Source organism: Bradyrhizobium sp. Rc2d (assembly GCF_900099855.1).
Classification (GTDB): Bacteria; Pseudomonadota; Alphaproteobacteria; order Rhizobiales; family Xanthobacteraceae; genus Bradyrhizobium.
In genome coordinates, this window is the sequence record NZ_FNCU01000001.1 from 115344 (window position 1) to 346029 (window position 230686).

At 59.9% G+C, this 230686-nt stretch carries 212 protein-coding genes, 1 tRNA gene and 6 pseudogenes (2 of these 219 only partly in view); 93 read left to right on the forward strand and 126 right to left on the reverse strand.

Annotation, left to right across the window (positions count from 1 at the left end):
* The 7 genes from BLV07_RS00495 to BLV07_RS00525 all read left to right on the forward strand — a co-directional run.
* On the forward strand, positions 1–40 hold the 3' portion of the coding sequence (locus BLV07_RS00495; protein WP_244550924.1) for a glycosyltransferase family 2 protein. It extends 863 nt beyond the left edge of the window; 40 of the gene's 903 nt are visible here — the last part of the coding sequence; its start codon lies off the left edge, out of view; its stop codon occupies positions 38–40.
* A 452-nt stretch (positions 41–492) separates the two neighbouring features.
* On the forward strand, positions 493–1350 hold the full coding sequence (locus tag BLV07_RS00500; protein WP_176945272.1) for a polysaccharide deacetylase family protein: 858 nt from the start codon (positions 493–495) through the stop codon (positions 1348–1350).
* A 186-nt stretch (positions 1351–1536) separates the two neighbouring features.
* A complete protein-coding gene (locus BLV07_RS00505) occupies positions 1537–2325 on the forward strand; it encodes a hypothetical protein (RefSeq protein ID WP_244550925.1) in 789 nt (262 codons plus the stop codon).
* Positions 2326–2362: 37 nt separating this feature from the next.
* Positions 2363–3952: an acyl-CoA ligase (AMP-forming), exosortase A system-associated gene (locus BLV07_RS00510; RefSeq protein ID WP_091878313.1), complete on the forward strand. Its 1590-nt coding sequence runs from the start codon at positions 2363–2365 to the stop codon at positions 3950–3952.
* The gene (locus BLV07_RS00515) at positions 3931–5154 is read left to right on the forward strand and encodes a pyridoxal-dependent decarboxylase, exosortase A system-associated (RefSeq protein ID WP_091878315.1); all 1224 of its coding nucleotides are present in this window, start codon (positions 3931–3933) and stop codon (positions 5152–5154) included. Before BLV07_RS00510 ends, BLV07_RS00515 begins: the two co-directional genes overlap by 22 nt.
* Before the next feature lie 21 nt (positions 5155–5175).
* Positions 5176–5442 carry an acyl carrier protein gene (locus tag BLV07_RS00520; protein ID WP_091880186.1) on the forward strand — a complete coding sequence of 89 codons (267 nt, stop codon included), beginning with the start codon at positions 5176–5178 and terminating at the stop codon, positions 5440–5442.
* Between the two features lie 522 nt (positions 5443–5964).
* Positions 5965–7086 carry an acyltransferase family protein gene (locus BLV07_RS00525; protein WP_176945273.1) on the forward strand — a complete coding sequence of 374 codons (1122 nt, stop codon included), beginning with the start codon at positions 5965–5967 and terminating at the stop codon, positions 7084–7086.
* 258 nt (positions 7087–7344) lie between these two features.
* Here the strand turns inward: BLV07_RS00525 and BLV07_RS00530 are convergent, their stop codons facing one another.
* Positions 7345–8517 carry a glycosyltransferase family 4 protein gene (locus BLV07_RS00530; RefSeq protein WP_091878319.1) on the reverse strand — a complete coding sequence of 391 codons (1173 nt, stop codon included), beginning with the start codon at positions 8515–8517 and terminating at the stop codon, positions 7345–7347.
* A gap of 131 nt (positions 8518–8648) precedes the next feature.
* Positions 8649–9503: a hypothetical protein gene (locus BLV07_RS00535; protein WP_091878321.1), complete on the reverse strand. Its 855-nt coding sequence runs from the start codon at positions 9501–9503 to the stop codon at positions 8649–8651.
* Between the two features lie 424 nt (positions 9504–9927).
* On the opposite strand from BLV07_RS00535, the gene BLV07_RS00540 reads away from it, so the two are divergent.
* Complete coding sequence (locus tag BLV07_RS00540; RefSeq protein ID WP_091878323.1) at positions 9928–10962, forward strand: glycosyltransferase family 2 protein; 1035 nt, start codon at positions 9928–9930, stop codon at positions 10960–10962.
* Here the strand turns inward: BLV07_RS00540 and BLV07_RS00545 are convergent.
* From BLV07_RS00545 to BLV07_RS00565, 5 genes are read right to left on the reverse strand one after another with little or no spacing between them, the layout of a single operon-like run.
* Positions 10959–12044, reverse strand: coding sequence for a hypothetical protein (locus BLV07_RS00545; RefSeq protein ID WP_091878325.1), 1086 nt, complete (start codon positions 12042–12044; stop codon positions 10959–10961). The two genes, BLV07_RS00540 and BLV07_RS00545, sit on opposite strands and share 4 nt — an antisense overlap.
* A gap of 33 nt (positions 12045–12077) precedes the next feature.
* Positions 12078–13553 carry a lipopolysaccharide biosynthesis protein gene (locus BLV07_RS00550; RefSeq protein ID WP_091878327.1) on the reverse strand — a complete coding sequence of 492 codons (1476 nt, stop codon included), beginning with the start codon at positions 13551–13553 and terminating at the stop codon, positions 12078–12080.
* Positions 13554–13589: 36 nt separating this feature from the next.
* Positions 13590–14243 (reverse strand): PIG-L deacetylase family protein, encoded by a 654-nt coding sequence (locus BLV07_RS00555; RefSeq protein ID WP_091878329.1) that lies wholly within the window; start codon positions 14241–14243, stop codon positions 13590–13592.
* The gene (locus tag BLV07_RS00560; RefSeq protein ID WP_091878331.1) at positions 14240–15037 is read right to left on the reverse strand and encodes a glucose-1-phosphate cytidylyltransferase; all 798 of its coding nucleotides are present in this window, start codon (positions 15035–15037) and stop codon (positions 14240–14242) included. Before BLV07_RS00560 ends, BLV07_RS00555 begins: the two co-directional genes overlap by 4 nt.
* Positions 15034–16329 carry a class I SAM-dependent methyltransferase gene (locus tag BLV07_RS00565; protein WP_091880188.1) on the reverse strand — a complete coding sequence of 432 codons (1296 nt, stop codon included), beginning with the start codon at positions 16327–16329 and terminating at the stop codon, positions 15034–15036. The genes BLV07_RS00560 and BLV07_RS00565 overlap by 4 nt, the downstream gene beginning before the upstream one ends.
* Before the next feature lie 216 nt (positions 16330–16545).
* Here BLV07_RS00565 and BLV07_RS00570 point away from each other — a divergent pair, with 216 nt between their 5' ends.
* From BLV07_RS00570 to BLV07_RS00580, 3 genes are all read left to right on the forward strand, one after another.
* Complete coding sequence (locus BLV07_RS00570; RefSeq protein ID WP_091878333.1) at positions 16546–17283, forward strand: SDR family NAD(P)-dependent oxidoreductase; 738 nt, start codon at positions 16546–16548, stop codon at positions 17281–17283.
* 65 nt (positions 17284–17348) lie between these two features.
* Positions 17349–17879, forward strand: coding sequence for a dTDP-4-dehydrorhamnose 3,5-epimerase (gene rfbC, locus BLV07_RS00575; protein ID WP_091878335.1), 531 nt, complete (start codon positions 17349–17351; stop codon positions 17877–17879).
* A 109-nt stretch (positions 17880–17988) separates the two neighbouring features.
* Positions 17989–19473, forward strand: coding sequence for an apiosidase-like domain-containing protein (locus tag BLV07_RS00580; RefSeq protein WP_176945274.1), 1485 nt, complete (start codon positions 17989–17991; stop codon positions 19471–19473).
* Positions 19474–20557: 1084 nt separating this feature from the next.
* On the opposite strand, the gene BLV07_RS00590 is transcribed toward BLV07_RS00580, so the two are convergent.
* The 8 genes from BLV07_RS00590 to rfbC (BLV07_RS00625) form a co-directional block, all read right to left on the reverse strand.
* On the reverse strand, positions 20558–21895 hold the full coding sequence (locus BLV07_RS00590) for a DUF4910 domain-containing protein (RefSeq protein WP_091878342.1): 1338 nt from the start codon (positions 21893–21895) through the stop codon (positions 20558–20560).
* A complete protein-coding gene (locus BLV07_RS00595) occupies positions 21892–22944 on the reverse strand; it encodes an NAD-dependent epimerase/dehydratase family protein (protein WP_091880191.1) in 1053 nt (350 codons plus the stop codon). Before BLV07_RS00595 ends, BLV07_RS00590 begins: the two co-directional genes overlap by 4 nt.
* A 181-nt stretch (positions 22945–23125) precedes the next feature.
* Complete coding sequence (locus tag BLV07_RS00600; RefSeq protein ID WP_091878344.1) at positions 23126–24124, reverse strand: NAD-dependent epimerase/dehydratase family protein; 999 nt, start codon at positions 24122–24124, stop codon at positions 23126–23128.
* A gap of 19 nt (positions 24125–24143) precedes the next feature.
* Positions 24144–25307: a DegT/DnrJ/EryC1/StrS family aminotransferase gene (locus BLV07_RS00605; RefSeq protein ID WP_091880194.1), complete on the reverse strand. Its 1164-nt coding sequence runs from the start codon at positions 25305–25307 to the stop codon at positions 24144–24146.
* A gap of 252 nt (positions 25308–25559) precedes the next feature.
* Positions 25560–26435, reverse strand: a complete 876-nt coding sequence (gene rfbA, locus BLV07_RS00610; RefSeq protein ID WP_091878346.1) for a glucose-1-phosphate thymidylyltransferase RfbA — start codon at positions 26433–26435, stop codon at positions 25560–25562.
* Positions 26344–27330, reverse strand: a complete 987-nt coding sequence (rfbD, locus tag BLV07_RS00615; RefSeq protein ID WP_091878348.1) for a dTDP-4-dehydrorhamnose reductase — start codon at positions 27328–27330, stop codon at positions 26344–26346. The genes rfbA and rfbD overlap by 92 nt, the downstream gene beginning before the upstream one ends.
* Before the next feature lie 8 nt (positions 27331–27338).
* Positions 27339–28397: a dTDP-glucose 4,6-dehydratase gene (rfbB, locus tag BLV07_RS00620; protein WP_091878349.1), complete on the reverse strand. Its 1059-nt coding sequence runs from the start codon at positions 28395–28397 to the stop codon at positions 27339–27341.
* Positions 28398–28411: 14 nt separating this feature from the next.
* Positions 28412–28969 carry a dTDP-4-dehydrorhamnose 3,5-epimerase gene (rfbC, locus tag BLV07_RS00625; RefSeq protein ID WP_091880197.1) on the reverse strand — a complete coding sequence of 186 codons (558 nt, stop codon included), beginning with the start codon at positions 28967–28969 and terminating at the stop codon, positions 28412–28414.
* A 539-nt stretch (positions 28970–29508) separates the two neighbouring features.
* Between rfbC (BLV07_RS00625) and BLV07_RS00630 the strand changes: the two genes are divergently transcribed.
* From BLV07_RS00630 to BLV07_RS00640, 3 genes are all read left to right on the forward strand, one after another.
* On the forward strand, positions 29509–31833 hold the full coding sequence (locus BLV07_RS00630) for an AAA family ATPase (protein ID WP_091878351.1): 2325 nt from the start codon (positions 29509–29511) through the stop codon (positions 31831–31833).
* A gap of 116 nt (positions 31834–31949) precedes the next feature.
* Positions 31950–33944 carry a hypothetical protein gene (locus BLV07_RS00635; RefSeq protein ID WP_091878353.1) on the forward strand — a complete coding sequence of 665 codons (1995 nt, stop codon included), beginning with the start codon at positions 31950–31952 and terminating at the stop codon, positions 33942–33944.
* Positions 33945–34110: 166 nt separating this feature from the next.
* Entirely contained in the window at positions 34111–35577 is a 1467-nt protein-coding gene (locus BLV07_RS00640) for an exopolysaccharide biosynthesis polyprenyl glycosylphosphotransferase (RefSeq protein ID WP_091878355.1), read from the forward strand.
* 77 nt (positions 35578–35654) lie between these two features.
* On the opposite strand, the gene BLV07_RS00645 is transcribed toward BLV07_RS00640, so the two are convergent.
* Positions 35655–36026: an H-NS histone family protein gene (locus BLV07_RS00645; protein WP_091878358.1), complete on the reverse strand. Its 372-nt coding sequence runs from the start codon at positions 36024–36026 to the stop codon at positions 35655–35657.
* A gap of 727 nt (positions 36027–36753) precedes the next feature.
* Between BLV07_RS00645 and BLV07_RS00655 the strand changes: the two genes are divergently transcribed.
* On the forward strand, positions 36754–37143 hold the full coding sequence (locus tag BLV07_RS00655) for an H-NS histone family protein (RefSeq protein ID WP_244550926.1): 390 nt from the start codon (positions 36754–36756) through the stop codon (positions 37141–37143).
* A 170-nt stretch (positions 37144–37313) separates the two neighbouring features.
* Here BLV07_RS00655 and BLV07_RS00660 read toward each other — a convergent pair whose 3' ends face one another.
* The 3 genes from BLV07_RS00660 to BLV07_RS00670 form a co-directional block, all read right to left on the reverse strand.
* A complete protein-coding gene (locus tag BLV07_RS00660) occupies positions 37314–38393 on the reverse strand; it encodes a nucleotidyltransferase family protein (protein WP_091878364.1) in 1080 nt (359 codons plus the stop codon).
* On the reverse strand, positions 38380–39495 hold the full coding sequence (locus tag BLV07_RS00665) for a serine/threonine protein kinase (protein WP_091880204.1): 1116 nt from the start codon (positions 39493–39495) through the stop codon (positions 38380–38382). Before BLV07_RS00665 ends, BLV07_RS00660 begins: the two co-directional genes overlap by 14 nt.
* A 204-nt stretch (positions 39496–39699) precedes the next feature.
* On the reverse strand, positions 39700–39942 hold the full coding sequence (locus BLV07_RS00670; protein ID WP_091878366.1) for a hypothetical protein: 243 nt from the start codon (positions 39940–39942) through the stop codon (positions 39700–39702).
* A 709-nt stretch (positions 39943–40651) separates the two neighbouring features.
* On the opposite strand from BLV07_RS00670, the gene BLV07_RS00675 reads away from it, so the two are divergent.
* Positions 40652–40873, forward strand: a complete 222-nt coding sequence (locus tag BLV07_RS00675) for a hypothetical protein (protein ID WP_091880207.1) — start codon at positions 40652–40654, stop codon at positions 40871–40873.
* 3043 nt (positions 40874–43916) lie between these two features.
* Here BLV07_RS00675 and BLV07_RS47285 read toward each other — a convergent pair.
* Together BLV07_RS47285 and BLV07_RS00695 are read right to left on the reverse strand one after the other, a co-directional pair.
* On the reverse strand, positions 43917–44087 hold the full coding sequence (locus BLV07_RS47285; protein WP_164934580.1) for a hypothetical protein: 171 nt from the start codon (positions 44085–44087) through the stop codon (positions 43917–43919).
* 346 nt (positions 44088–44433) lie between these two features.
* Positions 44434–45771, reverse strand: coding sequence for an erythromycin esterase family protein (locus BLV07_RS00695; protein WP_091878375.1), 1338 nt, complete (start codon positions 45769–45771; stop codon positions 44434–44436).
* Between the two features lie 124 nt (positions 45772–45895).
* On the opposite strand from BLV07_RS00695, the gene BLV07_RS00700 reads away from it, so the two are divergent.
* From BLV07_RS00700 to BLV07_RS00725, 6 genes and pseudogenes are all read left to right on the forward strand, one after another.
* A complete protein-coding gene (locus BLV07_RS00700; RefSeq protein ID WP_176945275.1) occupies positions 45896–47416 on the forward strand; it encodes a S1C family serine protease in 1521 nt (506 codons plus the stop codon).
* Positions 47417–47597: 181 nt separating this feature from the next.
* The gene (locus BLV07_RS00705; RefSeq protein ID WP_091878379.1) at positions 47598–48542 is read left to right on the forward strand and encodes an alpha/beta hydrolase; all 945 of its coding nucleotides are present in this window, start codon (positions 47598–47600) and stop codon (positions 48540–48542) included.
* Positions 48543–48589: 47 nt separating this feature from the next.
* Entirely contained in the window at positions 48590–49033 is a 444-nt protein-coding gene (locus tag BLV07_RS00710; protein WP_091878381.1) for a CBS domain-containing protein, read from the forward strand.
* Between the two features lie 17 nt (positions 49034–49050).
* Positions 49051–49530, forward strand: coding sequence for a YbhB/YbcL family Raf kinase inhibitor-like protein (locus BLV07_RS00715; RefSeq protein ID WP_091878383.1), 480 nt, complete (start codon positions 49051–49053; stop codon positions 49528–49530).
* 477 nt (positions 49531–50007) lie between these two features.
* Positions 50008–50469, forward strand: a pseudogene (locus BLV07_RS00720) (NuoB/complex I 20 kDa subunit family protein); the annotation flags it as partial.
* A gap of 706 nt (positions 50470–51175) precedes the next feature.
* Positions 51176–51619: a DUF2267 domain-containing protein gene (locus BLV07_RS00725; RefSeq protein WP_091878386.1), complete on the forward strand. Its 444-nt coding sequence runs from the start codon at positions 51176–51178 to the stop codon at positions 51617–51619.
* Positions 51620–51943: 324 nt separating this feature from the next.
* On the opposite strand, the gene BLV07_RS00730 is transcribed toward BLV07_RS00725, so the two are convergent.
* The 4 genes from BLV07_RS00730 to BLV07_RS00745 all read right to left on the reverse strand — a co-directional run bounded on the left by BLV07_RS00730 (position 51944) and on the right by BLV07_RS00745 (position 58336).
* Positions 51944–53122 carry an MFS transporter gene (locus BLV07_RS00730; protein WP_091878388.1) on the reverse strand — a complete coding sequence of 393 codons (1179 nt, stop codon included), beginning with the start codon at positions 53120–53122 and terminating at the stop codon, positions 51944–51946.
* A 343-nt stretch (positions 53123–53465) separates the two neighbouring features.
* Positions 53466–54104, reverse strand: coding sequence for a TetR/AcrR family transcriptional regulator (locus BLV07_RS00735; protein ID WP_091878390.1), 639 nt, complete (start codon positions 54102–54104; stop codon positions 53466–53468).
* A gap of 15 nt (positions 54105–54119) precedes the next feature.
* Positions 54120–57230, reverse strand: coding sequence for an efflux RND transporter permease subunit (locus BLV07_RS00740; protein WP_091878392.1), 3111 nt, complete (start codon positions 57228–57230; stop codon positions 54120–54122).
* On the reverse strand, positions 57230–58336 hold the full coding sequence (locus BLV07_RS00745) for an efflux RND transporter periplasmic adaptor subunit (protein ID WP_091878394.1): 1107 nt from the start codon (positions 58334–58336) through the stop codon (positions 57230–57232). Before BLV07_RS00745 ends, BLV07_RS00740 begins: the two co-directional genes overlap by 1 nt.
* Before the next feature lie 220 nt (positions 58337–58556).
* Between BLV07_RS00745 and BLV07_RS00750 the strand changes: the two genes are divergently transcribed.
* The 5 genes from BLV07_RS00750 (at position 58557) to BLV07_RS00770 (ending at position 62076) form a co-directional block, all read left to right on the forward strand.
* Positions 58557–59135 (forward strand): TetR/AcrR family transcriptional regulator, encoded by a 579-nt coding sequence (locus tag BLV07_RS00750; protein WP_091880209.1) that lies wholly within the window; start codon positions 58557–58559, stop codon positions 59133–59135.
* Positions 59136–59166: 31 nt separating this feature from the next.
* Positions 59167–60039 (forward strand): alpha/beta fold hydrolase, encoded by an 873-nt coding sequence (locus BLV07_RS00755; RefSeq protein WP_091878396.1) that lies wholly within the window; start codon positions 59167–59169, stop codon positions 60037–60039.
* Positions 60040–60302: 263 nt separating this feature from the next.
* On the forward strand, positions 60303–60950 hold the full coding sequence (locus BLV07_RS00760) for a CoA transferase subunit A (protein WP_091878398.1): 648 nt from the start codon (positions 60303–60305) through the stop codon (positions 60948–60950).
* A gap of 4 nt (positions 60951–60954) precedes the next feature.
* Positions 60955–61605 carry a 3-oxoacid CoA-transferase subunit B gene (locus tag BLV07_RS00765; RefSeq protein ID WP_091878400.1) on the forward strand — a complete coding sequence of 217 codons (651 nt, stop codon included), beginning with the start codon at positions 60955–60957 and terminating at the stop codon, positions 61603–61605.
* A gap of 12 nt (positions 61606–61617) precedes the next feature.
* Positions 61618–62076, forward strand: a complete 459-nt coding sequence (locus BLV07_RS00770) for a MaoC family dehydratase (protein ID WP_091878402.1) — start codon at positions 61618–61620, stop codon at positions 62074–62076.
* Positions 62077–62243: 167 nt separating this feature from the next.
* Here the strand turns inward: BLV07_RS00770 and fabI are convergent, their stop codons facing one another.
* Genes fabI through BLV07_RS00790 form a run of 4 tightly spaced genes read right to left on the reverse strand, consistent with a single transcriptional unit; the run spans position 62244 to position 67469 of the window.
* Entirely contained in the window at positions 62244–63032 is a 789-nt protein-coding gene (fabI, locus tag BLV07_RS00775; RefSeq protein WP_091878405.1) for an enoyl-ACP reductase FabI, read from the reverse strand.
* The gene (locus BLV07_RS00780; protein ID WP_091878407.1) at positions 63029–64243 is read right to left on the reverse strand and encodes an acetate/propionate family kinase; all 1215 of its coding nucleotides are present in this window, start codon (positions 64241–64243) and stop codon (positions 63029–63031) included. Before BLV07_RS00780 ends, fabI begins: the two co-directional genes overlap by 4 nt.
* Before the next feature lie 5 nt (positions 64244–64248).
* Entirely contained in the window at positions 64249–65211 is a 963-nt protein-coding gene (locus BLV07_RS00785) for a phosphate acetyltransferase (protein WP_091878409.1), read from the reverse strand.
* A 29-nt stretch (positions 65212–65240) separates the two neighbouring features.
* On the reverse strand, positions 65241–67469 hold the full coding sequence (locus BLV07_RS00790) for a DUF3141 domain-containing protein (RefSeq protein WP_091878412.1): 2229 nt from the start codon (positions 67467–67469) through the stop codon (positions 65241–65243).
* A 161-nt stretch (positions 67470–67630) separates the two neighbouring features.
* On the opposite strand from BLV07_RS00790, the gene BLV07_RS00795 reads away from it, so the two are divergent.
* The gene (locus BLV07_RS00795; protein ID WP_091880212.1) at positions 67631–68167 is read left to right on the forward strand and encodes a GNAT family N-acetyltransferase; all 537 of its coding nucleotides are present in this window, start codon (positions 67631–67633) and stop codon (positions 68165–68167) included.
* Positions 68168–68170: 3 nt separating this feature from the next.
* Here the strand turns inward: BLV07_RS00795 and BLV07_RS00800 are convergent, their stop codons facing one another.
* From BLV07_RS00800 to BLV07_RS00840, 9 genes are all read right to left on the reverse strand, one after another.
* The gene (locus BLV07_RS00800; protein ID WP_091878414.1) at positions 68171–68635 is read right to left on the reverse strand and encodes a hypothetical protein; all 465 of its coding nucleotides are present in this window, start codon (positions 68633–68635) and stop codon (positions 68171–68173) included.
* On the reverse strand, positions 68619–69536 hold the full coding sequence (locus BLV07_RS00805) for a DUF2950 domain-containing protein (protein ID WP_091878416.1): 918 nt from the start codon (positions 69534–69536) through the stop codon (positions 68619–68621). The genes BLV07_RS00800 and BLV07_RS00805 overlap by 17 nt, the downstream gene beginning before the upstream one ends.
* Positions 69533–71206, reverse strand: a complete 1674-nt coding sequence (locus BLV07_RS00810; RefSeq protein WP_091878418.1) for a DUF3300 domain-containing protein — start codon at positions 71204–71206, stop codon at positions 69533–69535. The genes BLV07_RS00805 and BLV07_RS00810 overlap by 4 nt, the downstream gene beginning before the upstream one ends.
* 187 nt (positions 71207–71393) lie before the next feature.
* Positions 71394–73286 (reverse strand): ATP-binding protein, encoded by a 1893-nt coding sequence (locus tag BLV07_RS00815; RefSeq protein WP_091878420.1) that lies wholly within the window; start codon positions 73284–73286, stop codon positions 71394–71396.
* Positions 73287–73369: 83 nt separating this feature from the next.
* Positions 73370–73648 carry a hypothetical protein gene (locus BLV07_RS00820; RefSeq protein WP_474220333.1) on the reverse strand — a complete coding sequence of 93 codons (279 nt, stop codon included), beginning with the start codon at positions 73646–73648 and terminating at the stop codon, positions 73370–73372.
* A 2-nt stretch (positions 73649–73650) separates the two neighbouring features.
* Positions 73651–74436 (reverse strand): DUF2092 domain-containing protein, encoded by a 786-nt coding sequence (locus tag BLV07_RS00825; protein ID WP_091878424.1) that lies wholly within the window; start codon positions 74434–74436, stop codon positions 73651–73653.
* An 84-nt stretch (positions 74437–74520) separates the two neighbouring features.
* Entirely contained in the window at positions 74521–74919 is a 399-nt protein-coding gene (locus tag BLV07_RS00830) for a hypothetical protein (RefSeq protein ID WP_244550928.1), read from the reverse strand.
* A gap of 37 nt (positions 74920–74956) precedes the next feature.
* Complete coding sequence (locus tag BLV07_RS00835) at positions 74957–76189, reverse strand: HlyD family secretion protein (RefSeq protein ID WP_091878428.1); 1233 nt, start codon at positions 76187–76189, stop codon at positions 74957–74959.
* On the reverse strand, positions 76182–76607 hold the full coding sequence (locus tag BLV07_RS00840; protein WP_091880215.1) for a hypothetical protein: 426 nt from the start codon (positions 76605–76607) through the stop codon (positions 76182–76184). Before BLV07_RS00840 ends, BLV07_RS00835 begins: the two co-directional genes overlap by 8 nt.
* A gap of 162 nt (positions 76608–76769) precedes the next feature.
* On the opposite strand from BLV07_RS00840, the gene BLV07_RS00845 reads away from it, so the two are divergent.
* A complete protein-coding gene (locus tag BLV07_RS00845; protein WP_091878430.1) occupies positions 76770–77222 on the forward strand; it encodes a hypothetical protein in 453 nt (150 codons plus the stop codon).
* A gap of 21 nt (positions 77223–77243) precedes the next feature.
* Entirely contained in the window at positions 77244–78044 is an 801-nt protein-coding gene (ppk2, locus tag BLV07_RS00850) for a polyphosphate kinase 2 (RefSeq protein ID WP_091878432.1), read from the forward strand.
* Between the two features lie 43 nt (positions 78045–78087).
* Here the strand turns inward: ppk2 and BLV07_RS00855 are convergent, their stop codons facing one another.
* From BLV07_RS00855 to BLV07_RS47290, 3 genes are all read right to left on the reverse strand, one after another.
* Positions 78088–78522 (reverse strand): hypothetical protein, encoded by a 435-nt coding sequence (locus BLV07_RS00855; RefSeq protein WP_091880218.1) that lies wholly within the window; start codon positions 78520–78522, stop codon positions 78088–78090.
* A gap of 321 nt (positions 78523–78843) precedes the next feature.
* A complete protein-coding gene (locus BLV07_RS00860) occupies positions 78844–80547 on the reverse strand; it encodes a SulP family inorganic anion transporter (protein ID WP_091878435.1) in 1704 nt (567 codons plus the stop codon).
* Complete coding sequence (locus tag BLV07_RS47290; RefSeq protein WP_210187772.1) at positions 80544–80717, reverse strand: hypothetical protein; 174 nt, start codon at positions 80715–80717, stop codon at positions 80544–80546. Before BLV07_RS47290 ends, BLV07_RS00860 begins: the two co-directional genes overlap by 4 nt.
* Positions 80718–80840: 123 nt before the next feature.
* Between BLV07_RS47290 and BLV07_RS47295 the strand changes: the two genes are divergently transcribed.
* The 3 genes from BLV07_RS47295 to BLV07_RS00870 are packed head-to-tail and all read left to right on the forward strand — an operon-like array spanning position 80841 to position 82543.
* Complete coding sequence (locus BLV07_RS47295) at positions 80841–81038, forward strand: hypothetical protein (protein ID WP_176945264.1); 198 nt, start codon at positions 80841–80843, stop codon at positions 81036–81038.
* A 20-nt stretch (positions 81039–81058) separates the two neighbouring features.
* Positions 81059–81934, forward strand: a complete 876-nt coding sequence (locus BLV07_RS00865; RefSeq protein WP_502689882.1) for an alpha/beta hydrolase family protein — start codon at positions 81059–81061, stop codon at positions 81932–81934.
* Positions 81935–81958: 24 nt separating this feature from the next.
* Positions 81959–82543 carry an invasion associated locus B family protein gene (locus tag BLV07_RS00870; protein ID WP_091878437.1) on the forward strand — a complete coding sequence of 195 codons (585 nt, stop codon included), beginning with the start codon at positions 81959–81961 and terminating at the stop codon, positions 82541–82543.
* Between the two features lie 11 nt (positions 82544–82554).
* On the opposite strand, the gene BLV07_RS00875 is transcribed toward BLV07_RS00870, so the two are convergent.
* Positions 82555–83025 (reverse strand): response regulator, encoded by a 471-nt coding sequence (locus tag BLV07_RS00875; RefSeq protein WP_349524035.1) that lies wholly within the window; start codon positions 83023–83025, stop codon positions 82555–82557.
* A gap of 85 nt (positions 83026–83110) precedes the next feature.
* The gene (locus BLV07_RS00880; protein ID WP_091878442.1) at positions 83111–83734 is read right to left on the reverse strand and encodes a response regulator transcription factor; all 624 of its coding nucleotides are present in this window, start codon (positions 83732–83734) and stop codon (positions 83111–83113) included.
* Between the two features lie 304 nt (positions 83735–84038).
* Here BLV07_RS00880 and BLV07_RS00885 point away from each other — a divergent pair, with 304 nt between their 5' ends.
* On the forward strand, positions 84039–84722 hold the full coding sequence (locus tag BLV07_RS00885; protein ID WP_091880224.1) for a helix-turn-helix domain-containing protein: 684 nt from the start codon (positions 84039–84041) through the stop codon (positions 84720–84722).
* Between the two features lie 33 nt (positions 84723–84755).
* Here the strand turns inward: BLV07_RS00885 and BLV07_RS00890 are convergent, their stop codons facing one another.
* The 13 genes from BLV07_RS00890 to BLV07_RS00950 form a co-directional block, all read right to left on the reverse strand.
* On the reverse strand, positions 84756–85235 hold the full coding sequence (locus BLV07_RS00890; RefSeq protein ID WP_091878444.1) for a potassium channel family protein: 480 nt from the start codon (positions 85233–85235) through the stop codon (positions 84756–84758).
* Positions 85236–85343: 108 nt separating this feature from the next.
* Positions 85344–86468: an AI-2E family transporter gene (locus tag BLV07_RS00895; RefSeq protein WP_091878446.1), complete on the reverse strand. Its 1125-nt coding sequence runs from the start codon at positions 86466–86468 to the stop codon at positions 85344–85346.
* Positions 86469–86659: 191 nt separating this feature from the next.
* Positions 86660–87109 carry a type II 3-dehydroquinate dehydratase gene (gene aroQ / locus BLV07_RS00900; RefSeq protein WP_091878448.1) on the reverse strand — a complete coding sequence of 150 codons (450 nt, stop codon included), beginning with the start codon at positions 87107–87109 and terminating at the stop codon, positions 86660–86662.
* Between the two features lie 13 nt (positions 87110–87122).
* Positions 87123–87866: an amino acid ABC transporter ATP-binding protein gene (locus tag BLV07_RS00905; protein WP_091880228.1), complete on the reverse strand. Its 744-nt coding sequence runs from the start codon at positions 87864–87866 to the stop codon at positions 87123–87125.
* Positions 87867–87928: 62 nt separating this feature from the next.
* Entirely contained in the window at positions 87929–88756 is an 828-nt protein-coding gene (locus BLV07_RS00910) for a transporter substrate-binding domain-containing protein (protein ID WP_091878450.1), read from the reverse strand.
* 57 nt (positions 88757–88813) lie between these two features.
* Positions 88814–89470 carry an amino acid ABC transporter permease gene (locus BLV07_RS00915; RefSeq protein WP_091878452.1) on the reverse strand — a complete coding sequence of 219 codons (657 nt, stop codon included), beginning with the start codon at positions 89468–89470 and terminating at the stop codon, positions 88814–88816.
* 10 nt (positions 89471–89480) lie between these two features.
* Positions 89481–90149 (reverse strand): amino acid ABC transporter permease, encoded by a 669-nt coding sequence (locus BLV07_RS00920; protein ID WP_091878454.1) that lies wholly within the window; start codon positions 90147–90149, stop codon positions 89481–89483.
* 51 nt (positions 90150–90200) lie between these two features.
* Positions 90201–91055, reverse strand: coding sequence for a shikimate dehydrogenase (locus BLV07_RS00925; protein ID WP_091878455.1), 855 nt, complete (start codon positions 91053–91055; stop codon positions 90201–90203).
* A gap of 15 nt (positions 91056–91070) precedes the next feature.
* Positions 91071–91898 (reverse strand): shikimate dehydrogenase, encoded by an 828-nt coding sequence (gene aroE, locus BLV07_RS00930; RefSeq protein WP_091878457.1) that lies wholly within the window; start codon positions 91896–91898, stop codon positions 91071–91073.
* 3 nt (positions 91899–91901) lie between these two features.
* Positions 91902–93128, reverse strand: a complete 1227-nt coding sequence (locus BLV07_RS00935; protein ID WP_091878459.1) for a CaiB/BaiF CoA transferase family protein — start codon at positions 93126–93128, stop codon at positions 91902–91904.
* A complete protein-coding gene (locus tag BLV07_RS00940) occupies positions 93125–93595 on the reverse strand; it encodes a MaoC family dehydratase (RefSeq protein ID WP_091878461.1) in 471 nt (156 codons plus the stop codon). The genes BLV07_RS00935 and BLV07_RS00940 overlap by 4 nt, the downstream gene beginning before the upstream one ends.
* A 19-nt stretch (positions 93596–93614) precedes the next feature.
* Positions 93615–94001, reverse strand: a complete 387-nt coding sequence (locus tag BLV07_RS00945) for a VOC family protein (protein ID WP_091878463.1) — start codon at positions 93999–94001, stop codon at positions 93615–93617.
* Positions 94002–94005: 4 nt separating this feature from the next.
* A complete protein-coding gene (locus BLV07_RS00950; protein ID WP_091878465.1) occupies positions 94006–94950 on the reverse strand; it encodes a ketopantoate reductase family protein in 945 nt (314 codons plus the stop codon).
* A gap of 102 nt (positions 94951–95052) precedes the next feature.
* Here BLV07_RS00950 and BLV07_RS00955 point away from each other — a divergent pair, with 102 nt between their 5' ends.
* From BLV07_RS00955 to BLV07_RS00985, 7 genes are all read left to right on the forward strand, one after another.
* Entirely contained in the window at positions 95053–96033 is a 981-nt protein-coding gene (locus BLV07_RS00955; protein ID WP_091878467.1) for a LysR family transcriptional regulator, read from the forward strand.
* A gap of 439 nt (positions 96034–96472) precedes the next feature.
* Positions 96473–98443 carry an AMP-binding protein gene (locus BLV07_RS00960; protein ID WP_091878469.1) on the forward strand — a complete coding sequence of 657 codons (1971 nt, stop codon included), beginning with the start codon at positions 96473–96475 and terminating at the stop codon, positions 98441–98443.
* Complete coding sequence (locus BLV07_RS00965) at positions 98440–99225, forward strand: ABC transporter ATP-binding protein (protein ID WP_091878471.1); 786 nt, start codon at positions 98440–98442, stop codon at positions 99223–99225. Before BLV07_RS00960 ends, BLV07_RS00965 begins: the two co-directional genes overlap by 4 nt.
* 9 nt (positions 99226–99234) lie before the next feature.
* The gene (locus BLV07_RS00970) at positions 99235–100164 is read left to right on the forward strand and encodes a branched-chain amino acid ABC transporter permease (RefSeq protein WP_091878473.1); all 930 of its coding nucleotides are present in this window, start codon (positions 99235–99237) and stop codon (positions 100162–100164) included.
* 14 nt (positions 100165–100178) lie between these two features.
* Positions 100179–101306, forward strand: a complete 1128-nt coding sequence (locus BLV07_RS00975; protein ID WP_091878475.1) for a branched-chain amino acid ABC transporter permease — start codon at positions 100179–100181, stop codon at positions 101304–101306.
* Positions 101307–101407: 101 nt separating this feature from the next.
* The gene (locus tag BLV07_RS00980; RefSeq protein ID WP_244550929.1) at positions 101408–102733 is read left to right on the forward strand and encodes an ABC transporter substrate-binding protein; all 1326 of its coding nucleotides are present in this window, start codon (positions 101408–101410) and stop codon (positions 102731–102733) included.
* 75 nt (positions 102734–102808) lie between these two features.
* Positions 102809–103648, forward strand: coding sequence for an ABC transporter ATP-binding protein (locus tag BLV07_RS00985; RefSeq protein ID WP_091878478.1), 840 nt, complete (start codon positions 102809–102811; stop codon positions 103646–103648).
* Between the two features lie 319 nt (positions 103649–103967).
* Here BLV07_RS00985 and BLV07_RS00990 read toward each other — a convergent pair whose 3' ends face one another.
* Together BLV07_RS00990 and BLV07_RS01000 are read right to left on the reverse strand one after the other, a co-directional pair.
* Positions 103968–104321: an O-antigen ligase family protein gene (locus BLV07_RS00990; protein ID WP_349524043.1), complete on the reverse strand. Its 354-nt coding sequence runs from the start codon at positions 104319–104321 to the stop codon at positions 103968–103970.
* A gap of 664 nt (positions 104322–104985) precedes the next feature.
* Positions 104986–105194, reverse strand: a pseudogene (locus BLV07_RS01000) (ArdC-like ssDNA-binding domain-containing protein); the annotation flags it as partial.
* A gap of 392 nt (positions 105195–105586) precedes the next feature.
* Between BLV07_RS01000 and BLV07_RS01005 the strand changes: the two are divergent.
* Positions 105587–105811, forward strand: a complete 225-nt coding sequence (locus tag BLV07_RS01005) for a helix-turn-helix domain-containing protein (RefSeq protein ID WP_349524240.1) — start codon at positions 105587–105589, stop codon at positions 105809–105811.
* A gap of 486 nt (positions 105812–106297) precedes the next feature.
* Here BLV07_RS01005 and BLV07_RS01010 read toward each other — a convergent pair whose 3' ends face one another.
* The 7 genes from BLV07_RS01010 to BLV07_RS01040 are packed head-to-tail and all read right to left on the reverse strand — an operon-like array spanning position 106298 to position 114798.
* Positions 106298–107881, reverse strand: a complete 1584-nt coding sequence (locus tag BLV07_RS01010; RefSeq protein ID WP_091878485.1) for a GMC family oxidoreductase — start codon at positions 107879–107881, stop codon at positions 106298–106300.
* Positions 107882–107935: 54 nt separating this feature from the next.
* Positions 107936–109768, reverse strand: coding sequence for a dipeptide ABC transporter ATP-binding protein (locus tag BLV07_RS01015; protein WP_176945277.1), 1833 nt, complete (start codon positions 109766–109768; stop codon positions 107936–107938).
* Complete coding sequence (locus BLV07_RS01020; RefSeq protein WP_091878487.1) at positions 109765–110685, reverse strand: ABC transporter permease; 921 nt, start codon at positions 110683–110685, stop codon at positions 109765–109767. Before BLV07_RS01020 ends, BLV07_RS01015 begins: the two co-directional genes overlap by 4 nt.
* A complete protein-coding gene (locus BLV07_RS01025) occupies positions 110679–111665 on the reverse strand; it encodes an ABC transporter permease (protein WP_176945333.1) in 987 nt (328 codons plus the stop codon). Before BLV07_RS01025 ends, BLV07_RS01020 begins: the two co-directional genes overlap by 7 nt.
* 45 nt (positions 111666–111710) lie before the next feature.
* A complete protein-coding gene (locus BLV07_RS01030; protein ID WP_091878491.1) occupies positions 111711–113264 on the reverse strand; it encodes an ABC transporter substrate-binding protein in 1554 nt (517 codons plus the stop codon).
* 55 nt (positions 113265–113319) lie between these two features.
* Entirely contained in the window at positions 113320–113505 is a 186-nt protein-coding gene (locus BLV07_RS01035; RefSeq protein ID WP_091878493.1) for a hypothetical protein, read from the reverse strand.
* Between the two features lie 18 nt (positions 113506–113523).
* The gene (locus BLV07_RS01040; RefSeq protein WP_091878496.1) at positions 113524–114798 is read right to left on the reverse strand and encodes a mandelate racemase/muconate lactonizing enzyme family protein; all 1275 of its coding nucleotides are present in this window, start codon (positions 114796–114798) and stop codon (positions 113524–113526) included.
* A 26-nt stretch (positions 114799–114824) separates the two neighbouring features.
* On the opposite strand from BLV07_RS01040, the gene BLV07_RS01045 reads away from it, so the two are divergent.
* Positions 114825–115529, forward strand: coding sequence for a GntR family transcriptional regulator (locus BLV07_RS01045; protein ID WP_176945278.1), 705 nt, complete (start codon positions 114825–114827; stop codon positions 115527–115529).
* 505 nt (positions 115530–116034) lie between these two features.
* Positions 116035–116946 (forward strand): LysR family transcriptional regulator, encoded by a 912-nt coding sequence (locus BLV07_RS01050; RefSeq protein WP_244550956.1) that lies wholly within the window; start codon positions 116035–116037, stop codon positions 116944–116946.
* Here the strand turns inward: BLV07_RS01050 and BLV07_RS01055 are convergent.
* The 13 genes from BLV07_RS01055 to BLV07_RS01115 form a co-directional block, all read right to left on the reverse strand.
* A complete protein-coding gene (locus tag BLV07_RS01055; protein ID WP_091878502.1) occupies positions 116910–117167 on the reverse strand; it encodes a DUF2274 domain-containing protein in 258 nt (85 codons plus the stop codon). The two genes, BLV07_RS01050 and BLV07_RS01055, sit on opposite strands and share 37 nt — an antisense overlap.
* Positions 117164–118372 carry a TraB/TrbI/VirB10 family type IV secretion system protein gene (locus BLV07_RS01060; protein WP_091878504.1) on the reverse strand — a complete coding sequence of 403 codons (1209 nt, stop codon included), beginning with the start codon at positions 118370–118372 and terminating at the stop codon, positions 117164–117166. Before BLV07_RS01060 ends, BLV07_RS01055 begins: the two co-directional genes overlap by 4 nt.
* Positions 118363–119442, reverse strand: coding sequence for a P-type conjugative transfer protein TrbG (gene trbG / locus BLV07_RS01065; RefSeq protein ID WP_091878506.1), 1080 nt, complete (start codon positions 119440–119442; stop codon positions 118363–118365). Before trbG ends, BLV07_RS01060 begins: the two co-directional genes overlap by 10 nt.
* A complete protein-coding gene (gene trbF, locus BLV07_RS01070) occupies positions 119439–120128 on the reverse strand; it encodes a conjugal transfer protein TrbF (RefSeq protein ID WP_091878507.1) in 690 nt (229 codons plus the stop codon). Before trbF ends, trbG begins: the two co-directional genes overlap by 4 nt.
* A gap of 3 nt (positions 120129–120131) precedes the next feature.
* The gene (trbL, locus tag BLV07_RS01075) at positions 120132–121493 is read right to left on the reverse strand and encodes a P-type conjugative transfer protein TrbL (RefSeq protein ID WP_091878509.1); all 1362 of its coding nucleotides are present in this window, start codon (positions 121491–121493) and stop codon (positions 120132–120134) included.
* Positions 121494–121504: 11 nt separating this feature from the next.
* Complete coding sequence (gene trbK-alt, locus BLV07_RS01080) at positions 121505–121810, reverse strand: putative entry exclusion protein TrbK-alt (RefSeq protein WP_091878511.1); 306 nt, start codon at positions 121808–121810, stop codon at positions 121505–121507.
* 12 nt (positions 121811–121822) lie between these two features.
* Positions 121823–122578: a P-type conjugative transfer protein TrbJ gene (gene trbJ / locus BLV07_RS01085; RefSeq protein WP_091878513.1), complete on the reverse strand. Its 756-nt coding sequence runs from the start codon at positions 122576–122578 to the stop codon at positions 121823–121825.
* The gene (gene trbE, locus BLV07_RS01090) at positions 122575–125013 is read right to left on the reverse strand and encodes a conjugal transfer protein TrbE (RefSeq protein ID WP_091878515.1); all 2439 of its coding nucleotides are present in this window, start codon (positions 125011–125013) and stop codon (positions 122575–122577) included. The genes trbJ and trbE overlap by 4 nt, the downstream gene beginning before the upstream one ends.
* 7 nt (positions 125014–125020) lie before the next feature.
* On the reverse strand, positions 125021–125296 hold the full coding sequence (locus tag BLV07_RS01095; RefSeq protein ID WP_091878517.1) for a VirB3 family type IV secretion system protein: 276 nt from the start codon (positions 125294–125296) through the stop codon (positions 125021–125023).
* Complete coding sequence (locus tag BLV07_RS01100; RefSeq protein WP_091878519.1) at positions 125296–125637, reverse strand: TrbC/VirB2 family type IV secretion system protein; 342 nt, start codon at positions 125635–125637, stop codon at positions 125296–125298. The genes BLV07_RS01095 and BLV07_RS01100 overlap by 1 nt, the downstream gene beginning before the upstream one ends.
* A complete protein-coding gene (trbB, locus tag BLV07_RS01105; RefSeq protein WP_091878521.1) occupies positions 125634–126632 on the reverse strand; it encodes a P-type conjugative transfer ATPase TrbB in 999 nt (332 codons plus the stop codon). Before trbB ends, BLV07_RS01100 begins: the two co-directional genes overlap by 4 nt.
* Before the next feature lie 589 nt (positions 126633–127221).
* Positions 127222–127608: a tautomerase family protein gene (locus BLV07_RS01110; RefSeq protein WP_091878523.1), complete on the reverse strand. Its 387-nt coding sequence runs from the start codon at positions 127606–127608 to the stop codon at positions 127222–127224.
* 216 nt (positions 127609–127824) lie between these two features.
* The gene (locus tag BLV07_RS01115; protein ID WP_091878525.1) at positions 127825–128322 is read right to left on the reverse strand and encodes a hypothetical protein; all 498 of its coding nucleotides are present in this window, start codon (positions 128320–128322) and stop codon (positions 127825–127827) included.
* Between the two features lie 78 nt (positions 128323–128400).
* Here BLV07_RS01115 and BLV07_RS47300 point away from each other — a divergent pair, with 78 nt between their 5' ends.
* On the forward strand, positions 128401–128649 hold the full coding sequence (locus BLV07_RS47300) for a hypothetical protein (protein ID WP_176945265.1): 249 nt from the start codon (positions 128401–128403) through the stop codon (positions 128647–128649).
* A gap of 264 nt (positions 128650–128913) precedes the next feature.
* Here BLV07_RS47300 and BLV07_RS49670 read toward each other — a convergent pair whose 3' ends face one another.
* The 3 genes from BLV07_RS49670 to BLV07_RS01125 form a co-directional block, all read right to left on the reverse strand.
* A complete protein-coding gene (locus BLV07_RS49670; RefSeq protein ID WP_283806499.1) occupies positions 128914–129516 on the reverse strand; it encodes an FAD-binding protein in 603 nt (200 codons plus the stop codon).
* Complete coding sequence (locus BLV07_RS49675) at positions 129516–129932, reverse strand: FAD-dependent oxidoreductase (protein WP_283806500.1); 417 nt, start codon at positions 129930–129932, stop codon at positions 129516–129518. Before BLV07_RS49675 ends, BLV07_RS49670 begins: the two co-directional genes overlap by 1 nt.
* Positions 129933–130299: 367 nt before the next feature.
* Positions 130300–131394: an LLM class flavin-dependent oxidoreductase gene (locus BLV07_RS01125; protein WP_091878528.1), complete on the reverse strand. Its 1095-nt coding sequence runs from the start codon at positions 131392–131394 to the stop codon at positions 130300–130302.
* A 362-nt stretch (positions 131395–131756) separates the two neighbouring features.
* Here BLV07_RS01125 and BLV07_RS01130 point away from each other — a divergent pair, with 362 nt between their 5' ends.
* From BLV07_RS01130 to epsC, 6 genes and pseudogenes are all read left to right on the forward strand, one after another.
* Complete coding sequence (locus tag BLV07_RS01130; protein ID WP_502689880.1) at positions 131757–132578, forward strand: ABC transporter permease subunit; 822 nt, start codon at positions 131757–131759, stop codon at positions 132576–132578.
* Entirely contained in the window at positions 132578–133300 is a 723-nt protein-coding gene (locus tag BLV07_RS01135; protein ID WP_091878534.1) for an ABC transporter ATP-binding protein, read from the forward strand. Before BLV07_RS01130 ends, BLV07_RS01135 begins: the two co-directional genes overlap by 1 nt.
* Positions 133301–133315: 15 nt before the next feature.
* Positions 133316–134335, forward strand: a complete 1020-nt coding sequence (locus BLV07_RS01140) for an NrtA/SsuA/CpmA family ABC transporter substrate-binding protein (RefSeq protein ID WP_091878536.1) — start codon at positions 133316–133318, stop codon at positions 134333–134335.
* Positions 134336–134355: 20 nt separating this feature from the next.
* On the forward strand, positions 134356–135579 hold the full coding sequence (locus tag BLV07_RS01145; protein ID WP_091878539.1) for an acyl-CoA dehydrogenase family protein: 1224 nt from the start codon (positions 134356–134358) through the stop codon (positions 135577–135579).
* A 47-nt stretch (positions 135580–135626) separates the two neighbouring features.
* Positions 135627–136199, forward strand: a complete 573-nt coding sequence (locus tag BLV07_RS01150) for a flavin reductase family protein (protein ID WP_091878542.1) — start codon at positions 135627–135629, stop codon at positions 136197–136199.
* Positions 136200–136238: 39 nt separating this feature from the next.
* Positions 136239–137183: pseudogene (epsC, locus tag BLV07_RS50245) on the forward strand (serine O-acetyltransferase EpsC).
* On the opposite strand, the gene BLV07_RS01160 reads toward epsC, so the two are convergent.
* The 5 genes from BLV07_RS01160 to BLV07_RS01180 all read right to left on the reverse strand — a co-directional run bounded on the left by BLV07_RS01160 (position 137180) and on the right by BLV07_RS01180 (position 142604).
* Positions 137180–138046 carry an ABC transporter permease gene (locus BLV07_RS01160; RefSeq protein WP_091878545.1) on the reverse strand — a complete coding sequence of 289 codons (867 nt, stop codon included), beginning with the start codon at positions 138044–138046 and terminating at the stop codon, positions 137180–137182. The pseudogene epsC and the gene BLV07_RS01160 overlap by 4 nt on opposite strands.
* Positions 138039–138899, reverse strand: coding sequence for an ABC transporter ATP-binding protein (locus BLV07_RS01165; RefSeq protein WP_091878548.1), 861 nt, complete (start codon positions 138897–138899; stop codon positions 138039–138041). The genes BLV07_RS01160 and BLV07_RS01165 overlap by 8 nt, the downstream gene beginning before the upstream one ends.
* On the reverse strand, positions 138896–139954 hold the full coding sequence (locus BLV07_RS01170) for an ABC transporter substrate-binding protein (RefSeq protein ID WP_091878551.1): 1059 nt from the start codon (positions 139952–139954) through the stop codon (positions 138896–138898). Before BLV07_RS01170 ends, BLV07_RS01165 begins: the two co-directional genes overlap by 4 nt.
* Before the next feature lie 22 nt (positions 139955–139976).
* Positions 139977–140903, reverse strand: a complete 927-nt coding sequence (locus BLV07_RS01175) for a TauD/TfdA dioxygenase family protein (RefSeq protein ID WP_091878554.1) — start codon at positions 140901–140903, stop codon at positions 139977–139979.
* A gap of 282 nt (positions 140904–141185) precedes the next feature.
* Entirely contained in the window at positions 141186–142604 is a 1419-nt protein-coding gene (locus BLV07_RS01180; protein ID WP_091878556.1) for an FAD-dependent oxidoreductase, read from the reverse strand.
* A 369-nt stretch (positions 142605–142973) separates the two neighbouring features.
* On the opposite strand from BLV07_RS01180, the gene BLV07_RS01185 reads away from it, so the two are divergent.
* The 3 genes and pseudogenes from BLV07_RS01185 to BLV07_RS01195 all read left to right on the forward strand — a co-directional run bounded on the left by BLV07_RS01185 (position 142974) and on the right by BLV07_RS01195 (position 147293).
* A complete protein-coding gene (locus BLV07_RS01185; RefSeq protein WP_091880237.1) occupies positions 142974–143804 on the forward strand; it encodes a class I SAM-dependent methyltransferase in 831 nt (276 codons plus the stop codon).
* 36 nt (positions 143805–143840) lie between these two features.
* Positions 143841–145177, forward strand: a pseudogene (locus BLV07_RS01190) (LLM class flavin-dependent oxidoreductase).
* Between the two features lie 340 nt (positions 145178–145517).
* Positions 145518–147293 carry a vanadium-dependent haloperoxidase gene (locus BLV07_RS01195; protein WP_091878557.1) on the forward strand — a complete coding sequence of 592 codons (1776 nt, stop codon included), beginning with the start codon at positions 145518–145520 and terminating at the stop codon, positions 147291–147293.
* Between the two features lie 96 nt (positions 147294–147389).
* On the opposite strand, the gene BLV07_RS01200 is transcribed toward BLV07_RS01195, so the two are convergent.
* From BLV07_RS01200 to BLV07_RS01210, 3 genes are read right to left on the reverse strand one after another with little or no spacing between them, the layout of a single operon-like run.
* The gene (locus tag BLV07_RS01200) at positions 147390–148232 is read right to left on the reverse strand and encodes an ABC transporter ATP-binding protein (RefSeq protein ID WP_091880240.1); all 843 of its coding nucleotides are present in this window, start codon (positions 148230–148232) and stop codon (positions 147390–147392) included.
* Entirely contained in the window at positions 148229–149035 is an 807-nt protein-coding gene (locus tag BLV07_RS01205; RefSeq protein ID WP_091878558.1) for an ABC transporter permease, read from the reverse strand. The genes BLV07_RS01200 and BLV07_RS01205 overlap by 4 nt, the downstream gene beginning before the upstream one ends.
* Before the next feature lie 2 nt (positions 149036–149037).
* Positions 149038–150441 carry an ABC transporter substrate-binding protein gene (locus BLV07_RS01210; protein WP_091880243.1) on the reverse strand — a complete coding sequence of 468 codons (1404 nt, stop codon included), beginning with the start codon at positions 150439–150441 and terminating at the stop codon, positions 149038–149040.
* Positions 150442–150921: 480 nt separating this feature from the next.
* On the opposite strand from BLV07_RS01210, the gene BLV07_RS01215 reads away from it, so the two are divergent.
* Positions 150922–151614 carry a Crp/Fnr family transcriptional regulator gene (locus BLV07_RS01215; protein WP_502689883.1) on the forward strand — a complete coding sequence of 231 codons (693 nt, stop codon included), beginning with the start codon at positions 150922–150924 and terminating at the stop codon, positions 151612–151614.
* On the opposite strand, the gene BLV07_RS01220 is transcribed toward BLV07_RS01215, so the two are convergent.
* Positions 151611–152072 (reverse strand): HEAT repeat domain-containing protein, encoded by a 462-nt coding sequence (locus BLV07_RS01220; RefSeq protein ID WP_091878563.1) that lies wholly within the window; start codon positions 152070–152072, stop codon positions 151611–151613. The genes BLV07_RS01215 and BLV07_RS01220 overlap by 4 nt on opposite strands.
* The gene (locus BLV07_RS01225; RefSeq protein WP_091878566.1) at positions 152060–152491 is read right to left on the reverse strand and encodes a DUF3088 domain-containing protein; all 432 of its coding nucleotides are present in this window, start codon (positions 152489–152491) and stop codon (positions 152060–152062) included. The genes BLV07_RS01220 and BLV07_RS01225 overlap by 13 nt, the downstream gene beginning before the upstream one ends.
* A gap of 887 nt (positions 152492–153378) precedes the next feature.
* Between BLV07_RS01225 and BLV07_RS01230 the strand changes: the two genes are divergently transcribed.
* Positions 153379–153888, forward strand: coding sequence for an Lrp/AsnC family transcriptional regulator (locus tag BLV07_RS01230; protein WP_091878568.1), 510 nt, complete (start codon positions 153379–153381; stop codon positions 153886–153888).
* Between the two features lie 284 nt (positions 153889–154172).
* Here the strand turns inward: BLV07_RS01230 and BLV07_RS01235 are convergent, their stop codons facing one another.
* From BLV07_RS01235 to BLV07_RS01245, 3 genes are all read right to left on the reverse strand, one after another.
* Positions 154173–155141: an amino acid ABC transporter permease gene (locus BLV07_RS01235; protein ID WP_244550933.1), complete on the reverse strand. Its 969-nt coding sequence runs from the start codon at positions 155139–155141 to the stop codon at positions 154173–154175.
* Positions 155142–155246: 105 nt separating this feature from the next.
* Positions 155247–156410 carry an amino acid ABC transporter permease gene (locus BLV07_RS01240; RefSeq protein ID WP_244550934.1) on the reverse strand — a complete coding sequence of 388 codons (1164 nt, stop codon included), beginning with the start codon at positions 156408–156410 and terminating at the stop codon, positions 155247–155249.
* Positions 156411–156452: 42 nt separating this feature from the next.
* On the reverse strand, positions 156453–157412 hold the full coding sequence (locus BLV07_RS01245) for an amino acid ABC transporter substrate-binding protein (protein ID WP_502689884.1): 960 nt from the start codon (positions 157410–157412) through the stop codon (positions 156453–156455).
* Positions 157413–158508: 1096 nt separating this feature from the next.
* Here BLV07_RS01245 and BLV07_RS01250 point away from each other — a divergent pair.
* From BLV07_RS01250 to BLV07_RS01295, 9 genes are all read left to right on the forward strand, one after another.
* Positions 158509–159411 (forward strand): ABC transporter permease, encoded by a 903-nt coding sequence (locus tag BLV07_RS01250; protein WP_091878577.1) that lies wholly within the window; start codon positions 158509–158511, stop codon positions 159409–159411.
* The gene (locus BLV07_RS01255) at positions 159401–160138 is read left to right on the forward strand and encodes an ABC transporter ATP-binding protein (protein ID WP_091878580.1); all 738 of its coding nucleotides are present in this window, start codon (positions 159401–159403) and stop codon (positions 160136–160138) included. The genes BLV07_RS01250 and BLV07_RS01255 overlap by 11 nt, the downstream gene beginning before the upstream one ends.
* 52 nt (positions 160139–160190) lie before the next feature.
* Positions 160191–161312, forward strand: a complete 1122-nt coding sequence (locus BLV07_RS01260) for an ABC transporter substrate-binding protein (protein WP_091878583.1) — start codon at positions 160191–160193, stop codon at positions 161310–161312.
* 94 nt (positions 161313–161406) lie between these two features.
* Positions 161407–162390, forward strand: a complete 984-nt coding sequence (locus tag BLV07_RS01265) for a TauD/TfdA dioxygenase family protein (protein WP_091878586.1) — start codon at positions 161407–161409, stop codon at positions 162388–162390.
* 497 nt (positions 162391–162887) lie between these two features.
* Complete coding sequence (locus BLV07_RS48515; RefSeq protein ID WP_091878588.1) at positions 162888–163088, forward strand: hypothetical protein; 201 nt, start codon at positions 162888–162890, stop codon at positions 163086–163088.
* A 245-nt stretch (positions 163089–163333) separates the two neighbouring features.
* Positions 163334–163756: an IS66-like element accessory protein TnpA gene (tnpA, locus tag BLV07_RS01280; protein ID WP_091878590.1), complete on the forward strand. Its 423-nt coding sequence runs from the start codon at positions 163334–163336 to the stop codon at positions 163754–163756.
* Entirely contained in the window at positions 163750–164103 is a 354-nt protein-coding gene (tnpB, locus tag BLV07_RS01285) for an IS66 family insertion sequence element accessory protein TnpB (protein WP_091878593.1), read from the forward strand. The genes tnpA and tnpB overlap by 7 nt, the downstream gene beginning before the upstream one ends.
* Positions 164104–164154: 51 nt before the next feature.
* Positions 164155–165720: an IS66 family transposase gene (gene tnpC, locus BLV07_RS01290; RefSeq protein ID WP_091878595.1), complete on the forward strand. Its 1566-nt coding sequence runs from the start codon at positions 164155–164157 to the stop codon at positions 165718–165720.
* Positions 165717–166319, forward strand: a complete 603-nt coding sequence (locus BLV07_RS01295) for a plasmid pRiA4b ORF-3 family protein (protein WP_091878597.1) — start codon at positions 165717–165719, stop codon at positions 166317–166319. The genes tnpC and BLV07_RS01295 overlap by 4 nt, the downstream gene beginning before the upstream one ends.
* A 499-nt stretch (positions 166320–166818) precedes the next feature.
* Here the strand turns inward: BLV07_RS01295 and BLV07_RS01305 are convergent, their stop codons facing one another.
* The 10 genes from BLV07_RS01305 to BLV07_RS01350 all read right to left on the reverse strand — a co-directional run bounded on the left by BLV07_RS01305 (position 166819) and on the right by BLV07_RS01350 (position 178457).
* Positions 166819–167007 (reverse strand): hypothetical protein, encoded by a 189-nt coding sequence (locus BLV07_RS01305; RefSeq protein WP_091878600.1) that lies wholly within the window; start codon positions 167005–167007, stop codon positions 166819–166821.
* A 411-nt stretch (positions 167008–167418) separates the two neighbouring features.
* A complete protein-coding gene (locus tag BLV07_RS45790; RefSeq protein ID WP_143035322.1) occupies positions 167419–167754 on the reverse strand; it encodes a hypothetical protein in 336 nt (111 codons plus the stop codon).
* A gap of 735 nt (positions 167755–168489) precedes the next feature.
* Positions 168490–169686: an acyl-CoA dehydrogenase family protein gene (locus BLV07_RS01310; RefSeq protein WP_091878603.1), complete on the reverse strand. Its 1197-nt coding sequence runs from the start codon at positions 169684–169686 to the stop codon at positions 168490–168492.
* A 33-nt stretch (positions 169687–169719) separates the two neighbouring features.
* The gene (locus BLV07_RS01315) at positions 169720–170523 is read right to left on the reverse strand and encodes an ABC transporter ATP-binding protein (RefSeq protein WP_091878606.1); all 804 of its coding nucleotides are present in this window, start codon (positions 170521–170523) and stop codon (positions 169720–169722) included.
* Positions 170524–170590: 67 nt separating this feature from the next.
* On the reverse strand, positions 170591–171919 hold the full coding sequence (locus BLV07_RS01320) for an ABC transporter substrate-binding protein (protein WP_091878609.1): 1329 nt from the start codon (positions 171917–171919) through the stop codon (positions 170591–170593).
* A gap of 29 nt (positions 171920–171948) precedes the next feature.
* Positions 171949–173007 carry a branched-chain amino acid ABC transporter permease gene (locus tag BLV07_RS01325; RefSeq protein WP_091878612.1) on the reverse strand — a complete coding sequence of 353 codons (1059 nt, stop codon included), beginning with the start codon at positions 173005–173007 and terminating at the stop codon, positions 171949–171951.
* Positions 173008–173011: 4 nt separating this feature from the next.
* On the reverse strand, positions 173012–173902 hold the full coding sequence (locus tag BLV07_RS01330) for a branched-chain amino acid ABC transporter permease (protein WP_091878615.1): 891 nt from the start codon (positions 173900–173902) through the stop codon (positions 173012–173014).
* Positions 173902–174825: an ABC transporter ATP-binding protein gene (locus BLV07_RS01335; RefSeq protein WP_091878618.1), complete on the reverse strand. Its 924-nt coding sequence runs from the start codon at positions 174823–174825 to the stop codon at positions 173902–173904. The genes BLV07_RS01330 and BLV07_RS01335 overlap by 1 nt, the downstream gene beginning before the upstream one ends.
* A 17-nt stretch (positions 174826–174842) precedes the next feature.
* Complete coding sequence (gene sfnG, locus BLV07_RS01340; protein ID WP_091878621.1) at positions 174843–175946, reverse strand: dimethylsulfone monooxygenase SfnG; 1104 nt, start codon at positions 175944–175946, stop codon at positions 174843–174845.
* A gap of 1227 nt (positions 175947–177173) precedes the next feature.
* Positions 177174–178457, reverse strand: coding sequence for a cystathionine gamma-synthase family protein (locus tag BLV07_RS01350; protein ID WP_091878624.1), 1284 nt, complete (start codon positions 178455–178457; stop codon positions 177174–177176).
* Positions 178458–178865: 408 nt separating this feature from the next.
* On the opposite strand from BLV07_RS01350, the pseudogene BLV07_RS01360 reads away from it, so the two are divergent.
* Positions 178866–179896: pseudogene (locus BLV07_RS01360) on the forward strand (IS110 family RNA-guided transposase).
* 269 nt (positions 179897–180165) lie between these two features.
* On the opposite strand, the gene BLV07_RS49680 reads toward BLV07_RS01360, so the two are convergent.
* A complete protein-coding gene (locus tag BLV07_RS49680) occupies positions 180166–180300 on the reverse strand; it encodes a hypothetical protein (protein WP_283806501.1) in 135 nt (44 codons plus the stop codon).
* A 1190-nt stretch (positions 180301–181490) separates the two neighbouring features.
* On the opposite strand from BLV07_RS49680, the gene BLV07_RS01375 reads away from it, so the two are divergent.
* The 3 genes from BLV07_RS01375 to BLV07_RS01385 all read left to right on the forward strand — a co-directional run bounded on the left by BLV07_RS01375 (position 181491) and on the right by BLV07_RS01385 (position 186124).
* Complete coding sequence (locus tag BLV07_RS01375) at positions 181491–181856, forward strand: Nif11-like leader peptide family natural product precursor (protein ID WP_091878635.1); 366 nt, start codon at positions 181491–181493, stop codon at positions 181854–181856.
* Positions 181857–181905: 49 nt separating this feature from the next.
* Positions 181906–183438 (forward strand): radical SAM family RiPP maturation amino acid epimerase, encoded by a 1533-nt coding sequence (locus tag BLV07_RS01380; protein ID WP_244550935.1) that lies wholly within the window; start codon positions 181906–181908, stop codon positions 183436–183438.
* 703 nt (positions 183439–184141) lie between these two features.
* Positions 184142–186124, forward strand: coding sequence for a RiPP maturation radical SAM C-methyltransferase (locus BLV07_RS01385; protein ID WP_091878637.1), 1983 nt, complete (start codon positions 184142–184144; stop codon positions 186122–186124).
* 1042 nt (positions 186125–187166) lie between these two features.
* Here BLV07_RS01385 and BLV07_RS01395 read toward each other — a convergent pair.
* Positions 187167–188339: a TlpA disulfide reductase family protein gene (locus BLV07_RS01395; RefSeq protein WP_091878640.1), complete on the reverse strand. Its 1173-nt coding sequence runs from the start codon at positions 188337–188339 to the stop codon at positions 187167–187169.
* A 384-nt stretch (positions 188340–188723) separates the two neighbouring features.
* On the opposite strand from BLV07_RS01395, the gene BLV07_RS45805 reads away from it, so the two are divergent.
* Positions 188724–188918: a hypothetical protein gene (locus tag BLV07_RS45805; RefSeq protein ID WP_143035324.1), complete on the forward strand. Its 195-nt coding sequence runs from the start codon at positions 188724–188726 to the stop codon at positions 188916–188918.
* A 722-nt stretch (positions 188919–189640) separates the two neighbouring features.
* Here BLV07_RS45805 and BLV07_RS01400 read toward each other — a convergent pair.
* The 14 genes from BLV07_RS01400 to BLV07_RS01465 form a co-directional block, all read right to left on the reverse strand.
* Positions 189641–190105: a CopG family transcriptional regulator gene (locus BLV07_RS01400; protein WP_091878643.1), complete on the reverse strand. Its 465-nt coding sequence runs from the start codon at positions 190103–190105 to the stop codon at positions 189641–189643.
* Between the two features lie 7 nt (positions 190106–190112).
* On the reverse strand, positions 190113–192095 hold the full coding sequence (locus BLV07_RS01405) for a conjugal transfer protein TraG (RefSeq protein WP_176945279.1): 1983 nt from the start codon (positions 192093–192095) through the stop codon (positions 190113–190115).
* A gap of 41 nt (positions 192096–192136) precedes the next feature.
* Positions 192137–193876, reverse strand: coding sequence for a relaxase/mobilization nuclease domain-containing protein (locus BLV07_RS01410; RefSeq protein WP_091878649.1), 1740 nt, complete (start codon positions 193874–193876; stop codon positions 192137–192139).
* A gap of 354 nt (positions 193877–194230) precedes the next feature.
* The gene (locus BLV07_RS01415) at positions 194231–194887 is read right to left on the reverse strand and encodes a lytic transglycosylase domain-containing protein (protein WP_210187774.1); all 657 of its coding nucleotides are present in this window, start codon (positions 194885–194887) and stop codon (positions 194231–194233) included.
* Between the two features lie 256 nt (positions 194888–195143).
* Positions 195144–195479 (reverse strand): DUF736 domain-containing protein, encoded by a 336-nt coding sequence (locus BLV07_RS01420; RefSeq protein ID WP_091878654.1) that lies wholly within the window; start codon positions 195477–195479, stop codon positions 195144–195146.
* Positions 195480–195513: 34 nt separating this feature from the next.
* Positions 195514–196059: a S26 family signal peptidase gene (locus BLV07_RS01425; RefSeq protein WP_091878657.1), complete on the reverse strand. Its 546-nt coding sequence runs from the start codon at positions 196057–196059 to the stop codon at positions 195514–195516.
* Positions 196056–196574, reverse strand: coding sequence for a DUF2840 domain-containing protein (locus BLV07_RS01430; RefSeq protein ID WP_091878660.1), 519 nt, complete (start codon positions 196572–196574; stop codon positions 196056–196058). The genes BLV07_RS01425 and BLV07_RS01430 overlap by 4 nt, the downstream gene beginning before the upstream one ends.
* Positions 196561–196821, reverse strand: a complete 261-nt coding sequence (locus BLV07_RS01435; RefSeq protein WP_091878663.1) for a ribbon-helix-helix protein — start codon at positions 196819–196821, stop codon at positions 196561–196563. The genes BLV07_RS01430 and BLV07_RS01435 overlap by 14 nt, the downstream gene beginning before the upstream one ends.
* Positions 196818–197456: a ParA family partition ATPase gene (gene parA, locus BLV07_RS01440; RefSeq protein WP_091878665.1), complete on the reverse strand. Its 639-nt coding sequence runs from the start codon at positions 197454–197456 to the stop codon at positions 196818–196820. Before parA ends, BLV07_RS01435 begins: the two co-directional genes overlap by 4 nt.
* On the reverse strand, positions 197453–198568 hold the full coding sequence (locus BLV07_RS01445; RefSeq protein WP_091878668.1) for a replication initiator protein A: 1116 nt from the start codon (positions 198566–198568) through the stop codon (positions 197453–197455). Before BLV07_RS01445 ends, parA begins: the two co-directional genes overlap by 4 nt.
* Before the next feature lie 14 nt (positions 198569–198582).
* Positions 198583–198834: a helix-turn-helix transcriptional regulator gene (locus tag BLV07_RS01450; RefSeq protein ID WP_091878671.1), complete on the reverse strand. Its 252-nt coding sequence runs from the start codon at positions 198832–198834 to the stop codon at positions 198583–198585.
* A 206-nt stretch (positions 198835–199040) separates the two neighbouring features.
* Positions 199041–199556 carry a DUF2285 domain-containing protein gene (locus BLV07_RS01455; RefSeq protein WP_091878673.1) on the reverse strand — a complete coding sequence of 172 codons (516 nt, stop codon included), beginning with the start codon at positions 199554–199556 and terminating at the stop codon, positions 199041–199043.
* 61 nt (positions 199557–199617) lie between these two features.
* Positions 199618–199827 (reverse strand): transcriptional regulator domain-containing protein, encoded by a 210-nt coding sequence (locus BLV07_RS48525; protein WP_091878676.1) that lies wholly within the window; start codon positions 199825–199827, stop codon positions 199618–199620.
* Positions 199828–199938: 111 nt separating this feature from the next.
* Positions 199939–200202, reverse strand: coding sequence for a DUF2285 domain-containing protein (locus BLV07_RS01465; protein WP_091878679.1), 264 nt, complete (start codon positions 200200–200202; stop codon positions 199939–199941).
* Between the two features lie 230 nt (positions 200203–200432).
* Here BLV07_RS01465 and BLV07_RS01470 point away from each other — a divergent pair, with 230 nt between their 5' ends.
* Together BLV07_RS01470 and BLV07_RS01475 are read left to right on the forward strand one after the other, a co-directional pair.
* Complete coding sequence (locus BLV07_RS01470) at positions 200433–200666, forward strand: helix-turn-helix domain-containing protein (protein ID WP_176945280.1); 234 nt, start codon at positions 200433–200435, stop codon at positions 200664–200666.
* Between the two features lie 163 nt (positions 200667–200829).
* Entirely contained in the window at positions 200830–201240 is a 411-nt protein-coding gene (locus BLV07_RS01475; RefSeq protein WP_091878684.1) for a hypothetical protein, read from the forward strand.
* A gap of 111 nt (positions 201241–201351) precedes the next feature.
* Here the strand turns inward: BLV07_RS01475 and BLV07_RS01480 are convergent, their stop codons facing one another.
* Positions 201352–201678: a DUF736 domain-containing protein gene (locus tag BLV07_RS01480; protein WP_091878686.1), complete on the reverse strand. Its 327-nt coding sequence runs from the start codon at positions 201676–201678 to the stop codon at positions 201352–201354.
* 722 nt (positions 201679–202400) lie between these two features.
* Between BLV07_RS01480 and BLV07_RS01490 the strand changes: the two genes are divergently transcribed.
* Positions 202401–202748 (forward strand): hypothetical protein, encoded by a 348-nt coding sequence (locus BLV07_RS01490; protein ID WP_091878692.1) that lies wholly within the window; start codon positions 202401–202403, stop codon positions 202746–202748.
* 151 nt (positions 202749–202899) lie between these two features.
* On the opposite strand, the gene BLV07_RS01495 is transcribed toward BLV07_RS01490, so the two are convergent.
* The 3 genes from BLV07_RS01495 to BLV07_RS01505 form a co-directional block, all read right to left on the reverse strand.
* Entirely contained in the window at positions 202900–203718 is an 819-nt protein-coding gene (locus tag BLV07_RS01495) for an N-formylglutamate amidohydrolase (protein WP_176945281.1), read from the reverse strand.
* A gap of 98 nt (positions 203719–203816) precedes the next feature.
* Complete coding sequence (locus tag BLV07_RS48530) at positions 203817–204158, reverse strand: hypothetical protein (RefSeq protein WP_244550937.1); 342 nt, start codon at positions 204156–204158, stop codon at positions 203817–203819.
* 244 nt (positions 204159–204402) lie between these two features.
* Positions 204403–204475 (reverse strand) — tRNA-Arg (locus BLV07_RS01505).
* Positions 204476–204477: 2 nt separating this feature from the next.
* On the opposite strand from BLV07_RS01505, the gene BLV07_RS47305 reads away from it, so the two are divergent.
* Entirely contained in the window at positions 204478–204627 is a 150-nt protein-coding gene (locus BLV07_RS47305) for a hypothetical protein (protein WP_176945282.1), read from the forward strand.
* 309 nt (positions 204628–204936) lie between these two features.
* Positions 204937–205119: a hypothetical protein gene (locus tag BLV07_RS45810; protein ID WP_143035325.1), complete on the forward strand. Its 183-nt coding sequence runs from the start codon at positions 204937–204939 to the stop codon at positions 205117–205119.
* A 336-nt stretch (positions 205120–205455) separates the two neighbouring features.
* On the opposite strand, the gene BLV07_RS01510 is transcribed toward BLV07_RS45810, so the two are convergent.
* Complete coding sequence (locus BLV07_RS01510) at positions 205456–206046, reverse strand: ATP-dependent DNA ligase (RefSeq protein WP_091878697.1); 591 nt, start codon at positions 206044–206046, stop codon at positions 205456–205458.
* A gap of 787 nt (positions 206047–206833) precedes the next feature.
* On the opposite strand from BLV07_RS01510, the pseudogene BLV07_RS01515 reads away from it, so the two are divergent.
* The 5 genes and pseudogenes from BLV07_RS01515 to BLV07_RS01530 all read left to right on the forward strand — a co-directional run.
* A pseudogene (locus tag BLV07_RS01515) lies at positions 206834–207337 on the forward strand (IS21 family transposase); the annotation flags it as partial.
* A 146-nt stretch (positions 207338–207483) separates the two neighbouring features.
* On the forward strand, positions 207484–208455 hold the full coding sequence (locus BLV07_RS01520) for a hypothetical protein (RefSeq protein ID WP_091878700.1): 972 nt from the start codon (positions 207484–207486) through the stop codon (positions 208453–208455).
* Between the two features lie 183 nt (positions 208456–208638).
* Positions 208639–209031, forward strand: a complete 393-nt coding sequence (locus BLV07_RS45815) for a helix-turn-helix transcriptional regulator (protein ID WP_143035326.1) — start codon at positions 208639–208641, stop codon at positions 209029–209031.
* Positions 209028–209540, forward strand: a complete 513-nt coding sequence (locus BLV07_RS01525; protein WP_091878702.1) for a RuvC family protein — start codon at positions 209028–209030, stop codon at positions 209538–209540. The genes BLV07_RS45815 and BLV07_RS01525 overlap by 4 nt, the downstream gene beginning before the upstream one ends.
* Positions 209541–209673: 133 nt before the next feature.
* Positions 209674–209898 carry a hypothetical protein gene (locus BLV07_RS01530; RefSeq protein WP_143035327.1) on the forward strand — a complete coding sequence of 75 codons (225 nt, stop codon included), beginning with the start codon at positions 209674–209676 and terminating at the stop codon, positions 209896–209898.
* 17 nt (positions 209899–209915) lie between these two features.
* On the opposite strand, the gene BLV07_RS45820 is transcribed toward BLV07_RS01530, so the two are convergent.
* Positions 209916–210341: a hypothetical protein gene (locus tag BLV07_RS45820; RefSeq protein ID WP_143035328.1), complete on the reverse strand. Its 426-nt coding sequence runs from the start codon at positions 210339–210341 to the stop codon at positions 209916–209918.
* 149 nt (positions 210342–210490) lie between these two features.
* Here BLV07_RS45820 and BLV07_RS01535 point away from each other — a divergent pair, with 149 nt between their 5' ends.
* From BLV07_RS01535 to BLV07_RS01600, 13 genes are all read left to right on the forward strand, one after another.
* Positions 210491–211498, forward strand: coding sequence for a hypothetical protein (locus BLV07_RS01535; protein WP_143035329.1), 1008 nt, complete (start codon positions 210491–210493; stop codon positions 211496–211498).
* 1544 nt (positions 211499–213042) lie between these two features.
* A complete protein-coding gene (locus BLV07_RS01545) occupies positions 213043–214206 on the forward strand; it encodes a glycosyltransferase (RefSeq protein ID WP_244550938.1) in 1164 nt (387 codons plus the stop codon).
* Positions 214181–215182, forward strand: a complete 1002-nt coding sequence (locus tag BLV07_RS01550) for an SDR family NAD(P)-dependent oxidoreductase (RefSeq protein ID WP_091878717.1) — start codon at positions 214181–214183, stop codon at positions 215180–215182. Before BLV07_RS01545 ends, BLV07_RS01550 begins: the two co-directional genes overlap by 26 nt.
* Before the next feature lie 12 nt (positions 215183–215194).
* Positions 215195–215917 (forward strand): nucleotidyltransferase family protein, encoded by a 723-nt coding sequence (locus tag BLV07_RS01555; protein ID WP_091878720.1) that lies wholly within the window; start codon positions 215195–215197, stop codon positions 215915–215917.
* Positions 215914–216834 carry an NAD-dependent epimerase/dehydratase family protein gene (locus BLV07_RS01560; RefSeq protein ID WP_091878723.1) on the forward strand — a complete coding sequence of 307 codons (921 nt, stop codon included), beginning with the start codon at positions 215914–215916 and terminating at the stop codon, positions 216832–216834. Before BLV07_RS01555 ends, BLV07_RS01560 begins: the two co-directional genes overlap by 4 nt.
* Entirely contained in the window at positions 216831–217670 is an 840-nt protein-coding gene (locus tag BLV07_RS01565; RefSeq protein ID WP_091878726.1) for a glycosyltransferase family 2 protein, read from the forward strand. The genes BLV07_RS01560 and BLV07_RS01565 overlap by 4 nt, the downstream gene beginning before the upstream one ends.
* Positions 217671–217875: 205 nt before the next feature.
* Entirely contained in the window at positions 217876–218634 is a 759-nt protein-coding gene (locus BLV07_RS01570) for an ABC transporter permease (RefSeq protein ID WP_091880254.1), read from the forward strand.
* A 13-nt stretch (positions 218635–218647) separates the two neighbouring features.
* Positions 218648–219412, forward strand: coding sequence for an ABC transporter ATP-binding protein (locus BLV07_RS01575; RefSeq protein ID WP_176945283.1), 765 nt, complete (start codon positions 218648–218650; stop codon positions 219410–219412).
* 132 nt (positions 219413–219544) lie between these two features.
* Positions 219545–223474 carry a glycosyltransferase gene (locus BLV07_RS01580; protein WP_176945284.1) on the forward strand — a complete coding sequence of 1310 codons (3930 nt, stop codon included), beginning with the start codon at positions 219545–219547 and terminating at the stop codon, positions 223472–223474.
* Between the two features lie 467 nt (positions 223475–223941).
* A complete protein-coding gene (locus BLV07_RS01585; RefSeq protein ID WP_244550939.1) occupies positions 223942–225162 on the forward strand; it encodes an O-antigen ligase family protein in 1221 nt (406 codons plus the stop codon).
* A 440-nt stretch (positions 225163–225602) separates the two neighbouring features.
* Positions 225603–227141, forward strand: coding sequence for an IS21 family transposase (gene istA / locus BLV07_RS01590; RefSeq protein ID WP_091878735.1), 1539 nt, complete (start codon positions 225603–225605; stop codon positions 227139–227141).
* Between the two features lie 15 nt (positions 227142–227156).
* Positions 227157–227900, forward strand: a complete 744-nt coding sequence (istB, locus tag BLV07_RS01595) for an IS21-like element helper ATPase IstB (protein WP_091878737.1) — start codon at positions 227157–227159, stop codon at positions 227898–227900.
* A 1049-nt stretch (positions 227901–228949) separates the two neighbouring features.
* Positions 228950–230686: the 5' portion of a cadherin-like domain-containing protein gene (locus tag BLV07_RS01600; RefSeq protein WP_091878740.1), read on the forward strand. Its footprint extends 1050 nt past the window's final position; only the first 1737 of its 2787 coding nucleotides appear in the window; its start codon is at positions 228950–228952; its stop codon lies off the right edge, out of view.

Consider the following 230686-nt stretch of genomic DNA (forward strand, 5'->3'; position numbering starts at 1 on the left):
TCTGGGAGCTCGAGCTAACCACGCAGAACACCTTCATTAGGGGGCGGCCTTGGGCGTCCCAGGCGGTAGCAAGAAGGGCAGCTGTCCGTGATGGCGCGTTATCGGCGTCCAACAACGGCCCGCGGCGACATCCTGCTGCATCGCAACAATAGCGGGGCGAGCAGGTGTGCCCGTTCCGTCGTCGCAGCTGCACCATCCAAAACCGCGACCGCCGCCGCTACGCACACGCGACGAGGCGAAGATAATATAAATAATATCTTTAAATCCAACTGGAGTTAATTTATTTATTTTGGTAGGGTTGTGCCGATCAAAATGACTCGAGTGATCAGGTTTTAGATGAGCTGTTTCGCAGGCGATCGGATCGGCAGCACGCGGGCGTATAGCGGACACCGTAATGCTCCTCCAATACTTGAGCCCGTGCGAGTTGTCTGGCGCGGTAACATCTTACGGTTTGCCCGGGCACACGCCTCGATCCGGCAAGGCGCGAAGCGGGTGGCACGGCTTACGATCAGCCTGCTCTATTACATTGCGCTAGCATTCTGGCGATTTACCTTGCAACTGACGGGCCGTTCACCGGCCCGCAGGCTGGTCGTCATTTACTATCACGGCATACCCGACGCCTACCGATCCAAATTCGTACGCCAAATGGAGTCGATCCGGCGTGGCGCAAAGGTATTTCCGGCCTTCCACCGCGGCAGCTTGCCTGCGGGCAAGGCAAACGTCGCCATCACCTTTGATGACGCGTACGTCAGCGTTGCCGAAAACGCCTTGCCGGAGCTTGCTTCGCGTGGCTTTCATTCGACAATTTTCGTTCCGACTGCGACTTTGGGCGGGCCCCCAAGCTGGACCATGGAAGAGGGCTGCCCCGATTCCTGCGAGTTCGTGATGCCGGCTGAACAGATAGCCAAGCTGGCGTCTCCGCTCGTCACGCTCGGGGCACATTCCTGCACCCATCCCCGGCTCTCGCGTCTGACCTTGAGCGACGCTCGCGCGGAAATCGAAGGCTCGCGTATCGAGCTTCAGAATTTAACGGGACAAGACATTCGACTGTTCTCGCTTCCATACGGCGACCACAGCCCTTCAACTATCGAATTGTGCAGAGAAGCTGGATACGAGGCTGTATTCAGCACCATACCGACGTCCGTAGATACGAAGGGTCCTGGTTTTGTCAGGGGACGTGTAAAAGTCGATCCGTTCGACGGACGTCTAGAATTCTTCCTAAAGTACAACGGCGCCTATGCCTGGGCTCCGTACGTGTCTGCGTTGAAGAGGACGTTGAGAAACCACTGGCAATCTCCAGCGGCTCACCTCGGCCTGGTCGCGTCCGACAGGCAGGGGAGGAGATCATGACCCAATCGACCCGCTTGTTGACGCCCTTCGTCTGCTCACCCGATCCTGACAAACGCAAGTCTTGTGATCGGTCGAATATTTCATTCGTTGAATAGGTGGGCATTGAACAAATTGGCGGGATCAGTAAATCTTCTCCCCATCACCTCTGCGGACGTGCACGCGGTCGCGGAGTTTCTGCACGCCCACTTGAATACGCGCATCGCGAGCGCAGAGTGGGAAGCCGCGATCACTCCACCGTGGGCATGCGCCCAGCCGAACCACGGTTTCCTGCTGCGGGCAGGCGAACGGATAGTCGGCGTCCATTTGGCGTTCTATTCGGAGCGGAGGATGGAAGGCCGAACGGAGAGGTTCTGCAATCTGGCCGCCTGGTGCGTAATCGACGAGTATCGGTCGATCGGTTTGCGGTTGCTCAACGCGCTGCTTGCACAGAAAGGTTATCATTTTACTGATCTGTCACCGAGCGGAAACGTCGTGCCACTCAACAGCCGGTTGAAGTTCTTCCACCTCGACGTGGCGTCCGCCCTGCTTCCGAATCTACCATGGCCATTCTGGTCGCCGCGAGTTCGCATCATCTCCGAACCGGGGGAAATCGGGCAGATCCTGCGCGGCCGCGATCTAGATATCTATCGCGACCACGCACACGCAGCCGCCGCACGCCATGTAGTGATCGTTAAAGACGACGTGCCGTGTTACGTCATCTTCCGGAGGGTTCGACGGAAGAACCTTCCGCTGTTCGCCTCGATCTTGTACGTCAGCGACAGGGCGCTATTCAAGCGTGTCGCCAAGTACGTCTTCCGGCACCTGCTGCTTCGCCACGGGATTCCCCTTACGCTTGCCGAACTGCGCGTGGTGGGCGTCCGCCCCAGGCCGTCGATCATGCTGAGATCGCCGAGGCCCAAGATGTACCGAAGCGCGAACCTCCGCCCGGAGCAGATCGACTATCTGTACAGCGAACTCACCTGCGTGGCTTGGTGACAAGGAGCAGTTACGCTTGGAAAACGCACCGGCTGAGATGAGAACAAACTTGCATCACTTGCTCGAGCACCGCGCGGCCTCGCATGGTGAGGCGCCGGCGGTGACGTACAGGAATGTCACGCTGAGCTATGCCGAGTTGTGGCAACTGGTCTGCGGGGTGGCGGCCAAGCTTGCCGCACTCGGTCTCGAGCGAGACCAACGCGTCGCGATCTTTCTCGACAAGCGCCTCGAAACCGTTGCGGCAATTTTTGGGACCTCCGCAGCCAGCGGGGTCTTTGTGCCCATCAATCCCCTGTTGCGCCCGCACCAGGTCGCACACATTCTGGCCGATTGCGAACCGCGCTTCCTGATCACATCGCCTGAGCGACTCGAACTGCTCCGCGATGCTCTGAATGGGAATGGTTCGGTGGCGCACGTCCTGGTCGTAGACGGGGGAGCCGAAGCGGGCGCGCCGCGAACTGCGGGGCCTATTGTCCATGGCTGGCCGCAGTCCTCCAGCGATCCTGCTCCCAAACGCTGCGGCGCGATCGACCTCGATATGGCGGCAATTTTCTATACGTCTGGCAGCACAGGCAAGCCCAAGGGCGTGGTAGTCAGCCATCGAAACCTGCTTGTCGGCGCGGAGAGTGTCAGCCAATACCTGGAGAATACGTCTGACGACGTCATTCTGGCTGCACTGCCACTAAGTTTCGATGCTGGATTCAGTCAACTGACCACTGCATTCAGCGTTGGTGCGCATGTGGTGCTGATGAACTATCTTCTGCCGGGCGATGTGGTGCGCTTGTGCGCCCGGCACCGGGTCACCGGCCTCACGTGCGTACCGCCGCTGTGGATCCAGATCGCCGATCATGCATGGCCGGCTGAGGCCGCGCGGAGCATGCGGTATTTCGCAAACACCGGCGGGAAGATGCCAAAGCCCGTGCTCGACAAGCTGCGAAGCCGCTTTCCAGCGGCCAAGCCCTTCCTGATGTACGGTCTGACCGAAGCATTTCGATCCACCTATCTCGATCCCGCCGAGATCGATCGCCGGCCAGGATCTGTCGGCAAAGCCATTCCGAACGCCGAGATACTTGTAGTCCGGCCCGACGGCACCAGGTGCGCTCCAGGGGAGGAGGGCGAATTGGTTCACCGCGGCGCGCTGGTTGCGATGGGTTACTGGAAGGACCCTGAGCGCACAGCGGCGAGGTTCCGGTCGGCACCAGGCAGCGATGCTTCCTGGCGAACGCCGGAGATCGCGGTCTGGTCTGGCGACACCGTGGTCGCGGATGAGGAGGGCTTCTTGTACTTCGTCGGGCGCAAGGACGAGATGATCAAGACCTCCGGATATCGGGTGAGCCCAACAGAAATCGAGGAGGAAGCTTACGCGACCGGGATGGTCCGTGATGCGGTCGCCCTCGGAATGGATGATGCAAAGCTCGGCCAGCGCATCCTGCTCGTCGCCAGCCCCGCCGGATCGAATGGACTCGATCAGACGGAACTCATCAGCGTTATGAAACGGAGGATGCCGTTCTACATGGTGCCGTCCGCCATCGTTGTTCGAAACGAGATCCCGCGGTCGCCCAATGGCAAATTCGATCGCGCGATGCTACGGAAGGAGTTAGCATCTTGGCCATCCGACCAACCATAGCCGCTTTCGGTCAGGTCGACGGGCAACTCGCCGTCGGAGGCATCCCCCTCAAGAGGTTGGCCGAGCGGGTGGGTTGCACCCCGTTTTTCGCCTATGACCGCGCCCTGCTGACCGATCGTGTGAGGTTGCTGAGGTCGACCCTGCCGCAGCGCATCCATCTGAGTTACGCCATCAAGGCCAATCCCATGCCAGCGGTGGTGCAACATCTTTCGACGCTGGTTGACTCCTTTGACGTGGCCTCGGGGGCCGAGATGCGGACCGCTCTGGACACCCCAATGCCGGCGGCCAATGTGAGCTTTGCCGGACCCGGCAAGACCGAGGCAAGCATCGCACAAGCCGTTGCTTCGGGTGTCATCATCGAGATCGAGTCGTTCACCGAGGCTGCCCGGATCGTGCGAGCGGGCGAGCGGCTCGCAATACGCCCGAGGGTGGCGATTCGTGTGAACCCGAATTTTGAGGTTAAAGGCTCTGGTATGCGCATGGGTGGCGGGTCGCAACAGTTCGGCATCGACGCCGAGAAGGTGCCGTCCATACTCGACAAGCTCGTGGCCGCGAACGTCGAGTTTCTCGGTTTCCACGTCTTTGCCGGCTCCCAAAACCTTAGCGCTGAGATTCTCTGTGCAGCACAGCGCCGCACAGTTGAGCTGATTCTGGAACTGGCCAGGAATTCCCCGCCTATCCGCTATGTTAACCTTGGTGGCGGCTTCGGCATCCCATATTTCGACAAGGATCGGCCGCTCGAGCTACCCGCCATCGGAGCCAACCTGGCAGAGTTGCTCGAGACTCTAATCGAGCCAAACCTCCCCGGGGCACGCGTGGTGATCGAACTCGGCCGCTACATCGTCGGTGAATGCGGCGTCTACGTCACGCGGGTCGTTGATCGCAAGTTGTCCCGGGGTCGTCAGTATCTGGTGGTCGACGGTGGCCTGCACCACCAGTTGGCCGCTTCCGGCAATTTTGGCCAGGTAATCCGGCGCAACTATCCGATCGCAGTCGGCAACCGCCTTTGCGAAGCGGCGGACGAAGCCGTGACCGTGGTCGGCTGCCTGTGTACGCCGCTCGACCTCCTGGGGGACAATGTCAGCTTGCCGCACGCCGAAATCGGAGATCTGATCGTACTGTTCCAGGCGGGCGCATATGGACTCACCGCCAGCCCCACCGCCTTTTTAGGCCATGCACCACCGATCGAGGTAATTGTCTAGATGCAACAATTGGGAGCTAGAATGGACGTCGATGATCGTACGCTTGAAAGCGTCAAGGTTGCGATAGTGAAGACGCTCGGCATCGAGGATCGGGCTGCTACGCTCAACGCATCGACCCCACTGTTCGGCAGCATGCCAGAGCTCGACTCCTTCGCTGTGATCGAGCTGGTGACCACGCTTGAGGAGCAGTTCGGGTTTGAAATCGACGGTAGTGAAATCACTGGTGAAATCTTCGAGACCGTTGGTTCACTTACGGATTTCGTTTCGAGCAAGACAGTTTCACGATGATGCCTGGTCCGGTCAAAGAGCCGCGACGTCCGCCGCACGGTCGAAGGCCAAGACGAGCTTGAGGTCGCCTTCAGCAGCGGCATTCTGCGCTCCGCAGATCCGCTCAAGGGGCAAGACAAGGTGGGGACGGAAAAGACCGAAAACATATCGCGATGATCCTGGATCAATTGATCCCTGGCGTGGACTCGTAAGCGCGATGGCCGCAGGCGCGAAGCGCCGACCAAGGCCGGCGCTACGGAACTTCAATTCAAAATAAATGCTCGTTTTAATTTAAATCATGGTATTATATTTTGCTGAATTTAATTCAATGCGCTCTGGGCACATGATCAGCCTTTCAAATGAGGGATGCCACTCGTGGTCCGCAGATCTGGCGATTGCCCGGCACCCGCAAGCGTTGCACGCAGTCATATAGTTCGGTCCCTTGGCAGTCCCTCCCCTGTCATAGGCAACCGCGCTGAGGCAATCGTGCCGCGGGATTCACATTCCGGCGCTTGCGATCATCATCGTTTCGGACGAGGAACGATGCGATCCGGAACCACCATTGGCGTTCTGTTGGACCAGTGGAAAGGCAAGGTCCCCGGCTTCAATGCCATGCGCTTCATTGCGGCCTCAGCCGTGCTGTTCTCGCATTCTTTCGGGGCTGGCGAAAATCGGCAGCATGACGAATGGATTCGTCAGCTGACCGGCAAATTCGAGCTGGGCACGCTGGGAGTCTACGTCTTCTTCTTCATCAGCGGCTTCGTGATCACGCAGAGCTGCTTGAGGTCCAACGCCAGGTCGTTTCTGATCAAGCGGATCGCCCGCATCATGCCGGGCCTGGTGCTCGTCACGGCATTCTCCGCCCTCGTCCTGGGGCCGCTTCTGACGACGCTCCCGCTCAGGGATTACTTCCACGATCCGAAATTTTCCAAGTTCTTCCTCAACTGCCTGTTTGTCCTGACCGGCGAGCTGCCCGGTCTGTTTGTGGGCAATCCGAGCGGCGATTGGGTCAATGTCTCGTTATGGACCCTGCGATTTGAGGTGATGTGCTACCTGGTCGTCCTCGTCACGATCCTGCTTTTAAAGAAATCGTCGCCGTTGGCGATCGCGGTTCTGGCCTTGGGGCTGGTCGCGCTCGGTTATCCAACCTGTATGACCGCCGCCATCGAACCGATCGCCTATTTGCGCAGCAGCCTCTCAATCAAGATCGACATAACCTACCTGTTCGTTGACGGCATGTCGGTGGTCCCATTCTTTTTCGTCGGCTCGCTCTTCTACTTCGCGCGGGACCGCATCCAGGTCAATCTTCTGTGGTTTACCGGCTCCATCGTTGCGATGATAGTGATCATCCTCTATGCCCAAATCTATCCGCTGTTTCCGTTCGCGCTCGGATATGCCATCCTTTGTCTGGCGTTTTACGACAACGCCATGTATGGCAAGTTCTCCAGGAACGACTACTCCTACGGCATCTATGTCTTTGCCTTCCCGATGCAGCAAACCGTCGTGACGTTCTTCCCATCCGGGATGACCTGGTGGGCGAATGCCTTGCTCGCTTATCCGCTGACTCTGGGGCTTGCCGCCCTATCATGGCATTTCGTTGAGCATCCTTGTCTGCGTTTGGGTTCGCGCATCAGCGGCCGTCTCAAGGTGCCACTAAACTCCTGATGATCTCATACTCAATACCTGAGTTAATGAGCAGGCGATCTCAGCCGTGAACTGCGTTGATAGCGAGGCATGCAACTGCTTCGACGGTTCGTGTCGCGGCTTTCGCAGGAAGCGCGTGAGCCCGGTGAACACCTGATCGGCCGCCACTCCCGACCGGACTGAAGCGCAACCTCAACGTCTGCTGAAATCAAAGTCTTTTGCAGCATAGGACTGAAGTCAGCGACTTCGGAATGTCACGTTCAATGCCAGGGCGGCACATCACCCTTCGAGTTCTAGCCTCTCGCCGATCACGGCCGCGATTTCTCGAGCACCCACAGTCAAGTCGTGACGGCTGATTACTTTCCGCCTCCCGGCCGCTCCCATTTGTTTGCAAAGGTGCGGTGACGCGAGAAGCTCCATCACTTTGTCTGACATCTTTTCGATATTAAACTTTGGTACGACAAAGCCCGAATCATCCTGCAGGAATTCCGGCGCGCCTCCCGTCTGATCGAAGCAGATGATCGGGGTTTCGTGCAACGCGGCTTCCAACATGACAAGGGGGAATGGATCTTCCCTGGACGTCAAAAGGAAAATGTCTGCTGCTTCGAAGTAGGACGCAACGTTGGACTTGCTTCCAACGAAATGAATCCGGTCTGCAAGCCCCAATCTGACGAGGCGCTTGCACATAGTCTCTATGTCCTCACGCGCCCCGCCGATCCAAACAAAATGGACCGGAAAAGCGCCGCTTCTTCGAATGACTTCGTCTGCAACCTTGACAAAAATATCTGTCCCCTTGCGGTGCTCGATCGAACCGCAGCCGCAAATGATCTTCGCATCAGGAGCAATTCCGATTTCCCGCCTGACGCTCTCCTGCAAATCGGATTCCGCACGGCAGAATTCAGAAACTGGTACGAACCCGTGAATTACCCGAACTCTGTTGGCCGGAATAAGATACTTTTTGGTGAGGTTCTCTGCTACGGCGCGCGACACTGCTATGTAGTGTGGTTTATGCTTTTCGAGAACATGGATGTACTGCGACCCAAGGATCTGAATAGCTCCGTCAAGTTCATGCACGTGACAGATCACCGGGCATTGCAGGAACGACAGGAAGTCCAGCATTCTCGCACTCGCCACGGAGTTTGCGTAGATAAGACGAATATCAGACCGTCCAAGTTTCTGCCGGAGAGCGTCTAGATGCTCTGACTGCTGCCGATTGTTCAATTTGAGGCGACGCAGAACTCTGTAAACAAAGTTCGGTTCGGGCTCGAATGTGTCCGCTATTCCGAGAGACTGAAATTCTGGCAGCAATTCTCCCCACCTTCCCGCCAGAACTCGGAAGTTAAAGCTGGTGTCGGTTTTCAGCCAATCTAGCAGCCGCAATAAGAATATGGATGCGCCTGTTCGCGAGGCCTCGTGCTCCAGGAACAGTACTGTCCCGCCTTTACTCGTCATCTCTCTTGACCGATACAATTCCGCATCCGTTGAAGCTACCCTTAAAGCCTTTCAGCGGAGTCGCTGGAGCAACGAACAAGTGCGTCTCTGCATACCGCCGCGACGATTGCATAGCTCCATCACTCAAAGGATTATTGGCCCTCCAATACACCTGCTGCCTCCACCAACGGAGCCGCGAGCACGCGATCGAGCCCCAGCTCTTTCGCCTTCGCAGCTGGGTTGGAAAGCCGCTCGGTCGAGTAACTCGAAGGTTTAAAGAGTGCCTTGTAGCGAGTTCTCAGGCGACGGATCGGCAACGAGAACGGATTTCGTGTAACCGGGCCACACGTCGTTGCGACGGGTAGACGATCGCGCCACTTTTTGACCATGTATCGATACGACCGGACGTAGTCGGGTCCAAGAGACAATTGTGCCTTTGCATTATGAATAACAGGCATATCCAGCCCATAGCATGTCTTTCCCTTGCGCTCAGCTTCCAGAGCAAGATCCGTGGCATAGAGATGAAATTCCGGTAGCAAAGGATCAAAGGACACGCCCGTTTCGCGCCGCACGACAAATGCCAGTTCATCGAAACTTTCGATTCGAACCGGCATGTTCAATGGTCTACCGAAAATACCCGAAGTCTCGGGAAAGCAGGGAACCAATGCGGTATCAAAAATGCGTCCCACCATTTCCCCTGCTGAAGTGATTCCGGCGGTCGCGGCCACGGCCCAATTGGGATCGAGGCGCGTCAGACGATCCACTTCCCACGCAAGTCGTTCAAACCAATTTTCCGGGAAGTAGACGTCGCAGTGGGCAAAAATCAGAAAATCAGCCGTCGCCGTTTCGATGGCACGCGCGTAGGCAGCGGCTGCGCTCGGTTGGTTCCACAGAACCGTGAGCTCGACACAACCGTTCGCTATGTATGGCGAGCGGCACAAATCCCTCTGAAGAATGGGAATGTCGCTAGTCCGCGCGAGGGTGTAAACGTGGAAGAGGGCAGCCATTCAAGCCTCGTTCTGATAAATCTCTCGACGTGCCCGGCACGGTGCTCAGGTTTCACTGACAGCCAGGCCGAAACAACAATCAACTGGCCTATTGGTCAAAGACTGCGATAGATGAAGGTCGATTGCGGGGGAGTAGCCCGGTCCATCATGGGGGAGGATTGCCGCACGCCCCATTCCTCACCTCCGCATTCTCCGGGCCAGCGCGGTCCGGGCAATTACCGACGAACTTCACGCGCCTGACAAAACTCGGACGCCTCGCCCGACCGCCCTCCATTTAAATGGTCTCCCTATATAATATGCTGAATTGCGTATATCAATTTGTACGCTACAATAAACCCGAACGAGTAACAATTTTAAAATACGATGGCGACCGCCCAAGCCCAATAAGCCAGACCCGGAATAAGCCAGACAAAGATCCTGCGCCATGAGGGACCCGCACGGAACGGCCTCGGAGGTCACCAGCAAACCGCTGGTCACAATTGCGATTCCAACGTTCAACAGAGCGGCGTGGTTGAAGGACTGCATCGGCTCTGCGCTCGCCCAATCCTATCGACAGTTTGAGATTGTCGTGTCGGACAATGCGTCAACGGACGCGACGGCGGACGTCTTGAGCGAGATCCGCGACCCGAGAGTCCGCACGGTAACTCAAAAGACCAACATAGGTCAGATTCCAAACTGGAATGCCTGCCTGGCGGAAGCAAAGGGCGACTATGTCGTGTTTGTCTCCGACGACGACAGGATCGCGCCGTCCTTCTTGGAGCGCTGTGTCACACTTGCGAAGCGCGAACCGCAGGTTGAGGTCGTCGCCGCGCTGAGCGATGTATATTTCTGCGGAGAAGACCGAATTTGGCATGCTCCACAAAGCCGAAAACTTGCAACAGGGATTTGGGATGGTGCGGATATCTTGAGAGAGTACTTTGAGGAAAGGATATCGACGCCCATGTGCAGCATCATGATTAGAACGGAAGGACTGCGCGCCCAAGGTGGATTCCCCTTGGATTTTCCGTTTGCGGGTGACACGATAGCATGGGTTTCCCTCCTGTTGAGCAGCAGGGCTGGACTGGTCAACGAGTCCTGCGGAACGGTGTGTGTTCACACTGCGAACGAAACCTCCAAATTGGAGTTGGAGACCCGTCTAAACTGCTTGAGAAAACTGGTCGATTTTGTGTCAACCGAGACTGACCAGTCCATTGCAAATGTACGAGAGCGGCGCGCTCTTCAGTCGGCAGCCAAGCGTTATTTCGCCCGTTACGCCGTGCAAGTCATCGCCTCGTACCGGAAAGCAGGAACCCGCCTCGTCCAAATGGCTCCGGCAATTTGGCAATTGCGCAACTATCTGCGCTGCATTCGACTGGACGACATAGCAAGGATCGCTCGGCCACTTGCGGTTATTATCTTGCCCGCTCCGGTAACGCGCTGGGCACGCGGCATCAGGCCGACGCGGTCGAACAACGATTAAACGGGGTCCTTCACCTTGCTTGGGTAGACTGTAGGCGATGCCGTTTGCGTCTGTGGATCTCCCGAAACTCGTTCGAGCCACACTTCACGCCACCAGGAATAGATGCTCCTCGGGCAAAACATTCGATTATGGCTGTAGCACGATTGGCAGCAGACACCTTCCAATATGATTGCCGGGGTCTTCATTTTCCTCATCTTCCCGGTCTGCTCATCGATGAAATTTGTCACCCGCATCTTTACGCGGTAGGTCCCTCCGCAGTAAGGCACCAGTTCTGCGTCAAAGCCCATCCCGCGGTTGTGATTTGTCTCGTCCAGTGAAGCAAGGATTTCCTCGTAGCGCTTCACGCGGACCAATTCGCCGGGCTGCAAGTTTAGGTCACACGTGGGAGTCGGTTGTCCAGCTGGGATATGTCCTCTCTTTCGCGGGAACGGAACGCCGCCTCGTATGGCTTGGAAGCGATCGTAAAGCCAACGACCGGGACGCCCAAGTCTGCCACGGTAAGCCAGAGAACCGTAGTAGTAGCTGACGTAGATAAAGCCGCTCAATATGCGGCCTGCAGTAGCGTTACCGGACATGTAATCCTCAACGTACTGTCTGACGTCCCACCACGGCAGCGGCGTGGTGTAGTCGAGCAACTGGGTCGCTTGGCAAAGGTATCTTGTTTCGCCATCAACATCGCGGACATGAGTTGCCTTTAAAATACCCTCTTCTGTACAATCGGCTGCGCCACGACGCCCGCCCGCGGGATACGACGAGAATTTTTCCGCATTCGAGGTTTCTGTGACCGGCTTGAGCCATGCCTCTTTCCAAAAGATCAAGCAGGACGCCTGACAGTTGCCGTAAGCTTTGCCGTCACAACGCAGATCCAAATGGACTCCGCCCGATAGGCGACGTCCGACGAATTTTCCCGTAACAGTATCGCAGGTCTTATGCGCTCGCTTGTAGACCTTGAAGCGCTGTCCACAGTACTTGAACATCTGCGGCATGAATGGAAGCCCATCCAACCGACCAGACTTGTCTAGCGAACTGAGGATCTCATCCTTCGTTCTTATCTCTACCCAATCGCCCGGTTGCATGCTCATGCTCGTCTGGCTCCCTTAACGACCATACCCATTTCAACCCAATGAAGCCGTTCCCTCAGGCAGTGAAGACTTCCTCAGCGCAGCAAGAAGACCGAAATAGAACGCTCCTTGCCCCATTACCAAAAAGAGCATCAAGCAATATATGCTGAGCATTACACTACCTTCGATGAGCACTCTCATCAGCGGCAGGCCCCAGCCTTCGATTTGGACCTGAACGACGTACGCGATCAGCGCGGCCACAACGCCCGAAAGAAGTGGACGGCTTATCGCCAACAGCAGAGCCGATAGCGAAATCGCCGTTCCGTTCAGACACCAAGCAAGATGCGGGATCACCCACAGCGTCATCGCAGCCGAATAGGCTACTGCAACGCCCTTGGGGCCATAAGGCAGGCCGACAAAGTAGGCCGAGATCACCAGCGGAGCGATCACAAGTGCAATCGCCAAGCTCCGCCCTTGGAGCCCAACAGACAAGAGGAGCCACGAAAGCGGGTTGATCATCCCGAATATCAAGACCGTCGGAGCCAGCAAGCGGAAGATGACTGCCGCCTCCAGCCATTTCGGCCCAAGAAGGACCAGGACGATATCTTCGCTAAACAAGCCGCAGAAAATAGTCGGAGGAATGGTCAGCGAAACGACCAGTGAATAGCCCTTCAGAAAATAGTTCCTCAAGCGGAAAGAATCATGCTGGAGGCGCGACAACGCCGAGAACGCAACACCACCAACCGCACCATTGAGATTGTCTGTTGGGATGGTGATGAGTTGATATGCGCGGCCATAGATCCCGAGAGCGTCGGCGCCCCAGAACCGGCCAAGAAGAACCTTTTCGAGATTGTACGCGACATAGACGACGAGCCCATTCAGGGTAATGGTCCCGCCAAACCGCAGCATCGGAAGAGTAGCCCTTCCCCAACGTGGCGCACCTGGGATCCAAGCCGTCGCCATCCACATGCAAGCTGTGTTGATCGCCGGCGAGATGATCGCGCCCGCGACCAGCGCCCAGTAGCCGAAGCCGGCGAAAGCCATGCCAATGGCAACCACCATGCCTCCCACTTGGGAGAGACATTCAACAATTGTCAGCGTGACGTAGCGCAACTCGCGCTGAAGCAGCGCGGAGTGCTGCACACCCGCAGCGTTGAGGACAAACCCCGTGCCAATGGCAACAGTGACCCAGAAGAGTCGCGGTTCGTGATAAAAGCTGACCAGAGCCGGCGCACTCGCTGCGCAGAGGGCGGCGAGCAGCAACCCGATCCCCATGTTGATCCAAAATAAGGTCGATATCTGTTCATCGGTGATCGTTGCCTGCTGGACAGTCGCCGACGAAAGGCCTGCGGTGGTGAATAATCCATAGATGCCTGTAACGACGGTTGCCATCGCGACTAACCCAAACTCCCCGGGGTCGAGCAGGCGCGCTAAGATCGCCACAGAAATGATTCGAAGAGCGAAACTCACGGTTTGGCCGCAGACCTTTGCAAGGCCGCCACGGACAGCCTTTGCCTTTACGTCGTCCATTTATCGTTCCTCCGGCCTCGCAATCACTTTGCCTCTTCAGACCAGAGTCAACTTGCGCGCACAAAAGGCTTCAGCGTACCTCTCCGGTGCGCGGCATTCCATTCCCCGCAACCGTGCCATTCCTGAGAACGTCTCGGCATCAAACCACTGCTTCGACCTTTGGCTGCCAAAATGAGACAATAACAGAGCGATCTTTCGCCGCAGCGTCTTCTCCGAAATCGGGACGTAAAGATTGGGCCGCCCCATATCCCCGTCCCACTTCGGGATCTCATATTCAAGGATGACATGGTCGCGGAAGGTGTTCCATGCCAACCGGCTGAGTTCGCGATGATCTTGATGCGCATCATCGCCTCGATGCGTAAAGATCAAGTCCGGCTGGACGCGTCCCTTCAAGTCTTCGAACCACGACTTGATAAGCTCGCCTTGTTCGGGAAAGAACCCGTCGGAAAACTTCATGACCTCAATTCGTGCGGTGGAGGCCCCGGAGAGGAACTCGGCGGCGGAAGCCCTGGCCTCGCGCTCGCGGCTCTCGGCGCCGCTGAGCACGCACCAGTGCACGTCCAGCGGCCCCCCCCTTTCAATCAGGCCAAGCAAGGTTCCGCCGACGCCGATTTCGATATCGTCGGCATGGGCGCCCAGGCACAGCACCGACAAACGCTCGCCGGGCGGAACGAGCTGCAATCCCTTCATGGTGCTACCGCGGCCCGAGCTCCGCCATCGAGCCGCCAAGGCATTTGCCCGCGCTCGGTCATCTCTTCGAGCACTTGCCGATCCCTCAGCGTATCCATGGCGCGCCAAAAGCCCTCATGTCTGAAGGCCATCAGTTGTCCGCATTCGATCAGCCGTTCGAAAGGCTCAACCACGAGCTCTTCACCCTCCCGGATGAAATCGAAAATCGCACTACGAAAAATAAAATATCCTCCGTTGATCCAAACGTCGGATTCCTGGCTGGCCCGCATCCGCCGCACGGCGCCTTCCTCGTCAAATTCAGCAAGATGAAAACTGACCGGTGGGTGGATGGCGATAAAGGCGGCGATCTTGCCGCTCTTCCTGAAGCGGTCGATCATATCGGGCAAGTAGGCATCGGTCAGACCGTCGCTGTAATTCGCCAGGAAAATCTCTTCGTTCTCCACGAGATGACGAACTGCCATCAAACGCTGCCCGATATTGCGCCAGATCCCCGTGTCCATCAGCGATACCCGCCAATCCGGCGGACGCTCGCCCAATATCTCGACCTTCTTCCCGAAATTCGACACCGTGCAGTCGCTGTTTGCGGTCTGCCTGTAGTTCAGGAAGTAGTCCTTGACCACATTTGCCTTGTATCCAAGGCAAAGGATGAAATCCTGATGCCCGTACTGGCTATAGTACTGCATGACGTGCCACAGGATCGGCTGATGACCGATCGGCACCATCGGCTTTGGAATGCTATCGGAGTATTCGCGGATGCGAGTGCCGAGCCCCCCGCAGAACAGCACGACCTTCATATTGCGAACTCCCGTGGCTCGACCACCTGCACATCGGGTATCGGCACAACCATCTTGCACCCCCACGAGGTAACGTGCCGCATCTGCTCGACGATCTCGTGCTTCAGATTCCATGGCAAGATCAGCAAATAGTCTGGCCGCAGTTCATCGATCGCCGATACTGGGTGAATTGGAATGTGCATCCCCGGCGTGTATCGCCCATGCTTGTACGGATTGCGATCAACGGTGAAATCGAGGAAATCGGTACCGATGCCGCAGTAGTTCAGTAGCGTATTGCCCTTACCTGGCGCTCCATACCCGCATATTTTTGCGCCCTTCTTCTTGCATCCGATCAAGAAGGACAAGAGCTGACGTTTTGTGCGATGAACAGTCCGAGCGAATCGCGCATAGCTTTCGATGTCCTCGAACCCGATCTCCCGTTCATGTCTCAGAAGCGCATCCACACGCGCAGAGCGCCCGTGCGTCGCATCTGAACGGCACAGATAAACCCGCAATGATCCGCCGTGCGTGCCGAGTTGCTCAACGTCGAATATTCGCAGGCCGTGCCGTTGCGCGAGGCGATCAATCGTGAGGAGAGAAAAATACGAAAAGTGCTCGTGGTAGATGGTGTCGAACTGGTTCTCGGCAATGAGCCGCTCAAGGTGCGGGAATTCCAGTGTAATGGCGCCCTCCGGAGCCAAGAGATGGGCCATTCCGGCCGTAAAGTCGTTCAGGTCGGGGACTTGTGCTAGAACATTGTTTCCTATGATGAGATCAGCGCGCTGGCCCTGCGATGTGAGGTGACGAGCCAACGCTAGCCCGAAAAACTCGACCAAGGTCGGAACGTTCTTGTGGCGGGCTGCTTCGGCGACATTGGCCGCCGGCTCGATGCCAATAACGGGCACACCGAGCGGCAGGAAATGCTGAAGAAGATATCCGTCGTTGCTCGCGATTTCGAACACCTGGCTGGTTGGTCCGAGCCCGAACCGCGCCACGGCCATCTCGCAATACCGACGAGCGTGCTCCACCCATGAGGTCGAGTATGAGGAGAAATATGCATACTCGCTGAAGATGTTTGCTGGCTGCACATACTCGCGAAGCTGAACCAGGAAACATTCGTCGCAAACGAGCGCGTGGAGTGGGAAATAGGGCTCCATCTTGTCGAGCTCGCCGGCGGACAAGAAGCTTTCGCACAGCGGCGACATCCCCAGGTTTACGAAGGTCGTAGCCAAAGGTGCGCCACATAGGCGGCAACATCCATATGGCGCTGCGCCCCGGTGGCTCGTTCCGCCTTCCTTGAAAATGGCATGCATGGTGATAATCCGATTCGCGGTGACAAATCGCATAGGTCCAGCCAGGACTTGCCCGGCAAACTGTTGCCGCACCCCTGCCCGGGCCGATTTTTAATAATATATACCTACTTTAAATGAAATAAATAATCAACTATTATAATCAATATCAAAATCATCTAAATTATGCTCGTTTAACTGCAAACGTTTCCGCTTTATGCATCGCCCGGGTTGAACTGTATGGAACCGCGAAAGCGCAGCCTCGAAGGCCTGACATCGGTGGTGACTGGAGGAGGATCCGGAATCGGTGCCGCGATCGCCCTTGCGCTCGCGCGCGAAGGAGCTGGGCTCTATCTGGTCGGTCGCAGGTTGGAGCCGTTGGAGTCAGTCGCTTCAAAAGCGCGCGACATGGGCGTGAGAGCTGTCTGCCATCCTGCCGATCTCTCGCTCTCGAGCGGCCAACTGGAGCTAACGAAATTCCTCACGCACAACCTCGATCGCCTCGATTTTCTGATACACAGTGCCGCGCTGCACAATGCTGGTTTGGTCGAGGACGGCGGTCTCTCGGATTTTGACGAGCTCTACCATACCAATGTTCGCGCTCCCTTGGCCCTCACGCAGGCACTCCTGCCCATGTTGAAGGATCGGGAGGGACAGATCGTATTCATCAATTCGAGCAGCGGCGTTGCGGCCAAGCCGATGACCGCCCAGTATGACGCAACCAAGCATGCTCTCAGGGCGATCGCCGACAGCCTGCGCGGCGAAATCAATTCGTATGGCGTCCGGGTACTCAGCGTATATCCGGGGCGGACGGCAACTGACATGCAGGAACGGATCCACCGAATCGAGGACAAGACCTATCGACCCGAGCTTCTGTTGCAGCCGTCCGACGTTGCGTCTGTCGTCATGAACGCCCTGCTCCTGCCTCGCACGGCTGAGGTCACCGACATCCATATCCGCCCGATGACCAAGACCTGAGCGACGAGCTCCGCTATTCGCGCCACTATCGTGAAATTCCGGCAGTATATGAATAGAGAAAGCCAGTGCGATTCATTCCAACGACGCTCAAGGACGCCCACATTATTGAGCTCGAACCCGCGCGCGACGACCGTGGATTCTTTGCTCGTACCCTTTGCGTGGATGCCTTTGCCGAACGTGGGCTTGAGATTCAATATCCGCAGCACAGCATCTCGTACTCCGCCCGGAGAGGCACACTGCGTGGGCTTCACTTTCAGCGCGAGCCTCACTCCGAAGCAAAGCTGATACGCTGCACAAGGGGCGCAATTCTGGATGTCATTGTCGATATCAGGCAAAATTCCCCTAGCTTTCGCCGCTGGCAGACGTTTGAGCTCTCATCAACAAACTGCCGTGAACTCTACGTCCCTAAAGGTTTCGCCCACGGATTTCAAACCCTCTGCGATGAGGTAGAGGTGAGCTATCTGATCTCCACGCGCTATGCGCCGGGATTTGCCGGTGGCATCCGCTACGACGATCCCGCGCTTGGAATTGAATGGCCGTTGCCGGTCACGGAAATCTCCGAGAGAGACCTGCGGTGGCCCTCTTTCTCCGAATAGCGATGGAAGCCGTGAACAACAATCGGCATACGCGAGCATGATCGGGACGGCCCCATCAACGGGGGCGCCGCAACGGCGGCTCCTGGTCTGCACCTCGAGACGGACGCGCATGACAGCGCCGGCGCTTCTCGTCGCTTGGACTCTTCTTTCGTTTGGCGCCGACGCGCTTGCGATCGATGTTGAGGGACGAAATGCGGATGCAGCCTCCGCGGCAATTGTCGCCAAGCCAGCTTTTCCGCTTAAGGTTGGTGCCAGAAATCGCTATCTCGTCGATCGGAACGACAGGCCATTCCTCATCGTCGGCGATTCACCCCAGAATATCATCGGCAAATTGTCGGAAGCGGAAGCCGCGGCGTACATAGCCAATCGTGCGGCGTATGGCATCAACGCGCTATGGATAAATCTGCTTTGCAACGAGGCGCTCGGGTGCAGCTCGGATGGCGCGACGCCCGACGGCATTGTTCCGTTCGTCGTAGCGAACGATCTCACAACACCGAATCCGGCCTTTTTTCAACGGGCCGAGAGCATCATCCGCCATGCCGAAGATCTCGGAATGGTGGTGATCCTCGATCCCATCGAAACTATAGGGTGGCTGCGCACCTTGCACGTCAATGGCGTCGCGAACGCTTACAGGTATGGCCGATACCTGGGAGAGCGCTATCGAGACGTCCCAAACATCGTCTGGATGCATGGCAACGACTTTCAATCGTGGCAAGACAGTGATGATGATGCGCTCGTGCGGGCTGTCGCACGGGGCATCCGGGATACCGACCCGAACCACCTCCAAACCGTGGAGCTGAATTTCCTAACGAGCGGGTCGCTGGATGATCCAAGCTGGCAATCGCTGGTGGATCTGAGTGCCGCATATACGTACTTCCCCACCTACGCGCAGGTATTAAGCGAATACAATCGCGCCAATCACAAGCCCGTTTTTCTGGCCGAAGCAAATTATGAGTTTGAGCACAATGCCGAGACGGATGGAGGAACAGCGAAGACCCTGCGAAAGCAGGAATATTGGACCATGCTAAGCGGGGCGACCGGTCAGCTTTATGGATCGCGCGCCTGGCGTTTCGACAAGGGTTGGGAGGCGGATTTGGACACGCGAGGAGTAGTAGAGCTGGGCTATATGAGCAAACTATTCGCTCATCGAAGGTGGTACGATCTCGTTCCCGACCAGACGCATACCGTCGCAACAAGCGGCTACGACGCGCTTTCTGAACATGTCGGGAGGCTTGCTGCTTATCTCGGCAGCTACCGAGTTCAGCCAGCGGTCCAAAGGCTCTTCTCCAGGTTCAAGCGGTACACGCATTTTGGATCGATAGCGACCAACACTTATGCCCCAACCGCGCGCACGGCGGACGGCTCGCTCGTGGTCAGCTATTTGCCGAAGAACCGCCCTATAACGATCGATATGTCAAAACTAGCTGCCCCTGCCACAGCCCGCTGGTACGATCCAACCAGCGCCACCTATCGTCCAGCCGCCAAGTCTCCTCTCGCAAACACAGGAGTTCGCGAATTTTCTCCACCGGGGCTGAACAGCGCCGGCGACGATGACTGGGTTCTGGTGATCGAAACCAACCCTGAAAAAGACTAGCCGACCCATTTGGCGGGGCCGCGGCGCTCCGTCCTCCGCGGCGCCAAATTCAAGAGTCGAGACGCAGCACTTCCCGGAAGCGGCTGCGTATCGTACGTCGCAGGCGGTTTCGTTCGACCGGATTCAATCGCGAGTAGGGCCGCTTGAACGTTGCGATTTCTGCCAAGATCCTCCCTACCGAAGGTACGATGACCTCAGAGATCGTGGTTGGATCGGGACTCTCAAGTCCCATCGAGATGCAAATCCCCGCCCGGACGAAATCCAAGCCGCCCGAGGTCGCCTCGGCGAGAGAGCCCCAGAATCTGGGATTCGCCTCAATTAGAAAAATCTCTCCGGACGTGGCGTGCAGTCTCGCATCGATGTGGCCCGTGTAACTCAGCTCTTGGACGATGGTCCTGGCGAACTTCGCCAGCTCCTCATTCTGCACAAAGTAAAGCGCGTCTGCTTTTCTGCTTGTGAATGTGTGCTACGAAGCCGCTCGATCGTCAGAACGACATCCTGCTTGTTGGATGCTTCGATCGAAAGGTCATTGGTGAAATGATCTCTGTACCTTGCCGAGTGGCGAAGGAACGAGATGCTCTTGGGAGCTATGAGGAAGTACGGCACTCCGTCGGGCAGCGAGTCGACAACGGCGGAAGCAATGGATGGTGTGCTGCCCATCACAGCCACCGTGAATTCAGACAATCGCTCGTCAAATGATTGTGGCTGAAACTGCTGAAAAGACGAATTCAATCTGCACTTGCGGCGTGTCGTCGCAGGATGAACATAGGGAAATATCGAGAAACTGGCAACCAGCGTCAATTATGCGGCTTACGCGCTGCGTCGCAACACTCACATCCCCAAACATGCGCGCCACAGACATTCGGGCGGGAGTCGCCGATATTCCGATTTCCTCCCGGAGCATTCGCGCAGATTACGAGACGACTTCCTGAATCGGCCGGATTGTGTTCCCCTGGGATCCGCATCAGTGCGGCCATCTCCACCACTTCAAGCCGCTTGACCTGACATCGCGCGTATCGTCGTCTGGCAAGAGCTACTTCGCGGACACCACCCAAGAAAGTCCTTCGACGTGCTCTTGCAAGACTCAGGTCGTGCGCGGCTTCTCATCGTCACGTCGCGCCAGGAGGCCGTTTCGATGCAATAGCTGCGCTGTTTTTCGCACTAGCGCGAACGGCAAATCGGCACGTTCAGCAATGTCAAATAGCGAATTCCTCCCATCTGAAAGATTGAGGATCCAGAGCATGGCCATGTTGGCACCTGCAGCGTCCTTGTCGCCTCCGATGGTTCCATAAAGTCCGCGCCGCCCTAATTGGGGTTCGCATTTGGGGTTTGTGTTGCGATAAACTATGTCGTTTTCCAAGATATCGATCGTCTCGGCGATGATCCGATAGGACTTCGCCAGGTGATCTGGCGCGATCAAATCAAGATTGTCCGCTGAGGTGTGATACTGTGGAATCTGACCGAACTGACTGCGCTGAAAGAGGCCGACGGGCAAATTGAAGCCGGGCGAGCAGTATTGCCGCTCGTCATAGCCATATGGCGAGAAATCAAGGATCGTCGGCTTCAGGCCGCAATGCCGAAGAATGTGAGCAAGGACCCTGTCGATCTCGGCGTCTCCTCGCCTACTCTTCTTGTAGGTCGGACCACCGCCGTCACCGACCATCGAGACCACGAGCCCGTGCTTGATGTGCTTCACCTGGTCCTCGTTGCGAGCGAGCCACGTAATTGCACCGATGGTTCCTGGCGCGAACAGAAATCGATAGCTGCATCGGGTCCGTAGACCCGCCATGCATTTTGCAAGATGCGTCAGGAGCGCCACGCCCGAACAGTTGTCGTTCGCCAGCGACGGGTGGCAGATGTGGGCGGAAAGCAGGAACTCTTCGTCAGTTTCGCCCTTGTGCAAATATTCGCCATAGCTCAAGGAACCGCTAGAAAGATCGGAGTCGATGACCACCTCGTACCGCCCGTCGCTGAGGCTCTCGAGCAGTCGATGAGGCATGCAAAATGCCCAATTCTCGGCATAGTAGGAGGTTCGGTAGGGAGTGAGGTCCGGTTGGTCGGGCAGTGTGTAGACGTGCTGCTTGAGCTCCGACAATGATATCCATCGATGGACCGGAATGCTGTAGCTCATGACGTGGAGGTTTGACTCGGCAAAATCCACGATCTTGCGCCCTCGCTGATCGCGGATATACGCCGCGCGGATATTCCATTCCGGCGGGACAACCCAGTCGAACACCTCCGTTCCGGTCGGAACCTCGTGGATATCGAGGTCGATGTGAGAGCGCATCGCATGCAGCGTTTTCCGCACCCCATCGCCAGTGATACTGCGGCAGATCGGATATATCTTGGCGGCAAAGGCAAATATCTCCTCGCCGGGGTTTCCCCCGACCAGCCTTTCGCCAACCGTCAACTCACCAGTCATGATGCGACTTGAAGGTGCAGTTTGATGCGGCGCAAATCGGCATCAAGAACTCCCTCGGCCAGCAGCTTCCGAATATGGCCGATGCGTTGATATCGCGGGCCTTCGAATTCCTCCAACGTCAAATTTGACGAACGATAGACCCTGTAAAGCTGTTCGGCGCCCATGCGAGCGTCCCAGCGCGGCTGGAATCCTGGCAAGTTGCAACGGATCTTTTCGAAGCTCACTCGGTAGGACCGCTCATCTGGACTCGCATCCTCCGCAAACTCTACCGTAGAATTCGGCACCACACTCGCGACGATCTCGGCTAGATCCCGAATTCGATAATTGTGAGCGGTCTGACCGACATTGAATGCCTCATTGAAAACAGATTCGGCAGGCGCCTCCAATGCGGCTATGAAAGCTCGAGAAATATCCTCGATGTGAACGATCGGCCGCCAGGGCGAGCCATCCGATTTCAGGTGAATTTTTCCTGTCGTAAACGCCCATGCAACAAGGTTATTCAGGACAATATCGAAGCGCAGCCGCGGTGAGACTCCGTACGCTGTCGCTGGCCTCAGATACACCGGGCAAAACCCGTCGCCGGCCAACGCCGAAATATCACGCTCGGAAGCTACCTTGGATTCTCCGTAGGCCGTCACAGGATTGAGCGCGGCGGTCTCATCGATCATTTCCTCGCCGGCTTTTCCATAGTTGCTGCAGGAAGAGGCGAACACGAAACGACGTACGCCGGCATGTTTCGCAATCTCGGCCATGCGAACGCTTGCGCGATGATTGATCTGGTCAGTCAGTTCAGGCCTCAGATTACCGAGCGGATCGTTGGAGAGCGCGGCTAGATGCAGCACAGCGTCGAAGCCAACGAGATCTGCAACCTCCGCGTCTCTGACGTCCTTCCAAATCGTCGGGACCTCGAGAATGCTACCGCCGGCAGCGTATGTACACCGGGAGTAGATGTCGCTGTCCATTCCAGCCACCTCGTGGCCGGCGCCGACCAGCATTGGCGTCAAGACCGTGCCGATGTAGCCAAGATGACCTGTTACAAGAACTCGCATTGCCATTCTCCATCGCACTCAATTTTATGAATGAAATCCTGCCCGGCTTCGGTGTTTCGGCTTGCGCCCGGTCAAGCGCCGGCTCTCCTATCGGGAAGACCGCCTCGAGCACGCAAAGTGCAGTGCCAGGATGGCTGCACGCACGGCTTCTTCGCGGGATGTTGTGGCACAGCAAGAGGACTCATGAAGCCAAAGCCTGCCGTTGCCGCGCGGTCGCAAGTCCTTGTTCAGAGCGCCACCACTTCACAAACTCCGTCAGTCCGAGTTCGAGCGGCACCGTGGCTTGGAAGCCTAGCAGACGTTCCATTTTGCCTGTCGACGCCACGCGGCGCGGTACAGGATTGATCGAGTGCTCGGGTGCGATTTGCGGGAGCACGCCGTCATGGCCCATAACGGAAGCCAAGGCTGAAGCAAGCTGCATCAGGCTTGTTTCGATGCCGCTCCCCACGTTGAACACCTCGTCGCTGACCTTTGCCCTCGCAGCAAGGATGGTTGCGCGGGCTGCGTCACGGACATGCACTAAGTCCAAGGTCTGCTGGTCGTCCCCAACTATCACCGGCGGCGTTCCAGCCTCCACTTCTTCCATCCAGCGGATCAACATCTGGGCGTATCGACCGTGCACGTCCATTCGGCTGCCATACAGGTCAAAATATCGCAATGCGATATAGTCGAGACCATGCATATCGTTATAAGCGCGGAGCAGGCCTTCAGTGCAGAGCTTCGCTGTTCCGAAGACGGTACGGTTTCCATATGGGTTCTGATGCTCCGTCGTCGGAAATTCCTCCGCCGCGCCGTACACCGAAGCGGAAGACGCGGCGATGAGCTTCTCGACGTCATACCTGACGCAAAGTTCAAGCAGGTCGAAGGTACCGTTCACCATGACCTCCATGGCAAGACGCGGTTCGGCCATGCAATGGGCGCTGCATGGTGCAGCGTGGTGAAAGATGATGTTGGCTCCTTTTACAAGCGCTTCGACCAACTTGGTGTCGCGCAAATCGCCGCGGACCAATCGCACGGGTCCTCGATTAAGCGACTTCCTAAGATTCTCCGGTCGGCCGGTCGTCATATTGTCGAGCGCGACGATCTCGACGCAACCTTCGTCGCACAACAACTCTACGATATGCGAACCGATGAATCCGGCGCCTCCGGTAACGAGAACGCGTTTGCCCTTGAGATCCATCCTGACCGCTCTCCTGGTTCTAGGCTAATCGGCCATATCGAGGCATTTTGTCCTGAAATGCCCAGTTGCTTTGGAATATTCGCGTCTCTTGTGTCGCGACCTTTCTCACTTCGGCGGCAACAATGCCCGGTTGCTCCGGCAACAGCTCGGGATAAATGGGAAGCGATAGAAACTCACGCGCAAGCCTCTCACTTACAGGCAGATCGCCGACGCGATATCCAAGTTCTACGTAGCTCGGTTGTAAGTGGATCGGAACGGGGTAATGAATGCCAACGCCGATCCCCGCGCGGCCCAGCATGGCAAGAGCCTGATCGCGATCCAGAAGCCTAAGGGCGTAGATATGATAGACGTGCCGGCTGTGGCTGGGTGGCCGCGGACGGGCAAGTGCCAAACTGGACAATTCCCGATCGTACTGTGCTGCGATCGATCGACGTGCCTCGGTCCAGGCTTCGATGTGCTCGATCTTTACGTTTAGTACTGCTGCCTGAACTTCGTCTATTCGATCATCGCATCTTGCGAAAACATGACTGCGGTCCTCCTGCGTTCGATCGAGGAGCAAGGACACGCGTCGCGCAAGTTCCGGCTGATCGGTAACAACTGCTCCGGCCTCGCCATGGGCCCCGAGATTCTTGTCGGGATAGAAGCTGAAGCAGCCGAAATCTCCGATCGAGCCGGCACGCCTGCTCTTGTACACAGCACCATGCGCCTGCGCAGCGTCCTCGATTACAAAGAGACCATGGCGGCGGGCAATTGACATGATTGGATCCATGTCCGCCATGAGCCCATGCAGATGGGCCGGCAGGATCGCCCTCGTCTTGTTCGTAATCGCAGCCTCGATCAGAGCAGGGTTCATCGTCCAGGTAACTGGATCAACGTCCACAAAGACAGGTGTTGCACCGCAGCTGATAATGGCGGCCGTCGCCGCAACAAAATTCATCGAGACCGTGATCACCTCATTGCCCGGCCCCACTCCAGCAGCCAGCAATGCGAGACGGAGCGCTGATGCGCCACTGTTAACGGCGCTGCAGCAAGCGACGTTGCAGTAATCCGCGAAGCGCTTCTCGAAAGCGCGCGCTTCACGTCTCCACGTGGACCGTTCGTCTCGAATGGCACGCGCGATCGCAGCGTCGATTTGCGATCCAACCGTCCGAGTTTGTGCTTTCAAGTCCAAGAAGGGTATCAAATCGGTTACCATGCTCGCTGTCGAACAACCCAAACCAATTTAATCGCATCATTTCATTTAAATCAAATCATAAATAGCAAAAATAAAACCGCAATTAACGAAACGCCGACCGCGTATTTTCGAACGGCACACATACCGCGAAACCGGATTAAATAGTCCGATGCCAGCCATTGGAAATTCCCGTAGGGACTATTTGGACAGCGCAAAGTTTGCGCCCCCAATCTGCGGCCGGCTCCGAACGGTAGACTGGCTTTATCGAATGAAATGCGAGACTTCGTTCAGATACTTGCCGTAGCCGCTTTTCTCCAAGGGCCCGGCGAGCGCGGCGACTTGATCGCGATCGATGAAGCCCTGTCTCAGGGCAATTTCCTCCAGACAGGCAACCTTCATCCCCTGTCGCTTTTCGAGCGTCTGCACGAACATCGCCGCATCGATCAGCGATTCCACCGTGCCTGTATCGAGCCAGGCGAACCCTCGCCCCATCCGCTCTACATGGAGCTTCTTGGCCGAAAGATAGCGCATCTGCAGATCCGTGATCTCGAGTTCGCCGCGCGACGACGGTTTGACGCGTCGTGCGTAGCGCACGACGTTGTTGTCGAAGAAATAGAGACCCGTGATCGCCCAGTTCGAGCTCGGCTGCTTCGGCTTCTCCTCAATTCGTAGCGGATGGTCGGCTTCATCAAATGTAACGACGCCATACCTCTCCGGATCCCGCACGTGATAGGCGAAGACCGTTGCACCTTCCTCACGCTCGGCAGCCCTTGCGAGCAATTCGCTCAAGCCGTCGCCGAAGAAGATGTTATCTCCAAGCACCATCGCAACGCGATCGCCGCCGATGAAGTCGGCGCCAATAATGAACGCATCCGCGAGACCGGCGGGGCGCGGCTGCTCCGCGTAACTTAGCCTAATTCCCCATTGACTGCCGTCCCCCAGCAAGTGCTCGAACTGACACCGGTCTGAAGGCGTGGTTATGATAAGAATCTCGCGCACGCCCGCCAGCATCAGCGTCGACAATGGATAGTAGATCATCGGCTTGTCATAGATCGGCAGTAGCTGTTTGCTGACCGCTCTCGTGATTGGATACAGTCGAGTTCCGCTGCCGCCAGCCAGCACAATTCCTTTCAGCATCGATTCCACCTTCCGCGAGTTGGTCGAGACAGGTTTCGAGAGAACAAGGCCATAACGGCAATCGAATGCCTAAGACGCGCTCGGCCTTGGATGAATCGAGGCGCGAATTCCGTGGCCTTCGCGCGGCGGTCCGGTACTGTTCGCTCGCAATCGCCTCAAGCTGAGGCACTCGGATTCCGCGATGAGCGAGCAAGGCGAAAATCGCTTGGGCAAACCCATGCCAAGTCGTCTCACCTTGTCCGGCAAGATGAAAGATGCCGGCCATGGTTCTACGATCGTGGGTTAGCAGCCGCCCCGAGAGCTGAAGGATCGCCGAAGCAAGGTCGAGCGCGGATGTTGGATTTCCGTATTGATCCTGAACGACTCTGACGCTCGTTTGCGCTTCACAGAGCCGCAGCATCGTCCGAACAAAGTTGTTGCCATGGGGACTATATAGCCATGAAGTGCGAATTACCGTTGCCAGGGGGTGAGCCGCCAGAACGGCCGCTTCGCCAGCCAGTTTCGACGCGCCGTACACATTCAATGGCGCAGGAACATCGTTTTCCTCGTAAGCATCCAGCTTTGTGCCGTCAAAGACATAGTCGGTTGAGATGTGGATGAACGGTATATTCATTTGCCATGCGAGATCGGCCAATGCGGCCGCTGCATCGCGATTAATGCTGAATGCCCTTGCGATCTCCGACTCTGCTAAGTCCACCGCCGTGTAAGCGGCAGCGTTGATGATTAGGGACGGTGCGAGCGGATCGATCGCTCGGCGGAGTTCCCCATGGGCCTCCAGATTGAATTCGCTGCGTCCGAGGGCGACCACGGGCATGCTGTGCAGCGCCGCGAGGTCACGAAGACACGTTGCCAACTGACCGTTGCGACCAGCAATCAAAATGGGCCTTTCCGTCATCTGCAGCCTCAATGTTGTGTAGCGAAGAGACCCAGACGCGAGCCGTCATAGACCCCGCTGCGGGCATGCTCCCACCAGGCACGGCTCCTGAGATACCATGCGACGGTTTCGGCCAGGCCCTGCTCAAACGTCCTTGTGGGCTGCCAGCCGAGCTCACGGCGGGCTTTCGATGCGTCAATCGCGTAGCGGACATCGTGTCCCGGACGATCCGGCACAAAGGTAATCATCGATCGTCTCGTTGCCGGGCCGGGATACAATCTGTCGACGACGTCGCAGATCTGGGTAACGACGTCGAGGTTGGAGCGTTCGCTATCGCCGCCGAAATTGTATTTCTCGCCGGGCTTGCCTTCCGACAGAAGCGTGATCAACCCTGCCGCATGATCTTCAACATGCAGCCAGTCGCGTACGTTTCGGCCGTTGCCGTACACCGGCAGCGGCTTGCGCTCGATCGCATTAAGAATCATCAAGGGAATGAGCTTCTCTGGAAATTGAAAGGGGCCGTAGTTGTTCGAGCAATTCGACACGATGACCGGCAGGCCATAGGTCTTGAACCATGCAAGCGCGAGATGATCCGAGGCTGCCTTGCTCGCTGAATAGGGCGAGCTCGGCTGGTAAGGGGTTTCCTCCCGGAAGTAGTCGGCAAGTCCGAGTGAGCCGTAGACCTCGTCTGTCGAGACATGAACGAAGCGAAACCGCTTTCGTCGTGGCACCGAGAGGCCTTCATAGTACTTTCTGGCGGCTTCCAATAACGTGTAGGTGCCCACGATATTCGTGGCAATGAAAGCCGCCGAGCCGGTGATCGAGCGGTCGACGTGACTCTCGGCTGCGAGGTGAATGATCGCGTCAGGCTGGTAGCTGCTGAACACGAAATCCATGGCCTCGCGGTCGCAGATGTCCTGCTGCTCGAACAAGTATGACTTCAGCCCCTCGATAGACGCCAACGAGGCTGAGTTGGCCGCATAGGTCAACTTGTCGACATTGATCACTGCGGCGCCCTTCTGCAGCACCAAGCTGCGGCACACTGCAGAGCCGATAAATCCCGCTCCCCCGGTCACCAGAACGCGCATTTGACCGCTCTCCGTCACTCGAAAATGGCCGCAAGCTGGTCCAGCCTGGGCAGGGACCTGTCTTTTGGCGACATTTTGGCCTCGACTGTCGTCACCGGCCACTCGATCGCCAGTGCCGAATCGGCCCAATAGAGCCCTCCGTCATGACTTGGAGCGTAGACTTGGTCGACCTTGTAGAACACGACGGTATCAGGCTGCAGCGTGCAGAAACCGTGCGCAAAGCCTTTCGGGACAAACAGTTGCTCACCCGTCTTGCTATCAAGCTTGACAGCTATATGCTTTCCGAAGGTCGCCGAGGAACGCCGAAGATCAACCACGACATCCAGAATAGCGCCGCTTAGCACTCGTATGAGCTTGGCCTGGGCGAACGGCGGTCGCTGGAAGTGCAAGCCCCGGACCGTCCCAACCTTATCTGAGCTGGATTGATTGTCCTGAACGAAATCGACGAGAATCCCTTTCTCTGCGAACGCAGATCGCCGAAACGTCTCACAGAAGTAACCCCGGTCGTCGGATACTCGATCCGTTTGAATGATCTTAATATCTGGGATCTCTAAACACCGTACTTCCAGCATGAAAACGTCCTCCGGTACGTGGTGCTCAGTCCCGCCAAAAAGGCGCAACGAGGTCTTCAAAGCACCGATCGAAATTGCTCTCGTCGAAACTGCTCTCGCCGCCGTCATTCGGACCGTCATGATGGGCGCTCGCACATGCCGCGCGTCCGCAGCGCGGGAGGAATTCGAGGCCTTGAGCCGACTCGCTTCGCCTCGCCGTGCCAGCAAACACGAGGCCCATTCAAGGCGTTCGACTGTCGTTGAATGATCGGGGAGACCCGACACGCTTCTTACCTTCACGATCAGTCCCGCCGGGCTACCCTTTAACCACCAGAACTCAAATCTCATTTAATTCTGTCCGTCGATTATCGTCGGCGCGCCACAGCGACGCCGCCCTTGGCCAAGCGGCCCCTCCCGCGGCTGCCGTCCAATTAATATCCGAATAATATTTAATTTGGCAATCATATTTTTCGGAGTTATATTCCATTTAATAAATCATATACCAAACGCTCGCATGCGGGCGACCAAACCGACGTGCTCCCGACCCAGACAGGTACCCCATGCTTCAGAGCAATCTTCTACAGACCGACAGAACACGCTTGCCTTTGGGCGGGCAGACCCCGTCCAACCAAATCGACGGCGGGGGAATCGGCGATCTCGTCAAGTTCGCGGTCATCTTTGCAAGGCGTCGATATCTTATGATCATCGTCACCGCGGCTCTCGTATTCGCTGCCGCGATGCTCTACCTGCGGTTCGCTCCCCCTACCTACACAGCTCAAGTACAGATTCTGCTGTCGAACCCTCGAGCTCAATTCGTTCAGCAGCAATCACTCGTTCCGGAGCCCGTCGTCGACGCGGCCCAAATCGAAACGCAACTGCAGATGATAAGGTCGCGGGGAATTGCAGCGGCAGTCATAACGCAGCTGGATCTCGCCAACGATCCGGACCTTACCAGTACACGGTGGTCCTTCAGCTCGCTGCTGCATCGCATTCGAAACCCCGACCAGGAGCCGGAGCACGTTTCGAAGGCTGATGTGCCTAACGAAGGCGCGATCGCCGCGTTGTTGGATAGGCTCTCCGCGTACAGGATCGGATATAGCAAGATCATCGAGGTCAGCTACAATTCGAGCAGCGCGGAGCGGGCGGCGGAGATCGCAAATGCCGTGGCTAACGCGTACATCAACGACCAGATGAATGCTAAATTCGAGGCCACTCGAACGGCAGCCAGTTGGCTGCAGGAACGTCTCCATAACCTCAATGAGCAAGCACTGACGGCCGAGCGCGCCGTGAGCGCATATAAGTCTCAGAACAACATCGTCTCGACCGGCGGAAAATCGATCGACGAACAGCCCGTCAACGATCTCAACGCCCGATTGGTAGCTGCCCGAACCCAGACCTCGGATGCACAGGTCAAGTTCAACCGCTACGACGCGGTCCTACGCGCCAATGCAGCGGGCTCCTCCACCATCAGCGCTCCTGACGCGGCGAGCGCCGATGTCCTCCAGAGCTCGATTATCAATACGCTTCGCCAGCAGTATCTCGAGTTATCACGTCGCGAAGCCGATTGGTCAGCCCGGTTCGGCCGCGACCATCTGGCAGTTGTCAACCTGCGGACGCGGATACGCGACATTCGCACATCCATCCTCGAAGAGGTTAAGAGGCTCGCCGAAACCAGCAAAAACGAATTGGAAGCTGCTCAGCAGCGGCAGCAGGAACTCGAGAAGCAACTTGGTCGAGCCGTCTCGCAATCGCGCCTGACGAACTCCGCAGAACTAACCATACGGGAGCTGGAGAGCCGAGCGAAAAGTCTGCGCGCCATGCATGAGGCGTTTCTGCAACACTCCATGGGAGCGACTCAGCAGGAGACCTTTCCGATTTCGGAGACACGGGTGATCTTTCCCGCCTCCCCGCCAGAGCGCAAAAGCAAGCCGAAGGCAAAGTTGGTGCTGGGCTTCGGCTTAGCCGCCGGACTCGCACTCGGGATCGGCTTGGCTCTTCTAAGAGATGTTGTGGACAGAGTCTTTCGCACGTCGTCACAGATAGAGGCCGCACTAGACCTGCCGTGCCTGTCGCTGGTCCCTTTGCTGTCATCTCCGAAGGCGCAGAAATCGACCGTCCGATCCCAGCAATCGGATGAAGATCTGCGATCACACACGATGTCAAACGTGCCGACGCTTCACCGAGCCGTCATCGGAATGCCGCTCTCCCGCTTCACGGAAGCCATCCGTTCGATCAAGCTTGCTATAGACCACACCCCGGTGAAGGCGTCGAACCAGGTGATCGGAATCACGTCGGCTCTGCCAAATGAAGGCAAGACGACGATTGCAGCCTCTCTGGCTCACCTCATCGGACATAGCGGCAAGCGCGCTATTGTCGTCGATTGCGACCTCAGAAACCCTTCACTCTCTGCGGCCATGGCTCCAAACGCTACATTCGGCTTACTCGAAGTCGCGAACGGAAAACGCTCCCTCGAAGAGGCGCTCTGGCACGATCCCAGGACTAATCTCGCATTCCTGCCAGCCGTCCGGCGTGGGCCCCTGCTTCACACGAGTGAGATTCTTTCCGCCGAGAACATAAGCAAGCTATTCGATCGTTTGCGGCAGACCTATGACTACGTCATAGTGGATTTCCCGCCACTCTCGCCCCTAGTCGATGTACGCGTCACTGCGTCGTTGGTCGACTGCTACGTTCTCGTCGTCGAATGGGGACGGACGAAAATCGATGTGGTCCAGCATGCCCTGCATACTGCGCCGACCATCTCCGATTCCTTGATCGGCGTTGTTCTTAACAAGACCGACATAAGGGCAATGGCACGGTACGACGCTCACCGGAGTGATTACTACGATGACAGCCACTACGTCAGGTATGGCTTGTCGGACTCTTAGGATGACCCTCTGACATACGTCGGACCAAACAATGGAGTCAGCGCCTTCTGCAAATATGCTCTCCGTTTTGAGCGGGTCAGAGTCAGAGATGGTGTAAAATGGTTGTCCAGTCTACAATGCTCGCTGTGCCTGCGGCCATTGCGCCGGCTTTGGCTGCGGTCGAGAGCCTACTGGGTCCAGGGGTGCTATCTGGTTTTCTTGCGGCCGCCATACTGGGCGTCGGCCTCTTCTCCACGTCGTCAACCCTCGCATCCTTCGCGAAGCTTCTGCGGCCCCTCTTCATTCTGGCTCTTGCCGCACCCGTACTTTGGATCGCATTGCAAGTTGTTCCGATCCCGTTCCGCGGCCTCGGAAATCAGATCTGGGCGATGGCGTCGGCAGCCCTACACCAACCTCTCGCGGACAGGTTCTCAGTTGATGTACGCGAGACGATGCTGGCGCTATCACATTACAACCTTGTTCTCGCCGTGGCCCTCGTCACCGCCGTCGTTACCCTGGACAAGCAGCGGGCGGCGCAGGTTCTGAGTGTCCTTGTATCGGTCACCGCTGTCATCTGCATATTTTCGATATTGAGAAGAAGCAACTCGAGTGGTTCAGTGCCGGCCGAACAAGTCTGGACGGGCTCGACCGAGGCGGCACTTGGTGTCCTTCTCTCCACTGCAATGGCTATCCGCGCGGTCGACCAGCTGCGCCGGCCTAGACGGTCCCCTCGCTCGCCGGCAGGACCGCTCGCCATGCTTACCTGCGCAATTCTATCATTGATCGTCTCCCTATCGGCAGTCGCGCTTTGCAGTGGCTGGACCGCACTGATTGCCGTTCTGCTCGGAGCGACAACCATCCTCACGGTGGTCGCTATTCGCAAACTGTTCTTTGGCATGTGGGGCAGAGTTGGCGTTCTCGCGACCGCCACCATGTTGTTCGTCGCCGCCTTCACTTTCATTCCGATCAATCGAAATGCCGACCTGACGATTGCACTATCGACGCAACCACGGGCCGCAACCGAGCGGATGCTGCAGGACACTCACGCAATCGGAACCGGCGCAGGCACGTTTGTTGCGCTTCTGCCGATCTATGGGGACGTTGGCATGCTCGCAATGCGCGAACGGCCGACCGCTGCCGCCGCGGTCGCGGTCGAGATGGGACGTACGTTCCTCTGCGGCCTGTTGATAGTTGCGGTCATCAGCGCCTGCATCTTGTTCGCGCGCGCCCTGTCTCGCAATCACGCTTACTTATACCCGGCGGTCGGCGCAGGCGCTTCTGTATCGTTGACAATACTGGCGTTTGCCGAAAATAGCCTCTTCGATTTATGGGCATCACTGTTGGTGGCGGCGGTTTACGGCCTGGCTTTTGCTCAAAGCCTGTCCAGTCCGGCCCGCGACGTGGAGTCCATCGAGTTGCGGCAGCTCATGCAGGAAGCCAGCGACCGAACCACGGCAGCGCGACGAATTCCTACAACCCCCATTGCTTCCCCATCGCCTCTGACACGCGTTGCTCTGACAGTGATCGGATTGCTGTTAGCTGCGCAAGCAGCGTGGATGGTCTCGCAAAGCTGGCCTTTTGGTGATCGCCTCTCAGTTTCAGCGGTTGCCGGTTCGAACGAAGCCAAGGCCTCAGCGCTCCAATCCACGCGCGAGAATGCCGCGACGATCTCGGGATTCGCTGCAACTGTGGGCCTTAGGTCTGACAATGCTGCGGACCCGCAGAACACCGGGCGATCCGCGGACCTGAATTCCTTTTCCGCAGTGCTGGAATACTCACCTCTTCGAGGCGACGTTTGGCTCATGCTTGCGGTGCTTTCAAAGCAGCACGCGGCGACTTATGACACGACAAGCTTACTTAGGATGTCCTACTATACTGCACCAAACGCGCTGGATCTTATTCCACTACGGCTTTCCGTCGCTCTCGGCACTGATGCTGCGATCAAGGAGCCTGAGCTTCGAGATCTTATCCGACGCGATCTTAAAGTTGCCATGACCGGCCGGACCGCACTCCGGCCAGCCATCGCCACCGCATACCAGTCGGCCTCAGCAGACGGCAGGGCGTTTGCCGAGAGCTCTATTTCGGAGCTCGACCCAGGCTACGTTCAAAAGTTGCGGTCGCGAGGCCCATAGCCGTTTCTCTACCCGATCGCACCCGGATCGGTCCTGACTGAATGTCGCGAACGCGTTTAACGGGATAGATTAAATTTATCGCATCCGCGACGAATTCATGTTGATTAATTTATTTAAATTTATAGTATATGAATTATTAACTTCCTGCGTTCCTTGTTGATTAGCCATGAATTTTATCAACCGGCATATCGGCGACCATGAGAGCGATCTAGCTCTCCTCAGCTCACAATCGTCCATTGCTGATGAAGGCAAATGGCCCGTCCGGTACGACTCTGTCGAATTTGTAGCGATCTGCGCCGATATCGCGACCATTCTATTCGCCGGCTTCCTTTCCGCGCTTCTTTCGCCCGGCAGCCCGGCACCAGTTGGCCTAGCCCAGACATGCGCCTACGCGGCAGCAGCATCAGTATCTTTTGTCTACATTCTGAAAGGCAGGGGACTGTATCGGCCGACCGAACTCCTCCTACTCCGAGGCCAAGTTCGCGCCATTTGCCTCACCTGGATCTTGTTGCATGTCCTGGTCGCCGCTGTGGAGATGCTCGATGACAATCCACAGTTCTTCCGAGGTACCGGCCTCCTATTTGCGGCACTCGGCCTGGCATCTTTGGTTACGCAACGGTGCGTTGCCAGGATACTACTGATAAGATGCTTCAGTGGCAGGAGGTTCGCTCGGACGAATCTCGTCCTGATCACCGATCAGCCACCCTCGGCTTATGCTGGCCTGTCGGAGACTCTCGCGGTCCTCGGCTATCGCGTTAAGGGCCGCTTTGGTTTGCCCGCGATGGGCTCGGACCCTGGTTCCAGAAAACGGCTCAGCTCCCGCGTGATCGAACATATTCGTAATTCCGAGGTCGATAAAATCGTGCTGGAGGCCAATCCCGAACGATGGGCCGACCTTCGTGCCTTCATCTCTGACCTGAGGGTGCTACCTTTCCCTATCGTGTTCGTCCCGGTTGGCGCTGCATCCGAACTGCTTCGACATCCGACGAGGAGCTTGGGAAGTACCGCTTGCGTAGAGATCCAGCCCGGCCCCCTCACTGCAATCGAGCGCGCCAGCAAGCGAATAGTTGATATTATCGGTGCGGGACTTGCTTTGACAGTCTTTGCACCATTGCTCGCGATAGCTGCGGTCGCGATCAGACTAGATTCTCCCGGTCCGATCCTCTTCAAGCAGCAAAGATGCGGCTTCAATGGCCGAGTATTTTCGATCCGAAAGTTTCGGACGATGCATGTGCTCGAGAATGGACCAGTCGTCGTTCAGGCAACGCCTTTTGACCCGCGCATCACCAGGGTCGGCAGGTGGCTACGCCGAACGAGCTTCGACGAGCTGCCGCAGTTGTTGAATGTCCTCGACGGCAGCATGTCTCTGGTAGGCCCACGCCCCCATGCCGTGGCCCACGACGGACAGTTCGACAAGCTCGTCCGGAAATACGCCTTCCGGCGCCGCGTGAGACCCGGATTGACCGGATGGGCCCAAATCCATGGCTGCCGTGGACCAACGCCTACAGCGACCACGGTTGAGAGACGTGTGGAGTACGATCTCTGGTACATCGACAATTGGAGTCTTCGGCTTGATCTTGAGATCCTGCTGCGGACTCCTCTTGAGGTTTTGCGGGGCCGCAATGCCTGTTGAGTTGCATTGCTCTTGGCGGCCCACCCCGGCAAATCCCTTTTCAGCCGCCCGAGACCGGATGGTGCGATCGGATCAAATCACGCCCGCTGCCTGACCCTCGAATTTGTTTCGCCCAAACGGAACTCCTCGATTTTGCGGCCCGACTTTATAGCTGCAACCAGCCATCGTGGCCGCTTTCCCCGACCCGACCAGGTTTCTGACGTCTGAGGATTGCGGTATTTCGGGAGCACTCGCGGATATTTGCGTCTGGGCTTTCCGGTAGGCGAAATTTCGGGTCCCGTTGAGGAATTGGCAAAAGTGCCCATACCGCCCCCGAGCACCGCCAGCCGCTTCTCTAGTTCCTGCTTTTCAGCCTTAATCCGGGCTGATAAAATTCCGCTAATTTCCTCATGAAGCGACCAAAGATCGTCGAGGGACATTGCTTCTAGTTCAAGCTTCTTAGTCGTCATGCGAGCATCCTGTAGTTGCGCCCATTTGATACCGCCCCAGTTGATTAATCAAGCCCGAGTGTCAGCTTTCCATAAAAAATGTATGGAACCGAACCGAAATTCGCGTTCCACTTAACTAAGTAATCGGCGCTAATCAAGGCGGAAAAATAAGCTATCCGCAGAATTTAATCGCGGGGAAGCGACATCGTGTCGTCATACGTGGAGCGCGCCCCAGGCAAGCGGCGTTTCCAAAAATGAAGGAATGAATTAGACGGGTCGCAAGGCTAATCTGCCACGCCGCACTCTCAGCGAATGTGCGCGGCGGGCGAGGCGGCCGTTCCCCCTTCTAGGGAAACTTCTTATGATGCGCCCTTCCGTCAGCTGCAACTGGAAGCGAATGGCCTCGATGTCGCTGAGCGCGCGCCGTCGAAGCTCAATTTGCTCCTTCAGAGCCCGGATGTCCGTCAATGCAGCCGAGGGAACGATAAACCGGCTGATCGAACTCTCGAGACGTCTGAGAGGGTAATCGACAATATCCATTTTGCTCTTGTGCCTACCGCCACTTTTTGCTCACTCGTCGAGCCAATTAATAAAATAATCCTCGCAATAATTATTAAATAATATACTATTTATTTATTGTTGCGTCAATTGAAGCGCTGACTTTGGTCCATCGTTTCATTCGCCGCTCGAACAACGATACTCGAAAGGTGAGGATGATGGATCAGGGGTCAGGCAAACGGTGACGAGAATGCTGCATCGGCAAGATCTCGAAGCCATGGATTTTGAAGAACTTTGGCTCCTCCACGAGGAGCTAACAAAGATACTTGCCGAAAAGATCACGGCCGAGAAGCGGGAACTCGAAAAACGCCTTGCGCAGCTCAACCAGCCGGAGCAGTTCGCCGCAGCTGAAAGCGGTGCTGCCGAAACGGGAACGGGCCAGCCGCCGCGCCGCAAATACCCGAAGGTCGTGCCGAAATATTTCAATCCACTCCAGCCGACGGAGACTTGGTCGGGACGCGGTAAACAGCCTCGCTGGCTGGTTGCGGCGCTCCAATCAGGTCACACGCTCGAAGAGTTCAGAATTCGCGAGAACGGCGAATCGTCTGATCGGAATGCTGGTGGTCGAGAACATTCCTAGCTCCGCGCAACTGCACAGACTTTAGGCTGCCTGAAACGTTTCGGCCCCTGCGGATTCCGGAAGCCATATGCCGACCTGGTTAGGTTCCGGACCGCAGCTGATTGAAAACCGTTCCGTGCATGAAATCTGCCGCCAATCCCTCGAAAGCGCTCGTCTGACCGTCGCTGGCTTTAGACCTTTCCCACACGAGCCGCGGTGGCCGTCCTCAACAAAAACTGTAAGGTGGCCGCTCTTGGCATGGACCACAATCCAGGCCGGTGCACGCTGGTTTGCGTATAGCGGGTGACCGCCTCCCTCCGGTAATTTCTGAGGTCCAGGAACGTCATTGCGAGGAAGGGCACACGTGTGGCCGGGAAGCGTGCTTGCATCAATTGTCGCATGAACTGCAGACGAGGAATCAGTCGGGAGCGCATCGAGTACGGGACTTCGACCCCGAGCAGCACAGCGAGAGCGAGCAACTGGGTTTCGACCGCGTTCTTCATCAATTCGCCTGAAACATGAGAAGCAAGCTCCTTCCAGTCCAGGCCCTCGACGGAATTGTTCAGGTCGCGCAACTCAACAAGATGCCGCAGATCGAGGTCGCCAAGCCAATAACCGTGGTCTTGGAACTGATCATGAATGATCAACATGAGCGCTCGGTAGGTTGGGGTTGGGATATATACGCTTGCCCGACCCAGCAGCGCAGGGACACAATGATTTAGCGCATGTCCGGAGCTATGGTAGAGGTACGCCGGGCCGGGAGCGGCCCCCTGCAGATCGATAGTTCCGACATCGCGCGACCGGTTCAGGTCGACGTGCCATCTCTCGCCTTCGGGAGGAGCCTGGTGACGTATTCCATAGCCAATCGCGCCTAGCGCGGCGACTGCACGTTCAGTTTCGTCCGGCATGACCATAATATCCAGATCGCACATCAGCCGAACGCCTCGTCGCTCCTTGGGCGTGGTAGCCAGTGTCGCTGCCCCCTTGAGCAACACCGGCGTAACTCCCTGGCCGTTCATCGCAACGACTGCTTCTTCCAATTGACCTGCCAACCGATCGTTGCGCAGCGAATTTCGCCGATGGATCTGGCGGATATACGTGCAGACGTCTTCCGGCAACTCCGGTTCGAATTGGTCGACGAAGTCGATAAGCGCCGGCGTCGTCAACGTCTGATTTGCGAGCCCGATTACGGACGTCCAATCTACATCGACGGGCGGCATGCCTCGCAAGCAATTGCAAAGGCTCGTCAGTGCCGCACTATGCCTTGCCATTGCACAAGTCCATCAGCAGCCCCCGAGCCTCCGCGGACTCGGAATAGGTAAGTTGGAACGATCGCGCGCCCGCAACAATACGCTTCAAAGCGAAAAAGCCGGCCTGTGACAGTCTCCCGTCCGCGGCAAATGCACCGTCAATGAGCCGCTTCATCGAACCAAGCTGATCCAACGGGGTCAGCTCGACGGGGCCGCTTGCAACCCGGTTCAGAAAGATGATCCAGCTTGCGGAAAGGCATCCGTTGTGCGCATCCGGAATTGGCAAATACCGCACCTGAGCGCCATCGGGCCGGCAATGCGTCGCGTCGTTCCAATCGCCATATAGTCGCGACAGCACCGCCCACGACCCCTCCTTGAGGGTGAGGGCAAATGGGATTCCACAGACCGTTCCGTCAGCCCCGACCAGCGCAACATCATCACCGGCATACTGAAATCCAGCGTTCACCAGCCGCAGTGTAAGAGTCGATTTTCCGGCTCCCGGTTGGCCGCACAGCAGCAAGCCCGTACCGCATTTAGCAAGAGATGCGGCGTGGAGCGCGAAAACCCAACGATCGCTTCGGATAAGTCGCTCGGTGATGTGAGCTTTGATTGTTGGTGCCAGGGCACCAGCCTCACACCTGTGGACCCTGGCATCGTTCCCACGGAAGAATACCTGATCGTCCAGCACCATTGCCTCGATCACGATATCCTCTTCGCCGCCGTTGTCGTCCAGAGCGCAAAACAGCGGGATCAACTGCTGCAGGAGGTCCCAGTTTGCGGCCCGGACACTGATCCTGCGCCGCCCCAGATCCGCTGAGAAGGTACAATTGGCCGGCATTCGCCAGTCGATGTCGAGCAACGCTCGATCGATCCAGATGTTCATGGCCTGCCGCGTGAACTGGCGCGCTGCGTGCTCATCAATGCCTAGCCGGCCGAGTTCCCGATGGACGTCTTCCAAAGAAGCGCCCTGTGCCAACTCGCACCAAATGAATGCCCCCACCTGGTCCAGCTCATAGAGCTTTTGACTTGTCTCGCTGAAAAGCACTGATCGACCGTCCAGCAGCGCGAAGACTGCACCCACGGCCGGTCTCAATGCCATCTCTACCGATGATTTTTCCAGCACGGCTCCAACCAATATGAACGATATCTGTCTCGCCGTGGTCTCGACGCGGCGGCGCCAACTTCCTGAGATGCCTTATTCACCGCGATCAAACGAACTGTTGTTGCCCGGAAAATTCAGCCAGACCACTACGCGATGCAAATCCTCATCCGGCGCGGGTGCACGTCCCCGGCTGCGCTTTGTTTCAAAATGACTCTGTGACCCCAGTCATGCCGCCAGCTGACTGCCCTCGCCCGCCGCAGGTGGAGGAATATTCAACACTTGTTCTTCGAGAAAGCTCGTCCGCGCGATCAACCGGTGAGCTTCCAGCAAATACCGATAAACTTCTCGAGCAGCACTCCGCTCTCTTAGGACGCGCTCCTTTTCGCCGATGCTCGCTAATTCCTCGCGCATTTGAGCCAATTGCTGCGCAGCCGAGGCGGAATCGTGCTTATGAATTGATTCCCACATCGTCACCTCCGACCGAAAAAATCTGAAGAAATCAGCTTACGCCATTGGCGGCAATTAACAACGCAATTATATCTTTACCATATAATAAAAATTTGTTTCAGCTTCGAACCGGAAGCGACCATTCAAAGACAAAGAAGCACATTGCATCGAAGCGATAGAGGGGACGGAAGCCGTCGATCAAGGGCCCAGCGCTGTTGAGCCTGATGCCTTCAATTGCCTTACTCGCCGCACGAACAACGGCGCAAAATAAATCTGAACAAGAGTCGCAAACCTGACCGACAGCGCCGAATTTAGTTTGCACATTAAAATCCGACAACGAATATTTGCCTGGTAGACGAGCGTGGGAGCGAAGCCAGTGATCGAGTTAGCCGATTGGCCCATCACGGACGACATGATCATTTTCGTCGCAAGACACAATTCCGCATCCGCTCAGCTAGGCCAGTTTTCAACGGCGCCCAAGGAGTTCTCGGGCGCGGCCGCATAATCGATACTCACGCGCTGCCGAGCCAAATTCCGGCAGCATCCAGGGAATCGCTAAAGCAGCGATCCGGCCGGTTGGAGAAGCACCGTCACGAGCACGCCGCCCTTTGCTCGAACAAATGACCCCCAGTGCGCGATGCCCCCCAAGTAACCCGCACTGATGACGACGCACTCCAGCCGGCCGGTCCTCTTCGCTTCAGCAATGAATAAATTTCCAAGGGAGGCTCACATGGGTATGGTCATGGTCAAATGCCCGCAAACTGGTCGTGTGATTCCAACTGGTATCAAGTCCGACCGTGAGACCTTCCTGCGGAGCGTTGTGTTTTATGGCAATACGCATTGCCCGGACTGTCGTGCCAATCACAACTGGTTCGCTCGTGAGGCCTGGGTCGAGGAGCCGGTCGTCCGGCCCGTGGAAATGTTCGGTGCCGCGCGTTGTGCCGACGCGTAGCGTATTTCGACACGGACGCAGAGCCGAACTAAGTGGCATCCCGCCAATTCGGGCGGACGGTCTCATCTCGCACCACGCTTGCTGAATTCAGCCGGAGCGGCGTTGCCGCCGGCATGCACCGGCTCAGCTGGGGGCCGGGCTTCACGAGATCCATCGAGCGCTCAGTCCTCACCCGCGTCATGTCGCATGCGTTCATCAAATTCTTATATTGAAGAAGGTCCTTGAAGAGACGTTCAAAATATTTCGACGCATTGTCATAAAGCGAACTGACGATCTGACGATCCCTCGGCTAGGCGTCACGCTGGCACGTCATCAAAAGCTCAAGGTTCCCATCGCTGATCCAGCAAAGACGTGTTTGGGGGTACTGTAGTGAGTAGTGGGGTTTGCAGCCGCTTGGCCGTTCTGCGACACACGGCCATCGCGCTCGCTAGCATGCTTGCTCAATTGGAGAGGCTTCGAGAGAAAGTACGAAGGGCGGAAGCGCGAAGCTCCGGAGAAAGACGGAGATCGGGCTCGGCGTCGCGGATGCGACGGCCCCGGTCTGGGACGAGTTACCGCACGCGGCTCCAATCCTAGCGAGGGCTTCCAAGTGCCTTTGCTCGACCGAGCCACGCGAGCGCCAGCGACACACCGCCACTGATCATGTGCTCCACCTGAGTTGGACTTATCCCTTCTGATGTCTGCCTAGCTCGTTCTATTAAGGCGTCGCTTCAACCGAGTCCGGCAGTTGCGCACTCGAAAGGCGATTCGAAAGCAAAGCGTAAGTTGCTTGCCTCCGAATCGTATCGCCTTGAAAGTTAAAATTGATTATTCGGCATAATAATAATTGCTCCTACGCAAAACGGAAAATAAGGTGGGGGAAAACTAATGGGAGGAGTGGATGGAGACCGTACGCCGCTTGCGCGCGATGGCGTTGCTGTGCCGACAGACTTCTGCGCATTATCCTGACCGAAGCTGGAAGCTTCTCGCCGAGGCTGAGTTCTGGGAGCACTTGGCTAATGACACCCTTCGTCAGCATGTCGAACAATGCACGGCCGGCTCCTCGCTCCCGCCAATCGGAGATAATTCGAATACCGCAGGATCGAGCGCGCCCATCTCTGCGTAGCGCTCCGCTGATCTCTACGTTGCCGGCCTCTTCCCGCTTTGCTGCTTTCGACACCCGGCTCCGCCGGTTCTTGAGCGCTGCAAATGCTCAAAGAGTCGCTCGAGCATGAGAGAGCCCTGGCCCGACGAGCCGCAGTTGCCGTGTTATCTGCGAGGCTAACGGCTAGCGGCGCAATTGTGCGCGGCGGCAGCGAGCCAAGCCTGTTGGCTGGTCGCCGTCGAGGCTTTTGGCGGAGCACCTGCCTTTGATCGTCCTATAAAATGTGAACGAAGGTAAGCCAGGCCACGACTGCGAGACAAACTGCAAGGCCGGTATAAGGCAGAGCTAGCCTCATCGGAATCCTCCTCGAAAAGAGGTCAGTGAGAATTGACGCTCGTTGCGACGCTCGTATCCATAACGAGCCTGAGGTTGTTCCTGCTTGTGGGCCGGCTGTTCTGCTGCCTGCTTCTCACTTCGGCCTCTGCCAGGTTGATAAGCCTGCGTAGCCGCTGGATCTCCAGCATTATATCTTTCAGCTTTTGGCCTTCCGAAGAAACACGCTGGAGACGCGCGCTATAAACATCCATTGGCCCCTCACAATATATAATAACAACATGACCTTACCAATTAATACTGCCATATTAGCCTCATTTTGTGGTTGTGGAAATAACCTATTTCACACTGCGCGGACAGCAGAGCTTTGTCAAAAACGTCCCTGAACGTGCCCCTGGGACCGCCGCGGAACAGATGGTTTTGGATTGAAGGCTCGCGGGTGCTCCCATCGCCAGCCTCGCGATACCTTCGCAGATAACGGGTTGGTGAACGAAATCATTTACCGCCTCCCTCAAAGCAGTCCGGAAACCGTACGGGTCTAGCTTCCTCTCTGCTGCCGAGGGAGTTTCAAAATGATCATGCTCAAAGCAATTGCAGTTGTTCTTGGCGCCGAGTTGCTCGTGTCGATGTATTCGGGTGACCTCGGCGCCGATGTAGTTCTCGCGATCGTCGCTTGTCTTCTATAAAGCGAGGCTCTCAATCACGATCGCGATCGTGAGCGCCTTTGGCCAGTGTCCGGATGGGGAAAACGGCCGATGGGTCAGATCGTCTGTATTTTCCGAATCGCGCCTCTGTGCTCGTTCTCGCTGTTAGTTTCAGATCTTGCGGGTACACACGCGTGAGCCATTTCCTCTCCATGCTTCTGCTTGCCCTCGCACTGACCCTGACCTTGTGCTTCGGGGTGGCAGCCTGGCGCCTGTCGGCCGGCAAAGACGTCGATATCGCCACAACGATCCGGCATCAGGAGTACGGCTGGAGAACTAGGCCCGACAACTGAAGGTCGTTGCGTTCGCCCTCAGTAGGCGACCGCTGAGCGAACTTGAAACTTGGATTGTTTCCGTGCTCGCACGTCTATGGGCGCTACGGAATTCGCGGCCTGAGACGATCGCCGCAAATATGAAAGCCAGCACGCATGCGGCGGCCAACGACCAAAGGGCAATTGCGATCTGCTTCTGCATGGCCAGCGGCAATCGAGGAGATAGCCTCGCCTCTTTTCCAGTTAGGTTCAAAGTCTGGGCGATAAAGCCCGGTGACGCTCAGTGTTCACCAGCTTCCAAAGAATCTTGTCTTCGCAACTTGTCCAGCGCCTGGGGCACGCTCAATCCAATACTCCTCAGGCGAGTACTCGGAGAAACGGCTCCTGCATCCTGGGGCTTAAGCGGGATGCTGGAGTCGTCTCTTCCGAGGTCCTTGTGCGTTCGTCCGGCACAATTGGCTTATCGTAACCCAAATTAAATGTTTATTCTATATTAATTTTAGTTTTATTGCGCATTTAATTGTTTAATTTTTGCCGTCTCCGTTCGGATTCGGCGATTTTCATGCCGACCATGCTACGGTGCGAAACTTCCGACGAGCGCGGCGCCGTTGTCCACGCCGATCCAAGCCGATCTTGCAGCCTTCGGCAGATCAATGCTCTGACTGACGGCCGATCGGGGATTTCGTGTGGAGCAGTCCCAAACGCTTTTCAAGTTCGTCCTTCTTGGCAATGAGCCTCGCCGCAAGAATAGCTTCGACGACGCTGTGGAGGTCCCACAGTTCATCAATGGACATGTCCTTGAACTGCTCCAGATTCATCATTTTCCCGAATCATGTTCCACATAAGCTGGGCCTACGCCGTGCGAGGTGGCAACTAACCGCGAGTTGGCGCGGAGTGGATATCTGTGAATTCCGCCTCTTACGGTGCCAACTCAGGCTTTGGCTGCTGGGATGGGAATGACGACGGCTGACATGGAAAAGTCGCGCGGCAGATGCGCCAGAAAGTCGACGCCGAGTCGGAGTTATTCACGCTGGACCACCACCATCGGATGGGCGCCGCGGTTCAAGGCGTAGATTTGGTCCTTGCTGTCGGCCGCGACGGAGGCGACGTCGGTGAGCTGCCGGCCGTCCGGCAGCTTCGTCCAATTGACACGATGGAGATATCCGCTCACAGACCGAAGGGATAAGTATCCGCGGCGGCTCCCGATACCGGGGCCTCTAGCGGCGTCACAGCGTGCGTCTCTTCGAACCAGACCATGGCATCGAACTGGTCCGGCAGTGCTGCCTCAAAATAGTGACTGAACAGCTCGGTCTCCGGCCGGTAGACCACGCCGATGGCTCGTTCCAGGCGCGGTCCGGTCAGTGCTTCCCGCAGGCCGCGTCGGGTGCCCGGTCGGAGGTCAGTCAGGGAGCGCGCAACGCCGGTGTGCCGAAACAGATACTCGTAGGAATCCTCACGCGCCGGCCGCACTGATTTGATCTCCATCGCCCCGCCCCAGTCGCTGGCAGCGGCAACGGTCCCGCGATCGGTTCCGAAACCGATCAGGGCCGCGTCTTCGCCATGGGCGTTGCGCACGAGCTCTCCAATGTTGAACTCGCCCGCCCAGCCCATCGCGGTGGCCGACGCATTACCGACATGGGAGTTATGCGCCCACACCACCGCCTTGGCGCCGCACCCACGCCGTTGCATCACATATTGCAGCGTGTCGAACATGTGCCGATCACGCAAATTCCAGGACTCCGTCGAGCCACGGTACATGATGCGATAATAACGCTCCGCCGCGCGTACGATGCGCGCATTCTGCGTCGCATTGAAGAATGCCTCCCCTTCCCCTGCACCATCGGCAAGCCGCCTCTCCAGGAGCTCGCGCAATTGCTCGGCAACGGCATTCTCGCAATCGTCGCGACCGGCGAGAACGGCGGCCCCGTAGGCGGCCGGGTCGGACTGCCAGGGAGTGAGACAGCCGTAGCGTTGCCGCGCCGCGCGGGCGCGTTCAGGATCGACCTTCTCAAGATAATCGATCACGGCGGCGATGGACCGACCGAGACTGTAAACGTCGAGCCCGCGGAACTCGACCCGCTTGTCCGGTGCACTCGCTTGATTATGCACATGCAGATAATTGGCGAATTCGCGCACCTCGACGTTGCGCCACATCCAGGTCGGAAAGCGCTGGAATGGGAGCTCGGCATCGGGCGCGGCGGGTAACTGACGGACGTGACGGTCGATCGCGGCTGCGTCGGGCCAGTCGGCCTCGACCGCCACGATGTTGAAACCGTGCCGCTCGATCAAGTGCCGCGTGATGGTCGCGCGCGCCTGATAAAATTCCGACGTCCCGTGGGTGGATTCGCCTAGCAACACGATCTTGGAGTCGGCGAAGCGCGCAAAGAAGGCGCCGAATTCATCGCGCTCCGGCGGGGGCAAGTGCTCGCCGGCATCGCGCAACCGGGAGATGAGTTCGCGATTGAACTCATGGTGAACGCGCTCGGCTTCGCGCGAGAGGGCCATGGGAATCCCTCCATTGGGTGGCTGGCCACATCGTCGATGTGGATCGCATACCGCAGGCAAAGACGACGGCGAGCCGCTCGGTCCAGCGGAAACTCGGGCCGCGATGGACTGTTCCCAACGGTCCATGGAAACCTTTGCGCCGACCTTTTGTTGGGGATACGACGGTTCGCGTGGTCATGTCGGAAGGGGCTGGCTTTTGCTTGAAGACGCTCAAGCTGCAGCGCAGATCATGACCAAGCACCTCTTGCGACGTTCTGCCGTCCTCGATCGCGACAAGCCGCTGGCCGGGCTGTGGCCCCTCGACATTTGGACGTTCGCCCGCGCCAGCATCCTAGTGGCAAGGTTCGAAGCGCGGCCGGCGAGACAGGTGCAACACACAATGGGAACACGAATGAAAATCGAAATAGCGTTTCGAGCACTGACCTTGCGTTACCATCGAGCATCGGCCAATTGCGGCGCAGCCGTGGCGGCACTAGCGACAATCAGCGCGGCCGTTGCCCAGCCGATCTCCACGCACCAAGGCTCCAATCCCGCAGTCAGCCCCGAGGGCGCGCTTCACTTAATTCGAGATGCCGCAACGCCCAATGGGCCAAATAGCCTTGCCGACGTCGCTGAGAGAGTTCAACCCGCTGTTATCGGCGTCATCTCTCGATCTGCCGGATCCAAGCAACTGATGCCAGGCCCACCGTTCGACGATGTACCCGACGAGGACGCTCCCGAAGACCATCCCGGCAAGGGATCTCCTGGACCGAATGGCCTGGACCCGAGAAATGGCTCGAATGCGCGCCAATCGATCGCGATGGGATCAGGATTTTTCATCTCTCCGGACGGTTACGCCGTGACCAACAGCCACGTCGTGGGGGACAACGACACGGCTGCGATCCTCACGAGCGACAAGAAGACCTACCCAGCAAAGGTGGTAGGACGGGATTCACTCAGCGACCTTGCCTTGATCAAGGTCGACGGACGAACGGACTTTGGCTACGTGAAAATGGCGGAACAATCGCCACGCGTCGGCGACTGGGTACTCACCGTTGGCAATCCATTCGGGCTTGGAGGTACGGTCACGGCGGGGATTGTCTCGGCTCGCGACCGCGAAATCGAAAATGGTCCGAGCGAGGGTTTCATTCAGATCGATGCACCGATCAACAGCGGAGATTCCGGCGGACCAAGCCTTAACACCAACGGCGATGTCATCGGTGTGAACAGCATGATCTTTTCGCTGTCCGGTGGATGGTCCGGGGTTGCCTTCGCGATCCCTGCCGACACCGTCCGATCAGTGATCCCCCAATTGAGGGAAAAAGGCACCGTAACGCGGGGGTCGATGGGTGCCGAAGTCCAATCAGTGACTCCCGAGATTGCCGATAGTCTCGGTGCCGACAACCTTCATGGTGCGATCATCGCCAACGTTCAACAGAATGGTCCCGCGGCGAAGGCCGGTTTGCGAAGCGGCGACGTAGTTACGTCCGTGGACGGAGAGTCGATCAAGAGCGCCACTGAATTGACGAAGAAAGTTCACGCGATGGCGCCCGGCTCTACAATTCAGCTCGCGATGGTTCGCGCCGGGAACCAAAGCTCATTGAACGTGACGCTGGGTCAGCTCCCGCATGAGCCTCAGCAGTCCCAGTCAGGCAAGGCGAAGTAGTCCAACATCGTGTCTTCGGAGGCGAAAGACTCACCTCGTTGGCAGATCATGTGACGAGGAACCGGCTGCGGCAGTCGAGGTTCACAACGAATGCCGCGTCGAGCATCATAGCCACTCAGGTATTCCAAACGGAACGAGCTTGCGCGCATGAAATCGGCGGCCCATCCGAGGGATATACCTAATGAGCATGAGGCGCAAAGAACTAACGTTTTCCTCCAGCAGCGATACATGCGCAGCCTGGCTATACCCGGCCGCCGTTGACGAGGGTGCAAGGCCAATCATCGTGATGGCTCACGGACTGACCGGTACACGCCGAGACCGTCTCGGCGCGTTCGCGGACCGGTTCGCGGCCGCAGGTATTGCGGCGCTCGTCTTTGACTACCGCGGCTTTGGCGACAGCACGGGTGAGCCGGACCTATACGAACCTTCTCGTCAATTGGACGACTGGCGCGCTGCCATCGCATTTGCCCGTTCTCTGCCCGGTGTCGATGCCGAACGCGTGGCGACGCTCGGCTCCTCGTCCGGCGGGGGTCACGCGCTTGCCGCGGCAGCGGCGGATCGCAAGATAGCCGCGGCCATCAGTCAGGTCCCGATGCTCGACAGAGAAACCCAATCCTACATCAGACCTCAGCACGTCCTTGAGGCGATAAAGGCAGCGGCGGCCGAAGGGCGCTATTTGCCTGCCGTTGGTCAGCCCAATGAGGCGGCACTGATTTACGCGCCGGGAGCCGAGGTCGGCTGGCGTCGTGTCGTTGCAATCGGCGACGAATCCCGATGGCGGAACCGCGTCTCGGCGGCGTGGCTGCTGGGTCCACCATATAGGCCGATCCAACACAGCGCCTCGCTTCATTGCCCCTGGCTGGTTTGCGTCGCCGCAGACGATCAGGTTGCCAAGCCGGGGCCTGCAATCGAGGCGGCGCGCGGGGCCCCGAAAGGTGAGCTCCGCATTTATCCGGGCATCGATCATTTCGATATTTACGATGGGCCGCCTCACGAGGCGGTGGTCGCTGACGAGGTCGAATTTCTTCAACGCCACCTTCTGGGCCGGAACCTGAGCGGAAACACCTACGCCGATGCGGAGTTTTCGCGGATCGGTCTACCGGAACGGCAGAAACCTTTGCCTTGACCTGTCGTTGGGCAGAAGACGGCAATCCCTTGTTCAGGAGAACGCCCATGCAAGTCCAGCAGATCATGCAGCGAAACGTAGCAATCGCAGATCCCAACATGACGGTTCGAGACATCGCACGCCGGATGCGCGCCGACAACATTGGTTCATTGCCGGTCGGCGAGCATGATCGCCTGATCGGGATGGTGACGGACCGTGACATCGTCATGCGCGGCGTCGCAACCGATCGTGCGCCCGGGAACATCGCAGTGCGCGAGGTGATGTCGGAGGGAATCAGCTACTGCTTCGAAGATGATGACGCCCAAGCTGCCGCGCAAATCATGGCAAAGCACCAGGTGAGGCGGCTTCCTGTCCTCAATCGCGACAAGCGGCTGGTCGGAGTGGTCGCACTTGCCGATCTCGGCCGCTGCGAAGTTGGCGCCGCACGGGATGCTCTGCAAGGTATCTCGGAGGCGACCGACCAGGAACGTCGCCAGATGCACAGCAACTAGCAAAGCAGGAGGCCGCAATGGCATTCAGCTTGACGAGCCCTGCGTTCCGCGACGGCGAACGCATACCGGCCAGATATACTGCGGATGGCGAGAACTTCTCTCCGCCCCTGCAATGGTCAGATCCACCGCCGGGCACCAAGAGCTTCGCACTCGTCGTCGAAGATCCGGATGCACCGTCGGGTACTTTCCGCCATTGGGGACTCTATAACATCATGGGCGAGCGTACCGTCCTGCCGGAAGGTGTTGGCGGCGGTAGGGCGAAAATGGAGGACATCGGCAAAAACATCGGCAAGGGTATCAACGATTTCGGCGAGCCAAACTACCAGGGACCTGCACCGCCCAGAGGTCACGGGACGCATCACTATCATTTCAAGCTTGCGGCGCTCGATGTCGAAGCGCTCTCGCCGGCACCCAAGCTCGCGGTCGGCGATATCTGGAAGGCAGCCCAGACGCACCTGCTCGGACAGGCCGAGCTCGTTGGCACCTACAGCCGCTGAGCCTTGGCCAGTCTCACGCCAATGCAGGAACCTGAAACATTAAAAATAGCCGCCGTCCGGAACGTCCACGGAAGTCATCAGTTGGTAATTCGGTGAGCGATCGATGGAATGGCGAGACCAGAGCGAAAGCTACGGATAGACCAAACCAAAGATTCGTTCACAAGCCCCGTCAGGTTACTTCGGTAACCGGCGGGGTCTTTTTTTGATCGGCGGCTCCCGGGCGAAATGCAGCGACCGAAGCGACTGTTCCAGTCAGGCCGCAAGAGCGTCGGAGTTGACTTCCCTCTTCGCAAGCGCATCCGCCAGACTGTTCCTCCGGCCGAACTGCCAAGAACATTTGAGCTTGAAGTCGATTAGGACGGAGGAGAATTAGGAACACCGAGACGGAGCAGCGCTTGCAGCATCGGGCGGGGCTTGCGAGGCGATATCGCCATGAACTATCTCGAAAACGTTCCCTTCGACAATGTCCAGGACCATCTCGGTGACCGTGGCTACTTCGTGGCTCCGCTCGACGACCTCATCACATGGGCGCGATCGGGTTCTCTGATGTGGATGACATTTGGGCTTGCGTGCTGTGCGATCGAGCAGATGCAGGTATCGATGCCGCGGTACGACATTGAACGATTTGGTGCCGCTCCGCGCGCATCGCCAAGGCAGTCTGACGTCATGATCGTCTCGGGCACGCTCTGCAACAAAATGGCGCCAGCCCTGCGCAAGGTCTATGACCAGATGCCGGAGCCGCGCTACGTCATCTCGATGGGATCGTGCGCCAACGGGGGCGGCTACTATCACTATTCGTACTCGGTCGTGCGCGGCTGCGACCGTATCGTGCCCGTTGACATCTATGTGCCCGGCTGCCCTCCGACGGCTGAAGCCCTGCTCTACGGACTCGTGCTCCTTCAGAAGAAGATTCGGCGAACCGGAACGATCGAGCGGTGACTCGACGAGGACCGAACCGGATGAGTCCGGCATGTCACTTCAGCAGGCGCGTCCGCACATTCAGAAAATATTCCTTGCAGCCCCCATCTAGCCCCGCCGGAAGGATAGCTCGCGAGATGCGTTCGAAGCACAGCACAACCAAATGTGAATCGCTGAATGGCTGTTCCCTTGCGAACCATCCTGGAGTGGTGGTGTTGGCGGAGAAGATCCTGATAGGCGGAGCCAATCATGAAGCATGCCACACGGATTTATCGCTTCGACCATTCGAAGCGCGGGGATGCCGAACAGCTCGCTCGCATGCACGAAATGGCTAGGCAAGCCGCCGAGGTGCTGCGTCGACCCATCCCGGACACATTTCTGGGCCGCTGAACGTTCGAACCATTCCCGAATGAAGAGAAACGCGCTTGACGCGTGGGCACACTCTGGCGTCGTGCATCGCCTCAGGAGCTCGCTGACCCATTTTGGAGCCACCGACCTGCCCGAATTGCAGGATCGAGATCAGGTGGTACGTGTCAAGATTGGTTTGACGGGCAGCGGGTCGCAAGGATCGTCCATTGCGCCACGGGCGGCTTGACGACGGGTTGGCATGGCCCGTCAGAACCTTGCGAAGAACCGCAGGCTTCACATCTTCGACTCTGGCTGAGCCTTTTTGGAACGTATCCGCGGACGCTCCATTGCCTTCGCAAACCAGCGATGGAGTGATCCCATGAGCGCCACAGGTCTCGATGTATTCGACAGAACGATCCACCTGACGAACGTCTGGCTGGATGAGATCATGACGACACTGCCGCGCGACAGGCAATTGGCGTGGCACGCCTTGGGGGCGGTACTACGGACCGTGCGCGATCGCGTTCCGCTCAACCTCGCCGTTCACCTTGGCGCGCAACTACCGCTCTTGGTGCGCGGCAGTTATTTCGAACAGTGGCGTCCGAGCGACACGCCACAGACCTGGAGGTCGGCGGATGAATTTATTGCGCTCGTATCGGCACAGATGAAGTCGGTGAAACCGGTCGATACCGTCGAAGCGGCGCGTGCAGTGTTCCGCGTGCTAAGTCACCATGTCGATCCCAATCAGATAGAGAAGGTGCGACACTCGCTGCCCGAGGAGATCCGATCATTGTGGCCGACGCAAAGGTCGTCAGCAGCCTGAACGAGGAAACTCCGCCACTCCCCTGCGCTCCACTCGATTGCGGAGAGCAGCATGCGCGTCGCATCGAAGGAATTGAGTGCGTAGTTGCCGATCGGCCCATAGTGTTGCTGATAGCGATCGGCGACGCTTTGCGAACCGTGAATTCGTCCGATCTCGGACGTCGCGGACAGCACCAGGAGCGTCACTTGCTTCCTGGTGTGGGTCACTTCGTCCCTCGCGAAGCACCGAAGGCGTCCGTGGATGCGATCAAGAACATCGTCTACGGAAGCAGCACCGCCTAGGAGACACCCTCGATAACGGAACACGAGCCCTTTCGGAGAAGCATCAGTTGGGGCGCCCCTGCCGTTCCGCCACTATAAACACCGGTACAGAGGCGAGCTGCATCACGATCGAGAACGTGATCAATCCGGCTCGGGAGTTTTCGTACAGCAGGCCGGTCGCGATACTGCCGACGAGCCACCCAACGCCGTAGCCCGCATAGTACAGCCCGAACGCGAAGTTTCGCTTTCCTTCGGGAAGCACCTCGGCAACGAGCGCCTTGAGCAGCGTGTCCTGAATCGCATAGCCGGCGCCCCAGAGCAGCATGCCGAACAGCACCAGCCAGAAGCCACCCAAGAACACGAAGGGCGAGAACGCGGCCGCGATGCACACCGCGACGATCACGATGGGAAGCCCGATGCGATCGTAGATCTTTCCGAAGGCCAGGTTCGCAAGAACGCCGAATGCCGTCGAGATCGCAAGCATCACGGGGATCCACTGCTCGGAGGCAATCTTCGCCTTGGCTAGATGGTAGGAGATCAGTTCGAAGCTCATCAACCCGGACGCAAACAGCGCGCCGGCCAGCATGTGCAGCCAATAGGCTTTGGAGAAGTCTCTAGCCGGTGCCGTGCGGCCCTGTTCCAGATGCGACGGTGTCGGGAAGTTCACCCGGGCGACCACCAGCGTGATGAGCGCCGCCGCCGCCGAGATCGTCAGAAAGGCGTACCCCGTCCTGAAATCGCCCTTCAGCAGAAGCACCAGCGCAACGATAAGCGGCCCTAAGGTCGCGCCGATCTCGTCGAGCGCGGTGTTCAGCGCGTAGACCCAGCCTTTGCCGAGCTCACCCGTCGTGTAGGAGAGCATGGCTTCGATCGTCGGCTTCCGCAGCGCCCGCCCTATCCGCTCGGCGAGAACCAGAGCGGCGGCCAACTGCCAGCTCCCGGCGAGCGCCATTGCCGGCACCGCGAGGAGGTTGATCACGTAGCCGACGAAGGTGATCAGCCAATAGCGGCCAGTGCGGTCCGCTGCGTAGCCGGCGGGCAGACGCAAGGCATAACCGAGAAACTCACCCAGCCCGGCCGTGACGCTGACGACGGCTGCACTCGCACCCAGCGTCGCCATGAAGGGCCCGTTAATGCTGGCGCCGCCTTCGTAGGTGATGTCCCCAAACAGGTTGACAACACCCGTCGTCATCACGAAGAGAAACGCGGGCGAGCCGCCACCAGCCTTTCGGGACTGCGCCATCCGCTACTCTCCGCCCGATCTCGGCGCCTAGCGGGCCAAAGCGAAGAAGAATGCCGCCAGCACCAGGGCACCGATGAGCCCGGCCAAGAAGATCGCTCTTCTCGCCGGCGTGCGAAGAATGATCTCTCCGCCCCTTGCCTTCTCTGCCGGATAGGGTTCCTTGGGCGGAGGGGGCGGCTCTGCTGGGCCTTCACGAACCATACCAAAACAACGCCCAGGCGGGACTTTGTTCCAGAACGGCATCCTCAATCTACGATCGCCGACGGGTCAGGATGAACTCTTGGATCAGAACGTTTATTCCGGGGGGAAGAGCGTCCCACCTCGCGGCCGGCGCGTGGGTGCATCATGCCGGAATACGGCAGGCTGCTTGGTCAGACTTGCCGAGCGCCTTCAGGATAAAACGAATCTGGCCGCGCATGTCTGCCTCCGTGTCTCCGCGTTGTTGAACACAATGCTCGATCAGAATCGGATGGAAGAATGGCATGAACGCCAACCTGACCGCTCGTGCCGCTTCCGCGGCGTCTTCGACCTGGAATTCACCGGATTCGATGCCCTCGCGTATGATCGCCTCCACGATCGCTACTATCCGCTCAATATGCGCTTTGGCGATCGCCCAGTTCTCCCGCGTGGCAGTAGCAATCAGGTCATGCATGTACCTTTCCTTGACCAGCGTCATCTTGGTATGGCTGTGAATGGCGGTCAGGAGTTGGTCGAGTTTCTCCGTGGCGGGCCCGTTCGTGCGGGCGATCGCAAAGGCAATTTCGGCGATCTCGTTCACAAGCCGGCCGCAGATGGACTCGTTGATCGCATTCCTGGAAGGAAAGAAACGGTAGACATTCGCCGGGCTCATGCCGAGTTTGGCGGCGATGTCGGCCACTGACGTCCTGTGGTAACCGACGCTGCGAAAGCGCTCCTCGGCCACCTCCAGAATGCGCGCGCGCGCCTCGTCTGAATCATTCCCCGTTCGGATCGGACGATTCATGGATCTGACGGAGCCCTACTCGGCCGCCAATGCTGGTCGCAATTCCGGCTTCTCCCGCGAAACCTCGTGGATGTCATCTGCGGTCGGCTTGATCCGAAACCAGGCGGCATAAAGCGCAGGAAGGAACAGCAGAATCAGGACCGTTCCGACCGCCGTGCCGCCGATCAGCGTATAGGCCATCGATCCCCAGAAGACTGAGTGCGTTAGAGGGATGAAGGCCAGCACCGCAGCAAGCGCGGTCAGGATCACCGGCCTCGTACGTTGCACCGTGGCCTCGATGACGGCGTGATAGTCATCAAGGCCGGCAGCGCGGTTCTCCTTGATTTGTTCGGTCAGGATCAGAGTATTGCGCATCAGGATGCCGGCCAGTCCTATCAGGCCCAGAATCGCGTTGAATCCGAACGGCTGATTGAAGGTGAGCAACATCGGCACGACGCCGACCAAGCCCAGCGGGGCCGTCAGCATGACCATCGCCATCGTCGAGAACGATCGCACCTGGAGCATGACGACGATCAACATGGCGGCTATCATGGCGGGAAAGATCGTCGCCAGCGCGTCATTGGCCTTAGTTGCCTCCTCGATCGATCCGCCCAACTCGATACGATAACCGGCCGGAAGGGATGCGATCAGCGGTTGAAGGGCCGTCTTGATCTCCTTGGAGACCTCCGGGGGTTGGGTCGCCTCATTGATGTCCGAGCGGATCGTGACGACTGGTGTGCGATCACGGCGCTTGAGAATCGGCTCTTCAAGTCGGACTTCCGAGTGGCCGACCTGGTCGAGCGGGATCGAGCGGCCGTCCCGGCTCATCAACGAGAAATCCGCCAGACGCGCCGGATCCAGCCGCTCGCCGCCGGCGCTGCGCGCCACGATGGGGACATTGCGGATATCCTCGCGGACCTGCGTAACCGTGATGCCCGTGAGCAGGAACTGGAGCTGCCGGCCCACCTCAGCTGGCGAAAGACCGATGAGATTCAGTCGATCCTGATCCGGGATGAAGCGGAGCACGGGCGTGCGATTGCCCCAGTCGCGATTGGCCTGCCGTACGTCGGGAACGCCACGCATGACACCGAGGGCCTTTTGAGAAATATCGTACAATTGCGCCGGATCAGGCCCCATCACCCGAAACTCCACCGGGAAAGGCGTATATGGTCCGAAAACGAGCTGGGTGACGCGCACATTGGCCTCAGCTGCAAGGCCCTGTGAAACCGCTTCTCGGAGCCGGTGCTTCAAAGCCTCACGGGCCTCTGCGTCCGGTGTCAGTACGACGATCTTGGCAAAGGCTGGATCGGGCAGCTCCGGCGCCATCGCGAAGAAGAAGCGCGGCGCTCCCTGACCGACATAGCTCGTGACGATCTTGGCCTCCGACTGGTGGTCAAGCCAGTGTTCGAGCTTCTCGACCGTGGCCGTCGTCGTCTCGATGCTGGTACCTTCCGGCAGACGGACCTCCACCAGCACTTCCGGGCGGTCGGAGGTCGGGAAGAACTGCTGTTTGACGGCGCCCATGCCGGCCCCGGCAAGCGCGAAAGCGACCGCGACGATGGCGCTGGTCACGAACTTATGGCGTACCGCGAGGGTGATGAGCGCTCGCAGGCGCCGATAGTTCGGTGTGTCGTAGATCGCTTGGTGACCGCCTGCGACGGGCTTAATCGCGGGCAGCATCCTGACGCCAAGATAGGGCGTGAAGACCACCGCGACGATCCAGGAGACGATGAGGGCAAAGCCCACCACCCAGAAGATGTTGCCGGCGTATTCGCCAGCCGTCGAGCGGGCGAAGCCCACCGGCAGAAACCCGGCGACCGTTACGAGTGTTCCGGACAGCATCGGCGCCGCCGTGTGACTCCACGCATAAGCCGCCGCCGATAGGCGATCCATGCCCTCTTCCATTTTCACCACCATCACCTCGATGGCGATGATGGCATCGTCGACGAGAAGGCCGAGCGCCAGGATGAGAGCGCCGAGCGTGATCCGGTCGAAGAACCGACCGGTCTCCAACATGATGAGAAACACGACGGCAAGCGTCAAAGGGACGGCAGCCGCGACAACGATGCCAACGCGCCAGCCAAGGCTGAGCAGGCTCACCAGCAGCACCACGCCGAGCGCCATCGCGAACTTCATCATGAATTCGTCAACGGCCGAGGTGATGTTGACGGCCTGGTCGCTGACCTTGGCCAGCGTCATCCCGAGTGGGAGCGTGCGAGAGATAGCTGCGGACCTCGCTTCCAGCGCCTTGCCGAGCGCGAGGCCATCCCAACCCTCTTGCATGACCGCAGCGAGCATCACAGCGGGCTCGCCTTGGTGTCGGATCAGGTAGGTGGGAGGATCCTCGTAACCGCGGCGGACTTCCGCGATGTCGGAGAGTTTCAGCGTCCGCCCCGCAGCGACGATCGGGGTGTCGGCGATCGCCTGAACGCTATCATAAGCGCCATCGACCCGGATGAAGACCTGCGGACCCTTGGTGTCGATCGAGCCTGCCGGTGTGACCGTGTTCTGCCGCTGCAAGGCGGCAACAATATCTTGTGCCGATACGCCGAGGGTCGTCAGTTTGGCATAGGAAAACTCGATGAATATCTGTTCGGGACGCTCACCGAGGATATTGATCTTCTTCACGCCGGGCACGTGCAGGAGATCCTGACGAATGGTCTCGGCTTGCCTTGCGAGCTCGCGCATCGGCATGCCCTTGGCCTCGAGGGCATAAAGGGCGAAGCTCACGTCCGAATATTCGTCGTTGACGAAGGGGCCGAGCACGCCAGAGGGCAGCTTGCGGGCTTCATCGCCTAGCTTCTTGCGGGCCTGATAAAACTCCTCCTGCACGCTCGATGGCGGCGTGCTGTCCTTCAACGTCACCGTCATGTACGCATAACCGGGCCGCGTGGTCGTCTCCACCCGGTCGTACCAGGTGAGCTCCTGAATCCGCTTCTCCAGGGGTTCGGCGACCTGATCCTGCATCTCGCGTGCCGTCGCGCCCGGCCATACCGTGGTCACCGTCAGCGTCTTGATGGTGAAGGACGGGTCCTCGGCCCGCCCGAGCATGACGAAGGCGTAGGCGCCCGCGGCCGCCAGCAGGAGGATGAAGAAGAGGGTTACGGCCCGCTCGCGGACGGCCAGCGCGGAAAGATTGAAGCTCATCAGTTGCTCCTGCTTTCAGAGGCAGTCCTGACGCGCGCGCCCTCGTGCAGGAGGTGAGCACCGAGGGAAACAATTTGGTCACCGGAATTCGATCCAGAAATAACGGCTGTTTCGCTGGTCACTCGCAGGAGCTTGATGGACTGAAAGCGTACGGTCGAGCTGGCGCTGTCGAACACCCAGACGCCTGTCATTCTGCCGTTATCGAGCACGGCTCCCAGCGGGACCTGGACCTCCGGCTTAGCCTCCTGGCTCGCAAGCCGAATAGTGACCGTCGCCCCAAGCGGTGCGGCCGCAGCTTCACCGTCGAGCACATAGCGGGCCTCGTAGGTGCGGGTTTGGGCGTCGGCGGAATCGGACAACTGCCGGAGATGCGCCGCATAGCGTCGCCCATCGTTCCCATACAGGCTTGCCTCGGCGAGCGAGCCGATCGCCGGCCGGATCGTTTCGGGAAGCGTCACCACGGCTTCGCGAGGACCGGCCTGTGCAAGCCGAACCACGGTCTGGCCGGCGGAGACCACTTGTCCGGGCTCGCCAAGCGTTTGGGTGACCGTTCCGTCCGCATCCGCCACCAGGACGGAGTAAGTTGCTTGGTTCTCGGCGACCCCTGCTTCGGCTTCCGCCGATGCGAGCTGCGCTTTGGCTGTATCCGACGCGGCCTTCGCCTGCTCGTATCGCTGCCGGGACGTCCACCCGTCGTTGACGAGGTTGGCGTATCGCCGCTCATCCGCATCCGTCTGAACGACCGTCGCGCGCGCTGCGGCGACTGCGTTGCGCTTCGCCGTAAGCGCAAGGCGCAGGTCCGTTTCGTCAATCCGCATCAGCGGCTGCCCGGACTTGACCTGCTCACCGACATTCACGAGCCGTTCGACAATCTTACCGGCGACGCGAAAGCCGAGGTTGCTTTCCACCTTCGCGCCGATGGTACCAGTGAACCCGCGCTCGGATCCGCCCACCCGCGCGGCCGTGATCAGCCTGACCATCGGCGGCTCCTGCCTCGGGTCGCCCACGGCAGAGGCTTCTTTAGCTGGAATGGCGAGAGCAACGAATGTGGCCACCCCCGCCGGGATCAAAATACCGGCCAAGACCGCAAAACCCCGCATCTTCATGTCCGTCTCCCAGATTTAGATTTCGTTCGAACTCTATATTCCATTTAGATGTCGTTTGCAATCTAAAACGGAGGAGCAACGAAAGTGTGATTTCAGGCCTCAAGCGAGATTGGAGGGCGGTCTCCCCCCAAAAGAGCGCACTTGGGGCCCTTGATAGATTGCGCTCGGCTTCTATCTGACATATTAGAGTTCGAATGTAATCTAAAAATGGAGGATGCTGATGCGAGTAAGTCGCGTTCAGGCTGCGGAGAACCGCCAAACCGTGATCAATGTGGCAAGCCGCCTCTTCAGGGAGCGCGGCTTTGATGGCATCGGGCTCAAGGATCTGATGGAGGCGGCCGGGCTAACCCAGGGCGCCTTCTACAAGCAATTCGCGTCAAAAGAGGATTTGGCGATAGAAGCGTCCAGGCGCGCGTTGGAAAGTGCGTCCCATCGATGGTCGGACGCGGCCGAGCAGAATCCGGACGATCCGCTTGGCGCGGTGATTGCGTTCTACCTCAGCGGCGACCATCGCGAAGAAAGGATGGACGGCTGCCCGATCGTGGCGCTCGGCTCAGATGCTGCCCGACAGGGCCCCGACGTGAAGGCGGCCTTCGAAGCGGGAATCAAGGCGCATCTCGACGTGCTCGGCCGCTTCATTGCCGAGACCGGCGGCGAGGCGTCCCGCGGCAAGGCCATGGCCATTCTCTCAACCATGGTCGGCGCGGTGATGCTATCGCGCGTCGTCAACGACCCTGATCTGGCTCAGGCGCTTTTGGATGCAGCGGTCGAACAGGTTCGCGACGCCGCTGCCGTTTGAAAGATCACCCCTTAAAGCACAGAGAGATCGAATGCTTAGCCCGAGTGACATCAAGCCAAGTCTGCTCAAGATATCCGACACGCTGAGCGTACGTTTTCAAAAGACCGGCAACGGGCCTCCGCTGCTCCTCATACATACGATCCGGACGCAGCTCGAATATTTCCGCAGTCTTGCCCCCCTTCTCGCCGGATCGCACACGGTGTACGCCATTGACCTTCCAGGCCATGGACACTCACCAATAGATTCAACTGCGAGCTTTGACGAACCCTACTTCAGGCGGGCTGTCATTGGCTTCATCGGCGAGCTCGATCTCTCGAACGTCACGATCGTGGGCGAGTCGATCGGCGGGGCACTGGCCCTCACGGTGGCGGCGTCGCTTCCACAGCGCGTGAAGCGGGTCTATGCGATCAACCCTTACGACTACGAGACCCGCTACGGGGACGGGATTCGACGCGGCAACTGGCTCGCGAATTTCATCATCGGAAGTTTGCAGATCCCGGTGCTCGGCGCGGTGAATGCGTCGCTCGAAAACAAGATGATCCTCGGCAAGATCATGGGCGGGGGATATCACGATCCCCGCAGGCTGCCGGCCGATCTGCTCGCCGAGTTCGACGAAGTCGCCCACCGTCCGGGATACAAGCGGATCGCACGCAAGGTGCTGGCTGGTTGGCGATCCTGGAGCAAGGCCCGCGACTACTATCGGCAGATCTCGGCTCCGGTGACGCTCATTTATGGCGACAGCGACTGGTCTCGGCCGAATGAGCGCGAACGCACGCGGTCGCTGATCCCTGCTGCGCAGATGGTGGCGCTCAAGAATACCGGCCACTTCTCAGCTGTTGAGAATCCGTCGGAACTGGCTCGCGTAATATTGGGGCAGATTGATCGCGATGATGTGCGTGGTTAACAAGCACAATTTCGCTACTTATCGGCTGGCGGAGCGGGTGCGGACCTGGCGCCGCATCGAAATGCGGTGAGTGCGGCCCTCGAACAGCGTCACGCCGGCGTTCGCAAGCTTTGGCACGAAATACTCGGAAGCATCGGCATCCACGCACCCCGAATCGAATGATTGGAAGCCTTGATGCAGATCAAGGGAGAGCAATCGTCGAGCTCCAACATCCGCGCATTGCCGCCCTTCTACCCATCGTCGGCCGACCGGGAGTTTCAATCATGAAGGCCGTTTCCGTCGAAGAAGCCGTTGCGATGATCCCGGCGGGCGCCAGCGTCATGATTGGCGGATTCATGGGAGTCGGGACTCCGGAGCGGCTGCTCGACGAAGTCGTTCGCCAGAAGAAGGCAGGCCTGACTTTGATCTCGAACGACGCGGCGACGCCCGGCAAGGGCGTCGGCAAGCTGTTCGATCAGGCGTTGGTATCAAAGCTGACGGCAACGCATATCGGCCTCAATCCGAAGGCGCAGCAGCAAATGCTGGCCAACCAGATCGCCGTCGATCTCGTTCCGCAAGGCACGTTCGTCGAACGCATCCGGGCCGGCGGATGCGGCCTCGGCGGCGTGCTGACGCCCACGGGCGTCGGAACGCTGGTTGCCGAAGGCAAGCGTCAGATCGAAGTCGACGGCAAGCCATTCCTGCTGGAAACGGCGCTGCGGGCGCAATTCGCATTGGTGCACGCCTTCCTCGCCGATTATCTCGGCAACCTCGCCTACGCGCTCACTTCGCGCAATTTCAACCCGGTCATGGCGATGGCGGCGGACACCGTCATCGTGACGGCCGAGCACATTGTGCCCGTTGGCGTGATTGCGCCCGATCACGTCGTCACCCCCGCACCGCTCGTCGACTATCTCATCACCAACGGGTGACATCATGGATCCCCAGATCATCATCGCCCGGCGCGTCGCCAAGGAGTTGAGGAGCGGCAATCTCGTCAATCTCGGTATCGGCATTCCGACGCTGGTCGCGAACTACGTGCCGTCCGATCTGAAAGTCTTCTTCCAGTCGGAGAATGGATTGATCGGCACCGGGCCGATTCCAGAGCAGGGCATGGCCCATCCAACACTGACCGATGCCGGCGGGCGCCCGATCAGTGCGCTGCCGGGCGCCTCCACCTTCGATAGCGCAATGTCGTTCGGATTGATCCGCGGCGGCCACGTCGATGTCACCGTGCTCGGTGGCCTTCAGGTCGATGCACAAGGCCATCTGGCCAATTGGATGATCCCTGGCAAGATGGTGCCAGGCATGGGTGGCGCAATGGACCTCGTCAGCGGCGCCAAACGCGTGATCGTCGCCATGCAGCACGCGGCGAAGGGCAAGTCCAAGATCGTGGCAAAATGCTCCTTGCCGCTGACCTCGGCGCGTCCTGTGAGTTTGGTCGTGACCGACATGGCCGTGATTGGTTTCCCCGATGGCAAGGCCACGTTGCTCGAAACCGCGCCCGGCATGAGCGTCGGCGAGGTCTTGGCGCTAACGGAGGCCGAGCTCGCCATCCCCGACAGTGTTCCGGAAATGAGACTCTGAGCAGGTTAACTCATGCGGATATTCAGCGACTTCGACGAGATCAAATCTGCCGTCGGCTCCGAGATCGGTGCCAGCGACTGGATCGAGATCACGCAGGACCGCATCAACCAATTCGCCGAGGCGACCTGCGACGAGCAATGGATCCATGTCGACCAGGAGCGCGCGAAGCAAGAGATGCCCGGCGGCAAGACCATCGCCCACGGCCTGCTGTCACTGGCACTGGCCCCACTCTTCATCCGTTCGGTCATCGGCCTGACGGGCCTGCGCAACACGCTCAACTACGGCGCCGACCGGATCAGGTATCTTGCGCCGGTGCCGGCGGCCTCGAAACTGCGCGGCCGCGTCACGATTGCCGAAGCCGAGGACGTGCCGCCGGACGGGCTGCGCGTCAACTATCACCTCGTGATCGAGATCGAGGGCGGCAAGAAGCCTGCTTGCGTCGCCGAGTTGATCGCGCTGCACTATCGCTGAATAAAAAAGTCGAAAAACAACCCCATGCACAGTAGCCATGAGGTTGACGGCATTACGATTTCTTATTTTACGAAAGAAGTTGACCCGTCGGGCAACACAGTGGCAATATGCCATCGTCAGCCCATGGCTCAGACTGCCATGCCCGGCTTGGCAACGCGGCGGCGCGATCAATCGATGATGTGATAGCCGCCGTCGATGTAAAGCACACCACCGGTGATCAGCTTGGCGCCGTCGAGCGCCAGGAACGCTGTGGCATTGCCGACATCATCGATGCTGACGAGGCTGCGCGAGGGAGCTTTCGACTGCGCTTTGTCCATCAGCTCGTCGAATTCGGGAATGCCTGACGCTGCGCGCGTGGCGAGCGGTCCTGGCGAGATCGCGTGGACCCGGATGCCTTTCGGGCCTAATTCGGCGGCAGCGTAACGGACAGAGGCTTCGAGGGCTGCCTTCGCGACGCCCATGATGTTGTAGTTCTCCACCACCATCTGGCTGCCGTAATAGGTCATGGTGAACATCGTGCCGCCGTTCTTCATCAAGGGTTCGGCAAGATGTGCCATTCGCAGGAATGACCAGCAGGAGACGTCCATGGTCTTCAGGAAGCCATCACGGCCGACATCAACGACGCGGCCGTGCAGCGCCTCCTTCGGCGAGAAGGCGATGGAATGAAGCAGGAAATCGAGCTGCCCCCACTCCGATTTGATCCGCTCGAACACCGCTTCAGTCTGGCCTTCAACCATGACGTCGAGCGGCAGGAAGATCGGCGTCCCCAGTGCCTGCGCGAGCGGCTCGACGTGCTTCTTGGCGCGGTCGTTCAGATAAGTGACGGCGAGATCGGCGCCGAGTGCGCGAAACGCCTTGGCGCAGCCCCAGGCGATCGACTGGTCGTTGGCGATGCCGACGACGAGGCCTTTCTTCCCCTTCAGGGCGACTTTGCTGTCCGGATATACTGGAATCATGACACCCTCTCATGTCTGGGGTTGGGCGATTGGCCGTTCATCAGCAGCGACAACGTATGCCGCGCGATCATCAGCTCCTCGTCGGTCGGGATGACGTAGACCGGTATGCGACTGTTCTTCGTCGATATCAGCCGTGCGTGGCGGGCATTCGCGGCTGCATCAAGCGTGGCGCCAAGCCAGCCGAGGTGTGCCGCAACGCGGGCCCGAATGCCGCTCGAGTTCTCTCCGATGCCGGCGGTAAAGACGAACGCGTCAACACCTTGCAGCGCAGCGGCGAGCATCCCGGCGTTGAGGCCAATGCGATAGACGAAATAATCGACTGCCAGCTTCGCTTGCGGATCGGTGCTTGCCTCCAGCTCGCGCATGTCGTTGCTGACGCCGGACAGACCTTTCAATCCGCAATCGCGATAGAGGAAATCCTGCACCTTCGAGGCTGTCATGCCCTTCTCGGACATTAGATACAGCACGACGCCCGGATCGAGCTGGCCGGGGCGCGTGCCCATCGGCAGCCCGTCAAGCGCGGTGAATCCCATGGTGCTCTCGACGCTTTGTCCGCCCTTTATGGCGCACATCGATGCGCCGCTGCCGAGATGGGCGACGATCACGCGCCGTTCTGCGATCTCCGGTGCAGTCTGGGGTAGCGTTCTGGATATGTATTCATAGGAAAGCCCGTGGAAGCCATAGCGCCGCACGCCTTCGGCGTGGAGCTGGTGCGGAATGGCGTAATGATCGGCCAGCGGGCCGTGCGTGCGGTGAAACGCGGTATCGAAGCAGGCGACCTGCGGCACGGTCGGGAAATTGTCCAGGATCGAGCGGATCGGCGCCAGATTGTATGGCTGGTGCAGCGGCGCCAGGGCGACGAAGCGCTCCAGTCGCGCCACCACGCCATGATCGACCAGAACCGGCCGCTCATAGTCCGGTCCACCGTGCACTACGCGATGCCCGACCGCCATGGGATGGATACGAACTTCGTTCCGCAGCCATTCGCCTGCCAGGTTCATCGCCGCCGGAACGTCCGGAATGGCCTCGATCGGATAGGCCCGGTCGGCCATGGGATCGCTGCCCGCGCCGCTCGCCCGCAGGCGCGGGCGGCTGCCGATGCCGTCCACCTGCCCCTTGATCAACCGGCGAAGCGTGCCTTCCCCCTCGATCACGAAGACCTGGAACTTGACGCTCGAGGAGCCGGCGTTGACGACGAGGATGCTGTCCATGGCGGTCACGCCGCAATGGTCGGCGCCTTCTGGCGCCGGGCGTGAGCATAAAGTGCCGCGACCGCACAGGACGCCATCCGCGCCCGCGGACTGTCCGCACGCGAGGTCAGGACAACCGGCACGCGCGCGCCGAGCACAATGCCGGCGCCGTCGGCCTTGGCGAAATAGGCGAGATTCTTAGCGAGCATGTTGCCCGATTCAAGGTCAGGCACGACCAGGATCTGTGCCCGGCCGGCGACCTCGGATTTGATGCCCTTGATCCGCGCGGACTCCAGGTCGATCGCATTGTCGAACGCCAGCGGCCCGTCGAGCACGCCGCCGGTGATCTGTCCGCGGTCCGCCATCTTGCAGAGCGCCGCGGCCTCGATCGTGGATGGGATTTTCGATGTGACTGTTTCGACCGCAGAGAGGATGGCGACCCGCGGCGACTGGCCGAAGCCGGCCTGGTTGTAGAGGTCGATCGCATTCTGGATGATGTCCCGCTTGGCATCCAGATCGGGAAAGATGTTGATGGCGGCGTCAGTGACAAAGATGGTCTCGGCATAGGCCGGCACGTCCATGACGAAAACGTGGCTTATACGCCGATCCGTCCGCAAGCCTCCGGCCTTCGCGGTGACGGCCCGCATTAACTCATCGGTGTGCAGGCTGCCCTTCATCAGCAGTTCGCCGCGGGCGGCGTGGATCAATTCGACGCCCTTCGCCGCGGCATCGTCGCTGTGAGCGGCATCGACGATTTCATAGCCGGAAATGTCCAGTGCGAACCTGGCGGCCGTATCCCTGATCTTCCGTTCCGGCCCGACCAGCAGGGGCCGGATGATGCCGGCCGCCGCGCTGTCGACCGCGCCCCGCATCGATGTCTCGTCGCAGGGATGCACGACGACGGTCGGCGCCGGCGGGATCGCCTTGGCCGCGGCGATCAGGCGATCATACTTGCTGGGAGAGTGCGTGGCCGTCGCATCTAGTGGCATGATGTCGCTCCCGATCGTTGCAACTCGCGCTACGAGGCCCTCGCTTTCGGATCGAAAGGGGCAACGTTCGACGCCTTGTCGGCATCTTCCATTGTGTCGATGCCAAACAGGCCGGCGACCTGCCGCAGGCGGATTGCGCGCTCGCCCGTGACATCCTCACTGGCCGAAAGCACCTGCTCGATCGCCTCGAAAGCCCCGCGGCGACGATTCATGTCGTCAGGCAGCAGCTTCGGAATAGCGCCGAGCGCCCCGTCACGATCGAGCAGCAGCATGAAGAACTGCTCCCGCACCAGCATTTTGAATTCGGCAAGGCTCATGCGTGCGCCACCATGTTTGCGGCGAATCTGGCGCAAAGCCTCGATACTTCGTTCGTCGACCATCCCCCGCGCCGAGCCGACATAGAGCAAGGCGCGCAGCGCCGCTTCACGAAGGCCGCCCTCGCCGATCCGCGACTTCAGATTGTCGATGCGCTTTTCGAGCATGGCGCGATGCTCGACGGACATTTCACGCCGCCGGGATGGCACGGAAGTGGGATCAATTCCGACTGCGGCCTGCAGCGCCGGCGACCCGTAGACGCTGAGGAAGATCGCTTCGCTGAGCGCCTCCTGTGAATCGCGCCAGCTGTCCAGGGCATGCACGATCTGCTTCGACATCTGCTCCTGGAACGCCAGGAATGGATTGTCCCTCGCGACCGGCTTGCGCTCCTCGACGGCCTTCTCGGCCAACGATTTCACCATCGCCATATAGGGATTCCGGTTGCTGAAGAGCTCGTATTGCAGCCGCAGCGGGTGCATGTTGTGGGCCCATTCGGCCATCTGGGGCGTCACCATGGCCTTGATCCATGGCTGAAGAAATTTCTGGTACGCCGCCAGATTGATCTCCGAGACGCGTTTGGCCGTGGCAAAGCGCCGCTCGTCCTCGGGCGAGTTGCCCCCCATGGCGCGGATATCATCGAGGGTCCGCGCCTCGCAGCGCATTACCCACTGGCCGACCACCAGATCCGAACTCGCGGTGTCCTCGCCTTTCGCCTCGAAGGTGGCTTCATAGAGCCCGGGTGGAAGAACGTCGATCAGGTCGATGTTGCTGGAAAACTCGGCATGTTCCTTCTTGGCAACGCCACCGGAGACGAAAATACCGAGATGACCGATGCTCTTGTGCACGGTGTAGACGATGGTCTGCCCATAGGCCCTGATCTCGTCGACGTCGGCGTAGCAATCCAGGATCCAATGCAGTGCCTGTTGCGGTGGCGTGATGTTGTCGCCCTCCGAGCAGAACACCACGATCGGCGACCTGATGTTGCGGAGATCGACCTTGCGGCCGTCGGACAATTCGATGTTGCCTGCCGCAAGATTGTTGCCGACGAACAGCTCGTCGACGATGAACTGGATCTCCGCGGCGTTCAGATTGACGTGGCCGCCCCACCAACGCTCGAATTCGAGATAACGCTCTGCCTCGGTGTCGACCTTCGAATAGACGTTGTACTGCTTGGTCCACAGCGTGTTTGACGGGTTCTGGCTCTCAAAATTCTGCACTAGCCAGGCGCCGTCGAATTTGCCGGCGCCGAGATCGCTGGTGAGCGCCGTGAGCCAACTCCCGCCCAAGAGGCCTCCGGAGTAGCGCATTGGATATTTTCCGCGCACGCCGGCCCAATAGCTGAGCGGCGCACCGGCGATGATCAGCGGCCCGAACAGTTCTGGACGCAGCGAGGCCAGGATCATGACGGCCCATCCGGCCTGGCAATTGCCGATCACACAGGGCTTGCCGTCGGCATCCGGGTGAAGGCTCATGACCTTTTCGATGAATATGGCTTCTGCACGCGCGATACGCTCAATGGTCTGACCGGGCATCGGATCCGGCAGAAATCCGATGAAATAGCAGGGATGGCCTGCTTTCATTGCCACGCCGATCTCGCTGTCCGCCTTGAAGCCGCCGATGCCGGGGCCGTGGCCCGCGCGCGGATCGACCACAATGAAAGGCCGACGGTTCATGTCGATCTCGACATTGTCCGGCGGAACGATGCGCACCAGCACGTAATTGACCGGCTCGACGAGTTTGCGGCCGTCCATGATCAGTTCGGCCGCATATTGGAGAACATGCGGCGCCGTTTGCGCGAGGTGTTCCCTGTACTGATCACCGCGCCGGCGCATGATATCCAGGAACAGGACAGTGCGTTGTCCCGCATCGACCAAATATTCGATCGCCGAGGCGAACGGCCCCGACATTGGACCGCCCGGAATTTGCACCTTGTCTATTGACATGTTTTCGACCTCTTTGTCGGGTTCGACAATTGACGGCGCCGGGCAAGGACGAACGTTGATCTAGGTCAAGATGATCTGCACGCTCGAAGGACTCTTATCCTGCAATCGAGTTCATGAGACACGGCTCACTTGACGAGCTGATTTCGCCGGACGACATCGGCATGTCACAAATCGCAAGTTACAGCGCGCAAGCTGTACTGAAGGACGGAACTCCGGTCCAGATCCGCGCGCTTCGAGCGAGCGACGAGGCGGATATGCTCGCTGCCATCGAGCGCACCGGGCCGAGCTCGCTCCAGAGCCGGTTCTTCGTCATGAAGCGATACTTCTCGGAGAAGGAACGCGCCTTCTTCATGGACGTGGATTTCAGCAATCACGTTGCGCTGGCCGCCCTCGTCGAAGAACAGGGTCGTCTCACCATCATCGGCGGCGGGCGATATATCGTCACAGATCCCGGACGGGCCGAGATGGCCTTCGTAGTGGTGGATGCCTGGCAAGGCCGCGGGATCGGCTCCCTGCTGCTGCGGCACCTCATCGACATCGCGCAAGAGCATGGGATGCAAGAGCTTACGGCCGAGGTTCTGTCCGACAACGCGCCCATGCGCGGCGTGTTCGCGAAGTCAGGCTTCAAGCCTGCGAGAAGCGATGATCCGAGGACAGTACGCCTGACTCTCACTCTTGGATCCGCGCGCCCGGCTTGAGCTTCATCTCAAGGCGATCGTGATCTGACTGATATTGGCCGCCAGCTCGAGTCCCGCCTTCGGGCCCTGCAGCACCATCGTCACGCCCTTTTCGTTGCGAAGGTGAACGCCGCTGACGCCGCCGACCAGCGCAAAACCGCCACCGACGGAGCTGTAGGTCCCAGCGAAGTCACTGATCTCGCGGATGCCCGAGGCCCAGCCGTCGAGACGGCCGACCGTGGCGCCGACCGTGATGCCGAAACTCAGGCCGCTGATCTTGAACGGATAGGTCTTACCGCGGTACGTCAGCACGCCGTTGCCGGCGCCACCGCCGACGAGGAGACCGGCCTTGACGATCTTGGCACTGACGTGACCGGCCGCTTGCGCAAAAGATGGCGTCGCCGGCATGGTCAGCCCGAGTGCCAGCAGCAGGAGCGCGATCAGGCGAAATGCGCGCCGGTGCGCGCGCCGTTCACGGTTTTTGGGCATCGACCTTCTTCCAGGTCTCGTCGGGATCGAATAGCGTGATCCGCTCGGCGATGAAGGCCGTGCGCTTGCCGATATCCTTCTGGTAAACGGTGCCGGCATGGTTGACCAGAAACGTCATCACGCCCGAATTGCCGTACTCCGCCGGCCAGGCGATCAAGGCGAAGCCGCCGATCATCTTGCCCTTGACGACGTAGTTGAGCGCGCCGCCGGGTGCGTCCCGCCCCTGGCCTTTGAGGATGCGGAAGTAGTAGCCATGATAGGGCGCAGGTCCGACATCGCCCGCGCGATAGCCCTCCTTCGAGGCTTCGGCCGCCAGCGCGCCGAGCGGGCTCGGGTCGCTGTCGTCGCGCCAGAACAGGCCGTCCTTCTTGCCGGGCGATGAAACGATGCGCTGCGCATAGACGCCGGCGCCTTCGCCGCGGTCCTTGTCGGCATATTCGTTCTGCGCGTCGACAAAGGCGAGCGCGGTCTGGATTGCGTCGAGCTCGTTGCGGCCGATGCGACGGCGCAGCACCTCGATCCGTCCCTCGTCGGTGTCGAACTCCCAACCGCTCTTGGTGTTGACCAGCGGAATCGGGAACGGGAAATCGTCCGGCCCCAGCATCAGGGTCGCAGTCTTGTTGCCCTCGGCCTTGATGCCGTGCTTGGCGTCATACATCGACGAGAAGCGCTGGCGGATGTCGTTGTCAGCGATCTCGTCGCCGGACGAGACGATATCTTCGGCAGCGCGCCCAAGCACCTTCAGAATGTCGCTTGGTCCGCTCTTGACTGCGGCCGCAAGCGCAGCCGCCGCGTCCTCCGGCGTCTTGTAGGATTGCTGTGCCTGTGACGCAGAGCCAAGAAGCGCCAGCGCCATGATGCCCGGCAACACCGCGCGGCGGAACGATTTCAGGCCCGTCATGGCGTCACCTCCGCAGGAATCTTCGCGCCGCCGGCGAGCCATTCAGCATAGCTGCGGAATGTCAGCCCGAGTTTTTCGTAATGGACACGCAGATATCCATCGCTGCCACGGGTCACGGCGGCAGGCATCACCTGCTCGACTTCCTGCGCCATCACGCCGACATAGGCCTTGTCGCTGCCGATGTAGCTGAAGCGATAGTAGCCGAGGCCGTTTGAGAGCTGACCGAGCAGCACAACGTCGTGCTTCAGCGCGATATCGGAGCGCCGGCCGCCGCCACCGCCGCGGAAGCCGCCTCCTCCGCCGCCACCACGGAAACCGCCGCCACCATGCATGGCCATTCCGCCACCACCGCCCCGCCCGGCAAAGCCACCGCCGCCGCCACCGCGCGGCATGCTTGCCATACTCGAACGCCCGCGCGCCGATGCCGCGGCCGCCGATCGGCCGGAGGAAACGTTCATTGCCCCGCCGCGGTTGCCGCTACCGCCACGATTGGCGGCAGCACCGCCGCCGGCTCGATTGGCAGCCTTGGCGCGATCTCCGCCGCCCTTGTTTGCGCCCTTGGCCCGGTCGCCGCCGCCCTTGGCACGATCCGCGGCCCCAGCGCGATCGCCACCGCCGGGCCGATCGCCGCGGTTGCCCGCACGGTCACCTGCGCGATCACCCGGACCCCCACGATCACCGGCACGGTCGCCCGCCCGATCTCCCGCACCTTGATTGGGTCGCAAGACCTGATTTCCGTCACGACCGCGGAAATCCATCCGGTCCGACACGCCGGCCTTCAGATTGTTGTTGCCGAAGCGCTGCTGAACGTTGGTGTTGTTGTAGCGAACGCCCTGGCGATGCGCCGGATTGTGCTGCCAGCCATTGCCGATGTTGGTGGTGCGATGGTTGACGTAGACATTGCGGTTGCCCCAGTTGCAGCCGCCGCCCCAGTAATTGCCCCAGCGTCCGATCGCCCAAGCGGTGCCGAAGGCGATTCCGGCCGCAACCATGCCGGCGCCGATATAGGACGGATAGCCCCAATAGTACGGCGGATACTCGGCATAGGGCCAGCTGCCGTAGACCGTCGCCGGATCGTAATACGGCACGTACATCGCTGAAGGATCGGCCTGCTGGATCACGACAACCTGCTTGCCTTCCTGGGACTGGACACTGACCTTCTGCTGCTTGGTCGTGACCAGCTTCTTGTTGTCATAGGCCTTGGTGCGCAGACGCTGGATCGCGTCCATCACATCGGGTTGCTGCGCGAGAAAGGCGTCGCCGAGTTTCTTGGTCCAGTCGAGCTGGTCGCTCATCATAGTCAACACGTCGGCAGTGCTGGCCAGCGCCTTGACGCTGTCGTCCCAGCTCTGCTTGTCGACCTCCGTCTTGAGCGCATCACCCTTGAGCTGCTTGCGCCCCTTCAGCCAGCGGTCGGCTTGCACCACCTCCAGCGGATAAGTTGAGGCCGCCAGCACGTTGGCCAGCAGCTCGTCGGGATAGAGCGCGATCGGCGCGACGAGGGCCTCAAGTTGCTCGGGCTTCAAGAGCTCGGCAGTCGCCGCAGGCGGGCTCGCTGATTGCGCCTGCGGATTTGGGGCTGCAGGTGTCGTTGTGGTCTGCGCCGTTGCAGCGACCGAAGTCGCCATTACGAGCGCAAGCGCCATCAGGGTCTTGCCACAGCGAAACATCACATCCTCCCTCAGACTTCCAATGTGGGAAGATCAGGCCGGAGCGCAGGCGTTTGTTGATCGAGATCAACGAAACGAATTCGTCGCGGCTGCTGCAGCGCGAGGACGCACGATCATCCGCCCAGATTTTAGGCCAGGACGACTTTCCCCCACCGATCCAGAGGCATGATCATCAAAGTACCGCCTGTCAGCGGGCGATCGGAAGCCGGATCGTGAACAGGGCTCCGCCAGCGAGCTGGTTCGCCGCGACAATTGCGCCGTGATGGGCCTCGATGATGGTTCTGGCGATCGCGAGTCCCATGCCCATGCCTTGCGGCTTGGTCGTGAAGAACGGATCGAAGACGTTTGCGAGATCTGAGGCCGCTATTCCGGGTCCGGTATCGGCGATCCTGATCTCGGCCTGATTGCCGGCACGGAGGGTTGAAACGCTGACCTCGCGCTTTCCGGTGTCCGCATCGGAGATCGCATCCATCGCATTGATGATCAGGTTGAGGATGATCTGCTGAAGCTGGACCGGATCGCCCTTGACGCGCAGATCGGCCAGCACAGGCATGTAGATCAGCGTGATCCGGCGTCCGTCGGCGACGGCCTTCACAAGGCCGATCGCTTCGCGGACCGTATCGTTGAGCTCGATGTCCTTGACCTCAAACGGCGTCTTTCTCAGAACGCTGCGCAGCCTGCGGATCACCTCGCTTGCACGTTGATCGTCACGTCTGATGTCGGCAAGAATCTGACGAATCTCGTTGATGTCCGGCGAACTGGCCTTGAGCATCAGCTCAGCCGTCTCGGCATTAGTCAGGATGGAGCCGAGCGGCTGGTTCAATTCATGGGCAATCGAGGTCGTGAGCTCGCCGACAGTCGAATAGCGATTGACGTGGGCCAGCTCTGTGAGCCGCTGGCGCGATTCCACTTCGGCGACGCGGCGGCGGCGACGCTCGTGCAGCAACCCGCTGATGAGACCTGCCTGTACCAGAAATACCGCCGCGATCATCAACATCTGCCAACGATAGCGCACCCAGATGTTCGGCTCGCGAAACAGGATCTCGCTGCCGGGAGGCAAACGACTCTCGCTGATGCCCCAGCGCTGCAATTCCCGCCAATCATATCTCGGCGCAGCGAAGCCGATCGGCTCATAATGGATGCTCGCCGGTTTCGCGCCGCCGAGAACGCCGAGCGCGGCGGTGACGGTCCTCGAACTCGTGTCCGCAATCAAATGCATCGGCCCACCGACCGTGCTGTTACCGAAGAACGGCTCCTGGTAGGAGAAGATCGGAGCATTCGCGACTGCGTGCAGGCTGCGCAAGGCGATGTCGCTCTCGTGGACGACCCCAGCCGCATCGACCGACATCAGGCCCCAAAACAGCACAGTGTGCGGCGGGAGTTTTGATGCGCGTTTCAGTATTTCCTCGAACGACAAATCCGAATACCAGACGAGCTCTACCCGCTCGCCGAAAGATTTCAGCTCCCGCTTCACCTCCTCTAGCCAAAACTTCTCGAGCGGCGAGGCACCGATGACGACCGCAACCGACCTGGTGTCCGGCAGAACCTGAAGGATGTTGTCGAAGGCCGCCACGAAATCGTTCCGGATCGCCACGACGACATCGTTGTCGCCGAGATCGGCGCGATTGATCAGTCGATGCTCGACTGCAGAGAGAATCAACGGCGTGTGGGGGAACAGTCTGGCGCGGTATTTCTGCGCAAACCGCGCGGCAGGCGCGCCGATGCTCAACACGATGTCGGGCATCGCGCCCTGGTACAGCGAGTGCAGATACTCGACGAAAGGCGCCTCGGGACCAGGATTGTTGAAGCGCGCGGTGAGCAGCGCGTGCTCCTGGATATCGAGCGGCCAGGGCGATTGCCGCTCCAGTTCGGCCTTGATGTCACGCGCATACTCACTCCACGGCCGAAACTCGCGACCGAAGGAATGCAACACCAGCACGCGCTTGAGCTCGCCGCGCAGACTTCGCTCGACGGCCCCGGCCCGCTCGGGCGACAGGCACTCGGCAACGAGCAGGCCGAGACAGAGTAACGCGGCCACGAGCCGCGGCCTCACCCCGTTAATGGACGCGCCCCCGCTCATGCTACACCCTCGCAGCTTCCGGCAGCTGCTTTCCAGGCAATTTTAGCGGGGATTGCACCGCACGGACAGCCCCGAGGCGGGCCTCAGCACCGCGTGACGACCCGCCCATAAGCGTCCACGACCTGCGCGCAGGAGGGCGCATAATAGGCCCCGGCGGCTCCCGCCGCGGCGCCAACCGCAACCGCCCGGCGCGTCGTTCGACGCGCGACGCCGGCATAGCTCATGGGCGTGAGGGGGCGTCCCACCCTCGCCTGCGCCTCCGAAAGAAAGCCGCTCTCGTCGATACGCGGCGCATCGCTCCAGGACAGTCCGGCGGCAAAAGCGACCATTGCAGCCGCGCCGATCAAGGTTTTCCGCAGCATGATCATTTCTTGGCTCCTGTCGGTGTGCCCGGAGGAAGTTCGTCGAAATCCGCCATCGCGACCGAGTTGATGTCGACCTTGGTGGTGCCGGCTGGCGCCTTGAATACAAACGTATCCTCGGCAAAGGCGTCGATCTTCCAGTCTCTGGTCCGCAACGTGTATTGCGGTGCGCCCGTGACCGTTTTGCTGGTGATCACGTATTTGCGCGGCACCGGCTTTGCACCCGTTTCGATCCAGATCTGCCAGTCCGTGTCGGCCGTGCGAAATGCGAGATGCTCGCATTCGACGCCGTCGATCACGCCCTGCCCGACATGCTTGCCGTCGGCGGCCGTGGCCATCAGCTCCTCGAATGCGTTGGTGAGCAGCAAATCGGTACCGGGCATGCCGAGTCCGGAATGGGTCTGCATCTCAGTGATCATCTGATCCACCGTGCCTGCCATCTCGGCCTGCATGTAGGATTTGGCATCGTTGCCGTAGAGCGAGACGGTCTTTCCGTCATAGACCAGCTCGACATCGGCATAGCCGCCGGTGCGCCTGACGCGCAGCTTGTCGGGCCGCCCCAGCTTGAACTGGCCGGAGCTTGCGAACTGGATCTTCTGGAGCTCGGGGGTGATGATCTCGATATCGCTGTCGAATGAGGCGGACAGTGTCGTCTGGCTGCCGAGATAGTCCGTCATCGACTTGAGGATCTTGGCCGGGTCATCCGCACGTGCCGGCGAGGTCGCAGCAAGCAGCAACGCTGCGCCGGTAGCGAACAATGTCCTTCCAAAGCCTGTTATTGGTTTCATTGCGAGTCCTCCTAGAATGAAGGACATTGAAATGCGCTGGCGGTCCGCTTGTTTGACTTGATTCAAAGCTGGCATAACTTGTCGCTAGGGCGCCGGGCAACGGTGATAGCGAATCTCCATGTCCTCCATGCCTGGGAACAGCCGGACGAGGCTGTTTGCATCCAGCTCTTTCAGGCTGAATTGAACGCTGGAGAGCATCATGTCGGTCGCGCAGGCCGCAACCAGGTTGACGGTCGGGCCGTCGTCCTTCCGCGCCTTGATCCGGCAGCGGGCGAACTTGCCGATGATCTGTTCGCCATCGACAATGAAGCCGCCGCCATAAACATCGGACATGTCGGTGAAGCCGAGCTGCATCCCCTTGCGCGCGAACACCTTGGGGCAATTGTCGGAATCGGTCACCCATGCACCGTTGAGGTCGAGAGCAACGGCACGGCCACCCATGACAAGCAGCGGGACCAGCAACGCCGTGCCGAGCGCGACCACCTTCCGTGAACACATATCGTCTTCCTTCCTAGGCCGTTCAATGACCGCTCAGCACAAGTGTCTGGATCGGCAGCAACAGCGCCTGGATACGCAGCAGCAGCGCGTGTACGAGGCCGACGCCGTCCACGACGTGCAGCGCGATCTTCCGGCTGGTCGGAGTGTCCTTGGCCGAGATTTCCTCGTGATTGCTGGTGTAGGCATTGACGATGCAGCTGCTGCCGGGTGTGACCCCATCCAGGCCGCCTTTGTAAAGCGGCTCCAGAAATACCAGGATGGTGCCGGGACGGACGGCGTTCTGTGGATCGATCAGCTGCTCGCCGGATCGGAACTGTCCGGCAGCGATGTAGTCCTGCACCGTGGTGATCACCATCGGGATGATCACCCATGGCTTCGAGATGCAGGTCGCTTCCGCCACCATGCCTTCCTTCATCACCTGCGCCTCGATCTGGCCGAAACCGGCCTGAAGCGCCTTGCGGCCAGCACCTTCGGGAACGAGAACGCCTGCGGGGCGCATCAGCTGATTGACAACGTCGCCGGGGCGAACCAGGAACTGCTCGACGCGCCCGTCGACGCCGGCGCGCACGAGGGTCTTGTCGAGATCGACCTGGGCCTGGTCGAGCGCGGCCTCCGCACTGGCCTTCTGTGCCGGCAGCAGGATGGAGACCTGCAAGGATGCCGATTGCTTCGCGGCCGTCGCCGCATCGATGCCGGACTGGCGCTGGTCAACCAGGACCTGGAGCTTGTCGATATCACGTTGCGGGACGATGCCGGGATTGCGACGCTGGAGTTCGCTCTTGACCTCGAGTTCGTCCTTGGCCTGCTGGTAGTTGGCTTTCGCTTCCCCGATCTGCGCCTCGGCCTTGACCACGTCGGCCTGCGCCGTCTGCATGGCGGCGTCGACCTCCGCGACCTTTCGCTTCGCCGTCTCGTAGGCGGCCCGCTGCTTCGAGGCGTCCAGCGTGAACAGCACATCGCCCTTCTTCACCGGAGCAGTGAAGCCGACCTTGACCTCAGCCACGCGGCCCGAGCCTTCGGGCAGGATCGGCACGGTACGGAAATAGAGCGTCGCCGACGACGTAGACGGATGGAAATAGAAGATCATCGTGATCAGCGACACCGTCAGCATCAGGCAGGCGGTGATGCCCCAGCGCAGCTCGTACCAGATCGAGAAGAAGGTGATCTCCTTGCCAAAGCGCTTGCCCTGGGCGTAGCGACGGTAGAGGTAGTCCGGCAGGATCGTGACAAGGGAGCAGATCAGCAGCTCAAGCATGGCTGGGCTCCTTCTCCTTGGCAGACCCGGGCTTTTCCGCTGGAGGCGGCGTAGCCGCAGCGTCTGTCGGGATTTCCTCGCCATTGCCGGCCGGCGTCGCCTCTGCAATCTTCTCGACCGACCCGGCAATGCTGCGCAGCGGTGTGCCGAAATCGGGGAGATCGATCAAAGCCAGCAGGAGCCCCGCAATCCAGAAGATATGCATGTGCGTAAATAGCGAGATCAGACCGAGCACCGCAACGAACTCGAACTGCAATTTTTGCGATTTGTGCGCCATCCGCTCCGGCAGGCTGTGCAGCTTCCAATAGAGCGTGCCGACCCAGAGCACAGTCCCGATCAGAAATATGCCCATCACCACCATCAGCGTATCGGTCCCGCTGCCCGGCGCGAGATAGAATGGCAGATGGTGCGGGGCCATCGGATGAAGCTGGTCGCTCAAACGTCTCTCCCAGTCAAATGCGCATGTGTGCCACTCTGCTCAGACAGGCTTCCGGTTTGCTTGATTTGAATCAAGGGAACGCCCTCCGCCGGGCTTAGCGTTCCTCGGATGCTGATTTGATAACCATCAGGAGCCGCAGCCATGCCCGGCCTCGACGATCTCATCCCCAACGCCGCCCAGATTCGAAAGGAAGCCGCCCTCAAGGAGGCTGAGAAGGCTGACGAATATGTCCGCCTCGCAGCCGCTGCCGAGGCCGAGAAGCGCGCGCTGATCGAGCGCTTGAGCAAACCTTCCGGCAAGACCGAGGAGGAGAAGATCAAGCTCGCCTCGACCATCATCCAGCGTGCGGTGCGAAACGGCCTGACGGAAGTGCTGGTGTATCGTTTTCCCAACTCCCTCTGCACCGACAAAGGCCGCGCTATCAATCAGATGGAAAAGGGCTGGGAGAACACCCTAACCGGCATTCCCAAGGAGATCTTCCAGCTCTGGACCGACTACCTGAAACCACGCGGCTATCGCATTTCCTATCAGATCATCGAGTTCCCTGGCGGTGTGCCCGGCGATATCGGCGTGACCATTTCCTGGGACGATTGACGAGCAACAGGAAGGATCGGCATGGCCAAGGACGTATCTGCGGAGCGGATGAAGCGTAAGGACTACGAGAAGGAGCTTGAAAAGCTCCAGGTCGAGCTGTGCCACCTTCAGGATTATGTGCGGGAGAACAAGCTGCGGGTCATCGTCCTGTTCGAAGGCCGGGACGCCGCCGGCAAGGGTGGAACGATCAAGGCCATCACCGAGAAGGTCAGCCCGCGCGTGTTCCGCGTCGTTGCCCTGCCCGCGCCATCCGACCGTGAGAAGACGCAGCTCTTCTTCCAGCGCTACATGGAGAGATTTCCGGCCGGCGGTGAGATCGTGATCTTCGACCGAAGCTGGTACAATCGCGCCGGCGTGGAATACGTCATGGGCTTCTGCACCCCCGCCGAGCACGAGCGCTTCCTCACGCTGTGCCCGCAGATGGAGAGATACGTCATCGATGGCGGCATCATCTTGATCAAGATCTGGCTCGAAGTGGGCATGGACGAGCAGGAACGCCGCTTCCATGCGCGCATCGATGATCCCGTGCGGCAATGGAAGCTGAGCCCGATGGATCTGGAGTCCTACCGGCGCTGGTACGACTATTCGCGAGCTCGCGATCTGATGCTCAAGCAGACCAGCACCAAGGAAGCGCCGTGGTACATCATCCGCTCCGATGACAAGCGAAAGGCACGGCTGAACTGCATCTCGCATCTCCTCGGCGCGATCCCCTACAAGCGCATCAAGAAGGACACGATCAAGCTGCCGAAGCGCTCCGAGAAGGGACGCTACAACGACCAAGCCAGCCTAAAGGGAATGAATTTCGTCGCCGAGCGATATTGAAACGCGAACGGGCTGCGGTGGCGCAGCCCGTTGCGTGTTCGGATCACTTCAAGCGGATTGTGACGCCGCCGACGGCCGCCGATACTTCCGCGCCGACCCGCGGGCCGCTGAGCTGGAGGATCACGCCATTGCTGTTCTGCAACTGAACGCCACCAGCGCCTGCGGCGACTGCCCCACCCGCTCCCCCCACGGCATAAGAGCCTTCGATGGACGCCGGCCCCTTCAGATTGAGGGCTCGGCCGACGAACTTCGTGGTCGACGCTCCGACCGTCAAGCCGACGCTCATGCCGGACACAGTGAAGGGATATTTCTTGCCCCGGTATAGCAGGACGCCTTCGCCGCCCCCGACACCGACGATAAATCCGCCCTTGGTGAACACGACGGCAACCTGGCCGGTGTCAGCACGCGACGGCGTGCTGACACCGGTAGCGGCTGCGATCGATGCAATCAGGACGGCGCCGATAGTAACTTTCCTCATGATGTTTCCTTCCCCTCTTCTGGTCATTGCGCCAGGATCATTGATCTTGAAGACGTGGAATCCGATCGCCCAGACGATGAACGACGGGATGGTGCAGGCAATGAAACCAACGATAAGGATCTTCAGGGCGAGCGGACCGGTGAGCTGCGCCAAGAGCAGTGCGCGGCCTTGGGCTCTTTGGACATCTGTCTGTCCCGATCCTTGAGGGCGAAGGTGATGCGGGATCGTGAGTGCGGCGCCGGTCGCTCCATTGATCCAAGTCAACGGTCGTGTCCATTCTGATCGGCAATGCCATGCCGTTCGCAACGCAATAGGAAGGCGTCAGACCGTTCGTTGCGCAGTGCTCGCCTGATCATCGCTCAGCAGGCTATCGAGCGACCGCAGCCACTGGCCGCTGTCGGTCTTGGCCGCGAGTCCTTCGGCGCGCAAGAGGTCGCGGAGCTGCGCATGCGCGCCGACGATGCAGAAGGTCACCCTGCGTGACGCAAGTTCGTCGTGGAGATCGTGCAGCATGCGCGCGCCTGCCAGATCGATATAGGGCGACGCCGATAAGTCGCAGGCTACCAGCCGGACGCCCGGCGACCCCCGGAGGGCGATCAGAACGGTTTCCAGGATCGTCTCGGCATTGATGTAGAGCAGTGACGCTTCGGGCCGGAAGGCGATGATTCCAATCAGCGGCTCGACGCCCTCATGCCTCGCACTGTCCGAGTAACGGCCGCTGCCGGGCAAGCGGCCGAGGAATGCGACGTTTGGCCGCGATGCCCGCGCCAGCAGCAGGAAGATCGACGCGATCGATGCCAGCAGAATGCCCTGGAGGATGCCGAGCAGCAGCACGGAGATCAGGGCAATCGCCGCGGCGTAGAAATCGATCCGACTGACCTGCCACATTCGTAGCAGTGCACGAACGTCGACCAGCCTGTAGACGGCGGCGAAGACGATCGCCCCGAGCACCGCCTTGGGGAGATTGGTCAGCAGCCCCGTGAAGAACAATAGGCACAGCCCGAGCGCCACCGAGCAGATCACCAGCGCCAGCGGTGTCCGCGCGCCGGCACTGTCGTTGACGGCCGATTGCGACAGGCCGCCGGCGACGGGATAGACATGGCCTAAGGCAGCGGCGAGGTTCGCCGCGCCCAATCCCAGGAACTCCTGACGGACATCGAGCGGGTAGCCGTGCTTGGCAGCAAAGCTGCGGGCCGCCGATACGCCTTCGATATAGGCCAGCAGCACGCAACCCGCCGCGAGCGGAAACAGATCGTCGAACTCCAGCAGGCCGAATGTCGGGATCCCCAGCGCCGGCAGTCCTTCCGGTATCTTCCCGGTGACGGGCACACCGAGGGCCGGGAGGCCCAGAAGTGTTGCCAGAATGATCGCGAGCGCAACGATGGTGATGCCGACGGGCTTGCCCGGCAAAAGCCGCTCGCCAAGCAGGAGCAATAACAGCGCGACGGCGCCGATCGCGAGCACAAGCGGATCGATGCTGCCCAGCTGACCGACCAGCTTGATGGCGCGATCGAAGAAATTATGGCCGCCACCGGCAACACCGAGGAGGCTCGGCAATTGGCTCATGATGATGGTGAGCCCGGCGCCGGCCTTGAAGCCGACCAGAATGCTGTCGCTGACGAGGCGGACCAGCACACTGAGCTTGAACAGCCAGGCGATGAAGCACAACACGGCCACCGCAAAGGCTGCGAGGCTCGCGATCTGGGCATAACGCAGTGCATCGCCGCCGGCCAGCGCGCCGACGGTGCCGGCGATCATCAGGGAAATCGCCGAGGTCGGGCCGATCGCAAGCTGCCGCGATGACCCCAACAAGGCGTAGCCGATGCCGCCGAGCATGTAGCCATAGACGCCGACTTGCGGCGGCAAGCCGGCGAGCGCGGCATAGGCGAGCGAGACCGGGATGGCATAAGCGGCGAGCGTGATGCCGGCGATCGCGTCGGATGGCAGCCATTCGCGCTTGTAAGCGCCAAGCCAGCCGGCCGGCGGAAAGAACCGCATCCACGTCGGATCGGACGGTGTGTTCATCGACCCTCCTCCGAACGAGACGCTTCGCAGCGCGGCAGCACAATCAACAGCGCGACCACCGGCAGGCCCCAGCGCGAGCGGCGCAACATCCCCAGCGGCGCGCCCCCGGATGCGACCGCGAAGATGTTCTCGCCCTCGACCTTGACGAACATCGCGGCTGTCGCAAACATTTCATGAGGTCATAGGGCATCGCCTCGTCTCTGCCGAGCCTTGATCTGGATCAAGCAATGTCCCCGCACCGCCAATCAAATCGCACCAACGCGCCGGGGGAACGCGACCATGGAAACCGTCAGGTGGATCATCACCGCCGCACCGGAAATCTTCCTGCTGCTGGCGATTGCGATCGGCACCATCCTCGGCTGCATCAGGGCTCGCGGCTTCTCGATCGGCATCACCGCCTGGTGCTCGGCGTCGCCGTGCCCTACGCGGTCGGCAACGTCGTGCTGACGGTGCTCGGTCCGATCGTGGTGGCCGCAACGTTTTCGGGATGAGGGAGGTCGCGATGCATCGCATGCCTGCATTGCTCCAGGCTCTTGCGACCACCCTCCTCGTCCTTCTCGTCGTCGCATCGCCCGTGCGCGCCGAGGACGAGGTCCGCATCCAGGAAGAAGTCTGGGCACTCCCGCTGCCGCTGCCGATGTTCGCCTATCTGGTGCGCCCGGTCGGCGACGGCCCCTTCCCGCTGGTGATCATGAACCATGGCGTCTCGCTCAACCCGACTGATCGCAGCTTCTTTCCATTGGTGGAATTCCGTGATGCCGCCAAATGGTTCGCCAGGCGCGGCTATCTCGTGGTGGCGCCGGTCGGCAGCGGTTATGGCGCACAGGCGATCGACATTCCCGAGCGCGCACTGTTTGGCCCGTTCTTCTCCAAAGTCGGTAAGTGCACCAATCCCAACTTTCATGATGCGGGCCTTGCTGTCGCCCAGGTCGATCTCTGGATCATCGACTACCTCGCCGTCGAGAAGCGGATCATCCCGAAGGACGTGATCGTGGTCGGGCAGTCCGCCGGCGGCTGGGCTTCGATCGCCTTGTCGAGCGTGAACTCGCCGCAGGTGAAAGCGATCATCACCTTCGCCGCAGGCCGCGGCGGCCGGGTCGGCGGCAAGCCCAACAACAATTGCGCACCCGACAAGCTGGTCGAGGCCACCGCGGATTTCGGCCGCACCTCGCGCGTGCCGATGCTGTGGATCTACATCGAGAACGACACGTTCTTCGGACCCGATCTGTCCAAGCGCATGCATGCCGCCTTCACCACCGCCGGCGGCCGCGCCGAATATCATCTGATGCCGCCGTTCGGCAATGAAGGTCATTTCTTCATCGGCTCGCCGGACGCGATCCCGCTCTGGTCGCCGCTGGTGACGAGGTTCTTGGATGCGCAGAAGTGATTGCCATATCCCGGAGACGCGACGATGCCTCGCCCTCTTGATTGTCTCTCTGGCCTTTTGATGGTTGCAGCCGTCGGAACAGCCACAGGCTCAGGCGTCGCCGCGCCGAAGGCCGCGCAAGCCGACAAGCCCGCCGAGGTCGCAACGCGCGGCCAGCGCGAAGCAAAGGATATCAGCTATGGCGCTTGGCAGAAACTCTGCTTCAAGGCCGGCGGTGCGCCGATGCTGTGCCGGACTTCGATAACAGGCAAATTCCCGACCGGTCAGACGGCCGTGCGCATCGACCTGATCGAGCGCGAGGACGCTTCCACAGCCCGGCTGCAATTGTTCGTGCCTGTCGGCATGTACCTGCAACAAGCCCCCAAATTGACGGTCGACCACGGCACTCCCTTCCGCGTGCCCTATACCTGGTGTGTCACCAACCTCTGCATCGCAGCCGACGTGGCGGCGCCAAAGACCCTCAAGGAGATGGCATCAGGCAAGGCGCTGACGCTCGAGCTCGTCGATTCGAATCTCCTGGCCCTCACGACCTCGGTTCCGCTGGCTCAGTTCGCGTCCGTGCGCAACGGTGCGCCGGCGAAGACGCTGGAGCAGTATGTCGAGGAGTGAGCGCTCGCGGCCTATGCGACAGTGGCGCGCGTTACCGATTCGATCAGCGATTCTGCGGAAAATGGCTTTGTCAGATAAGCGATGCAGCCCGACGCGATCGCCGCGGTACGGTTCGCGGGGCAATCATTACCGGTTACATAGATCACGGGCGCCATGACGCCGTTCTCAGCCAGTCTTCGCCGTACCTCGATGCCGGACTTTGCGCCAAGATTGATGTCGAGGATGATGCAAATCGCGGTGTAGAACTTGCCATGATCGAGCAAGGCACTCGCAGTGTCGAACAGCGTGGTGTCGAAACCGTACCCTCGCAGAAGTCTGTCCATGCTGGCACGCATGGACGGATCGTCATCGACGACGAAAACGGACTCGCGTAGGGGCAAGGCGATCTGCCTTTCCGGGAGATGACGAACTGCTACGATGGTGGGATACTGGATACGATTGCTCCGCATTTCCGAGCGGACATCTAATGCACTATAGCGCACGGCTCGCCGTGCACTGTCAACACGCCTCAGCATTGTCCTTTGGGGCAGTCACAGCGGGGAGAACCGTACCGCTGTGACGATGCGGCTAATGCTCGTTCGAATCGAGTATTCCGAGCCGCTCTGCGATCGAAACGAGTTCCGCCAGCGAATGAACCTGCATCTTCTCCATCACTTGATGACGGTGCGCTTTCACTGTGCGTTCGGCGGTTCCGAGTTCATGCGCGATCTGCTTGTTGATCCGGCCGCGCACAATGAGATCAAACACCTGTCGCTCGCGCTGCGTCAGCGTGGCCAGATGACCACGAAAAGCATCAAGTCTGCTGCGCTGGGTGCGCGCCGTTTGCTGACTGGCCAACGCGCGCTCGATCGCGTCGAGCAACTGCTCGGAGGATATAGGTTTGGTCAGGAAGTCTTCCGCTCCCGCCTTGATCGCGCGTACGGTGGTTGGCGTGTCGGCATGGCCGGTCAGGAAGACGATCGGCAGCATCGAACCAGACGCGATCAACCGGGTCTGCAGGTCGGGACCGCTCAGTCCCGGAATCCGTACGTCGAGCAGGATACACCCCACTTGCTCGTCATCCGGCGCCGAATCCAGCAGCTCCAGTGCTGAGGCATAGGTCGCGACCTCATATCCTGCGAGCTTCAGCCTGCGCTCGATCGCGGTCCGAAAGGACTCGTCGTCGTCAACAACGTGAACGAGGCCTGGCACTTTTTTACCTCTCGCTCAATTTAATGAGGACGGCTCGACGTCCCTCTCATTCTTCAAGTCATCTTCACGTTTGGAAGTCGGAATATCTGCTTCGCAATATGTCGCATCTCCACCGCGGCAAGCTTCTCATCCCGCGCAACAATCAGCAGTACTGTCCTTTGGTACAATGAACCTTGGGACAATGGATTGAACTACCACCTTGGCCGAAAATCAACTGTGGCGGGAGTGGGATAGCGCGGCGCATTTCCAGCTGAGAATATTTCATCCGACCGACCAATTCGGCGACAAGCTGAGGAGTTGGCCCATGTTCGTTCGCATCACAACGGATTCCACCCTGCGTCCCAATACCCTCCGCGACCTCGGCATGACAAATCATTCAAATGCGCTGGTCAATTTAAGCGAATTCTCGTACCGAAAAGGATCCGAGATCTACGGCGAGAAAGAGCCGGCCGAGTATGTTTACCAGGTCAAGTCCGGAGCGGTACGAAGTTACAAGCTGCTGTCGGATGGCCGCAGGCAGATCGGCGCATTTCACCTCGTTGGCGACATCTTCGGGCTCGAGAACGGCAGCGAGCACCGGTTCACGACGGAAGCGATCATCGACACCACGGTACGCCTGATCAGACGGCAAAGTCTCGAAACCGTGGCCGAGAGCGATGTCATGGTAACCAGAAACCTGCTCAGCATGACGACAGATAACCTCCAGCATGCGGAAGACCACATGCTGCTTCTCGGCCGCAAGACCTCCCTGGAGCGGGTCGCGGCGTTCCTGCTTGAAATGGACAAGCGCCTGACGGCCGCCGGCGTCATGGCACTTCCGATGTCGCGGCGCGATATCGCCGACTATCTCGGCCTGACGCTGGAGACTGTCTCGCGCGCTCTGTCGCGGCTGCATGAGCTTGGCGTTCTCGGCTTCGTCGGCAACACTCAGCGTCAGATCGTGCTGCTCGACCGGCACCAGCTCGCCAGTCTCGATCTGCAGCCCTGAACCGGCGGAGTGCTGGTCCACAATCCACGGCCATCAAGATGGGTCCACGCGACTGCGTTGGATCCGTGGTAAACTTGTGCCGGGCGCTTCCGTCAGCCCGAGATGTTCGAGTGTCTTGCGCAAGACTTCGAACAGAATGGCGGCGGACCAGCCGAACAGCAGAACACCATTCATGGCGGTCAACGGGCCGATCAGCCGCCATTCGCGCACCGGCGTGATGTCGCCGTAGCCCAGCGTGGTGTAGTTGACGAAAGCAAAGTAGAGCAAGTCCGTGTCGACGGCAGCAGCCTGGACGACATTGTAGGTCGCGGCCCACATCAGGATTTCGAGCATGTGGGCGATCTTCAACACGACGGCGGCCGCGATCATGACGCCCATGAGATGCAACCTCGGCCGATTGGTATGACGCAGGCCTGCACTGCGAGCGATGGCGACCGCGACCACCGTCACCAGCGCGTGGAGCCCGATATTGATCACACTGACCAGGATGCCGACAAGGAATTGTAGCATCATAGCGTCGAACCCGACCTCAATTCGGCAGACCCAATTCGTTATGATCGACGATGAGAATCGTATCTATGGTGACCATGCTCGCGCCTATCGACGAAGGGGACGATTGATCTAGGTCAACGGTGCGTCGACGGTTTCCGTTGCGGCAACGGCAGCCTGGTCCACCGGAATCGGCGTAGCCCGGTCGATCCCGATCCATGCAGCCGCTAACTCCCAAGCAACCGACAGGATGATCGGCCCGATGAACAGGCCGATGATCCCATGCGCGAGCGTACCACCGATGACCCCGATCAGGATCACGAGCGTCGGCGTCGTCAGGCCTCGCCCCATGAGAAGCGGCTTCAGGACGTTATCAAGAAGACCGACGGCGACGAGATAGACCGTCAAGAGCAGGGCTACGGTCACGTCCTTGTCCATCCATATCCAAACGACCACGGGAAGAAGCACGATAGCCGCGCCGATCTGAACGATCGATAGCAAGAGCACGATGATTGCGAGCAGCCCTGCGCTTGGGAGGCCAGCGAGCTTGAAACCGATGCCCGCCAGCAGGGCCTGCACGATGGCGACACCGATGACACCCTGTGAGACCGCGCGTATGGTGGCCCCGGCGAGCTCCAGGAAGTGCTCGCTCTGGTCGGGCACGATGCGCAACAGGAAGCCCCGGAGCGCGGCAACAAGCTGCGCCCCGTACGGAAGCAGGAAACCGGTGACGACCACCGACAGCAGGAATTGGAGCATTCCGATGCCGGTGTCGCCCGCAAACGACAACATCGTCCCGGCGAGCGGTTTCAAATACGGCGCCACCTCGCGCAGCGCAGCACGGATATTCGTGTAGGCCTCATCCCAGAACGCGTAGAGCTGCGGACCGATCAAGGGCCAATCCCTGATCTGCTCTGGCGCCGCCTGAAGCACGAGATCCCCGCTGCCGATCTGGCCCGCAAGGTCCCGGAGCCCTTCAACCGCACTCAGGCCCAGCCAGGCGGCGGGACCGATGACGATGCCTAGCGTGACGAGGGTGAGAACGGCCGAGGCGATCCGGGGACGATCGCCGAGGCGTTGTGCGAGCCAGGCGAAAACCGGGTAGAACGCCACCGCCAGCACCGCGCTCCAAGTCAGGATCGGCACGAACGGTCGGATGATCAGAAATGTCCATAGGATCAGCAGGCCGAGCAGCGCCAGCCGGATCACAAGCTGGACAACACCGTCGGTGGACAGAAGCTGGCGAAGTGTCTTCAAGGCTTTGCCGGATCTCAGAGGCCAGACAGCTTACAGCTTGAAGACCGCGGGGGCCTGAGACTTGATCCAGATCAAACGAGCGGTTCCGACCACTATTGCCCTCCGCCGACGCCGGCGCAGACTACCAAACATCCGCAGCGATCGGCATGAGACGTTGGCGCATCACGACGGACGGGTGCACTCATACGATGCTACCCCTTCTTCTCATCAAGCAGCTTGGCCACACGACGCAAGCCGAGCAGATAACCCTGGGTCCCGAAGCCTGCGATGACTCCATCAGCTCGTTTGGACGCAAACGAGTGGTGGCGGAATTCCTCGCGTTTGTGCACGTTGGAAATGTGCACCTCGATCACTGTCCCCTCGAACGTGTTTAGAGCATCCAGGATGGCGACCGACGTATGGGTGAAAGCCGCGGGATTCATCACGATACCGGCCGCCGTCTCGCGCGCCTCGTGGATCCAGTCGATCAGCTCGTATTCTCTGTTGGATTGATGAAAGCGAATCTCCAGGCCAAGCTCCCCGGCCAGCGCCCGGCAATCTCGCTCCACATCCGAAAGCGTCTCGTGGCCATAGATGTGGGGCTGGCGCTTGCCAAGCAAATTGAGATTTGGCCCGTTGAGGACGTAGACAAGACGACTCATGGAAGTACTCCGTTCAGTGATGGGCGAGGATCTCACCAAGGAACTGCCTGGTGCGGGCGTGCTGTGGATTGCGGAAGAAAGCGCCGGGCTCGCCTTCTTCGATGATCTGGCCTTCAGCCATGAAGATGACCCGGTCGGCAACCTGGCGGGCAAAGCCCATCTCGTGGGTGACGCAAATCATGGTCATGCCGTCGTTGGCGAGGCCTATCATTGTATCGAGCACCTCCTTGACCATTTCGGGATCGAGAGCCGAGGTCGGTTCGTCAAACAGCATCACCTTAGGCTGCATGCAGAGCGCGCGCGCAATCGCGACGCGCTGTTGCTGACCGCCCGAAAGCTGAGCCGGATACTTGTTAGCCTGGTCACCGATGCGCACGCGCTCGAGATATTTTCGCGCGGTCGCCTCCGCCTCGGTCTTGCTGATGCGGCGCGCGCGAATGGGGGCGAGCATGCAATTCTGCAACACCGTCATATGCGGAAAGAGGTTGAAGCTCTGAAAGACCATGCCGACGTCCTGACGTACGACATCGATTGCCTTGCTGTCGTCCAGCCGATGACCGTTTACTACGATACTGCCCTGCTGGATCGCCTCGAGGCGGTTGATGCAGCGGATCAGTGTCGACTTGCCTGAGCCGGACGGACCGCAGAGCACGATTTTTTCACCCTTGCGCACAGTGAGATCAACGTTGCGGAGAGCTTGGTACCCGCCGTACCACTTCTGCACACCCGTCATTTCGATCAGGATCTGGTCCTGCATGAATTCGGCCTCCGACATCGACAGCGGCCAACGCGCGCAGCGCGTCGGCCGCTTAACGGTATTTACTGGACTGTGAACGGAACGCCGGGGACCGAGTCGGGGAAGGTCGGCACGGGCGCCTTCATCCATTTGGCGTAGAAGCCGGCCAACTTGCCGTTAGACTTGATCTGGTCGATGAACTTGTTGGCGGTCTCGTTCCACTCCTTCTCCCCCAGGCGGGTGCAGGCTCCGTTGTACAGGGCAGTGAAGTGAAGCTTGGGCTCGAACCCAAATTCCGGCTTTGCGGCGTTCAGACGCTGCGGGTAGAAGCTATTTGCGCCGACGGCCTGCACCTGACCCGAGAGCAGCGCCTGGATTGTGGCCGCATCATCATCAAATCTGCGGATTTCGGTGCCCGCTGGAGCACTATTGGTGACCTGGGTGTCCTGCGTGGAGGACCTCGGAACGCCTATAACGTACTTGCCCATATCGGCATTGCTGCTGATCGGCGTTGCCTGGGCAGCGACAAGGGTGATCTCGTTGGCAACATACGGCTTGGAATACTGCACCGCCTTGGCACGCTCGGGCAGCATCGCCATGGTTGCGAACAGAATGTCCACGCGGCCTGTGGTCAGCGCCGGAATACGATTGGCCACTGCCAGCGGGACGAACTCGGCCTTCACGCCAAGATATTCAGCGAAGGCGCGCCCCATATCGGCATCGATGCCATCCTGCTTTCCTGAGCTATCGACATAGCCCCATGGAGGATTATCGCCCTGAATGCCGATGACGACGACGCCCTTCTTCTTCACGTCTTCCAGGATGCCCGCCTGCGATTTACCTGCGACAGCGATGGCCCCCAGCATCAGCAGCGCGATGCCGAGCTGGCGACGATTGATCGAAAATAACATCTGATGTTTCCTCCTGCTGGTGATGGCTGTGTTTGATTGGGTAGATTGCGGCCGTTCCTACCTTTGATTGGCCAGGGCGAGCCTGGCCTCCATCCGGCTGCCCCACCACGACAGTGGCCAGCAGAGGATGAAATACATCGCGCCGACCACGCCGAAGACGAGCAACGGCTGGAAGGTCTGGTTCGATACGATTTGACCGGCGCGGGCGAGTTCGATGAAGCCGACGATGGCAGCGAGCGAAGTGCCCTTGATGAGCTGCACGAGATAGCCGATGGTCGCCGGCAGCGAGATGCGGATCGCCTGCGGCAGCACGATGTCGCGCATGCGGGACGAATAGTGCAGTCCAAGCGCCATCGCCGCCTCGGTCTGGCCACGCGGCACGGCCTGTATCGCACCGCGCCAAATCTCACCAAGGAAGGCGGAGGCATTCACGGTGAAGCCGATCGCCACCGCGACGAAGGCGTCGAGCTTCAGCCCGGTCAGCGCCAATCCGTAATACACGACGAAGAGCTGCAGCAGCAGCGGGGTGCCTTGGAATATCCCGATGTAGATGCGGATGACCCATTCCACGCCCTTATGACCACAGGTGCGCAGCAATGCGACCGCCAGACCCGCCGTGCAGCCGCCCGCAAACGCGACCAGCGTCAGCAGCATCGTCCATTGCAGCCCACGCAACAGGAAACCGAACTCAGGGAGGCCAAAATGCGGTGCCATCATCTCCCCCTCAGCGTGTCGGATATGAGAAGAAGCGGTGAGAGATGACCGCGAAGCCCAGCATCAACAGCCAGGAGATCGCGAGGTAGAGGAAAGTGACGAAGAAGTAGACCTCGAAGCTGCGGAATGTGTCGCTTTCGATGCGCTGCGCAACCGACGTCAATTCGTAGGCCGATACGGCCGAACAGATCGACGAGGTCAGCGTCAGCATGATGAACTGACCCGTGAGCGAGGGGTAGATCGCGCGAAGCGCTGGCTTGAGCACAACGAACCGGAATACCTGCCCTTTGTGCAGTCCGAGCGCGTAGCCGGCTTCTACCTGTCCCTTATGAATGGACTGCACCCCGCCGCGGATGATCTCGATGGCGTAGGCGCCGCCATTGACACCGAGTGCGATGACGGCGGTGGCTGTCGGATTGAGCTTCAATCCGACGAGCGGCAGGGCGAAGAACAGAAAGAAGATCTGCACCAGGAAAGGCGTATTGCGCACGGTCTCGACGAAGCCGATCACGAGAGCACGCAACCACGCCGCCTTCGAATCGCGTGCCGCGACGCCGGCGACACCGATCATCATTGCGAGCGTCATGCCGGCAAGCGCCAGGCCCAACGTACCCACGCACCCCCACAGCAGCGCGGGCATCGCATGCCAAACCACCGAGAAATCGAGCGTGTAGCCCATCTTGCGTTTCCTCTCGGGCGTTGTACGTGCCGCTCGCCCATCGGCCGGGTGTCACCCTCCCCGGGATGCAAAAGTGGCGAAGAAGACGTCTGGATCAGGTGAGATGCCCGTGAACAGGCGGAATGCCTCGGTACCCTGGAAGATCGCCATGCCACCACCATCGACGGTGCGGCAGCCGAGGGCACGCGCCGCGCGCAGCAGCGCGGTTTCCAGCGGGAAGTAGACGATCTCGGCGACCCACAGATCGGGACGCAGCAGGGCCGTCGGCAGCGGCGTGCCCGGATACTTGTCCATGCCGATCGGCGTCGCGTTGACAATTCCGTCTGCGGCAGCGACGGCCGCCGCGACATCCTGGCCGGCCCTCAAGCGCCCCTCTACAAATCGAGGGGACAAGCTATCCACCAAACTCTGCGCCTTGGCCACGTCGACGTCGATGATGGTTAGTTCCCGCACGCCCAGCTTCATGAGCGCGAAAGCGACCGCCGAGCCTGCGCCGCCCGCGCCGAACTGGACGACGCGACCGAGCGATGCACCTTGCATGTTGCGGCGAAAGTTCTCGGCGAAGCCGAACCAGTCCGTGTTGTGGCCGGTCATTCGACCGTTCCTGATGACCACGGTGTTCACGGCGCCAAGCGCCTCTGCGTCAGGCGAAAGCTCGTCCAAGTGTGGAAGGATCGCCTGCTTGCAGGGATGGGTCACGTTCAACCCGTCAAAGCCCATCCGCCTTGCGGCCGTGAGCAATTCCGGCAACGCCTCCACACCGAGCTTCAACTCTGTCAGATCGATCTTTTTGTAGATATAGCGGATGCCAGCGGCGTCTGCGGCCGCTTCGTGCATGGGCGGGGTGCGGGACGCAGCGATGCCACTGCCGATCAGGCCGACGAGAAAACTGGACTTCGGATGCATGCTCGGTATCGCCCGTCAGCTCAATGGGACGGTCAGTTCGGCGATGACCTGAGCCGTGCTCGGTCGAACGCCGCGCCACCAGGAAAAAGCTTCGGCCGCCTGCTCGACCAGCATGCCGACGCCGTCGGCCAGCTTGGTTACGCCTTCGGCGCGGGCCGCTTGCAGAAAGGGCGTCAGCCCTTTGCCATAGGCTAGTTCGTACGCCAGCGCCGCACCGCGGAAGACATTGCCTGGAAGCGGCGGCATTTCACCCCGCAGGCTGGCCGACGTCGCGTTGACGACGACGTCATAGCCCTCGGCAAGATCGGCCAGTTCAGCATAGCCGCTGACAATCAGGGGACCACAGCCGGCAAACTCTTCGGCCAATGCCACCGCTTTCGACAGCGTTCGGTTGACCAGAACCAGCTCGGACGGCTCCTGGCGCAGGAACGGCAGCAGCGCGCCACGCGCTGCTCCTCCAGCGCCGAGCATTAGGACGCGCCGGCCGGCCATTTTGACGCCGAGATTGACGGTGATGTCACGCACTAGGCCGATCCCGTCGAAATTCTCGGCAATGATCCGATCGCCCTCGAACTTCAGGCAGTTTGCGGCGCCTGCTCGTTTGGCGCTCTCTGAAAGCTCATTTGCGTAGGCGAAAGCATCGAGCTTGAACGGGGCTGTGATGTTCAGCCCCTTGGCGCCCTCCGTCCGGAATTGATCAACCCGTTCGTTGAAGCCATCGAGTGGTCCCTCGATCGCCTCATAGACAAGGTCCTGTCCCGTCATTTTGGCGAAAGTGCCATGGATGAGGGGTGATTTGCTGAAGCCGATCGGATTGCCAATCACCGCATAACGATCGCTCATGGCTTACTCCTGCACTGCAGTTTCGTTGTAGAGAACACCGTCTCGCACCATCGCGTCGATGGTTTGGGCCGACAGTCCCAGCGACTCTGCAATGCGGCGATTGTCCTGGCCGAGCAGTGGTGCCGGAGTGCGCACCGTGATGTCGCAGCTGGAGAAGCGGAAGGGCAGGTTCGGCAAAGTCACCCTGCCGAGAACAGGATGCTCCTGCTCGACCAGCATGCCGCGCGCGTGGATCTGCGGATCCTTCACGACCTCTTCGATGGTCTGCACAGGAGCGGACGGCACACCTGCTTGCTCGAGTGCGGCAAGACAGGCATCCCGAGACGGCTGCGAAAGCGTCCAGTTGCGCACAATTTCCATCGCCTCGGCATAATGGGCGTTCCGCGCGGCAGGCGTGGTGAAGCGTTCGTCGGATGACAAGCTGCTTCCTCCGATCAGCGCCGCCAATCGTCGCCACGCATCATCGACTTGCGCAGCGATGACAAGATTGCCGTCCTTGGCCGGAAAGACCCCGTAAACGGTCGAGTCCGGCTGTCCGCTGCCGGTCTGCTTCGGCAGGTCGGTACCGCCGGAGAGGAAGTAACGCTGAACCGCATAGTCGTGCATCGAGACCATGCAGTCGTACAGCGCCAGATCGATATGCTGGCCGCGGCCGGACGACGCGCGGCCGACCAGCGCTGCATTGATGGCAGCCACACCGTGAATGCCGGTATACATGTCGGCCAGTGGCATCCGCAGCAGCGGCGGCGCTTCACCGGGAGAGCCCAGTTGCGCCAGAGCCCCCGACATCGCCTCTGCGATCAGGCCGAAGCCCGGACGGTCGGCATAGGGACCGGTGTGGCCATAGGCGGAGACCGAGCAGTAGATCAGTCCCGGATTCCGCGTCGACAGCGCCTTGTAACCGAGCCCGAGGCGGTCGAGTGCGCCGGGGCGGTAGTTCTCGATGAAGACGTCGGCTGTGTCGACTAGCTTCATCATCATGTCGAGACCACGCGTGTCGCGCAGATCGATACACAATCCCTGCTTCCCCATGTTCTGCTGCAGGAAGTAGCCGGATTGTCCGTCCTTGAAATACCCATGGGCTCGGCCCGCATCGCCTTGCCTAGGACGCTCCACCTTGATGACCTCAGCGCCCATCGCAGCGAGGCAACGGCCCATGAACGGGCCGGCCAGGAAATGGCTGTAGTCGATGACGCGAATGCCTTTGAGCGGCAGATCTTGCGCCGTCATGCCTGCTCTCCTGCGGCGTTGGTCTTCGGGCGCATCGGAATCATCAGTCGATGCTCACCAGTCTGCACCACGTCGCCGCGCTGATTGATCAGCTCTGACGGCAGCACCACGATGCCCCATCCGTCACGCTTCGTGGCGCGCATTGAACCGACGCGGAACTTCACGTGCACGGTGTCACCGAGCTTGATCGGTAGCTTGAAATCCCACGTCCAGCCCAGCGACATTCCCGGAAGGAAACGGTAGTCGGCACGGGTCTTCAAACCGTCGGCCAGCGACAGACCGAACAGCCCGTGCGCGACGCGCGTGCCGAATGGTGTGGTCTTGGCGTATTCCTCGTCGACATGGACCGGCGTGAAATCACCCGTCAGTTCGGCATAGGCATTCACCATCGCTTCGGTGACCGTCACCGAAGGGGTGACGCATTCGTCACCGACCCTGGCATCGTCCCAGTAGCGCTCACCGGTCATGTCGCGTCTTCCTCTAACTCTAGGCACGGGGATTGATCGCCAGGGCGGCTTCCACGGCGCCTGCACTGGCTTGCAAGATTTCGACGTTGAGCCCGCCCGGTAGCTCGAGCCAGTTCGGCCCGGCAGGCAACGCCTTGGCGCCCCACGCGGCCGCACGGGCGAGCACACCTTCGTAATCGTCGACCATGATGCCGAGATGGGCGAGACGCCCCTCTGGTCCCACGAAGTTCGCATCTTCGATGAGTTGCACGCTTCCGAGCACCCACACCTGACGTGGGCGCGCGCCATCGGCGGGTTGCTCGTCGCGAATGGCAAGACCAAGCACCTCACGAAAGAAGTCGACGTGACGATCAACGTCAGGCACACGGATGGCGACGTGTTCGACATAGGCACGGGGCGGCGACATCGTCTCAGGACCTTCCAGGATAGTCGCTGCGGGCGTATTCAATGCCCTTGATTAACGCGACGAGGGTGGAATTTACGGGAGTTGGGACGTTGAGCTTGGCGCCCCAACGCACGACGGAGCCGTGGATGTAGTCGACCTCGGTCAGGTTGCCGGACTGCAAACTCTGCAACATCGACGTCTTGAACTCGGGCGGTAGACCAGCGGATGCCATCGTCCAAGCGCGTCGCGGATCGGTGATCGAGATCTTCACGCCGGCCGCCTGCGCGACCGCGATGCCCTCTGAGATCGCGGCCAGCGCGCAATCTTCCAGGATCGGCAGCGAATAGAGACCGCCATACGTCAGCCCGGTAACGGCGGTGATTCCTCCTCCGGCGACATTGATGAACAACTTGTCCCACATCGTGCCCAAGATGTTGTCGCTGAGCAGCGTGAGAATGCCGGCACGATTGAACGTCTCGGAAATTCGCTGTGCGCGCTCCGTCAAGCGTCCGTCAAGTTCGCCGATGATGGTTTCCTTGCCGATGACCCCTGAGCGAACATGACCGGGGCCGAGCAGCACGCCGCCAACGTAGGTCTTGCCTGCCATGACCCGGTCACGACCGACTTCCTCCGAAAGAATATCCTCGTGACCAAGACCGTTTTGAAGCGACATCACGACTGTCTGCGGCCCGATGATCGGCGCTGCCGCCCGGATCGCATCCCGCGTGTGATAGGATTTGACGAGGACGATGACGAGGTCCGCCACGATGCCGACCTGGGTCGCGGAGGTGCAGGCAGAGACCTTCACAACGGTCTCGGCGTCACCTTCGAGCATCCGGAGACCATCAGCATTGATCGCGTCGACATGAGCCTGGAACGGATCGATCAGCCAAACCTCGGCGCCACCGCGCGCCAGCGTGCCACCGATGGTCGAGCCTAGGGCTCCCGCTCCGATAAAGCAGATCCTCATCCGAACGCTTCTCCCGCGCCCTTTTTGGCGTCGGAAGCGTGGTAGCAGTCGGCTCCGTATTTGGATATGCTATGATCCTTATATCCATTATTGCAAAACGCAATGAAGCACCGGGATCTCTCCGATACGAACCTGCTGGAGCCGCGCCTCCTCCAGCTCTTCGATGCATTGTTCACCACGGGTAGCGTCACCAAGGCGGCCGAGAAGCTCGGTCAAAGTCAGCCGACCATTTCGATCTGGCTGGCGCGCCTGCGAAAGGAACTGGACGATCCGCTCTTTATCCGGTCGGCGGAGGGAATGCTGCCGACTCCGCGCGCCGAGGCTCTCATCGGCACGGCCAGACAGGCGCTGGAGATGCTGCGTCGTCTGGCGGAGCTTCGCCCCGAGTTTGATCCGGCGACTGCAAAGCGCCGCTTCATCATCTGCATGACGGATGCGAGTCACATCACGCTGCTTCCGGCCATCCTCGCCTACGTTCGCCGCGTTGCTCCGGGCATCCGCATCGAGGCGGCGCAGATCGGCGGCGATACCCCACGAATGCTGCAGTCTGGCGAGGCCGATCTGGCGCTCGGCTACATCTCGGACCTCGACGCTGGGCACTTCCAGCAGGCACTCTTTCCGCAGGATTGGGTCTGCTTGGCGAACGCAAAACATGCCCGGATCCGCGACCGCATCACCGCAAAAGATTTCAGGCGTGAGGCGCACGTCCTCATTCGGTCCGGCACCGGACATCAGTTGCTCGCGGCCGCGCTACAGGAGCAGCGGATAGTCCTCGACGTTGCGCTTGAGCTACCGGGCTTTTTGGGGTTACCCGCAATCGTCGGGACAACTGACCTGATCGCCACCCTTCCAAGGCACATCGGCGAAACGTTGGCTCACTATTACGGACTGCGCGTGCTCGACTGCCCGCTGGCGATCGCCGGCTTTACGGTGAAGCAATATTGGCACGCCCGCTTCCATCACGACCCGGCAAGCCAATGGCTGCGTGACGTGTGCGGTGAGCTCTTTCAACAGCAGGAAGTGCGGGGTCTACATCGTTCCGGCCGGCCAAAGAAACGAAGGCCACGCGATTTGCCGTCGTAGTCGACCGTTTATTGAGGGCGGAAGCTAACCGTTCGGTTTTGCGCAAAAAAGGCTGCCGATGTCATGTATCCGGCCCTCGAAGCCTCGGTTGGTCAGGGCGGCAAGGCAGCCCTCCACCGCCTTTGCAGCCGACCAATGCGCTACGCAGAATAGGATTTTCCCCTGTCGGAATGGAGCGCAGCTTCAATATCGCAACGCAACATAAATCTGGACGCGAGAGTTTAGCCGTCAACACCGCAATCGGTTATTGGCAGGCGGCAAATTGACCCACGCCCGGACGGTCACGACAATCTCGGCCCGGCAAACCGGGACTTGTAGGACTTTCGAACCGTTGTAATGTTGGAACGTGCGGCGTTCGCATGGCTGCTTCCCATAAAGGGCGCGGCGTCACCATAAGCAGGCGCGAACCAACGCGTCGGTTTTTGGGATCGAGAGCGACATGGCCGATGGCGGATCGTTTGATACGTTCCCCAAGTTGCTTCTGCGAAATGCGACGCAGTTCGGCACGCGTCCGGCGTTTCGACACAAGGATCTTGGCATTTGGCAGACGTGGACGTGGGCCCAGGTTGCTGCGATCGTCCGGGCTTACGCCGCGGGCTTGCATCGACTTGGACTGCAGCCAGGAGACAAGATCGCGGTAGTGGGTTCCAACCGACCGAAGCTCTACTGGACCATGATGGCAGCGCAGGCGCTGCAAGCGATTCCGGTTCCGGTTTACTCGGACGCAGTGGCTGAAGAGCTTGCTTTTGTTCTCGCGCACGCTGAGGCGAGCTTTGTTGCAGCACAGGATCAGGAGCAAGTGGACAAGGTCTTGTCCGTATGCGAGCGAGTGCCGCATCTTCAAAAGATTCTCTATGACGAGTCGCGCGGCCTTGATGGCTACGCGGACAGCCGGCTGATCGCGATCCACGATGTCATCGAGGACGGTCGCGCAGCGCTGACGGCGGATCCGGCGCTCTGTGGACAGATCGATGAATTCGTCCGGCAGGGTGATGGTTCTGACATCGCGGTCATCCTCTACACCTCGGGAACGACCGGCGCGTCGAAGGGCGTCATGCTGTCGACGCGAGGCTGCATTGACGCCGCATCGGACACCACCAGGTTCGACGGACTGGCCGACCACGACGTGGTGTTCGCATATCTGCCGCTGGCCTGGGTGGGCGATCATTACCTCAACTATGTGCAAGGCCTTGTCGCTGGCTTCTGCATGGCCTGTCCCGAGAGTAGTGAAACGATCGAGCAGGATCGGCGCGAGATCGGACCGACCTTCTATTTCGCGCCGCCGCGTGGTTTCGAGGCCATGCGGACGCGCCTGATGATCCGCATGGAGGACGCTGCGCCTGTCAAGCGTCGAATGTTCAACTACTTTCTCGACGTGGCGCGCCGGTATGGCGAGCAGGTGTTGACCGGAAAACAGGTGCCCCTGCGGGGCCGGTTGCTCTATGCGCTCGGGCGCTTGCTGGTCTACGAACCTCTCAAGAATGTTCTCGGCCTGTCCCGGGTGCGTGTCGCGTACACTGCAGGCGAAGCCATCGGTCCGGACTTGTTCGCATTCTACCGCTCGATCGGACTAAATCTGAAGCAGCTCTACGGCCAGACCGAAGCCTTCCTGTACGTGACGTGCCAGCCTAATGGCGAGATCTACCCCGATACGGTTGGTCCGGCGGCCCCGAACGTCGACATCCGCATTGCGCAATCGGGCGAAGTGCAATTTCGCTCGCCCGGCATGTTCGTCGGATATTTCAAGGATCAAGCAAAGACCGCGGAAACCATGACATTCGACGGTTACGTCAAGACCGGCGATGCGGGCTTTTTCGACGAGAAGACCGGACATCTAAAGATCATCGATCGGGCGAAGGACGTCGGCTGGCTGGCTGACGGCACGATGGTTGCGCCGAAGTACCTTGAGAACAAACTGAAGTTTTTTCCCAATATCAAGGAAGCGATCACTTTCGGCGACTCAAGAGAGTTTGTTTGCGCCATGATCAACATCGACCCGGTCGCTATCGCGAATTGGGCGGAGCGTAACAATATCGCCTATGGCTCCTATCAGGAGCTTGCCGGGCATCCGCTGGTCTATGACATGGTAGCGAAAGACGTTGCCGCGGTGAACCACTCTCTCGTCAAGGAAAGGGTGCTGGCGGGCGCTCAAATTCGTCGCTTTCTCATTTTGCACAAGGAACTCGACGCAGATGACGGCGAATTGACCCGCACGCAGAAGGTGCGTCGCCGGTTCATTGCCGAGCGCTATGCGCCACTGGTCACCGCACTCTACGACGGCTCGCATGAGGCCGACATTTCCACTGAAGTCACTTTTGAGGATGGCCGCAAGGGCACTATCGCGGCTCGTGTCAAGATCCGCGACATGCAAGCCACTGGTTCGGCGGAATCCTTGGGGAAGGCAGCATGAGAGCGCCGGACACGAACGAGATCCTGCTTCAAGTCGAGGGCGTAGCCCTGGCCTTCGGCGGCGTCAGGGCGCTCAGGGACGTTTCGTTCAACGTGAGAAAAGGCGAAATTCGGGCCATCATCGGCCCCAACGGCGCCGGCAAGACCTCGATGCTCAACGTCATCAACGGATTCTATCACCCTGATCGTGGCGCCATCACCTTCAAGGGGCGCACCCGGGCCAGGATGCAGCCTTTCGAGGCCGCCCGCGGCGGCGTCGCGCGCACCTTCCAGAACGTCGCCCTGTTCAAGGGAATGAGCGCGCTCGACAACATCATGGCTGGCCGCACGTTGAAGGTGCGCCGGGGCCTCTTATGGCAGATGCTGCGTTACGGCCCTGCTCTGGCAGAGGAAGTCGAGCATCGGCACCGGGTCGAGGAGATTATCGACTTCCTGGAGATCGAATCGATCCGCAAGGTGCCTGTCGGGCGCTTGCCATACGGCTTGCAGAAACGCGTCGAGCTTGGTCGCGCTCTCGCCATGGAGCCCGACCTTCTTCTCCTCGACGAACCCATGGCAGGGATGAATCTCGAGGAGAAGGAGGACATGTCGCGGTTCATTATCGATGTGAACAGCCATTACGGCACAACGATCGTGCTGATCGAGCACGACATGGCCGTGGTCATGGATCTATCGGATAGAGTGGCGGTGCTCGATCATGGCGTAAAGATCGCCGACGGCACCCCGGACGAGATGAGGGAGAACCAGGCCGTCATCGACGCCTATCTTGGCGTCGCACACTGAGGTGCGTTCGTGATCGCATTGGGTCAGTTTCTCGAGGTCCTGATCGGCGGATTGATGTCCGGCGTGCTCTATTCGCTGGTCGCCCTCGGCTTCGTGCTGATCTTCAAGGCATCCGGCGTTTTTAATTTTGCCCAGGGTGCAATGGTATTGCTCGCTGGATTGGCGCTGGTTCGCTCGCTCGATCTCCTCGTGGCCAACGGCTTCCCGCTTTGGGTTGCGATCGTTCTCGGCATCGGCTTTGCCGCCGTGATCATGGCGACAACGGCTTGGCTGATCGAGCGGTTCGTGATCGGACCCCTCATCAACCAGGACGCCCTCACGCTGTTCATGTCCACCATCGGCGTGACATTCGTTCTCGAGGGCGCGGCGGAAATGATCTTCGGATCGGATGTTTATCCGTTGCGGCTATTCCCGACGGACGCCTGGTTCGTGTTTGAGGGCCTCTTCCCGGGTGGAATTCTGATCAACAAGCTGGACGTCTGGGGTGCATTGATCGCAGGCATCCTGGTCGCCGGCCTCGCGATCTTCTTTCAGCGTACCAAGACCGGTCGCGCACTCAGGGCTGTGGCCGATGACCATTTGGCCGCGCACTCGGTTGGGATTCCAATCAGTTGGATTTGGTTCGTGGTCTGGCTCGTTGCCGGTCTCGTTGCGCTGGTTGCGGCGACCGTGTGGGGCACTAAGCTTGGTGTGCAATTTTCCATCACCTTTCTCGCGCTGAAGGCTTTGCCGGTCCTGATCATCGGGGGCCTCACCTCCATTCCGGGAGCCATCGCCGGCGGGCTCATTGTCGGGGCGGGTGAGAAACTTGCGGAGGTGTACCTCGGGCCATCTATCGGCGGCGGTATCGAATATTGGTTTGGCTATGTGCTGGCGTTAACAGTGTTGCTTGTGCGGCCGCAGGGTCTGTTCGGCGAGCGGATCATCGAGCGCATCTGAGACAGGAGCTAGCTTTGCTTTATCGTGAGGTCGGCCAATTCAAGACAACCTACGCAGAGGATATGGCGATCTTCCCGATCCGTCAGGACCGCATTGCGCTCGCGATCTTGCTCGGCATCGCTTTCATTGGGGTGCCGGTGCTGGCCAGCTTCCACATCTGGCCGTTTGGTAGCGAGTATCTGCTGTGGGCGATTCTGCTGCCCTTCCTGATCCTCGCACTCGCTGCCATCGGCACAAACATTCTCGTCGGCTATTGCGGCCAAATCTCGCTCGGCAGCGGTGCGTTCATGGCCATTGGCGCCTATTCCGCCTACAAGCTGGCGACAGGCGTTCATGTCCCGCTCACCTCGCTTGGCTTCGCGATTTCGATCCCGCCTTTGCCCGTATTGGTATCCATTCTGCTTGGCGGGTTCATGGCGGCGGGTGTCGGAATCCTGTTCGGGATTCCCAGTCTGCGGATCAAGGGCCTCTATCTTGCGGTTGCAACGCTCGCGGCGCAGTTCTTCTTCGACTGGGTATTCCTGCGGGTGCCGTGGTTCACCAACTACGCCCCGTCAGGGTCGGTCAATGCGCCGGAACTGAATTTCTTCGGTGTGGTCGTTCGCACGCCGATCGAACGCTATCTGCTGTGCCTGATCTTCGTCACGGTGATCGCGGTCTTGGCGAAGAATCTCGTCCGCGGCAACCTTGGCCGACAATGGATGGCAATTCGCGATATGGATATCGCTGCCGAGCTGATCGGCATCCGGCCACTCTATGCAAAGCTCACTGCCTTCGCGGTCTCTTCATTTATCATCGGCGTGGCGGGCGCACTCTGGGCGTTCGTCTACCTTGGCTCATGGGAGCCGCTCGCGTTCTCGATCGACCGTTCGCTCGAGCTCTTGTTCATGGTGATAATTGGTGGGCTGGGATCCATCATGGGCCCGTTCGTCGGAGCGGCGTTTATCCTCATTGTGCCGATCATGCTGAACGTCCTTCCAACCCAGCTCGGCGTGCCGCTGTCGACGGAAACGATCACTCACCTGCAGTTCATTATCTTTGGGTCGTTGATCTGCTATCTTCTCATCAAAGAACCCCATGGGTTCGCCCGGCTGATAGCAATCGGCAAGGAGAAGCTCAGACTTTGGCCGTTTCCCTATTGAAGTTGCGATCGCGCCTCGAGCGGATGACGGCTGTTGACAAAGGAGGAAGGAAACAATCCCCCGAACGGAAAAAGAGGGGCTCAAAGGAGGAGAATATCAACATGGCAAGTATTCCACGCAATGTACTGATACTGGCGGCCGCGTTGTCGGGCGCGGCGTTTAGTGCACCGGCCGCAGCGCAAAACGAGCAGTTCATCCCAATTCTGTCCTACCGGACCGGACCGTACGCTGTGAACGGAGCGCCCTACGCAAACGGCGTTGTGGACTATTACAACCTGATCAATGAGCGTGACGGTGGTATCAACGGCGTCAAGATTCTGACTGAAGAATGCGAGACGAGTTACGCGACCGACAAGGGCGTTGAGTGCTACGAGCGCCTCAAGGGCAAGGGGCCGACCGGCGCGGCCTTCATCAACCCGCTATCGACCGGGATCACCTTTGCCCTCACCGAGAAGACCGCGACCGACAAAATCCCGATCATCACAATGGGGTACGGCCGTGCCGATTCCAAGAACGGCGCGGTGTTCGCCTACAACTTCCCATTGCTCGGCACTTACTGGTCGGCGGCAGATATCGCGATCCAGCATGTCGCCAAGGAACTCGGTGGCTTCGACAAGCTGAAAGGCAGGAAGATTTCGCTGCTGTATCACGACAGCCCCTATGGCAAGGAGCCGATTCCGATGCTGCAGGTGCTGGCGCAGAAGTACGGCTTTGCGTTCACCTCGATCCCGGTTACGCACCCCGGTGTCGAGCAGAAGTCGCAATGGCTGGCGATCCGCCAGAATCGACCGGACTATGTCCTGGTCTGGGGCTGGGGCGTCATGAACAGCACGGCAATCAAGGAAGCGGCGGCCGTTGCCTATCCGCGCGAGAAGATGATCGGTGTTTGGTGGTCGGGCGCAGAGCCCGACGTGACGCCGGCAGGCGATCAGGCCACAGGTTACAAATCACTGATGCTTCAGCATGGTGCTGGCAGGTTTCCCGTCCATGCTGACATAGAGAAATATGTCTACGCGAAAGGCAAAGGTTCAACGGAATCTGGCAAGGTCGGCGAAGTTCTCTACAACCGTGGCATGGTCAACGCCATGCTCGGCGTGGAGGCGATCCGGAAGGCGCAGGAAAAGTTCGGCAAGAAACCGCTGACGGGCGAGCAGGTCCGTTGGGGGCTGGAGAACCTCATCCTCACCGATGCACGCATCAAGGAACTCGGATTTGAGGGGATGTTGAAGCCGGTCAGCATTTCCTGCTCCGATCACGAGGGTGCGCGCTACGGGCGCGTTCAGCAGTGGGATGGCAAGGCCTGGAAAGTAATCTCCGACTGGTACACGGCAGACGAATCGCTCATCGAACCGCTCGTCGCCGATGTGTCCGCGAAGTATGCCGCGGAGAAGAAGATCCAGCCGCGCGACTGCGCGAAAGAAACTTGAACCAGTCTGACTGATCCGGGAGGCAGGTTTGCCTGCTCCCGGATTCCCGAAGGTGCAACTGTCTGGAGGTCTGCCGTGTCAACCCCCAAGGTCGCTCCGGCGACGGAAGCGGCAGCTCCGGTTCTGTCGGTCAACAATATCGAGGTTGTCTACGATCACGTCATCCTCGTGTTGAAGGGCGTATCGCTGGAGGTTCCGCGGGGCGGCATAGTCGCGCTTCTCGGCGCCAATGGTGCCGGCAAGACCACGACGCTGAAAGCGATCTCCAATCTGCTACATGCAGAGCGCGGCGAAGTCACCAAGGGCTCGATTCTATTCGACGGCATCGAGGTGCAGTCCATGTCGCCAAACGACCTGGTGCGGCGCGGCTGCATTCAGGTGATGGAGGGGCGACGTGCCTTCCCTCACCTCACGATAGAAGAGAATCTTCTGACTGGCGCCTTCACGCGCAAGGACGGCAAGTCGGCGATCACGCAGGACCTTGAGCGGGTCTATGCCTATTTCCCCCGCCTCAGAGAGCGACGTGGTTCCACCGCCGGTTATACGTCAGGCGGTGAACAGCAGATGTGCGTGATCGGGCGCGCGCTGATGTCGTGCCCGAAGATGATCCTGCTCGATGAACCTTCGATGGGCCTTGCGCCGCAGATCGTGCAGGAGATCTTCGAGATCGTAAAGGATCTCAACGTCAAGGAAGGCGTTTCCTTTCTTCTCGCCGAGCAGAACACCAATATGGCGCTCAAATACGCGAGCCACGGCTATATCCTCGAAAATGGCCGCGTGGTGATGGACGGCGAGGCACGGGCGCTCGCAGCAAATGAGGACGTCAAGGAATTCTACCTTGGCGTTGCCGGTGACAGGCGAAAATCATTCCGCGACGTGAAGCACTACAAGCGTCGCAAGCGCTGGCTCGGATGACGCAGAGCGATCGGCTCCGCTCGTCGGGAATGCATGCAACCCAGCGTCCGCCAACAGGCTCAAAGAAAGGATTTTCGCGGCTAGCGAATGCGGACTGGACCAAGTCCAGCCGCTGACCGCTTGTCGGAATGGCTATCGCGAGGGGTACCCAAGCCATTGTAAAGGCTTGGTGGGCGCACCAGGGCTCGAACCTGGGACCCGCTGATTAAGAGACAGCCGCGGGGTAAGTAGAATCAATCACTTAGCGATCGCATAAGTGGGCTTAGCCGAGCAAAAACAGCCATTCGTCGCATGATCCTAGTGCTTTCGTTGCTGCCTGTCACTCTGGACCATCCGTCGTTTCAATCACCCGTGCCCTCCGAAGGCAAAGGTCCTGGATCGCGACGGCAAGCGTCTGATTGTGCGGATTGTCGACGATTTTCGCCCTGATGCCGGTTTGACCGGCCGCTTCGTTTGCAAACAGCTCCTTCGTCGAACCGGTGCTATGACCGACGATCGGCGCCGAGCGAATGACTCCGATAGACTTGCGCCAGAACTCGAGGCGCTCGGCGCCACCGGTCTCCAATCCACCGATAACCATGGTGTTGGATTCGTAGGCATCAACTTCGCCTAAAAGGCGCGCCATCTTGAACTGAAGATTGGGAGACACTCCCCACGCGCCGACACCGAGCACACAAACTGCGGCCAGGATGGCGAGCGACGGCCACCGACCTTGCCCGCGGCCTGAGAGAGCGACAGAACGCGCTGATCAGCGCTCTCCGTTTTCCGTACGGCTTCACTGGCAATGCGCGCTGACTCCTGGACCTGCCGGCTGATCTCGTTTACCGAAGCTGACACCTCTTCAGTGGCCGATGCAAGGGACTGAACGTTGGTGGAAGCCTGTTCAGAGGCCGACGCTACGGCGGTGGTCCGCAGACCACCAATGACGGCCGGGGGTCTTTCCCTATCCACCCGCCTTTCCATCTCCGTGAGGCTGAGCGAGCTGAACTCGGCATTCTCTTAGCCACGGCCTGACAGGAAGCGACGGCGCCTATCGTGGGAAGGCGCCGATCGTGTTGCGCTGCGATCCCGAGCGTGAACCAAACGGTGCTCACAGAATCCTTTGGGCTCAGTTCGATGAAACAAGACAGCCGGACGGCCATTCGAGAATCACGGGTTATCGCTGATGACCTAACCCGACACCGAGTTTCAGCGCCTTCTGCCGCAACGCGGCCTCGCTCACCTTCATCAGCTTTGCGATTTTCGATAGGATGTTCGCGCCCTTGAATGCTGCTTGAGGAGTTTGACGTCGGTCGGCGTGTAAGCCATGCGTCCGGGCAGCGCCGATTGAACGTCATCCAAATCGGCGATCGGTAACCTTTGGTTACAGCTTCCGACCACAGCATGAGAACATTGGTAACTTGATACGGGCTGCCTTGGCGCGCAGAGGCCGCCTGATACGCCCGCTGCCATTACCGGCATTCCAAGGCTTGATCCAGGGTCGCACGCCGTCTTCGAACTCGCGGACGATTTGGTCGGTGATGCGTTGACAGATGTTTGCTTCCATTGTCGTTGCCTTTCATGGCTTGCGCGTTGTGGCATGCAACCGACTAGCCGCCCGGCAATGAGCGGGGTTGGCAGTCAGGGCCAAAAAGCAGGGGGTGGTGCGGACAGGACACCGGACGCTTGGTCCGTGGGACTACACGGCCTGTGTTTTTTGGCCTTGACAGCCTGAGGGCCGCAGGCGCCTCGACTAGTTTCTCGGTTCGGAATATCGCACTTATCCTTCATGCAAGTTGCCGTCGTTCCGTCGGCACTGTGCGGCGAGAACGCGGACTTGCATCTAAATGGTAGGTCATAGCCAGTGTTTTAACCGGTCGAGGGAATGGCATGCTTCGACACATGAAGTCTCGTGCGCTACTGGCCTGGAACGTCCGTCGGATCCGCCTCAAAGGTGGTATGTCGCAGGAACGATTGGCGCGCACGGCTGGGATCGACCGTTCCTACTTGGCGGGTCTTGAGCGGCAATCGAAAAACCCGACGATTGATGTTCTCGATCGCATTTCCGAAGCGCTCGGCGTTCATCCTTCCGATCTCTTTGTTGAACCCTCGAGCTGTGCGGACATTCTCAAGACTTCGCCCCCGCGGCCTAAGCGGCCGCGTCTGCCTCGCAAGAAGGGGTAGCCATTCATACGGCGACGGGAGCAGCACAAACCATCTCGACAACGCGATGCCGGTCGGCAGGACTATGCAACGCCCAGAATGTTTTTCCATGAGGCACGTCTCGTCGAAGGCATAGCACGAAGCCATATTGACATGCACGAATATGCTTTGGCATCTAATCCCGACAGGTTCTTTCGCCGAATCACCGCAAGCCGCTCGCTCGCTACGGCGCCCTGGAGGGCGCCCTTCGCGAGCGGCCTACCCCGACTCGCGACTTCAGGAGACGCTAGGGTGCGCTTCGGTAACATTGTCATCTGAGGCAATATGAGGGGTCATTTTCCATGGCGCGCGACACAATTACGATAATACGCACGATTGTGGTCATGCGATTTCTCTAATTGAGCACGACAGATGTCAAATGCATGCGTGCCTGTTCCATCCTTCCTATCCTGGCACCACAGAAGCGCGCCACGGATTTTTTCCAATTTAGATTGATGGAATAACGGCTTACGGATGGATGAGGTCTGCTGCCCTCTCTCCGATCATAATAGACGTCGCGTTGGTATTCCCAGCGATATGACGAGGAAAGATGGAGGCGTCCGCGACCCACAAGTTTTCGGTGCCCCTCACCTTAAGAGAAGGGCTGAGAACCGCTCGATCGTCTGCCCCCATGCGGCAAGTCCCGACCGGATGAAAGAAGGGGACCGTTGCTTTGCGAATGTAGGCTTCGTCAGCTTCCCGCCCGGCCCCCGATGCTGGCGCTTCGCAAAACTTCCGGACATGAGAGCCGAATGGGGGCATAGAGCAGATCTTCCGGACCCAGTCTAGCCCGCGCATAACCCCCTCAAAGTCATCCCGATGATCGAGCAAGCGGGGAACGATGGCAATTGGAGCGAGAGGATCGTTCGATCTAAGTTCGAGATGGCCGGTGCTTTTCGGGTGATTGATGTTCACCAGGATGGTCACCAGGTTAGCTTTCGGCACTTTCAGTTTTCCATCAGCTTTAGTCAAACCGAACGGGAAGAGATGAAATTGAAGGTCTGGCTCAGCGAGCTCAGGACTCGATCTTAGAAACGCCAGGACCTGCGCCGTAGGCACACTCAGGAACCCCGACCTTTTAAAGGCCCACTCCGCCAAGGCTAATGCGCCCTTTATGGGATGCGATAATCCATTGGCGGTTTCGATATCGAGTTCAGCGAGGACATACAGTCCCGGGTGTTCCATTAAATTCCGTCCCACCTCAGGACTTTCGACACGCGGCACGATGCCATGCTTCTTGAGGTGAGCCGGGTCACCTATGCCCGAAAGCATCAATAGGTGTGGGGAATTGATGGAGCCAGCCGAAAGAATAACACCCTTTCTTGCGACGAAATCGACGTTTTGTCCGCGATGCGTGGCGGCAACGCCCCTCGCGCGCGTCTTGTCAAACAGAATGTGGCGAACGATCGTCTGATCCAAGAACTTCAGATCAGTTGCTGACAGCTTTGGCCTTATGAAAGCCTCGAAGGCCGAAAGCCGACGCCCATCGCGCGTTGATCCTTGGTTCCAAGCAACTCCCTCGTGTGAGGCACCGTTCAAATCCTCATTGAAGGGAATGCCAGCGGCTTGAAAGCTGTCGATAAACTTCTGTGAAATCGGATGACGCCAACGTAAAGCTGAAACACGTTGAGGCCCGAGCCCTCCGCGAAAATGATTGTCTCTGTCCTCATCGGCCGTCTCCATTTTTCGGAAGTACGGCAACACGTCCTTCCATCCCCATCCTGTGTTGCCTAGCGCCTCCCAGGCGTCGTAGTCCCGCGCAGCGCCGCGGATGAAAATCATCCCATTTATCGCGGATGAGCCTCCCGGCACTTTGCCCCGGGGCCAGTCCTCGACCACGCCGCCTCTGCTCGGATCAGGCTCTGTCTTGTAAGCCCAATCGTACCGTCTATTCCCGATCGTATAGACGAGCGCACCCGGAACATGAGACAGGTTGAAACGCTCTTTCTTCCCGGCTTCCAGCAACAGGACCGATTGTTTTCGCTCGACCAAGCGCGCCGCCAGCGGACATCCCGCACTCCCGGATCCTACGACAATGTAGTCAAACTCCATGCTGTTCACTCTCCAAATAGGAGAACCATTGGATGGTCGCGCAATCCTGAAAAGTCATGGATGGTGCGGGTCTATTTCCGTCAGATGGCAAGCAGCCGATTCATCCCGTCCGCGTGCCGCGAGCGGCGGATCATCAAAGGCGCACTTATCGAGCGCGAACGGGCAGCGGCTTCTAAAGCTGCAGCCTGCCGAGATGTGGATCGGGTTGGGCGGCTCACCTTCCAAGAGGTAGGTCTCCGCCTTGAAAGGACGCTCCTCAACCGCCGGTACCGCGCTCAGGAGTGCGCGTGTATAGGGATGTCTCGGCTTGATGAATGTGGTCCGATTGTCAGCCAGCTCCACCACGCGCCCAAGATACATCACGGCGACGCGATTGCAGGCTTGTCGCACCATCCCCAAGTCGTGCGAAATGAATATGTAGGTCATTCCGCGCTGGTCTTGAAGCTGCTGAAAAAGGGCGAGAAGCTTGCGCTGCTCAACCTGGTCGAGCGCCGACAGCGTCTCATCAAGAATGAGTAACTCGGGATCGAGGACGAGGGCCCGGGCGATACTCACACGTTGACGCTGCCCGGCGCTCAATCCAACCGGAAGTTTGCCGAACAGATCGAGCGACAGTCCAACTTCCTGCATGGTCGCCGCGACGCGATCGCGGATTTCGGAATGCGACATCCCTCCATGGACGTAGAGGGGTTCGGCTATGGTTCGCCCGATCGAAAGATGAGGCGGAATGGAGCTAAACGGATCCTGCAGGAGAAGCTGGAATCTCCTGCGGAGTGTCAATAGGCACTTGGCTTTCATTGGCGCGATATCTTCGCCCATGAACAATATCTGTCCTGAATCCGGGACCTCCAGACGGCTCAGGAGCCGCGAAAGCGTTGATTTCCCGCATCCCGATTCACCGACGATGGCCAAGTTGTCACCCCGGCGAACATCGAACGAAGCGTCCCTCACCGCGTGTACGAACTGGTTTGCAAAGAGCCTGTTTCTATCCCTCGTGGGATAAACCCGGCTGACGTTTCGCACCGAGAGAATGACGTCGATGGCGGCAGGTGACGCCTCATCTGCAACGGCCTCAGTTGAGCTCTGCCATATGCGGGGGATGTCAGCTATCAGCTGCTTTGTATAGGCATGTTGCGGAGCCGCGAGCAATTGCTGAACGCTTTGGGTCTCGACGACCCGACCGCCTGCGAGAACAAGAACTCGGTGCGCGATTTCGTTGATGACCCCAAAAGAAGAAGAAACGAACAGGATCGCCGTTTTGAAATCCCGCTGCAACTCGCGCAGGAGCCGAAGGATTTGAGCAGCGACGGTAACGTCAAGAGGTTGCGTTATGTTGTCGGCGACCAGAAGGTCCGGGTTCGTCACGAGCGCATCTACGATCAGGGCGCGCTGCATCATTCCGCCGCTGAACTGGAACGGAAACTCCTCAAATCGCTGTTTCGCGCCGGGCATCTTGACGGCATCGAGCAGGCGTATGACGCGTTCCTCTGCCTCGCCATTGGAGATACCGGGCTCGATGGATCTGAGTTTTTCGACGATTTGCCGACCAACCGGAAGGGTTGGATCGAGAGCATTGCCAGGATCGGAGCCTATGTAGGCAATCTTGCGCCCGCGGAGCGCTTGCATTTGTGTCCGGGGTAGTCTCAGAAGATCATTGCCACGATAGGCGATAACGCCAGACTCGATTTTGAGCGGGCTGGTGACCCACCTGACAAGCGCGCGCGACAACACGGTCTTTCCCGAGCCGCTCTCACCGATAATGCCGAGGACTTCGTTTTCATCGATACTCAGGTCGACATGGGTGAGCACGGCGCGCGTTCCGCGCGACCCGAGATCAAGGCTGACGGTCAGATTGCGCACATCAAGAATGTTGACCGGCGATATCATCCGAATCCCAGCAAGATCTTGTTGCGAGAACGCTCGAGAGCTCCTCCCATGATGTTGATGCAACACAGTGTGATCGCGAGCAGGAGGCCCGGCACCGTGGTGATCCACCAGGCATTCAAAATGTACTTCGTGCCATCGGCGATGATGGTGCCGAATGTCGGGGTGGGTGGTTGGATGCCGATCCCGATAAAGCCCAGCACAGCCTCGAAAATCATCATGCGCGCAATGTCCAGGATTGCGACGAAGGCGATCGGAGGCAAGATATTGGGTGCGATATGAACGAGCAGGACCCGCGCGTCTGAGGCGCCAAGAATCTTTATCGCTCGAACATACTCTTTGCGGCGCTCGGACAGGGTTACACTGCGCGCCACGCGTGAATACGCCGGCCAGCCGGCAAGAATCAGAACAAGAATAATGGCCAGCGGAGTGGGGCGGGAAACGCCGAGAATTGTGATCGCCAGGATGATCGCGGGAATCGACATCTGCGCGTCTGTGATCCGCATCAAGAGCAAGCCGACCCATCCGCCGAAATAACCTGAGAGCATGCCAATGGCTGAGCCAAGGATGAACATTCCCGCAACGCTCGTGACGCCGATCAGCAGGGCATTCCGAAGACCGATGAGGGAGCGCGTAAACAGATCACGACCGAGTTGATCGGTACCAAACAGGTAAGGCCAGCTCGAATGATCCAGGAGTGCCGGTGGCAGGAATTTCTTGCTGACATTGAATTGGGTCGGCGACAGATCGAGAATGTAGGGACCAAGGACAGAAAGGATAATCAGCAAGCAAAACAGCGCAAATCCAATCTTGAATTCATTTGTCCGCCATGCCAGCGCGAAGATGCTGGCCGCGATGCCGCCACCTCGTGTGGCCGCCGGGCTATCGGTCTTGGCCGGAAGTTCTGCCGACGCTAGTATTGTAGCCTCCTGTCAATCGCCATCGCTGCAAAGTCGACGAGAATATTGACCATCACGAGAGTCGCACACGCCAGGATCGCGATGGCCTGGATGACAGGGAAATCCCGTTGGAAGACAGCGTTGATCATCAGAAGGCCAACGCCGGGATAGTTGAAGACGTATTCCACGACGAACAGGCCACCAAGCAAGACCCCAATCGCTTGGATTCCGAGCACATTGAGGACGGGGATACTCGAATTGCGCAGCACGTGCGCGACGATCATTCGACCGCGCGAGAGACCGCGAATTTCACCCTGGGACACATATGGCTCGATGAGACTTCCACTCACAGAGACCGAGATGGACCGGATGAGAGTCGGAGCAAGCTCGATCGCGAGAACAATGGCGGGCAAGATTGCGTAGCTCGGCCCCTGATAGCCGATCGCCGGCAGCCATCCGGCCTTGGCAGAGACGAGAAAGATGAGAACGAGGGATAACCATACGTTGGGGAGTGAAACCAGGACGGAAGCCACATGCAGTGCAAGCCGATCCGGCCATCGTCCTGATCTCAAGCCCGCGGCTATGCCGATCGGGAGCGCGCTTACCAAGGCAAACACGAATGCAAGGCCAGCAAGGAGCAGGCTGTAGGGCAGACTGGTTGTGATGAGGCCCAACACCGATGCACGGTTAGCGGCATCGAAAGTCGAGCCGCCTCGCGAGCCGCCAGTGCTGCCGCCTTGTGCGCTTCTGACGAAGGAGCTCCCGAAATCACCCGTCAGGATTTGCGCGGCATAGCGGCCGAACTGAACCGGGATTGGATCCCTCAGGCCCATATCTTTTGCGGTCTGTTCCGCAACAGATGCTGACACCATTGGCCCCAGCATCATCCGCACTGGGTCGCCCGGGACGACGCGCAGCAGCGTAAAGATGAGCATGGCCACGAGGACGACCAATACCAACCCTTGCGCAATGCGCCGAATGAAGAAGTCGAGCGCAAACAGCATGCCGGCTCCTGCCTTCTGCCAACGAGTTTTGCGGCAGCCCCTTTAGCTCAGGTCCGCCTTGCTCAGGTCGATCGGCCCGTTGGGAAAATAGTATGCCCCGGTCAGATTCTTGGCCGCGCCGTGGAAGGTCACGGCGGAAAAGAGCGACAAGCTCGGAACCTTGCTTGCGAGAGTGGGAAACGTCTCATTCTTGAAGATCCTGAGGCGCTCCTCGGGGGTCGTGGCGCCGCGTTCCTTGTCCAGCACCGCATCAATTTCCCGATCGTTGATCCCGGTGATCAGCGCGGCGCTTGAATGCCAGTTCGGTCGTAAAACGAGGTCTGGCTCCGGCGATCCCGTCATCCAACCGACGTCGCACATGTGGCCCTGACCCTGACCGTCAGCGCGGCGATAGATCGCCTGCTCCCACGCGGCCGGTTCAAGAACAGTCAGGCGAACATCAATCCCCTGTTCGGCGAGCATCGCTGTGATCAGTTCGCCATACTCCTTCGTCTTCGGGTAAAAGCCGATCGAGGTGATATATTCGAGCTGCGGCAGCCCCTTTCCTTTGGGAAACCCTGCCTCGGCGAGAAGCTTCTGGCAGGCATCGGGATCGAACTTGGGATAATCAGGAGTATCCGTGAAGCCGAACTTCGTCGGCGAAATATAGCAGTTTGACGGCGTGGCCGCCTCGCCCATCAAGGACAGGATTTGATCACGGTCGATCGCGTGGCAAACTGCGCGACGAATGCGAGCATCGTTGAATGGAGGCTTGTTGCACCGGAAGTGCAAATATTTGTTCTCGGTCGTCAGCGCCTTAAGCGTGGTGACTTTAGGGTTGCTTGACAACGAGGCGTATTGCTCGGGCTCGAGCCGTTCGGCAATGTGATATTCGCCGTTCAGCAGGCCCAGCACGCGCGTGTTGGCGTCCGGAACGTAGGCATAGATGATGCGATCAATCTTAGGGCGTCCGCCGTAGAATTCATCATTTGCTTCGAGGTTATTCCTGTCTCCCTGCGTGCCCGCATATTTGAACGCGTTCGTGCCGTTCGGACGCTTTTGAAGGAGTGCGGGATCGGCAACATCCTTTGCTGACAGGATTGGAAGGAAGCTCGAAATGAACCAGAAGGCGGACGCGGGGTAGCCATGTTTTTCGGTCTTCAACCGGACCGTCAGATTGTCGACGATTTCGACATCAACGCGGCCCGGATAAAGGGCGGATGCGGGCCGCGCCGGATTGGAGGCATATTCCATGGTCGCCTTGACGTCTTCGGCACCGAACTCCTTGCCGTCGTGGAATTTGACGCCGTCCCGAAGCTTGAACTCCAGAGTGTGTGCATCAATCAGCTTCCAACTGGTGGCGAGGTCCGGGGTCAGCTCTTCAGACTTGCCTTCCCGCATTTCGCAGCGCGTCAGATGATTGAAGACGAACTTTTCGAACTTCAACTGCCCCAGGGTCGTGTGAGAGGTCGGATCCCAGTTTCCGGTGACCGGGCCCATCGACGCCAGCACGACGGTTTTACTTTGCGCCGCCTCCGCCGGGAGCGGTTTGAGACCCGCTCCGCCAGCGACGGCAACTGCTCCGGCTCCTGCAAGCAACTCTCTCCGTGTCACCATTTCGACTCCCTCTTCTTGCGTTAGACGCGCAAAAAGCGCTTGATGAGCGCACTCTTCACATGAATTGGTCCAGGACCGCGCCTTCCAGCACGATGGTGATCTCCGTCATCTCGCCGGCGAGCTGATCAGGCAGGCCTGCGCGAACCTTCGTGCCTTCACGAAGAGAACACTTGCGCGCAGCGGCAGGGCTCGGTGATAGTCCGTGGAAGAGGCCGTTGAGACGAATGTAGCTATGGCCCATGTCACAACGCCCCTGTTCTCAGGCAACGCGGTAGCGGTTGATCACGCCTGGATCAGGATCAAGGCCAAGCCCCGGGCCTGTCGGCACGGCAACCTTTCCATTGACCGGAAGCGTAGCACCGCCATAGATCTCGGCCTCGAAATCACAATAGAGCCGTTCGAGCATCGGTACCGATCGCTGCGCCGCATTGAGGTGTATCGTCGCGACCTGACCGGGGCCGAAGATTGCACAATGCGGAACGAATTCGATTGCTTCAGCCTGACAAAGCGCGGCGATCTGCAAGAGCTCGGAAATACCGCCAGCTTTGGCGACATCGGGCTGCGCAATGTCGATGGCTCCTGCGGCGATCATCGCAACAAAATCATGCAGGCTGCCGGCATTTTCGCCGGCGGCGATGTGGTGCCGGCCGGTTGAACGAATACGGGCCAGCCCAGCATAGTTCTCCGGTGGCCAGACCGGCTCCTCCAGCCAGTACAGATTGAGAGGCTCGAGAAGCCGATCGTATTTGAGCGCCTCCGCCACCGGCCATGGGCAATTGGTATCCAGCATGACGGCGGCCTGTGCCCCCGCGGCTTCGACGGCGGCGCGGATTTCGTCCTCGGTGACTTCGTGCAACTTGATGTAACGATATCCGCGCTCAATTGCCTGCCGAGTGGCCCTGACGACATCGGCGCAATTGCCGTAGCGCATCAGACTGGCATAAACCTCGACTTCGCTGGCGAATGCACCGCCTAGCAATGCGGTGAGCGGCAGTCCGGAAATCTTGCCGAGGATGTCCCACAGGGCGATGTCGACCGCCGAGACGCCATAGACGATAGGGCCCACGCGGCCGAAATTCTGGAGCTGGAATTCCAAATCATACTTGATCTTGCCGATTTCCAGGGCGCTCCTGCCGATCACGAGCGGTAACACGCGCGTCTCGATCATCGCCTTCAGCGACTTGTCCTCGCACCGCGAGAAGGCTTCGCCCCACCCCACGACGCCCTGTTCGGTTTCCAGTCTCACCAACAGCGTGTCGAACTGCAGTTTCGGCGCTCCGCCGAAGCTCCAAGGCGGCACTCCGCCGGATTCGAACGGAATCGATACCAGGATCGCATCCGCCTTTACGATCTTGTGAGATCCGGCTGACGACGAGAGGCGCTGCAGACCGGCGAAGCTAATGCCCTTGGTTTCGGAAATGCGCAAGCACGGCCCTCGCCCAACTGCTGATTGTCGACAATTAACAAACAGCACGAATTCTCTGGTGTCAATGGCGAATGTTCGCCAATATCTGCCGGGACTCAGAACGAACATTCCGCGCAAACGCGGTTGGAGGAAGAATGGCTGCTAAGATCATCTCGGGATTAGTCGAGAAGCGGAGTTTGGACCGTGCGGCTGCCGACGTTATCCGCCAGACGATCACCAGTGGCGGCCTCGCGCCGGGAAAGCGCCTGACAGAAACCGAACTGTCCACGGAGCTCAACGTGTCGCGGGGCACGATAAGGGCGGCGTTGCAGCGGCTGATGAGCGAGGGCCTGGTGAAGCAGAAGCCTTACTCGGGCTGGGAGGTCGCGAGCTTGACATCCAAGGATGCATGGGAGCTCTACACACTTCGATCCAGCCTCGAGGGCCTGGCCGCACAGCTCGCTGCCGTCAACCCGAATCGGAGGCAACCGATCGAGGCGGCTTACGACGACATGAAGGCCGCCGCAAAAAGCCGCAACCAGAAGCGGATTAACGATAGTGACCTCGCGCTTCACAAGACGATCGTTGTCCTTTCGGGACACAACCGCCTCGCCGATCATTACGGCTTGGTCGAACATCAGGTTTGCATGTACATGGCCTCTTCAAATGCAATTCTTGAACGGCCCGACATGGTCATCGCGAACCACGAGAAAATGGTCAACGCGCTGCTCAGGGGCGATGCAGCCGCCTCCGAACGTTACGCACGCGAGCACAACAAGACCTCAGGCGAGCTTCTGGTTCGGCACCTTCAGGAGACGGAAGCCAAACAGACCAACAAAGTGGCTTCGCGCAAGCTCTAGGGAGGGAAGGCATGCAGTGAGCGACCGCAAAATTCGTGCAGCCGGCTGGGCCGGATCATTGGCGACATCCGCCGCAGGATCGAGGCCCTGCCGTTATTATCGCTTACCAACCCAGTCCCCATGCCGAACGTTGCCGGAACGATCGACCGGGCGATAAACGGGCCCTTGCTGCTCGGCCCAAGATCTGCCGAGCGTACGAATGAAAGCCGCGGATCGCGTCCTTCAGCCACCTGCTCACTGGGCTCTTTGACTGTCCTCTGATCCAACGGACGCAAAAGCGGAAGAGAGAGAGAGAGAGAGAGAGAGAGAGAGAGAGAGAGAATTCATCAGAGACCGGTGAGTAGCCTGTAGCTGTCTTTTCCCATCACGCATCCTAACGTTTGAAATAACCTCGGTGTTGAAATACGTATTCCGGCCGAAGTCGTAGGAGCTGACGCAACACAATTTATGGAGGGGCAAGAAAGCACTTGGTCCCACAACTCACCATAGGGCTTCGAGCGTGGCTGTGGAATTTCGAGATTTACGCTGGGCGATCGCTGCGTCCCAGCATCGAAGCATCCGTCAAGCGGCAGAGACGCTTAGAATCAAGCAGTCGACGCTCAGTCGCTGCCTACGAAGTCTCGAACACACGTTGGGCAGCAAACTATTCGAGCGTACCAACGGAGGTACGCGACCAACGATGGAAGGTCGAGAATTTCTCGAGGATGCCCGGCGCATCGTAGGCGAAGCTGAAGCAATGGCCGCTCGCCTCAAGACCCGCTCGCGTCGCGAGAGTGGTCGGTTGACCATCGGGATCCACACCTCCCTGTCAGCCGGCAATCTCCGAGCCACCCTCCTCGAGCACAGGCACCGCTTTCCCGATGTCGATAGACAGTTTGTCGACGGAGCGAGCGAGCATCTGATTTTGGACCTAGCCAGCTCAGCCATCGATGTCGCTGTCGTGGCAGATCCCAATCCGAATTGGAGCGGCAAGTCATTGGTGCTCTGGAGCGAACGTGTTGTTGCAGCCCTCCCTGCGAAACATCCTCTGGCAAGTCATGACGTAGTTCACTGGGGCGAACTGCGGCGCGAACCGCTTTTGATGTCACAGCGTGGCCCCGGACCGGAACTCCTCAAGCTTCTCATCAGCAAATTAGGATCTTCCGATCCTTGCAAGCTGCTTCGCCATGACGTGGGGCTCGACCGGCTTCTCTCCCTGGTCGGCATGGACTTCGGTATTCTCCTCGCCCTGGAAAGTGCGACTGGCGCGACTTATCCCGGTGTCACCTTCCGGGAGGTGCATGATGCCGAGGGGCCGACGCGGCTGAGCTTCCGCGTCTATTGGCGACAGTCCAACGGCAATCCATTAGTACGTCCGTTTCTCGACTTGATTCGTGAACGCTATCCAGATCTTTCCGCCGACCCGGGCGAGAGTTGAGCAGCACTTCGCCGGGCCTTCGCAAAGGCGCGGTCGGTCGCCATGAAACGCTCGATCATCGGCGCGATCAATTTGGCAGGCTCGGTTGGCGTCGTCGCACTTCCGCTACGCGTCAGAATCTCGGCGTAGCTTTTGAGATCCCTGAAAACCGCCGCCGGCAGCTCGATCGTGAGCTTGACCGGTTTATCGTCTTCGAGTGGTCCAAGCTTGAGCTTCGTCATCGCGCACCTTTTTGTCCGTAGGGAGCCAGCACCAAATCGCGCGTGACGATGACGCGGACCGGAAAACCTGGCCGGACGGTCAGTGTCGGCTGGATGTTGAGCTGGCGCTGCACGATCTGCTGTCCGGTCTGGCTGATGCTGTTGGACGCGCCGCTGCGGATTGCTTGAACAAGGTTGTTCTCATTCTGGCTCGTCCCCGCCTCGGCTCCGACGCTGAGCATGGTCGAGAGAACGGCGGCCTTGAACAGCATGCCCCAATGGTTATCGACCTCGTCCTCAAGCCCGGCATATCCACCGGTGTCGGCGCCGGGCTGGCGCTCCAGCACGAACGAACTGCCGTCTGGCATGATGATGCGGGTCCAGACCAGGAGGATGCGGCTCTGGCCGAACGCCACGGAGCTATCGTATTGACCGATCAGCTTGGCGCCTTGGGGCACCAAAAGATATTTGCCGGACGGACTGTCGTAAACCGCCTCCGTGATCTGGGCGGTGACCTGGCCTGGCAGATCGGAGCGGATGCCCGTGATGAGCGCAGCCGGGATCACGGTGCCAGCCTGCACGACATAAGGAGAGACCTTGGCCTCAAGCCGGTCCGGACTGACCGTGCGCTTATCCGTCGACGCGTTGAGGAAGGCTGTCTTGCGGTCCTGCATGTTCTGGGCCGATCCGGCATCGACGGGAGGCGTCGTGGCTGGGGTCGTTGCTGCCCCAGGCGAGCTGTTCGGGATGATTGGGCTGACGCTCTGCGGTTGCTGGACGGTCTGAGTGAAGAGCCGGCTGACGCGCGCCGCTTCGATCTCCTGCGCTCTGTGCTGCGCTTCCGGATCGGACGTCGTTCCGGGGACCACGGTGTTCGGTGCAGCGCCCGCGTTGAGGATCGGCTTGCCGAGATCGCCGGGTAGCGGCGGTCCGAGCGGCGGCGCCTGACGGGGCAGGCCGGTATAATCCTTCGGCAAGGCGGCAAGGCCCTCGGCCGAAGGGCTATTCTGAGTGCTGAGCAACTCCTGGCCGGCTTGCTGCTTGTTGCGGGTTTGCAGGGCGTAGCCGAGCGCTCCCGCCACTGCGAGGGCAGACACCGCGCCGAGACCGATCAGCATCTTGCGCGAGAGGCGCGTCACAGGTGGCCGCTCGCCTCGGAGCCGAAGATCCGGCGGCGCGACGGGTGGGATGTCGCTTCGATGTTGGTGTTCGTCGTCTATCGCCATGCGCGCGGCCTTCCGTCGGTACGGACGACGCGCACGCGCCGCTCGCTGTCCTTGTCGCCAAGACGCAATTCGGCGGCGGCGAACAGACGATCGACGATGTAGTAGTTGCGGTTCGCGCGATAGTTGACCAGCTCGGAGCCGCCGGCCGGCCCGATGACGAACAGCGGCGGCATTTCGCCCTGGACGATACCGCTGGGGAACTCGATGTAGACCTTATTCCCGTCGTCGAATGCGCGCAGCGGACGCCAGGCCGGATCATCCCCCTCGATCGCGTAGCGGAAGTTGATCGAAGCGAGATCGACCCCGGCCGCGATCGGAGCTGCGGCCTCTGCCGTCGCGTTCTGCTGCCGAAGTGCGATGAGCTGGTCCTCCGGATACTGCCAGGACACCGAGGCCATATAGGTCTTCTCCGTGGAGCGCAGCTCGAGGAGATAGGTCCGCCGGTCGGTGTTGATGACGAGGTTGGTGACCAACTCCGGCCGCGTCGGCTTGATAAGGATGTGGATCTTCTTGGTCGCGCCCGCCCCGCTCTCGGTATCCCCGATGATCCAGCGCACGGTGTCGCCGGCGGCGACGGGTCCGGAGCCTGTGAGTTGCTCGCCCTCCTGCAGGGCGACATCGGTGATCTGGCCGGGCGCCGTATAGACCTGGTAGAGGGCTCCGCCGGAGAACGGATAGACTTGAACTGCGTTGATGAAGCCGGTGCGGACCGGCTGCACCCGTGCAGCGGCATTGGCCTGTTTGACGCGAACCTTGGGATCAGCGGCTTCCGGGACGCGTTTGCCGGCGATGAGCGGTTTCAACTGCCCGGGCAGCGGCAGCGGCTTGGGCAATTCCACGATCTTGACGGGCGCCGGCGGATCGGCGGTGAGCGTCGCCGGCTCCGCCGCATCGTAGCTGATGTCGGGCGGAATGAAATTGTGCGCGCATCCGCCAAGGGCCGAGACGGACATCAACAAAGCCGCCAAAACGGATTTACGGAAGTGCGTATCGCCGCATTTCGGGCTTTGCTGAACGATGAAGAGACGCAAAGCCGGACGGCCTGCGTTTGACGAGATCGGCGGGGTCATTGTCCCAGCTCCTTCGACCAGTTGATGGCGTTGACGTAGATGCCGAGCGGATTCTTACGCAGCCGGTCGGCATCGGTGGGCGGCTGAATGGCGATGGTGAGGATGGCGGTCCAACGTGTGGTGCCGGCGAGCGCTCCGTCCTGATAGCGGTGCTCCACCCAGGCCACGCGAAAACTGTCGGGCGAGGCCCGAATGACGCTGGAGACGTCGATTGCGACCTGCTGCTTGCCGAGACTGGCGAAGGGGTCGTTGGCGCGGGCATAATCATTCAACGCCATTGCGCCCGCCGTGGTCGTAAAATCGTAGGCCTTCAGCCAGTTCTGCCGGACGATGATTGGATCGGCCGGAAGCGAGCGCACCATCGCAACGAAGTGAGCAAGATACCAGGCAATCTGCGGGTCGCTCGGCCTGTAATCAGCGACAGCGGGCGCCACCGCTTGCGCCTCGCCGAGCTTGTCGACTTGCACCACCCAGGGAACGACGGTGCCGTGTGTCGATTGCCAGACGAGCCCGCTGGCGAGACCGCAAGCAAGTAACAGCGAACCGAAGGCCATCAGCCGCCAATTCTTCGCCTGCACCCGGGCAGAGCCGATGCGGTCGTCCCAAACCTGCGCGGCACGCTGGTATGGGGTTTCGGGTTCGGGCGTGCGGCCGTAGCGGACCGACGCTCGGCGAAACACTGACATTGATTATTCTCCCCCTGATAGGTCGACGGAATGGCCGCCACCATGGCTGTCGCCGGATTTGAGGGCTTGGGCGGCGGTCTGCGCGCCGTGAATGACTGCTTGATTGCGCTTGACGCGCTGTGCCCATACGGGTGGTCCGCCCTTGCCCGCTGTTTGAGAGGCGGCTGCATCATCTGCGCCCTCACCGCGCTCAATGGTCCCCATCGTCGAGGAGCCACCGGTATTTGCGACTCCGGACCGGGCGCCCGAGGCGAAACTCTCAGTCATTGCCCCGGCAGCTTGTGCAGCAGCACGTCTGACGGGAGCGGCCGCCGCGCCGGCAGCCGCGCGGCCGGCGCCGCCGAGACCTGACGCAACGCCGCCCGCACCGGATTGACCGGCTGATGCGAGGCTGTAGGCGGAGGACATGCCGCCCGCCATCGCCGCACCACCACGCGCGGCCGCGGCAGTACCGGAGGCTGCTGCCATTGCTCCCCGCCCCGCAAGCCCAAGCGCCGCGCCACCCGCCATCGCTGTGCCGGCGACAGCGAGACCCGTGCCGACCACGGCGCCCGCGCCAAGCTGCGGCGCTCCTGAGACGAGACCAGTTGCGATGCCGGGCCCGAAGATACCGAGGCCGAGCATGGCGAGCGCTGCGAGCACCACGGAGAGCGCCTGCTCGATCGTCGGCTGGCCACCGCCATAGGCAGTGGTGAACTGGGAGAAGAGCCCTGTGCCGATGCCGACGATGACGGCGAGCACCATCACCTTCACGCCGGAGGCGACGACATTGCCGAGCACCTTCTCCGCGAGGAAGGCGGTCTTGTTGAAGAGTGCGAACGGAATCAGGATGAAGCCGGCGAGCGTCGTCAGCTTGAACTCGATCAAGGTGACGAACAGCTGCACCGCCAGAATAAAGAAGGCGATCAGCACCAACAGCCAGGACACCATCAGCACTGCGATCTGGACGAAGTTCGCAAAGAAGCTGGTGAAGCCCATCATCTGGCTAGCAGCGTCCAGCAGCGGCTGCCCCGCATCTAAGCCAACCTGTGCGAGCCGGCCAGGCCGCAGGAAGTCCGCCGTCGAGATCGACGAGCCGCCGGCCTTCAGGCCGAGGCCTGCGAAGCTGTTGAAGATGATGCCGGAGAGATTGTTGAAGTTGGTGATGATGAAGGCGAAGAAGCCGATATAGAGCGTCTTCTTCACCAGCCGCTGGAGAATGTCTTCATCTGCTCCCCACGCCCAGAATACACCTGCCAAGGTGATATCGATGACGATCAGCGTCGAGGCGAGATAGGCCACCTCGCCTTTGATCAGGCCGAATCCTGAATCGATATAGGTGGTGAAGGTGTTGAGGAAGGTGTCGATGACGCCGACATTGTTCATCGCTGATCTCCTTACCTTACGTTCGTCGCTGGCGGCGTGGCCGGCGCGGCCTGCGGCAGAAGAGGCCGCGCCGGCCTGCCGAAGAAGCGCGCGCGGTTCTCCTCCCAGACCGCCTGGCAGTGCGGATCTTCGGCATCCTGGGGTCCAAGCGCGCGGCAGCGGCGCAGCTCGGCCGACAGATCATCCGGTGTAGAGACGACGGGAGCGTCGGATATGGTCCGCGGCGCGGGTCGTCGATGGATATAGGACAGCGTGGCCATGAAGACGGCCATCAGAATGACCATCGCAACCGCACGTAAGATATCCGAGCCCTCCATAGTCCCACCCCTCTAGTTGCTGCGGAACATGGTGACGTTGCCAGGCTGGTAACCGCTGCGCGTCGAGAAGATCTTGTATTGCTGCTGCCCCTGCGACTCCGTCGCCGTCACGCGCGCCTGCTCCAGCGCGTCGGCTCGTCCCTTCGCGGCGAGAACCGCGACGAGGTCGGACAGCTGCTGGGATTGCAGGGCGAGGAGCTGGTTGCCGGCTTGAGCTGCTTGGAGCGCGCCACTCGCGGACTGGCTGGCAGTGACCAGTGACGTCATCGCGCTTGAATTGGTCGAGATATTGCCGACGACGCCGGCCTGGACCTTCAGCGAGTCTTCGAAGGCGCCTACCGAGTTCTGCCAACGATTTTGAGCCGCGGCAAACATCGTCGCATTGGAGCTTGTGCCCGCCGCCGTGCCATATGTGCTGGAATAGGCGGTCTGGACACCCTGAACATTGAAGGCGATATTTTGCGCCTGGCTCAGCAGCGATTGGGTCCGTGCAATCGTCGACTGGAGCTGGGCCAGCGTCGAGATCGGCAGGCTCGCGAGGTTCTTTCCCTGGTTCACCAGGCTCTGGGCCTGATTGGTCAGCATCTGGATCTGATTGTTGATCTGCTGCAGCTCGCGCGCCGCGGTCAGCACGTTCTGGCTGAAGTTGCTGGGATCGTAGACGACCACCTGCGCAAAGGCCCGCGCCGTCAAATGCGGCTGAATCGACAGGGTCAGCGACAGCGCGCTGGCGACCACTAAGCTACGGCGCGTCTTGGGGACGGTCATGATTGCACCTCCAGATTTGTCAGGTCAGGAATGAGATCGGCGGCCCACAGGAGCTCGTGATCCGCGAGCCAGGCCGGCGTAAAATCCTCGCGGCCGTGCTCCGCGAGCAGCCGCTCGATTGCGGCATGGTCGGCCTTTGACGACGCCGCGCAGAAGGCGAGCGCGATCGGCCCGAGACCCAGCTCGAACAGCCGGTTGCCACGTCGCGATTGGCAGTAGTAGTCGCGCTTTGGCGTTGCGCGCGCGATGATTTCGATCTGGCGGTCGTTCAGACCAAAGCGCCGATAGATCGCCATAAGCTGTGGCTCGATCGCGCGTTCGTTCGGCAAGAAGATGCGCGTCGGGCAGCTTTCGACGATCGCGGGCGCGATGTCGCTGCCGTCGATGTCGGAGAGCGATTGCGTGGCGAAGACGACGGAGGCATTCTTCTTCCGCAACGTCTTCAGCCATTCGCGGAGCTGCTGGGCGAAAGCGGGATCGTCGAGCACGAGCCAGCCCTCATCGATGATGAGGAGCGTGGGCCGGCCGTCGAGCCGTCCCTCGATGCGATGGAAGAGATAGGTGAGGACAGCGGGCGCAGCGCCGGCCCCGATCAAGCCCTCGGTCTCGAAAGCCTGCACTGACGCAAAGCCGATTTTCTCAGCCTCGGCATCGAGCAGCCGGCCGGACGGGCCCCCGACGCAATAGGGTTGTAGCGCCTGCTTGAGCGCGGTCGATTGCAGCAGGACGGTCAATCCGGTGATTGTCCGTTCCTCGATTGGCGAGGATGCAAGTGAGGTCAAGGCCGACCAGATATGCTCCTTCGCGGTCGGATCGATGGTGACGCCTTCCTTGGCAAGGATCGCGGTCACCCATTCGGCGGCCCAGGCGCGCTCCGCGGCATCGCCGATGCGCGCGAGCGGCTGAAGCGAGACGGAGTCATCGGCGCTGTTGGACAGGCTGCCGCCGAGGTCGTGCCAATCGCCGCCCATGGCCAGCGCCGCGGTGCGGATCGAGCCGCCGAAATCAAAGGCAAAGATCTGGCTTTTGCGGTAACGGCGGAACTGGATCGCCATCAACGCCAGCAGCACGGACTTCCCTGCGCCCGTCGGGCCCACGATCAAGGTGTGGCCGACGTCTCCGACATGCAGCGAGAAGCGGAACGGCGTCGAGCCCTCGGTCTTGCCAAAGAAGAGCGGGGCGGCACGAAAATGCTCGTCGCGTGCTGGCCCCGCCCAGACCGCCGATAGTGGAATCATGTGGGCGAGGTTCAATGTGGAGAGCGGCGGCTGGCGAATGTTGGCGTAGGCATGGCCTGGCAGCGAGCCGAGCCAGGCTTCGAGCGCATTCACCCCCTCCGGCATGCAAGTGAAGTCGCGTCCCTGGATCACCTTCTCGACAAGGCGAAGTTTTTCGGTGGCGCGGCCGGCGTCCTCGTCCCAGACCGTGACGGTCGCGGTAACGTAAGCCTGGCCGACATCATCGGTGCCCAGCTCCTGCAAGGCGAGATCGGCGTCGGTGGCCTTGTTGGCTGCGTCGCTGTCGACCAGTGTCGAAGCCTCGTTCGTCATCACCTCCTTGACGATGGCGGCGATCGACTTTCGCTTGGCGAACCACTGTCGGCGAATTCTGGTCAGCAGCTTCACGGCCTCGGTCTTGTCGAGGAGGATTGCCCGCGTTGACCAGCGGTAGGGGAAGGCAAGCCGATTCAGCTCGTCGAGGATTCCGGGATGTGTCGCGGTCGGAAAGCCGACCACGGTGAGCGTGCGAAGGTGGTGGTTGCCGAGACGCGGCTCGAGACCGCCGGCGAGCGGCTCGTCCGCGAGCAGCGCATCGAGATGCATCGGCGTCTCCGGGACGCCGACGCGCTGTTGCCGGGTCGAGATGGTCGAGTGCAGGTAGGTGAGCGTGTCGCCGTCATCCAACCACGCCACCTCCGGCATGAATCCTTCGACCAGTTGCAGGACGCGGCTCGTCCGATCGACGAAGCCGCGCAGCAGCTCGTAAGGGTCGACGCCGCCTTGCGCACGGCCCTCATAGAGCCAGCCCTCGATCCGCGAGGCGTCCTCGGCTGGCGGAAGCCAGACGAAGGTCAGGAAGTACCGGCTCTCGAAATGCGCGCCGGCCTCCTCGAAAGCGTCCCGTCGCTCGAGATCAACCAGCGCCGATGCGGGATCGGGAAAGGCGCTGTAGGGATAGGTCTGGGCGGCACTGCGCTGGGCTTCGACGAAAATCGCCCAGCCTGAACCAAGGCGGCGCAACGCGTTGTTGAGGCGGGCCGTCACCCCGACCAGCTCCGCAGGCGTCGCGCTGTCGAGATCCGGCCCACGGAACCGCGCAGTCCGCTGGAATGATCCGTCCTTGTTGAGGACCACACCTCGTTCAACCAACGCGGCCCAGGGCAGGAAGTCGGGAAGACCGGCAGGTCGATTGCGGTATTCAGCGAGGTTCAGCATGGCAGCCTCATGTGGCGAGGTAAGGCGGATAGCGGAGGTGGCGACGAACGACGTCCACGAACTCCGGGTCGCGCTTGGCTGCCCAAACGGCCGCGACGTGGCCCACGGCCCAGATCAGTGCGCCTGGAATCCAGAGTCGAAGGCCGAGAGCAATGGCGGCCGCCAACGTGCCATTGGCGATCGCGACGCTGCGCGGCGCGCCGCCCATCAGGATTGGCTCGGTAAGCGCGCGATGCACCGGCGCGAAGAATCCCGGCACCTCTGGATCGACAAACGCAGCCATTAGACCAGCGCCCCACCAGAGAAGCTGAAGAACGTCAGGAAGAAGCTCGAGGCGGCGAAGGCGATCGACAGGCCGAAGACGATCTGGATCAATCGACGGAACCCGCCGGCCGTATCGCCGAACGCAAGCGTTAGGCCGGTCACGGTGATGATGATGACCGAGATGATTTTGGCGACCGGACCTTGCACCGACTCCAGGATCTGATTGAGCGGCGTCTCCCAGGGCATGGAGGAGCCAGAAGCATAGGCCGCCGGCGCGAACGCGATGGACATCAGGGCAATCGTCGCGACGTCGGTGAAGCGACGTCGAATACGGCGGATCGCAGAAGCAAACTGGATCATATTGGGACTCCGGGAGGTGAAGTTGCGCCGCCCGCCTCGGCGGACTGGACGCGGTAATCGCCGGTGGCGGGATCGAGACCGGCGACGAGAGCAAGTTCAGCGAGGCGGCGTTCACTGCCGCGGCCGCGCAGCACCGCGACGACATCGATCGTTTCTGCGATCAGCGCCTTGGGCACGGTGAGGACGGCTTCCTGGATGAGCTGTTCGAGACGGCGGAGCGCGCCCAGCGCAGTCCCAGCGTGGATCGTTCCGATACCGCCGGGGTGCCCTGTGCCCCAAGCTTTGAGGAGTTCTAATGCTTCGCTGCCACGCACCTCGCCGACCGGGATGCGGTCGGGGCGCAAACGCAGTGAGGACCGGACGAGATCGGACAGGGACGCGACGCCGTCCTTGGTGCGTAGCGCGACCAGATTCGGAGCACGGCACTGAAGCTCGCGCGTGTCTTCGATCAGCACCACGCGATCGCTGGTGCCGGCGATTTCGGCGAGCAGTGCATTGGTGAGGGTGGTCTTGCCGGTCGAGGTGCCGCCGGCAACCAGGATGTTCTTGCGCGAAGCCACGGCGGCCTTCAGAGCCATCGCCTCACCGGCGGTCATCGTCCCCGTTGCGACGTAATCATCAAGCGTGAACACCGCGACCGCGGGCTTGCGGATCGCAAAGGTCGGCGCCGCGACGACCGGCGGGAGAAGTCCTTCGAACCTCTCCCCCGTCTCGGGAAGCTCGGCCGAGACCCGCGGCCTCTCGGCATGCACCTCAGCGCCGACATGGTGCGCGACCAGGCGCACGATCCGCTCGCCATCGGCGGCGGAAATCGTGCGTCCGCTATCTTCCAGGCCACCTGACAGCCGGTCGATCCAGAGCCGGCCATCGGGGTTGAGCATCACCTCGACGATCGACGGGTCTTCGAGGAACGTCGCTATCGCTGGGCCAAGCGCGGTACGCAGCATGCGTGCGCCACGCGAAAAGGCTTCCGAATGGATTGAAGTGCCCGCCACGATCGTCCCCCGTCGAGCGCCAATCGCAGAAATGCGATCGGCGATGGGGATGGATAGAAAAGGCAGGAACTGAGGTAGTTCAACAAGTATTCAGCTGTCGTAGGGAGCCAGCGTAGAGCAGAGAAAAAATACTTACTGTATCGGACCCTTGCTGATCGAACCGCTCGCGCAAATCTCGGCCATGGAGATCTATCGAAAAGGCGTGGGTGACCCGTTCAAGTAATCTCTTTCAACATGGGCTCATCGAACGGTACGATATCGGCGTCTGTCAGTTCTAGATTCGGTGACGCGCCCGGGGCCGTGGGATTGTCATGAAACGCACCAAGCTGACAAGGTTCCCAAGTCCAGTTGTGAAGGGTGTTCTTGCCGTTCAGCACATAGTTGCCAATCAGATGGGCATTTTCATCGCATGGGATCGTGCAGCGTGTGCGTGCGCGCGTTGAGCCAGTGGCGATCGACTTTCAAGCCTGTGCGCGCACTGCTCGGTCCACCTAAGTCGAATGACTAGGATAAGCCTAACAGCGCCACATCGTTCGCCATGGCTTTTGCTTCGGCCGCCGCAGACGCGCACGCCGCAGTTTCGACCAGTCTAGACATCAACTTTGAAACCCAGGTCGATCTCTGATGCGGGGTAGCCGCCTCTTAGTCCACAGTTCTCCGGAGGCACTTCAAGCAAAATGATCTTGATCTCAGTCGACGGTACCCCGAGCACGCACAAGTTCCTGACCAGTGCCTTGTAGAGCGCGCGCTTCGCTTCGAGGGATCGGCCCGAGAACATCACGATCTCAATCCGAGTGTAGCGCTCCGACCGACCGGTGGGAACAATACGGGCGGCCGCATCGTAAATATCCAGGACCACATCGCGCTCGTAATCAGGTATTTTCAGCGTAGAGAGGAGCGCCGATTGGACGGCTTCGATAACCTCTGGCTCGCTACCACGAGCCCACCCGCCTACCGTGATCCGCGTACTTGGCATTCGGAGTTTCCCTTGAAAGACTTCACATCGCACACTTAGCAGAGATCTGCAGGTATCTCCATGGTGAAGAGAAATAGGCGCTTTACGAAGGTCCGGTCGGCTAGAAATGTAGACGGACGAACTCATAAAACCCCGCTTCATGAGAATTGCACGCTACTTCATATGATCAGGAAGAACAGCGGAGCTACGACATTCGTTGACGTGTACTCATAAGGATCAGGAACCGATCGGGCGCCACACTTCGGTTTCTAGGTACGCCACGGTCGCTGGGAGATTTCCCTTATCGGTATCGATGACCAAATCACTGAAAGGGCGCGCCCCATAACCCTCAGCGACCATGATTTGGATACGATCGTGTTCCTCGCTCGTGAATGTCCGTCCACGCCTTTGATCGATGATCGATGAATAAGAGGCCCGCAAGCTCACAAAAAGCGGCCTCGCACCTGCGTCACCGAACCGTCTCTTGAAGTAGATCCAGTTGATGCAACCAAGCGGGTAGGCAACAACTACGGACTCTCTGTCTTTGAGTGTTGCCATCCCCGCTTGAACGATGCCTTTGCTTGTTTGCAGAATCGAGCAATACCATGGTCGGTTTCGATCCGCGAAATCGTCACCGTCAATGAATCCAGCTGCGAGTCGCTCGGCTAACGCACGCCCCAGAATGGTTTTAACCACTCCCACAGGGCCGCTAAGGAAAATTGCGTGCTTTGCCATTCTACAAATCTAATTAGACGATCGGTTTCGATCTAAGGGCGCCTCGTCGCGAGCTCACATTCAAAGGATGTGCAGGACGTGCGCAGCCGCATCAGCCGTACGCCGGATGACCTGAGGTTGAACGCACGCAAGGTCTACTGCACCAACGCGCTCTTCGCGGATCGGATACCAGTTTCAGGCACCGACGACGACGGCAACATCGTTTACGTCTACGTTGAACGCAATGCCGGTGGTCTGTCGGTTGTCGACGACTGGAATGGTTTTGGCCAGCGGACATCTGCAAGTGGCACGGTGATCGCCGGCAACGAGTGCCCGAACAGGCGGTAGCTGCGATCGGCGCTGCGAAGGTGATGGCTGCCGTCGGTCCACCCGACGGCACGGCGGTAGCTTGTGCCAGCGCCCGATGCTGAGCGCGAGGCGGCTCGTCCGCTCTGCCGCGCATAATCGGCTGCGCCCTGCCCCGCCCAATATCCAGACGACATTGCCCAGGCGGCATTGTGGCTTCCGCCGCCCGTGAAGGCGCCGCAGATCAGTTCGCGCGTCGCGGCATCGCCGGCGGCATAGAGGCCCGAAACTGTTGTGGCACAGCTGTCATCCACGATGCGCAAGCCGCCGGTCCTGCGCACGGTGCCTTCCAGACGAAGCGTCACCCGGAAATCGCTCGGTGAACGGATCGATCCCGGTGCGATCGAACGGAAGGAAGAAGTTCGGTTGCGAGACGCGCATGGATCGCTGCACGTCGGTATCCGCCTTGTCGAGTTGGGCATAGACCGGACCCTGTCGCAACGCGCGGGCGATCGCCGATCGTCCGCCCTTCGATGCCGCACCAGGCACCAAGCTGCCATCCTCGTAACTGAAACTCGCCCAGCCGTAGAACAGCGTCTTCGTCACCGAGCCGAAGGCCGGCGAGATCGCGTAAGGGCTAGAGAACTCCATGCTGGTCAGCTCGGCGCCGACTTCGGCTGCCAGCAGATAGCCATCGGCGGTGAGCACATTCGATCCCAGCGTCTTGCTCAGGAAGGCGCAGCCGCCGGTCGCGATCACGACGGCTTTTGCGCGCACCGTCCAGCGATCTTTCTTCTGACGTTGAATGCCCGCGGCTCCCGCCACCGCGCCGCTCTCGTCGACCAGCAGCTCGAGCGCCGGGGAGTGATCGAGAATGGTGACACCTGCCTGCTTCGCGCGCTTGCGCATCAGCCGCATATATTCTGGCCCCTGCAACGAGTTGCGCTGCGACTTGCCGTTCTCGTCGGGGATAAGGGTCCCCAGTCCACTAATTGGTTGCTTTGCGCATAGGTGCGGTCAAGCACGCGAGCCATCCATCGGCGGTCCTGAAGATAGCCACCCTGCTTCGCGCGACTCGCCATCGCAGCTTCGCGCTTATGAGGATCCGGGTCGACATACCAGACGCCCGTTCCCGCCGCGGCCGTGGCCCCGGACGTACCGCAAGAGCCCTTGTCAGCCAGGACGACCCGCGCGCCATGCTGGGCGGCGCTGACCGACGCCCACGTGCCGGCGGGTCCGCCGCCGAGCACCAGCACGTCCGCATCGAACGAGAGAGATCCCGCCGCGCTCGATAGGCGCTCGGCGCGTCCAGATCGAATTGTCATGCATGGATCTCCGTGAATAGCTCGTTCGACACTGTCACGGAAAGATCGCGCGAGATGGCTCTCGCGGCAATTTCAGATATTGGCCGAGAGTTGGACGAAGCTTTCTCCGCTGCTTCACAGCGAGGAAGATTTGACTGTGCTCTTATTGCGCCCCTCCATAGTGGCGAGGAGTCGTAGCGAATAATATTCTCGTGCAACCACGCTCCAGCGCAGCCCTTCCCTGCCAAGAGCGATCACCGCGCCGTGAATTTCGCGAATTCACGCAGACGATGGTTTGCGCTTCATTTGACCGCTGCTGCCCAATAGCTGCGTCTGACCACGTTTGCACCGCCAGACGGGCATCCGCTGCAGCTTCCACATCACCAAATTAACCCGACCTGACCAGCCGCTCTGCTGGTCCAATGCCCTTTGCCGTGAGCTGACGCGCGCGCGGCATCACTTCCAGGGCAAAACGCCGCATTTCGGCTTCGAACGGCTGGAATTGCAGCATGAACAACTCAACGCCTGCAGCGTGGAAAGCCAGGATGCGTTCGGCAACCTCGTCATAGCTGCCGACCAGACCAGCTGCCGTGCCGCCGTTGCTGCCGACGCGCGGCGACTTCTGCATGGTCTGCATCATCACGACCTTCGGATCGGTGTTCTGGCGCTGGACCGCCTTCATCGGCGCATCCCTTGCCGAAAGGGCCAACAGGCGCTCATGCTCGCCACGAGCCTGCTCGCTGGTCTCCCGGGCCACGACGAAGGCGGAAAGCCCGAACCGAAGAGGCGGCGCGGCGGCTCGCGGACGTGCCGCAACATTAGCAATGAGCTCGGCGACATCAACCAGCGGCTGCCCATTGATGAACCAGACATCACCATGGTCGGCGACCAGTGCGCGGGCGGGTTCGGACTCGCCTCCGACGTAGATGGTCGGCCGCTGTCGGTAGAGGCTCGTCGGCCGCAGCACATAGTCGCGAACGTCAAAGTGCCTGCCCTTGTAGGTCAGCCGCTCTCCATCCATCAGACGGGACACCACCGAGATCCATTCACGACCATAGGCGTAGCGCTCGTCATGCTCGGCAAAGCCGATTCCCGCCTTCTCGAGCTCGGGACGGTTCCAAGCATTGACCAGATTGAGTGCAAAGCGGCCACGGCTGATGTTCTCGATCCCGAGCGCCATTTTGGCCAGCACGACGGGATGATAGAGATAAGGCTTGATGGCCGCGATGACCTCGATGCGTTTTGTCAATGCCGCGATCGCAGCCGCGGCACTCCAGGCCTCGAGTTGATCGAAATCCTCGATATGCGGATTGATCGTGTGCTGCGCGATTAAGGTCGAGTCATAGCCAAGCTCTTCCGCGCCGAGCACGAGATCGCGATTGCGTTCCCATGACGCGTTATAGGGCTCATCGGGATCCTGGTACGCGCCACGTGATCCGTGCACGACCGCCCAGATACCAAAGCGCGGAGACGTTGCTGTCATGGGACCCTCTCCTCGTAGAGCTCGCGCCTTATCGGACGAACGCTGGCCGTTTTGACCGACGCGTGCTTCGAGTTCAAGCACATCCACATCAAAAGATATTCTTTGCCGCCCGAGCATACTTGGAGAAATCAGAAAACTCCGGAACGAATGACAATTGAAATACCGCTCTATTTCTGTTCGCCGAAAATCGTGGGACAGTTTTGCGCGCGTAACAAAGATTGCTGTAGCGGCAACGCAGCGAGCGATGGCTCCTGTCGGTTTCCTGCGCAGCATGATTGGTGCGCGTTTCGTGAGCTCCCTGACACGCGACACAATGCAATAGGAACCGAGCACCCTTGAGCAATACCGAGCAAACTCTCGCAGTGACCGAATTCGATCAGGGAAAGACGGCCGCCTCACAGCACACACCAGCTCCGCTGGGCAAACGCAGCCTGCTGGTGATCTCCTGGCTCGCGCCGGCGGCGCTCGTGGTCACTTGGGAATTGCTGGCGAGAGCCGGATGGATTTCGCCGCAAGTGCTGCCCGCACCGAGCAAGGTCGTGGCCACCGCTATCAAGCTGGCTACGACTGATAGCCTGCTAAACGATCTCGGCGTGAGCCTGCTGCGCGCGGCAAGTGGATTTGCGATCGGCGCCAGCTTCGGCTTTGCCCTTGGCACCCTCGTGGGTTTCTCGCGCATCGCGGAGGCCGCTATCGACCGTAGCGTCCAAATGATCCGCGCCATTCCCTTCCTTGCGGTTCTCCCGCTCGTAATCGTCTGGCTTGGCGTCGGTGAAGCCGAGAAGATCTTCCTGGTCGCGCTCGGCGTCACTTTTCCGATCTATATCAGCACCACCCTCGGGATCCGGCAGATCGACCCCAAGCTGATTGAGCTCGGACGGGTCCAAGGGCTCAGCCGGCTCGAGTTGATCCGGCGCATTATCCTTCCCGGCGCCCTACCGTCCGTCCTCACTGGCGTGCGTCATGCACTGGCGACCGCCTGGCTCGCGCTCGTCGTGGCCGAGACCATCGGGGCTCAATCGGGCATCGGCTTCCTCGCCATGGATGCGCGGGAATTCCTTCGCACCGATGTCATCGTTCTGACCATCGCGATCTACGCCTTGATCGGTGTTGCCGCGGACGCCATCGCTCGCTTCCTCGAACGGCGTCTGCTGGCCTGGCATCCCAATTACGGAGCCGCGTGATGAACGTTCGCGTGGCACCTTCTTCCCCGAGCACCGCAAGTGTGGGTCCGGCCGTGGTCGTGAGCAATCTGACACGGGCCTATGGCCAGCGCATTGTGATCGGGAAGCTCAACCTGAGGATCGAGCGCGGCGAATTCGTCGCGCTGCTCGGCGAGAGCGGTTGCGGCAAGACCACGCTCTTGCGCACGCTCGCCGGCCTCGATCCGATCCAGGGCGGAAGGATCACCGCGCCGCGCCGGCCCGCAGTGGTGTTCCAGGAGCACCGCCTGCTGCCCTGGGACAATCTGTGGCGTAACGTCTCGCTCGGGCTGCATCTGCCGGATGCCCGCAAACGCGCCGCCGAGGCGCTGGCCGAGGTCGGGCTCGGCGACCGGCTCGACGACTGGCCGCGCAACCTCTCCGGCGGACAGGCCCAGCGCGTGGCGTTGGCGCGTGCCCTGGTGCAGGAGCCGGAATTATTGTTGCTCGACGAGCCCTTTGCAGCGCTCGACGCCCTGACGCGCATCCGCATGCACGCGCTCGTTCGCGAGCTGGTTGCCAATCACCGCCCCGGCGTTCTGCTCGTCACCCACGACGTGGACGAGGCGATCGGGCTCGCCGATCGCATCCTGGTGATGCGGGGTGGCGCGATCGCCTTTGAGCATCTCGGTTCCGATGCCGCCTCTATTTCGCGAGCAGAGCTCCTGACAGAGCTCGGCGTGACCTTCAAACCCGTTAATTAAGTCCGAAAGGCCTCCATGTCTGACTTCTCATCCGCCAGACCATCCCGCCGCGGCTTGCTCGGCACAGCTGGATTCGGCATTGGTGCGCTCGCCGGCATGACGCTTGGCGACTCCGCTTTTGGCAGGTCTGCCTGGGGTGCAACCGGACGCACCACAGATACAGTCCGCCTGACGTGGGGCCTGAGCGGTCTCAATCTTATCGCGAAGGAGCGCGGCGAGCTCGAGAAGCAACTTGCCAAGGACGGCATCAAGGTGGAGTGGCTGGGCCCGTTCCCCAACCATGCGCCGACCCTGCAGGCGGTCACCGGCGGCAGCGCCGATTTCAGCTTCGGCGGCAGCACCACACCGGCGCTGGCCGCGATCATCGCCGGTTCGCCGCTAGTCTTCACGCAATTCGTCGTCTACGAGCCCCGCACCACCGCGATCATCGCCAAGGACGGCTCTGGCATCGACAGGATCGAGGACCTCGTCGGCAAGTCAGTGGCGGTCAATCGTTCAGGCCTCGGCGAGTTCCTGCTGGTCGCAGCGCTGGAGAAGCACAAGGTCGACCGCTCCGCGGTAAAGTTCGTCTATCTCAATCCGCCAGATGCGGCGCCGGCACTCGCCTCCGGCAAAGTCGACGCCTGGTCGATGTGGAGCCCGGGCGTCGATATCGCCCGGCTCGAATACAAGGCCCACGACATCTTTCTGGAAGGCCGCGATCTCGATTTCCAGATCGACTACACCTCATATCTGACCACCCGCAAATTCGCGACCGACAATCCCGCGCTGGTGCGCGCCGTGAACGATGCATTCCGCGCCGAAGGCAAATGGATCTCCGAGAACGCGAAGGAGGCCGAGTACATCGCGCAGAAGGCCGGCAAGTACAGCGATGAGGTCCGCGACCAGTTCATCGCGCTGAAGCGCCAGTACCGGTACTTCGCGGTCAACGACGAGCAGTTCGTCAGCGAGCTGCAAAAGGCCGCCGACTGGCTCGTCGCCCGCAAGGTTTTGCCCGAGCCCGTCAAGGTGACCGATCATCTGGCGCAGCTCTAAGGCAAGAATAGGCAAGACCAATGAACAGACCCGTGACCAGCCCCTCGCTGTCTGCCTCGCAGCCGCTCAGGACCGAGCCTCCGGAACTGGAGGCGCTGCTCGAGCAGATCGCCGAGGGCGCGAGTGCGCGGGAACGCGACCGTGTTCTTCCGTTCGACGCTATTGACCTCATCCGGCGCGCGCGCCTCGGCGCATTGCGGTTGCCTGTCGCCGCTGGCGGCGCCGGCAGCTCGATCCGCGATCTCTTCGCCGTCGTCATTCGCCTCGGCGAGGCCGACGCCAGTGTGGCGCATATTCTGCGCAACCATTTCAGCGTGGTCGAGCGGCTGGTACGCAAGCCCAGGGACGATCAGAGCCGAGACTGGCAGAGGGCCGTCGCTGGGGGCGCGATCATCGGGCTTGCCACGACCGAGCTTGAGAGCCCTCGCGTCGGCAATGTCACTCCAGGCACCACATTCACGCCTGACGGCAATGGCGACTACCTGCTGAACGGCACCAAATATTACAGCACCGGGACTCTGTACGTCCTGGTCCGCGCCGCCGATCCGTCCGGCACGAGCGGGGCCGCGATCCTCCCAGTCAAGCGCGACGGTATCGAGCTGGTCGACGATTGGGACGGGCTCGGCCAGCGCCTGACGGCGACCGGCACGACGCACTTCCGCAACGTGAAGGTTAAGCGCCAGGAGATCGTGTTCGACGCACCGGATGTTGGTTATGGCATCCCTTACTCCAACACGTTCGCGCAGCTCTTCCTGACCGCGATCGTTGCCGGTATCGCGCGCGCGACGCTACGCGATGCTACGGCGCTGGTACGCTCGCGCAAGCGGACGTTCTACTACGCACCGAATGAGGTCCCGACCGACGATCCCCTGCTTCAACAGACCGTCGGCCAGATCGCCAGCGGCGCCTTCGCCGCCGAGACCGTGGTGCTGGCGGCCGCCGAGGCGCTGGATGTCGCGACCAATGCCTTCGACACCGGTGCAGCAAATGCAGCGGAAGCCGCCCACACTGCCGCGCTGCTCTCGGCCAAGGCCAAGTTTATTGCGGACGATTTCGCCATCCGCGGCGGCAGCCTGCTGTTCGACGTCGGCGGCGCATCGGCGACCAAGAAGGTCACCAATTTCGACCGCCACTGGCGCAACGCACGGACGCTGTCGTCGCACAATCCAACGACTTACAAGACGCGATCGATCGGCCAATACGAACTCAACGGCACGCCGTTGCCGGCGAAGGGCTTCTTTTAGCCAGGGAGATGCCGGCATTCGACGGTCCGACACAAGGAGAGACAACCATGGGAAAGTCGGACATTCACCTCGTCACTGATAGCAACGAGATCGAACACCAGTTCCGAGCGGTGATGCGCCGCCTGGCCGGCGGCGTGAGCATCATCACGGCTGGGCGCGACCAAGACATCACGGGCATAACTGTCACGTCGCTGGCATCGCTGAGTGCGAGCCCGCCGCGCCTGCTCGTCAGCGTCAACCGGCAGGCATCGTCCTTCGCGTTGATCGAGCGCTTCGGCGTGTTCGGCGTCAACATCCTCGGCTCCGACCAGGAGGCGCTAGCGGATCGCTTCAGCAACGGCCGGCTCAAGGGCCCGCAGCGCTTCGAGGAGGTTCCGTGGTCTGCCGGGACCTCCGGCGTGCCGCTGCTCGGAAACTCGCTCGCGACCGTCGAATGCCGGGTCGAAGAGATTATCGAGCGCTACTCGCACGGGATCATCGTAGGAAGCCTCTTGAGTTTCGACCTGTCGCCCCAGCTCTCCGGACTGGTCTACTGGAACGGCCAGTACATCGAGATCAAGCACGAAGTCGACCTCGATCTGCTCGCCGAAATCAGCATTCCCCTGGCGCACGTCAGGTAACATCATCGTCCGACTTACAATCCATGGGGCTGAGGCGGCATGAAGCACGAAATCCCCCGCGAACTCTCCGAGAATGAGGCACGCAACGCCGATAGCCCCAAGCGCTGGCACCTCGAGCGGCTCGTCGCCGCGCTGCGCGTCTCCCGCGAGGAGACCCACAGCATCCGCCGGGATGGCGAGGCCCGTCGACCGCCCGCACGCGAGCCCCTTCAGGCCATCCTGGATGGCCTGACCGAAGCGCTGTTCCCGCGCCACTACGGTTAGTTCGAGCTCGATGGTGAGAATATCGACTATTTCGTCGGCAACCGACTCAGCGTTGCGCTCGACAGCCTTTCTGACCAGATTCACCGTGCCGCGCTCTTCATCGGTGACGAACTCACGCCCGGCTTCCGGCGCGAGGATGCCATCGAGCTGACGCGCAAGTTTGCCTCGCAGCTTCCAGATGTGCGCGGGTTAATCATCACCGACCTCCGCGCCGCCTTCGTTGGCGATCCCGCGGCCAGGAACTTTCCGGAGATCCTGATCGGCTATCCCGGGATGACCGCGCTCATCCATCACCGGCTGGCCCATATCCTTCATCAGCTCGGCGCGCGGCTGATTGCAAGTCTGGTGGCGGAGATCGCCCACACGAGGACCGGCATCGACGTTCATCCCGGCGCCAGCATCGGCTCCGGCTTCTTCATCGATCACGGCACGGGCGTCGTCATCGGGGAGACCGCCGTCATCGGCCACAACGTCCGCATCTACCAGGCCGTGACCGTCGGTGCGCGCCATTTCCCGACCGACGGCGAGGGCAATCTGATCAAGGGCGACGCGCGGCACCCGATCGTGGAGGACGGCGTCGTGATCTATGCCGGCGCAACAATCCTGGGCCGGATCACGATCGGCCGGGGCTCGACCATCGGTGGTAACGTCTGGGTGACCCACGACGTGCCGTCGAACAGCATCGTGACGCAGGCCACCGCCCGCAGCAAGCAGGGTTAGACAGCCGGAGCCTTCCAGCGCATCAGGCGGCGCTCCAGCGCCTCGAGGATGGCGTTGAAGATGAGGCCGATCACGGTGATTCCGAGGATGCCGAAATACATCTGCGGGATCAGGAAGCTGTACTGGCTGTTGATGATGAGATAGCCGAGTCCTGACTTTGCGCCGACCATTTCGGATGCGACCAGCACCAGCATCGCGGAGGCGCTTGCCAGCCGTATGCCGACGAAGATCGTCGGCAACGACGCCGGCAGGATCACTTTCCGGAACAACTGGCCAGGCGTCGCTCCCATCGTCCGCGCCGATTTGATCAAGAGCGGATCGACCTGACGGACGGCGGCGATCGTGTTGAGCAACAGCGGCCAGGCGCAGCTGTAGGTCACCATAGTCACCTTCGAGAGCTCGCCGATCCCGAGCAGCAGGATGAAAACCGGCAGCAGCGCCAGCGGTGCCGTGTTGCGCGCGATCTCGATGATCTGGTTCAGGAAGTCACCGAGCCGCGCATACCATCCGGTGACCAGCCCCAGCGGCACCACCAGCGCGACCGCGATCAGGAAGCCGCTGAGCGCCCGCAGCAGACTTGCAGTGACGTCGTCGTAGAGCTCTCCTGTCTGTGCAAGCTGCCAGCCCGCCGCGATCACCTCCGAAAATGGCGGCAGGAACGTCACATCGACCAGCCCCAGCCGCGGCACGGCTTCCCAGACCGCCAGAAACAGCAGCACCAGCAGAGAGCGCTGCCCTATGGCGCCGAACCACCGCGCGAGGCCGCCCCTCGCCGCGGCGACCGCGCCGGGGCGTTGCCTGGCCCGATCCTTTGGACTTGCCTCGGCAAGCTCCAGCAGTGTCAGGACCTCCAGATTAGACATGAGCCAGCTCCTTCGCCTTTGCGATCCGCTCGCCGCCCGGGGCGGGCACCGGTGAACCCTGCGCCCTCAACACTTCGTCGCGCAGCAAGGACCATACCTCATGCCTGACGTGCCCGAACGCCGGCAGCGAGCGGATGTCCTCGGTCTCACCGTGCAGCTCGGCGGGAATGTCGACGACCTGCTTGATGCGGCCGGGACGCGAGGTCATCACCGCCACGCGCTGGCCGAGCACGACGGCCTCGTCGATGCCGTGCGTGATGAACAGGATCGTCTTCCCGGTGCTGCGCCAGATCCGCAGCAACTCGCCCTGTAACGTCTCACGCGTCTGGGCATCGAGTGCCGCAAACGGCTCGTCCATCAGCAGCACCTCCGGATCGTAAGCGAGGCTCCGGGCGATCGCGACGCGCTGCTTCATGCCGCCGGAGAGCTCGTGCGGATAGCGGTCGGCAAAGCCGGAGAGCCCCACCAGGTCGAGATAGTGCAGCGCCCTCTCTCGCCGCTCCCTGGCTTTCAGGCCGGCGATATCGAGCCCGAACTCGACATTCTGCGCGGCCGTCCGCCAGGGAAACAGCGCATATTGCTGGAACACGATGCCGCGATCGCGTGCCGGTCCCTCGATCGGCTTGCCGTCGAGCAGAATGCGCCCGCTGCTCGGTGTCGTGAGACCGCCGAGCAGGTCGAGCAAGGTCGACTTGCCGCAGCCGCTCGGCCCGACCAAGGCCAAAAATTCGCCGGCGCGGACATCCAGCGTGATGTCGTCCAGCGCGGTGAAGCGCTGCGCCGGCCCGCCGTCGTTGCCGCGGACCGGGAATTCCTTCCGCACATGCTCGAAGCGGATCTTGGCCATGGTCATTTAGCCTCCGCGGTCTTGCCGGGTCGGAAGTAGTTGAACTCGTTGGTATAGAGATCGGAAGGCTTGATCTGGTCCGGCTTCAGGAGACCATCCTTGACCAGCCAGTCGACCCATACCTGGAGCTCAGCATCGCCGATCATCCCGCCCTTGGTCGCAACGCCCGTGCTCTTCCAGTATTTGATGGGCGCGGCGTCCTCGTTGCGCTTGCGATCGGCGATGATGCGCTCGAAGCGGGCACGGACCTCTTCGGGCGGCGTCGTCTGTGCCCAGGCGATGGCATGGGACACGCCCTCGATCAGCTTGCGGGACGTGTTCGGATTGTCCTTGATGAACTTGTCCCGCAGCACATAGGACCCGCCGGTGAAGTTTCCGAAGATGTCGGTATCCGCAAACAGCCGGCGGATGCCGCCCCGTTCGAGTGCCTTGTCACGCAGCACGCCGTTGAGCGTGGTCACCTCGACCTGTCCCTGCCGCAAGGCCTGCTCGCCGGTGACAGGTGGGATGGCAACCAGCGTCACCTGCTTGGCTTCTGCCGGCGTCAAGCCGTTGCGGGACAGATATTCCCGCAGCACGAATTCGAGGTGCGCACCCAGCGTGTTGACCGCGACCTTCTTTCCGATCAGATCCCGAGCTGTCCTGATCGGACTGTCCTCCTTGACATAATAACCGTTGTATGTGTTGTCGTCAGACCCGTAGTAGCCGACCACCGCCTTGATAGGCGCCTTGGCCGCGATCAGCTTGATGATCGCGCCATAGAACGCGCCCCCGATGTCGATATCACCAGTGACGACGGTCTGGATATCCTGCGGTCCGCTGATGGTATTGCCGACCCATTTGAGCTTGAGCGGCGCGAGATAGCCGAGGTCGTCGGCCAGCTCAATGAATGTCACCTGGCCGGCCCAGCCCTGGTAGCGGATCTCGGTCTTTTCGAGCTGTGGATCGGCCAGGGCGTTTCCGACGAGCCCCGTCAGAGCGAGGGCGGCCAGGCCGAGTAGCCGCGGCTTTGCACGCAAGCCGGCAACCAGGCGGCGCAAGGCAGAAGCGATGATTCTCATTGTCTTCACTCCCTCAGCTGTTTCAGGCGGCCTTCGCCTGCGGCTTTGCCGACTTGATGCGCGTCACACTTTGTCGGCCGTCGATGCTGACCGGCACATCGCCATCGATGGTGGCGCGGCGGACCACGCGGTGCTGATCGCCGTAATCGTTGACGGCGTAGTGTTGGGTGGCACGGTTGTCCCAGATCACCACGTCGGCCTGCCGCCAGCTCCATCGCACCGTGTTTTCGGGCGCGGTGATGTGCGACTGGAACAGGTCGAACAGCTTCTGGCCGTCATATTTCGATAGACCGACGAAGCGCTGGACGAAATTGCCAAGCAGCAGCGTCCGTTCGCCGGTTTCGGGATGGACACGGACGACGGGATGCTCGGTCTCGTAGACCGTCGCCGTGAAGACCTCCTCGAATTGCTTCCGGTCGGCTTCGCTCGCGCGGTTCTTGACCGCATAGTCATAGGCATTGCTGTGCACCGCCCAGAGCTCATCCGCGAGCTTGCGCAGCGGCGCCGGAAGGTCGAGATAGGCTGCGGCCGTATTCGACCAGATCGTGTCGCCGCCGAACTCCGGGATCACGACCCCGCGCAGGACCGAGATCTTGGGATAGGCGTCGACGAACGTGACGTCGGTGTGCCACTGGTCGGCGCGCCCGCCTCCGCGCGCAGAGTCGAGTTCGAGGATCGAGGCCGTGCCCTTGGTGGCGCCGACCGTCGGGTGCGGCACCAGCTTGCCGAGCCGATGGGCAAAACGCTCCTGCTCGGCATCGTCGAGGTGATTCTGGTCACGGAAGAAGACGACTTTGTGCTCAAGCAGCACTTGGTTGATCGCCGCAATCGTCCGATCCGGCAGATCGCCGGAAAGCTTGATGTTCCTGATCTCCGCACCGATACGCGCCGATCGCTTGACGATATCCGCGCGCGGGATGACGTTGTCGATGGTGATTGCGTCCGTCATTTCAACTTCCCCAAGACCGCGATCCAATCTGGACAAGGCTCCGCCGTTCGCCGATCGCTGACGGAGTGAAACGCTGGCGAGGTGTGATCGGCCCTCTTGGGATCGTCGCCTTACTCCCCGGCGGCCATCGCGTCGTCTGGGACCTTCCAGTGGAAGCTGCATCAATGTAGCTTCGTGCTCAGTCGGACGATGCTAACTCAAGGCCTTCGGAAAGGGCTTCCAAAGTTTGAAGCGAACGGGAAATAGTTGCGTTTACGGTCACGTTGCATCCGGCGCCGTCTCCTACTCCGCTGCGGCAGTATAGGGCGGGTGCCAGACTGCCGACCGGTAATGCGAGGCGTCGAAATCGGCGGCGATCGGAGCATTGATGCGGGCCTCATGCGCCAGAAGATCGGCCAGGAAGAGATCGCGGCTGATCCGTCCGACGACGCCTGGGACATCGCGCTTGAAACTAGGAACGTCTCCAATCGCCAAGCCAAAACTGACGAAGGCCGCGGGGTTGAAGACGTGAATGTCGCGAAGATAGGGCGCGCGGCCAGGCTGCTTTTCTAGGAATTCGTGGCCCGCGCCGAGATAAGGATGCGCCGCCAGGGCTTCGTCCCGCTCGTCCGCCAGCGGCGAGAACCGGTCGCCCCACAAAAGAATATCGTCCGCGAACGCGGCAAGCTCCGGCTGCCTGCGCAAGTCGACCGCGTATCCTGTTCCGGCAATGACGAAATCGAACGCGATATCGCCTTGCGGCGTGGTTGCAAGAAGTCGTGAGCCGAAGGTCTTTGCCGATGTCCAGGGGGCTGCAAGATGCAGGTGGAAGTTTGAAAACTTCACGGCGCGCGCGATCGCGTCGGGTGGGGCCGTCGATCCGGCGCGCCGGTAGCGAACAGCCTGTTGCCAGCGCAAAGCGTCGGGCAGCGCGCCGTAATTGTCGTAGGCGCCGGGATAGCCGCGCGTCCGGATCACCGGCTCCGAGGCGAGCTTGTCACGGCGTACAAACAGGTGAACCTCCCGCGCGCCATTTTCCAGAGCGACCGCGGCCGCATCGAAGGCGGAGGCCGCACCGCCGAGCACGGCGACCGACTTCTCCCGCAAGCTCTCGAAATCGATCGCATCGGCGGTGTGTGCATAGAGCTTGCCTGGCAGCTCGCGCAGGACCTCCGGCAGATAGGGACCGCCATTGCCGCGGAAGCCACTGGCGAGAATGATCTTCCGCGTCGTTTCCGTCGTGATTGCACCTCCCCGCTCCAGATGGAGGCGCAAATGACTTCCGGCCGGCTCGATGCGAATCAGCCGCGTCTGATAGCGCACTTCGATCGAAAGCACCTTGCGGTACCAAGCGAGATAGGCGGCCCAGTCCAGCCGTGGGATGCGATCCAGCGCCTCGCGCTCCTCGTACCACGCCTGGAAGCTCAGGCCTGGCAACCCGAGGTCGGGACCGGGCAGGTTCTTCGGCGTCCGCAGCTTGTGCATGCGCGCGCTCGTCAGCCACGGGCCCGACGCTCCGCCGTTGTTGGCGGCATCAATCACCGCGACCTTGCCAATGCCTGCGCGCCGTAAAGCAAAGACGAATGCGCTCCCGGACTGTCCGCCGCCGACGATCACCACGTTGTGGTCGATACCCTCTCGATCAGGCACCCAGTTCTGCGGATCGGGCCCGATCAGGCGGAGAGTTTCGCGTGCAGCAAGATCAGAATCGGACTGAGGCATGTATGACACCCGGCATCGTTGTACATCAGATACTGTCAAATCGTAAAAGCGTGCAGTCAATGAAATGAAAGCAGCTTTGTTTGCGCGCCCGCACGAAGATCGCGCTGTTAGCGTCACCGGTATGGAAAGATCTCGATCGAAGGAGCTTTCGCACCCAACCTGGACGTCACTTGAGGCAGCAGGACCGATGCGTCGCGGTGCATCAGATGACTTTACTCTCGTCTAAGTTCACCGTGTTTTGCGCAAATTCATGCTCGCGCCGCGGACAACAACGTAAAGCCATTTCATCGACATTCGAACCGACCGCGGCATAGAGTTTGGCTGATCGGACCGCGCGATGCGGCCGTCTTGCGGGCGGAGGAATTCACGATGTCGGACCTCGGCGTCATCAGCCTCGAACAAGACACGCCGGAGCTTGCTCGCAGCTACGAGCAAGCCGGTATTCTCCAATTCCATCACGGCAAGTTCCTGATCGGCCCGCTCGCACTAAAGGCAGGAGATCGCGTTCTGGACGTCGGCGCTGGCACCGGCCGGCTGGCGGAATTCGTCGCTGGCCTCGTTGGCCCCGAAGGCCACGTCGTCGGCATCGATCCCCTGGAGAACCGCATCGCCATCGCTCAGCTTCGGCAATCAGACAACCTGAGGTTCTCGGTTGGCCGAGCCGAGGACCTTTCGCACTTCGAGACCGGCGAATTTGATGCTGTGTACCTGAACAGCGTCTTTCACTGGATCGAGGATAAGCGTCGGACGCTTCAAGAAGTCCATCGCGTTCTCAAGCCGGGCGGCCGGCTAGGGCTGAATATTCAGGATCCGTCGAAACCTCACCAAACCCGGATCCTGCTTGGCGAAGCAATAGTCCAGGCCGGCTTTGCCGACCGCGGCGGCGAGGCGCATCGCGTGCTGGGAACGGACGAGGACGAGCTGAGGATCTTGTTCGCGGACGCTGGTCTCATTGAATACCGGAGCAATCTGCGTTCGTTGTCAGACCTGTACGAGGACACTGATGCCGTTCTGAAGTGGTCCGAAGCGAGCGCCTTTGGCAACTTCCTGGATCGTTTTTCGCAGTCCGAACGGGACCGGATCCGGGTCATCTTTGCGGACTTGCTTGAGGCCAAGCGCGTCCCTGAGGGGCTGCGTCTCGAAAGGTACTTGCGCTTTGCTTTTGCGCGCAAACCGGATCCGTCGAGCACCGGATCATAGGCCTCCATCCTCCCAACAAACCCGAGCAATACACCCATGAGCAACCAGCGGCAGCTTGTCCTCAACCTCTTCCTCTATCCCGGCGGTCACCACGAGGCAGCGTGGCGCTACAAGGGTTCGGCAGCCGACCGCATTCTCGACATCACCTACTATCAGGAGCTCGCGCAGCGGGCTGAAGCCCATAAATTCGATGCCATCTTCTTCGCCGATGGGCCGGCCCTGGCCGACAACGTCCGGTATGCCCAGCGCTTCCGTTTCGAGCCAATCACCTGGCTCGCCGCGATCGCAGCCGTAACCAGCCGCATCGGACTGATTGCGACGGCATCGACCACCTATACCGAGCCGTACAATCTGGCGCGCCTTTTCGCCTCACTTGACCATCTCAGCCGCGGTCGCGCCGGTTGGAACATCGTGACCACCGGGGCGCCGCAGGCGGCCCAGAATTTTGGGCTGCCCGAACATCCTCCGCATCACGAGCGCTATGAACGCGCGCGGGAATATCTGGATGTCATCACCAGGCTTTGGGATAGCTGGGAGGATGATGCGCTCGTCAATGACCCGGTCTCGGGCGTGTTCGCCGAAACGAGTAAGATCCATGCAATCAATCATGTCGGAAAGCACTTTCGCGTCCGCGGACCGTTGAACATCTCGCGCACGCCGCAGGGACGGCCGGTCTATGTGCAAGCCGGATCTTCCGACGACGGCCGTGCCTTTGCCGCACAATTTGCCGAAGCGATTTTCACCGCACATCAGACGCTCGCAAGCGCCCAGGAGTTCTATGCGGACATCAAGCGCCAGACACGCGCCTTCGACCGCAGCCCCGATCAGATCAAGATCCTTCCCGGCATCAGTCCCTTCATCGGCAGTACGCAAATCGAGGCCGATCGCCTGCAGGACGAGTTCAACGAGCTGATCCAGCCGGAATATTCGCTGGCTCAGCTTCGCCAGATGCTGGGACTCGATCTCTCCAGCTACGATCTCGACGGTCCATTCCCGCGCCACCTGATTGACGCGCACGAGGTGTCGCCAGCCGGTTCAAGCTGGTCGTCGACATCGTCGATCGCGAAAAGCCGACGATTCGGCAATTGGTCCAGCGGCTCGCCGGCGCTCGCGGGCATTGGGTGATCGCCGGAACGCCGGAGAAGATCGCAGACAACATCCAGACGTGGTTCGAGAATGGCGCTGCCGATGGGTTCAACGTGATGCCGCCCTGGCTTCCAGGGGGCCTCGACACGTTCGCAGAGCAGGTGGTTCCGATCCTGCGCAAGCGGGGCCTATTCCGGGCAGAGTATACCGGAACGACCTTGCGCGACCACTACGGCTTGGCGAGGCCGTCGAGTGAGTACTCCACCGCGGTCAAAGCCATCGCGTAGGACCCGCACTGCACGTCGCGGTCTAAATGAATACGCGGAGAGTCTGAGCCGCCTACTCGACACCGCTAGGCTAGGCTTGCATCGTCGCGAGACACCAGCCATCCGCAATGAGCGAGCGCCAGGGTTCTTTCAATTCTCGATGCCTCCTCGAGCCCTGCGCAACGTCAATGCACGATCAGAACACACGAAACGAATTCGCTCTCCCTGACTTGGGTCCGCGAGTAGAAGCATACCGGGCTCATACAATCTTTGGTATTATAGTTCAGTGAGAAGCGCAGGTGTGCGTGTTAGCGTTCGCAGCGTAATCCCATTCTGGGCTGACGTTCATCAGGAGATACGCATGACGGACAACTTCGACGCTTCTAGCGCTGCCGCCTCGCCGATTGATGACCGCGCCGACGAACAGCGCCGCAGATTCCTCGGCCTTGCTGGCGGCGTGGCGCTTCTCTCAGTTACAAGCGTTCATGCGCTCGCCAGCGCTGAGGATAGGCCGACAGCTGGAGCCGGTGAAGGGCCGCCCTCGAGCGATGATGCCTTTCGCGAACGCGCCTTCAAGATCCGCGTCGCCGCAGCGCAAGCCAATCGCGATGCACCTGTTCTGCCGCACCCGACCAACGGCGATGAGGAGCGCTACCCGAACCATATCGGCTCCGACACGCGGGGCCTGCCGCACGATGCCCGCGGCGAAGTCGACCCGGCCGCCTTCAAGGCCTCCGTTAGGGCCTATGCATCCGGCGATCCCGCGCTGTTCGAGGCCATACCGCTCGGTGGCACCCGCAAGCAGCTCAACCCGATCGGCACGCTTGCCGTCAGTCTCGAAGGGCTGAACCCGGCGCAGTTCGCGATTCCTCCGGCGCCGGCGCTCGAAAGCCCCACGCGTGCGGCCGACATCGTCGAGCTTTACTGGCAGTCGCTGGTGCGTGACGTGCCGTTCACGGCATTCACCGACAATACCGACAACAAAGACATTCTTGCCGCCGTCGACGAACTCAACAAGCTTGCCGGCTTCAATGGTCCCCGCGCCGCCGGGAAGGTGACGCCACAAACGCTGTTCCGCGGCACCGCGCTTTATCTCGACAAGTCCGACCCGACTGGTCGCACCGGACGCTACGTAATTCCGCCCGGCACTCTGGAAGGTCCCTATATCTCGCAATTCGCGCTAAGGGACGCGCCGCATGGCGCGCAGTATATTCCCCCCCGAATCAGGACTGTCACGCCGGAAAGCACCTTCTTGACCGACTATGACGAGTGGCTCACGGTACAGAATGGAAATTTCTCGGACAAGACGCCAAAATTCGATCCAACGTTGCGCTTCATCGCGACAGGCCGCGATCTCGCCGAATACGTCCACAACAACTCGGCAACCTTCTGGGCCGCGGCGCTGCTGCTCGGCACACCAGCCGACAAGACGAACCCAAGCTATGGCGGCTTCGGAACGCCGCTCGCACCGAGCAATCCCTATCTCAAATCGAAGACCCAAGTCGGAGCCTCCAATACGTTTGCGCTGCCCTACATCCAGGGACTGCTACCTTACACGGCCTCACGCGCGATCCGCGTTGCCTACTGGCAAAAATTTTTCATTCATCGCACGCTCCGACCGGAGGCCTATGGTGGGTTGATACACCACCGGCTCGCCAACAAGGCGGACTACCCGGTTCATGCTGACGTCCTTGATTCGCAAGCACTGGCGCGCAGCGTGGCGAAATATGGCACGCACCTCCTCCCCCACGTCTATCCAGAGGGCGCGCCCATCCATTCGACCTATCCCGGTGGCGCCTCTCAGATCGCTGCAGCCTCGGTTACGATCCTGAAAGCGTTCTATGACGAGAATGCCATCGTTCCCAATCCGGTGCAGCCGGACCGGAAGGATCCGACCAGGCTGATACCCTATGAGGGCCCGCCATTGACGGTCGGCGGCGAACTCAACAAGCTCGCGTGGAACTATGGCATTGGCCGCGATTGGGCCGGCATCCATTTCCGCTCGGACTTCTCCTCCTCGCTGGCGCTGGGCGAAGAGCTCGCTATCAGCATTCTGCGCGACGAGCGGCTCACTTTCCGCGAGCTGTTCGAGGGCTTTTCCTTCACACGCTTCGACGGCAGCAAGGTGACGGTCTGAAGCGGCTGAACGCGCCACACCCTCCCGAGAGAGAGCGCAACACTGGCGCGGTGGCGGTCTGTCCCGCCATCGCGCCATGCGCATTCCGGGGTAGATCTAGCCGGCGCCCATCCCGAGCGGACTCAGCCGGGGCAATGGCAACCCATTCGCCGGGCGCCGCAGCAGGTTGAGCACGTGCCGCTTGAGACGCACAAACTCGCTCTCTGTGACAAGCTCGCTGTGCCGCGGCCGCGCAAATGGCAGGCGGATGTCGTCGATCAACCGTCCCGACCTCGCGCTCATGACGATGATCCGATCGGCCAGGAACAAGGCTTCCTCGATATCATGAGTGACGAACACGGTCGTCGTCGGTATCTTGGTCCAAATGTCGAGCAGCACCTCCTGCATCAGGCTGCGCGTCTGGGCATCCAGCGCGCCGAATGGTTCGTCCATCAACAAAACCCGCGGCTGGTTGATAAGGACCCGCGCTATCTCGACCCGCTGCTGCATGCCGCCGGACAGCTGCGATGGGTAGAAGTGCTCGAATCCCTCAAGACCTACCAACCTCAGAATTTCGTCCGCGGCACGACGCCGCGCGGCCTTGGCAACGCCGCGCATCTTCGGCCCAAACTCTACGTTGTCGCGGACCCGCTTCCATGGAAACAGCGTGTGCTGCTGGAACACAATTCCCCGATCCGGACTTGGACCCAGGATCGGCTGATCGTCGACGGTCAATCGTCCCCTTGTCGCCTGCAAATGCCCCGCAAGCGCTCCGAGCAGGGTCGACTTGCCGCAGCCGGACGGACCGAGGATGCAGACGAGCTCGCCCGGAGCAACCGTGAAGTCGAGATCATGGACCGCCTCAAAGGCCTCGGCTCTCTCGCCAAGCGAGATCGAGACCTGGCCGACGTCGATCCGGCCTACCCTCTGTGCTGCGATGTCAGACACGCGAACGTTCATCGTGCTACCGCCGGACGCCGCCATGGCATCAAATATTGCCCGAGTGTCGTCAGGAGCCAGCTGCTGCCCATCCCGAGCAGACCTATGACCAGCATGCCCACGATGATGTCGGCATAGTTCTGCACCGTATAGGCCTCCCATGTGTAATAGCCGATTCCGAACTGGCCCGAGATCATCTCTGCGGTGACGAGACAGAACCAGGAGGTGCCCATGCCGATGGCGAGGCCCGTCACGATGCTGGGCGCCGCGCCCGGCAGCACGATCTCGCACAGGATCGCGGCCGGCGTACCTCCGAGACTTCGTGCGGAGGCAACCAGCCTGGGGTCGATGTTGACGACGCCATGCACGGTGTTCAGGATGATCGGGAACAGCGCGCCGATGAAGGTGATGAAGATCATGGACAGTTCGGACGACGGGAAGATCAGGATCGACAGCGGTATCCACGCAACGGCCGGAATCGGGCGCAGCAGTTCGAGCGGCGGCAGCAAAAGGTCGCTGGCCGCGCGCGACCGGCCAATCGCAAAGCCAAAGGCTATTCCGATCACCACTGCGGCCCCATACCCCGCAAACACCCGCCACAAACTGCTCGTGACATGCGCCAGCAGCTTCGGCGACTTCAAGAGAACGATCGCCGACTGCACCACCTCGGTCGGCGGCGGCACGTTGCGAAACGTCACGACGCCGAGATTCACATGCAGCGTCGAGGCAAGCTGCCAAAGCGCAATGCAGACAACGATTGAGAAACAGCGCACGAGCCAGCGCCACGCCTGCCGCCCGCCCGCGCTGCGTCGTCGAGATGTCATCGTTACCGACTCACGACGAGGGCTTCGCGCGCGCCGGCGTAATCGACCACTTGGCCGCCGTGCTCTTTCGCCCACTTCTCGGCACCGTCTTTGAGTAGGAAAGCGCTGAGCTCCCCCTTGGGTGCACGAGCGAACCAGGCCTGGTTCGCGAACAGCTTGATGCCGCTCTCGCGGTCCTGGGCATAGACCACGCGGACCGCCTTGCCCTCCTTCTCCAGCGCCGCCAGGGCCTTCAAGGCATTCTCGGGCGAGCTATAGTGGCGCACCTGAGGCTCGTCCTTGACCCAGATCTGCGCCACGCGGCTGAAATCGGTGATATCAGCTCCGGTCGCCGCATCCTTGGCCGTCAGGGGAAGCTGGGCATAGTTTTTCAATTCGGCGTCGTAATCACGGCCTGCCTGTGCGAGTGCGGTGCGGATGAACTTGTCGGTCACAAACTGGCTGATATCAAGATCGCTGTCGGCGCGCTTCAGGTGCTTTAGCGTCAGAATCGAGGTTGCGACCGCCTGCCGGTATTCCGGCTTCCAGGTCACGTCGCGCGTCTGTAAGCCAAGCGGTCCATGGAACAAGTAGACCACCTCGGACTCGATGCCCGTCACTTTGGCAACTAGTTCGCTGTATTTCTCCGGCTCTTCCGCGATCAGGCGATCGGCCTCAAGAGCGGCGCGCAGATAGGCGACGACGATCTCCGGGTATTTCTCCGCGTATTCGGCATCGACGAGAGAACCATGGAAAGTCGGGGCGTTCGCCTGCGAACCGTCAAAAATCTTGCGCGCAAAACCGCGCCACGGGAACAGCTCCGCAAATGGCACAAAGTCTGCGTGCGCCTCGATCTTGTTTGCCTGCAGGGCGGGACCGGCGACTTCAGGTGCCTGTGTGATGATATTGACGTCGGTTTGTGGATTCCACCCCTGGGCCTCGATGGCGCGAAGCAGCATACCATGGGAGGTCGACGCGAAGGGAACGGAGATCGTCTTGCCCTTCAGATCGGCAATCGACTGCGCCGGCGAACTCGCCGGCACTACAATGCCGTTGCCGCTGCCCTTGGTGCTGCCCGACAGCACGCTGATGAACAGGCTGCGGCGACCGGCCTTCTGGAAGGCCACGCCGTTGAGCGATCCCGGAAAATCCGCCATGGCGCCGAAATCAAGTTTGCCCGCCACCATTTCGTTGGTCAGCGGCGCGCCACTGGTGAAATTCTTCCACTGGATGTCGTAGGTGACGTCCTTGTACTTGCCATCGCGCGGCAGGAATTTTTCGAGAAGCTTCAACTCGCGGATCAGAAGGCCGCCGGTTGCGCAATTGATCGTCGTATCCTGCGTTCCGACCGCGACCCTGATGGTTTCCGCACGCGAAATGCCCATTAAGCCAATGGTCGCAACGGCGACAACAGCGGTCATCCTCATAGCATTGAACGAGATCATTGGTTTGTCTCTCGATTTCCCATGTGGGCAGAAGGTGCCCAGCTCATCCGGCACGAACTATCGAGCGGATGCGGTCTACGTCGAAGCAATTACTTGCGTCGGCGCCTGCGCTGCCCGCGATGTCTCTATTCCGTCGCAATGCGCGGAGGGAGACGCATCAAATGATTTTCTCGTTGCTGCGCTTTGGAAAGATGAATCGTTCCCGTACCAACGCATTTTGCGTATCACTTTGCTAAGTGCATTTTAGTTCGATCAAAGATGTGGACTTTGTGTTTGCCCCCGCCTTAGCTAGGTGCAAACAGCTAGGCGAACCGATCCCAAATGACCGCACTCAAGGACGCTCCCGAAGCCGACACACATGGCCTCATCGCGCGAACCGGTAGTGCTGCGGTTCAGCTTGGCTGGCCCACCAAACCGCGGGCGTCCGCTCGCCACGTGGCCACCAGCGACTCCGCGGTCTTCATGAGCGAGAGCATCGACGGGCTTAACGTGGGAGCGCATTTTCTTGACCGCCTGTCTGCCGTGGAAAAAGCGCAGGTATTAGCTGCCGGTCGGACCGTATTAGTTCCACGAGGAGAGATGGTGTTCAGCCAGGGTGAACATCATGATGGCATCTTCATCATCAGGCGCGGCCAGGTCCGGGTCTATTACACCGCCCCTTCTGGCCGGGAGATCACCCTCGCTTATTGGACGCATGGACATTTCATCGGAGGCCCAGAAATCTCAGGCTTCGGTGTACACATGTGGTCCGGCGTGGCGATTGAGGACTGCGAGATCACTGGATTGCCCCGCCTCACATTGCAGAAGCTCCTTCTGCAGATGCCGTCGTTCGCACTGGCTTTGATCGACGGACTGATCGCCAAGGGCAAGTGCTACTCTTCCATGGCGCAGATGCTGGGCACACGCTCGGTGATCGAGCGGCTGGCACAATATCTATTGAACCTGGCTGAACTCTACGGGATTGCCGATGGCAACACGGTTGTCATCAGCCGCAAGGTTACCCACGACCAGATCGCTGCAATGGTCGGCTCCACGCGCCAATGGGTCACGATGATGATGAAGCGCTTTCAGAACAAGCACATCATCAGCATCGAGGGCAACACCATCCGTATCGATCGGATCGATCAACTCAAGAAGATCCTGTTTAAGGATTAGCGCGCCGCAATCTGTTGGAGCGCCCAGCTTACGGTCTTCCTCACGTCCGGGTCATCGTCGCGCGCGCGGGCAACCAGGACGTCGCGGGCACTCGGATCGGCGATCTCACCAAGCGCTGCGGCGGCATCCTTGCGGAGCGACGGCAGCTCGTCATCGAGGAAGGGGATGATGGCGGCCACCGCTCCCCGGAACCGGAGCTTGCCCAGGCTTTGCAACGCCTTCTGGCGAACCTGCCAATAGCTGTCGTTCAACGCGACGGTGAGCGCTGTCCTCACTGAGACCTGACCAATCTTCCCGATCGTCTCGGCGGCGACGGCCCTCACCTGCCTTTCTCGATCCGAGAGCGCGTCGGCCGCCGCCTGGGCGGCAGCCTCATTTCGAGCAAATGATAGCGCATCAACCGCGGTAAGCCTAACATCAGGATGCCCGTCCTTGGTCGCATGGATCAGAGACGGCAGCGCTTCAGTGAGCCCTCCACTCTTGGCACCTCCCCATCAGCACCCCGCATGCGCCACCAATTTGCCGGATGCTTATTGGTGGACGTAGGGAAGGCATATCGATCGGCCAAGTATCGCAGGATGCGCTCGGATGAATCGATAAAGCGCCATCCGTTGGCGATGCTTGCGTCCTCTGGCACGGGCTGCCTCTGGTCGAAGACGAGCACCGGAAGCGACTGATGCTGCTCGCCCAAGACATCGACGATCTCATTTCGCGGCTTCTCAAAGGACAAGCGATGAACTTCAATCTGCGTGGCCAGGCCTGGAAAGGATGCGAGTAGGCCCTCAATTGCGTTGCAGTGCGGGCAGATGAAGAAGCGCCCAGGATGCGCCGCATCCGCGAATCCGGGTTTGAGGAGGAAGAGCCTGTCCCCGCTCATGGCTCTTCAGCTCCGATCGCAGGGTACTTCGTCCGGCTCTGCTTCATATCGACGACTCGGTACGATCCATCCCTGCGGTGTTCGCAAAAGACACTTTCCATCTCACGCAATCGTAAGGGTGAAGGCCGGCTAGTCAATGAAATGAAACCTGCGTTGTTCGCTTCCCGATACAATGTTCGCTTCGGCGCCAATGCTTGCTCTAGAAGGAACGCGATCAAACCTTCATGTTGATAAGCTCAATTGCGAAACGCGCTTGCGCCGACACTGCCTTACATCCCTCACCCCCCGGGAATCACGATATCTCGTTTTCCAGTGTCACTGGCCCCGCTTGCGCTCACAAGGACCGCGGCAGAAAATCGGCTGCTCGGCCCTGTTCTCCGTACAGGAGAGGCGAACGCTTCCGAGACACAAGGGACCGACAAGATCAGGGCCCGCGACCGTCGAGTCTGAGCTACTGCGACGCTGCGAGAGCCCCTCGTGTCATGAGCAGACAGGAACGAAATATCTCCGGCATCCAGACGTCTTGAAACGCGCTTCTCAGAGGATCCACGAAGTCAGAATGATCTCACCAAACTTGGCCCGACAGGCATGGTGCTGTGTTCAACGTTGCCTGGAGCGTGATAGCTTGATGCTCGTCTCCTTACTTGAACCAACCCTAAGACGAATATGACGTATCTGGCCTCACTCCATTCATTGCTCCTGACCGTGCTTGAACGTCTCCGCGAATGGAACCGGTATCCCAAAGATGCCCATTCGCATGATCATGATGACCATACCTTCCATGGGATCTTCCTGTTCGGCCCTCACGGCTGATTACCCGGCGCCCGTAGCGGCAGCGGCGCCGACCGTATTTCATGCCCGCTCGACCTTAACGAAGTCTGCTTATAATGACCGATATCGCCCTCCAATTTCCTGCACTTTGCCGGCGTCTCGATGCCATCGACCGCAAGATCCTGACGGTACTTCAGGAAAATGCTTCACTATCAGTTGCTGAGATTGGCGAGCAGGTCGGGCTGTCTTCCACGCCCTGCTGGAAGCGCATCCAGCGCCTCGAGGCTGACGGCGTTATCCTGAAGCGCGTCGCGCTAGTCGAGCAGAACAAGGTCGGACTAGGCATTTCCGTGTTCGTGTCGGTGGAGAGCTCGGATCATTCGGAGGCTTGGCTGAAGGCCTTCGCGGAAACGGTCAGTGCGATGCCCGAGGTGATGGAGTTCTACCGCATGGCAGGTGACATCGATTACATGCTGCGCGTTGTTGTCACGGACATGCAGGCTTATGATGCATTTTACAAACAGCTAATCAGTGCCGTGCCGCTGAAGAACGTCAGCTCGCGCTTTGCCATGGAGAAGATCAAATCGATCACCGCCTTGCCGGTGCCACCAGAAGTGGACGAGTAGTTCGTAGATCTAGGCTGACGTGTTTGAGACGTCGCTCTACGCCCGCCTGATCGAGATCGGCTGATTGGGCCCGGTTGTTTGGGGGATTTGGATGGTGGGATTTGGATCCGTCAATCAGGAGCAGCTGATAACAACCATCTCTCTGGCCTCTCGTCGACGCGAGGTAGCCCAACCATTGGGTTAGGAAGAAGCCCACGCGCAAGTCGAATAGCAGATAACGCAATCCTATGTCCCCGGCATCTCCCTCTCTTTTGACCCGGTGCCTGAAATTTGCGGACGGCACCTCAACGTGGCGGTGCGAGGCGCCGCTCGAGCCAGCGGCTGTAATGCGATCCACCATAGCCGATCACAAAATAGAGCCCAGCCACGATCAAGAAGGCTTCCTTATAGAACCCGAGCCAGCTCGGATCGGTCGCAGCAGCTTTCGCGGCGTTGAGAATGTCAACTATGCCAATCACTGCAAGCAACGACGTCGCGAGCAGGAACCCAATCGCCTGGTTGACGAGCCCCGGGATCACCAGGCGCAATGCCTGTGGCAGGATGATAAGCCGCATTGCGCGCCAATAGCTCAATCCCAGCGAGGAGGCGGCCTCTTCCTGGCCAAGGGGAACGGCCTGAAGACCGCCCCGCATGACCTCGGCGATATAGGCGGTCCAGAACAGAGAAATCATGATCATCGCGCGAGGCATCTTGTCGATCGAGATGCCTGCCGGCAGCGCCATCGGCAGAATCAATGTCGCAAAATAGAGGACTGCGACCATCGGGATCGCGCGCATGAATTCGATGTAGCCGATTGTCAGCAGCCGCAACACTCGCATCCTCGATCGTCGTGCCAGCGATAGCAGGATTGCGAGCGGGATAGACAATGCAAAACAGACGGCCCAGACCAGCAGGGTCACGGGCAGCCCGCCCCACTGGTTCGTCGAAATTAGCGATGGACCCGGTAGGCCGGCCATCAATAGCCAGCACAGGAGAATGACGATCGGCCAGCTGATCAGGAGCTCGCGCCGCCAGAATCGCGGCATTGCCGTAAGCGCTAGCAGGCCTCCGACCAGGAGACAGACAATCCATGGGCGCCACTGCAGTTCGCGTGGATAGAAGGCGAAGAAGATGAAGCGCAGCTTCGCTGCAATAAAGGCCCAGCATGCGCCGTCATGGGCCTGGCAGTCCGCGGATGTTCCGTGCCAGGTCGCCTCAAGCAGGAGCCAGCGGAGAAGCGGCGGCAGTGCCCAGAGCGCGAAGAGACCTATCACGACTGTGATTGCTGAATTCAGCCAAGTTCCGAATAGACCCGTCCGGAGCCGCCACAAAACTCGCGTATCAGGTTTTGGACGCATTTTTCCCATCACGATTCACCGTCATGCAACCCTCTCCCCACGAAGCGCGACCCTGCTATTGTACAGGTTCATCGATGCCGAAACGGTGAGGTTCAGGGCAAGATAGAGGAGCACAACGATCAGGAGCGCTTCGAACGCCTGCCCGGTCGTGTTCGCGGTCGTGTTGACGACGTTCATAACATCCGGATAACCGATCGCGACGGCAAGGCTGGAGTCCTTGACGAGATCGAGATAGCTCGAGGTCGTCAATGGGGTGATCACGCGTAAGGCTTGCGGCAAGACCACCAACCGAATGACCTTGCCGCGATGCAATCCGAGCGCTAGTGCAGCGTCCCATTGTTCCGGGCGCACCGATAGCAGTCCGGCCCGCACGATCTCCGCAATGATCGCCGAGAACTTCACGGTCAGTCCGACCAGGAGCGCGGCGAATTCAGGCGTGAGGCTGAAGCCACCGCGAATGTTAAACCCGCTGATGGCCGGCAATTCGATACTGATGCTTGCGCGACTTGCCGCCAGCACTATACCGAGCGCAACGATACTCAAGAATGACACAGGCAGCGGAGCCAACAGCCCCACCCGCTTGACGCGCCAGCCACGCCACACCAGCCAGAGCCAGCCCCCAAACACAATGGTCGAGGCGAGGGCGGTCCCAACGGAGAGATTGCTTATGATCACTCCCGGCACGGAAACGCCGCGGTTGCTCAGGAACACCGCCTCAAATGCCGTGATGGCACGACGGGGCGGCGGCAGCGCGTGAGCAAGCGCGGTCCAGAAGAACAGCTGCAATAGCAACGGCGTATTGCGGACGATCTCGACGTACCAACGCACCAGGCCGGATAGCATCAGATTGCCCGAAAGCCGCATGATGCCGAGTGCGACGCCAAGGACTGTCGCCAAACAGCAGCCGACCACCGCGATCTTGGCAGTATTCAGCAGACCCGCCGCGATTGCCCGTGCATAGCTGTCGCCAGCACGGAAGCCGATCATATTTTCACCGATCTCGAAATTGGCGGCGCGCTCGAGGAACTCGAAGCCGGGCGTTACCCCGATCCGTGCCATGGTCGCGGCGATGTTGGAGCCGAGCACGAAAACAAGTGCGACGACACCAATCATGATCGCGAGCTGCAACGCGGGTTTGGGGCCTAGCCGACCAAAGAACCGATGCCGCATCCCCGGTTTCTTCACCGAACGCGATCTTTGAGGCGCAGCCTTCATCCGTCGCAGGCGTCAGCGGAATGGTGGCGAATACAAGAGGCCGCCATCATTCCAAAGCTTGTTGTAACCACGTTGCCAGCCGAGCGGTTTAAGGTGGCGGTCAAAGATCTCGCCATAGTTGCCGACTGTTTTGATGATGTTGTAGGCCCATTTCGGATCAAGCCCTATCGCCTGAGCCAGCGACGGATCTACACCGAGGAAGCGCTGAATGGCCGGATCTTCCGATTTCAAGAAGCTATCGACATTCTCGGACGTGATTCCCCATTCTTCGGCCTGAATCGTCGCGTTGGCCGTCCAATTAACGATCTCGAGCCAGCGATCATCACCGGCGGCTAGCGCAGGTGCCAGCGGCTCCTTCGACAGTCGTTCCGGCAGCAGAACATAGTCATTCGGCTTCTTCAGTTGCGTGAGCTTACCAACCAGATCGGAGGAGTCCTGCGTGATCGCGTCAACTCGGCCCGATTCCAGGGCAGAGACGAACTCGCTCGTATCCTCGATGGTCACTGGCGTGAACTTATGCCGGTTCTTGCGGAAGAAATCTGCGATATTCAGCTCGCCCGTCGTCCCACTTTGAATGCCGATCGTGGCGCCATCGAGCTGAGATGCCGATGTCACGCCACTGTCTTTGCGAACCAGAAGCCCCTGCCCGTCGTAGAAAATGGTCGGTCCGAAATGGAAACCGAGTTTGAACGCACGCGTAACGGTGACAGTGACGCCGGACAGCAAAACGTCGAATTCGCCTGCCTGGAGAGCTGGGAGGCGCTGCTGCGGCGAGGAGCTTGTGAACTCGACCTTGCTGGCGTCACCGAAAACCGCGATTGCCAGGGCGCGCCCGTAGTCAATGAAGAAGCCCTTCCACTGACCGTTATTATCCGGCGCGAAAAATCCCGGTGTCGTGCCAACACCGACCTTGATGAGGCCGCGAGTCTTGATTCTGTCCAGCGTTGGGCCGGCAGACGCAGCCGTTGACATGACACAGATCGCGCCAACCAATGATGCCGCAATCCACTGCGACCAACGCCAACGTGTAGTCATTCCGCTCTCCTGACGCTTCTGGCATTTGGCGGGGGTGGCGAGCTTTCAACGTACCGCTGTCCGCGGCGGTCTCTTACGAGACCGTGATTGTGTTGCCGGCACTGAAAGGCTGTCACTTCGCGACTAACGCATCATGATTCGGCCCGGTGCCGCCCGGCGCAGACACGAGCCAATGAAGCAGGGATACAGTGGCAACCGTCTCTCCCGCTCTCATGCATCAGCCCCCAACATTACCTGTGGTAGCCGAATATCCGATACGCAGCCATCGCGGTCAATGAAATAGCCGTCTCTTTTCCCGACCGTCGTGGGTGGACCGTTCTCCATTGCGGTTACAGGAAGGAATGGCAATGCATGGAGATGCCCTTTCAGACACATCAATAAAGAGTCGACGCAATGCCTGAACAGGCCGTCGACGCGTGGTGATCGCAGTATACCATGCAGCCGTTGGCACTCCGCCATGACCGAATCCGCCGCGAACGCGACGAAAGCGTCGTCATGCCTGCTTTGAAAGTCTACGCCCTGCCCTCAGGCCCCGACGCGCCTGTTGAGGGCGCAGTTCGCGCGTCTGCGCCCGTTCCGCTGAAAGGTCCCTTGTCGAAGAATGACAATCGTTGCGATCTCTTCCTCACCACGTTGAGAGGTTCCGGAGTTTATCGTTCCGCGTCGTTAGATGTTACTAAGATGAACGCTCTTATCTAGCGACGCGAATTGGAATGCGCATTGCTATTTGACTCGTCGCGTGTTGGGCCGCTTGACCACCATGCCGCTGTGGCTATCGTTGATGCCTCACACTGCAGCATCTGTTGCAGCAGCTTGATGAGCCCGAGTAAGAGAGAGAACTCGGCTCAAAACCGAGAATTAAGAATGGCGGCTTTCCTTTCTGAGCAGCTCCCTTCATCGCGGTCGTGTCGGCCGCGCTCAGCGAGCCGCACCTGTTGCTCTGTCAGCGCCTGAATACTCCCGAAGAGCGAGACCTATTCGCGCCATTGCGTAAGCAAGCGATGTGCGCACACCCAAAACTCAGAGCCGTCCGATGATGAGCGACATTACGCTAAATGCACCTGACGTTCCGCTCGATTCCCGTGTCAAACCTGCTTCCAGCATAGTGGCGCTAGACGCGGGACTTGATCTCATCGATCCGACGACGGAACCGATCGCCCCGTCAATCGATTCGAAAGCGCCGCGCTGGCTCCAACGACTCGCCGGGCCTGCCGTGATGCTTGTGCTGTGGGAATTATTGTCGTCGGCGGACATCTTTGACCCGCGCACCACGCCCAGCCCTCTGATGGTGGTAAAGACGTCGCTTGATCTTTTGGCTTCCAACGAGTTGCAGATGCACCTTTTGGCCTCGGTGCAGCGGGTTCTGCAGGGACTGGCTCTCGGACTAATTCTGGGGCTGATCAGCGCCACAGTCGCCGGCCTCACGCGGTGGGGCGAAAACCTGGTCGACACGAACATGGAAGTGCTGCGAGCGGTACCCAATTTTGCACTCTTACCCGTGCTGATCGCGTGGTTTGGAATTGGCGAAGAATCGAAAGTCACCCTGATCACTCTTGGCGTTTGGGTTGCGATCTACATCAATACCTACGGTGCCATCCGAAACGTCGATGCATCGCTGGTCGAAGCCGCCCGCACGTTTGGCGCCGGCCGGCGCGAGTTGATTACGGCAGTGATCCTCCCAGGAGCTCTTCCGGGATTTCTGGTCGGCCTACGTATCGCGCTGACCTCGGCATGGCTCGCATTGATTTTCGCTGAAACGATCAATGCGCCACTCGGACTTGGACGCATGATGAATGACGCGCGAGAGTATTTCCGGATCGACGTCATCTTCGTTCTGCTCAGCGTTTACGCCGTGCTCGGCTTGTTATCGCTGGCGCTCGTCCGCGTTCTTGAGAAACGCCTTCTGACCTGGCGGAGGGCGTTCGATGGCGCTTGAAGTCCTGGTCGCGTCGTCAGCCCCGGCGGGTAGAGCCGTCATAGTCTCGGGGCTCAACAAACGTTTCGATGTTCGCCCCGTCCTCGCCGACTTGTCTGTCGAATTGCAAGCGGGCGAGTTTGTCGCGCTTCTCGGTCGAAGCGGCTCCGGCAAAAGCACATTCTTGCGAGTGCTCGGCGCGCTTGACAAAGAGGTGGAAGGATACGTCCGGGTTCCGCGCCGTCGCGCAGTTGTTTTTCAGGATCCTCGGCTCATGCCCTGGCTGCCGATCTTACGCAATGTGACAATCGGCTTGCCGCAAACGGCTGCCGTCAAGGCAAATGCACTTCGCGCGCTCGCAGAGGTGAGGCTGGAGCACAAAGCGGACGCCTGGCCACGGACACTGTCAGGCGGCGAGGCACAGCGCGCTGCGTTGGCCCGCGCGATGGTGCGAGATCCGCAATTGCTTCTCCTGGATGAGCCGTTTGGCGCGCTAGATGCGCTGACCCGAATTCGTATGCACGCGCTTCTCCGGGACCTTTATCTTCGACATTCCCCCGCTGTGCTGCTGGTCACGCACGACGTCGATGAGGCCATCTCCCTCGCCAACAGGATTATCGTCCTCACAGACGGACGCATTTCCCTGAACATGCCCGTGGATATCGCGCCACCGCGGCAGCGCGACGATCGCGCCTTTGGCGCGTTGCGCCAGCGGCTGCTCGCGGAACTTGGCGTCGAGCGCGGATGATCCCGTGGGACGCACGGCCTCACACTCAGTTCGGATCGCAAGGAGAGTACCCATGCAGTTGCGTAATGGCGACCACGACGCGCGAAAACGGCGATCTGTCGCACCCTTAATGCTGCTGGGAGCAGCCAGCCTCGCCGCAGTCATGACGGCAGCTCCGGCAATATCTCAGGACACAGCGGATCTCCCAGCGCAACTCGCAGCCGCCGTGCCGCCACGGACCAAGCTCGTCGTCGCGGAGCAACAGAGTCAGGCGTCTGCGCCCTGGACGTTGTCCGGCGTGGATAGGGCACTCCCCTATGCCATCACATTCGCCAATTTCAACGGCGGCCCGGCTGTGCTGGAAGCGCTCATCTCCGGGGCCGTCGACATCGGTTATATCGGCGAGGCGCCACTGCCCATCGCGGTTGGCGCGGGTGTTCGAGACCTGGTTGCGATTGCGATCTATGCCAATCCCGGAAGCCCTGAGAATTACTACCTGGTCGCACAACCAGACAAAGGGATCAAGACAGTCGCGGACCTGAAAGGGAGGACGGTCGCATATCCTCCAGGTTCCGGCCGCCACATGGTACTGGCCAGCATTCTTCACAGCAACGGGCTGGACCTTGGCGCATCATCTGTGAGGGGCGTGCCGCTCGCCGGTACTGAAGTCGCGCCCAGTTTCGCGTCCCGGTCGGTGGACGCGGCTATCGTGCTTGGCGGCCAGTATTTCCGGATCGGCAAGCCACCGATTATCGCTGACGGTCGCGGGCATAATTGGGGTGTCAATGTCATACTGACTCGCAAGGCCCTGCTCGATGACCGCGCGAAAGCCCCCGCGATTGCCGACTTCGTGCGCCGCGCGGTGGCGTTCTACAATTGGCAGGATGTCAATCGCGATGCGTGGATACGCGCCAGTTATGTCAAGCAGGAGGGCCTGACTTTCGATCAGGGCAAGTGGCTAGACGATGCTGCAGGGCATGGCGCGTATTATCCTATCGATGCAAAGGCTGTTCGGGTCTTCCAGGAGATCTCCGACAGATTGTTTGCAACTGGAGCGCTGAAGCAGAAGATCGACATCGCGCCATATCTCGACGGCCGCTTCAATGCGATCATCGCCTGGCAGAACAACGCTGATAGCGTGACACCCCGTCCCCTTGAACAGCCGAAAGCTGCGGTTACCGGGGCCGACCAGTAATCCGCATTCTCGAATGGGAACGGCGCTAACGCCACCCGCGAGCTGATCCTACAGACCTACCGAAACGATCCATCCAGCAAAGGAGCTAGCAACTATGGTTAGATCAACACTCCATGAGTCGGCCTCGCGTGCATCGAATCTTCCGGCGACGGCGCCGCAAACGATCACGGTTCATCCGCTCACTGGCCACATCGGCGCGGAAATCGAAGGCGTCAACCTGAAAGAGCCGCTGCCCCCACCTGTGCTCGAAGAACTCAAGGCGGCGCTACTGAAATGGAAGGTGATCTTTTTCAGGGATCAGCCGCTGTCGCATGAGGAGCATATCGCGTTCGCAAGAGGATTCGGCGAGCCAACCGTTGGTCATCCCGTATTTGGCTTCGTCGAAGGGTATCCGCAGGTCTACTCTGTCGCGCGCGACCGCTTGAAATCCCGCGCTGAAGGAGAGCAAGTTATCCGCCCGTGGACCGGATTCCACACGGACGTCACTGCAGCTGTGAATCCGCCGGCGGCTTCCATCCTGCGGGGTGTGATTGTTCCACCCTATGGAGGCGATACGATCTGGACCAATCTCGCGGAGGCCTACAGGACGCTTTCGGCGCCGCTTCGTTCTTTTGTGGATACGCTACGCGGCGTTCATTCGTTCCGCCCTCCGGAAGGACAGACCGCTACCGCGGAGTTTGTTGAGAAGAACAAGCGTCGGCCGCTCGTAAGCGAGCATCCGCTGGTCCGAGTCATTCCTGAAACCGGTGAGCGGGTGTTGTTTGTCAGCCCAAGCTTCCTTAAATCGATCTCCGGCGTCAGCCCACGGGAGAGTCAGCATCTTCTTGAGCTGCTCTTCGAGCATGTAACGCGGCCCGAATTTACGGTCCGCTTCCGCTGGCATCCCAATAGCATCGCCTTCTGGGACAATCGGACGACGGCGCATTTGGCGCCGCGGGATATTTTCAGCCTCGACTTCGACCGACAGCTCTATCGGATCACATTGCGGGGCGACGTTCCTGTCGGCGTAGACGGAAAGCTATCTACTTCGATCGAGGGCGACCCGCTCGACGCCTATTCGCCCGAAAGCGTTCACTAGCAAGTTTCGGGGGAGCCGCGGGGTCAGTTGGCACTCTGACGAGCAGACCGATCCAGTCTTACATGAGCCGGGGCATTTGGCCCGGCTCATCCTTGCGGGCGTCAGAAGGGCCAGGAGCGCCTAGAGCTCCGCGGGGAAGAGCAACGCGACAGACTCGCCAACGCAACAGCATTCGGCGGCGACGAAATCTCGTCCGATTTGGTGAGAAATAACCTGGCGTACGGATCCGATGCGACGAGATTGGAGAAACGATCTATTTGCGACGGCGACGCCTTCCTACTGTAGAGCTGACCCCCGACTCGGCGTTGAACCTAGTCCGGCCGTCATTATGCGCACTGTACTGCGACATAGAGGTACGTCGCGACGCCTGCAAGGCGCGCGTTTTCTGACTATTGTCAAATCCAGGCGGAAATGTAGAATTTGGGAGTTTCTCTAACGCCCTTGAATTCGACATTGTACCGATTGCGATCCGATGGCTTTTTTTCCGGGGGGTCTCTATGTTTGATCCTGCTACGACTGCACTTATGCGGTCGGTCCTGGACGAAGTCTGCGAAACGGTTTCTCAAGCCGAGATAGGCGCCCGCGCACACGTAGCCTCGAAGATCCTGGAAGCCGCTAGCCGGGGCGAGACGTCCTCGGAAGGCCTAAGGCAGGTCGGCCGCAAGGCCCTCTCCGAAGCGCCGACGATGTGGCGCTAGGTCCCGAGCGGGGCTAAGGGTGAATTTCCAGGTTACGGTGATGAAGATACTGGTCAGCTATCCGAACGGCTTCGCCGTGATGGCCGACCTCAAGCGCGACATGGCAATTCTTGCAACAAGCGGGCGCGACTGGGCTGAGCGAACCAAGCGCTTGGGCGTAAGCGTGGCGTTGAGGCCCTTGAGAATTTTCGTACGCAATCGTGAGAGCGCCGCTAGAAGAGTCGTCTTCAGCAAGGGTGCTCACAATGGACGACCATTCGGACGACATAAGACGACCGTTGTCGTCGCGTATCGAAGTGTATGCTGGCTCAGGTCGCAAGCAGTGGCCGGATGATTTGAAGGCCCAGATCGTCGCTGAAAGCCTTGAGCCAGGCGCGATGGTAACGGATGTTGCACGCCACCATGGCTGCCGGCCGCAGCAGGTGCATGACTGGCGGCGCCGGGCGCGTTTAGGTCAATTGGTGCTGCCGGCTCCGGCGGATACGTTATCGTTCGTGCCTTTAGTGTCGGAATCATCGCCACCGGCGGTCGCGGAGTCCTCCCGATCACCGGATGCCGCCGTCGTGACGGTTGAGTTCCAGGGCGCGCGCGTGGAGGTGCGCGGGACGCCTGGCCTTGCTGTGTTGAGTGATGTGTTCTTGGCGCTTCGACGGACACGTTCATGCTGACGCCGCCCGCGAGCCTCATGATTTACGTGGCGACGCAACCTGTGGACTTCAGAAAAGGTGCGGAGGGCTTGGCGCTGTTGGCGAAGGAGACGCTGGGCCATGACCCGATGAAGGGCGTGGCGGTGGTGTTCCGTGCGAAGCGCGCCGATCGGGTGAAGATTGTCGTCTGGGATGGCAGCGGCCTTGTGATGTATTGGAAGCGGCTCGATGGCAGCGGCTTCAAATGGCCACCCATCGTGGCCGGTGTGATGCGGATGAATGCCGCGCAGCTGTCCGCGCTTCTGGCCGGCATGGATTGGACGCGGATGCACGCGCCTCGGATTCTGCAGCCGAAAGCGCTTGCGTAACGATACAAATCTTCGCTGCATCGTGACGCGAAGCATGGCAGAGTTGGGCCAATGAGTGATTTGCCTGACGAGCTGCCGAGCGATCCCGCCGAGTTGCGTGTCTTTGCCGCGGCTCTGCTGGATCGCTGCGCCCGGCTCGAGCGGTTGCTCAAGCTTGCAAAAGATGCGCAGTTCGGTCGGTCCTCGGAGAAGCTGGACGCTGATCAGCTGCAGCTTGTTCTGGAGGACATCGAAGAGGCCGTCGCGGCCCTCGAAGCAGCCGAGGATCGCGCCAATCCCAGAATCTGCGAGAGGAGGACGGCCGAGCGCAGGACCAACCGCGGTCAGCTGCCGGAGCATTTGCCGCGCATCATCGAGACCCTGATGCCCGCTGCAACCTGCTGCCCCTCCTGCAAAGGCGATCTCGTCGAGATTGGCCGCGATGAGAGTCAGAGACTCGACGTCGTTCCGGCGCAGTATCGCGTCATCGTCACCCGCCGGCCCAAGCTGGCCTGCCGCGCCTGTCACGGCGTCGTCCTCCAGCACGCTGCTCCCGAGCGATTGATCAGGGGTGGATTGCCCACTGAGCGGCTTGTCGCGCATGTGATCGACGCCAAGTATCATTGGCATTTGCCGCTTTACCGCCAGGCACAGATGCTGGCGACGCACGGTATCGCCATGGACCGTTCCACGCTCGCCTTCTGGGTCGGCTATGCCGCCCAGGAATTGAAACCCTTGTGGCATCGTCTGCGCGAGCTTCTGCTCACCTCCTCGAAGCTCTGTGTCGATGAGACCCCCGCACCGGTGTTGGATCCGGGACGCGGCAGGACAAAAACCGGCTACTTCTGGGCGCTATCGCGCGATGACAGGCCCTGGGCCGGACCTGACCCACCTGGCGTGGTCTATGCCTATGCACCGGGCCGTGGGGCCGTTCATGGCTTGCGCTTGCTCGAGGGCTATCGCGGCATCATCCACTGCGACGGCTATCAGGCTTACAAGACCATGATCCGAGAGACGCGTGCGGACGCCCTGTCCGGGACGCTCGCCTTCTGCTGGTCACATCTGAGGCGCCAGTTTGTGAAGATCGAGCGCGAGGCTGCTCCGGCGCCAGCTCCGGTTGCCCGCGAGGCTCTTAAGCGCATCGCCCAGCTTTACGCGGTCGAGAAAGCGCTCCGCGGCCGATCGGATGCCGAGCGCCGTGCTGGCAGGCAGGCGCATGCCAGACCTCTGGCTATAGCCTTGAAGCAGTGGTTTGAGGCCAAGCTTGATCACCTTGCACAGAAGAGCGACACGGCGAAGGCCTTGCGTTACGCGCTGCGTCATTGGGACGGCCTGACGCTCTACCTTGATGACGGGCGCATCGAGATGGACACAAATGCTGTTGAGCGTGCGATGCGGCCGATCAAGCTCAACGCCAAGAACTCCCTTTTTGCCGGTTGCGACGAGGGTGCCGAGAATTGGGCAGTTCTGGCTTCGTTAATCGAGACCTGTAAGCTCAATGGCGTCAGTGCCGAGCACTGGCTCGCTGATGTTCTTGCGAAGCTCGTCAATGGTTGGCCTGCGGCGCGACTGGACGAACTGCTCCCTTGGGCGTCGATCTACACGATGCATGCACACGATCCGAGGCTGGCGGCATGAGCCTGAATACGACCGCGGTCCGGATCAAGGTGACCCTCAAGGACGTGAAACCGGAGGTGATGCGATGCCTTGTCGTGCCGCTCACGCTGCGCCTTGATCGGCTGCATCTGACGCTTCAGGCGGCGTTTGGCTGGACGAATAGCCATCTCTTCGAGTTCCTGGCTGGTGACGGCCGTTGGGGTATCCCTGATCCCGATGGAGATTTTGGCCCTCAGCCCATTGATGCTCGCAAGACGCGGCTCTCCAATATCGTTCAAGAGACCGGCGCGAAGACGATCCATTATCTCTACGACTTCGGCGACAGTTGGGATCACGTGATCAAGCTCGAAAAGTGGTTCGACAACACGACAACGGAGGGACTTCCCCTCTTGCTCGAGGCCACCGGCCGTTGTCCTCCGGAAGATGTCGGCGGTGCGTCAGGCTACGCCGAATACCTCGATGCCATCAGCGACCCCACCCATCCGGAGCACGAACAAATGCGCCTCTGGGGCCCGGAGCGGTTCGATCCCAACGTCGTCGACCGGAGGGCGATCGAGGCCGCCGTCAACGCATTGTCGGAAATATGGAAGCCGCGCCGGCGCACCATGCGCTCAAAATAGACGTCAAGCGCCAATCAAATGGGCCTCAGAGCTGCGCTTACGCTTGGGCGCGCGCGTGCCGGACCTGGACATCTTCTCGCAAGCGCTCGTCGAGCGCCTGAACGGCGGGTGGCGCATCACGCAAAAGGGGCGCGCGGTGCTCGAGTTTATGGAAGCTCGGCCTTGTGATCCGGAGCCTGTTGCTAAAGAAGCACCGTTGGACCAGCCCGGCCCCTTAGCGCCGGAGTTGCGGCTCCCGCCTCAAAGGGGGCAGCGGCGTCGCGAACGACGGCAGCGCCGGCGGATCGCCCGTGAGGGAGTCCGGGCGAACGCATCATGAGAGCACCTCTGCAACCCGCGAAGATTCAGGCCGCTCGGTCTTCAGAGTTGCGCTAGGATCCTCCGACACCTCGCCGAACCTCCAAATCACCTTTTCTGCATGCGTCCGTTAGGATTTGCCAGGGTAAACCTCGCGGGATCGCTTTCTCGTCGATCGAGTAGGACATGGGTGCTAGAAATACTAATCCAGCATCCACAGTGCCTGAGCCATTTCGGCGCCCAGCTCCGGCCAGTAGATCATCGCTGCCAGCGACAGCAGTAATCCCAATCCCGAAAAGAGCACGATCAACTTAAGGGTCTCGATATCAGTTTGGGTCTGACTGGAACCTACAGAGGAGGCTCTTGCAAGGGCCGGCAACTTTTCGTTCATCCAATAGTCTCCAGCAAATGTCAGAACGCGCGGCGCCGGGGTGATATGATTGGCGATGTCAGTCTACGGCGAAAGAGCCAGGCCTGCTTACTTCGCCTCGACCACGCTTCTGCAAGCACCGCTTGAGCCACGCTCCCAAGTCAGCTGAACGACGAAGATGTGCCTTAGATAAAACCTCAACGAGGTCGTCGGGTCTTTTGTAATCGCGCACGGGTCTCTCTCCGAATGGCATTATGAAAAGGGACGATGAAAAAGCCGATCGACCATCATCTACCGCGGCTAGGCTTTCGAATGGATCATCGCTCGGCCACGCCTTTTTCGCAGTGTACGGCAAACCAGAATCGCGTCCGATCGGCGCACCTTCGTGGCTAAGGCCACATGATGTGCTTTCGCCTTATCTCCTCCATTCGATCAGTGGGCTACTTTCCAATCGTCTTCGGCCAGCCCGATATCGATTCTCAAGCGGTCACGTATGGGAAATCCATCGATCCGTCTGCAATTGTCCATGGTTGCATCATGTAATCCAGACAGGAAAATTGCGGCGAGCCGGCAAGGATTCAATATCGCAGCTCCCGAGAAGTAGGCGTCACTGCTTGCGTGGTCTATCGGAGAACCAATTTCCTTTTCCAAATCGCAAATCCTTGATTTCAATTCTGCCGTTCTGATTAAAATACGGCCGAACGCGCCGTTGTGTTGTTCGATTGGCCTGTCACATACCGTATAGAACGCCACGAGGGTGAACAGCAAAGTTCTTCGCTATCATATCATGAACGTTGAAGGCCAGCTCGTCGCGCCGGATCGGGTCCACGGCGCTCGGCGTTGGTTACGCAGTCGCTGGCTACGCACGTTCAATCACGTAAGCCTAAATCGCACCTGACCGAAGCATCTGCAGGCGGCGCACGGTCCGCCTTTCTGCACTTAGCGCTATAGTTTGCAGAAATGCTGCGCAGGCGCGCAGAGAACGCACGATGCTAATGAAAGCGCGATTCTAGTCTCACGCTCACGATCGGAGGGGATCGGCTGCAATCGCGGGCGATCGTGCGAGACGGCTTCAGTGGGCGTATCCACATGCTGCGCGCCTCGTCGTGTCCGTTTCGTACAGAACTTGCGCGCCGGATCAGAATGTTCCCTCCGAACACCATGCGCGCTAGCGAGCGGATATCAATTTGCTAAATTGGCTGCACCAAAACGACTGGCGCTATAACTGCATAGCGCAGGCACTCTGCGGCGGCTTGGCCGGACTAGGCCGCGGTGCATTCATAATTGGATTGACCCAAGTTGAACAGGCGGCAACCTCGTCGTAGCGCGTTGCAACTCGACGACAATGCTTGATTCTGTCCGACCGTCGCGTCGCTCTCCACTCCCGATCTCCCACGCATAGACAGGCGATCCGTCTGTCTACGAGATCTATGCCGAGCGGCCGAGTGGTCGAGAACGCGTTTGCGAGGCAAGCGAATGCACTCCTTAGCCGAAGCGTCCCACCTATTCTCCGCCCTCATAGAACAGCTCGAGCGGCAATCCGACCAGCGATTTTCCGATCCAGTCCCGCGCGATCACATTGGAGGGACCCATGGCTATGGCGGCGCGAGCGTCCCGAAACGACCGTTCGATCGGCCCACGTCGATAGCCGTAACCGCCGGTCACGGTCAGCGCCGCGGCGGCCGCCTTGTTGGCAACCTCTGCGGCATGAACCTTGAATTCCGTGAGGGGAATCAGAATCTCGCTCTGCGGCTTGCCCGCGCGCCACAGCTCATCCAGCTTGGCGGCGAGTTCGTTGCGCCACGGACGCAAGGTCTCCACGAGCACCTTTGCGGCACCGAGTTCCTGACGAATCGCCTGATAATCCGACAAGCTCTTGTTCTTGTCCTTGTGAACGAAGCTTGAGGTGTGCGCGACCGCCGCATCGAGCGCGCCACGCGCCACCCCTTCCCACACCGCGCCGAGACCGATCAGGTAAACCGGAGAGACGCCGTCATAGATGATCTCCTTGCCCTGTCCCTCGGCGCCCAGCCGGTCGCGGCTCGGGACCTTGACGCCCTTATAGCGGATCGGACCGGAGTGATTTCCCCGTACTCCAAGCGCCTCCCACGGGCCGGCTTCGATTCCAGGCGCCTTGCCGTCAACGATGAAGAACGAGATGTCGGTCTGGTCCTTGGCCCCGGGAGAGCGCGTCTGCACCACGTAAAAATCGGCCTGACCGGAACTCGTCGTGAAGGACTTCTCCGCATTGATGATGTAGTTCTGGCCGTCGCGCGCAGCTTCCGAGAAATTGTACCACCAATGTCCGCCGGAGGCTCGCTCGCTGGTCGAATAGGTGCCAAGCAGCGTGCCACCTTTTGCCTTCAGCCAGCGCTCCTTCTGGTCGTCATTGCCGAACAGGTTGATAGTCTGCGCCGCACCGACATGCATGACATAGACGAGGCCTGTCGAAGCATCATGCCGGCCGATCCGATAGGCCGCCTCCGCGAAGTCGGCATGGCTCAGTCCAAGCCCGCCGAAACGCGGCTCATTGAGAACCCCGGTCCAGCCGGCCGCCGCCAGCGCATGCAGATTCTCCCTCGGAAAACGGCCTTCGATGTCGTTTCGCTCGGAATGGAGCTTGACAGTGCTCTCGATGGCAGCATCGAGGCGGGAGTAGACGTCGTCCTGTGCAGCCCGCGCGAGATTGTCCTTGCTCATGGGTATTCTCCTCTGTCTGTCCGATGAAACTGTTCAAGCCGCATGATCGGCCGGCGATGGGCGGCGTAACGCAGCAACATGTGATGCGCTCTCCTCGGGACTTCCGAGATAGAGCGCCTTTATTTCGGCGCGGCCGCGCAAGTTCGCGGCGTCGCCTGCCAGCACCGTCGATCCGCCGTCGAGGACGGTGGCACGGTGGGCGTAACGCAGCGCCACAGTCGAGTTTTGCTCGGCGACCAGGATCGACAATCCCTCCTCACCGTTGAGCCGCTTCAAGGTGCTGAAGATCGTCTCGACAACGAGCGGAGCTAGGCCCATCGAGGGCTCGTCCAGCAGCAACAGGCGTGGGCGCGCCATCAAGGCTCGGCCGATCGCCGTCATCTGCTGCTCGCCGCCCGAGGTGAGGCCAGAGGCGGACCGTCGGCGCTCTTTCAGGCCCGGAAATAACGCGTAGACGCGCTCCAGTTCTGCCGCGATCGCACGCCGCGACAATCCGCCTCCAATGCCGCCGGCAACGAGGTTCTCCTCGACGGTGAGCGCACGAAAGCAGTGGCGGCCTTCCAGCACCGGAACCAGACCCAGACGAACCAGTTCGGCCGAGGCGAGCGCGGCGGCATCGTGCCCGTCGAACAAGATGCGGCCACGGGCGAGCTGGCCACGCTCGGCATGCAACAGATTGGAGACCGCCTTCAGCGTCGTCGACTTACCCGCACCATTGGCGCCAAGCAGCGCAACGATCTCGCCTCGTCGCACCGTGAGCGAGACGTCCGACAGTGCGCGAATGGCATGGTTGTAGGTCGCGGCCAGACCTTCAAGCACAAGAAGATGATCGCTCATTGCGATGCTCCGGATTTTTGTTGGACGGGAGCGGGCTTTGCCCGCTCCCAAGCCGTCTCGAATACCGTTACTGGCCGACTGGCGTGTCGTCGGAGGTGCGGATCTTGATGTTGTGCTCAGCGGCGTAGGCCGCCGACGATTTCTCGATGATTGGGCGCAGGAACGCCCAGTCGGGTGCGATCCAATCCGACACCACCTTCCACTTGGTGCCGTCCCACTGCTGGAAGGTCACGCGACCATCACCCTCGTGATTGTCCCAGGTCACATTGATGGAATGGAACAGGCCCTTGGCGCCCAGCGCCTCGACGCGCGCCGGGTCGAGCTGCAGATGTTCGAAGCCCCAGCGTACCTCGTCGCCGGTCAGCGTCCGCTTGCCGAATTTCTGCTGCGCGATCCGGATCGCTTCGACATTGAGAATGCCGTTAACGATGCCGAGGTTGTGATAGACGCTGCCGATGCGCTTTTTGTCGTCGAGATTGCCCTTGCCTGCTCCGTAGACGGTCTTGATGACCTCCTGCAGCACCGGGTATTCGGCGCCGGATGCCTGCGTCGTGATCGCAACATAGCCCTTGGCCGCATCACCGGCGGGAATGACGTCCTCTTCCGAATTCGACCAGACATTACCGATGATGTGATCGACCGGGAAGCCAACCTTCTGGGCCGTCTTCAGCGCCACGGGATTCATCACACCCCAACCGCGCAGCACCACATAGTCCGGCTTGGCGCGCCGGATCGACAGCCACTGCGACTGCTGTTCATTGCCAGGATGCGGCACCTCGATCTGCTCAAGGGAGAAGCTGTACTTGTCGGCGAGCAGCTTGTAGATCGGGATCGTCTCCTTGCCGTAAGGCGAGCCGTGATAGAGCACGACGATCTTCTTGCCTTTGAGCTTATCGGCACCGCCCTCGCGCGAGGCGATGTAGTTCACGATACCGGACGTCTCGCTGTAAGGATTGAGCAGCAGGGGGAACACATAAGGAAATACCCGGCCATCGGTCGAATCAGTCCGCCCGTGGTTGATGGTGATTAGCGGCACTTTGTCCTTGCTGATGCGATCGATCATCGCATAGGCGATGCCGACAGAAAGCGGATTCCAGGCCGCAACCCCGGGGTGGCTTTTCAACCGCTCATAGACTTCGACACCGCGCTCGACCTCATACTGCGTCTCACCCTCCTCCCAGGTCAGCTTAACGCCATTGACGCCGCCATCGCGGATATTGATCAGGTTGAGATAGTCGATGAAGCCGCCGAAGAACCCGGTGCCGCCGGCCGCGTACGGACCGACCCGGTAGCTCTGTAACGGGAAGAACTGCTCATCGGCCTGGGCCGGCAGCGCAGCACTGAGGCCAATGGCGGCGGCGAGCGCCGCAGCACGAAGGGATCTTGGTAAACGCATGGCATTTGTCCTTTGGTTCGAGAGGCTTTTCAAGGCAGGGTGGAGCGAGAAAGCGGACCAGAAAACCGGCGCAGGATCGGTTCTGCGAGGCGATCGACCAGCGCGATCAAGCCGCGCGGTTCCGCGATCAACAGGCCAATGATGAGCGCGCCGATAACGATGCGCTGGCTCATCTCGAGCACGCCGGAATCAAAGACGTCGCCGAGAAGCGCGGCGCCAAGGCGCGAGAGCAAGAGCGGAAACACGACCATGAATGCCGCACCGAGAAACGCCCCACGGATCGAGGCAAGTCCGCCGATGATGATGATGAAGAGGATCTCGAACGAACGATCCAGGTTGAAGCCGGCGGGCTCCACGGTGCGCAAGTAGGCAAATGCCCATAGCACTCCTGCGATTCCGATGATGAACGACGAGACGCCGAACGCGAGCAGCTTGGTGCGCAATAGTGGCACGCCGATCACCTTGGCCGCCGTCTCATGGTCGCGCAGCGCAATGAAATTCCGCCCGACCTGTGAGCGCAGCAGACGGATGGCGAGCAGCGTCGCGATGACGACGACCGTCAGGGAAAAGAGGTAGCGCCCGACCGCGCCCGAGAAGCTAATGCCAGCCACCGCCAACGGCGGAGCATCGATCACGCCAGACGGATTGTCGTTGGAAAACCAGCCGAACTTGGTGAGGGCCCACTGCACGAAGAACTGTGCCGCAAGCGTCGAGACCGCGAGGTAGAAACCGCGCAGCCTAAGGCTCGGCAGGCCGAAAACGATCCCAACCGCCGCGGCCACAAGGCCCGCAGCCACAAGGCTCACCAGGAACGGCACGTCGTGCAGACGCAGGTTGAAATTGTAGGCGGCGTAGGCACCGACCGCGAGAAACGCGGCCGACCCGAGCGAGACCTGGCCGGCATAACCGGTGAGCAGATTGAGTCCTAACGCGGCCAGCGCGAGCGCAAGGAACGGCGTCAGCACGGCATCGAGCAGGTAATCGGAGCCAGCGAACGGAACGACGCCATAGGCTAAGATCAGAAGAACTGCCGGACCGAGATGATTGGGAAGCCAGCCGGCGGCAATCGAGCGAGCAGGTCTCGTCATCAGATCAGACCCTTTCCACCAATTTCTGGCCGAACAGCCCGGAAGGACGGACCAGCAGGAAGCCGAGCGCCACCACATAGGCGGCCCAGGCCTCAATGCCGCCGCCGAACAAGGGCCCGACGTAGACCTCAGCCAGTTTCTCGATCGCGCCGATCAGGAGGCCTCCAACGATTGCTCCCGCGACCGAGTCGAATCCGCCGAGCACGAGCACTGGCAGTGCCTTGAGTACGACGAGCGACAGGGAGAACTGCACGCCCAGGCGAGCCCCCCACAACAGACCGGCGACAAGCGCGACGATGCCCGCCGCGGTCCATACCGCCGCCCAGACGCGCGACAGCCGTAACCCCACCGCAAGGGCAGCGAACTGATCATCGGCGACGGCGCGGAACGCGAGGCCTGTTCGGGTGTAACGGAAGAACAGCGCAAAGGCTGTGACCAGCGCGCCCGCGATTGCCGCTGCGAACAGGTCGAACTGACTGATCAGAACGCTGCCGACCTCGAAGGGAACATCGTCGATACCAAGATCGAGTCCGTGAACCTGCGTACCCCACAACAGCTGCGCGGCTCCCTCGATCACATAGGACAGGCCGAGCGTCGCCATGAACAACGTCATCGGCGACTGGTTGACGAGTGGCCGCAACACCGTGCGCTCGACGGTGATGCCAAGCACGACCATAATCACCAACGTGGCGGAGAGGGCCAACCAGAACGGCACGCCCCGCTCGACCAGGTTCACGAACGTGAGCGCCGCGAACAAGAGCATCGCGCCTTGCGCGAAGTTCAGGACGCCGGACGTCTTGTAGATCAGCACGAACCCGATCGCGACCAGTGAGTACATGACGCCGGACAACAGCCCGCCGACGAGAACCTCAATAAAGAACTGGTAGTCGAACATCAGATCACGAGCTCCGCCTCACCCTCATGGGCAACGCCAAGGTAGGCGTCGATCACCGCCTGGTCGGAGCGCACCTCTTCCGGGGTGCCGTCGGCGATCTTGCGGCCGTAGTCGAGGACCGCGATCCGGTCGGACAAGCCCATGACGACGCCAATGTCGTGCTCGATCAGCATGATGGTGGTGCCATAGGCATCGCGTGCATTCCGCACATGTGCCGCAAGTTCCTGCTTCTCGCCGAGGGTGACACCGGCAAGCGGCTCATCCAGCAGCAACAGCTGCGGCCGTGCGACCAGCGCTCTGGCGAGCTCCACCCGCTTCTGGATACCGTAAGGGAGACCGCCGGCAAGCTGGTGCTTGACAGCATCAAGATGCAGAAACGCGATCAGCTCCTCAGCGGCGGTGCGGGCCTCGGCTTCCTCGCGGCGCGCTTGCGGCGTCGACAGCATCTGCCGAACGAAACCGGCCTGCCTGCAGTGCACGAGGCCCATGATGACGTTGTCGAGCACCGGCAGGCCCTTGAACAGTGCAAGGTTCTGGAATGTGCGCGCCACGCCGTGGGCTGCAAGGCGCGCTGTCGGCACATGCGTGAATCGTTCACTCCCGAGCCGCACCACGCCGTGGTCGGGACGATAGAGCCCGCTAACTACGTTGAGCAGCGAGCTTTTGCCGGCACCGTTGGGACCGATGATGGCGCGGATCTCGCCATTCGCGACCGCCAAATCGATAGCATCCAGCGCGGTAACGCCGCCAAAGCCGAGCGAAATGCCCTCAAGGCGTAGCACGGGCACGGCGGCGCCGGAAACCAGCGCCGCCGCCTCGTCCGCGGAAGGCCCGCCGCCCGTCTCCAGCGCGGCCCCGGCGGCACGCTCTTGCGCGCGCGCCAAGATCAGGGCGTGGCCCCCCGATGTCGCAACCAGGCTCATATGCCGCCCCGTCCCGGCTATTCCGCCGCCTGGACGTGCGGCGCGCTCTGGGCCTCCAGCTCGCGCACCAGCGGGATCACGTGCTTGCCAAAATACTCGACCTCTTCCTGGAAGTGCAGGAAGCCGAGCAGGATCAGGCCGGCGCCGGCGTGTTTGAGCTCGATGATGCGTTCAGCGACCTGCGCTGGCGTTCCGATCAGATTCGAGCGGAAGCCATCATTGTACTGCACGAGGTCCTGGAAGGTCGACTTGGCCCAATTGCCCTCACGCTCGGGGCTCGCATTGCCGGCGTTCTGGACCTCTTGGTGGAAGCCGTGCACCGCTTCGGGGATCGCCTTATCAAGGATCTCCTGCAGGACGTCCTTGGCTTCCTTTTCCGTCTGCCGGACGATGCCGAATGCGTTGATGCCGATCTTGGTGCGCCAGCTCTTGCCGAAGGTCTTTTCCTTGGCCCTGATATCGTCGACCTGAGCTTTCAAGCCATCAGGCGTATTGCCATTGGTGAAATACCAGTCAGAGACGCGGGCAGCCATGTCACGAGCGGCACGCGAGGAGCCGCCCTGGAAAATCTCCGGCAACGGGTCGAGCGGCTTCGGCTTTAATGAATACTCATTGAATCGATAGAAGTCGCCCTTGAGCGTGAAGTCTTCTTCGGTCCAGATACCGCGCAACGCGCTGATAAACTCCTCGGAGCGGCGGTAGCGCTCGTCGTGGTCGAGCCAGGGCTCGCCGATAGCGTGGAATTCACCGCGAAACCAGCCCGAGACAATGTTGACAGCGACCCGCGCATTGGTGAGTTGACTGATCGTTGCGATCTGCTTTGCGGCAAGAGCTGGATTCCAGGGCCCGGGAAGGAGCGCGGCGATCACCTTGAGCTTTTCGGTCGCGGCGAGCAGCGCGTGCGAGAAGGCGACGGATTCATGCTGTTTGTCCGCGCCATAACCTGCGGTGAACCGAATCTGGCTCAAAGCATAATCGAAGCCAGACTTTTCTGCGATCTGGGCAAGCTTCCGGTTGTAGTCGATACCCCAGCTGGTGCGCTGCTCGATCGAGGATATGACAAGGCCGCCGGAGACGTTCGGGACCCAGTAGGCGAACCTGATGGGAGTGTTCGTGGTCATGCTGTTACCTCACGTAATTGGCTTGTGATGAACGGTCGGCTGAGTTTGAAGCAGGCAGCACATGGCAATCCCCCTGCTCCAGACGAGCGAGGGCGCAATTGCTAGGGTCGGATGCCAGGCTACGAGGGCGAGATGTATTCGCGATCTGCGGCGTCACCGCAGGAGCGCGGGATTTAGATCGTCAACAGAGTGACGCGCGCATGCCCCAACAGGACATCGCCAGTGCACAAAAACTTCCCGCCTCACCGACGAGAGCATTGCAAATCATCAGCGTTCCCCTCTCTCAATCACCATCGATTGACGATCAATACTCTCAGAGAAGAAACGAGCTTACGAGTCTAAGACAAACTCTTTTTCATCGCGTCTGAGAAACTCGTTTTTCTAGATTCTCAACAAACGGCTCGTTTGTTGCGGCGTGCCTAAAAACTCTTACTCACACAGACGTTCGCGAGACGACGACTCAAGAAAGCGTCAATAGGTATCTCTTTCACGAGACTGCTGCCGCAAGACAATTTTCTACTAGGGCGACGTACGACCACAAAGAGCGCCATCGGGGTTGAGCACCCGCAGGCACTCGACCATGAAGCATGAGCTCGGGGGCGTGACGTTCACTCGGGAGGCTTAATATCATCGGGCCCATTAAAGAAGTTGTGTAGTCTGCCATTCGTGTTGCAAGGAGATGATACAGAGCGAAATGCGTCGGGCTCGTTCTTTGAAAACGGCTTGAAGTTTAGTCGTCCGTTCTTTAATCGCGGGCACGGTGTCAACCCCGATAGGGGTGTGCGAGCGCTGGGTGCTATCCGTACTTCCGTGTGCCTCGAAGCTGGCGCGTAGCTGTCGGCGTAACTGTGTTGAAGATGGGAGTTGGCCTCCCGGAGCCGGCCCGCAGGGGCAGGCTTCAAACCAATCCAGGCTGCTGCGTTTAAGAGACGGGGTTGTGAGCGGCTGAACTGCTTCAACTAGATGCAAAGCAGGAGCACGGTGATCGCCGTCGGGCACGGGATCGGGCGGCAATTGCGAGTTGGTTTCGTTCGTTGGCCCACGGGTCGCGCCGTCTCCGAATGGCTCGAAATCGAGTGAGATTAACGGCCTGCTTCCCTGCTGAACGCATCCAGCAAGGGCTATTACGTTTGCCTCGTGCGACAGCTTTCTAGCGCGCAGAGCAATGAGGCCGCCGCGGCGATCATGTCAGCGTGCCGCGCGTCCAATGCGCTGTGATCCCCCCGCTCAAGCCGCGTTCAGCGCCTGCGCGAGGTCCGCGATCAGATCGGACGGGTTCTCGATCCCGATCGACAGCCGGATGGTGGAATCGAGCACGCCGATCTTTTGGCGGATGTCGGCGGGAACGCCGGAATGGGTCATGGTCGCGGGCAGGCTCGCGAGCGACTCGGTGCCGCCGAGGCTCACCGCCAGCTTGAGGATTTGCAGCGCATTGAGGAATTTCACCGCCGCCTCCTTGCCGCCGACGATGTCGAACGAGAAGGTCGATCCCGCGCCCAGGCATTGCCGCGCGAATACACGGCCCGAGGGCGAGGCCTCCTCGTGATGACCGAGATAGTGAACCCTGGCGACCTTGGGGTGGTCGCGCAGATAGCTCGCCACCAGGCGCGCATTCGCATCGGCCTTTTCCATGCGCAGGCTCAGCGTCTCGAGCGAGCGGCTGATCATCCAGCACGAATGCGGATCGAGCTGGGTGCCGATAGCGCCGCGCAGCGCCTTGATGCCCTTCATGATCGCCTTCGATCCGAGCGCGGCGCCCGCGATCAGGTCGGAGTGGCCGCCGACATATTTCGTCAGCGAATACAGCGACAGGTCCGCGCCGTGCTCGATCGGCCGCTGAAACACCGGGCCGAGCAGCGTGTTGTCGCAGGCGATGATCGGCGTGTGTCCCTGCGCCTTGCCGATAGAATCGGCGATGCGGCGGATCATCGCGATGTCGACGAGGCCGTTGGTCGGATTGGCCGGGGTCTCGATCAGGATCATCGAAACCCGCCCCTTCCCCGTCGCCTCATCCGCGGCCTGCCTGACCGAGGCTTCATCGATGCCGTCGGCAAAGCCGACCGCGCCGATCGACAGGCGCGCCAGCGTGTTCGTCAGCAGCGTCTCCGTGCCGCCATAGAGCGGCTGGGAGTGCAGGATGACGTCGCCGGGCCGGACGAAGGCGAGAATCGTGGTCGCGATCGCCGCCATGCCCGAGGAGAACAGCGCACAGCTGTCGGTGCGCTCGTAGACCGCGAGCCTGTCCTCGACGATCTCGCTATTGGGGTGATTGAAGCGCGAATAGACTAGGCCCGCGCCCATGCCTTCCGGCGGCTCGCGGCGGCCGGCGACGTAATCGAAGAAGTCCTGACCGTCTTCGGCTGACTTGAACACGAAGGTCGAGGTCAGGAACACCGGAGGCTTGATGGCACCCTCCGACAATTGCGGATCATAGCCATAGGTCAGCATCAGGGTTTCCGGATGCAGCATATGGTTGCCGATATGGGTCTTCGACGGGAACGGTTTTACCATGGCTGCCTCGTCAGTGGGCCCACGTCCCGTTCGGCAGCCCAATTTTCAACCGTCTGGTCTTTGTCGTCCTCCGCATGAGCTGAATCTGCCGCGTCATAGCCTGTCAGCACTCGGTCCCACTGCGCCCCGGCCTCGTTTTCCTGCCCCTCTCGCTCGTTCGCAGAGATCCCATCGCCGCGCAGAATCTGTCCTGCCTCAAAAGGATCCATTCCATACTCCCTTGCCAGGACTGAGTAGACTCGGTCCACTACGATACGTTGTAACCTCTGAAGCACTTACCTGTCGGTAAGCTGACGAAGAAGCTTACGACTATCCACATTATTGATGGTGTAGAACGGCCCTTCGAACCGGCATCAAAAGTGCCTAACGTGGTCGCTTAGAGAGGCGCCACAAAGGAAGGACCGTTCCATGGAGAAGATTATCACAGTGGGGTTGGATTTGGCCAAGTCGATCTTTCAAGTTCACGGCATCGCCGAAGACGGGGAAGTCTTGGTTCGCCGCACGTTGCGACGATCGCAGGTGCTGCCCTTCTTTCGAGGACTCCCCGCCTGCTTGGTAGGCATGGAGGCTTGTGCGAGTGCCCATCACTGGGCGCGCGAGATCGCGGCACTGGGCCACTCGGTCCGCATGATGCCGCCAGCCTACGTGAGCCCTACGTCAAACGAAACAAGACCGACGTGGCAGATGCCGAAGCCATTTGCGAGGCGGTCACCCGCCCGACAATGCGGTTCGTACCGGTGAAGACTGCCGAACAACAAGCAGCCGGCATGATTTTGCGAACGCGAGAGATGCTGATGAGGCAACGCAGCCAGACCGCAAATGCCCTGCGCGCTCATATGGCCGAATTGGGCATCATCGCGGGGACAGGCATGGCAAGCATCGCGAAACTCCTGGTGCTTCTCCGGGACGAGAAAGACAACAGGATCCCCGGCGCCGCCCGCTTTGCCCTGATCCAATTCGCTGAACAGATTGAGCTACTTACAACCCGCATAGAGAAGCTCGACAGAGAGATTTTGGTTGCCGTCAGAAAGGACCCCGATGCGAGGCGTCTGATGAGCATTCCGGGTGTCGGTCCTCTCATCGCCGCTACCGTTCGGACATCGGTCTTGGATGCTCGCGGGTTTGCGACTGCACGAGATTTTGCAGCTTGGACGGGGCTAACACCGAGGGCACAGTCGAGCGGCGGGAAAGAAAGGCTCGGGGCGATATCAAAGCGTGGAAATCGGCAACTACGGACGCTCTTGATCGTTGGTGCGACCTCTATCATCAAGCTTGCTAAACGCGGCTTGAAAGTCCCGCTCTGGATTCGGACCATGCTGCAAAGACGGCCGGTCAAGGTCGTATCGGTGGCGCTCGCCAATAAGATTGCGCGCACCATCTGGGCGTTGCTAGTCAGGGGCGGCATCTATCAGGCGCCGGCCGCAATGCTGAAATCCTAATCTTAAGAGCTCTCCGGCGGAACAAGAAAGCTGCCGAGGAGGCAAGGTGCAAATCTGGATGAACCCCGAATGACGACACTCCCGGTCGCAATCAGACCGCCTGACTCACTGCGCTTCGAGCGCGAGAAATTGATTGGGCGATTGCTTCCGCGGATACCATCGTGGCCAGCGGCCCGGTGCCGCATTCACAGGCCGAACATATGACCGCACCCGTCATCCCTTGTTCAACCAGAGAAAGATCTTGCAGCCCGGGCCGTTCCACATATGAGTCAGAGTTTCGTTCCCGTTGCGATATCGATGAATCGCGATAGTCCGCGCCACATGATCAGATTCCCTGGTGGCGCATCGTTGGCGCGGACGAGATAGCCGCCGAGCCTGGCGATCTTGATGAGATAATGCGACAATGTCTTTCGTTGGGTGCTGACTCGATTCTTGTCTTTGACGAGCCGATCAAGCAATTGGAGGTTTACGAGGACCGCTGAATAGCACGGAAGCAGATCTTCCAGCTTGATCCTGTGGAGCGCGTCGCTTGGAGCGAGATTCTTCCTAGTGACGAGCGCTAGGAAGCCTGCCTCGTCTGCGGTACGCTGGAACGCCCCGGTATTGTGCTGGGAATACTTACACGCTCGGATTGGGATCGCCCCCCACCCGGACGCTGGCGCTCCCGGCGACGACGCTTGCTACCCGAACTGTCCCCTCAAAGGCGCTTTGCGCGCTGAGGTGATGGCTGGCATGCTCACTGAATCTTTTCGCTATTCGTTTGTTGGCGGTCAACCGATATCGCTTATGACGCGGAAGAAGTTGTAGTTTAAGCCGTCATTGCAGCGGATGACCCGCTCAGCGAGTCGCTGCACGCCGCTAAAGGCGAGCGACTATACGCCCGAGTCGAAGTCATTCTCGACACGCGTGGGCAAACGCTTGTTCGCGGCTCCCCGCCCCTCCTCCAAGTTTAGACTAGCGCAATCCACCGCAAGCGAGGCTCTCGTGGTCCAACCGGAACTACCCACGCTGACATCGTTCTCTCGCGATCGAGGCGCATTGGGTCACGCGTTGTGATTGCTCTCGAGAACGTCGTCGTTCAAGGTTCATCCAGATTAGCACCTGGCCTCGGGTGGAGTGTTCCTTCGATCAAGATTTCAACATTGCCGCCGGGCCTGCTAAATGCCGCGCCTTGACGAGCAAGGCCTAGATGATGCGTGCAACATTTGTTGGCGAGTGCCACGGATACGACCATGATCGGTCGTCTTTGCAGTCCGACTCCAGAGCAGAGCATTCAAGCCTCATCAAGCAACTTGATGATCAAGGTCGCACTAACGATCAGCAACGTCCGAAGTCGTCGATTCCCGCGTTTTGATATCGCCCCAAGCCGCTGCGTTTGCATACTGACAACGAAAACTTCGTCCCGCGTAGTGGGCCGATTGTCAGTTCGGCAACAAAATGTCACTAAGTGGACGATACGCACGGTCAGAAAAAGCGAAAATCAGCAATCTTCAATTCGGCACGCCGCTTGCCTAGTTCACAGCGTCGGCACCGATCGCTTGTGAGCCCGTGATGGATGATCTGGCGACTTTGAGCAAAGGCAGGGAGACTGGCTGTGTCGCGAACTGACGTAGAGCGATTCGTCAACGATCTCGCGAACGAGGGTGGTCTGCTTGAACGCATAAAACCAGCTGCTACCGGCCTTGCATCGATTGTCGCGATCGGAAAGAGCCTCGGTTACAGCTTCACACTTGATGAAGCTAAAAGTTGCATTCGAGCCCGACAGAAGTTGACGACTAAACGGCTCGCCGGTGGCACTTTTTATTCGAGTGACACGATCTCGACCAGCGCTGTGCAGGCCCTTGCAGAGGTGGCCACGAGCGGCGCGCAAGCCGCGGAAGCGGCCTCTGACCACGCCACGGCAATTGAGCCCGTTGCAGTTGTGGTGGTTGTTATTGTTGCTGTCGCGGCCGAGGTCTGACCTGCCCTTCGCTCTGACCGCATCGGCTGGTTGCTCAAGGAGGCGATGAATGACACACGCTGCCGCCGAGCACTACCGACAGATTTTTGACCGGCGCACCCCGGAGCAACTGCACACCCTGTCGCACCTCAAACGCTTCATGGAGCGGTTAGTCGGTGACGTGGAGTTCCGCAGGGCGCTTGCTGAGGCAATCGCCACCCCTCGAGCGGTAACAGAGCGGTACGGCATCAAAGTGGATCCAATGGAGGTGCTACCGCTCTGGCGCGGTGGCTACCAACAATACCGCTTCAAGCCGGTGTCTGCGCCGTGGCCGCTGGCTGTGATGTGGGATGAGTATCTCCGCGAGATGATGCGTCATCGCGACCTCTTGCGCGACGAAGGCGCGATGTCAACGATCAATCCTCGCTTTCATGCTTGGCGCGAGCGGCAAATCCGGCGCTGCAATGACCAATTGGGCGTGTCGGCGGCGTCGCTCACGCACCCCATAATCGCTTTCGAGCTAAGCGAAGGCTGCACCGTCGGCTGTTGGTTCTGCGGCCTCTCGGCCGATCGCTTCAAAGGCTATTACGACTATAGCAAAGAGCATGCCGCGCTTTGGCGGGGCGTGGTTGGTGTCGCGAGCGAAATGTTTGGTTCGGCAGTCCGCACGGGCTTCTGCTACTGGGCCACAGATCCTATGGACAACCCACACTACGACCGCTTTCTGTTCGACTACTATCAGATTACGGGCGCGTTACCGCAAACAACAACGGCAGCCCCACTCAAGGATCGGGCACTCACCAGGCGCGTGCTCGGGCTCTTCAATCTATATCGCACGACGACGAATCGTTTTTCCGTGCTAAGCACGGCACATCTCAATCAGATTCACACGGCATTTTCGCCTGAGGAGTTGCTAGGAGTCGAACTCATCCTGCAGGGCAACGAGGCGCTGACGGCAAAGGCCATGGCCGGGCGCGCACGCGAGCGGAAGGAGAAGCTAAGGGGCGCTAACAAGGACGGTGCAATCGCCTCTCTGGAACGCAGTCACACGACAATCGCCTGTGTTTCCGGCTTCCTCGTGAATATGCGACAGGGGCGTTTACGACTGGTGACGCCGGTGCCGGGTAGCGAGCGCTGGCCTCTCGGGTACCGCATCCTGGGCGAACGCTTCTTCAGCACGCCTGACGGGTTCCGGGGCGGGCTGCAGAGCATGATCGAACAGCATATGCTCGAGAGCCCAGCCCATGATCTACCAATCCGCTTCCGCAGGGACCTGCAATTCAAGGCAGGGAGCCGCTACTTTCATCTTCGCTCACGCAACATGGAACACCGCGTGCTCGACGACATCGCCCCGATTTCCGTTGGCCGTTTGATCGCGGACGGCAACTGCACAATGTCGGAGCTGGTTATTCGGGTCGCAGCTGACGGAAAAACCCTTCTTGGGGTCGCCGACTTGCTCGATCAGTTGTACATGGCCGGCCTGATCGAAGAAGACATCGACGATCGCTTCATCTGGCAGACCGGTGACTGGACGCCGAGCCGCATCGAAGGAGTCAAACACGCGGGCTCCCGCACGGGTGCAGATTGTGCCGATTCGCATTGAGGTACTACTTAGCCTGAAGCAACGGCAGCATCCCACCATCCAACAGTGCTGAGCGCGATGACAAGCCGCTCCGCATCCACGGTCCGTGGCTTCATGGCGTGCACACCCGACGTGACCACAGAAGCCCAGCGGCCTTCCGCGCTTGTGGCTTCGAGCCAAGCCCTCATTTGCGTGCATCAGCGGTGCACGACTGGACGCACGCTGTTCAGTCAAGAAATGGCTTGCCCCGTCCAGTCGTCCATCAAATGGTTCTGCCAGACGACAGTGCCGCTGGTTCCGGAGAGGTCGTCGCTTTTGTGGCGCGCCACTGCAACTTGCACTCGCGGTAATCCCTGGTAGCGAACGACGACGCACCTGAAACTTTGATAGGTCCATGTGAATGACGACTTCAATCCGTTCATCGATGATGAAAAACAACGAGTCGCACTCGAGCGTGGCGCCGCTCAATATTAAGAGCGGAGCCCCGTGTAGGCAATTATTCACCGCTCGGCTCCAGCACTCTCTGCTTGTTCATGCCGTCCAGTCGCCGGGCAACGAACGTGACGCGGAAATCGTGGCTCGAAGCGGGCCGCGCACTGGCGGAATTAGCCGACTTAATGTTCACGGCTCCAGTCAGCTATTGCGCAGGAGTTCACTTTGCCGTCCGTCGCATGAGCCTATGGCAGGGCGATCGCACCTGTGCGCACATCATAAATAACGTGGCATGATTATGAGTATCGATGCGCCAATCGTCCTAGTCAACATGCCTGTGTCGGCCGTCGAAAGGCCGTCGCTGGCGCTTGGTCTGCTGAAATCAGCGCTGACCCAGGCTGGACTGCAATCCACCATAGCTTATGCCAACATCTGGTTTTTAGAATACATAGGCATCGCCGACTATGGACCTCTTGAGAGTTGCCCGCCAGAGGAGGCACTGGTTGATTGGCTGTTCGCGGGCATTGCTTTTCCGAACTTCGAACGCGAACAAAACGCCTTCCTCGACCTCTATTTCGAGCGCAACCCGATACGCGCAGGCAAAGGTATGGCCGAGCGTCGCGCGAATTTCCTCAGGCTGCGCTCGGTTATCGGCGGGTTTATCGACTGGACGGCTGACAAGATACTGGAGAAGCGGCCGGCTATGGTCGGGTGCAGCTCGACCTTCACCCAGCATGTCCCATCGCTCGCGTTGCTGCGCCGGCTGAGCGAGCGCTCACCTGATCTTGTCACCCTCATGGGTGGAGCAAACTGCGAGTCGGTAATGGGGTGGAGCACTCACGCGCGTTTCCCATGGGTCGACTATGTCGTGTCGGGCGAGGCCGACGCACTGATTGGCCCGCTGTGTTGGGACATCCTCAATCGCGGCAGAGACATTCCGCCTGCTGACCTGCCATTTGGCGTTTTCGGTCCGACGCATCGCGAGGCCGGCTATCCCGCGGCGTCGACGCGCGACTTAGTGCCCCGCGCAGTGATCGAGAACATGCGTGACCTGCCGCTGCCGGATTTCTCGGACTATTTTGCGGAGGTCGAGGCATCGCTCTACGCCGATCGCATCCATGCCGGGCTGCCGATGGAGTTCTCTCGCGGCTGCTGGTGGGGCGAGCGCAGTCATTGCATGTTTTGCGGGCTGAACGGCGGATCGATGACCTACCGCCAGAAGCCCGCGGGGCAGGCTGCAGCGGAGATGATTGAGATGTCGGCGCGCTACGGCTCATCGCGCATCGAAGCTGTGGACAATATTATGGCCATTGACTACCTTGAAAAGGCGCTGCCTCACCTCACCGCGCTACCCGAGAAGCTCGCGATCTTCTTTGAGGTCAAAGCCAACCTGAAGCGCCACGAAGTGGAGAAGCTGGCTGCTGCCGGCGTCCGCTGGATTCAACCGGGTATTGAGAGCCTGGATACTCGTGTTTTGAAGCTGATGCGCAAAGGAACGACCTCAGCGCACAATGTTCTGCTCTTGAAGTGGTGCCGTCAGTACGGCGTGCGGGTCAGTTGGAGTTTATTGTGGGGCTTTCCCGGCGAGAGTGATGCATGGTATGCGGAAATGGCCTCTTCGTTGCCGTTGCTGCATCATCTGCAGCCGGGACCTGCGGTACGCTTGCGATACCAGCGCTACAGCCCTTATCATCACACAGCCGAGAAACATGGACTGAAGCTGCTCCCCGCCGCCCCCTATCGCTACGTCTATCCGCTGTCGGAGCGCGATCTCTCGGATCAGGTATACTACTTCGAAGACAGCGAAGACAACGATGTCAGCGGCCATTTCACGGTGCGCGACGCTCACCGCCGCCCGGGACTAAATGCCGTCGCCAAGGGCATCGATGCCTGGCTGAAAGCCTGGTACGGGCCGACTTTGTCTATGCTGTCGATGCAGGACAACGGCGACGAAATCATAGTCGAGGACACGCGAGCCATAGCAGTCGAGCGCGAACACCGCGTCAGAGGCCTCGAGCGAGAAATTCTTCTGGCCGCGGACGAAGGGTCGCCTGAAACCCGCCTGCGCGAACGGCCGGGCGCGGCGAATGTAATGCAGGGCGAGATTGAGGCGGCGATAGCTGACATGATCGCCCGCAAACTGATCGTACGGCTTGACGCGCGGCTGGTTGGGCTCGCGTTATGGCATCCATATACGCCAATCCTTCCCCCGACTGCGTTTCCTGGTGGCTATCTCGACCGACGCTCCACGCCAGCGGCCCCCCCGCGCGAATAAGGAAAACTGCGGTGTGCACTTCGCAAGGTCACACCCGTCGCCTCTCTCCTTTGCTTGGCGCTCGCGCCAGTCTTGTCGCTTTGTTCGCCCGTGTCGTTGAGCACAATCAACGGCGCCGAGCCCCAAGCTCCAACATATTATGGTTTGAGATATTTGGCCGAAGCGGCGGCGATAATCGCACCAACCTAATGGGGCCGATGAAGTTTAAGCGGCGTACGGTGGGATGGGCAATGATCGCCCCAACGACGGGGCCAGCGTCGGCGCGTGCGCTCGCGAGAAAGTCGACCACCCCGGCGGGACGGCCCGCCGCCACTTTGATGCGAGCAGGTGGCAATCAGATTTCCGAATGGTCGTTCCAACGTCGTCGAATTCCGCGCCGCGTTCGATAGCTTAGAGATGCGCTGCGAACTGCATCGCTCGATCCTCGTACACTACTTCATTGGCGAAAAAGAGAAACCGCAACGAACTTCAAATCTTTGACACAGGTTGCGGCTGCCAAAGCGTCGTGTAGTTTATCGACCGCTCGAACGTTGCGCCTTTGGCGACATATGGCTTGCCCGCGTCCAGCATCGGCTGGAATCGATCCAACTGCTTCGCCGTGTCCAGATCGATACATAGAGACTTACATTCGTGATCGACGATGTCGTCGCTACTGCACCATCATAAAATGCGGGCAACCCGCACATCGTTTCGATGCCGGGGGCGAAGCACCTTCACCCCTCTTTGCGTAAGTGGTTTAGCTGAAGCGGCTCAAGCTTTGCTGGTCTACAGCAAGGGACAGCGATCTTAGACGTCGTCCGCCTACGCAATCCATTCGAGAATTTGCGTGAGCCATGTATGCGGATTGACAACATTCATCCTCACCTGTCTGCAGAAGCGACGGCGATGCCCGCCTAGGTCCGGCCGCCCCGATGGCTGCTGGCACGAGCATTTTGATGCCGGAGGCGTCATTTAGCATTTTCGTGTAAACCGTCAGACCGTCAGATTTGGTTGCCACTCGCCGCCGGAGAAATGGATGATGGCCAGCGAGCAATTCCGACTGTCACCCTTCTTTTTTCTGTTTGCTCCGTTGCCTGCGCTTTGACGCTCTCGCAAACCCGCCTTGCGGAGTTGCACAAACACTCTCATAGCAAGCCTTCTCACCCTTGTAGTTGGCCAGCGCTTCGACCAACGGCGGCGTGACGTGCTGTTTCAGTTCGTCGGGGATAGGCTCAGGACCGCTTAGCGAGTTCAATGCCACCTCGACCAATTCGATTGCGCGATCCTTGTTGCCGCTCTCATAATAATACTGCGCGACCGCACCATAAGACAGCCACTTGGGGCCATCGTCCCGGTGCGGAGGATTCAGCGCAAGAATGTGTTCGGACAACTCTTTGCCCATCGCAAAGCGCTCGGCAGACGGGAGGTGGGAGTTGTCATTCGCCGGATTGAAGAGTTGGCGCAGCGCCTCTTCCATCCACACCTCATTGTTTTTGTCGATCGCGTCGCGAGCGAATTGCCTCATAACCGGCAAGCCGGTCTGCATGTTGCGCAGTTTGTGAAGCAACAGATCCGCATGGCGCCCGCGAAAGTCGAGGTAGTCCGGCATCACCACGAGGGCCTCTTCGACCGCCGAAACCGCCTTTGCCCAATCCTCCGCCTTCATCGCGGCGAGAATCGGCTCAGTCAACGCCCGCTCGCGCGTCATTTCGTCCATTTCGCGTCGTCCGGTTTCGATCCGCTCTGTGTCGGCGGCTTTAGCTTCATCGCTGGTCCGCCAGCTGCCGTTAAGAACTTTCGGCAAGACGTCATCGAGCTGCATCGGATGAGCGATAAAGGCGATGTGGCCGTCACGGTCAACGACGAACGAGGTGGGAATCCCGACGGAAAAGCTGGAGTCCATCCAAAGCTTGTTCATTTCGCCTGTGGAGTCGAACCCGATCCGATAGTTCAGGTTCGAGAACTTGTCGGTCAACCACGCGTCCAAGCTTGTTCGGGCCTCGTCCGCCGTTGCAGCTTCTTCGTAAGCTGCGACGCCGAGCACCTCAAGTCCGCTGTCTTTGTATTTCTCTTGCAGCTCTACTAGATGAGGCATCACTGCCGCACATGGTCCGCACCAAGTTGCCCAAAATTCGACGATGTACACCTTCCCGGGCTGGAAGCTCGTGAGGGGCTCGCCTCGCAGCCAGTTCTCCACCTTGATCGGGGGAGCTGGGGACTCCATGTGCAGCACCATGTTGCTCTCCAAAACTATTGCCACTCGTTGCGCGACTTTGTGTGCTAGCCTGTCTCTCTCAGAAACGGAGCACACGGGTTCAAGAGAAGCAGGGCATCACTCGTTTTGCGCATCTGGTGTGCGCTCAGCCCTCACTCCGTGTTTCTGCATCCCAATAGCAACAGGCGTGCCAGCTCAGTCAGCACGCATCAAGCGCCTGACCACGCTTTGAAAACTCCAAGGCGCCTCAAACGCAGCCGGTGTTTTGAACCTGACGGACTTTGTCCCGTGTCAGAACTTGGACACGAATCGCGCGCTTCGCGCCACCAGAAAAGCTGGTTTGTGAGTCACCGAATGGAGCCTGCTAACCCCTTTCCCCGCCAGGCAGGATGAGAGGAGAGCTCGATGCAGATCGGAATCGAAATAGCCAAGGCAGAGGACCGCGACGGGTTCGTGGTCGATGACGACGGAATCATTCGAGGGGGCACCGGAGCACGAGCTGCGGATCGGTGCGCCTTAAAACTGCCAGTGCTCGCCAGCATGCCAAGCGTTTCCTGCGCCAACTGGCACTTCGATCAATTTTGCTGTTCAGCCGCGTGAATCGCGGCCGGACAGGAGTTTTCGCGGATGTTCGAACAAGGCTGCCGCCCGAAGCGAGCGGCCCGCTGGTCATGGACATGCCAGAGAACAATGGTGTGCTGAGCGGTTGAACCACGGGGAATCAAGAAAATCGTGCTGGGCACGGCAACCCTCATCGCGCAAGGAGGGACTAAGCTAACTCGCTCGAACTTTGACTGCGATGCTTGCAGACCGTTTGGGAAGAGCCCGACCGCCAAGTCCGTTAGTGTTCATCAAAGTCCATCTCCGATGCGGGCGACAATGTGTTCGCTATGGTGGTGAAATCTGCTGTCCCGTTTTTCTGAATAGGCACAAGCATCTATGCCGCGCCGTGGAGGACATAGAGTTTTTTCAACCTCCGAGCTGAGCTCGGATCCGGCGCGCGGGCTGCGGAGGGTTCAGCTCGAGAAGCTGATTGACGGGGTTCGAAAACAACAGCCCGCCGAAATCGGACACCCCCCTTTGCAATTTGCCGGCCTAGCCAAGAGCCGCTTCGAAGGCCTTGCGTTGGTCTATTGTCCAGAGATCTCATAATGGTGCGCTAGCTTTCGAGAAGCTGACGAGCCTCGTCGATGTTTGGTTCGACGTTGAGAACGCCGTCGGCGTCTTAACCGGCGGGGATGTTAGCGGCAGCGACAGCTGAACGGTGAATGTCCTGTTCGCTCCCCCGAGCTGCGGTGCTCAGAGTTGTAAAGAACGGACGACTAATTACCCTCGGGGCCCGCTTGGTCTAGGCCGACAGAAGATTGAACGCCATCTACGTCATCTAGGATTTCCTGCCTCAGCTTGGGCCCATGGCTTAGTCGCCGGCCCAATGCTGCGACGAAGTTATCATAGCGCGCTCCGGCTTGTGCCCGCGCGGCCTTTGCGGCCGGCTCGGGGAGTGGCGGTGTCGTCGTGAGCCAGAACCGGATGAAGAGTGCGATGGTCTCGACCGAAATCCCGACATCCCGCTCAAGGCGCGCGATCCGGCGATCGATCTGATCGAGGCGCTTGGCGATGGCGGCCTCCCGCCGCTCGTCAGCGTCCGGCGACAGAAAGGACGCAATCGCGGCTTCGGCAATGAGCGACAGCGAATGCTCGCGCCGAGCCGCATAGGCCGACAGCGTCTTCATGACATCCGGATCGAGGTAAACCGACATCTGCGCTTTCTTCTTTGACGCACTCATGCCTGCCTCACAATCCGAGATCGTCGCCGGGATCGAGAGATGCCTGGCGTGCGACGCCCTGCATCATGTCGGTCATGCGCCTAATCCGCGGGGCATCGTCATCGAACTCGTCGGCAAGGTCAGCCGCGAACTCGTGGTCGAGCAATTCCTTCTTTTCGACGATGTCTTGATCCAGTTCCGGATGCCGCCGCCGATCTGCGGTCTTGGGGTCTTCGTCACCCGTCTGGTCGTCGGCCGGCGCCTGCAATGCCGTTGGACGCGGCGGCAGCGGTCGTGAGCTCCAGTCGTCCAGCCTGCCGTCTTTGGCCTTGGTCAGAGGCGGGGGTGCCAAGATGCGCTCCTTGAAGCGCGCGTCCTCGTAATAGCGCGCCTTCTTGGCGCGGATCGGATGGAGGCCCGACATCATGACGATCTCATCGGATGGCGGGAGCTGCATCATCTCGCCGGGAGTGAGCAGCGGGCGGGCAGTCTCTGACCGCGATACCATGAGGTGACCTAGCCAAGGGGCTAGCCGGCTGCCGGCATAGTTCTTCATCGCCTTCATCTCGGTCGCCATACCCAGTGCGTCGGACACTCGCTTGGCTGTCCTTTCATCATTGGTCGCAAAACTGACCCGGAGGTGACAGTTGTCGAGGATCGAGTTGTTGGGCCCATAGGCCTTCTCGATCTGGTTCAGGGATTGGGCGATCAGAAAGCTCTTGATGCCGTAACCGGCCATGAAGGCGAGCGCCGATTCAAAGAAGTCAAGCCGGCCGAGCGCCGGGAATTCGTCGAGCATCAGGAGGAGCCGGCGTCGCCCCGCCTTGGCCTGGAGATCCTCCGTCAGCCGGCGGCCAATCTGGTTGAGGATTAGCCGGATCAGCGGCTTGGTGCGATTGATGTCCGAAGGTGGCACGACGAGGTAAAGCGTGGTCGCTCGCTCTCCGCCGACGATGTCGGTGATCCGCCAGTCACAGCGCCGCGTCACCTCCGCCACGACGGGATCTCGGTAGAGGCCCAGGAACGACATCGCTGTGCTGAGAACACCGGAGCGCTCGTTGCCGGACTTGTTCAAGAGTTCCCGCGCGGCGGAGGCGACGACAGGATGCACACCGGCCTCGCCGAGATGTGCGGTGCGCATCATCGCGGCAAGCGTCGATTCGATCGGCCGCTTGGGATCGGACAGGAAGGCTGCGACGCCGGCGAGCGTCTTGTCCTCCTCAGCATAGAGGACGTGGAGGATGGCGCCGACCAGGAGCGCGTGACTTGTCTTCTCCCAATGGTTTCGCTTCTCGAGGCTGCCCTCGGGATCGACAAGGATGTCGGCAATGTTCTGGACGTCCCGCACCTCCCACTCACCGTGCCGGACTTCCAGCAGGGGGTTGTAGGCTGAGGATTTCGCATTGGTCGGATCGAATAGAAGAACGCGACCGTGCCGCGCACGGAAGCCGGCGGTGAGCTGCCAATTCTCGCCCTTGATGTCGTGGACGATCGCAGATCCCGGCCAGGTCAGCAGCGACGGGATGACGAGCCCGACGCCCTTGCCGCTCCGGGTCGGCGCGAAGCACAGGACATGCTCAGGTCCGTCATGGCGGAGATAGGCGCGCTCGAACCGGCCGAGGACCACGCCGTCCGGCCCCAGCAGACCAGCCTGCCCGATCTCCTTCGCCTCAGCCCACCGTGCCGACCCATAGGTCTCGGCATTCTTCGCTTCGCGGGCGCGCCAGACCGACATGCCGATCGCAACAGCCGCGGCGATGAGGCCGCCGGACGCCGCGATATAGGCGCCCTCGATGAAGATATGTGGCGCATAAGCATCATAGGCGTACCACCACCAGAGGAAGGCGGGTGGAAGGTAGAACGGAAAGTGGAACAGCTCGAACCAGGGCTGCCCCAGTTGCGCTTGGAAGCCGAGTCGCCAAGCCGTCCATTCCGTCGCGGTCCAAAACGTCAGCAGGACGATCGCCAACACAGTGACAACTTGGCCCCAGAGAATCTTGGTTGCGGACATGGCTGCCGCCCTTTCTTGACGTCGGTGATTGGACGGATCGCTCACAGGCCGATCCCCCGGTTGCGTCCAAAGCCCCAATCGATGCCGCCGTCATTGCGGGCGACGCCGGAGACGTGTCGGCCGAGCTGCTTCTCAAGTGAAGGTGTCCAAGGCACGAGTTGGAAGCCGAGACCGTCATCGATCATCGCGAAGCGGCCGGAGGCGAGCGCGAAGCGCTGCCGATAGGTGCCGGACACATATTCACCAGCAGCCGACGGATTGAACGGCTGGCCGGTCTCGGCGGCGAGCTGGTCACCCAGTATTTCAATCTCTCGACGGCGCAGCGTGCCGATAAGGTTCTTCGCGAATACCAGTCCCCGCGCCTCACGCGCGGCGAGACCTTGCTCGATGAGCTGCTCTGCGCGCCTTTCCATGGCTTCGCGGACCTCGGCGCCGAAGCCGGCCTGGCCCAGCGCCACAGGGTCGCGCGCGACCGCCTGCCGGTCGAGCCAGGTCGCGCCACCTGCCGTCACCTGGGCTTTGATCGACAGATCGGAGCGAACGGCCAGCGCCACGCGACAGTATCCTCGCGCGTCGTCGAACTTGCGGAGCTCGACGATCGAACCCGGTGCGCTGTCGCCAGCGGCGTCGAGATCGGGGAGCCTGATGTGGTGGGTGCGGCCATCAACGCCATCGACCACCGCATAGGCGGTCGCCTTGAGTTCGTCATCGAGACCGCGATCAACGAGGCGTCCGATGACGGGAACGTCGAGGCTTTCGCCTGATAGCACGTAGCTCGCGGTCCCGCGCGCGATGCCACGTTCGGTCAGGCTACGATGGATGCGTTTGATGATGTCGCCGCGATCACCGAGCTCGCGCAACGTCGTCTCGGCGGCCTCGTCCATCGCCCATTGGCCTGGCCCGAGATGATGCGCGAGGCCAAGACTCTCCAAGCGGCGCAGCCGGCCGACCTTCAGCGCATGGAACTGATCGGGCTGCTGCGCCGGATTGGGTCCAAGATCGATGACGCCGTGGCGACCTCCGTCGCGAACAAGCTGGCGGTCGAGCTGTGTCCACCGCTCGGCTTCGACCTGGCTCTCGAGCGAGCGGCGAATGTCGAGATCGGAGCGTAGTCCGAGCTCCTGTGTGACCAGGTCCTGCGCGCGAGCACGCATCCCCTCCTTGATGTAGTCACGGGAGATCACGAGATCCTGGCCGTCCTCAGCGACGCCGCGTACGAGGATGTGGACGTGCGGATGCTGGGTATTCCAGTGATCGACGGCGACCCAATCGAGCCTAGTCCCAAGATCCCTCTCCATCTGGCCGACCAGTTCGCGCGCGAAGCCTTTGAGGTTCGCCATGTCAGGTGCGTCCTCCGGTGAGACGATGAACCGGAAGTGATGGCGGTCTCCCTGACAGCGCTCGCCAAACGCCTTGGCATCGGCATCGTCGGTGTCGGGGCCGAACAGACGGGCCTTCTCCCCGTCCCGGGTGACGCCCTCGCGCCGGAGATAGCCGAGGTGCGCGGTGAGCGGCGCTGAGCGCGCCTTATGACGGACGACGCGGATCTTGATTGTCACCAGACGCGAGCGTCCCGTGAGCAGACGGTTCGCCCGTTCGCTGGCGACCCGGCCGCGGCCGAAGCGCGAACGGCGGTGGCTGGTCAGATGTCCGACTCGCGAAATGCCGCCGCCGGCGCGCTGAGCCGAGGCTAGCGCCTGGGCGATGAAGGGCTTGGCGCGCTGGCTCCGCGAGGAGCGGATGCGGCCAGGCCGAGGCTGAAATTTCTTCTCTTCAGCCATGGCCAGCCTGCGCAATGTGCGAAATGCAGAATCCTTGCAATGAGTTGATGGTGGGACGCACATTGCGTGCCGAAGCCCCACATTGCCGGATCAACGAAAAAACAAAGCAACAACAACCGACCGACCGAGCCGCACATTGCGGCCTTTTATCTCGCCCTCGTTCGGTCGTTGCCCGCTCGTCTCCCTCGCCTGCTCTCATTCCTTCGCAGGGCTGCGCTGAGACACGCCCGAGGACGAATTCCCAGCCGACCGCGGCGGCAGGACGCCATCGCGCGGCGAATGTCCAGATATCCGCAACGCGCGAGTCTGCAGGCGTGCGTCGACCTCGGTATTGACGTTGATGATGTCGTGCAGTCATTGCGATCGTCCCGTCGTCGAGAGCGCGACGAACAGACCTTCCGATTGCGGCGCGATGGCCGAGACATCGTGCACGGGAACTGCAGCCGGCCTGTCGTGCGTCGGTCGATCGACTGTCGCTCGCGCGGGAGATGACGGTCCGTCAGTGTGGCCGAAAAAGAGCGGCGCCCCCGTCCAGGATGAGCGAGAAGAGACCGCGAGGAGAAGAGGTCCTGGTGCCCCCTCCGCATCGACAAAAGGGACGATAGCCCTGACATAGGCGACGGTCTCTGCGGGCAGTGGACGATGTCTATCGCGAAATTCCTCGTAGCGGCCGGGGCCCGCATTGTAGGCCGCAAGGAAGCCCGGCGAGCCGTAGCGGTCGTGCAGTTCGCGAAGGAAGGCGGCGCCAGCAAGGATGTTGTCACGGGGATCGAAGGGATCGCGCCCGAGACCGTAGCGAGCGCGCATGTCCGCCCAAGTCTTGGGCATGAGTTGCATCAGGCCGAGCGCGCCTTTGGGTGAGACGGCACGCCGATCGCCGTTGCTCTCGACCCGCATGACGGCGCGAATCCATGCGGTCGGAATGCCAAAGCGCTGCGCGGCTTCCGTCACGAAAGTAACATAGCGATCGTTCGCCGGCTGACTTTGCGCCGGCGCGCTCTGCCCGGACACTGCTGCCGCTGGCCCGCTAAGCACCAGCAGGCCGGTAAGGAGGAGAACGGCAACGCCCGCCGTGGCTCCGCCATCACGGCAACGCGTCGTGCGCCTTACCAACGGTGCGCGCGGACCGCTGGCTTGGCTACCACTGTGCGCGGCGACCCGCCGACGGTTGCGCGGAGCGGAGAGATGAGACGGCTGTGCCGCGAACAAAGGGTTGGAGCTTCGATGCGCCTTGTCGGCGGCACGCGTGATGGGACTCTGCATGCAATCAGTCTCGCTCGGCGCGCTGCGGCAGACGATTCCAGTTCAGTGTCCAGGCCGATTTGTCGCCGCCCGACTGGAAGAGATTGGCGCGGATTGGCCGCGGCAGCGCCGGATCGTCGATGATGAGAGAAACGTACTCGCCGGCCTTCTCTCCAGTGCGTTTCCAACCTGCGCCGATCTCCGGGCCGTCGGCATCGCCGAGGCGGATGCGGTAGTCCGGCGCGTTCTCGACATCCGACGATTCAGTCGGGACGAGGGTGAGAATCCGCTCGAAGAAAAGCGTCTCTAAGCGTCCGGTGAAGCCGGACTTATCGCGGGTGAACTGACCGATTTGCGCCATGGGAGACCTCCTTACTTGGCGGGTTGAGAAGCGGCTAATGGGTCGTGGCGCGCCAGACGAAGCGACCATCGGCGGCTTCATCCGTCCAAAGCGGGACCGCACGCGCGACGATCGAAGTGATGGGCAGCGAGCCGAAATAGCGGCCGTCCAGGCTGTCCGGGGCCGTCGGGTTCATGAGGAACACCTCGTCCGGCTGGAGCGTGGAGCAACCGCTCCAACGCGGCAGCGGTCGGCCGAGATGGTCGCGGTCATGGGCGGCACCGATATCAACAGTGTCGACGGTGATGACGTCGCCGGACCGGCACACGATCTGCCCAGGCAGCGCCATCACATGCTTGAGCAACGGCACCCCCTTTGGAAGAAAGCCTCTCTCAGCGAGGACATTTGCGATCGGCTCTGGCAGCCGCACGACAACGAGTTCCAAGGCGCGCAGCTGTCCGATCGGATGCAGCGTGTAGAAGCCCGTTGGCGTGCTCGCGGTGGCGTTCCAGATCAGCCGCGGCGCGGGATGAACGAACACCCGGGCGCCGGCGACTAGCGCCGCAATGTACGTCAATATGAGATAGCCAAATCGTGTCATGGCGTAACGCTCCGGCGCTTGAGCCAGGCAACATGCTGCTCGCGCGTGTAGGCGCGCGGCACGTGGTCGGCGGCGAGACGGTTGTGGAGATGCCGCCAGTAATCTGGCGCGGCATCGGCCGGATTGATGGCGAGCGCCTCGATGGCATCGATCGCCTGCAACACGCGCTCGACCTTCGGCCAGCTATCGACGCGCAGCAGGATCTCGCCGCCGGGCCGGACGAATGGCAGTGTCTGATAGCGCTGGCCGGCCTCCACGGCGCGCACGATGTCCATGCGCGATACCACGGTGCCATAGTCGTTCGATGCCCACCGAACGAAGCCGAAGATGCTTCCGGGCGCAAAACTTGAAACGCTGCGGCGGCGATCGAGAATCTTCTCCTCGGTCCGATGACCGAAGCGAAGCCAATGCTCAATCCTCTTCTCGATCCAGGTCAGCTCAACATGGGTGAGCGCAACGCTCCGCCGATGCGAGGGCAACACGGCACGCGGCGGCAAGGCCTCATTGTCGTTCATGACGGCTCTCCGGTCTCAGTGGGAATTCTCGCGCCAGCAATTCGCGCAGCATGTCGGCGACGGTGACGCCGCGCTGGAACGCGGCGACCTTGATGCGGCCGCGCAGCGCCGGCGAGACGTCGATTGTCAGGCGCGCGGTCAATGCTGCTGTGTCTGTGCGACGCCGCGACGCGTCGCTGGCCTTGACCCAGCCTTCGGCATCGCCAGGTCGCGACGCGAAGCCGCGCTTGGAGGAGCGCCCGCTCATGGCGCGAGCCTCGCGACTTCGGCGGCGAGCGCGGTGATCTCGCCGGATGCTGTGCTCTGCTCGGCAAACTCGAAGACGAGCCGACCCGACTGCGCGGCGTCGGCGAAGACCACACGCTGCCCGATGGTGGTGGCGAGCACTGGCGGATCGTGATCGGCGAGCATCTCGACTGTCGCGCGGGCGATACCCGTGCGCGTATCGCATCGATTGAGTACGAACCGAGCGGCGAGCTTCGGATGGTAGATGCGAGCCTCGCGCAGCAGAGCCAGCATCTCGGCCGACGCCCAGCCGTCGAATGGCGACGGCTGCACAGGAATCAGCACCAGGTCAGCGGCCAGTAGCGCCGATCGTATCAATCGGGCGACGCGCGGCGGCCCGTCAATGACGACATGATCGGCAGTGCGCGCGATCTCCGGCGCCTCGCGATGGAGCGTATCCCGCGCGCGGCCAATGACGCCGAATAGCGGCGAGACATTCTCCCGCGCCCGCTGCTGCGACCAGTCCAATGCCGAGCCTTGGGGGTCGGCGTCGAGCAGCGTTACACGCTTTCCGCGCAGCGCCCATTCGCCGGCGAGGTGCAGGGCCAGCGTCGTCTTGCCGACGCCGCCCTTCTGGTTGAGCACCGCGACAATCACTGCTTGCCTCCCGCCTTATGGCCGGGACGCGGCAAAAATTGTTGGCTTGCGTGCTTGATTGGCGGCTCATCAACACTCGCGGCGTTATCCGCAGGAGGCGCGCGCCCACTACAAAAGTTAGATTCTGAGTTAGACTCTAAGTTAGGGCGAGAGATCGTCTTTTCTTTCCAGTGCGTTAGCTGCGGTTCGCACTCCCGAAGTCCCGATACCGGCACGCCCGAAGTCCCGATAGCGCGAACGCCCGAAGTCCCGCGATGATTCACAGCGTCATCCACAGACGCTGTGAAAGACTTGCCTGGCAGGATCCGCAGCAGTTCGCGGCGTTCCCTGCGTTCGATGCTCAGGCGGTAGCCTGGCAGCGGTTGACGGGCCGCGATCCGGCGGAGATCGAAGGCGAAGTCGGCGGGCTTGGCGAGGCTGCCCGATTTCTCGTGGAGGTGTGCGATCTCAAACAGCCATCCTGTTGGCTGGCGGCCGGCATGCTTGCGCGCGACGCGGTAGAGCCAGCGCTCGATACCGCCGGTCAGGCTGAAGTAGGCCGGGTCAATCGTGAGAACGAGCGAGCGGTCGATGACGCCGCGGTAGAGCCAGTCGGGGAGGACAAATTCCATGCCCTCCACGCGGCCATCGCGCCGCGCGCACTCTTCCCATTCGTTGATCCAGGAGAACTGGTGGCGCCGCCAACGCTCGCCCTGCCGGATGCTGGTGCGGATGACGGTCGCCTGCAGGCGCGTTAACGCCCCCTTCAACAGCTTGTAATCCCGCGCCCCGGTCTGTCTGCCGACTGCGATCAGGAGCTGGTAAGGGATAAAGCGCAGGAAGCGTGAGGTCTTCAGGCCAAGATTCTCAGCCTCGACGATCTGGCTCGCCGCCCAAATCAGCACATCAGCGTCCCAAATGGTCGCCATACCGTGCTCGGGGACGGCATAAACTTCGACACGCACGTCACCGGCCTGATAGAGGATCGGGCGCGTGCGTTTGGCTTTGGCGAGCGAGAAGAAGGGCCGCTCCATCAGATCGCGCTGATCGCGCGGGCTGGCATCGCCCGTGGCGATGACGAACGGATCGAGCTTGCTTCGCTCGCTCGGCGTGATGAGGCGGCGCGACGACATGGACGAGCGTTGCCTCAGCGATGCGCGTTGCCGGCGGCGCGCGCCTCGACGTAGCGCGGGTCCGACGTCGAGCTGCAAGCGGCCTGATCGGCCCAGGCTTCGAGATCGCCAATGGAATACACGACGCGCCCGCCGAGTTTGCGGAAGGTCGGACCGTTGCCGTGGCAGCGATACTTCTCGAGCGTACGCGGCGAGAGGCCAAGGAGGCGAGCGGCCTCAGGGGTGCGCACGTAGCGCGTCGTGAGCTGCGCGGTTCGGTCGAGCATGGGCGATCTCCGTCTTGCCTTGAAGCGCCGCAGCCAAGTCGCGGCCTGTCAGGGCCAGAGTGGCGGAGAGTTTTGGCGTTGGGGGTGGACGAAAATTCGCGTTCGATTGTGTCCCCCCACGGTCGCAACCGGGCGAAGCCAAGCGTCACCAGCGAGGCGTGGGCTAGCTCATCAGGGCGAATGGATTGGAGAGATCGAAGTGCCGGTCAGAGGCCGCGCAGGAGTTTCAGATAACCGCGCTCGACGAGCGCGATCGAATCGTGAATGAGCCGGTTCGCCTTACGGCGGGCATGCGAATCCTTCCACTCGACCGCGCGGTGCTGGGCGTGGTCGGAGGCGAGCACCTTCGCTGCAACATCGCGCGGGCCACCACCGAGGTCGTGGACGTCGAAGGCGTGAAGGAGCTGAATCAATCGCCGTTTCTGGAACGCCGTCAACCGCAAGGCCACCGGCAGAAGACCGGTACGCTGGCCAGCAAGGCAGCGCGCGAGGTGTAGCGCCACCTCGGCCCGCAGCTCGCCCATGCTGTCGAGCGGCACAAGCACAGCAGGGCGGCGCAGCGCCTGCTCGTCACGCAACCGGACATGCAGCTCACCCGACCCGTCCGCAATGGCAAGAGCACGACCGTCAGCATCGGACAGTTCGACGAGCGACTGCCCCAACGCAACGCGATCAATCGAACGGAGGGTATCGAAGCCCGGCGGCGCCGTCTCCAGGATCAAGGTCCCCGGTGATGCCACAGGAAGCCAGATGGCTGGCTCGGGCCCTACCGGAGAGACTGGATCATGGGCGACACCGCAACCTCCATCGACGTGCGAAACTCATTCGGATGGTGTCGGGATCAGCGCCCTCGCGCGCGATCTGGCGCTCAATGCGGGCGAAGTCGCGGCGGTAGTCGGCGTTGCGGCGAAGGAATTCCAAGGCAAATCCGGGACGCTCAAGGCGGTTCAGGCGTTCGATGGTCTCCGGCGAGCGCCAGTACTGGGTTGGCATGGTCGGTCTTCTCGTCTTTGTGCCCCACGCCACGATCCAAAAAGGCGGCACGGGAGACTAGACCCTGAGGTTGCATCACATGAGATCGCAATTTGCATGATTGGGCCCAGCTCACTGCATCCGCGGTTGCAACAATTGCTGATATCCGGATTGCGCCATCCATCGCGCACGGGCGAGATGGCTGTCATGGACGGTTTTGGCGCGATCCGGTTCCAGAACAGGGTCGAGGCCGAAGATCACGTGGACCACCTCACGCCAATCGGCCCCCTCTTCTTCGGCCATCAACAACCGGACGTAGATTGCAAGATGCTTTTCGTCGTAGGCGTTTACGCGATCGGTTTTTGGCGGCCTGTCCCGGAAAGACGTTTCGTTCATTGCAATCAAGCCCTCAGCATTGAAGCAACGTCTCAATTGGTTGGCGACCCGAAACGTTGCAATCCTTGAAATGGAACTGCGGTTATACCCCGCGATGCGCGGACTGCATCACCTTGCTCCCCGCCAGAGGCAAACAGGGCCTTTGGCAGAGCCCATGAATAGCACGACGTCGCACGAATCGGAACGATCGTTCCTGGAACGATCGTTCCGATGTGAGTTCCCTTGTCGCCATGGATCTCAAGGAGGTCATGGCGATCAATCTGCGTCGGATACGTCATGTGAAGAAAATGACGCAGGAAGAGTTGGCCGATGGCGCCGGACTAAGCGTCCGCTATGTCGGCGCAATTGAACGCGCAGACGTGTCGGCCAGCGTGACCGTGCTCGGCCGAATCGCGGAGGCCCTAGGGGTCGAGGCAACCGACTTGATCAAACGAACGGCGGTTCATCCTCATCGCGCCCGATGAGGGAGCGAATTGTGCTCCATCGCAGCCTTCACGCGCTATAAATCAACGGAGCATTGATTCACGCAAAAGTTGATAGGCGACCTTACATAAATCTGGTCTCTCTCCAGAGACGCATATCTGTCCAGGGGCGGAACGGCATGCTGGGCGAGATGGAGTAGGCTTTATGACCCTGTATGAGCACTTGCCAGCCGACATCCGCGAAGTCGTGGAAGCTTACGTCGGGGACCTCAGGCCCCTACCTTGGCGTACTCGCTTCCTCTTGCTGATTGATCTCCTTCAAGAGAAATTGGAGACTGGGGCCGCCGCTCAGCACTGGCGTCTGCTTCAACAATGGACCGGCATAGTGACGGCGATCTTGGAACACTTGCGGCCTGACAGTTCGGTCGTCGAATGTCTGGGGTTGATGAGCATCAGCTTCAATGACCAATGGCGCGCTCAGGCGCTCGCCCAGATCGAACGGGATCCTACGGTGCTGGATCGTCTGGTCGCAGTCTGTCCCGACTGGGAAGACATCGTCAATAGTGTGGTGGAGGCCAATCAAAGGCGGCCGATCAAAGCGGCACGCGAGCGCTGATCGGAATTTATTGCGCAGTCCCCACTTGCCGTCACGGCCGGCGAATGCCTCGCGATTCCTCAACGTGGCGATGCCCCGCCCGGACCAGCCGGGCGAGGCACTGTGGGCCGGTCAGTCGCCGTTGCGGCGGCTGGGGCGAGACCAGATCAGGCTGAAGCCCTCACCGTCCTCGTCGTCGAAGAGGTTGGCGAAGATCGGAGCGGTGAAGCTCGGATCGTCGAGCTTGAGGCTCAGATAGTCGCGGCCCTCGTTGGAGCGCTTGGACCAGCCGGCCCCGATCTCAACTCGGCCGACATAGACCCGGTGGCTCGGTGCGTTCTCGCCGGAGCGGTTGGTTTCGGGGACGATGCGGACGTTCCTTGCCTGCAGCGAGAGGGTAACGATTTCGCCGGTGAACTCGTTGTTGCCGGACTTCTTGAATGTGCCGATGGTCGCCATGGTAGTTCTCCTTGATCTCTGTCTTTCGAGCCCGCACCTTGCGGCCTCGATGGTGATCGACAGGCCGGAGGCGATCGACGGCGCACCCCGAAGGGGCCGAAGCGTTAGCGGAGGAGGGCAGCCGGGCGACTTTCTTGCTTCGCGAGGAATGACGGCGCAGCCGGCAGGGGAAGAAAGTCGATCGGCGCCATTGCGCCATAGGCGGTCGAGGCTTTAGCCGTCCTTCGGCCAGATCCATCCATCGAAGAGGCCGTTTGGTGCGCTCGATCCGAACAGAGCTGACATCAAGGAGAACGTGGCGACTTGCGAATACCGCCGAGAGGCTCGCCCAACGAACTCAATGGTGATTGGCTCTCTCCCTGAGGTTGGGGATTGGCGCTTCCGCGATCACGCCTCGGCAGGCACGCAGCGTTCACGAGTGACGCTGGCCATAGGTGTGATTCCCTGCCCTTTGATTGAAGCCCTGCAACGATCCCCACGAACCTGCCATTCTACGATGATTGGTCGATCCTCGATGCTTGGGCCGCTCTGAGCGTTGCTCCAAGGACGGCGAACGCTCCGCTCCTCGATCGAATCGGCGACGTTAGACCTGGGGTTATTGGGCCTCGCCAATTCTTGTCTCGCAGGTTCGGGCACGGCTAAACATAAAGGCGCTGTCCGAACAGCAAAATGCCTTAGTGGAGGAGCATGACCGCGCAGATGCACGAGGAGGGTGGAAACAGATGAGCGATAATTGTGGGCTTGAACATAGAACGATCGAAGCGATACGGCACTATCGTGAGGCCCTCGCCGAGGTCGAAAGCCTGGAACGAGAGCAAGCTTCCGCGCATCGAGCGCTGACCCGAACGCTGCTTGAGCTGGGGCGCGCCATACGCGAAGAAGACGCGCTGTCTCTCAAGGATAGCCTGTTGGAAATTGGCTCAGCAGTTGTCTCGCGATCGGACGAAGCGTCGGTCGCCCTAAGCGAGGCGGCTGCGCGACTGGATGCAGCCCGCCTGACCGTGGCCGCTCTCGAGCGGAAACTGGGATATATTCCAAAAGTCCCGATTGCGGCGAGAGATTCGGCCTAGGGCGGCGAGTACCCATTAATTATCGATGATGTCCGCTTCGCCTCGATCCCGACGGCCTTTGTGCAAGCGCAGCAAATGTCGCGATAAGCCAATTTCGGACGCAAGAGCTTCCCATTCAGTGATTGGTTCTGGCAGTCCGAGGTATTGGTCCCTATCTACCGCACCAGAAGCCAATGATCTCATTGAACGCATCGCGAAGCTTTGGCTTGAGACTTTGGAGCCGCGTCGGATCGATCTGCGGCCGGATTGGTTCGTCGATACGGCTGCAATCCATGTACGTCGTGTAACGCAGCTCAATCTGCAACGCTTCGGTCAACGGGCCGAAATGTCTCTTGATCAGATAACCTCCGGAAAACGGATCGTTGCAAACGATCCGCAAACCCTGGCGCTCGAAGGCGTTGGTGGCGAGGGATGTCGTCCGTTGCCGACATGATATCCCTCGTAGATCACCAATGCAGATATCGTCTTCAATAGGTCCGAAAAAGGCGTGCAGATCGAAGAGAAGAACCCGTTCGTGCGAATTTAGTAGCCCTCCGATGATATTCGATAGTGCTTGGTGATAGGGCGAATAGTAGCTGGCGAGCCTTTGGGGAAGGTCGTTCGAATCTGGGAGCTGCTGATAGATCGGCGTCCCATCGAACATCGAATCGAAAATGACAGCTTCCTTGAAGGAGCCAAATAGCAATCCTTCTGGATCACGATTGAGATCAACGACGTATCGACTGTGTGTCGCCGTTATCGTCGTCACGCCCAACTCGGGCAAAAAATCGTAGACTTGCGGAAGATGCCAGTCGGTGTTCCTGAGCCATGTTTGATGAAGCGGCGTAAATTCATTCGCTATTGAGGGCGGAACGAACGTGCCGCTGTGTGGCAGACTGGCAACGACGGGAATTGATCGTCCAGGTGCAGGTTGGCCGATCCGATACAGCACCTGATCGAACCCGCTCGCAACGGCCAGTGTGTTAGTCATGAACTTCGCACCTCCCGCCCACTGCATCGCTCGACAGACCCAGCGCGGGAGCACCTATCCGATATCAACGCGGGTAAGCTGAGGCGGCGAACGATAAGTCACTCTTCAAGCTCGCCGAGCAAGGCGTTGCGCTTGTCCTGAAGCTCGAGAAGGTATTCAGCAACCGAACGCTGCGTCTTCTGCCACTCGATGCGATCTTCCGCGGTCCAAAGGAAGCACTGGCGTTCGAAGCGAGCCTTCTCGCGCTCGTCGAATTCCTTGTAGAGTTTGATATCACGATCCACTTCATCGAGTTGTTCTCGAGTAGTATTAGGCATAGCGGCGTTCATTTTCAGGTAACGGCGGATTAGGCGCTCAAGCTCTCGCGGGCCCTCGCTGTTGCCGCAGAAAAACGCGGCAAAATTCCAAGCATCAACCGAGGCGGGGCCGATATAACGCATGGTCGGGCCGGAACGAGCGAAAAGCTGCAGAATTTGAAGAAATCCTGTTGCTTCGAGTAAGGATCTGCAGTCATTCCTCCCGGCTCGCCGATACAACCCGTTGCGCTTCTACATCACCACTGACGGTTCTATGCCAAATCCCGATCTATTGTTTCTGGTCCTGGGTGGTCTCACCCTCGGAGGCCTCGTCGGCGCCCTGCTTAAAGCTCTGATCGGCGACCAGGAGCTACGCGACCATGGATGATGCCCTCGGCAGGACTTGAACCTACGCCACGAGACGTAGAAACTCCCCGCTCTTTCCATTGAGCTACGAGGGCACATGGCAGAGGTGAAAATCACGGCCAACCGATCGGACGAAGAAAGCTGGCGCATCGATCGCCTCGAGGAAGTCCGCGATCTTATGCTCGAGGAGAGCCTGAAGAACGTGCTCGCGCTTCACGATCACAAGGCCAATCTCTACGTCGACTGATCGGAAACGCCGAGCACTGACAATCTCGCCACGGTCATCAAGATTTGGTCCGACAAAGGCGAACCGCACTCAAACCATTCGGTGCGCGGGCGTCCGCTTGTGTGGGATATGGGCTGATACAATCCGTTCGGTGGTCCTGAATTTCTCTAGATCGATTGGAAGCCCCTGCCGGCTTATAGCGGCTTTGCAGACCGCCGCATGCCTGTTCGCCATGGGGCCAATTAGAACAATTGTCAAAGTGCGCCGCTAGTTTGGTAGCGATAACGGAGGTCGATTCGCATGCCAGCACTTTGGACGGGGTCACAATGAATGGTGACGAAAAACGGCGTCGACACTACTGATCGAAGGTATTTCATCGCGAAAGAGCGCGTGCACGAGGAAGATCCTCCTGGATACAGCTGGGAACGACACATGGAAGAGAAGGACTGGGTCGATATGACCGACTTCCGCCGTGCGATGACGTTCGCGCGCGCGACATGGCCGAAGCAGTGAGGTCTGCACGCACAGGAGCCGTCCGGGGGGCAGAGTCCAATGCCTGACCGATCGGCCTGTGCGCGATAGGTGGCGAGGCGCGTGCGCAGCGCCGGTTCTTGACGTCAAATCCCGACGATCAAGCTGTAGCGGTTCCAGCCTCTACCGGCGCCGATCGCGTCAGACCGTGCCGCATCTGGCGCGCTCCGCGACCGCGGCGCGACCTTAACCCACGACAGCAATACGCGGCTGATTGAAACCGTCTCAGAAGGCCTATGGTGATGGTGCTCGTAGAACACTGAGTTAGCGGTGGGGCTGGGGCTCCTTCTCTGGCGATATGTTGGAGGCGCGGCCGTTCTATAGCTCGCGCTCAATGGCGGGGTGACTGCGGTTCTTGACCTTGATCCAGAATTTTTGCCGCCCGCCGCGGTAAGGCCGATCGCGATGTTTGGAGACCAGGCCCTCTAGGCCCATCCGGCAGGCTGCCCGAAAGAGGTCAGGACCGATCTCGCCGCGCTCGAATGGTGCCACCGTGATCCCGTCCGGCCGCCGGGCCAATAGCCTCTCTAGGTTTGTCTTCCGGAGGTGTAGAGGCAGAGCGCGCAAATCATCGCCGCCCATCGCGAGGATATCGAAGGCGTAAAGCTGGACTTCGTGATCGTGCCTGCGGGAATGAAGCGCGTTGAAATCGGAGATGCCGTCAACACCCAGGATCACGGCCTCGCCGTCGATGACGAATTGCTTCTGCCGGTTCTTCAAAGCAGCTTCGACAATCCAGGGATAGCGCTTGGTCCAGTCGGTGCCGTTGCGAGACAGCAGGCGCACGCGTTCGTTCTCCCGGATGACTAGTATCCGGTAGCCGTCGTGCTTCACCTCATGAATCCAGTCCGGTCCTGACGGGACCTGCTTGCCGGCAGTTGCCAGGCAAAGCTCGTATGCCATACGCATGGACGGAAGATAGGAGCCCGCCACGGATTTTACGAATCTGCTGAAGTTTCCTGCAGGTAACAGTGCTGAGGCGTACAGACACCGCGATGAGCGGTGAGTAGCCTCCTTTCGCTTGGCCCTTGCTAGCCCGAGGGCCCAGCTTCCTCCAGCGGCCCCGGCCTCACCCTCGAGCGCCCCCCGGCCGGGGCCGTCTTTCGGGTTGTTGAAATTAGGATGAAGGGGGCCGCCCGACTGAGGCAGTTTTGCTTTTCAGGCGCTTGCGCTCGCACGCGGCCTTGATCTCGAACAGGACGACTATTGATCCGACCATCGAGACTCCAACCGCCGCCATTATCAGAATCATCATTGTCATGGTTCTGATGCTAACACCGGCCTCGGTTCAGTTAATCCATCGTCCGGCGGCTCGAGCAAAGGTTCAATGGAACAGCTCCGAAAAATCTGACCGCGCCGAGTTCCTCACCTGCCGACGAAAAGGCCCCAGCTCTGAAGAGGAGGAGCCAAGGCCTTCGCGCGCTGTCTGACAGGAGGAGGGTCCACGAGGAGAAGTCAGTTCCTTTCTGAACGTTCCTTCATATGTGATTTTTTAGGTTTCAAGCCGCGACTCGCGGAGGAGAAGTTCCGTTCCTGGAACTATTAATGCGGTTTCCGCTCGATGTCGCCCAGCATTCCGAGATGATCTCGCCCACCATTCCGATTTGAAGTCGCCCACCCGTTCCGAGATGATGTCGCCCACCATTCCGGGATGATGTCGCCCGGGTGACGAGGCCGTGTGCGCGATGTGATCAGGATGAAGGCGGCTGGGCTGCCGAGCCGCGAGATTGCGCGGCGGATGGGCGCGGCGCCCTCGACAGTGCGGTTGACCATCCGGCGGTTCGAGGCCGCAGGCCTGAGCTGGCCGTTGCCCGACGAACTCACGGACGCGGCCCTGGAGGCCCGCCTGTTCGCCAAGACCGGCAACGGCAACCGGCAGGGTCACCGCCGCATCGTCGAGCCCGACTGGGCGGCGGTGCACCGCGAGCTCAAGCGCAAGCACGTGACGCTGTCGATCCTGTGGGAGGAGTACATTGCCGCCGAGCCCGGCGGATACCGGTACTCGCGCTTCTGCGAGCTCTACCGCGCCTGGGAGGGTCGCCTGTCGGTGACGATGCGCCAGGCGCACGCGGCCGGCGACAAATTGTTCGTCGACTACGCGGGCGACGGCGTGCCGGTGGTGGTCGACCGCCTCACCGGCGAGCGGAGGACGGCGCAGGCCTTCGTCGCCGTGCTCGGCGCGAAGTTGTCCTACTCCCATCGGAGCCACGCTCCTATGGAGGCGAGCAAGAGCTCGTCTCGGAGGTCATTGCGTTTATTCATCGCTATGCCGATCTCAGCCCGACATTCGAGCAGGTCGCTGGTCATTACGTACTGCTAAGCTGGGTCTATGACGGCTTCAATGACTTGCCGTACCTTCGACTTCGTGGCGATTTCGGGACAGGGAAGACGCGCTCGCTCCTCACGATCGGCTCGCTCTGCTATAAGCCATTCTTCGCAAGCGGTGCCTCAACCGTCTCGCCAATCTTCCACACGCTCGATGCTTTCCGCGGAACGCTCATCTTCGATGAGGCCGATTTCCGCTTTAGCGACGAGCGATCCGAGATCGTCAAGATCCTCAACAACGGCAACGTCCGCGGGATGCCGGTTCTGCGCACGGTCATGAACCGCCAACGAGAGTTCAACCCGCAAGCCTTTCATGTCTTTGGACCGAAGATCGTTGCCTCACGAGGCCGCTACGAGGATCGCGCTTTAGAGAGCCGCTTCATCACTGAAGAAATGGGAGTCCGACCACTGCGCAGCGACATTCCCATCAACCTCCCGTCAACCTTCACAGAAGAGGCGCGTGAGTTGCGGGACAAGCTGCTCTTGTATCGCTTTCGCAGACGTCACGAAGTCAAGCTCGATCCGGCCCTTGTCGACTTGACGCTCGAGCCGCGAATCAACCAAATCATGCTGCCGCTCCTCAGCGTGGTCCACGACGTGGCGGTCCAGGCCGAGGTACGGAAGGCTGCGAAGCGCGCTCAGGAGTCGATCATTGCCGAGCGGGGTCTCCTGATGGAAGCGCAGGTCCTGGAAGTGCTCATTGAACAGATGTTGTCGTCCAACAGACGCGTCGTCCCGGTCGCCGACGTTACCATAGGCATGATCCGACGCTACGGCACTGAATATGACGTACCAATCAGCAACCGCTGGATCGGAAGCATTCTGCGCAAAAAGCTAAACCTTCAGACGTATAAATCGCACGGCGTCTACGTCGTCCCCATGGCCGAGAGGGAGAAGGCCGAGATGTTGTGTCAGAGATATGGTGTAAGCGTTACAATGGACACGACCTCAACAGAAGCTAAGGGGGACTTGGGGACTTCGGGGACGTCCTAGAAGCACATCATCCCAAGTCCCCCAAGTCCCCAAGTCCCCATCTCCACCCGATCTTCATGCCGGATAGGTCATGCTTTCTGAAGCCACGATAGATAGAATGAGGGACGCAGTTTTGTAGTAAGTGCCGAGTCGGCACTTTTTCGTGTCTCGGTCGAGACCACTTTCAGGGGGATCATAGCATGCGTGCCTGTCATCTTGCTGGCCGGCCTTGCACCATCTATGCATCACCGACACCAATCATACCTTCGTCCGCATCGGCGTCGCTGGGGGCTCACCCAGCAGGAGCTCGCATTTCTAATTGGTATAAAGAGCCGAACTGCCATTTCTCGAATTGAAGGGTTGAAGCGAAAACCAAGCCTCAATGCGGCGCTCATATGCACGATGATCTTCGATATACCCGCATTAGAGTTGTTCCCTGGACTCCTCTCGGAGCTCCGTCAAGCCATTCTCGCGCGAGCCAACGAACTCTATGACGAACTTCAGGGTGATTCGTCCAAAGCAGCGCGTCTGAAGCTCGACTTTCTTGAACAGCTTATGGAGCGAGTGAACGCCAAACATTCTGCATCGACCGTATGAGCATGCTCCGCCGCCATGCCCTCGTCCTCTCTGTCTATCTAAACACGCGCGGCTTTGCTTTCATCGTCTTCGAAGGTCATCTGTCGCCGTTCGATTGGGGGATACGCGAGACACGCGGCCCCAGAAAGAACAACACATGCCTCATTCGTATCACAACGGTTTTCGATCGATATGCGCCCGATGCTCTCGTCATTCAGAATACGTCCGAATCTGGGACCGAGCGGGCGCGACGCATTCGCAACCTGAATTCCGCGATTGTTAAACTCGCAGAGGCTCGCGGCATTCCTGTGTTTGCGTATTCGCGGGACCAGGTTCGACGCACGTTCGAGCCCTACGGATGCCCGAACAAGGAAAGTCTTGCTGAGTTGATCGCAAAACACATTCCGGCGTTTGAGCAATATGTCCCGCCGCGTCGCAGATCGTGGATGAGTGAAGATCGCCGAATGGGACTGTTCGATGCTGCGGCGCTCGCGCTTGTGTTCTTCCAAACACTGGCGAGCGAGACGTAGCCCGTCCTCCCCTCGGCTACTCGCAGGAGGTATGTATGACTTCATGATGGAATACCATTCCGCGAGCTAGACTCTACGATGAACTGGACCAATCAGGTGTCTCATTCAATATGTGGAACGTGAACAGGACATCATGATCAAGCAATATGCCGCCAATAAGCATCGGCTCACCTATCTTAAGCCCCGCTATTTGGAGATCTTTGAGTATCGTGTCGGCCTTGCAGATGGGTCCTTCCACACCCTCCGGGAAGCCGGCGAGAAGTACGGCGTCAAAGGGGTACGAATTCAGCAGATAACAGCGCGGGTTGAATACGAACTTGAGCAGCTGCAGGTGCGCACCAGAGATCGATCGGCGTGACCGCCATCCAGTCTTTGTCAACTTCTGTTATCTCGCCGCCACTGCTCGACCAGTATCCTCATTGCGTCCGTACGAGAGCCTCCATGATGACTCATCCAGTGTGCAATCATGCGCTCACGATCTGCCGCACTCTTGATTGCAAAGACGTTCAGGAAACTCTGTTCGATATTATCCTTTTGCCCTGAATTGTCGCCGAAAGTTACTTTGACATGGATTGAGCGATGCACATTGTTCATTGTTCCAGCGTCTGTCTCGTTCCTGCGAGGAAACGTACGGTACGAGTTGGGGTTAGAGAGATCCGGCATAATATGAATACCGGTCGGATGGGAGCCAGCCGACTTACTCAAGCCCGAGGCGTGGGCGGCAACGACCGGAGCACTCCTTCGATTCAGCCAACCAAATCGATCTATCAGGAACAGAACTAATAACTCAATGCGCGCCAACAGCGTCTCCGGCTTGCCCTCTTGTTGATCTCAAGGATAAGGTTGCATTCGTGATGACTACGGCGTGGCCGAAGCTGTTGGACTGCTCAAGAGCATCGACTAGCCGCCTGCACTTGATCGCGGCTAGTGCCCGCCCGGGGAGGGGCTGCATGTTGAATCTGATCGAGACGACGATAGAAAAAATCTACGCGCAGGAGAAGCTGGAGGCGCGGCTTCAGAAGTCGTGGCAGAACCAGGAAAAGCGCGTCGTGGTCTGGCGCCCGGACAGCCGGCGCATGGCCGTGCACCACAACGGCCGATACTGGTATGGGTCGCTCCCGCTCGGTCCGAAGGAAGTTTCGATCCCTCGCCGCTGGTACCCATTTGGAGAGTATCGGGAAAGCGGCAATCTTGAAATTGCCATCGAACTCAACATGCCTTGGTCGAACGACAAGCGCGTGTCGGGTTTCTTCGCAAAAGATGCTGAGACGGGCGCCGTGTACCTCATGCACGATGGCGGGGTCGGCGGCGGCCGAAAGGGCGTTGGCCGCATGCCGTTTCTCGCGTGGTCCAATTCAAAACTAGTTCCTGTGGCCGGTGCAGACGATGTCCGTCTGGCAGTGGTTGTCGCGCCGGTTGACGCGAGCAGCACAGCCGCCGACATTGCCCGCTTCGTACAGTCGGCCATCGACTTCAAGGAAGCCGCCGCGAGAGGAGAAACGACGACGCCGCAAGCGCTCGCCGCACAGCGGCGTTTCGGAAAGTACTTCGACGAATTCTCGGGCAAGAAGCGGAGGCGTCGCCTTGAGGAGATCGAATATATATCCCGACATGGAGATATCGTTCGTGCGGTGCACGACTGGCGAGAGAGCACGCTTCGGCGGAACGAGAAACTCTTTAAGGATGGCTATGTTGATCTCGGAGTGCAGGCTGGAGGCGTCTTGCGCGAAATCTATGAGGTGAAGTCGAGCTGCGAGCGGCAGTCACTCTACACGGCAATCGGGCAAGTCGTGGTTCACGACGATACCCAGTGTGGAGATTGCAAACGTTTCCTTGTTCTGCCGGATGGCGAAGCCATCCCCACAGACGTGGCGCGGGCTCTCACTCGCGCGGACATATCCCTCATTCGGTTCACGCTTCAAGGGGAGAAGGTCCGTCTGTCTCAGCCCAAGCCTTAATCAGGATCGAGCTGCATCGCTCGCATCAAGATGCGGCACGCCGCATGCCCGCAGTTCTCTGGGCAAGCATTGGGGTTCGCTGGTTCTGGGACCGTCTCCAATCCGGTTCGCTTTCGCCGACCGATGAGCCGAGCAGCCATCATGGAGGCCAGAGTGACAACCGGCACCACGACAACGATCATCACGAGCGCGGGAAGCGTTTACGCTCACATCTACGCAGATTAGGGTCGAGTGCTCGACCATAACCAGTGAATAAAATGGCTGGCTGGCTCAATCAACAGGACAGCGGTCAAGATGACCAGCACCCACGTGAGCACGATCAATTTTCTGGCTAGCCCTTCGCTCGATGCATCCATTTTGTGAAGCGCGTTTACTAGATCGTAGTTGATACGAACGGTGAGAGCGGCCAAAAGGGAAGGTGGAAATCCAGCCCGAGCCCGAGATTGGTCCATAAGCACGGCAAGAACCGCTTGCCAATCGCTCGGCGACATTCGATGGAGGCTGCGAATTCGCTCCTCTAACTCCTCGGAAACGAAAGAGTGATCCCTGCTCGTCATCTGAGTGTCCCTTCAGAAACCGGTCCCGAACCGGGCATCTTACCGAATGCAGCGATCGAAAAGCAAAATACCAAGTCGAAGGTATGCCGCACGATTTTGAATCCGCCCTAAAGCCCTCGCGGAGCGCGATAAGTGCCAATTCCAATGGTGGGTAAATTATTTGTTCAACCCTCACGGCCTAAACGGCTGAACGACTGTCGATCCAAATGCCCCGATATTAGTGCCGTTCCGTGAACTATACAAATTGAACCAGCTGCGGAGGCGCCCGCCTCATCAGCCCTCTGAACTCCGAGTACCGAGTGGCACGCGATTATCTGTGCCACACGATTCCATCAAACACCGTCCTTGCGGGAGACCACGGCTCCGGCAAGCACGACGTCAATTCCAATCTGATATCGAGTTCTCCGTGATAGCTACTGGCGTCGACGGAGACGGTTTTTCTTAATGTCCCTCTACAGCGCTCTTTGTCGCGGCCTTGAGGGCAGCCTCGTTGAGCTCAGGTTCTCAATTGATAGAGCGGCGATATGCTGCGCGAAATGGGACAGAGCGCTGCGAAGCGGCTTGAGCAAATTGTGGATTCGCGGCTTTCCCGCGCGATACTCGAGCTAACGCTCAAATACTGCAGGTCAGCCCTAAAAACGCATGATACGAGCGCAACTGCAGGTTTACTTTCGCGGCATTGATTCAGGGGGCGTACGGTTGTTGGCAGGCAACCGTACGAAGCGTACCGTTATGACGTAATTCGAACACGCTTGCAGAGCGCATGCAGACTTGGTCCGTTCCGCACCAACTTTGCACGCCGATAGCGAGCCTCAATCTGTCAATACAACTTGGTCTGACCTACTTAGCGGGGCAGACGAACAGAGGGCGGCGCTGATGCAGGGGCGTTGCAATTTATCATTTTAATACTTGGTGATTTTGGCTGTTAGTTAGTGGGGGTTTTACGTGGGGGTGGACGTTGGGCGAGCCGAGGCTCGGCCTAAAATTTTGTATATCGTACCGGAAGACTGGACATTCACCACGCACTTTCTGGAGCCGGCTCGCGCAGCGCAGGGCGCAGGCTTAGAAGTCGTGGTCGCCACTTTTGTGCGGCACCAGCGGGCTGCGATCGAGCGAGAAGGCTTCCGTATCCTGGAGATGCCGACGGAACGCTCCTCTCTCTCGCCATTATCGATTCTTCGCTCGATTCTGCGCCTTCGCAAAATTCTATCGGAGGAGCGGCCGGACCTTGTTCATGCTCTTCAGATAAGATCGATCGTACTGTTGGGCTTATCGGGCTCGATTGGACGCAAATACCCTCTCCTCGCCTCGTTCACAGGCCTTGGTCAGCTGTGGGGACGCTCCGGATGGGCCGCTGGGATGGCCCGACAATTTGTTCGGCTGCAGACCGGCTGGCTCGCGCGAGGCTGTGCTGCTCTCGTCTCATTTGAGAACGTAGATGATCGCCGCCAGTTTCCGCACGTGGCGAATTCTGTGGTCATTGGCGGATGGGGTATTGAGATTGAGCCCCGCCGATCGACCAAGAGAGCGGATGATGACAGCACCGTCCGAGTTGCCTTTCTTGGACGGATGCTGAAATCGAAAGGTCTCGAGACTACGGTAGAGGCCGTGTGGCTTGCGCGATCCCAGGACTCGCGGATCGAGTTGGAGCTTTGGGGGACCCCCGATCCGGGAAATCCGACAAGCTATACAGGAGACGAACTGACCCTGGTTTCCAGGCTCGACGGCATCAATTGGCTGGGGAAGGCTCCTGACATCGCGACTGTTTGGGAGCACGCAGACATTGCGATCCTTCTGTCCGAGAGTGAAGGAATGCCACGAGCACTCATGGAGGCCGCCGGCTACGGCGTACCGATGATTGCAACGAACGTACCTGGTTGTCGCTCTGTCGTGCGGGACGGCGTTGATGGTGTGCTGGTGCCGTACAACGATGCCGCAGCTGCGGCAGAGGCCATTGTGCGCCTCGCACGAGCCCCAGCAACTCGAAAGAATATGGGCCGAATGGCTCGCGAACAATTCGAGAAACGCTTTTCGAGGACAGCGGTCGTACCGAAGATTCTCGAGATCTATTCACGCCTCATCGCAAATCGTGAGAATACAACTCTAATTCGAGTGCCGTGCGATCATGGATCAGAACCTATTTTATCGTAACCGAAAGGTCTTAGTTACTGGCGCCGCCGGTTTCATCGGAAGCCATCTCACAGAAGTCCTCGCGCAAATGGGCGCTAATGTGACGGCAATGATCCGGTACAGCTCTTCGCCCGCATGGGGAAACCTTGAGCATTCGCCGTCAGATTTGAAGAACTCGATCAAAGTGATCGCCGGGAATATCGAAGATCCGGAGTTTGTTACTCAGACGGTCCGCGGCCAGGATGTTGTCTTTCATCTGGCTGCTTTGATCGCGATTCCATATTCCTATGTTGCACCACGAAGTTACGTCCGAACGAATATTGAAGGCACTCTAAACGTCTTGGAAGCTGCTCGGCGTCTTGGTGTAGCTCGCGTCGTCCACACCTCGACGTCCGAGGTCTACGGAACCGCAATCACCGAGACCATTGACGAAGGCCATCCGCTCCAGGGGCAGTCACCTTATTCCGCATCCAAGATCGGGGCCGACAAGATCGCGGAGAGCTATTTCCGCTCCTTCTCGACACCTGTGGTGACCGTGCGGCCCTTCAACACCTTCGGCCCACGGCAATCGGCCCGTGCTTTCATTCCGACGATCATTTCACAGGCTGCAACACGCGAGGTTATCGAGCTCGGCGCTCTGGATACGTTGCGCGATATGACCTTTGTGGGGGACACGGTTTCCGGCTTCCTTGCGGCAGGCGCAGCATCGAGCATCGAAGGCGAGACAATCAATCTCGGTACAGGTCAGACATTCCCGGTGAGCCACTTCGCGGAGCGAATACTGGCGTTGATGAACGTGAGAAAGAGGATCGTTCAAGACGCGAAGCGCATTCGCCCCGCAACAAGCGAAGTGTTTCGGCTTGTCTCAAACAACCAAAAGGCCCGTCGGCTGTTGCGCTGGACGCCCGAAACCTCAATCGACGACGGCCTGAAGCGCACCATCAGTTTTGTCGAAGCCAACATCGGCGCATATCGCGCAAACGTATATAATATTTAGCGAAGACTCGTGATGACCAAAGCCCTCATTATGGCGGGCGGTAAAGGCACGCGCCTAAGGCCGTTCACCGCCTCCTTTCCGAAGCCGCTTGTCCCGCTCGGGGATCTGCCGGTACTCGAATTGTTGCTGCGCCAATTGAAAGCCGCCGGCGTTCGGGAAGTCGTTCTTTCCGTCAATCACTTGCACCACCTGATCCGCGCGTTTTGCGAGGATGGCTCAAAATTTGGCTTGAAGATCGACTATGTCTTGGAAGATGAGCCACTTGGGACAGCAGGATCGCTAGCCTATGCGCTGGATAGGCTCAGCGACGATTTTATCGTCGCGAATGGGGATCTGCTCACGAATTTCAACATAGCGCACATGGTCGCGGAGCATCGCAAGCAACCAACGGCTGCTTCGATCGCCGTATACGAGCGGAGCACACGGATAGACTTTGGCCTGGTCGAGGTTGATGCGAGCATGCGGCTTACCGGCTATCGCGAAAAGCCCACCTACTCACATTTGGTCAGCATGGGGCTCTATGTGCTCAACCGCACCTCGGTTGCCCCCCATCTGGTACCCGGCAAGTTTCTCGACATGCCGCAGCTTATGCAGCTTCTAATGGAAGCTGGAAAATCCGTGATTTGCCGGACACAGGATTGCTTATGGCTCGATATCGGTCGGCCGGAGGACTACGCAACAGCGCAGCAGCTATTTGAGCAGAAGCGAGAACTGTTTTTGCAGGGCCCGCAATGACAGTCGCGTTGGTCACCGGAGCCACTGGCTTTCTTGGGCGCTATGTTAAACGCGAGCTGATAAGGCGCGGCATGAAGGCCGTTGCCTTGTGCAGATCGCCAGGCTCCGCCGACGTTCTGCTTTCCAGGACACCCACTCGGCACGAGTTGCGCGTGATCTTGGATAAGGTGCGCCCATCACTGATTTTTCATCTGGCCGGCTTGACGCGCTCAGACGTACCAGAAGATATCTATCAAGCTAACGTCGTCCTGGCAGTTCATCTTCTTGAGGCAGCACTGAGTCTAGATCGGCCGCCGACAGTCGTGTTGGTCGGAAGTGCTGCGGAATATGGCCGCTCAACACATAGAGATTGCATCGTACGGGAAACTGATCCCTGCATGCCGTTGAGCCTCTACGGCATTTCTAAACTGACCCAAACTCATCACGGTCTGGCCGCACACGCTCGTGGGCTACCCGTCGTCGTGGCCAGGCTCTTTAATCCGATCGGAGCCGGAGCGCCGCGTACGACAGCATTGGGCAATTTCGTGAGCCAACTCGCAGCGACGTCTCGCCCGGGAAGGACCTTGAGAACCGGTCCACTGAACGCCGTGCGCGACTTTTTGGACGCTGCTGATGCTGCACGCGTTCTCATCGATCTGGCCGAAACTCCCGGCGCGGTCGGACAGGTCGTCAATGTTTGCACGGGAATCGGCAACACCGTTCAGCATCTCGTCGACCGGTTAATGAGGGTCGCCGATAGACCAGTAGCTCACGAGATTGAGGTAGAGCGGCACGGAACGAGTGATCTCGATATCATCATCGGTGACACGACCCGTCTGAGGAAACTAGGGATCGTGATCCCGCCTCCGGATGTTGATGCGATTCTGTGCCAAATGCTTGCTGCTGCGCGGTCCGAAACTGGACAGGTGGCACTTTGAACACGGCACCGGTCACCGTAATCATTCCGACTTACCGCGACAGCGATGCGCTGCAGCGTGCGCTCGCATCCGTGGCGAACCAGACGCTTCAACCGCGCGAAGTGATCGTGGTGGATGACGCAAGTGGCGAGGACACGTCGGATAAGATCTGCGCTGAGTACCTCGCCCAGCCCATCAAGCTCATCAAGCTCTCCCAAAACGTTGGTCCTGGCGCAGCTCGAAACGCCGGCATTTTGGCCAGCTCAGAGAACTTTATTGCCTTTCTCGATGCGGACGACGAATGGCATCCAGAGAAGCTAAGAATTCAAATGGAGCTGATGCTGGCTTCGGGAGCGCCGTCAATCAGCTCACATCGTAAACGTTTCGCCTGCGCGACCTGGCCAAGCATCAACGGACAGGTTCACGCGAGACGCATTACTCGACTGGCCATTCTGACGTCCAACGTGGCTCCGATCTCAACACTCGTGATCCACCGCCACGCGCTTAGGCATCATTTTCCTCCAACCTATGCCTGCGAAGACTACTGGTTCATTGCCGCACACGTGCTCTCCGGCGTGCCTGCGGTGAGTATGGATCATACACTCGCGCGAGCGCACAAGCCGGCGTTCGGCGCATCGGGACTAAGTAGTCGATTACATACGATGCAGCTTGGCGAGATGCGTACACATCTCGCTTTATGGAAAGAAGGGCTGATCCGCGCGTGGGAGTACGCACCTCTCATTGCCTGGACCATATTGAAGTACCTGAGGCGCCTTTCGATCGTCACAGTTCGTAACGTTGCTTATGGAAAGAAGACCGGAATGGATGGCAGCCCGAACCATGGTCTGGAGACGTAAGTTGTCCGCCCCTCGCAATCGGATTGGTCGCGCTACGGTCTTCAGCACGTGCTCAATGCCACTAGATCAGCCGTCAACACGAGACTGCAATAAGGACGCGCTCCGTATGACAGAAAAGCGAATTCGCAATAGCGGAGCGCGGACGTTGACAAGCGGCATGACAGTAACCGAACGCAGGTCTCGCACGTCGCTTGCTGTCGCCGATGTGGTGTCAGCCATCCAGCAGCGGCGACTCTGGATCCGCCTTGGCTGGAATGACATCCTGCAGAAATACCGCCGTTCGGTTCTCGGGCCCCTTTGGCTCACAGTGAGCATGGCCATTATGATCGTCTCGCTGGGGCTTCTCTACGCGCAGATCTTTCAGACCCCCGTCGATGATTTTCTGCCATATCTGTGCGTCGGCTTTCTCGTCTGGGGTTACTTCTCCAGCTTCTTGATCGAGGCTGGCGCGCTGTTCGTCGCGTCCGAAGCCTACATCAAGCAGATAAAGTTGCCCTACAGCTCGTATGTTTGTCGGGCAACCTGGAGCAAGGTCATCATCTTCGCGCACAACTTCGTCATTTACCTAGGCGTCATTGCGTATTTCCAGATCTGGCCGGGTCTCACTGGATTGCTCGCCGTTCCCGGCCTTCTACTCCTTACGCTGAATGGCGCATTGGCAACTCTGTTCCTCGGAATGATTTCGACACGCTTCCGCGACATTCCGCAGGTGATCGGCTCCTTCGTCCAAATCTTGTTCTTCATCACCCCCATCATGTGGAAATCCGAAGTGCTCAAGACGCGGATTTTCATCGCGGAGTGGAATCCGTTCTACCAGCTGGTTCAGATCGTCAGAGAGCCTTTATTGGGCAACGTTCCGTCGGCCCAGACTTACGTCGCGGTCATCGCGATAACCCTCGTCAATGTTGTTGGGGTCGGGCTGTTCTTTGGCCGATTCCGCGAGCGCATTTCCTATTGGGTCTGAAATGGCGGATTTGATGAACGCAAACGTCGAACGATTGGCAATGGACAACGTCAGTGTCTCATTCCCGATCTACAGCATGGGATCGCGGTCCCTGAAGAAGGGTCTGCTGTACCGGGGATCGCGGGGACGAATTGCGAGCGATGCGAATGACCGACTTGTGGTAGAGGCCTTACGTAATGTGTCATTGAGCTTCTCGGTTGGCGACCGCGTCGCACTCGTGGGCGCAAACGGAGCTGGCAAGACGACTTTGCTGCGTGTCATGGCGGGAATCCACGAGCCAGCATCGGGCATCGTCCGTGTTTCGGGGCGAATATCGCCGATGTTCGACATTGGACTTGGCATCGATCCGGAACTGAGCGGGCTCGATAATATCAGGCTCCGCGGGCTCTTGTTGGGCCTGAGCCCCGACGAGATCGACCGACTTATTCCGGACATCGCGGATTTCACAGAGCTGGGTGACTATCTTGAATTGCCGGCCCGCACCTACTCCTCGGGTATGCTGACGCGACTCACATTCGCGGTGGCAACGTGCTTCGCGCCCGAAATTCTTCTGATGGACGAATGGATCCTAGCGGGCGACGCCGGTTTCCTGGCGAAGGCCCAACGCCGCTTGGAGTCTTTCGTGGAGAACGCGAGCGTTCTTGTTCTCGCCTCCCACAACGAACAGATTTGTAGGACGTGGTGCAGCAAGGCTGTATGGCTCGACGGCGGGCAAGTTAAAGCTGTCGGGTCTGTCGCCGAAATCTTGTCGGCCTATAGCAATGAAATGGCCTCCTGATGGGTACGGCGTCACGTTCATGACCTCGAATCGACACAGCAGCATGCGACGAGAGGGCACGTCGATCGCATGAATATTCATATCCCTTCCGGCTTTAGATGCAATGCGTGTCAGGGACAGAAGTGTAGCCTGATGGCAAAACGCAAGGACAATGTCACAGTCCTTCGATGCGACGCGTGCGGGCTCGGCGTCATAGAAGCCATACCCGACGACCTCGGATCGCTTTACGGTGATGCATACTATGGCTCACTCGATGAAACCGTCGGCTACAATGACTACCAGCTGATGGCCGAGCATGGCCTGTCGTGGGCCGCCGAGCTGGCCTGTCGCCTCAAGGACGGCGGAAAGATTCTCGATGTAGGCTGCGCAGATGGTAGTCTTCTTAAGTGGCTCCCGAGCACTTTTGACCTGCACGGCATCGAGGTCAATGAGCGGATGATAGCGCAGTGCGCGGAAGCCAACATCAAGATCCTTGGCCGCGATCTACTCGACCCGGGCATTTTGGAAAGATATGCGCATCAATTCGACATCGTAACGGCAGTCGCCGTCTTTGAACATCTTCGCGACTTTCGTCGGGGATTTGAAGCTGCCCTCGCTCTGCTCAAGCGAGACGGCATTTTGGTGTTCGAAGTGCCCTACATTTCAGAAACTCATCAGAACCGCGTTTGGTTCGAGAGTTCCCTAGAGCATGTGTTTTATCCATCAGGGGACTCGTTGCGTCTGCTGGTAGAGGCGCTCGGATTTCACATGGTTGGTGGTGAGATCTATATCCGGGACTTCGCATCGAACTTTATTGGGATCGTTTTTGGCGACCGCTCGCTTGCTAATGACATCAAGGATCTATTCGCGCTCCTAACGGGGACTGACGGCCGTATCTCGGACAAGAACCTACGCACGGCCCGCCAGAAATTGACGTTGGTCCACGGGGCATGGAGCACGCCCGATCTTCTTGCTGGCCTGCCAGATCTGGCGCGGTCATCTTTGGATGTGCCCCTGCTCCATCGAATTGAACAGCTCTGGACCACCGATCTGCGGAGGCTTGCTACGTCACGTGGCGAACATGATGCTATCGCAGCCAGCTACGATGCGCTGGTAAGCGACAGCAGAACCACGGCTGAAGCAATGCAAGCTGAGATAGACCGGCTTTCCGATCACCTCAAAGAGGAGGCGGCAAACTATGCTGTCCTGGCGCGGGAGAGCCATGCTAACTCGGAGGCGTTGGAGTCACAGATCGAGCGGCTCGCCGGTCGGCTCCAGCACGAGAACGACAATTATGGAAGGTTGGTACGCGAGAGCCAAGCTAGCTCGGAGGCGTTTGAAGCACAGATAGAACGGCTGTCCGATCAGCTCAATGAAGAGGCGGCCAACTATGCGAGGCTAGTGGACGCTAGCAAGGCTCACTCCGAGGGGTTGGAAGCGAAGATCGAACGACTCTCCGATCAGCTAAATCAGGAAACCGAAAACTATGCAGCTCTGGCGCGCGAAAGCCAGAAGAGATCCCAGGAATTGAGCGCGCGCATAAAGTCTCTATCCGGCGAGATCGATCGGGCGGCGGCCGCGCACTCCGCGCTGGAGCTGGATACAAAACTAAAAGTACAAGAGCTGGCCATACATATTAACTCGCTCTCCAACCGGCTCGCGCGTTCTACCGAGGAAAACAGTGCCATTGCAACAGATCGCGCACGCCTCGCAGCTCACGCGGCACTTCTGGAGGAAAGCTATGTCGCACTCAATCGAGCCGCTCAGGCCGAGAAACACTCAAAAGAGCTGGAAGTGGCACATCTAAAAGAGAGCGTTAGGAGCTTGACAGATCAAGCATCCGCCTTGCGTGCCGAGATCGACCTCATTCTTCGCAGCACGATCTGGAAATCAACGTCGGCCTTGCGGCGAGCGGGCCATAGATTTCCGCAGCTCGCTCGCAGGGCCCGCCAAGCTCTCAAGCTTGTAAAGTGGGCCGCAAGTTTCGAGCTTCGGCAACGGCTATCGGAAGCAATTGCCTCTCGGCGAAAACTTCGCGAGGAGGAACGGGCCGCAATCCAAATCCCGCTTCCGAAGCTCGTCTTCGACGAGCGAACTGGTCTTGATGGATATGTACCGGCGAGCGCTGATGAGACCGAGGAATGGCCGCGGGAGCGACCGCTCGTCTCGGTCGTGGTCGTATCGTTCAACTACGGTCATTTCGTTGAAGAGGCAGTCGATTCCGTCCTCGCGCAAACCTTCGATAATCTAGAGGTGATCGTGGTCGAAGGTGGCTCCACAGACCCGGCATCTCAAGCGCGGACATTAGGCTTGCAGCGGCCGAAGACGACCGTCGTGGCCCAGATGGAGGCACATCAGGTCGGCGCAAATCGAAACCTTGGTATTAGCAAGGCCCGCGGAAAGTACATATGCTGCCTCGACGCTGATGATTTGCTCAAGCCGACATATATCGAAAAAGCAGTGTTCCTGCTGGAGACATATGGATTCGACGTTGTCTCCTGCGCCATGCAGCAGTTCGGAAGCACTGATGAAAGGGTTGGTATCCTCAGCGAGCCTCTGCTTGCCGACATGCTCGAAGGCAATCATGTTCTGACATGCGGCGTGTTTCGCCGGAGCTTCTGGGAGAAAGCGGGCGGTTATCGCGACACCGATCGCGCGGTCACTGGGCATGTCTATGAGGATTGGCTCTTTTGGGCGCGGTTAGCTGCAATGGGTGCCCGAATCCATAACATGTCAAACGAGCACCTCTTTCTGTACCGCCGCCACGGGCCCAGCCTCAGTACACAGTCCGACCTGCACACCATGGCTGTTCATCGTAAGTTGATCCGGCAGGCGTTGGGCGACCTCGTCACACCGGCTGCGCTTCGTAATTCGCGGATCGCTGCAGCAGCCGATAGGCGCGCAGAGAACCCACTCATCAATTTTTTGGGACGGTGCGCGAAGGAAAGGGGAACGCCTGGGATCCTGCTCGCGCTTCCGTTTACCCTCATAGGGGGTGCGGAGCGATTGCTGAGCGGTGTTGTCGCCCATCTTACAAAACAAGGGTGGCGAGTAACGGTCATTACCTCCATCGAGGCTGGGCACGAGCACGGCGATTCCACGAGCTGGTTCGAGCAGGCAACCGCCGAGATATTTCATTTGCCTCGTTTCCTTGCTGCTGATCGATGGCCGGACTTCGTATCCTACCTGATCGCCTCACGTGAGATTGACGTGATCTGGATCGCGGGAAGCGCCTTTATGTACAATCTTCTCCCCGTAGTCCGCGCAAAATTTCCGAATATCAGAGTGGCGGACTTATTGTTCAACACCATCGGCCACACAAAGAACAACAGGAAGTACGCCAAGCTTATCGACGTTAACTTCGTGGAGAATAAGGAGGTCCTCCAGTTTCTGATGGACGCAGGGGAGTCACGGGACCGCGTCCTGCAGATCTCCAGCGGGATCGATCTACAGGAATATCTGCCGCGTCCTCGAGACGCTTCCGTGACCGGCTCGTTGAACGCAGCGCCAGATGAACTCATTGTCGGCTTCTCGGGGCGTTGGTCCGACGAGAAGGACCCTCTTGCCTTTGTCGAAATTGCGCAAAAGTCATCGCATTTACCGATTCACTTTGTAATGACCGGAGCCGGCGCGCTTCGATCAAAAATCGAGGATGCGGTTGCAAGCGCAAACCTCGGCGACCGTTTTCACCTCATCGGTGGTGTGGAAGATGTCCGCCCTTGGATAGCATCCTATGATGTGCTTGTCCTGCCTTCGCGGCTTGACGGGAGACCAGTTGTCGTCCTGGAGGCGCTCGCGCTGGGCGTTCCTGTTATCGCTTCCGCCGTTGGAGGGCTGCCTGAGCTCGTGCACGATGGCCTAAACGGATTTCTTTGTCAGCCGCGAATGATCGCTGAGTTTGTAGAGAGGCTCGAGAAGCTAGCTTTTGATCGAGAATTGCTAGCACGGATGAAGAGGACCGCCAGACGCAGCGCCGAGCAGAACCTCGACGCACGCAGCATGCTGTCACGCTACGAGCAGGGATTAACCGCGCTGATTGAACATGGAGAGCGTCCTGAACACCACGCTTCACTCGCGCACTAGCGTTCCAGAGGCGCAGCGTCGTTTCGAACGTAAACGGTTTCCTCGAACGGCTTTTATCATAGAGTTATGAATTGGATTGGGCTTGTTGCGGCTCTGGCCATCGGAGTCATCGTTATCGCAGTGGTGACCGACGTGGGGATGACACAATGTCGGGATGACTCAATATATGCGACCCTGCACTTCTGCAAATCAGATAAGCCGACGAGAAAGACCAGACAGTTCGATTGCCGGGGTGATGCTGATCCCTGTGAATGAACGGCCGGCTGATAGTTGGGAATATCTCGCGCCCAACATGAAGCCGATCGATTTCTTCTAGCATTCCGGATGCCCGCTTTCCGTGCAATTCAGCTAACGGTCCCTCCCAGAACATGACCCAAGTTACGAACGTCCAATCAGCGGTTTCCAAACCTTCGCCAATCGGCTCCTGGCGCGGTCCAGATGCCCGATCTAGGTACGCCGATGTGCTCGTGGTTCTGGCCGCTTCAATGCTGCCCTGGTCGACAACTGGGTTCACGATCCTACTGCTGCTGTGGTTGCTTTCACTAATCCCCCTGACCTCAACAGGCGATGTTCGACCGTTCCTCCGTCTGCTTCAACGTCCTTTCTGCTTCTTGCCGCTTACGATGTTTTTGATCGCGGTCGTAGGGACACTTTGGGCCGACGCTTCTTGGCCAGCAAAGCTGCAGGGCTTAAAGCCAGTTGCTAAGCTGCTCGTAATACCGGTTCTCATTTACCGCCTTCAGGAATCACGGCGTGGCGGCTGGGTATTCATCGCTTTTGTTGCATCTTGCGCGCTGCTCATGGGGCTTTCATGGATGGTCCTGTTTGAGCCAGGGTTGAAATTGACTGCTACTCAAAGCGTGGGAGTCCCCGTCAGAAACTATATTGATCAGAGCCAGGAGTTCGCGCTGTGCATGGTGGCGCTCGCACCCTGGGCTATCGGCTTTTGCCAACATCGCCGTTATTTCGCTGCTGCGGCGTGCGCCGCTTTGATGCTGGCTTTTTTCGCTAACATGGCCTTCGTCGTGTCGGCGCGCGCAGCCCTCGTGTATGTTCCGGTGCTGCTCATTGCCTTCGCGCTAAGATATCTCGACCGTCGCCAATCAGCGCTGCTCTTTGCTGGTGTTATTGCGATTGCGATTACCGTCTGGTTCACTTCCGGCTATCTGAGGAGCCGCGTCGCAGACATCTGGACCGAATATGAATACTCCAAGCAAAACATTCCGCTATCAACCGGGCAGCGGTTGGAATATTGGCAAAAATCGCTCAAGTTCTTCGCGGATGCTCCGGTCTTCGGGAATGGGACCGGATCCACGAGGATTTTATTCGAACGCGACGCCGTCGGAAAGACTGGGTTGGCGGCCGAAGTGACGAAGAACCCGCACAATCAGACGCTAAACGTCGCGGTCCAATGGGGCGTGATCGGGATTCTTTCGCTCTATGCGATGTGGATCTCCCATCTGTTACTGTTTCGCGAAGATGGAATGGCGAGCTGGGTGGGACTCCTTATAGTGATTCAGAATATCACCAGCTCCCTCTTTAATTCGCATTTATTCGATTTTCACGAGGGATGGATGTATGTTCTTGGCGTGGGAGTTGCCGCCGGCATGAGCTTACAAAGTCAACAGCGGGCTACAATACCCCCCCCCCTCTCGCTTAGCGCACCGTTATCCCGAGGAGAACCTTGATATTGAGCCATTCTCTTTGGCTTGTCACGGTAGAGCCCCTAAAGGCCAACCGCGTTCGTCCATTATAGCCAACGGATCTAGCTGCGACTGATCGGTGATGGTGTTGACGATGCGACGTCCAGAAAAGCTACAAGCAAAGGCGCCACACTTGCACCATTCAGCTCGTCGGCGTCGCGCCTTCGGCGCACCAGTCGGTGGCGCGGAGAAGTGATTGCCATCTAGGAGACAGGCTCCTCGGAGACATGTGCGCGTTCCAGCCGATCGTGATCACCGATTCCAGGCCATCGTGATCACCCATTCCAGAGCATCGTGATCACCGTTTCCAGCCGATCGTGATCGCTATTTCCAGCGATCATGATCGGGGACAACCAGGAGGCATCCACCGCTGACAGTCTGCAACCGGGGTAGCTCGGTCTTTTGCCCAACAGCAGAGGATCGAGATGCCGACAGAGAGACTGTCCATGCGCCACATTCGCGAAGTTCTACGCCTGCACTACAGCGTCGGCATGTCGCAACGCGCCGTTGCCCGCAGCCTCGGTCTGGCCCAGGGCACGGTCAGCAAGTACGTGAACCGAGCCCGCCGCGCCGGCCTGACCTGGCCGTTGCCAACGGAGCTGGATGACGACGTCCAGCTCGAGAACCGCCTGTTTCCGCCGCCTTCCGATCGGCCCAGCGACGAGCGTCCGCATCCGGACTGGGCGCTCGTGCATCGCGAGCTGCGGCGCCCGAACGTCACGCTGATGCTGTTGTGGGAGGAGTATTGCGACGCAAACTCCGACAGCTTCAGCTATGCGTGGTTCTGCGAACGCTACAGGGAATGGGCCGGCCGTCTCAAGCCAACCCTTCGCCAGGTTCATGTCGCCGGCGAGAAGCTGTTCGTCGATTATTCCGGCCACACCATGGAGGTGGTTGACGGGCTCACCGGTGAGGTGCGCAGCGCGCAGATCTTCGTCGCCGTGCTCGGCGCCTCGAACTACACCTACGCCGAGGCCAGCCTCACCCAGAGCCTGCCGGACTGGATCGCCTCGCACGTTCGGGCCTTTGCCTTTTTCGGCGGTGTGGCCCGGCAGACGGTGAGCGATAATCTGAAGGCTGGCATCACCCGGGCCTGCTTTCACGAGCCGATGGTCAACCGGACCTATGCCGATCTCGCCCGCCATTACCGCACCGCCATCGTCCCGGCGCGGCCGTATCGGCCGCGCGACAAAGCCAAGGTCGAGGTCGGGGTCCAAATCGTCGGGCGATGGATTCTGGCGCGTTTGCGCAACCGCCGCTTCTTCTCGCTCGCCGCCCTCAACGAGGCGATCCACAGCCTCCTTGTCGAACTGAACGATCGACCTCTCCGGAGCTGGGGGCGAAGTCGGCGTGACCTGTTCGAAGAGCTTGATCATCCGGCGCTCACCCCCTTGCTGGATGAACCGTACGAGTATGCCGAGTGGAAGCGCTGCCGGGTCAACCTCGATTATCACATCGAGATCGCCAAGCATTACTACAGCGTCCCTCACAGCCTCGTACATCAGGAGGTCGAGGCTCGCATCACCCAAAAGACCGTCGAGATCTTCCTCCGTGGCAAGCGCGTGGCCTCGCATCTGCGCAGCACCTTGCCGCATCGCCCGACCACGATTTCCGAGCATATGCCGAGCTCACATCGCCGCTATCGTGACTGGACCCATGAGCGTATTCGTTCCGAAGCCGCCAAGGTCGGCCCCGACGCCGACACCCTGATCGACGTCATCCTGCGGTCGCGGCCGCATCCGGAACAGGGCTTCCGCTCCGCGATCGGCATTCTCGGGCTGGTCAAGCGCTACGGCCAGGAACGCGTCGACGCCGCCTGCGCCCGGGCCCTCCTGCTCAACGCCCGTTCGTACAAATCGGTCGCCGCCATCCTCAAGAACGGCACCGACAGAACCGCGCCTCCCGCCGAGGAGGCGCCCATCCTCTTCCACGCCAACATCCGTGGCCGCAGTTACTACAATTGATCAGGAGAGATCAGCATGCTTATTCATCCCACCGTCGATCGCTTGCGCGCCCTCGGCCTCGCCGCCATGGCCGATACCCTCACTGAACTGCAGAACAACCCCGAGGCGGCCGGGATGCCGCACGCCGATTGGCTCGGCCTCCTCGTCGATCGCGAGGTCACCGCCCGCGACAACCGCCGCCTCACGCGCCGCTTGACCAGTGCCAAGCTCCGTCAAGTCGCCGCCATCGAGAACGTCGACTATCGCACCGCTCGCGGCCTTGACCGTTCGCTCTTCCAAACCCTCGCCACCTGCCAATGGATCCGTGAGGCCAACCACCTGGTCATCGTCGGCCCAACCGGCACCGGCAAGTCCTGGCTTGCCTGTGCGCTCGGCAACAAGGCCTGCCGCGACGGCTTCTCCGTCCTTTACAAGCGAACATCCCGCCTGTTCGCCGATCTCGCCCAGGCGCGCGGCGAAGGCCGTCTGGCGCGCCTGATCGCCGCCCTGGAACGCGTCAATCTCCTCATCCTCGACGACTGGGGACCCGAACCGCTCACCGCCGACCAGCGCCGCGATCTGCTCGAGATTGTCGATGATCGCTACGACAAGGGATCCTTGTTGATCACAAGTCAGGTCCCCGTGTCGCAATGGCACGACGTCATTGCCGATCCCACCCTTGGCGATGCGATATTGGACCGCATCATTCACAATGCGCACCGCCTCGAGCTCAAAGGCGACAGTCTACGGCGTCAGGCTGGCGAAAAGAAAAAACCGTGAGCACCTCGCGCACGATCGCCCCGCCGGCCCACAGGCCCCTCCCGCGCGCGTCGCTACGTCGCTCGTGGGGGCACTCCGCGCCGCGCACGGGGCCCTCCCATGGACCGCCGGAACGATCTCCGAACCAACCCGCCAGCCTTGACCAGGAGACCATTTCCAGCACACATAAACCCGTCAGTCGTGTTCGCCTCCGCACCTGATCACGATCGCTGGAATCCGTGATCACCATCGCCTGGAACACCTGATCACCATCCCTGGAATGCGCAGACATGCGCTCGAGGTCTGTACGGCCACCGACGCATCGCGAGAATCAAACGATAACCGCACCGGGTAATTCAGTATGGTCGAGCGCTCTCACGGGCCGCAATTTCTCCTTGCGCATTGACGAAAACGAGCGTCAAATTGGGACAGGCGGAATTGCACGCCCTTACAGCTGCCCACAAAACGGCGGTGTACCGAGTTCGCCGTTATTTTCAACTGGCAGCGTCCATGCCATCGGCAGGCACCCAGAACGAAAATTCCTGAGTGTGATTGGCTCGCTCACTGACGTGGGCTTAGAGCTCACGTTTGTTGCGTCCATACTTTCTGCACATGCACACTTCGCACGACTGCACAATTTGTTTGAAGGGGCATGCTATGCGCACAGCATTTCTCGCGATATTCGTATTCGCCATCGTCGTAACGAATGTCGGCACAACCTGGGCTCAGCAAGGCGCGTGGTGCGAGGCCAACTGTAAAGCGCTCTGTACCAAGATTTGGGGAAGCGCCGGCGCAGCAAGCTGCTTCGCGCAGATACCTTGCTCCAATTGCGTGGGGAAGGCCTGCGCGTCCGCTCCAGTCGTGCACGCGCGGTACACGGTCTCTTGTCACAACAATCCCGGGAAGGCACCTGCCGCTGATCTGGTGGTGACCGGAAGCATCAAAAGTGTCGTCTAAACCGGTGAACAGCAACGGCTGCTGAACTTAGCAAGTGCATAGAGATGTGAGCGCCGAGACAGTCGGAAAATTGTCACTGTCGATTTAGGCGATGATAGCGCCGGAGAGATATCATGACGGCAGTCCCGATTGTCATTAACAACATCAATGATCTTCAAGCAATCCAGAACAACCTATCGGGTGACTATGTCCTTGCAGTGGATATCGACGCGTCCGGATTCAATTTCACACCCATAGGAAGCGCATCAAATCCATTCATCGGGACATTTGATGGCCAGGGTCACACGATCACTAACCTGACCGTCAACAGTGCCAGCGACGGCGATACAGGTCTGTTTGCAGACATTGGTGCAACCGGCGTAGTTCGCAACGTCGGGCTTACCAACGAAAATGTCGGTGGCTTTCCATACACAGGCGACCTCGCATACGTTGGCGGTCTTGCAGGCGAAAATTTTGGAACCATCGCGCACTCATGGGTCGTCGGTGCAGTACGAAACGGAGCGGGAGTCGGCCTGCTCGTCGGTCTCAACGCCGGAAATATAAGCGAGTCCTACTCCTCAGGCTCTGTCGTCGGTGTATCATCGTATCTTGGCGGGCTTGTTGGAATTAACGACGGCTTTTCGGCCGTAATCACCCAGTCGTTTTCACTTGCTTCAGTCGGTCTCGGATTGGGGCAGAGCTATAGCGGTGGGCTTGTCGGATATAACCTTCTTGGCACGATCTCCGAGGATTACGCGCGGGGCACGGTAGAGGCCGGTACACTTGCTGGCGGCCTAACGCCATTCATCGGTGGACTAGTAGGGTACAATCTAGGCCACGTCACGGGATCCTATGCCGCGGGTGCTGTTGTTAGTGGATTGTCGACTGCTGCGCTTGGCGGACTTATTGCGGGTGACATAGGAAATCTCATTTTTCCAAACGGAACAGCGACTAATTCGTATTGGGACGTGCAGACTGCCGGAACGGCTAGTAGCGCCGGGGGTGCAGGGCTGACCACCTCCCAGTTGCAGTCCGGCACTTTACCGGTAGGATTTGACCCCTTGGTCTGGGTGGATGTCGCGGGCGAATTTCCAGAATTGCGATGGCAGATTGCTACTAATCTGCCTCCCGTGATTGATCCTCACTCAAGTGTCAGTGCTTCGATACCAGAGTTACCCAACGTGACGGGCAGCACCGCTCTGGATATTGCAAACGGATTCCTTGCATTTGCAGATGGAGATCTCAATGACCGTCCAATCGCATCAGTTGTCCACGAGAGCGTGACGGCTCTGGATGCCCAAGGGCATATGTTCCAGCTGGCGGACGACAAGGTCTTCAATTTTGAGAATGCTTTCCTGCTTGTGCCGGAGTCAGGAAACACGAACAACGGCAAGATCGATTGGGGTTACACGATCGCGGACAAGGCCCTTGATTTTCTTGGAGTTGCAGAATTTGTCACCATCACATCGACTGTGGAACTCAATGACGGACATGGCGGGAAAGCTGATCAAGACGTAACGGTCGTGATTGCCGGCGCAAACGATGATCCGATTGCGAAGCCTGACTACGCGACAGTAGAGAAGGGCCGCTCAGTGACAGGCAACGTGCTCGTAAACGATACCGACCCCGATATCCACGACGCCCTACTTCTGCATGTCACAAAGGTAAACGGGCTTGATTTCAATGTGGGACAGCCAATTCATGGGACTTTTGGCACCCTAACACTCAATGTGGATGGAGGCTACGCCTATACGGCGAACAGCAATCTGGGAGCCGCAGCGAGCGGAGCACCCATGGATACGTTCTCTTACACTTTGAGTGACGGACACGGGGGAAGCTCAACCACGAGCTTGAACGTGGGCATTACTGTT

Excerpts from the sequence above, each read along its gene's own strand:
- BLV07_RS00510 (WP_091878313.1), top strand. The coding sequence starts at position 2,363 with ATGAGAACAAACTTGCATCACTTGCTCGAGCACCGCGCGGCCTCGCAT.
- BLV07_RS00520 (WP_091880186.1), top strand. The coding sequence starts at position 5,176 with ATGGACGTCGATGATCGTACGCTTGAAAGCGTCAAGGTTGCGATAGTG.
- BLV07_RS00525 (WP_176945273.1), top strand. The coding sequence starts at position 5,965 with ATGCGATCCGGAACCACCATTGGCGTTCTGTTGGACCAGTGGAAAGGC.
- BLV07_RS00530 (WP_091878319.1), bottom strand. The coding sequence starts at position 8,517 with ATGACGAGTAAAGGCGGGACAGTACTGTTCCTGGAGCACGAGGCCTCG.
- BLV07_RS00535 (WP_091878321.1), bottom strand. The coding sequence starts at position 9,503 with ATGGCTGCCCTCTTCCACGTTTACACCCTCGCGCGGACTAGCGACATT.
- BLV07_RS00540 (WP_091878323.1), top strand. The coding sequence starts at position 9,928 with ATGAGGGACCCGCACGGAACGGCCTCGGAGGTCACCAGCAAACCGCTG.
- BLV07_RS00545 (WP_091878325.1), bottom strand. The coding sequence starts at position 12,044 with ATGAGCATGCAACCGGGCGATTGGGTAGAGATAAGAACGAAGGATGAG.
- BLV07_RS00550 (WP_091878327.1), bottom strand. The coding sequence starts at position 13,553 with ATGGACGACGTAAAGGCAAAGGCTGTCCGTGGCGGCCTTGCAAAGGTC.
- BLV07_RS00555 (WP_091878329.1), bottom strand. The coding sequence starts at position 14,243 with ATGAAGGGATTGCAGCTCGTTCCGCCCGGCGAGCGTTTGTCGGTGCTG.
- BLV07_RS00560 (WP_091878331.1), bottom strand. The coding sequence starts at position 15,037 with ATGAAGGTCGTGCTGTTCTGCGGGGGGCTCGGCACTCGCATCCGCGAA.
- BLV07_RS00565 (WP_091880188.1), bottom strand. The coding sequence starts at position 16,329 with ATGCATGCCATTTTCAAGGAAGGCGGAACGAGCCACCGGGGCGCAGCG.
- BLV07_RS00570 (WP_091878333.1), top strand. The coding sequence starts at position 16,546 with ATGGAACCGCGAAAGCGCAGCCTCGAAGGCCTGACATCGGTGGTGACT.
- BLV07_RS00580 (WP_176945274.1), top strand. The coding sequence starts at position 17,989 with ATGACAGCGCCGGCGCTTCTCGTCGCTTGGACTCTTCTTTCGTTTGGC.
- BLV07_RS00590 (WP_091878342.1), bottom strand. The coding sequence starts at position 21,895 with ATGACTGGTGAGTTGACGGTTGGCGAAAGGCTGGTCGGGGGAAACCCC.
- BLV07_RS00595 (WP_091880191.1), bottom strand. The coding sequence starts at position 22,944 with ATGCGAGTTCTTGTAACAGGTCATCTTGGCTACATCGGCACGGTCTTG.
- BLV07_RS00600 (WP_091878344.1), bottom strand. The coding sequence starts at position 24,124 with ATGGATCTCAAGGGCAAACGCGTTCTCGTTACCGGAGGCGCCGGATTC.
- rfbA (WP_091878346.1), bottom strand. The coding sequence starts at position 26,435 with ATGCTGAAAGGAATTGTGCTGGCTGGCGGCAGCGGAACTCGACTGTAT.
- rfbD (WP_091878348.1), bottom strand. The coding sequence starts at position 27,330 with ATGACGGAAAGGCCCATTTTGATTGCTGGTCGCAACGGTCAGTTGGCA.
- rfbB (WP_091878349.1), bottom strand. The coding sequence starts at position 28,397 with ATGCGCGTTCTGGTGACCGGGGGAGCGGGATTTATCGGCTCTGCAGTG.
- rfbC (WP_091880197.1), bottom strand. The coding sequence starts at position 28,969 with ATGCTGGAAGTACGGTGTTTAGAGATCCCAGATATTAAGATCATTCAA.
- BLV07_RS00630 (WP_091878351.1), top strand. The coding sequence starts at position 29,509 with ATGCTTCAGAGCAATCTTCTACAGACCGACAGAACACGCTTGCCTTTG.
- BLV07_RS00635 (WP_091878353.1), top strand. The coding sequence starts at position 31,950 with ATGCTCGCTGTGCCTGCGGCCATTGCGCCGGCTTTGGCTGCGGTCGAG.
- BLV07_RS00640 (WP_091878355.1), top strand. The coding sequence starts at position 34,111 with ATGAATTTTATCAACCGGCATATCGGCGACCATGAGAGCGATCTAGCT.
- BLV07_RS00645 (WP_091878358.1), bottom strand. The coding sequence starts at position 36,026 with ATGACGACTAAGAAGCTTGAACTAGAAGCAATGTCCCTCGACGATCTT.
- BLV07_RS00655 (WP_244550926.1), top strand. The coding sequence starts at position 36,754 with ATGCTGCATCGGCAAGATCTCGAAGCCATGGATTTTGAAGAACTTTGG.
- BLV07_RS00660 (WP_091878364.1), bottom strand. The coding sequence starts at position 38,393 with ATGGCAAGGCATAGTGCGGCACTGACGAGCCTTTGCAATTGCTTGCGA.
- BLV07_RS00670 (WP_091878366.1), bottom strand. The coding sequence starts at position 39,942 with ATGTGGGAATCAATTCATAAGCACGATTCCGCCTCGGCTGCGCAGCAA.
- BLV07_RS00675 (WP_091880207.1), top strand. The coding sequence starts at position 40,652 with ATGGGTATGGTCATGGTCAAATGCCCGCAAACTGGTCGTGTGATTCCA.
- BLV07_RS47285 (WP_164934580.1), bottom strand. The coding sequence starts at position 44,087 with ATGATGAATCTGGAGCAGTTCAAGGACATGTCCATTGATGAACTGTGG.
- BLV07_RS00695 (WP_091878375.1), bottom strand. The coding sequence starts at position 45,771 with ATGGCCCTCTCGCGCGAAGCCGAGCGCGTTCACCATGAGTTCAATCGC.
- BLV07_RS00700 (WP_176945275.1), top strand. The coding sequence starts at position 45,896 with ATGGAAACCTTTGCGCCGACCTTTTGTTGGGGATACGACGGTTCGCGT.
- BLV07_RS00705 (WP_091878379.1), top strand. The coding sequence starts at position 47,598 with ATGAGCATGAGGCGCAAAGAACTAACGTTTTCCTCCAGCAGCGATACA.
- BLV07_RS00710 (WP_091878381.1), top strand. The coding sequence starts at position 48,590 with ATGCAAGTCCAGCAGATCATGCAGCGAAACGTAGCAATCGCAGATCCC.
- BLV07_RS00715 (WP_091878383.1), top strand. The coding sequence starts at position 49,051 with ATGGCATTCAGCTTGACGAGCCCTGCGTTCCGCGACGGCGAACGCATA.
- BLV07_RS00725 (WP_091878386.1), top strand. The coding sequence starts at position 51,176 with ATGAGCGCCACAGGTCTCGATGTATTCGACAGAACGATCCACCTGACG.
- BLV07_RS00730 (WP_091878388.1), bottom strand. The coding sequence starts at position 53,122 with ATGGCGCAGTCCCGAAAGGCTGGTGGCGGCTCGCCCGCGTTTCTCTTC.
- BLV07_RS00735 (WP_091878390.1), bottom strand. The coding sequence starts at position 54,104 with ATGAATCGTCCGATCCGAACGGGGAATGATTCAGACGAGGCGCGCGCG.
- BLV07_RS00740 (WP_091878392.1), bottom strand. The coding sequence starts at position 57,230 with ATGAGCTTCAATCTTTCCGCGCTGGCCGTCCGCGAGCGGGCCGTAACC.
- BLV07_RS00745 (WP_091878394.1), bottom strand. The coding sequence starts at position 58,336 with ATGAAGATGCGGGGTTTTGCGGTCTTGGCCGGTATTTTGATCCCGGCG.
- BLV07_RS00750 (WP_091880209.1), top strand. The coding sequence starts at position 58,557 with ATGCGAGTAAGTCGCGTTCAGGCTGCGGAGAACCGCCAAACCGTGATC.
- BLV07_RS00755 (WP_091878396.1), top strand. The coding sequence starts at position 59,167 with ATGCTTAGCCCGAGTGACATCAAGCCAAGTCTGCTCAAGATATCCGAC.
- BLV07_RS00760 (WP_091878398.1), top strand. The coding sequence starts at position 60,303 with ATGAAGGCCGTTTCCGTCGAAGAAGCCGTTGCGATGATCCCGGCGGGC.
- BLV07_RS00765 (WP_091878400.1), top strand. The coding sequence starts at position 60,955 with ATGGATCCCCAGATCATCATCGCCCGGCGCGTCGCCAAGGAGTTGAGG.
- BLV07_RS00770 (WP_091878402.1), top strand. The coding sequence starts at position 61,618 with ATGCGGATATTCAGCGACTTCGACGAGATCAAATCTGCCGTCGGCTCC.
- fabI (WP_091878405.1), bottom strand. The coding sequence starts at position 63,032 with ATGATTCCAGTATATCCGGACAGCAAAGTCGCCCTGAAGGGGAAGAAA.
- BLV07_RS00780 (WP_091878407.1), bottom strand. The coding sequence starts at position 64,243 with ATGGACAGCATCCTCGTCGTCAACGCCGGCTCCTCGAGCGTCAAGTTC.
- BLV07_RS00785 (WP_091878409.1), bottom strand. The coding sequence starts at position 65,211 with ATGCCACTAGATGCGACGGCCACGCACTCTCCCAGCAAGTATGATCGC.
- BLV07_RS00790 (WP_091878412.1), bottom strand. The coding sequence starts at position 67,469 with ATGTCAATAGACAAGGTGCAAATTCCGGGCGGTCCAATGTCGGGGCCG.
- BLV07_RS00795 (WP_091880212.1), top strand. The coding sequence starts at position 67,631 with ATGTCACAAATCGCAAGTTACAGCGCGCAAGCTGTACTGAAGGACGGA.
- BLV07_RS00800 (WP_091878414.1), bottom strand. The coding sequence starts at position 68,635 with ATGCCCAAAAACCGTGAACGGCGCGCGCACCGGCGCGCATTTCGCCTG.
- BLV07_RS00805 (WP_091878416.1), bottom strand. The coding sequence starts at position 69,536 with ATGACGGGCCTGAAATCGTTCCGCCGCGCGGTGTTGCCGGGCATCATG.
- BLV07_RS00810 (WP_091878418.1), bottom strand. The coding sequence starts at position 71,206 with ATGTTTCGCTGTGGCAAGACCCTGATGGCGCTTGCGCTCGTAATGGCG.
- BLV07_RS00815 (WP_091878420.1), bottom strand. The coding sequence starts at position 73,286 with ATGAGCGGGGGCGCGTCCATTAACGGGGTGAGGCCGCGGCTCGTGGCC.
- BLV07_RS00820 (WP_474220333.1), bottom strand. The coding sequence starts at position 73,648 with ATGCTGCGGAAAACCTTGATCGGCGCGGCTGCAATGGTCGCTTTTGCC.
- BLV07_RS00825 (WP_091878424.1), bottom strand. The coding sequence starts at position 74,436 with ATGAAACCAATAACAGGCTTTGGAAGGACATTGTTCGCTACCGGCGCA.
- BLV07_RS00835 (WP_091878428.1), bottom strand. The coding sequence starts at position 76,189 with ATGCTTGAGCTGCTGATCTGCTCCCTTGTCACGATCCTGCCGGACTAC.
- BLV07_RS00840 (WP_091880215.1), bottom strand. The coding sequence starts at position 76,607 with ATGGCCCCGCACCATCTGCCATTCTATCTCGCGCCGGGCAGCGGGACC.
- BLV07_RS00845 (WP_091878430.1), top strand. The coding sequence starts at position 76,770 with ATGCCCGGCCTCGACGATCTCATCCCCAACGCCGCCCAGATTCGAAAG.
- ppk2 (WP_091878432.1), top strand. The coding sequence starts at position 77,244 with ATGGCCAAGGACGTATCTGCGGAGCGGATGAAGCGTAAGGACTACGAG.
- BLV07_RS00855 (WP_091880218.1), bottom strand. The coding sequence starts at position 78,522 with ATGAGGAAAGTTACTATCGGCGCCGTCCTGATTGCATCGATCGCAGCC.
- BLV07_RS00860 (WP_091878435.1), bottom strand. The coding sequence starts at position 80,547 with ATGAACACACCGTCCGATCCGACGTGGATGCGGTTCTTTCCGCCGGCC.
- BLV07_RS47290 (WP_210187772.1), bottom strand. The coding sequence starts at position 80,717 with ATGTTTGCGACAGCCGCGATGTTCGTCAAGGTCGAGGGCGAGAACATC.
- BLV07_RS00865 (WP_502689882.1), top strand. The coding sequence starts at position 81,059 with ATGCCTGCATTGCTCCAGGCTCTTGCGACCACCCTCCTCGTCCTTCTC.
- BLV07_RS00870 (WP_091878437.1), top strand. The coding sequence starts at position 81,959 with ATGCCTCGCCCTCTTGATTGTCTCTCTGGCCTTTTGATGGTTGCAGCC.
- BLV07_RS00885 (WP_091880224.1), top strand. The coding sequence starts at position 84,039 with ATGTTCGTTCGCATCACAACGGATTCCACCCTGCGTCCCAATACCCTC.
- BLV07_RS00890 (WP_091878444.1), bottom strand. The coding sequence starts at position 85,235 with ATGATGCTACAATTCCTTGTCGGCATCCTGGTCAGTGTGATCAATATC.
- aroQ (WP_091878448.1), bottom strand. The coding sequence starts at position 87,109 with ATGAGTCGTCTTGTCTACGTCCTCAACGGGCCAAATCTCAATTTGCTT.
- BLV07_RS00905 (WP_091880228.1), bottom strand. The coding sequence starts at position 87,866 with ATGCAGGACCAGATCCTGATCGAAATGACGGGTGTGCAGAAGTGGTAC.
- BLV07_RS00910 (WP_091878450.1), bottom strand. The coding sequence starts at position 88,756 with ATGTTATTTTCGATCAATCGTCGCCAGCTCGGCATCGCGCTGCTGATG.
- BLV07_RS00915 (WP_091878452.1), bottom strand. The coding sequence starts at position 89,470 with ATGGCACCGCATTTTGGCCTCCCTGAGTTCGGTTTCCTGTTGCGTGGG.
- BLV07_RS00920 (WP_091878454.1), bottom strand. The coding sequence starts at position 90,149 with ATGGGCTACACGCTCGATTTCTCGGTGGTTTGGCATGCGATGCCCGCG.
- BLV07_RS00925 (WP_091878455.1), bottom strand. The coding sequence starts at position 91,055 with ATGCATCCGAAGTCCAGTTTTCTCGTCGGCCTGATCGGCAGTGGCATC.
- aroE (WP_091878457.1), bottom strand. The coding sequence starts at position 91,898 with ATGAGCGATCGTTATGCGGTGATTGGCAATCCGATCGGCTTCAGCAAA.
- BLV07_RS00935 (WP_091878459.1), bottom strand. The coding sequence starts at position 93,128 with ATGACGGCGCAAGATCTGCCGCTCAAAGGCATTCGCGTCATCGACTAC.
- BLV07_RS00940 (WP_091878461.1), bottom strand. The coding sequence starts at position 93,595 with ATGACCGGTGAGCGCTACTGGGACGATGCCAGGGTCGGTGACGAATGC.
- BLV07_RS00945 (WP_091878463.1), bottom strand. The coding sequence starts at position 94,001 with ATGTCGCCGCCCCGTGCCTATGTCGAACACGTCGCCATCCGTGTGCCT.
- BLV07_RS00950 (WP_091878465.1), bottom strand. The coding sequence starts at position 94,950 with ATGAGGATCTGCTTTATCGGAGCGGGAGCCCTAGGCTCGACCATCGGT.
- BLV07_RS00955 (WP_091878467.1), top strand. The coding sequence starts at position 95,053 with ATGAAGCACCGGGATCTCTCCGATACGAACCTGCTGGAGCCGCGCCTC.
- BLV07_RS00960 (WP_091878469.1), top strand. The coding sequence starts at position 96,473 with ATGGCCGATGGCGGATCGTTTGATACGTTCCCCAAGTTGCTTCTGCGA.
- BLV07_RS00965 (WP_091878471.1), top strand. The coding sequence starts at position 98,440 with ATGAGAGCGCCGGACACGAACGAGATCCTGCTTCAAGTCGAGGGCGTA.
- BLV07_RS00980 (WP_244550929.1), top strand. The coding sequence starts at position 101,408 with ATGGCAAGTATTCCACGCAATGTACTGATACTGGCGGCCGCGTTGTCG.
- BLV07_RS01005 (WP_349524240.1), top strand. The coding sequence starts at position 105,587 with ATGTCGCAGGAACGATTGGCGCGCACGGCTGGGATCGACCGTTCCTAC.
- BLV07_RS01010 (WP_091878485.1), bottom strand. The coding sequence starts at position 107,881 with ATGGAGTTTGACTACATTGTCGTAGGATCCGGGAGTGCGGGATGTCCG.
- BLV07_RS01015 (WP_176945277.1), bottom strand. The coding sequence starts at position 109,768 with ATGATATCGCCGGTCAACATTCTTGATGTGCGCAATCTGACCGTCAGC.
- BLV07_RS01030 (WP_091878491.1), bottom strand. The coding sequence starts at position 113,264 with ATGGTGACACGGAGAGAGTTGCTTGCAGGAGCCGGAGCAGTTGCCGTC.
- BLV07_RS01035 (WP_091878493.1), bottom strand. The coding sequence starts at position 113,505 with ATGGGCCATAGCTACATTCGTCTCAACGGCCTCTTCCACGGACTATCA.
- BLV07_RS01040 (WP_091878496.1), bottom strand. The coding sequence starts at position 114,798 with ATGTTCGTTCTGAGTCCCGGCAGATATTGGCGAACATTCGCCATTGAC.
- BLV07_RS01045 (WP_176945278.1), top strand. The coding sequence starts at position 114,825 with ATGGCTGCTAAGATCATCTCGGGATTAGTCGAGAAGCGGAGTTTGGAC.
- BLV07_RS01055 (WP_091878502.1), bottom strand. The coding sequence starts at position 117,167 with ATGACGAAGCTCAAGCTTGGACCACTCGAAGACGATAAACCGGTCAAG.
- BLV07_RS01060 (WP_091878504.1), bottom strand. The coding sequence starts at position 118,372 with ATGGCGATAGACGACGAACACCAACATCGAAGCGACATCCCACCCGTC.
- trbG (WP_091878506.1), bottom strand. The coding sequence starts at position 119,442 with ATGACCCCGCCGATCTCGTCAAACGCAGGCCGTCCGGCTTTGCGTCTC.
- trbF (WP_091878507.1), bottom strand. The coding sequence starts at position 120,128 with ATGTCAGTGTTTCGCCGAGCGTCGGTCCGCTACGGCCGCACGCCCGAA.
- trbL (WP_091878509.1), bottom strand. The coding sequence starts at position 121,493 with ATGAACAATGTCGGCGTCATCGACACCTTCCTCAACACCTTCACCACC.
- trbK-alt (WP_091878511.1), bottom strand. The coding sequence starts at position 121,810 with ATGGAGGGCTCGGATATCTTACGTGCGGTTGCGATGGTCATTCTGATG.
- trbJ (WP_091878513.1), bottom strand. The coding sequence starts at position 122,578 with ATGACCGTCCCCAAGACGCGCCGTAGCTTAGTGGTCGCCAGCGCGCTG.
- trbE (WP_091878515.1), bottom strand. The coding sequence starts at position 125,013 with ATGCTGAACCTCGCTGAATACCGCAATCGACCTGCCGGTCTTCCCGAC.
- BLV07_RS01095 (WP_091878517.1), bottom strand. The coding sequence starts at position 125,296 with ATGGCTGCGTTTGTCGATCCAGAGGTGCCGGGATTCTTCGCGCCGGTG.
- BLV07_RS01100 (WP_091878519.1), bottom strand. The coding sequence starts at position 125,637 with ATGATCCAGTTTGCTTCTGCGATCCGCCGTATTCGACGTCGCTTCACC.
- BLV07_RS01110 (WP_091878523.1), bottom strand. The coding sequence starts at position 127,608 with ATGCCAAGTACGCGGATCACGGTAGGCGGGTGGGCTCGTGGTAGCGAG.
- BLV07_RS01115 (WP_091878525.1), bottom strand. The coding sequence starts at position 128,322 with ATGGCAAAGCACGCAATTTTCCTTAGCGGCCCTGTGGGAGTGGTTAAA.
- BLV07_RS49670 (WP_283806499.1), bottom strand. The coding sequence starts at position 129,516 with ATGCGCAAGCGCGCGAAGCAGGCAGGTGTCACCATTCTCGATCACTCC.
- BLV07_RS49675 (WP_283806500.1), bottom strand. The coding sequence starts at position 129,932 with ATGACAATTCGATCTGGACGCGCCGAGCGCCTATCGAGCGCGGCGGGA.
- BLV07_RS01125 (WP_091878528.1), bottom strand. The coding sequence starts at position 131,394 with ATGACAGCAACGTCTCCGCGCTTTGGTATCTGGGCGGTCGTGCACGGA.
- BLV07_RS01135 (WP_091878534.1), top strand. The coding sequence starts at position 132,578 with ATGAACGTTCGCGTGGCACCTTCTTCCCCGAGCACCGCAAGTGTGGGT.
- BLV07_RS01140 (WP_091878536.1), top strand. The coding sequence starts at position 133,316 with ATGTCTGACTTCTCATCCGCCAGACCATCCCGCCGCGGCTTGCTCGGC.
- BLV07_RS01145 (WP_091878539.1), top strand. The coding sequence starts at position 134,356 with ATGAACAGACCCGTGACCAGCCCCTCGCTGTCTGCCTCGCAGCCGCTC.
- BLV07_RS01150 (WP_091878542.1), top strand. The coding sequence starts at position 135,627 with ATGGGAAAGTCGGACATTCACCTCGTCACTGATAGCAACGAGATCGAA.
- BLV07_RS01160 (WP_091878545.1), bottom strand. The coding sequence starts at position 138,046 with ATGTCTAATCTGGAGGTCCTGACACTGCTGGAGCTTGCCGAGGCAAGT.
- BLV07_RS01165 (WP_091878548.1), bottom strand. The coding sequence starts at position 138,899 with ATGACCATGGCCAAGATCCGCTTCGAGCATGTGCGGAAGGAATTCCCG.
- BLV07_RS01170 (WP_091878551.1), bottom strand. The coding sequence starts at position 139,954 with ATGAGAATCATCGCTTCTGCCTTGCGCCGCCTGGTTGCCGGCTTGCGT.
- BLV07_RS01175 (WP_091878554.1), bottom strand. The coding sequence starts at position 140,903 with ATGACGGACGCAATCACCATCGACAACGTCATCCCGCGCGCGGATATC.
- BLV07_RS01180 (WP_091878556.1), bottom strand. The coding sequence starts at position 142,604 with ATGCCTCAGTCCGATTCTGATCTTGCTGCACGCGAAACTCTCCGCCTG.
- BLV07_RS01185 (WP_091880237.1), top strand. The coding sequence starts at position 142,974 with ATGTCGGACCTCGGCGTCATCAGCCTCGAACAAGACACGCCGGAGCTT.
- BLV07_RS01195 (WP_091878557.1), top strand. The coding sequence starts at position 145,518 with ATGACGGACAACTTCGACGCTTCTAGCGCTGCCGCCTCGCCGATTGAT.
- BLV07_RS01200 (WP_091880240.1), bottom strand. The coding sequence starts at position 148,232 with ATGAACGTTCGCGTGTCTGACATCGCAGCACAGAGGGTAGGCCGGATC.
- BLV07_RS01205 (WP_091878558.1), bottom strand. The coding sequence starts at position 149,035 with ATGACATCTCGACGACGCAGCGCGGGCGGGCGGCAGGCGTGGCGCTGG.
- BLV07_RS01210 (WP_091880243.1), bottom strand. The coding sequence starts at position 150,441 with ATGAGGATGACCGCTGTTGTCGCCGTTGCGACCATTGGCTTAATGGGC.
- BLV07_RS01215 (WP_502689883.1), top strand. The coding sequence starts at position 150,922 with ATGAGCGAGAGCATCGACGGGCTTAACGTGGGAGCGCATTTTCTTGAC.
- BLV07_RS01225 (WP_091878566.1), bottom strand. The coding sequence starts at position 152,491 with ATGAGCGGGGACAGGCTCTTCCTCCTCAAACCCGGATTCGCGGATGCG.
- BLV07_RS01230 (WP_091878568.1), top strand. The coding sequence starts at position 153,379 with ATGACCGATATCGCCCTCCAATTTCCTGCACTTTGCCGGCGTCTCGAT.
- BLV07_RS01245 (WP_502689884.1), bottom strand. The coding sequence starts at position 157,412 with ATGTCAACGGCTGCGTCTGCCGGCCCAACGCTGGACAGAATCAAGACT.
- BLV07_RS01250 (WP_091878577.1), top strand. The coding sequence starts at position 158,509 with ATGATGAGCGACATTACGCTAAATGCACCTGACGTTCCGCTCGATTCC.
- BLV07_RS01255 (WP_091878580.1), top strand. The coding sequence starts at position 159,401 with ATGGCGCTTGAAGTCCTGGTCGCGTCGTCAGCCCCGGCGGGTAGAGCC.
- BLV07_RS01260 (WP_091878583.1), top strand. The coding sequence starts at position 160,191 with ATGCAGTTGCGTAATGGCGACCACGACGCGCGAAAACGGCGATCTGTC.
- BLV07_RS01265 (WP_091878586.1), top strand. The coding sequence starts at position 161,407 with ATGGTTAGATCAACACTCCATGAGTCGGCCTCGCGTGCATCGAATCTT.
- BLV07_RS48515 (WP_091878588.1), top strand. The coding sequence starts at position 162,888 with ATGTTTGATCCTGCTACGACTGCACTTATGCGGTCGGTCCTGGACGAA.
- tnpA (WP_091878590.1), top strand. The coding sequence starts at position 163,334 with ATGGACGACCATTCGGACGACATAAGACGACCGTTGTCGTCGCGTATC.
- tnpB (WP_091878593.1), top strand. The coding sequence starts at position 163,750 with ATGCTGACGCCGCCCGCGAGCCTCATGATTTACGTGGCGACGCAACCT.
- tnpC (WP_091878595.1), top strand. The coding sequence starts at position 164,155 with ATGAGTGATTTGCCTGACGAGCTGCCGAGCGATCCCGCCGAGTTGCGT.
- BLV07_RS01295 (WP_091878597.1), top strand. The coding sequence starts at position 165,717 with ATGAGCCTGAATACGACCGCGGTCCGGATCAAGGTGACCCTCAAGGAC.
- BLV07_RS01305 (WP_091878600.1), bottom strand. The coding sequence starts at position 167,007 with ATGAACGAAAAGTTGCCGGCCCTTGCAAGAGCCTCCTCTGTAGGTTCC.
- BLV07_RS01310 (WP_091878603.1), bottom strand. The coding sequence starts at position 169,686 with ATGAGCAAGGACAATCTCGCGCGGGCTGCACAGGACGACGTCTACTCC.
- BLV07_RS01315 (WP_091878606.1), bottom strand. The coding sequence starts at position 170,523 with ATGAGCGATCATCTTCTTGTGCTTGAAGGTCTGGCCGCGACCTACAAC.
- BLV07_RS01320 (WP_091878609.1), bottom strand. The coding sequence starts at position 171,919 with ATGCGTTTACCAAGATCCCTTCGTGCTGCGGCGCTCGCCGCCGCCATT.
- BLV07_RS01325 (WP_091878612.1), bottom strand. The coding sequence starts at position 173,007 with ATGACGAGACCTGCTCGCTCGATTGCCGCCGGCTGGCTTCCCAATCAT.
- BLV07_RS01330 (WP_091878615.1), bottom strand. The coding sequence starts at position 173,902 with ATGTTCGACTACCAGTTCTTTATTGAGGTTCTCGTCGGCGGGCTGTTG.
- BLV07_RS01335 (WP_091878618.1), bottom strand. The coding sequence starts at position 174,825 with ATGAGCCTGGTTGCGACATCGGGGGGCCACGCCCTGATCTTGGCGCGC.
- sfnG (WP_091878621.1), bottom strand. The coding sequence starts at position 175,946 with ATGACCACGAACACTCCCATCAGGTTCGCCTACTGGGTCCCGAACGTC.
- BLV07_RS01350 (WP_091878624.1), bottom strand. The coding sequence starts at position 178,457 with ATGGTAAAACCGTTCCCGTCGAAGACCCATATCGGCAACCATATGCTG.
- BLV07_RS01380 (WP_244550935.1), top strand. The coding sequence starts at position 181,906 with ATGACACACGCTGCCGCCGAGCACTACCGACAGATTTTTGACCGGCGC.
- BLV07_RS01385 (WP_091878637.1), top strand. The coding sequence starts at position 184,142 with ATGATTATGAGTATCGATGCGCCAATCGTCCTAGTCAACATGCCTGTG.
- BLV07_RS01395 (WP_091878640.1), bottom strand. The coding sequence starts at position 188,339 with ATGGTGCTGCACATGGAGTCCCCAGCTCCCCCGATCAAGGTGGAGAAC.
- BLV07_RS45805 (WP_143035324.1), top strand. The coding sequence starts at position 188,724 with ATGCAGATCGGAATCGAAATAGCCAAGGCAGAGGACCGCGACGGGTTC.
- BLV07_RS01400 (WP_091878643.1), bottom strand. The coding sequence starts at position 190,105 with ATGAGTGCGTCAAAGAAGAAAGCGCAGATGTCGGTTTACCTCGATCCG.
- BLV07_RS01405 (WP_176945279.1), bottom strand. The coding sequence starts at position 192,095 with ATGTCCGCAACCAAGATTCTCTGGGGCCAAGTTGTCACTGTGTTGGCG.
- BLV07_RS01410 (WP_091878649.1), bottom strand. The coding sequence starts at position 193,876 with ATGGCTGAAGAGAAGAAATTTCAGCCTCGGCCTGGCCGCATCCGCTCC.
- BLV07_RS01420 (WP_091878654.1), bottom strand. The coding sequence starts at position 195,479 with ATGGCGCAAATCGGTCAGTTCACCCGCGATAAGTCCGGCTTCACCGGA.
- BLV07_RS01425 (WP_091878657.1), bottom strand. The coding sequence starts at position 196,059 with ATGACACGATTTGGCTATCTCATATTGACGTACATTGCGGCGCTAGTC.
- BLV07_RS01430 (WP_091878660.1), bottom strand. The coding sequence starts at position 196,574 with ATGAACGACAATGAGGCCTTGCCGCCGCGTGCCGTGTTGCCCTCGCAT.
- BLV07_RS01435 (WP_091878663.1), bottom strand. The coding sequence starts at position 196,821 with ATGAGCGGGCGCTCCTCCAAGCGCGGCTTCGCGTCGCGACCTGGCGAT.
- BLV07_RS01445 (WP_091878668.1), bottom strand. The coding sequence starts at position 198,568 with ATGTCGTCGCGCCGCCTCATCACGCCGAGCGAGCGAAGCAAGCTCGAT.
- BLV07_RS01450 (WP_091878671.1), bottom strand. The coding sequence starts at position 198,834 with ATGCTCGACCGAACCGCGCAGCTCACGACGCGCTACGTGCGCACCCCT.
- BLV07_RS48525 (WP_091878676.1), bottom strand. The coding sequence starts at position 199,827 with ATGCCAACCCAGTACTGGCGCTCGCCGGAGACCATCGAACGCCTGAAC.
- BLV07_RS01465 (WP_091878679.1), bottom strand. The coding sequence starts at position 200,202 with ATGAACGAAACGTCTTTCCGGGACAGGCCGCCAAAAACCGATCGCGTA.
- BLV07_RS01470 (WP_176945280.1), top strand. The coding sequence starts at position 200,433 with ATGGATCTCAAGGAGGTCATGGCGATCAATCTGCGTCGGATACGTCAT.
- BLV07_RS01475 (WP_091878684.1), top strand. The coding sequence starts at position 200,830 with ATGACCCTGTATGAGCACTTGCCAGCCGACATCCGCGAAGTCGTGGAA.
- BLV07_RS01480 (WP_091878686.1), bottom strand. The coding sequence starts at position 201,678 with ATGGCGACCATCGGCACATTCAAGAAGTCCGGCAACAACGAGTTCACC.
- BLV07_RS01490 (WP_091878692.1), top strand. The coding sequence starts at position 202,401 with ATGAGCGATAATTGTGGGCTTGAACATAGAACGATCGAAGCGATACGG.
- BLV07_RS01495 (WP_176945281.1), bottom strand. The coding sequence starts at position 203,718 with ATGACTAACACACTGGCCGTTGCGAGCGGGTTCGATCAGGTGCTGTAT.
- BLV07_RS48530 (WP_244550937.1), bottom strand. The coding sequence starts at position 204,158 with ATGCGTTATATCGGCCCCGCCTCGGTTGATGCTTGGAATTTTGCCGCG.
- BLV07_RS47305 (WP_176945282.1), top strand. The coding sequence starts at position 204,478 with ATGGCAGAGGTGAAAATCACGGCCAACCGATCGGACGAAGAAAGCTGG.
- BLV07_RS45810 (WP_143035325.1), top strand. The coding sequence starts at position 204,937 with ATGGTGACGAAAAACGGCGTCGACACTACTGATCGAAGGTATTTCATC.
- BLV07_RS01510 (WP_091878697.1), bottom strand. The coding sequence starts at position 206,046 with ATGCGTATGGCATACGAGCTTTGCCTGGCAACTGCCGGCAAGCAGGTC.
- BLV07_RS01525 (WP_091878702.1), top strand. The coding sequence starts at position 209,028 with ATGAGCATGCTCCGCCGCCATGCCCTCGTCCTCTCTGTCTATCTAAAC.
- BLV07_RS01530 (WP_143035327.1), top strand. The coding sequence starts at position 209,674 with ATGATCAAGCAATATGCCGCCAATAAGCATCGGCTCACCTATCTTAAG.
- BLV07_RS01535 (WP_143035329.1), top strand. The coding sequence starts at position 210,491 with ATGTTGAATCTGATCGAGACGACGATAGAAAAAATCTACGCGCAGGAG.
- BLV07_RS01550 (WP_091878717.1), top strand. The coding sequence starts at position 214,181 with ATGGATCAGAACCTATTTTATCGTAACCGAAAGGTCTTAGTTACTGGC.
- BLV07_RS01555 (WP_091878720.1), top strand. The coding sequence starts at position 215,195 with ATGACCAAAGCCCTCATTATGGCGGGCGGTAAAGGCACGCGCCTAAGG.
- BLV07_RS01560 (WP_091878723.1), top strand. The coding sequence starts at position 215,914 with ATGACAGTCGCGTTGGTCACCGGAGCCACTGGCTTTCTTGGGCGCTAT.
- BLV07_RS01575 (WP_176945283.1), top strand. The coding sequence starts at position 218,648 with ATGAACGCAAACGTCGAACGATTGGCAATGGACAACGTCAGTGTCTCA.
- BLV07_RS01580 (WP_176945284.1), top strand. The coding sequence starts at position 219,545 with ATGGCAAAACGCAAGGACAATGTCACAGTCCTTCGATGCGACGCGTGC.
- istA (WP_091878735.1), top strand. The coding sequence starts at position 225,603 with ATGCCGACAGAGAGACTGTCCATGCGCCACATTCGCGAAGTTCTACGC.
- istB (WP_091878737.1), top strand. The coding sequence starts at position 227,157 with ATGCTTATTCATCCCACCGTCGATCGCTTGCGCGCCCTCGGCCTCGCC.